This is a genomic window from Streptomyces sp. NPDC001220 (assembly GCF_053597895.1).
On record NZ_JBSFJE010000013.1, the window covers coordinates 1 to 222829 of the forward strand.

Genomic DNA, 222829 nt, shown 5'->3' on the forward strand with positions numbered 1-222829 from the left:
TGCGCCATCGGCAGCCACGCGGCCACCAGTTCCTCACGCAGAGCCTCCCGCTCGGGACCCTCCCCGAGATCGGCGAGCCGGGCGAACAGGTCTGCTGTCACGGGAGCGTCGTCGTGGGTCCGCCGGGAGGTGGCCTGGGCGGTGCGGGCGGGCGTGGGGAAGCGGCCGGACGAAATGGTGGAGACCATGCGGGTATCACTCCTGGACTGTCTTTCCAGAAAGTCCGGAACTCAGGTTCCGGACACGTCCTGAAGGTTTGTCTGGGGGTGCCGCAACGGAAAGGCGTCCTGGCCCGGGAGGGTGCGGACAGCGTGGGGGATATCCCGCTGGGCATGCGCCTCCGGTCCGAAGCACTGAACTCCGCCTGCCCCTGCGCGTGAGTGGTAAACGCAGCGTCCTTGGACGGATGAAAGGTCTTCACGCTGTGGGCGCCCGGTGCGTCCGGCACGCCGGCAAGCACCGCCCGGCATCGTGAAGTACACGCCCGCGGATTCAGCGATGGCCTCTGATGCGGTGCCGGATGCCGATCGCCGCCCTTCCCACCGCCGTCGCCGTGGCGGACGCGAGGGCGGGATGGCGGGATGGCGGGCGAGGGCGGCCTGCCAGATGGTGGCGGCTGTGCTGGCGCCGATGTAGCGCCGTTTGCGCCGGGGACGGTCGGCGGCGTGCAGTACGCCTCGGGCGGCGACCTCGGGCTGGCAGACGGGCGGGACGGGCTGTGGTGCGCGCCGCCCGCTCGTCGGCGAGGCTCAGGCCCAGTCGGGGCGCCTTGGAACGGCCGACGGTGGGTACGCCGCCCTCGGTGTCCAGGACGCCGTCGAAGAGGAGGCGCTCACCGGTTACCCCGGAAGTCCACGTCCTTCGCCCGGACAATCCGGGCACCCATGTTGCGTTCCATCATCTCCAGGGCGGCGGACTCCAGATGGGGGTGGATGGAGGCGACGGCGTCGGTCGGCACGGTGACGTCCAGATGACGGATGTGCGCGTCCAGGGCGGAATACAGGACGCACTGCTCGGTGACCTGACCGGTCAGCACGACGGTCCCGACGCCCAGTTCCCACAGCAGATACGCCATGGGCGTGTCGTAGAAGATGGAGTGGCGTGTCTTGACGACGAAGAGGGAGTCGTCGTCCGGGCGGACCGGCTCGACCAGGCCGGCGTGCGGGCGCGAGAGCGCGGTGTCGACGAGTTCACCGTGGTGGGAGCGCCACAGCCCGAAGTTGTCGTTCGCGTAGATGACCGGCACGTCCGCGGTCCGGGCCCGGCCGATCAGTTCCGCCAGGACCGGTACGGCCCGTTCGGCGGCGGGCACCAGCAGCTCCGCGTCCTCGTGGTCGTACGTGTTGATCATGTCGATCACCACGAGTGCGCTGCCGTCGCGCTGTCCGGGCCCGGGCACGGTGAACCCTCGCCTCGTGCGGTCAGCCCCGCAGCGAGGGCGGAACCTTGGCGCGGTAGAAGTCGAAGAAGCCCTGCCGGTCCTTGCCGATCTGCACGCCCAGCCGGAAGCGCCCCTCCGACCGGACCGCGCTGGTGGCGGCCGCCTGGGCGGTCACCGCGGGGTGCATACGCACCAGCGGGCGGGTCACGGCCGTCTCCACAGGCAGCGAGACCGCCTGCGAGAGAGCGCCGGTCACCGACCGCACGAACGGGCTCCGGCCCTGGGCGTCGTGCCACGGATGGTGGTGATCGGAAATCCACAGCGCGTCGCATCCGGCCTGCTCCGCCATCCGAGCCCGCTCGACGCGTTCCGCCGGGCTGGGCTCCTCGCACGAGAGGAAGTATCCGAAGTCCGCCATCGTGCCTCCTGGACCGCGTCCGTCTGGGTGACCGCTGCCGAGTACCCCGTGGCGGCCGGGTTGTACACGGTGTCGCGGGCGCGAGAAGGGGTACCGGGGATGAGTGCCTTCGCGGGTACGAAAGCCCAGGCCACGGCGATGTTACGGAGGTGCCCATGGCACTGCGCGCACTGCCCCGGAAGACCCTGAGGAGCATGCGGACCTGGCGGGACTGGCGACGCGGCGACGATCTGCGGATCACGGCCGGCTCGACCGACGTCGAGGACGCGAGCCGCCGCTTCCTGCTCTTCGGCGCCCTCCCGCTGTGGGTGGTGCCGGGCCTGGCCGACTGGTGGATGCACCGGCGGACCCGGATCGAGCACACCAGCGGAACCAAGGAGTCCGCGGTCCACGCGCTGATGATGACCGAGGCCGGGATCCCGGTGGTCATGGGCCTGCTGGCCCGCGTCAACCCGCTGGTGCTCAGCGTGATGGGCGGCGCCGCCCTCGCCCACGGCGCGACGGCCTTGTACGACGTGTCGCTGGCCGTCGGCGAGCGGGAGGTGCGCCCGATCGAGCAGCACATCCACAGCTTCCTGGAGGTGCTCCCGCTCACCGCGCTGGCCTTCACCGCCTGTCTGCACGCCGACCAGGTCCGCAAGACCCTGCGGGGCGGCCCGGACCCGCAGGACTGGCGACTGCTGCCCAAGGAGCATCCGCTGCCCGCCGCGTACCTCGCGGGGCTCGCCGCGATCATCGCGGGCGGTGTCGCCCTGCCGTACGCCGAGGAACTGCGGCGCTGTGTGCGCGCCGCGGTGGGCGACGGGAGCCGACGATGACAGCCGTCGGCGTCGGCGCGGAACGGGCCGACGATCCGTCGCCACACCTGGAGCAGCGGCAGCCGCCCCCGGACATGCGGCATCGCGATGTTGCCGGCCGGCGCGAACTGGGCAACCGTAACGCGGGGTAGCCGGCAGGGGTGCCGGCCTGCCGGGCCCGGTCCTCGGCCAGTGCCAGGCCGAGGACACCGCCGGAGGCGCGACGGGCGGCCGGCAGCCGACGGAGGAGTGCTCCCGCGGCGTGGGGGTGGGGACTCCTCGTGTGCATGGCGCCGGCCGCCCACCGCCCGGCAGCGAATCCCGGGCCCACGGGGCGTGGCTGACGTGGCCTGTGCCTGGTCACCGGTAGCGTCGCGGCGGAGCGGACAGACACCGCGTATCGGTCATTCCGGCGAGTGTCGCCCCTCCGCGGGAGCCGGCGGTTTCCGGGCGGCGGGCAGGGCGCCCGCGAGGCGCTTTCCGCGCTCGGCCCGGCTGAGGAGGACCATGACCGAACTGTCGCAGCGGGTCGGCGAGAAGGCCGGGGCCTCCGCCGCTCCGGCGCCGCTCGGGCGCAGACTGCTGGGCTGGGCCACCACCACCGACCACAAGGTGATCGGTCGGCTGTACATGGTGACGTCCTTCTGCTTCTTCCTCCTCGCGGGCCTGCTCGCCCTCGGCATGCGTGCGGAACTGGCCCGTCCCGGGCTTCAGCTGATGAACCAGGACGTCTACAACCAGCTTTTCACCATCCACGGCACGATCATGATGCTGCTGTTCGCGACCCCGATGTTCGCCGGGTTCGCCAACGCGGTGATGCCCCTGCAGATCGGCGCCCCGGACGTGGCGTTCCCGCGGCTGAACGCGCTGTCGTACTGGATGTACCTGTTCGGCGGGCTGATGGTGGTCTCCGGGTTTCTGGTGCCGGGGGGCGCGGCGTCGTTCGGCTGGTTCGCGTACGCGCCGCTCAACAGCGCGTACTACTCCCCGGGCGCGGGCGCCGACCTCTGGGTGATGGGGCTGGTGGTCACCGGCGTGTCGACCACGCTGGGTGCGGTCAACTTCGTCACGACGATCCTGTGTCTGCGCGCCCCGGGCCTGACCATGTTCCGGATGCCGATGTTCACCTGGAACGTGCTGTTCACGTCGATCCTGGTGCTGCCGGCGTTCCCGGTGCTCACGGCCGCGCTGCTGGCGCTGGAGTGCGACCGGAAGTTCGGCTCGCACATCTTCGACGCGCACAACGGCGGGGCGTTGCTGTGGCAGCACCTGTTCTGGTTCTTCGGGCATCCCGAGGTGTACATCGTGGCGCTGCCGTTCTTCGGGATCGTCTCGGAGATCATCCCGGTGTTCTCGCGCAAGCCGCTCTTCGGCTATCTGCCGATGATCGGGGCCACGACCTCCATCACCATGCTGTCCGCGGTGGTGTGGGCGCATCACATGTTCGCGACCGGGGCGGTGTTGCTGCCGTTCTTCTCGGTGATGTCGTTCCTGATCGCGGTGCCGACGGGGATCAAGTTCTTCGCGTGGATCGGGACGATGCACCGTGGTTCGCTCTCGTTCGAGACGCCGATGCTGTGGTCGGTGGGTTTTCTGGTGTCGTTCCTGCTGGGCGGGTTGAGCGGGGTGCTCCTCGCGTCGCCCCCGCTCGACTTCCATGTCACCGACTCGTACTTCGTGGTGGCGCATCTGCACTATGTGCTGTTCGGCACGGTCGTGTTCGCGATGTTCGCCGGGTTCTACTTCTGGTGGCCGAAGTTCACCGGGAAGATGCTCGACGAGCGGCTCGGCAAGGCGCACTTCTGGCTGCTCTTCCCCGGGTTCCAGCTGACCTTCCTGGTGCAGCACTGGCTCGGTGAGCAGGGCATGCCGCGACGGATCGCCGACTACCTGCCGGCGGACGGGTTCACCCTGCTCAACACCCTGTCCTCGGCGGGCGCGTTCCTGCTCGGGATCTCCACACTGCCGTTCCTCTACAACGTCTGGCGTACGGCCCACCGGGGACGGCAGGTCGAGGAGGACGATCCCTGGGGATACGGCCGCGGCCTGGAGTGGGCCACCTCATGCCCACCGCCCCGGCACAATTTCGTGGCGCTGCCCCGGGTGCGCTCGGAGTCCCCGGCGTTCGACCTGCACCACCCCCAGATCGTGCGGCAGGCGGCGCGGGAGGGTCGCCGGTGAAGGTCGAGGCACTGCTGTTCGGCGGGGTGGCCGTCTTCTTCGGTGCGGCCGCCGCGCTCTACGGCGTGTGGTCCCACGCCGATCCGGCCGGTACGGCGGCGCTGATCGTGGCGTTCGGGATGGCCGCGCTGGTGTCGTTCTTCTGCGCCACCCACTACGTCCGGCGCGGCCCGCGCCCGCAGGACCGTACGGACGCGGAGGTGGCGGACTCCGCCGGGCCGCTGGAGTTCTTCCCGCCGCACAGCTCCTGGCCGATCGTCACCGCGTTCGGGTTCGCCGTCGCGGCGGTGGGGGTGGTGTTCGGTCTGTGGCTGTTCCTCATCGGCTTCGGCGTTCTGGCTCGGGGTGTTGCCGGGCTGGTGTTCCAGTACGCGAGCCGGGGGGCCGGTCAGGAGGACTGAGCGGCCTGCGCGGGGCGCCCGGCCGGAACGACGTGACCGGGCGGTGGCCGCTCTCGTAGCCGCCGGCCAGGGTCTGCCGTACCTCCCCCGTCTCCTCGCCCTCGGCCAGCAGTTCCTGCTCGGCGTGCAGGAGTGCGCGGCACACCGTGCGGGTCACGAAGAAGGCGGCGACCGGGGCCGCGATCAGGGCGGCCCGGAAGATCCACGTCAGGGCGTTCACCGAGATCCGGAAGCTCTGGGCGATGATGTCGTTGCCGCCGGCCAGCAGCAGGACGGCGTAGAAGGTGGCGCCCGCGGCGCCGAGGCCGCTACGCACGGGCCGGTCGCGTGGCCGGTCGCTGAAGTGCTGCTCCTGGCCGCCCTCCCCGGTGAGCCGTTGCTCGACGAAGGGGTAGGCGTACAGGACGAGGAAGAGCAGCGCGGGCAGCACGACGGCAGGCAGCAGGACGTTCCACATGAGGGTGTGCCCGGCGAGGTTCGTCTCCCAGGGCGGGACGAGGCGCAGCGAGCCTTCGAGGAAGCCGACGTACCAGTCCGGTTGGGAGCCGGTCGACACCTGGTCCGGCCGGTAGGGGCCGTACACCCACACCGGGTTGATCTGCGCGACGGCGGCGAGCGCCACCAGCAGCCCGGACACGGCGAGGGACAGACCGATCGAGGAGGCCGCGAACTGCGGGTAGAGCGGCTTGCCGGTCACGTTCTCGTTCGTGTGTCGGGGGCCGCGCCACTGGGTGTGCTTCAGGTAGAACACGAGCATCAGGTGGACGGTGACCAGGGCGAGCAGCGCGCCGGGCAGCAGCAGGATGTGCAGGGGGTAGAGCAGGGGGACGATGTCGTGGCCGGGAAACTCGGAGCCGAACGCGAACATGGCGAGGTACGTCCCGACGACCGGGATCGACAGCATGATGCCCTGGGCGATCCGCAGACCGGTGCCGGACAGCAGGTCGTCCGGGAGCGAGTAGCCGGCGAAGCCCTCGGCGAGGGAGAGCGTGAAGAGGGTGACGCCGATGGCCCAGTTCAGCTCGCGCGGCCTGCGGAAGGCGCCGGTGAAGAAGACCCGCAGCAGGTGCAGGCCGATCGCGGCGACGAAGACCAGCGCGGCCCAGTGGTGGGTCTGCCGCATCAGCAGGCCGCCGCGGACGTCGAAGCTGATGTGGAGGGTCGAGTCGAACGCGCCGGACATCAGCGTCCCGCGCAGGGGTTCGTAGGGGCCCTCGTAGACCACCTCCCGCATCTCGGGCTTGAAGAAGAACGTCAGCCAGACGCCGGTCAGCATCAGCACGGTCAGGCTGTAGAGGGCGATCTCGCCGAGCAGGAACGACCAGTGGTCGGGAAAGGACTTGCGCAGCAGCCGCCCGGCCCCGTCGTGAACGGGCAGCCGGGCGTCCACCGCGTCCGCGAACCGTTCCCCGCTGTGGCGTTCCTCGCCCTCGTCCGGTCCGGTCCCCCTCATGCGGCGGCCGCGGCGCTTCGCGCGCATCGCACTGACCTCACGTGACGCCCTCCTCAGGACCGTGTGTCTCGCACTCTGGCCATCCCTTGCCCGGAAGGCGCGGGGCGAGTGCCCCGCCGCCGTGAAACACCCGCGCGGCAGGGCTTCGGCACCCGATCGGATCAGCCGTCGCCGTCCGCGCGTCTCCTCGCGGCCCCGCGTGACCTGGCCGACCACGCCGGCGGACTCCGCGCTGCCCCGCCGCACCCCCTGTGCTCCTGGGCTCTGCGTGAGGGCATCACCGTGCGCCACCACCAGCTCCGGCCCGGCGGCCGACTCACGCAGTCGCCGAACACCGTGCGGACCCTCTGGACGACGCGCCCGTCCGCCTGGCGAAGTGGCGTGCCGGCCCCGCCCCGCGGGGCCGAACCAGGTTTCACGCCGGGCTCGTTGGACACTCGGGACAAGAAGAAGAACAGAGACAGGTAAGGACGAACCGGACCTCAACAGGCCGGACCCGGAAGGAAGATGATCCGCCGTGGCTGCGGAAGCCAGCAAACCGACCGCTGTTCGCCGCCCCGAGACGGGCTGGGCACGGGCGCGCCGCCTGCGCGGGCCAGGCATACGCACGTGCATGCGCGCGACGCTCGACAACGACGCGGGACGGTTGCGGCACAGGGACGACTGGAACGTCGTACGGGGCGAGGACTGACCGCCGCCACACGGAGACCGCAGACATCCCGTCACCGGCCGCGGCGGGTCCTGACCCGATCCGACCCCTGGCACACCGTTCGACCAGCTCCCGCGAGAGCGAAGGACGCGCCCTCAGCATGGGGACTCCTCGGCCCGCGCCCACTCGGGCCCGGCCGCCCGCGCTTGCGCGCGCCGCACCAGGTGGCCGGCCACGTTCCGGACGGCGCGGTTCACGGCGCTCGTGCGGGCGGTGCGGGACTCCGCGGCGACGGGCTCGGCCGCGTGTTGAGCGCGACGGCGGCGCAGGCCAGGACACCGGGCGGCACGGAGAAGAGCCGGCCATGGTGACGGGTGCCCGTGGTGCGTCGTGTCCATGCGGGTACTCGGCCAGTCCGGCCGACAGGGCCGGCGGGTCGACACCCGCATCACCACAGCGGACGGAGTGACGACGATGGCCAGCGCCACGGAGACCGGAAAGATCACCGGAACCGCCGACAAGGACTACAACCTTCTCTGGTACGTCGAGAGCTGCATGGATAACGCTCTGCGTCTGGACACCTACATCAAGGACGCCGAGCGGGAGAAGGACGCACAACTCGTCGAATTGTTCACCAAGGCACAGGCCGACAGCCGCAAGGGCGCGGACCTGGGCAAGGCGATGCTGCGCAGCCGCCTGAGCGGCTGATTCCCGGCAGCGGCGGGCTCCCTCCGGACCCGTTCGGCACAGCCCGCCGACGGTCCGACCCCGGGCTGCCCCGAAGCCGAGGCCCCGGGGCAGCCCGGGGTCGGCTTCTCATCCCCCATGGCGGGAGCGGGTATCCGGCAGGAACCGGCCCGACCCACACACAGCGACGCGACCTGCGCGTTCGGTGAGAAAGGGAGCGTGAGCCATGAAAGCAGTGACCTGGCAAGGTCGGCGGGACGTCCGGGTGGAGGATGTGCCCGACCCACGCGTCGAGCAGCCGACGGACGCCGTCATCCGTATCACCTCGACCGGCCTGTGCGGTTCGGACCTGCACCTCTACGAGGTGCTCACGCCGTTCATGACTCCGGGCGACATCCTCGGCCACGAACCGATGGGCGTGGTCGAGGAAACCGGCGCACAGGTCACGAACCTGCGCCCGGGCGACCGCGTGGTGGTGCCGTTCCAGATCTCCTGCGGGCACTGCTTCATGTGCTCGGCGGGCCTGATGACCCAGTGCGAGACCACTCAGGTGACCGGCGAGGGAATGGGTGCGGCCCTGTTCGGATACACCCGTCTGTACGGTGCGGTGCCCGGCGCCCAGGCCGAATACCTGCGCGTCCCACAGGCGCAGTTCGGGCCCATCAAGGTGCCCGACGGGCCCCCCGACGACCGCTTCGTCTACCTCTCCGACGTGCTGCCCACCGCCTGGCAGGCCGTGGCGTACGCCGCGGTGCCGCCCGGCGGCACTCTCGCCGTCCTGGGGCTCGGCCCCATCGGCGACATGTGCTGCCGCATCGCCCAAGCCCAGGGCGTGGAGCGGGTGTTCGGCGTCGATCTCGTGCCCGAGCGGCTCGCACGGGCCGCTCGCAGGGGCACCCACACCTATGACCTGCGGGTCTATGACGACGAGAAGGAACTGGTCCAGGCGATCCGGGACGAGACCGGAGGCCGGGGCCCGGACGCCGTCATCGACGCCGTCGGCACCGAAGCCCACGGCGGCGCGGCCGCCAAGCTGGCCCAGACCGCTACCGGGCTGCTGCCCCGTAAGCTCGGCGCACCGCTCGCCGAACGCTTCGCCGTCGACCGTCTCGGGGCCCTCCACATGGCCATCGACCTGGTTCGCCGCGGCGGCACGATCTCGCTCAGCGGTGTGTACGGCGGTATGGCCGACCCGATGCCGATGCTCACCCTGTTCGACAAACAGATCCAGCTGCGCATGGGGCAGGCCAACGTCCGCCGCTGGACCGACTCGATCCTCCCCTACCTCGCGGACGGGGACCCGCTCGGTGTCGACGACTTCGCCACGCACCGGCTTCCCCTCACGGACGCTACGCACGCGTACGACATGTTCCAGCGCAAGCAGGACGGCGCGGTCAAGATCCTCATGCGGCCCTGAGCAGCACATGTCCCGCGGTCGTGAGCAGAGGTGTGCCGGCGCGTTCTGAGGCACCGCCTGGCGCGCGGCCGCGGCCGGCCAACGGGCTCTCTGGGGCGCTCTCCGAAAAGCGAGGTGACGACATGACGGCGACCGACCAACCCGTGCCTGACGGTCTCTCGGCCCTGGTGACCGGCGGCTCCCGCGGTCTGGGGCTGCTGATAGCGGCCCGGCTGGCCCGGCGCGGTTACCGGGTGACCGTGTTGGCCAGGGACACCGACGAACTCGACCGGGCCGTGGCCTGGATACGGAGCCGTACCGGCCGCGCCGCGCGCGCCATGGCGTGCGACGTGCGGGACGAGCGAGCGGTGACGGCGGCGGTCCGGCGGACGGCGCAGCAGGAGGGCGGCCTCGATCTCGTGATCGCCAACGCCGGGGTGATCCAGGTGGCGCCCGCCGAGGCGGTGGGACCGCAGGCGTTCCGGGACGCCATGGAAACCATCTTCTACGGCGCCCTCCACACCGCGTTCGCCGCCCTGCCATACCTGCGGCGCAGCCCCGCCGGCGGTCGCCTGGGCCTGGTGGGCTCGGTCGGCGGACTGCTGGCGGTCCCCCATCTGGTGCCGTACTCCTGCGCCAAGGCCGCGGTGCGCACGCTCGGCGAGGGACTCCAGGAGGAAACCGCGGGGAGCGCGGTGAGCGTGACCACGGTCCATCCCGGGCTGATGCGGACCGGCTCCCACCTGCAGGCGGAGTTCGGTGGCCGGTCGGAAGCCGAGTTCGCCTGGTTCTCGGCGCTGGCGGGAACCCCGCTGCTGTCGATGGACGCCGAGCGCGCGGCCGACAGGATCGTGTGCGCCGTGGAGCGCAGGCGCACCCGGCTGGTGCTCACCCCGGTGGCCCGCATCGCCTCACTCGCTCATGGAGTCGCACCCCGCCTGGTGACGCGGGCGAGCGGACTGGCCGCCCGAGTGCTGCCTCCGGCACCTGACGACGCGGCGGAGCAGACCGGGAAGCGGACGGAAACAAAGCAGGGGCACGCCCTGGACGTCTCCGCCGGACCCCCCTGGCTGCGGACACTGCGCAGAGCGGGCAGCGCGCTCAACGACCGGGCGGCACGCCGCTACAACCAGCGCTGGGCGGGCCCGCCCACCAGCGCCTGAGCGACGAGCGTCTTCGACGACGCGCGGCCCCGCCCACGGCCCCGCCGGCTGTCGGCGGATGCGTCCGCCGGCGCCGGTGGAGCGCGGGTGTCAACGAGGAGACCTGCAGCGGGTCCCGGCAGCGGCACAGCCGGCGCCGGCGGAACGAAGGACGCGCAGCGCACATGACCTTCGCTGCCGCAAGGTCGATACTGATGTGCAGGACGCCCGGCCACCGACCTCAAGGGATCCCCGGAGAGACTGATGACCCGTCAGTTGAGTCAGCAGCTGGTCAGCACCGGTACCGCCAGGACCCGCCGCCAAGCGTCCGGGACCGCCGAGGTCAACACCCGGTTACACCTCGCTTGAGCAGGGAAATGCCGGTCAGGGAAGTACTTGCTAAGCTACATGGGAGCCAGCTATGAAGATGCTGATCAACGTCCCGGAAACCGTGGTGGCGGATGCGCTGCGGGGCCTGGCGGCCGCTCATCCCGATCTCACCGTCGACGTGGAGAACCGGGTGATCGTACGACGGGACGCTCCCGTCGCCGGGCAGGTCGGGCTCGTGTCGGGCGGGGGCTCCGGGCACGAGCCGTTGCACGGCGGATTCGTGGGCCCCGGGATGTTGTCGGCGGCCTGTCCCGGTGAGGTGTTCACCTCTCCCGTCCCGGACCAGATGGCCCGGGCCGCCGCGGCCGTGGACAGCGGCGCCGGCGTCCTGTTCATCGTGAAGAACTACACGGGCGACGTGCTCAACTTCGACATGGCCGCCGAACTCGCCGAGGACGAGGGCATCCGGGTCGGGAAGGTACTCGTCAACGACGACGTCGCGGTCACCGACAGCCTGTACACCGCCGGCCGGCGCGGCACCGGCGCCACCCTCTTCGTGGAGAAGATCGCGGGCGCGGCCGCGGCCGAGGGACAGCCGCTGGAGCGGGTGGAGGCCATCGGGCGCCAGGTGAACGAGAACTCCCGCAGCTTCGGTGTCGCCCTGAGCGCGGTCACCACCCCGGCCAAGGGCACTCCCACCTTCGACCTGCCGCCCGGCGAACTGGAGTTGGGCATCGGGATCCACGGCGAGCCGGGCCGGGAGCGGCGGGCCATGATGACCTCGGGCGAGATCGCCGACTTCTCGGTCAACGCGGTACTGGAGGACCTGTCGCCGCGCAACCCGGTGCTCGTCCTGGTCAACGGCATGGGCGCGACCCCGCTGCTGGAGCTGTACGGCTTCAACGCCGAGGTCCAGCGCGTGCTCGCCGAGCGCGGTGTCACCGTAGCCCGCACGCTGGTCGGCAACTACGTCACCTCCCTGGACATGGCCGGCGCATCGATCACCCTCTGCCAGGTCGACGAGGACCTGCTGCGGCTGTGGGACGCCCCGGTGAACACGCCGGCCCTGCGCTGGGGCATGTGAGCGAGGAGAAGCAGCGACCCGCGCCCATACCGCAACGCAAGGAGATCCCGTGCTCGACGCCGACTTCTTCCGCCGCTGGATGGCGGCGACCGCCTCCTCCGTCGACCGTGAGGCCGAGCGGCTCACCGCCCTCGACTCCCCCATCGGGGACGCCGACCACGGCAGCAACCTCCAGCGCGGGTTCAGGGCGGTGGTGGCCGCGCTGGCGGAGGAGGCGCCCGACACGCCGGGTGCCGTGCTGACGCTCGCCGGGCGCCGGCTGATCTCCACCGTCGGCGGCGCGTCGGGGCCGCTGTACGGCACCCTGCTGCGCAGTACCGGCAAGGCGCTCGGCGATGCGGCCGAGGTCAGCGAGGCCCAGCTCGCCGAAGCGCTGCGGGCCGGGGTGGACAAGGTCATGGCGCTGGGCGGGGCCGCGCCCGGCGACAAGACGATGATCGACGCCCTGGTGCCGGCGGTGGACGCGCTCGGCGACGGCTTCGGCGCGGCGCGGGCCGCCGCCGAGGAGGGCGCCCTGGCGACCACACCGCTGCAGGCCCGCAAGGGCCGGGCGAGCTATCTCGGGGAGCGCAGCATCGGTCACCAGGATCCGGGGGCCACCTCGTCGGCGCTGCTCGTCGCGGGACTTCAGGAGGCAGCCGATGAGTGACGACAAGCTGGTCGGGATCGTGCTGGTGTCGCACAGCGCGGAGGTCGCCGCCTCCGTCGCCGAGCTGGCCAAGGGCCTGACGGGCGGTGGTACGGCGGTACCGGTCGCCGCGGCGGGCGGCACCGAGGGCGGCGGGCTCGGCACCAGCGCGGAGCTGATCGCGGCCGCCGCCGCGTCCGTGGACCGGGGCGCGGGCGTCGCCGTCCTCACCGACCTGGGCAGCGCGGTGCTCACGGTGAAGGCGCTGCTCGCCGAGGGCGACGAACTCCCGGACGGCACCCGTCTGGTGGACGCCCCGTTCGTCGAGGGCGCGGTCGCCGCGGTCGTGACGGCGGCCACCGGCGCGGACCTCGGCGCCGTGGAGGCGGCCGCCGCGGAGGCGTACTCCTACCGCAAGGTCTGACACCCCCTGGGGGTCCGGCGGCTCATGACGGCGCTGCCGCCGGTCCCCCGCGTCCGCACCTCACCTCACCTCACCTCACCTCACCGCCGGGAAGCGCCCGTTCCACGCCTCGCTCATGCCCACCCCGCGTCAGCAGGCCGAGCGGGCGGGCGGGGCCTACACGGTCGAACACTCGCCCTGGGCCGCGTCGTTCCTGAACCTGCCGCTGGCCTCGCCTGACTCCTTCACGACCAGCCCCGTCGCCTGGGGGCCGTCCTCCTGAGGAGCCGAAGTCCTCCGGTGGGGCCCGGCGCCGGTGCGCGGCGCCGGGCCCCACCGCCGTGCGGTCAGCCGGCCGGCGCCGCCTACACGGCCACAACGGCTGGGCGGCCGTCTGCCCCCCTGTCGGGGGGCGGCCGGTCAGTCGCCCTCGGTGAACAGTGCCGCCAGGCGCTCCCCCTCCGCCTGCGCCGCGTCGCCGTCCTCGATGGGCTTGATCACGGAGTCCTTGAAGACGATGTAGGTGACGCCGGACGGCACCCCGCCGACGCGTGGGTCGGGGTCCACATCCAGGCCCTTCGCGGTGGCGTACGACGCCTCGCCGATGATGTCGCTCGGTCCGGTGTCACCGACGACGGCGTACTGCACCCGGTCCTTGTAGATCACGGCGGCGACCGCACCTCCCTGGATGCCGGACTTCCGGTAGTCCCAGCGGCTGCTGGGGCCCGGTACGACGACGTAGGGCAGCGTCTCGGCGTTGAGGTGGCTGCCGTCGGACTGCTGGAAGGCGGTGGCGGCGGAGAACGCCGGGTCGGCGGTGCGGTTGCAGTGGGCGGTGACCTGGCCGTCGCAGTCGATGTCGAGGTCGGCCTCCCAGAAGACGGCCTGGTCGGTACCGCACACGGGGACGGTGGCGGCGGTTCCGGCGTCGGTGCGATAGCGGGCCTTGGAGACCTCGGTGCAGTCGCGCAGCCGGTCCAGTCGGTGCAGCAGGTCGGTGGCGGTGATCCGGTGCCGCGCTCCGGGGGCGGTGAGCGAGGCGGCGGGGGCCGGCAGTGTGGTCGGGGCGAGCAGGGCGGCGCCGGCGGTGGCCAGCGTCAGCGTCTGGAGACGCACGATGAGGGACCCTCTCCGTGGGGGACATGGAGTCAACCGGACCAATGTGGTGGGGGCGGGGCGGCCGGGCCAGGAAGAGGGGGCCGTACAGGGCCGTACGGAGCAACGAAGTGACACTCCGTGAGCATCCGTCAGGGGCCGGGGCGCTGAGCCGGTGTCAGCCCAGTCGCCCCGGCCGCCCGCGTCGGCGCGGGATCAGCGACGACAGCGTTCCGCGCCACGGGCGCGAACTCCCCTTTCCGCTGGGGAAGTTCGGCCGCAGAGCACTCAGCATACGTAACTCTCCCCCGCTGTCTCCAATACGGCCCTCTTGATGTCCGCATCCCGGGCAGGCCATATTGGTCCGGACCTTTGCCGTCCTGCCGTCCCCGGGGAGGCGGAACCGTGCGCCGTGTTGCCGTCCTGGTCTGCGCCCTGCTGCTCATGACGTCCTGTGGCTGGGGCGGGACCGCCGACGGCGACAGCGGCCGGCTGCCCGGCGCCCCGACGGGGGTCACCGCGGCGGCCGGGAGCGCGACGAGTGTGCACGTGATGTGGAACGCGTTGCCGGCCGGCTCGGGCGTCCGCGGCTACGAGGTATATCGAGGCACCACGAAGGCCGTTGACGTGCCGGGGTCCCAGCACATGGTGGACGTCACCAGGCTCAGGCCGTCCACCATGTATGCGTTCACCGTCCGGGCGCGGGGCGAGGACGGCAGCCTCGGCCCGCGCAGCCGTGCGGTGCGGGCGACGACCCCGGCGGTGGCCGCGGCGGACCGCACGGCGCCGACCCGGCCGGCGCACCCGAGCGGCCGGACCGTGGGCAGCCGTGCGGTGCAGCTCTCCTGGGACGCCGCGAAGGACGACCGGGCGGTGGTGTCGTACGACATCTACCAGGGCGGTGCGAAGATCCACAGTGTGGGCGGAAACCAGACCGCGACCGTGGTCACGGGGCTGCGGCCGGGTACGCGCTACGTGTTCACCGTCCGGGCCCGGGACGCGGCCGACAACCTCTCGCCGGCCGGCGCGGCGGTGCGCCTGACCACACCGGGCAGCGACGACGGCCGGAACACCGCGCCGACCGGGTTCACGGCCGGGAGTCATGAGGAGAGCGGCGCGTACTACCTCGACCTGGCCTGGGACCCACCGCGCGTGGACGGAGTGATCACGGAGTACCAGATCCGGCTCGACGGAGGTACGACGACCTCGCTGGTCTGGGGCGGCACCCCACCCAGAGGCCACTCGACCTATAGCTTCTATGTGGGGCGGGACCATGGGGTGTTGCACCATGTGCGACTGCGGGCCCGGCTGCCGGACGGGACCTGGGGCGGGTGGTCGGCGCGGCGCGCCGTCACGACGGGGGCGTGAACGGCAGCCGGGCCTGGGCTGCACGGAGGAATAGATCACCTGGACGGCCGCCCCCGGGTGCGGCGCGGGCCGACGCCGCTTTGGCTGACCCTGAGGCAGCACGGGAGTCTCCGATCCTCGGCGGCGCAAGGGACGTTCCGCCTACCGTGCCGCCGGAGGGCAGCCACATGCGAAACTCACGACTTCTCCTCCGCTCCGGCCTGACCCTGGCGGCCGCCGCCGCGCTCCCGACCTGGCTCGCCGGCCCGTCCGCCGCGCTCTCGGGCATCTCGGTGAGCACCACCGGGACCACGGTCTCGGTGGTCACCAGTGCCTGCACGCAGAGCGGCGGCAGCTGGGGCAACGCCTCGCTGCTCAACAGCGGTCAGACCGCCTTCGCCCAAGGGCGGCAGGCGGCTCTGGCAGGCACCACGGTGAGCCAGTCGGCCGCCTGGTCGGGGGTGTCGCCGGGCACCTACACGGTGGTCGTCGTCTGCTCCAACGGCGGAACGGCGGGCACCCAGTCGGTGATCGTGTCCGGAACCGCCGCCGCGCCGCCGACGACCTCCTCCACCACCACCAGGTCGGCCGCGCCCTCCCGGGGCGTGATGGGCGGCCTGGGCGGTGCCGCCCGCGACTACGGCCCGCTCACGCTGGGCATCGGCGCGGCGCTGGTCGGCTCGGGCGTCATCGCCACCGGCTGGTACCTGCGCAAGCGCTCGAAGCCGTACCGGCTCTGACCCCGCTCAGGCCTGCGGGAGTTCGCCGAACTCCCGCAAAGCCTGGCTGAGCCACTGCGTCCAGAAGGACTCCAGGTCGATGCCGGCCCGCAGCACCAGATGACGCAGCCGGTCCTCGGGGGCGTCCTTGCCCGGCGGGAAGTCGCGCCGCTGGATCTCCTCGTACTCGGCCAGCTGCCGCCGGTGCAGTTCCAGATGACGGTGAAGATCGGCTTCGAGTCCGTCGGTGCCGACCACCGCCGCCGCGCGCAACCGCAGCAGCAGCACGTCCCGCTGCGGCTTGGGGTCCTGGGCGGCGGCGGTCCAGCGGGCCAGTTCGGCGCGGCCCGCGGGCAGCACCTCGTAGCTCTTCTTCTGCCCGCGGGCCGGCTGCTCGGCCGGCAGGGTGCGGATGTAGCCCTCGGCCTCCAGTTTTCCCAGCTCGCGGTAGATCTGCTGGTGTGTCGCCGACCAGAAGTAGCCGATCGACCGGTCGAACCTGCGGGTCAGCTCCAGCCCCGACGACGGCTTCTCTAGCAGGGCGGTGAGGATCGCGTGCGGGAGTGACATGGGCTCATCCTAGGGACGGCCCCTACAGGGCGGCCGCCAGCTCGGTGCCCTGCTTGATGGCCCGCTTGGCGTCCAGCTCGGCGGCGACGTCGGCACCGCCGATGACGTGCGCGCTGCAGCCGGCGGCGACCAGCTCCTCGTACAGGTCCCGGCGCGGTTCCTGTCCGGTGCACAGCACGACGGTGTCGACCTCCAGGACGGTGCTCTCCCCGTCGACGGTGACATGCAGTCCGGCGTCGTCGATCAGGTCGTAGCGCACCCCCGGGACCATGGTGACGCCCCGGTGCTTGAGTTCGGCGCGGTGGATCCAGCCGGTGGTCTTGCCGAGGCCGGCGCCGACCTTGCCGGTCCGGCGCTGGAGCAGGTGGACGGTGCGCGGGGGCGCGGGGCGCTCGGGGGCGGTGAGGCCGCCGGGGGCCCGGTAGTCCATGTCGACGCCCCAGTGCCTGAAGTACGTCGCCGGGTCCTCGCTCGCCTTGTCGCCGCCGTCGGTGAGGTACTCGGCGACGTCGAAGCCGATGCCGCCGGCGCCGAGGATCGCGACCCGGTCGCCGACGGGGGCGCCGTCGCGCAGCACGTCGAGGTAGCCGAGGACGCGGGGGTGGTCGGCGCCGGGGATGTCGGGGGTGCGCGGGGTGACGCCGGTGGCGACCACGACCTCGTCGTAGCCGGTGACGTCCTCGGGCTCCACGGTGGTGTTCAGGCGTACGTCCACGCCGTGGGCGTCCAGCTGGTGGCGGAAGTAGCGCAGGGTCTCGTCGAACTCCTGCTTGCCGGGGACCTTGCGGGCCACGTTCAGCTGACCGCCGATCTCGGCGGCCGCGTCGAAGAGGGTGACCTGGTGGCCGCGTTCGGCGGCGGAGACCGCGCAGGCGAGGCCGGCCGGTCCCGCGCCGACGACCGCGACGCGCTTGCGCCGCCGGGTCGGGGCGAGGACCAGTTCGGTCTCGTGGCAGGCGCGCGGGTTGACCAGGCAGGAGGTGACCTTGCCGCTGAAGGTGTGGTCGAGGCAGGCCTGGTTGCAGCCGATGCACGTGTTGATCGCCTCGGGGGTGCCGGCCGCGGCCTTGGCGACGAAGTCGGGGTCGGCGAGCATCGGGCGGGCCACGGAGACCATGTCGGCGCCGCCTCCGGCGAGCAACTCCTCGGCGAGCTCGGGGGTGTTGATGCGGTTGGTGGTGACCAGCGGGACGGAGACCTCGCCCATCAGCCGCTTGGTGACCCAGGTGTAGGCGCCGCGCGGCACCGAGGTGGAGATGGTGGGGATCCGGGCCTCGTGCCAGCCGATGCCGGTGTTGATGATGGTCGCCCCGGCGGCCTCGACGGCCCGGGCGAGGGTGATCACCTCGTCCAGGGAGGAACCGCCCGGGACCAGGTCCAGCATGGACAGCCGGTAGACGATGATGAAGTCCGTGCCGACGGCCTCGCGCACCCGCCGGACGATCTCGACGGGGAACCGCATCCGGTTCTCGTAGGACCCGCCCCAGCGGTCGGTGCGGTGGTTGGTCGGGGCGGCGATGAACTCGTTGACGAGGTAGCCCTCGGAGCCCATGATCTCGACGCCGTCGTAGCCGGCCTGCCGGGCGAGGCGGGCGGTGCGGACGTAGTCCTCGATGGTCCGCTCGATGTCCTCGTCGGTGAGTTCACGGGGCGGGAAGGGGCTGATCGGGGCCTGGAGCGGGCTGGGCGCGACGAGGTCCCGGTGGTAGGCGTACCGGCCGAAGTGCAGGATCTGCATCGCGATCCGGCCGCCCTCGCGGTGCACGGCCTCGGTGACGGCACGGTGCTGTCCGGCCTCTTCCTCCGTGGTGAGCTTGGCGCCGCCCTCGTACGGCCGGCCCTCCTCGTTGGGCGCGATGCCGCCGGTGACGATGAGGCCCACTCCCCCGCGGGCCCGGGCCGCGTAGAACTCCGCCATCCGCTCGAAGCCTCGCTCGGCCTCCTCCAGGCCCACGTGCATGGAGCCCATGAGCACGCGGTTGGGCAGGGTCGTGAAGCCCAGGTCGAGGGGTTTCAGCAGGTGCGGGTAACGGCTCATCGGGGCCTCCGTGCGCGGTGTCGTCGCATCAGTTCTAGAGGACCGCGCACGGATTGTGCAACTAGTTGCACAAAGCCTCCGGGGTTACGTGTCTCAGATCACCGGACAGATCACCGATCACCGGCTTTCCAGCAGGACGTGCAGTTCCCTCTCCTGGTCGCCCGAGGCGGAGGACAGGTTGCGCACCGTGAACAGGGAGTCGAGGGTGTTACGGAGCCGGTCGATCGCCCAGTAGCCGCCCTGCGCGTCGGCCTCGACCGAGGCCGCGAGCCGGGGCGGCGGGGTGCACTCGTGGGCGTCGGTGACCTCGAACGTGCCGAGCCACACCATCGGGCGGCTCTCGTGGAGCTGCTGGGGCACGTCCTCGGCCTCCCGGTCGGACTCGAAGCACTGGCACAGCGCGTCGAACACGATCCGGGCGTCTTCCTTGCTGCATCCGCTGATCTCAAGCGAGACGGGTTCCTCGTGCAGTCGCTCAGGGCCCATGGCGATCGCTCCTCTCAATGGCGATGGCGCGGTCTCACGGGTTCCCCCGCGAACCGCGCCATGCCAACAGAAAAGCACCGATTTCCCCGTGGTGCAGAACCCGGTTCATCACCCGGGCCGGGAACTCAGCCCCGCGTGAACTTGTACGTCTTGCTGTCGGTGAGGATGCAGAACCCGGGCGACATCACGATGACGCGCAGGGTGCCGGTGCGCCGGTCGTAGTCGATGCCCTCGGCCTCGAAGGTGCCCGAGCAGGAGCTGCGCAGCGGGAGCTGGCGCAGCGCGGTGACATGTCCGGTGACGTCGCTCGACCCGGGCTGGGCGGACAGATCGATCTGCAGCAGGGGCTTGGTGTAGCCGAAGAGGCTGCCGTCCGGGTCGTCCGAGGAGCACAGCAGCGTGGTCGCACCGGAGAAGTCGCAGCCCTGGACGTCACGCACGGCGTGGTCCAGGTTGACGACGGAGGCCAACGGCAGGTTCGCGGACGGCGAGGTGCTCTTGTTGACGCCGGGCGTCGGGAAGACCAGGAAGCGGGTCATCGTGCCGTACTCGCCGGAGAGCATGTACTGGCCGTCGGGTGAGATCGCGTCCCAGGAGTTGTTGAGGGCCTCGCCGGAGGCGAGCGTGTGCACGTACTCCGACCAGGCGCCGCCGGGAGCCTGCACCCGGTACATCTTGGCGGTGCCGGAGTCGGCCTGGTACGGCTCGACGTAGTAGCCGTCGTACGACTCGTCGGGGTCGCCGACGTGGTTCCAGCCGCGGCTGGAGACGCCGATCGGGATGGTGCCGACGCCGGTGTAGCGGTTGGCACTGTTGGCGGGGACCTCGACCGAGGTCAGGCCCTGACTCTCGGTGAGCGGGTCGGCGCGGTCGGAGCCGGTCTCGGTCCAGGTGTCGGCGGCGGACGCCGGGCCGGTCGAGAGGGCGAAGGCCGCGGCGAGGGCGACCAGGGCGGTCAGGCCTGCGCGACAACGTTGCCGGGTGGACGCGGGCATGGAAGCCTACTCCTCGGTTCGGGGGGTGGGACGCGCGTGCGGCGGTCAGTCTGGCGTGCCCCTGACAGGCATGTACAGACCAATGACGGAACGGGAAGGTGAACTCACGCCCCTGCCGCACCGGTGGTGGTTTCGCCGTACGGAACCCGCCGTGTTGAGAGATGGTGGAAAAGTCGGCGGCGGCGTCGGAGAGTCGGGTGTGAGCGCGATAGAACAAGGGGAGTCGGCACGGGGGACGGCGTGCCGTGCGCAGGTTCGAAGGCGGTGCGTGGGATGAGTCCAGCCGAGGCGTCAGTGGCCGAGGGCGAGGAGCCGGTGCGCGGACCCGTGCGTCCGGGCGGGCTGCTCGACGTCCTCGGCATGGCCTCGGTCGTGCTGGACGCCAAGGGGCGCATCGTGCTGTGGAGCCCCCAGGCCGAGGAGCTGTTCGGCTACTCGGCCCGCGAGGCGCTCGGGCAGTACGCGGCCCGGCTGATGGTGGACGAACGGCACATCGGTCTGGTCGGCAAGCTGTTCGCGGACGTGATGAGCACCGGGCAGAGCTGGGCGGGCGGCTTCCCGATCCGGCACAAGGACGGTTCCACCCATGTGGTGGAGTTCCGCAACATGCGGCTCACGGACGACAACGGCGACGTGTTCGCGCTGGGCCTGGCCGCCGACCAGTCGACGGTGCGCCGGCTGGAGCAGGACGTGGCGCTGTCCGAGCGGATCGTGAAGCAGTCGCCGATCGGGCTGGCTGTCCTCGACACGAAGCTGCGGTTCGTCTCGGTCAACCCGGCACTGGAACGCATCAACGGGGTCCCGGCCGAGGAGCACGTGGGGCGGACGCTCCGCGAGGTGGTGCCCCACATGGATGCCGACGCCCTGGAGTCGGCGTACCTGCGGGTGCTGCGGACCGGCGAGCCGGTGATCGACCAGTCCGCGGTGGGCAGCACGCCGGCCGACCCGGACGAGGAGCACATCTGGTCGCTGTCGGTCTACCGGCTGGAGGACGCGCTGGACAACGTCCTGGGCGTGGCGACCTCGGTGGTGGACATCACCGAGCCCTACCGGGCCGGTGTCGAGGCCGAGAACGCGCGCCGGCGCCTGGCCGTGATCGCCGACGCCTCGACACGGATCGGCACCACCCTGGACCTGGAGCGCACCGCCGCCGAGCTGGCCGACGTCGCCGTGCCGGAGCTGGCCGACGTGGCGGTCGTGGACCTGCTGGACACGGTGGTCGAGGGCCGGCGCAGCACGCTCGGACCGGCCGAGCCGGCCATGCTCCGCGCGCTGGCCGTGCGCGCGGAGCTGGACGCGGACGCGGTGCAGGCGGCCGACGCGCCGGGCACGGTCGCCCGGTACGCCCCGGACCTGCTGGTCACCTTGTGCGTACGGACCGGTGAGGCGGTCCTGGTGCCGCAGGTCAAGGACGAGGCCCTGCCGAGGATCGCCCGCTCCCCCGAGGCTGCCGAGCTGCTGGCCCGGGCCGGACTGCACTCGTACCTGGCCGTGCCGCTGATCGCCCGCGGCGAGGTGCTGGGCGCCCTGGAACTCAAGCGCACACGCAATCCGGCGCCCTTCGACGACGACGATCTGCTGCTGGCCCGGGAACTGGCCGCCCGCGCGGCCGTGCAGATCGACAACGCCCGCTGGTACCAGAACGCCCGCACCACCGCGCTCACCCTCCAGCGCAGCCTGCTCCCCACCCACCCCCGGGTCACCAACGGCCTGGAAGTCGCCTCGCGCTACCAGCCGGCCGGCGCCACCGTCGAGGTGGGCGGCGACTGGTTCGACGTCATCCCGCTGGACGGCGGCAGAACGGCCCTGGTGGTGGGCGACGTGATGGGCAGCGGCATCAACGCGGCCGCGACGATGGGCCGGCTGCGCACCGCGACCAACACGCTGGCCTCCCTCGGCCTCGACCCGGCCGTCCTGCTGGAACACCTGGACAAGACCACCTCGGGCCTCGACCACTCCATCGCGACCTGCGTGTACGCCGTGCACGACCCGCGGCTTCGGCAGTGCCGGATCGCCAACGCCGGCCATCTGCCGCCGGCCCGGGTCCGCCCCGGCCGGCCGCCGGAACTGCTCGACCTGCCCACCGGGGTCCCGCTGGGTGTCGGCGGCATCCCCTTCGCCACGACGACCGTGGACTTCGAGCCCGGCGACGAGCTGGTGTTCTACACCGACGGTCTGGTGGAGACCCGCAGCCACTCGCTGGACGAGCGGCTGGACGCACTGCTGGCCCTCCTGGACGATTCCGCCCGCCCGCTGGAGGAGGTCTGCGACCTGCTGCTGCAGGAGCTGCACCACCCCGACAACCACGACGACGTGGCGCTGCTCATCGCGCGGGCGCTGGAACTGCCGTAGCCGCGAAGACCGACGGCCGCGGGGCCGGCCGCCCGCGGGTTCAGCGAATTCACAGGGACTGGGCTCGGACGTCAAGGTGCGCGGCGACGCCGGGGCGGCGGGCACGACCACGGCGGCCCGTGGCAGCACCCGGGCGACCGTTCACCGTCCCCGAGCCCCTCCGGCAGCGGGGCGACGGCCTAGTCCTGGCCGCGTACGCCGACCACGACGTTGGCGTACAGCTCGTCCGAGACCGCGAGCCGGGCGGTCAGGCCGACGGCGGCGAAGGCCTCGACGGCTGCCTCGGCCTGGCGTTCGCTGGTCTCGACGAGGACGCAGCCGCCGGGCGCGAGCCACTCGGGCGCCCCGGCGGCGACCCTGCGCAGCACGTCGAGACCGTCGCCGCCGCCGTCGAGGGCGACCAGCGGCTCGTGGTCGCGGGCCTCGGCGGGCAGCAGGCCCACCTCGCCGCTGGGGACGTAGGGCACATTGGCCGCGAGGATGCCGACCCGGCCGCGCAGCGCGGCGGGCAGGGCGTCGAACAGGTCGCCGAGGTGTGCGTGTCCGCCGTAGGGGGCGATGTTGTGCAGCGCGCAGTCGACCGCGGCCGGTTCGATGTCGGCGGCGTGCAGTTCGGCGTCCCCGAGGGCGGCGGCGAGGGCCGCGCCCACCGCGCCGGAGCCGCAGCACAGGTCCACGACGACGGACGCGTCCGGGGCCTGCGCCAGGGCCTGGTCGACCAGGAACTCGGTACGGCGGCGGGGCACGAACACACCCGGTTCCACGAGCACCCGCAGCCCGTGGAAGCGGGCCCAGCCGAGGACGAGTTCGAGGGGCTGGCCGGCGGCGCGCCGGTCCACCATCGTGGCCAGCTCGTCCGGGGTACGGGCGGTGGCGAGGATCAGGTCGGCCTCGTCCTCGGCGAAGACGCAGCCCGCGGCGCGCAGCGCGGAGACGACGGCGGTGGTGTCGGAGAGTGAGGGCATCGCCGGGAGCCTATCCGGCCGCCGGTCCGACGGTCACACGCCGACCGTTTCCTCCTCCTCTGCCTCTGCCTCCGCCTCGGCCTCGGTCACCTGTGCCGTGAGTCCGGCGGGCGAGTCCGGTACGACCAGGCTCGCGGCCCGGGTCTTGACCCGTTCGTACACCGCCGCGAGAGCGGTGACCACGAGGCCGGCCAGCAGCCAGACCGCGAGGGTCCACACGTGGCGGCCCAGGCCGTCGTCGCCGAAGTACAGCAGGCTGCGGACGCCCTCGACGAAGCCGGCGCCGTTCCAGAAGGCGTGCAGGGTGCCGAAGAAGCCGTTCTGCAGGTCGGGCCGGAACAACCCGCCGGAGCTGGTGAAGTTGAGCATCACGAAGAGCACCATCATGGCCAGCGTGGTCCACCGCTTCAGGAAGGTGTGCAGCCCGACGCCGATGAGCAGGATGCCCGCCGAGTACAGCCAGGCCATGCCCCAGACGCCGGCCAGGTCGTGGTGGGCGAGGTGGAACACCGGTCCGGCGAGGAGCGCGCCGATGCCGCTGACGACGGCGGAGACACCGAGCGCGAGCAGGGCGCGGATCCGCATGGGGAGCGTTCCGCCGGCCGCGCCGAGGGCGGCGACCGAGGCGTAGGAGCCGATGCTCACCGCGATGAGCAGGAAGAACAGACCCTGTCCCGTGGGGTCGTCGGCGACCGGCCGGGCGACGTCGGTGACCTTGAGCGGGGCACCCTCCTGGGCGGCGACCGGGGTGAAGACCTTCTCGACGGCGGTGGCGTCCATGTCGGAGGCGGCACTGGCGACGATCAGCTCGGGCGCCTTGGCGCTCGGCACATAGGCGCCGGTGACGGTCCGGGACGTCAGCAGGTCGACGGCCGCGGCGCGGGTCGGGACGGTACGGACGTCGAGCTGGTCACCGGCGGTGTCCTTGACGGTCTGCGCGAACACCTTCGCCTTCGGTCCGGCGCCGACCACGGCGACGGGCATCTGGTGGGGCGCCGGGTGGACGAACGCACCCAGGTACGCCAGTCCCATGCCCAGGCACATCAGCAGCGGGGTGATCAGGTGCGTGAGCACATGGCGCAGTGCCGGTGACCTCATCGCGTACGACCTCCATATCTTCCGGATCTTCGGGTCTTGGATCTTCCGGTCTTGGATTTTCCGGGCAAACTGGTTGGCTTATACAACTCTCATTCAAGTTGTACTATACAACTAGAACGTCGGAGGAGGTATTCCCGTGAGGGTGTTGCTGGGGCAGGTACCGCCGTCGAAGGTCCTCCCATGACGGCCGCCGAGGTGGCTGTCGAGACCATCCAGCGCGAGATGACGGCCTTCGCGCGCCGGGCCCGGGCGTCCGCCGGACGCATGCACCCCGAGCTGTCGCTGGTGTCGTACACACTCCTCGGGCATCTGGAGGAGCGCGGCGGCTGCCGGGCGACCGACCTCGCCGCGCACTACGCGCTGGACAAGTCGACGGTCAGCCGGCAGGTGGGGGCGCTGGAGCGGGCGGGGCTGATCGAGCGGCGCCTGGACCCGGAGGACCACCGGGTCCAGGTACTGCATCTCACCGAGGCGGGCCAGGAGATCCTGGCCCAGGTAACGGGCAGCCGCCGGGCCGCGTTCCGGGAGCGGCTGGCGGACTGGCCGGAGGAGGACCTGGTCAGGTTCGCCGGATACCTGGAGCGCTACAACGCCGGGACGTCGGCGGGCACCGGCGAGGACTGACCGAGCGTCTGCGGCACCCGGGCCGCGAGGAAGGCGGTACGTCGGCGCAGCCGGAAGCCCAGGGACTCGTACAGCCGGATCGCGGTGGCGTTCCCCGCGCTGGTGTGCAGGAACGGGGTCTCGCCGCGGGCCCGGATGCCGTACGCGACCGCGCGGATCAGCCGGGTCGCCAGGCCCTCGCCCCGGTACGCCGGGTCGGTGCAGACCGCGCTGATCTCGGTCCAGCCCGGCGGGTGCAGCCGCTCCCCCGCCATCGCGATGAGCCTGCCGTCCCGGCGGATGCCCAGGTAGGTGCCGAGTTCGATGGTGCGGGGCAGGAAGGGGCCCGGCCGGGTGCGCTCGATCAGGTCGAGGATCTCGGGTACGTCGGCCGGGCCGAGGCGGATCGCCTGCGGCTCCGGGACGGCGTCCATGCCCTCGTCGACCAGCTGCACGCCCGCGATGTTCATGGTGAGTTCCCAGCCGTCCGGGAGGTCGCCGCGGTAGCCGGGCAGCCCGACCTCCGTGCCGGGCCCGGCCAGGGCGGCGAGATCGGCCCAGTCGTCGGCGTCGGGCTCGTCGGGCAGCGCCAGCCACGGGGAGACGTCGACCGGGTAGCGCAGGATCCGTCCGCGCCGTTCGGCGAAGAGGGCGTGCGGGCCGGTGAGCGAGGCGAGAGCGGGGTTGTCCAGGATGTGCGGCGCGCTCTCTCGGGGAGCCGGGATGCTCATGCGGCGACCTCGATCACGACCTTGCCGCGCGCGTGCCCGTCCTCGACGGTGCGCAGCGCCTGGCCGGCCTCGTCGAGCGGGAAGGTCCGCGACACCTGCGGGTCGAGCTCGCCGCCCACGACCAGTTCCGCCACCTCGTCGAGAACGGCCGCGGTACGGGCGCGTTCGACCCGGCTGCCGCCCAGCGCGGCGACGGTGTCCGGGGCGGCGCCCGCGGTGATCAGCTTGGTGCGGTCGGCGAGCAGCTCGGCCGCCTCGGCGAGCACCTCGCCGCCGACCAGGTCGTACACCGCGTCCACGCCCTGGGGCGCGGCGGCCCGCACCCGCTCCGCCAGGCCGGGGCCTGACGGCACGTGCACGGCCCCGAGCGACTCGACGAAGTCCTTCTTGGCCTCGCTCGCCAGGCCCACGACCCGCAGCCCCCAGGCGCGGGCGATCTGCACGGCCGCCGCGCCGACTCCGCCGCCCGCGCCGGTGACCAGCAGGGTGGCGCCCTCGGGCAGGTCGAGCTGGCGTACCCCGTCGTAGGCGGTGGCCGCGGCGACCGGCAGGGTGGCGGCGTCGGTGAAGGACAGCGCGGCCGGCTTGTGCGCCGTCACGGACGCCGTCAGCAGGGCGTACTCGGCGAACGCGCCGGTGGGCGTGTTGCCGAAGACCTCGTCGCCGACCGCGAACCCGGTCACGCCCTCGCCGAGCTCCTCCACCACTCCGGCGGCCTCGCTGCCGAGCACGACCGGGAAGCGCGCCTCGCCCTCGCCCGGGCGACGGAAACCGGTGCGCAGCTTCCAGTCGACGGGGTTGACCCCCGCGGCCCGCACCGCGACCAGCACTTCACCGGGGCCGGGAACGGGCCGGTCCACCTCGGCGAAGGCCTCGGTCTCGGGCCCGCCGTGGCTGGTGTAGACGTACGCCTTGGGCATCGTTCTTCCTCGCTCTCGGATGCTGTCACCGGTGTCCCGGTACCGGCACTCTGGGCCAAGGACGATCGTCCGGCCGCTATTCCCGCGCCCCCGAATCGTTCATACGGCCGCAATGATCGAGGTCCTGACCTGGGCCGAACCGAGCGGGCCGGCCGAAGAGCGGCCTGCCGGGCGGCCTGTTGGAGGGCCCGCCGGGGGCCTGCCGGGCGGCCTGGTGGGGGCGTGCGGGCCGGGCGGCCCGGGGCGCCGGGGACGGGCACGCGGCGCGTGGCGGAACGTGCGCTTCGGCCGATGTCGCCCTGTTGGCTCGGGCAGGTGGGCCAGGTACCCCGTACGGGGTAACAGATCGATGTGGACGCTCGCGTGCAAGGGGGGCACGCTGGGAGCTGCGGACCGGCTGTCCGGCCCTACGGCTCCCGTGGCGGCGAGGAGGTCGACATGCGTACCCGAGTGCGTGGCTGGCGCTGGCGGCACAACCCGCTGCGGCGCAGGTCCGACCTGGTGGAGGCATGGATCGCGCTGTCCGTGGCGGTCCTGTTGTGCGTGGGTGCGCCCCTGGTGGGGGCGGTGGCGGGGCTGTGGGCCCACGAGCGGGCGCGGTCGGTGGCGACGGTGGAGCGGGCCGAGCGGCACATGGTCCGGGCGGTGGTCGTCGGGAGCACGCCGGAGCAGCTCCCGACGGCGGAGGGCGGCGACCGGGAGCACGCCTATCAGACGGACGTCCGCTGGACCGAACCCGGCAAGGGGACGAGGACCGTCCTGGCCCGGGTGCCGGCCGGGACCCGGGCCGGTGACACCGTGGAGGTGTGGTTCGACCGTCGGGGGCACGGTGTCGCCCCACCGCCCGACGAGGTCGCCGTCTGGCAGCACACGGTCACCGTGGGCCTGTGCGGGACGGGCGGCGCCGCGGCCGTGGTGCTGCTCGGCCACGGTGTCGTCCGCCGGGTCGCGCTGCGGCACCGGCTCGCCGAGTGGGAGCAGGAGTGGGCCCGCACCGGCCCGGACTGGACCCGCGGACGCGCCTGAGGCCCCGGCGGTCCCCGCCCCGCAGATCCCCTGCCGCGCTGTCCGCGTACGAGGTCCGCACCCGCCACACCGCACCACCTCGCACTCGCACTCGCACTCGCACTCGCATCCGCATCCGCATCCGCATCCGCATCCGCGGTGACCCGACCACCTGTGCCGGCGGCCCGGCTGCCCGGGCGCTCCCGGGCCCCGCCGGCGACGACCGGCCTGACGCCTCTGACCAGCGAATCGACCGCCGAAGGTAGGGGTTCACGGTGGGCGCCGGACGGTGCGGAAGCCTGGCGACTGGTCCGATGACCGACGTACGGTGTGATCATCTGCACGATCCCTTCGCCAAAGGCGGTTGTTGATGGCTCTGTTCGACCTTCCCTTCGACGAACTCCGTGAGCACCGCAGTGCGTCGGTGGCGCCCGAGGACTTCGACGCCTTCTGGTCCGGGACGCTTCAGGAGGCTCGCGAGCACGATCTCGACGCCCGCTTCGAGCCGGTCGACACCGGGCTGTCCACGGTCGACGTGTACGACGTGACGTTCGCCGGGTTCGGCGGCCACCCGGTCAAGGGCTGGCTGCGGCTGCCGGCCGGGGCCACCGGACCGCTGCCGCTGATCGTCGAGTTCATCGGCTACGGCGGCGGGCGCGGCCTGGCGCACGAGAACCTGCTGTGGGCGTCGACCGGGCGGGCGCACTTCGTGATGGACACCCGCGGCCAGGGCAGCGCCTGGGGTGGCGGGGGCGGCACCGCCGACCCGGTGGGCGGCGCGCCGGCGTTCCCCGGGTTCATGACGCGGGGCGTCGACGCGCCCGAGAACTACTACTACCGCCGGGTGTACACGGACGCGGTCCGGGCGATCGAGGCGGCCCGCTCGCACCCGCTGACCGACGCGGCGCGGACGGTGGCGCTCGGAGCCAGCCAGGGCGGCGGGATCACCATCGCGGTCGGCGGCCTGGTCCCGGACCTGGTCGCGGTGGCGCCGGACGTGCCGTTCCTGTGCGACTTCCCGCGCGCCGTCTCCCTGACGGACCGTCACCCGTACCGCGAGATCGCCCTGTTCCTCAAGACGCACCGCGGCCGTTCGGCGGACGTCCAGCGGACTCTGTCCTACTTCGACGGTGTGCACTTCGCGGCGCGCGGCCGGGCCCCGGCGCTGTTCTCGGCGGCCCTGGAGGACCAGACCTGCCCGCCGTCCACGGTGTTCTCGGCCTTCAACGCCTGGGCGCACGAGGACAAGGAGATCGAGGTGTACGACTTCAACGACCACGAGGGCGGCGGTCCGTACCACGAGGCGGCGAAGCTGAGCTGGCTTCGCACCTACGCCTGAGAGCCGGAGGAGGGCCGGAGATGGACACGCGCGAGGCCGCCGAACGGTTCGTCCGGGTCTGGGAGCGGGGCTGGGCCGCGCACGACGTGGACCTGCTGCTCGCCCTGTACGCCGAGGGGTGCGTGCACCGCTCGATGCCGTTCCGCGAGCCGCATCGGGGCCGCGACGCGCTCGCCGCGTATCTGCGCTGGTCGTTCGAAGGGGAACGGGTGAGGGACGTGCGGTTCTCCGCACCCCTGGTCGGGCCGGACGGGGGCGCGGTGGCCGAGTTCCGGGTGTTCTCCGAGGAGAGCGGTGCGGCGGTCACGCTGGCCGGGTGTGTGTTCGTGCGTTTCGACGGGCGGGGTCTGGCGGTGGAGAGCCGCGACTACTGGCACACCACCGCGGGGCACCAGGAGCCGTACGGGGGCCTCTTCCTCCACTGACCTTCCCTCCAGTCCGACCAGTCGGTACGTTCAGGGTGCCCGGGCCGCAGCGTCGCGGTCCGGGTTTTCCGGCGTACGACGGAGGACGCATGTCCGAGCACGAGCCACCGGTCCACGGTCACTGCGAGCCGCGTTTCGCGGCGGTGCGGGAGGCCTTCGAGGAGAACTTCCGGGACCGGGAGGAACTGGGCGCCGCCGTGGCGGTGACGGTCGACGGCGAGACGGTCGTGGATCTGTGGGGCGGCTGGGCGGACCCGGGGCGCGACCGGCCGTGGGAGCGGGACACCCTGGTGAACGTCTGGTCGACGACCAAGGGCCCGGTGGCCCTGTGCGCGCACATCCTCGCCGACCGGGGACGGCTGGACCTCAACGCGCCGGTGGCCGACTACTGGCCCGAGTTCGCGGCGGCGGGCAAGGAACGGGTCCTCGTCCGGCATCTGCTCTCGCACCGCGCCGGACTGTCCGGCCTGCGCGAGCCGCACTCGCTCGAGCAGCTGTACGACTGGGAGCTCACGACCGCCCGGCTGGCGGCGACGGAGCCCTGGTGGGAGCCGGGAACCCGGTCCGGGTACCACGCGATGACCTACGGCTTCCTGGTCGGCGAGGTGGTGCGGCGGGTGTCGGGCCTGCTGCCGGGGGCGTTCCTGGAGCGGGAGGTGACCGGGCCGCTGGGCATCGACTTCACCGTCGGGCTGCCCGAGAAGGAGTCCGGGCGGGTGGCGGTACTGGACCATCCACGGGTCACGTCCGACAGTGAACAGGCTGCGATCTTCAGCCAGTTGGCGCCGGCCGCGGTGGCGGCCCTGGCCAACCCCGGGGTGGGCGCGTCCGCGGCGAACACGCCGGAGTGGCGGGCGGCCGAGATCCCGGCGGCCAACGGTCACGGCACGGCCCGGGCGGTGGCCGCGCTGTACGGCGTGTTCGCGGGCCGGGGCGAGTACCGCGGCCTGCGCCTGCTGTCGCCGGAGGCGGCCGAGCGGGTGCGCGAGGGGCAGGGCAGCTGCCGTGACCTGGTGCTCGGGGCGGGTTTCGAGCACGAGACCGAGGTGGCGCTCGGCCTGTGGCTGAGCGGGGCGAACGGCTCCTACGGACCGAACCCGCGGGCATTCGGCCACGACGGGTTCGGCGGTTCGTGCGGGCTGGCCGATCCGGAGGCAGGGGTTTCGCTGGGGTACGTGATGAACCGGATGGGGCCACGGATCGCGGATGATCCACGGAAGACGGCCCTGGTGAACGCCCTCTACGCGAGCCTGTGAGGCCGGTTCGGTTTCGGCCGAACCTGCGAGCCGCCCTTCCCTGATGGTTTAGACCAATGCTAGATCTGGTCGCGCAATGAGCCCGCACGGCTACGTCTTGTCACCAACAGGAGGCGCGGCATGGTCCGCACCACCCCGCACGACCACTCCGACAGCGAAGGGCAGCCCCTGTACGGGCGGATCGCCGCACAGCTGCTCGGCGAGCTGCGCGCCGGTACCATCCCGCCGGGTGAACGGCTGCCGGGGGAAAGGCAGTTGGCACAGCACTTCGGTGTCAGCCGGGAGACCGTCCGGCAGGCGCTGGAGGTGCTGCGCCACAGCGGCCTGGTCGCCACCGACCGGCGCGGCAGTCACGCCAGGCTGCACGGCCGGCCGGTGGAGAGCCCGGTCTCCCTGGCGTTCCCCGTGGGCGCCGGGGCCACGGAGCACGGCGCGGTCGACCGGGCCACGGTGACCTGGGAGGAGCCACCGCCGCAGCACGCGGCGGCACTCGGCCTCGCCCCGCACCGGCCGACCCTGGTCCACCGCTACGAGTCCGCCTCCCCCGACGGCCGCGCCCTGCGCACCGCGGTGACCTCCTTCTCGGCCGTCGCCCTGACCGAGGTCGAGGAACTCGGCCGCTACCGGGACCGGGCCGACGGCACGGCCGCCGCCCAACTCCGCCGGGCCTACGACTGGATGCGCAAGGCCGGGCTCACCCTGCACCACCGGGACTCGATCAGCCAGGTCGCGGACGCGGCCTCGGTCCTGGTGACCCGCCGGGTGCACGACCAGTACGCCCGCCCGCTGGAGATCACCGACCTCGTGGTGGACGCCCAGCAGGACACGCTGGTCTACGAGTTCACGGTCCCGGCCGCGGGGTGACCTTCGCTTGCCTTCCTGGCCACGACGAGCCGGGCGCGCGGGCTGTCGTCCTCGCGCCGGCCGAACTCGGGCAGTGCGCACAGCTCCACCGAGAACCCCGCCCGCTCCAACTCCTCCAGCACGAAGCCGAGTCGGAAGGCCCGGTAGTACATGACGAACGGCGGCCGCCACAGGGCGTTGCGCACCCGCATCACGGCGTCGAAGCCGAGAAGCATCCAGAACCCGAGGCCGGTGGGGCGGGGCGGCGCCAGCACCGGGAAGGCGAAGGTGCCGTCCGGCCGCAGTACCGAGTGCACCTGCCCGAAGAGGCCGGGCAGCTCCCGGGGCAGGAAGTGCCCGAACGCCCCGAAGCTGACGACCAGGTCGAAGGCGGGTCCGAACGGCAGGGCCCGGGCGTCCGCGCGCACCCAGCGGACGTCCGGTCCGTCGGGCGGGGGCAGCCGCCGGGCGATGTCGAGCATGCCGGCGCTGAAGTCGACGCCGGTGACGCTGGTCCGGCACGCCTGGGCCAGCACGTCCAGGCCGGCGCCGGTACCGCAGCACAGGTCGAGGCCGTCCGTGAACGGGCCGAGCGGGGTGAGTGCCTTGGCCACCGACTCCAGGACCGGGTCCGGGGTCCGGAAGGGGGTGTGGTCGAACTTCGGGGCCAGCAGGTCGTAGCCGCGCTCGACCGAGGACAGGGCCTGGACGGTGAGCTCGCGGAGACTCGGGCCATCGGGGCTGAACATCCGGCCAGCCTACGGGAGTGACCGCCGCCGGACACGGCGAAGGCGCGGCGCGTACGACGGGCCGCGCCTTCGGGCGGATGTCGTCACGCCACGGTGAGCGTCAGGGCGCGGCGAGCGTCAGGGCGCGGCGAGCGTCGGGGCGCCGGGTGTCACGCCACGGTCAGCGTCAGGGCGCCCGTGTAGGTGGAGCCGGCGGTGAGGGCGGTCTCGGTGCCGTCCACGGTCAGCTTCACCGTCCTGCCGCGCGGCGCCCGCACGGCCGCGTCGGCGGCGAGGGTGAGGCCGGTCAGGTACGAGGTACCGGTGACCGTCCAGGTCGAGCCGCTGTTCAGGCGGACGACGACGCCGTTGTTGACGGCGGCCTGCGCGGTGTTGGTGACGATGCCCAGCTCGTAGAAGGTCGACGAGTCGATCGAGGGCACCCGGTGCCTGGCCCGGGTCGCCGAGATGACGCCCTCGACGCCGGAGTCCTCGAAGGTGAGGACCATGTTCCTGCCGCCCCGCACACCGTTGTAGAAGTCGCCCTTCACCTTGATGGAGCTGAAGGTGGCGGCACCGTCGGTGGCGTGGACGGCGGTGACGTCGAAGGAGGGGTCCTTGGCCGGGTCGGTGGTGGGCTCGGTGTAGACGCCGATGTTCATCATCCTGCCGTTGACGTTGACCGGACCCGGGTCGTCCAGCTCGATCATCTGGAGGATGACTCCGTCGCGCGGGTTGAGCCGGGCGCCCCGCGAGCCGTCGACCGAGATCGTCGTCTGCTGGCCCTTGTTGAGGAAGGTGGCCCGTTCGGAGTTGACGACGGTGCCGCCGTCCAGGGTGAGTTGGCCTGCGCCGAAGAACATGTAGCCGAAGTGACCGGAGTTCACGACCGTGCTGCGCACCGGCACACTCGCCAACTCCGCCTCTGTCAGGCCCAGTTCCAGTTCGGTGTTGAGCGCGGCGACCGCCTCGCGGGTGCTGTCGCCGTAGTGCACGACGGCGGCCGGTCCGGCGATGATCGTCGCGTAGGAGCCGACGTCGAAGCGGGAGCCGAGCACGCGGACGGTGGCGTCGCCGATGGCGTAGGTGCCGTAGCCGTAGTCGCCGGTGTTGCCGACATGGCTGTTGATCGCGGTCAGTTTCAGCCCGCTGCCGCCCTCCACCGACAGCGCACCCCACGTCTCCGAGAAGACGGTCGAGTCGAGGTAGGTGGCGACGCTGTCCTTGCCGATCAGGTTGGTGGCACGGACGTTGCCGTCGAGGCCGAGCATCCAGGGCACGGACTCCATGTACGGGGTCTCGACGGTGGCCTGGTAGTCGGCGGGCAGGACGCCGTTGCGGGCGCGCAGGAAGGAGTCCTTGACGAGGACGTTGGCGCCGTTGTCGGCGATGACGGTGGTGCGCACCACGCCCCTGTTGCTGATCCGGGCGCCGTCCACGACCAGCCTGGTCGTGGCGCCGTCGCCGACCACGGCCGCGCCGTACCCGGCGAAGTCGCAGCGGCCGTTGCCGTCGAGGGTGATGGTGGGGCTCTGCAGGGTGTAGCTGCCGCTCTCCACGTAGACGCCGTTGAAGCACTCACCGGTGGACGTGATCGACACGTTGCGGGCGGCCGTGTCGGTGACCCTGCCGCCGCGCACGGCGGACAGCACGGACTTCGCGGTGTCGACGCCGTCGGAGCCGACGTACAGAGCCTGCCGGAACGGGAAGGTCAGCGTCTGGTAGGTGACGTCGTTGGACCCGGCGACCGTGAGGACGACGTCGCCGAGGTAGGTGCCGGCCTGGACGAGGGTCGCGGTGCCGCCGGTCGCGGTGAGCAGCTGGCCGGTCTCCACGCCGTCGACGGTGAGGGTGATGTCGTACCCGTCCGGGGCGACGATCCTGCCGCCGGCGCCGATGGTCAGCCGGCTGACCCTGGTGGTCGCGGCGAGTTCACAGGTCTCCCCGGCGCCGACGGAGAGTGTGCTGCCCGACGCCTGCGGCGCGGCGGTGGCGGTGCCGGAGGCGGCCGGAACGAGTACGGCCGCCGCTGTGGCGGAACCGGCGATCAGGAAGGAGCGTCGGGATGTCAGCGTCATTGCAGGCCTTTCCACGGGTGGAGTGCGCCGTCGCGCAGAGTCACGAGTCGCCGGACGGAACCGAGGCGACGGAGGCACATGAGGTGTGCAGGTGGGAGTGAAGCAGCCTGCGGAAACCCGGGACAGGCCTCGCACACACGCATCCCGGAACCCGATGCCTTCGATCGTCCGGCTCACTTGACAGCGATCACACAGAGTGGCCACAGTCGCCGGCGGTGGGTACGCGCGACGGCGAGGCGGACGGCCCGCGCGCCGTCCGCCTCGCCGTGTTTCCCCGGGTGGTCACGCCGGTGCGATCATCCCCGCCGACAGGTCGATGTCCGCACCGCACAGTCCGGGCATCGCGAGCATCGCCACGAGGGCCTGGGCGACCTCGTCCTCCTCGACCAGCCGGCCGAGCGCGGCCCGGGAGACGAAGTCGCGTTCCGCCTCCTCGACCGTGGAGCCGGTGAGTTCGGCGGTGAGCCGGAAGTTGCGGTCCATGCGGGGTCCCCGGACCGGGCCCGGGGAGAGAGAGTTGACCGCGACCCCCTGGGGGCCGACCTCGCCTGCCAGGGTGCGGGTGAGGCCGATCAGGGCCATCTTGGACGCGGTGTACGGGGTGCGGTGGAGCAGCGGGCGCTTGCCGCTGACCGAGGCGACGTTGACGATGTCACCGCGTCCGGCGGCCAGCATGGGCGGCAGGAAGGCCCGGCACATGAGGTAGACGCCGCGGACGTTGGCGGCGAACACGTCGTCCCACTCGTCGGGTTCGACGTCGACGAGCGGCCGCACCGGTCCTGCGACACCCGCGTTGTTGACCAGCAACGACACTTCCTCGTCGCCGAGTTGACGGGCCAGGGTGCGCACGGACGCCGGGTCGCGGACGTCGCACACCGCCGTACGGGCCGCTTCGCCCACCTCGGCCGCCGCCTCGGCGAGGGCCCGCTCGTTCCGGCCGACGATGACCACCCGGGCACCGGCATCGGCGAGCGCCAGCGCGAACGCCCGGCCCAGCGGGCCTCCGCCGCCGGTGATCAGGGCCGTACGGCCGTCCAGGCTCACGCTTCGTTCCAGGGCAGTCCGTCGCCCGCGGCCTTCGCGGCCCGAACGTCGCCGGAACGCGCGTGGCCCTCGAACAGCTCCACCCGGGAGGCGCGTCCGCACAGCCGCCCGAGCAGGGCCTGCGAGGCGGTGTCGGTGACCTCCTGGTAGGTGACCGTCTTCAGGTACTTCCCCACCCACAGGCCGCCGGTGTAGCGGGCGGCACCACGTGTGGGCAGCACATGGTTCGTGCCGATCACCTTGTCGCCGAAGGACACACAGGTGCCCTCGCCCAGGAACAGGGCGCCGTACTGGGTCATCTTCTCCAGGGCCAGGCGCGGCTCGGCGGTCAGTACCTCCACGTGCTCGAACGCGAAGGTGTCGGCGAGGGCGTACAGCTCGTCGAGGGTGTCGACGACATGGACCTGGCCGTGGTCGCGCCAGGCGGGTCCGGCGTAGTCGCGGATGGGCATGGAGGGCAGGATCCGTTCGACCTCGGCGATGGTCTTCTCGGCGACCTCTCGGGAGGTGGTGATGAGCACGGCCGGGGAGTCCGGGCCGTGCTCGGCCTGGGAGAGCAGGTCGACCGCGCAGACGAACGGGTCCGCCTGCGCGTCGGCGAGGACCAGGATCTCGGTGGGTCCGGCGAACAGGTCGATGCCGATCTCGCCGAACAGCTGGCGCTTGGCCTCGGCCACATAGGCGTTGCCGGGTCCGGCGACGAGGTTGACCGGCTTCATGGTGTCGGTGCCCACGGCCATCGCGGCCACCGCCTGGACCCCGCCGAGCAGCCAGATCTCGTCGGCGCCCGCCAGGTGCATGGCGGCGACGGTGGCGGCCGGGATCTCTCCGTGGATGGGCGGGGTGCAGGCGACCACGCGCGGCACGCCCGCCACCTTGGCGGTGACGATGGTCATGTGGGCGGAGGCGGTGAGCGGGTAGCGCCCGCCGGGGATGTAGGCGCCGGCCGCCTGCACCGGGATGTGCCTCTGCCCGAGCCGCACGCCCGGCAGTGTCTCCACCTCGAAGGCGCGCAGGGAGTCCAGTTGGTGCCGGGCGAAGCCACGGACCTGTTCCTGCACGAACGTGATGTCGTCGATGACCTGCCGGGGCACCGAGGCGACGATCTTCTCGACCTCCTCGGCGCTCAGCCGGAAGGAGCCGGGGCTCCACTGGTCGAACTTCTCGGAGTACCCGCGCACGGCCGTGTCACCGCGTTCGCGGATGTCGGCGATGACGCCGGCCACGGTGGTGCGCACCTGGTCGAGGGAGGCGGCCACCTCGGCCCCGGGGACGGCGTGCTTCAGGATCTCTGCCACGACTACGGCCTTTCTCTGGAGGATCGGGGTCACACCGGGGGCGCTTCGAAGAGCACGTCGGGGTCGTTGAACTGCTCCTTGGCGACCGACTCGCTCATCGGGTCGGCGGTGCCCCACTGGTCCTGGGTGACCGGGTCGGCCACGTCGTGGCGGCCGGGGTGCCAGAGGTCCTCTTCGAGGACGGCGAGTTCGGTGGTGTACTCGACGGTGTTGCCGTGCGGGTCGTGGAAGTACGAGAAGGTGTTGTCGCCCGCCAGGTGCCGTCCCGGCCCCCAGGTGAGCCGGGTCCCGGCGCGCAGCGCACGCCCGGTGCCGCGCATGTACTCCTCCACCCCCCGCATCTCGAACGAGGCGTGGTGCAGCGACACATGGGGCCCACGGGCGATGGCGAAGGAGTGGTGTAGCGGACTGCACCGCAGGAAGTACATGAGGTCACCCATGTGCGTGGAGTACAGGGTGTCGGTGAGCCGGAAGCCCAGGTGCCGGACGTAGAAATCGCGCAGTCCCTCCGGGTCCTGGGAGTTGACCACGCAGTGCGACAGCCGCACCGGGACGGCCTCGCGCTCCTCGATCCTGCGGTGGCTGCGGGTGGCCACGTCGGCCGAGACCTCCACGACCCGTCCGTCGGGGTCGAAGAACCGCAGCCCGTAGCCGCCGCCGGGGGTGTCCAGTGCCCGGGGCTCGTGGATGATCCGCACTCCGGCGCGGCCGAGCCGTACGGCGAGTTCGTCCACCGCCGCGGGGGACACCGCGCCGAAGGCGACGAGGTCCATCCGCTTCCGCTCGTCCTCGCGGATGCGGACGATGTACTGCTCGGGGCTGCCCTCGGCGGCGAAGAACGCGATCCCGTTGTCGTTCGCGACCTCGGTCAGGCCCCAGGTGGTGCCGTAGAAGGCGCGCTGGGTGGCGAAGTCCGGTACGGCCAGGTCCACATGGCGCAGATGGCTGATGGGCTGGAAGTTCATGGCTGGCTCCTGACGGTGTTGCGCTGGTGGCCGAGGCCGGTGATCTCCGCCTCGATCACGTCTCCGGGCCTGAGGAAGACCCCCCAGTGCGCGCCGTTGCCGGCCGGGGAGCCGGTGAGCAGCAGGTCGCCGGGGCGCAGGGTGGTGGTCGTGGAGGCGTAGGCGATCAGCCGCGGAATGTCGAAGATCATGTCCTTGGTGGACTCGTCCTGCCGGACCACCCCGTTGTGCCGCAGCGTGATCCGCAGGTCGCCCGGGTCGCCGACGAATTCCGCGGGGACCAGGAAGGGGCCGGTCGGCAGGAAGGTGTCGGCGTTCTTGGCGGTGAACCAGTCGGTGCCGACGGCCTTCAGGTCGGGCCGGTAGAGCCGGTCCCGGGTCGTCAGGTCGTTGCAGATCGTGTACCCGGCGACGTACGACATCGCCTCCTGGGCCGGGATGTCCTTCCCCGGTTTCCCGATGACCAGGGCGAGTTCGAGTTCCCAGTCGTGCTGTTCGCCGAGCGCGGGGAGCACGATGTCGTCGTAGGGTCCGCACAGCGCGCGCGGTGATCCGAGGAAGAGGTACGGGACTCCGTCGCGGATCCGTTCGTCCATCATCTTCTCGGCGTCGGCGCGGGCCTCCCGCGGGGTGGCGCCGTGCACGCTCTCCTTCTCGGCGGCGACCAGGTCGACCACGTGCTTGCGGTAGTTGGCGCCGCTCTGCAGGATCTGGCCCGGTTCGATCGGTGTCAGGACCCGCAGCTCGGCCAGGTCGTGCCAGGTGCCGTCGGCGTCGGCGTCGGCGTCGGCGGCCAGTTGGTGCAGCCGGGGCAGCCAGGTGTCCCAGTCCTCGACCAGCGCGCGTACCGACGCCACCAGGCCGGAGAGGTCACGGACCCGCGCGCCGGCCACCAGCCCGGGGAAGGCGGTCGCGCCGTCGCCGAAGGTGCCGAGCGCGAAGGGGCCGGCGGGCAAGGGGCCTGCGGAGAAAGGGCCTGCGGAGAAGGGGGAAGGTTCGGGCACGGGCGGCTCTCCTCGTACGGGTGGGGGCTCGCCCTCGACGCTAGGCACCGGGCCCGGTCGCCGGAAATGGCCGTTGGCGATGCCTGCCATCGCCTGCGCCGCGATCCCGTGCCGGCGGTGACGTGCGGTGGCGCCATCGCCGTACCGGATGGATGCCGTCCCCCTTGCCGATGCCTCGATCCGTTGACCCTGCGCGGACCGCCGACCAGGCTCGATGCCACCCCGAACCCGAGGAGAACACCGTGGTGGTCGAGCATGCCGAGCTGACCGTGGAGGAAGGCCGGGAAGCCGAATTCGCCGAGGTCTTCGGCAAGGCCCGTGAGGTGCTCGCCGAGGCCGGCGGTTTCCGCTGGGCGGAGTTGCTGCGCTGCGACGAGCGGCCGCGGACCTTCCTGCTGCTGGTCGGCTGGGAGTCGGTCGAGGCGCACACGGCCGGCTTCCGGGAGTCGGAGCGGTTCGCGCGCTGGCGGGCGCTGGTCGGCCCGTTCTTCGCCGTACCGCCGGCCGTCGAGCACTACCACGAGCTGGGCCCGCGCTTCACCGGCTGACAGCCGCAGGCCGCTGCTCCCTGTCTTTCTCCTCCGAGGTCTTTCTCCTCCGAGGTCTGTCTACCGTGAGCAAGGATCGCCCATGCCCGTTCACCAGGTGCTCGTCGTCGGCGGCGGCATCACCGGAAGCGTGCTGTGCCTCGCGCTCGCCCAGCGCGGTGTCGAGGTGGAGCTCGTCGAGATCTCGCCCCGGTGGTTCGGGGTGGGCCATGGCATCACCATTCAGGGCAACGCGCTCAAGGCGCTGCGCGCGGTCGGCGTGCTGGACCGGGTACTGGCCCGGGCGGTGCCGTTCGACCTCATGCGGCTGCGCCGGGCGGACGGCGGTCTGATCACCGAGCTGGCGACCCCGCACACGGGCGGTGCGGACCTGCCCTCCACGGCGGGCGCACTCCGCTCGGACCTGCAGAACGCGCTGTGCGAGGCGGTGTACGCGCACGGCGTCACGGTCCGCCTGGGCCTGAGCGCCGAGCGCCTCGACCGCTTCCCCGGTCACATCGATGTCACCTTCACCGACGGCTCGGCCGGCCGCTACGACCTGGTGGTCGGCGCGGACGGCATCAACTCGGCCCTGCGCGCGCTCGTCGGCATCACCACGAAGCCCCGCCCGGTCGGCATGTCGATCTTCCGGGTGGTGGCGGAGCGGCCCGCCGAGATGGACTGCGCCGAGGTGTACTACGGCGGCCCGCGCTACAAGGCCGGCTACAGCCCGATATCCGGCGACCAGTGCTACGCCTACCTCCTCGACGAGAACCTGGACGCCTCCCTGATCGGCCCGCGCGCCCCGCTGGACCTGCTGCGCGAGCGCGGCGCCGGGTACGGCGGCACCTGGGGGAAGATCATCGCCTCGCTGCCCGACGACACGGCGGTGGACTACCGCTGGATCGAGGCGGTGCTGGTCGACGAGGACTGGCACCGGGGCCGGGCGATGGTGATCGGCGACGCGGCGCACGCCTGTCCGCCGCTGATCGCGCAGGGTGCCGCGATGTGCATGGAGGACGCGGTGCTGCTGGCCGAACTGGTCACCGCCGACGAGCCGGTGGACCGGGCGCTGGCCCGGTTCATGGCCAGGCGGCTGCCGCGGGTGCGGATGGTGCTGGACAACTCCCTGCGGCTCGCCGAGTGGGAGATCCACCCGGAGACCCCGGGCGCCGACCCGGCGCGGATCATGTCGGAGACGCTCTCCTCGCTGACGGTGGCCGCATGAGCACGCCCGTCGTCGACTTCCACGGCCACCTCGCGGTCCCCGGGGCCGACGCCCTGGTGGCCGGCACCGAGGGCTTCGCGGCCGAGCTGGCCGCCGAGCAGCGCGCCCACTCCCCCGAGTCGCTGGCCGTCAACCGAGCTCAACTCCGGAGGCACACGCGGAAGTTGACGGACGTCGGGGTCCGGCTCGCCGACCTGGACGCGATGGGCGTCGACGCCCAGGTGGTCGGCCCGATGCCCATGCACCACTACTGGGCCGACCCCGATCTGGCGGTACGACTGGCCCGTACCGTCAACGAGTCGGTGGCCGCGCACTGCGCCATCGCGCCCGAGCGGCTGCACGGTCTGGGCACGGTACCGCTCCAGCACCCGGACCTCGCGGTCGCCCTGCTGGACAAGGCGGTCACCGAGCTGGGCCTGTACGGCATCAGCGTCTCCACCACCGTCGAGGGCCGCGAGCTCGCCGACCCCGCGCACGACGAAGTCTGGTTGAAGGCCGAGGAGTTGGGCGCGGTCGTCTTCGTGCACCCCTGGGGCTGCTCGCTCGGCGACCGGCTCGCCACGCACTACCTGGGCAACACGGTCGGCCAGCCCACCGAGACCGCGGTCGCGCTCTCCCGGCTGATCTTCACCGGGGTCCTGGACCGCTTCCCGCGGCTCAAGCTGGTGGCCGCGCACGGCGGCGGCTATCTGCCGACGTACATCGGCCGCTCCGACCACGCCTGGCGGGTACGGCCGGACGCGCGCGGCTGCGCCGAACCTCCCAGCTCCTACCTGCGCCGGATGTGGTTCGACGCACTGGTCTACACCCCCCGCGCGCTGCGGCATCTGGTCGAGGAGGTGGGCGCGGACCGGGTGGTGCTCGGCACCGACCACCCCTTCGACATGGGGGTGACGGATCCGGTGGCCCGGCTCGACGCGGCCGGTCTCGACCCGGTCGCGCGCGACGCGATCGCCGGGGGCAACGCCCTGGAACTGCTGCTGAAAGGACACGTCCGATGACCGTCGGTCCCATCGAGGAAGAGCTCGCCAAGGCCCGCGCCCTGTACCGCAACTGGGGCCGCTGGGGTGAGGACGACGTACTGGGCACACTGAACTTCGTCGACGACGCGATCCGCGCGCACGCCGCCGGACTGGTCCGGCGCGGGCGTTCCTTCTCGCTGGCGCAGGAGTTCAACGAGTCAGGACCGCAGCGCGGTTTCCGGGGCCGGATCAACCCGGTGCACTACATGCGGGACACCGGCTCCGACGCGGCGGCCGGCACCCAGGGCTTCCCGCACGGTTTCGGCGGCGCCGACGACCACGTGCTGATGCCGCTCCAGGCCTCCACGCAGTGGGACGGGCTGGGCCACATCTACGACCACAAGCAGGCCTGGAACGGCCGTCCGTGCACGATCGTCAACGGCGACGGCGACTCCGTGACCGGTATCGAGCACATGCGGGACGCCTTCACCGGCCGCGGAGTGCTGCTCGACGTCGGCCGGGCGGCCGGCGACGCGCGCGGTGAACTCCAGGACGGCTTCCCGATCATGGAGGAGCACCTGCGCGTCACCATCGAGGCGCAGGGCGCCACGTCGGGTGTCCGCCGGGGTGACATCGTGCTCGTGCGCACCGGCCAGCTGGGCCGGGTGCGGCGGCTCGGCGAGTGGGGCGGGTACGCGGCGGGGGACGCGCCCGGCCTGTCCTTCACCACCCTGGGCTGGCTGCACCGCACGGAGATCGCGGCCATCGCCTCCGACACCTGGGGGCTCGAGGTACGGCCGTACGAGTTCGCCGAGCCGGCGATGTCGCCGCTGCACCAGATCGCCATCCCCAACATGGGCCTGCCGCTCGGCGAGATGTGGGACCTGGAGGCGCTCGCGGAGGACTGCGCGGCTGACGGTGTCTACGAGTTCCTGCTGGTGGCGGCACCGCTGCCGGTGACCGGCGCGGTCGGTGCCCCCGTCAACCCCATCGCGGTCAAGTGAGCCGCCCGGTGACCGCGGTCCAGCGGGGGACGACCCCCGGACCCCCGAACGGGAACCGCTTCTCCGGCACCCTCCATCTCCCCGGTGACGAGGACTTCGAGGAGGCCGTGTACCGGCGGGTCTTCAATGCCCGCCGTCCGGCCGACCGCACTCCGGCCGCCGTGCTCAAGGCGGCCACCGAACAGGACGTGGTCGAGGGCGTACGGCTCGCCCTGGAGCGCGGCTGGCAGGTCGCCGTGCGCTCCGGCGGGCACAGCTGGGCGGCCTGGTCGGTGCGCCGGGACACGCTGCTGATCGATCTCGGCACCTTCCGCGAGATGGCGTACGACCCGCGGACCGGGATCGTCACGGCCACCCCCAGCGTCAAGGGCGGCGACGAACTCAACCCGCATCTCGGTGAGTTCGGGCGGTTCTTCAACGGCGGGCACTGTCCGTCGGTGGGCATCGGCGGTTTCCTGCTCCAGGGTGGGCAGGGCTGGAACGCGCGCGGCTGGGGCTGGGCGGCCGAGAACATCGTGGCGATCGACCTGGTCACGGCGGACGGCGAGCTGGTCCGTGCCGACGGGACGCGGCACAGCGACCTGTTCTGGGCGGCGCGCGGTGCGGGCCCGGGTTTCTTCGGGGTCGTGACCCGCTTCCATCTGCGCACCCGTCCGCTCCCCGGACATCTGGCACACACCGTGCACGCCTACCCGCTGGACCTCTTCGAGGAGGTCATGACCTGGCTGCACCACACCCATCACACGGTCTCCGACCTGGTGGAGATCGTCGCCCTCACGCAGACCCCGCCCGACCTCGACGAACCGGTGCTGCTGGTGACGGGTGTGGCGATGACGGACACCCCTCAGGCGGCGGCCGAGGCGCTCGCGCCCCTGCACGCCAACCCGTACGCCGACCGGGCCCTGTTCCGGGTCGAGGCGCAACCCACCACCTTTGCCGACCAGTTGGCCGGGCAGCGCGCCGCCAACCCGGAGGGTCACCGCTACTTCGTCGACAACGCCTGGCTGACCGGCACCGCCGAGGAGGTCGTTCCGGCGATCCGCAAGGCGTTCACCGAGCACCCGACCCGGGGGACGTTCACCATCTGGTTCTCCATGGCCCCGCTGCGCCGACTGCCGGACATGGCCTTCTCGTTGCAGTCGGAGATCTACTGCGCGAGCTATGTCGTCCACGACGAGCCGGGGCGGGACGCGGAGCTGCGCGGCTGGCTGGACGCGGCGATGGCGGCGATGCAGCCGGTGACCGTCGGCCAGTACCTCGGGGATTCCGACTTCACGGTACGGCAGGTGCGGTTCATGGGCGACGAGCAGTGGCGGCGCCTGAACGAGATCCGGGCCGCCCGTGACCCCAAGGGCGTGTTCGCCGGCTATCTGAGCACCGGGACCGTCACCAACACCAACCACTGGGAGCAGTGAGCCATGCGTTTCGCGACCTACGAGCACGACGGCGAGGAGCGCGCCGGTGTGGTGCGGGACGGGGTCATCCACCCGTTGCCCGAGGGGGTGAGCCTCCTGACGCTGATCGAGGCGGAGGTGCTGTACGCGGCCGGCATCGAAGCCCTGGACGCACCAGGTGAGTTGACGGTAGATCAGGTGCGGCTGCTGCCGCCGCTGAAACCGCCGTCGATCCGGGACTTCGTCGGCTTCGAGGCGCACATCGAGGGTGTGTCGAAGTCGCTGGACGGTCTGGAGCGGGTGCCCGAGGAGTGGTACCGGGCGCCCAACTTCTACTTCACCAACCCGCATGCCGCCTACGGCGCGCACGACGACGTCCCGGTCCCGGCGGGCTGCTCGGTGCTGGACTTCGAGCTGGAGGTCGGCGCGGTCATCGGCCGCAGCGGGCGCGACCTCACCCCCGAGCGGGCCGGGGACCACATCGTCGGCTACCTGGTCTTCAACGACTGGTCGGCCCGTGACCTGCAGAAGCCGGAGAAGAACCTCGGCCTGGGCTTCTCCAAGGGCAAGGACTTCGCCAACACGCTCGGCCCCTGTCTGGTCACCGCCGACGAGGTGCGGGACCGGCGGGATCCGGACGGCTTCCTGGACCTGGAGATGACGGTCACCCTGAACGGCGAGCTGATCGGCCGGGACACCCTCGCCAACAGCTCCTGGACCTTCGAGGAGATGATCGCCTACGCCAGCCGGGACGCGTGGGTGCGGCCCGGTGACATCCTCGGCTCGGGCACCTGCGGCTGGGGTTCGCTGGCGGAGTTCTGGGGCCGGCTCGGTGAGCGCACCCCGCCCCCGCTGAAGCCCGGCGACGAGGTGACGCTGAGCGTCGAGGGGCTCGGCACGGTGTCCAACCGGATCGTGCCCGGGCGGGCGGACGCCTATCTTCCGCGGGCCCGCAAGAGGGGTCGCACGCCCCGCCCGTAGCACCCGAAGCTGTGGGGGGCCTGTGGTGCGCGCAGGCCCCCCACCTGGGGGTATCCGGTGCCCGGATGCCTGGCATCGCATCTTCCTGAGAGTCCCCCCGACCCCCTTCCTCGACGGCCGTCCGCTGGTTAACCTCCCGTTTCACCGAAGCTTCAATGACGTGGCCGGCCGGAAGGGGACACCCGTGGGTCTCGGAGCGATCGATCTCAATCTTCTGGTGGCACTGGAAGCGCTCCTGGAGGAGAAGAACGTCACCCACGCGGGGGTGCGGCTGTCCACCAGCCAGTCCGCGATGAGCGGCTCGCTGGCCCGGCTGCGCCGGCACTTCAACGACGAGCTGCTGATCCGGGTGGGCCGCGAGTACGAGCTGACACCTCTGGCGGAGCGGCTGCTGCCGGTCGTCCAGGGCTCGCTGCAGAAGGCCGAGGAGGCGCTGTCGCTGACCCGGCACTTCGACCCGGGACGCAGCCGCCAGCGCTTCTCGGTGGTCATGTCGGACTACGTGATGACCGTGTTCGTGGAGCCGCTGCTGCGGGTCATCGCGGCCGAGGCGCCGGGCGTCCGGATCGACTTCCACCCCATCGTCGACGGCCAGCTGGAGACCGAGACGCATCTGCGCTGCCACGACCTGATGATCGTGCCGCTCGGCTACCAGCTCCCCGGGGTCAGCGAGGCCGTGATGCACGACCGGTTCGTGTGCCTCGTCGACCCGGACAACCCGCGCCTGGTGGACGGGCGGCTCACCCTGCGCGACCTCGCGGAGATGCCGCACGCGGCCTGCGCCATCGGCAAGAGCCACACCCCCGCCGAGCGCCAGCTGGAGACCCTCGGGATCACCCCGAAGGTGCAGGTCAGCACGCCCGGTTTCAGTGTGCTGCCGTTCCTGGTGAGCGGCACGGACCTGGTGGCGATGGTCCCGGAACGGCTGGCCAGGCGGTACGAGGGTTTCGCGCGCTGTGCGGTCGTACCGGCGCCGTTCCCGGACGTCCCCCTGGTGGAGGCCATGTACTGGCACCACAACCGGCACGCCGACCCGGCCCACCGCTGGCTGCGGGACACGGTGCGCAGGGTCGGGGCCGCGCTGGGCCGGAAGGCCGCCGAGGAGAACCCGGGCGAGATCACGGACGAGATCCCGGACGAGATCGACGGGGCGGATGCCAGCCATCCCGATCGCGCGTTTCCGCAGTTGTCCGCGGCTTCCTAGCGTGGACGGGAGGACACTCCCGTATCCCCTTGGAGGAAGCCGTGAGCCGCACGCGCCTGGCGGGCCGTACCGTCGTCGTCACCGGAGCCGCACAGGGCCAGGGAGCCGCGGAGGCGGCCGCGGCCGCCCGGGAGGGCGCCACGGTGATCGCGACCGACGTACTGGACGAGGCCGGCGAGAAGCACGCCGCCGCCCTGCGCGCCGACGGTCTCGACGTCCGGTACGTCCACCTGGACGTGACCTCGCCCGAGGACTGGGCGGCGCTGGCCGCCTCCCTCGATGCCGTGCACGGCCTGGTGAACAACGCCGGCATCCCGATGCGGGCCCGGCTCGGCCAGGTCGAACTCGCCGACTGGAACCGGGCGTTCGCCGTGAACACGACCGGCGCCCTGCTCGGCATCCAGGCCCTCGCCCCGCTGATGCCGGCCGGCTCGTCGATCGTGAACGTCGGCTCGGTCGCCGGGCTCACCGCGCATCACGCGGTCGCTTACACGACCAGCAAGTGGGCGCTGCGCGGCCTGTCCAAGGTCGCGGCCCTGGAACTGGCCCCACGCGGCATCCGTACGAACGTCGTCCACCCCGGCTACATCGAGACCCCGCTGATGGCGACCGCCAACCCGGTGTTCGTCGCCGCCCACCTCGCCATGACGCCCCAGGGCCGCCCGGGCACGGTCGACGAGGTGGCGCCGCTCGTCGTCTATCTCCTCTCCGACGAGGCCTCGTACGTCAACGGCGCGGAGATCACCGTCGACGGCGGCTACTCGGCGCACGGTCCGGTGAAGGCCATCACCGACGCCCTCGACCAGAACTGAACGTCAGTCCTTGAGCTGCTCCAGCGTGGACCTGGTGTCCGTCTTCAGCCAGCCCGTCACGTCGTCGAGCGTCGGCGGGTCGGTGTCGCTGTCGTACGAGGAGAAGTACGCGCTGTAGTACATGGTGTACGTCATCCAGCCGTCCCGCACCGCGAGCGTGGCGTACCGTGAGCCGCTGGTGGTGGAGCCGTTGCTGGTGTCCTGCGTGACCAGGTAGGCCTCGTCGCCGATGCCGCTCACGGGGCTCACGTCGTAGTCCGTGTGGCTGTCGCCGTACTTCTTCCAGGTGGCCGTGAACTCCGGCCCCGGGTCGGTCTTCTTGTGCAGGTCGACCTGCAGGGAGAGATAGGCGTCCCCGTAGCTGGAGGCGGTCTTCTTGAGACTGAGACTGCAGTAACTCTGGTCCAGCGCCGGGTCCTTCAGCACGTTCTTCGTCGGGGAGGAGTCGTCGACGGGGTACTCGTCCTTGAACGAGGAGTAGTCCGCGCTGGAGCAGAGGTTCGCGGGCGCCTGGTAGCCGCGCAGGTCCGCGCCGTTCCCGAGGCCGCCGGTCAGGTAGAGGCCTGCCGCCCAGCCCGCGGAGGCGACCACGGCGCCGAGAACCGCCCACAGCACGGCTCTTCCGGCCGTGTTCCCGCCGGCCGACGGCGGTGCGGCGGCCGGGGGCGGGTAGCCGTAACCGGGCTGCACGGCATAGGGGTTGCCCTGCTGCGCGCCCTGTTGCGGCGGCGGCACGGGCTGGTTGACGAGGGTCGGCTGGGCGTAGGGGTTCTGCGGCGGCGACTGCGGGTTCGGGTACGGGTACGCGGTCGGCTGGGGCTGCTGGGGCGGTGTCGCCGGCGGCTGGTCCGGCTGCTGCGAAGGCTGCTGCGGGGGCGCCGAGGGCTGCTGGGGCTGCTGGGGCTGCTGAGGAGTCGACGGCGGCTGCTGCGGAGAGGACGGCGGCTGCGGTGGCGTGGACATGTCGTGAAGATAAGGCATTACCCGACATCAAGTCCCCGTCCGGCCGCGACCGTTATCGATTGCGGACATCCGTCGCAATGCCACGACCCGTCGGGGGAGGGGCAGTTGAGTACACGCCAGAAGGCCGGGGCGAGGGCCCCGGCCTTCTCGTGGTGTCGCCGGTCAGGCGGACGCGGGCTCCACCGGCACCTGGGCCGCCGCCCGCGCGGTGTTCCTGCGGACCAGCACCAGGGTGACCAGCGCGCCGAGCAGGGAGGCGCAGCCGCAGATCACCACGCCCAGCGCCATGCCGTGCGCGAGGGCGTCCTGGGCGGCGGCCCTGGCGCTGTCGCTGCCCGCGTTGACCACCGCGAGCGGACCGGCCGCGGCCTCCATGCCCGCGTCGGCGCCGCTCAGCTTGCCGACCAGCGCGGAGGAGGCCGCACTCATCGCGATCGTGCTGATCACGGCGGGGCCGAGGCCCTGACCGAACTCGCGGACCAGGCTGGTCGCGCCGCTCGCCATGCCGGTCATCTCGATCGGTACGGCGTTCACGGCGGCCGACGTCAACGAGGAGACCACGCAGATGAAGCCGATGCCGAGCAGCAGCACCGGGCCGATGAAGGCCGCGAGGCCGGTCGTGGTGATCGGCAGCGCGGCGATCCAGAACTGGCCGGCCGCCATCGGCAGCAGACCGCCCATCAGCAGCCGGCGCGGCTCGACGCGGGTGAGCATCCGGCTGAGCACGGGCGCCAGGAACAGCGGGATCAGCTGGAGGATCACGAACGGCATACCGGCCCGCAGCGCGCTGAGGTGCATCACCGCGCCGAGCCGGATGGAGACGCAGTAGGCGGTGCCGATGAAGCCGAACATGCCGGTCAGCGCCACCACCGCGGCCGCCGCGAACGAGGGGATCCTCAGCAGCTCCAGGTTGAACATCGGGGACTCGGCGCGGCTCTCCGCGATCACGAAGCCGACCAGCGCCACGGCGGCGAGGACCAGCGCGAGGACGATGGAGGGGCTGCTCCAGCCGCGGTCGCCGCCCTCGATGATGCCCCACAACAGGGCGGTGAGACCGACGGCGATGCTGATCTGGCCCGGCCAGTCCAGGGCCCGGCCCTCGGGCGCCTTGGAGTCGGTGACCAGCGCCCAGCAGGAGACGCCGACCACGACACCGAGGACGACCGGGGGCACGAACGCCCAGCGGAAGTCGGCGACCGTGGCCAGGATGCCGGAGGAGAGCGGCCCCACGGCCGAGGCGAGGGAGATGCTCAGCGCCCAGGTCGAGACCGCCTTGGCGCGGTCCTTCTCCCCGGGCGTCGCGGCCGCGATCACGGCGAGGGAGCTCGGGAACAGGGCGGCGGCGCCGATGCCGGCGAGGGCCTGACCGATCCAGAGCATGGTGATGTTCTGGGAGGTGGCGTTGAGGAGTTCACCGAGTGCCAGCACGAATCCGCCGAGCACCAGCAGCCTCTTACGCCCGAACAGATCGCCCACCACACCGAAATTCAGTTCCAGAATCGCGGTGGGCAGAATGAAGGCCGAGGTGACCCAGGCGACCTGCGATCCCGAGGCGCCGAACGCGGCCTGTATTTCCCCGTTGATGGGCGAGGGGACGGTAATGCACAGCTGCGCGGCGGCAACTGCCAGACAACAGGCGACGAGCGTGCCCACGTCCAGTTTTCTCACAGCGTTGGTCATTCCGTACTCCATCTCACGGGTCAACAGTGGTGCCGCGTTCTATGAGTTCGATGAGATTTCCCTCGGGGTCCTTGACCCAGGCCATCCGTATCCCCGGTTCGGGGGACGGGCCGGGTTTCAGCACCTCGCCCGCCCCGTTTGCCACCAGGGCGGTGTACACGGGGTCGAGTGCGGGGGTGGTGACCGCGAAGTGCCCGTACCCCTCGGTGAGGGCCGCGGTCATCGGGTCCGGGGCCCGGAGGCCCGGTGCGGATCCGGGCCTGGTGAGCAGTTCGATCCGCCAGCCGTGCGGGTGTTCCAGGACGACACCGGTGAGGCCGGGGCCCTCGAGACGGAACTCGAAGACGGTCCTCAGCCCGAAGGCCGTTCGGTACCAGGAGAGTTGGGCGGGCAGGTCGCGTACGTTGACGCCCACGTGGTCGAGACGTGCGTGCATCCGCGCTCAGCCCGCCATCGCGCTGTCGCCGCCGTCGACCATGAGGTTGGCGCCGTTGACGAAGGCCGCCTCGTCGGAGCAGAGGAAGGCCGCCGCGCGGGCGATGTCCTCGGGCCTGCCGACCCGGCCGGCCGGGATCCGGGCCTCCAGCTGCGCCTTCGGACCGTTCGGGTCGTCGAGGAAGGGCGCGGTGGCCGCTGTGCGGGTCATGCCGGGGGCGAGGGTGTTGACGCGGATGCGGTGCGGGGCACCGGCCGCGCACAGGTGCTTGCTCATCGCGAGGACGCCGCCCTTGGCGGCGCCGTGCGGGACCATCGGCATGAACGGCGCGCCGCGCACGGCCGCCACCGAGGCGACGTTCAGGACGGCCCCGCCGCCGCGCGCGACCAGGTGCGGCCAGGCGGCCCGGGTGCAGAAGTAGGGGATGTCCAGCTCGTTCCTGATGGTGAAGTACCAGTCTTCGGCGGGCATCGTCTCGAAGGGGCCGTTCCGCAGGGCGGAGGCGTTGTTGTAGAGGATGTCGATCGCGCCGAACTCCGCGATCCCGGCCTCGATCCACTCCCGCGCCCCGGCCTCGGTGGAAAGGTCGACCGGTGCCAGGGAGCGCATCACGCCACCGGAATTCTCGACGAGTTCCACGGTTTCGGCGGCGCTCTTCTCGTCGATGTCACAGCCGAATACGGTGGCGCCCTCGGCCGCGAACAGTTGTGCCGCGGCCCGGCCGATTCCAGCCCCCGTTCCACTGATGAAAGCGATTTTCCCGGCCAGTCGACCCATGATTGCCAAGTCCCTTGTCCCATGCCGCCGAAGTGCGGTGGTGGCAGCGTAGGTAGGGCTTATGGCCAGAACAAGAAATGCGTCGGGGAAGGGCCATCGGGGGTTCGTATGGCTGGTATGCGCCTCAGCCGCCGGTCCGGGACCGCAGCCGTACCGGGAGGGCGCGCACGCTGTTGCCGACGAAGCCGGCTTGCCGGGCGAGGGCGTCCTCGGGGACGGCGAGGTCCAGGGCCGGGAAGCGGTCGAAGAGCCGCTCCAGGGCGACCGTGGCCTCCAGCCGGGCCAGCGGGGCGCCCAGGCAGTAGTGGGCGCCGTGCCCGAGGGAGAGGTGGCGGACGGCGTCGGGGCGGGCGGACCGGGTGACGTCGAACCGGTCGGCGTCCGGGCCGTGCGCGGCCGGGTCGCGTCCGGCGGCGGAGTAGCCGGCCAGGACCGGGGTGCCCGCGGGGATCAGCGTGCCGTCGACGGTCAGGTCCCGCACCGGGTAGCGGAACGGGAAATAGCTGACCGGCGCGTCCCAGCGCAGTGTCTCCTCCACCACGTCCGCCCAGCTCGCGTCGCCCTTGCGGACGAGCTCGAGCTGGTCGCGATGGCCGCACAGGGCGCGTACGGCGTTGGTGATCAGGTTGAGGGTGGTCTCGTGCCCGGCGATGATCATCAGGACCAGGGTGCCGATCAGCTCCTCCTGCCCGAGCCGGTCGCCGCCCTCGTCCCGGGCGGCGATCAGGGCGCTGGTCAGATCGTCGCCGGGACGCTCGGCGCGGGCGGCGGCGACGGCGGCGAGGACGGCGACCAGCTCCCGGTTGGCGGCGACGGCCTCGGCCGGTCCGATGTCGGTGGCCACGACCTGGTTGGACAGGTGGTGCAGCCGGTCACGGAACTCGGCATCCACGCCCAGGAGTTCTCCGATCACGCCCATGGGCAGCGGCAGCGCGAAGTGCCGGCGCAGATCGGCGACACCGTCACCGTCGGCCGCGGCCCGCTCCAGGTCGCCGAGCAGGGAGCCTGTCAACTCCTCGATCCTGGGCCGGAGTTCCTCGACCCGGCGCGGGGTGAAGGCCCGGCTGACCAGCCCGCGGAGCCTGCGGTGGTCGGCGCCGTCGGCGGTGGTCATGCCCCGCACGGTGGCGAAGGTCAGCAGCGGCCAGCCCGCGGGGATGCGGCCTTCCCGCAGCCGCGTGAAGTGCTGTGCGTCCTTGGCGACTTCGGGATGCTGGAGGAACTCCCGGAGCGCCTGGTGCCCGAGCACGGCCATGCCCTCGACATCACCGGGCAGCACGACCGGGGCCACGGCACCGCGCGCCAGCAGCCTGGCGTTGTCGGCGTGCGGGCAGCCGCCGGCCGGGTCCGGACGGTGCGGCACGGACGGGGTCTCCACCAGCGGCTCCTGACAGCGGTACGACGCGGACACGGCCGATCGTAGGCGCCGGCGGGCCCTCGGGAAGGTGCGTTTCCCGGCCAGTCACATCGGCCCGGGGGCGGGACCCGGTGTCACTTCTGCGCCGGGGACGGGAATAGCGGTGACCGGTGCCATGTTGTGGATCGTGGAACCGTGGGTATAGTGCGAGCAGCACGTGTGGCCGCCCCACAAGTCGGGCGCCGAGTGCCGGTTCCACTCCTCCAGCCGCATCGCCCGTCGTTTCCGACCGGCTCACCGGCTTCCCAGCACCACCTCGTGACCTGGGTTTCTGCCGTTCCCGAGGTGTCGTTCCCCGCCGCACGGAGGCCTGCGCACCCGCCCTCCCGCTCGCGGCCCACTCCCCCCTTCGTTCCTGTCTTCCGTCCTCGAAAGGACCACCACCCATGACCACCACACTCGAACCCCCCGTACAGCAGCAGGACCGGGCCGCCGCCCGGCCCGTCACCGGTGTCCTCGACATCGACCCGGGCGGGAAGGGCCTGCTGCGGGCCCCGGACTGCCTGCCCTCCCCCGCCGACCTCCAGGTCTCCCCGGCGCTGATCCGCCGTCACGGCCTGCGCAAGGGCGACCTCGTCGAGGGCGTCCGCGGCGACCGGCGCACGCTGACCGAGATCACGCGCGTCAACGGCCGTACGCCCGACGCGCTGCGCGGCCGACGTCACTTCCGGGATCTGACCCCGCTGCACCCGCACGAGCGGATCCGGCTCGAACATCCCGCCGCCGGACTCGCCGGACGGGTCGCGGACCTGTTCGCGCCGGTCGGCAAAGGGCAGCGCGGACTGATCGTGGCCCCGCCCAAGACCGGCAAGACCGTGCTGCTCCAGCAGTTCGCGGCCGCCGTCGCCGGCAACCACCCGGAGTGCCATCTGATGGTGCTGCTGCTCGACGAGCGTCCCGAGGAAGTCACCGACATGCGACGCTCGGTGCACGGCGAGGTGTACGCCTCCACATTCGACCGGCCCGCCAAGGAGCACATCGCCCTCGCCGAACTCGTCGTCGAGCGCGCCAAGCGGCTCGTCGAGGAGGGCAAGGACGTCGTCATCCTTCTTGACTCCCTGACCCGGCTGTGCCGGGCCCACAACAACGCGGCCGCCTCCAACGGCCGTACCCTCAGCGGCGGTGTCGACGCCGGCGCACTGCTCGGCCCCAAGCGGTTCTTCGGCGCCGCCCGCAAGGCCGAGGAAGGCGGCTCGCTCACCATCCTGGCCACCGTCCTGGTGGACACCGGCTCCCGGGCCGACGGCTACTTCTTCGAGGAGCTGAAGGGCACCGGCAACATGGAGCTGCGCCTGGACCGCGAGCTGGCCTCCCGGCGGGTCTTCCCCCCCGTGGACATCGCCCCCTCCGGCACCCGCCGCGAGGAACTCCTGCTCACCCCGGCGGAGTTGACCGCCGTACGCGGACTGCGCCGGGCCCTGCAGAGCCGCGAGGGCGCCCAGGGCGGCCTGGAGACGCTCCTGGAGCGGCTGCGGGAGACCCCGGACAACGCGACCTTCATGCGGCGCGTGCAGCCGACCCTGCCGGCCGGCTGAGAGCGGTGCCACCCCTCCGGTGGGCCCACACCGGGGCCCGGCGTGCGGCATCCGGGTTGTCACGGCGTCCGACCGGCCCAGGCAGCGCGCGGTACACCGCCACCGTTCCTACGTTGATCGTATGACGATCGGATTCCCTGACCGATTTCCTCGGCGAGCGGCGGTGGCGACCTGCTCCGTCTGCCTGGCGGGCCTGCTGGCGCTGACACCCGGCACGGCCGCCGCAGGCACCGGGGCGCTCGACCCGGCCCCGCCCCCGAGGGCGGTGGTGCCGGGGCCGTCGCTGCTCTACCACTCCGGCACGCAGGTGCGGCCGCACGTCGGGGCCCCGGAACTCCCTGAGCTCTCCGCACTCTCCTGGCTGGTCGCCGACGCGGGCACCGGCCAGGTGCTGGCGGCCAATCACGCGCACCGCAAGCTGCCGCCGGCCAGCACCCTGAAGACCCTGTTCGCGCTCACCGTGCTGCCGGTCCTGCCCGCGGACCTCCAGCACCGGGTGACGTCCGAGGAACTGGCGGACGTCGCCGAGGGCAGCAGCCTGGTAGGCGTGGAGGAGGGCCACACCTACCGGGTGTCCGACCTGTGGCGCGGAGTCTTCCTCAGCTCCGGCAACGACGCCGTGCACGTCCTGGCCGCGCTCGACGGGGGCTGGGACCGCACCGTCACCCGGATGCAGGCCAACGCCCGCTCCCTGGGCGCCCTCGACACCCATGTCGAGTCCCCCGACGGCTACGACGCACCGGGGCAGGTCTCCTCCGCGTTCGACCTAGCGGTGTTCGGCCGGGAGGGACTGCGCAACCCCGACTTCGCGCGGTACTGCTCCACCGCCGCGGCCCGCTTCCCGGACGGCGCCGGCTGGTCGTTCGGTATCGAGAACACCAACCGGCTGCTGACGGGCGAGGACGGTGTCGGGCGGTACCCCGGCCTGATCGGGATCAAGAACGGCTACACCAGCAACGCCGGCAACACCCTCGTCGCCGCCGCCCGGCGCGGCGGGCGCACCCTCCTCGTGACGGTGATGAACCCTCAGGACGGCGGCGTGTACGACGAGGCCCGTCAGCTGCTCGACTGGGGTTTCCTCGCGGCCGGACGGGTCGACCCGGTGGGCTCGCTGGACGGTCTGCGGGCCAGGCCGCGGCCCCGGCCGGGCCCGAGCACCGTGCCGGTGGCGGCGGCCACGGCGCCCGGGGACGACTCGGGCTGGTCGGGGACCGCCATCGCGGCGGGGTTCGCGGTGCTCGGGGCGGGCGCCGTCACCGTGGCGCTGCGGCTCAGGGGCGAGCGCTCCGGACGGGACTGACCGACCGGCAGGCCCAGCAGCAGGCCCAGGGTGATCCAGGTGTAGATGTTGCTGCCGATGAACCCGTCGATGCCGGACGCGTCGTCGAACCACAGCCACACCACGCTGGTGCACATCACCGCGTAGAGGGCGCCCGCGATCCGCGGGTGCCCGGCGCGGGCCAGCAGCGCGAACGACGGCAGCACCCACACCAGGTGGTGCACCCAGGTGATCGGGCTGACCAGGCAGGCCGCGAGACCGGTGAGCGCGAAGGCGGCCGTCCAGTCGCCGGCCGTCACGGCCTTGCGGGTCCGCCACGCCCACACGGCCAGCGTGAGCAGGGCCACGATCGCCCACAGCGGCTTGTCCGGATGGCCGAGCCGGGCCAGCACACCCTGCAACGACTGGTTCGAGACGTAGTCGAGCCGGCCGACCCTGCTGGTGTCCCAGAGCGCCTGCGTCCAGTAGAAGCGGGACGCCTTCGGGTCGGCCCAGGCCGCGAGCCCGGTCGCGGCGAGCGCCACGGCCGTGGCGACACCGGCCGCACGCCACCTGCGGCCGATCAGCAGCATGCCGATGAACAGCGCGGGAGTGAGCTTGACCGCGGCGGCGAGCCCGATGCCGATCCCGGCCCAGCGGCTCCGCCCGCTGCGCAGCAGGCAGCAGTCGGCGAGTACCAGGGCCAGCAGTACCAGGTTCACCTGGCCGAAGCTGAAGGTGTCCCGCAACGGCTCGAACAACGCCAGCGCGCACAGGGCGAGCGCCCACCGGTACCAGCCCCAGCGTCGCCAGCCAGGACCGGCCAGGATGCGCAGCACGAACGCCAGCGCGGCCAGGTTCAGCAGCAGCGAGGCGGCGATGGCCAGGTGCAGCCCCACCAGCGCCATGGGCAGCATGCCGACGGCGGCGAACGGCGGATACGTGAACCCGTACATCGTCCCGGGCACCCGGTAGTCGTAGATCCGGCCGCCGTGATGCACCCAGGTGTGCACGGTGCCGTAGTACACGCGCAGGTCGAACCAGTCGCGCAGCAGCGGCACGGTGGCCGTGAACACGGCCACGGCGGCGACCAGGACCAGGACGAGCAGCAGCCTCCCCCGGTCGGTCCGCGGTCCTCTCGGGCCTCTCATGCCGTACGTCCCACGGCCGGGGCCTGCGCGGCCTGGTGGGCCTGCCACAGCACGACCACGCCGAGCACCCCGCCGGAGACGGCGAGGACCAGCTGGCCGATGTCGGCGGGACCACCGCTGGGCAGCACGGCGAGGGCGAGCACGCCGGTGACGGCCGCCACCCGGTGCCGTACCGAGGTACTGGGCGCCGCGGCCGCTATCAGGAACAGGCCCCAGATGGCGTACCAGGGGCGGATCGCCGGCCCGAAGGCGGCGACCGCGGCCAGGCTCAGGCCGAGGGCGTAGACCGGGCGGGGCCGCAGCCGGACCCATATCAGCAGCACGGTGACCGCGGTGAGGGCCAGCCCGAGCAGATGCCAGACCGGGACGGCGAGCGGCGCCAGATCGCTGCCGAGGTGTTCGAGGAGCGCGCCCGTGGCCCGGCCGAGCAGGCTGCTGAGCGCCCAGTTGTGCGGTGAGACGGGCGTGTCGAGTGCCCGTATCCACCCGTACCCCGTCCCGGCGACGGCGGTGGCCACCACCGTCGTCGCTCCGGACGCGATCGCCGTCGTCAGGGTGGCGCGCACGGGACTGCGGCCCCGGCGCGCCTGTACGACGACGACCGCGAGCAGCCCGAGCGCGGCGGGCGCCTTGACCAGCGCCGCGAGCGTGACGAGCACGGCGCCGAGGAACGGCCAGCGGCCGAGCGCCGCGACCAGGCCGAGGCCCAGCAGACCGAGCATGATCGCGTCGTTGTGGGCGCCGGCGACCAGGTGCAGCAGCACCAGCGGGTTGAGGGCGCCGAGCCAGAGCGCGGCGGCCGGGTCGGCGCCGCTGTGCCGGGCGAGCCGGGGCAGCGCGGCCGCCATCAGGCCGACGCCGAGCAGGGCGACCAGCCGCATCCCGAAGAGTCCGGCCGGGAGTGCACCGCGGGTCAGCCCGGACAGCAGCGAGGCCACGCCCATGAACGCGGGGCCGTAGGGGGCGGCGGTGTTCTGCCACACCGGGGCGACCTCGTCCGCCAGCGGGCCGCCGAGCTGGGCGGGGCCCGAGGTGTAGACGTCCATGTGCGCGTCGACCATGGCGCCCTGCGCGAGGTAGCTGTACACGTCCCGGCTGAACAGCGGGGGCGCCAGCAGCAGCGGGGCCGCCCAGACGGCGAGGACCAGCAACAGCTGCCGCGGGGTGGGCGGTTCGGCGCTGCGCACGAGGCGGCCGAGCAGCAGCCACGCCGCGATCAGGAGCACGACGCCGAAGTAGACGCCGACCAGGCCGAAGGCCGCCTGCACGGAGCTTGGGGCTAGCAGATCCTCCACGGGCAGGGCACCCGCTGTCTCACCTCCCAGGGCAAGGAAGGCGGTGCCGGCCAGGCCAAGCACCTGGCAGCGGCGTAGATCGACGGGGAAAGCCATGGCCAACACTGGCTCAGCGTGTCAATTGCGGGTGGCCGGAAAGCGACGGGGTGTTTTCCTGGGAGGGGCCTGGTTGTTACCTGTGGGGGTGGATCGTGGTCAGACCCGGCCGGAATCTCCGGGTGCGGCCGGCAGAAAGACAGAGGCTTCGGTGAAGGGCCGCGACTAGAACACGGACAGGCCGGTGAGGGTCGTGAACCTGTCCAGCGCCGCCACTCCCGCCACCGAGTTGCCCCGCTCGTCCAGCCCCGGGCTCCACACGCAGAGCGCACAACGCCCCGGTACCACGGCGACGATGCCGCCGCCCACCCCGCTCTTGCCGGGCAGCCCCACCCGGTACGCGAAGTCGCCCGCCGCGTCGTAGGTCCCGCACGTCAGCATCACCGCGTTGACCTGTTTCGCCTGGCTTCTGGTCAGCAGGCGGGTGCCGTCGGCCCGGATGCCGTGGCGGGCCAGGAAGGTGGCCGCCAGGGCGAGGTCGGCGCAGGAGGCGGCGACGGAACACTGCCGGAAGTACTGGTCGAGGAGGACCGGGATCTCGTTGTCGATGTTGCCGTAGGACGCCATGAAATGGGCCAGTGCGGCGTTGCGGTCGCCGTGCTGGGTCTCGGAGGCGGCCACCTCCATGTCGAACTCCAGCGAGGCGTTGCCGCTCTCGGCGCGCAGGAAGGCCAGCAGCTCGCCGGCCGCGTCCCCGGTACGGGTCTGGAGCCGGTCGGTGACGACGAGGGCACCGGCGTTGATGAACGGGTTGCGCGGGATGCCCTGCTCGTACTCCAGCTGGACCAGGGAGTTGAAGGGGTTGCCGGAGGGCTCCCGGCCGACGTGCTCCCAGAGTTCGTCGCCCTCGCGGGCCAGGTCGAGGGCGAGGGTGAAGACCTTGGTGATGGACTGCGTGGAGAACGGCTGCCGCCAGTCGCCGACGCCGTAGACCGTGCCGTCCAGCTCGGCCACGGCCATGCCGAAGCGGCGGGGGTCGCAGGCGGCGAGCGCCGGGATGTAGTCGGCGGGCCGCCCGCGGCCGGGCGTCCGCTCGATCTCCTCCGCGATCCGCTCCAGGACCGGCAGAAAGGCCGGGGACGACGTCATTGTCATGATCACCATTGTGCCTCCGGGCCGGTCCTGGTGCGTACTCGCAGATCAGGCGAGGGGCGATCCGCTGCCGGCGACGACCTCGGGACGCAGCAGGTCGGCGAGCCGCTCGGCGGGCAGCAGCCCCTTCTCCAGGACGAGTTCGGCAACTCCCCGGCCGGTGACGAGGGCCTCCTTGGCGATGTCGGTGGCCGCCGTGTAGCCGATGTAGGGGTTGAGGGCGGTGACCAGGCCGATGGAGTTCTCGACCGTCGCCCGCAGCACCTCGGTGTTGGCGGTGATGCCGTCGACGCAGCGCTCGGCCAGCGTCAGGCAGGCGTTCCGCAGATGCGTGATGCTCTCCGAGAGGGAGTGCAGGATGATCGGCTCGAACGCGTTCAGCTGGAGCTGCCCGGCCTCGGCCGCCATGGTGATGGCGACGTCGTTGCCGATGACCTCGAAGGCCACCTGGTTGACGACCTCGGGGATCACCGGGTTGACCTTGCCCGGCATGATCGACGAACCGGCCTGCACCGGCGGCAGGTTGATCTCGCCGAGCCCGGCACGCGGGCCGGAGGACAGCAGCCTCAGGTCGTTGCAGCTCTTGGAGAGCTTGACCGCGATCCGCTTCAGCACGCCGGACATCTGGACGAACGCGCCGCAGTCCTGGGTGGCCTCCACCAGGTTGGCGGCGGTGACCAGGGGCAGTCCGGTGATCTCGGCGAGGTGCCGGCGGGCCGACTCGGCGTATCCGGCGGGCGCGTTGAGGCCGGTGCCGATGGCGGTGGCGCCGAGGTTGATCTCGTGGATGAGCTCGACGGCCTCGGCGAGCCGGCTGCGGTCCTCGTCGAGCATCACCGCGAAGGTGGAGAACTCCTGCCCGAGCGTCATGGGAACCGCGTCCTGCAACTGCGTCCGGCCCATCTTCAGCACGTCACGGAACTCGACGGCCTTGCGGCCGAAGGCGTCCTGGAGCACGGCCATCGCCCGGAGCAGCCCGCGCACCGCGAAGACGGTCGCGATCTTGACCGCCGTCGGATAGACGTCGTTGGTCGACTGACCGAGGTTGACGTCCTCGTTGGGATGCAGGTACCGGTACTCGCCCTTCCGGTGCCCCATCAGCTCCAGCGCCCGGTTGGCGACGACCTCGTTGGCGTTCATGTTGGTCGACGTCCCGGCACCGCCCTGGATGACGTCGACGACGAACTGGTCGTGCAGCTTGCCGGCCCGTATCTCCCGGCAGGCGGCCACGATCGCGGCGGCCTTCTCCGGCGTCAGCAGCCCCAGTTCCTCGTTGGCGAGGGCGGCGGCCTCCTTGACGGCGGCCAGGGCGTCGATCAGATGCGGGTAGGCGGAGATCGGCGTCCCGGTGATGGGGAAGTTCTCCGTGGCACGGAGGGTGTGCACACCCCAGTAGGCGTCGACGGGCACATCACGGTCACCGAGCAGGTCGTGCTCGCTGCGGGTGACAGGGGCGGTGGTCATGAGGGTAGGAATTCCTCTTTCGGAGGGAGTGATTTTTCAGGAGCGTGACTGAGGCGCCCCGACAGGGGCGCGGGGCTGTGACATGTGCGGCTCCGCCGCGTGGGCGCGACCAGCCACAAGGGACCCGCAGCCGCCGACCGACAAGCCGGCCGCCCCGCTAGGCGCAAACCGAAACCGGCTCCAGCGAGCGAACGGGCCGCACGCACCCGACCTCCCGGCCGCCGCCGAGCAGCGCCTCCCCGGCGAACCCGGTCAGCGACTCCGGGTCGACCCCGGCCCGCGCCAGCGCAGCGGCCGCCACCGGAACCCGCGCCCGGTTCGCCCCGTCGGCGATCTTCACGGCCACGGCCCGCCCGTCCGGCAGCGCCGCGACCTCCACGCCCTCGAAGCCGTCCTTGGCCAGCAGCCCCGGCACGGCCCGCATCAGGGCGGCCACGTCCCGGCCCGCGCCGGACGCCATCTCCGCGTGCTCGCGCATCGCATCGGCGACCCGCGCCTCCGGCGTCCCCGGCACGGCGCCGGCGATCCGCGACACCGCACGGGCCAGGCCGTGCAGGGAGATGGAGAACAGCGGCGCCCCGCAGCCGTCCACGGTGGTCCGCGCGATGCGCTGTCCGGTCAGGTCCTCGACGATCTCGGCGATAGCCTGCTGGAGCGGGTGCGCCGGATCGAGGTAGTCGTCCAGGGACCACCCGTTGAGCTTCGCGGTCCACAGCATCGCCGCGTGCTTGCCGGAGCAGTTCTGGGCGAGCCGGGACGGCTGCCGGCCCTCGCGGATCCAGGTGTCCCGGACCGCGGGGTCGTACGGCAGGTCGGGGACGTTGCGCAGGTCGTCCTCGATGAGGCCGGCGAGGTCGAGGATCCGCCGGGTGCCGGCGAGGTGGCGTTCCTCGCCGGAGTGGCTGGCGGCGGCCAGCGAGAGCAGCTCACCGTCGAGCGGCAGCCCGGCCCGCAGCATGGCCACGGCCTGGACGGGCTTGACGGCCGAGCGCGGGTAGAACGCGGCCTCGATGTCGCCGAGCTGGAACTGGACCTCGCCGTCGGCGCCCAGGACGACGACGGAGCCGTAGTGGATGCCCTCGACGACCCCGCCGCGTATGAGGTGGGCGACGGGGGCGTACAGGGGTTCACGGACGACGGGTGCGGCCGCGGGGGAACTACTGAACATCACTGCCTGGTCTCGGGTGAGTCGGGGCGGACCGGTACGCGGTTCACGCGTCGGTTCCGGCGGACGGGCGCGCGAGTCGGCCGCGGACGGCGTACCAGCCGGCGACCAGCGCTGCGACGATCAGCGGCAGGCACAGCACGGTGGTGCGTCCGGCGCCGCCGTCGGCGTACATGAGGACCAGGACGGCGGCGAGGAACGCCAGCGTCACGATCTCGGTCCAGGGGGAGCCCGGCAGTCGGTAGCCGGGGCGGGTGAGTTCGCCCTGCTGGGTCTTCCGCCAGAAGAGCAGGTGACACAGCATGATCATGCCCCAGGTGGCGAGGATGCCGATCGCCGCGAAGTTGAGGACGATCTCGAACGCGTCGGCGGGGACGACGAAGTTGAGGCCCACGCCGAGCACACAGATGCCGCTGGTCAGCAGGATTCCGCCGTACGGCACCTGGGTGCGGCTCATCTTCGCGGTGAACCCGGGGGCGGAGCCGTTCACGGCCATGGAGCGCAGGATGCGGCCGGTCGAGTAGAGGCCGGAGTTGAGGGAGGACATGGCCGCGGTGAGGACGACGAGGTTCATCACACCGCCGGCGGCCGGGATCCCTACGTGGGAGAGGACGGTGACGAAGGGGCTCTCCCCCGCCGTGTACTTGTTCCAGGGCAGCAGCATCGACAGCAGGACCACCGAGCCGACGTAGAACAGGCCGACCCGCCACATGATCGAGTTGATCGCCTTGGGCATGATCTTCTCGGGGTTCTCGGTCTCGCCCGCCGCGACGCCGACCAGTTCGACCGACGCGTAGGCGAAGACGACGCCCTGGATGATCAGCAGCATCGGCAGCAGGCCGTTGGGGAAGACGCCGCCGTTGTCGGTGATCAGGGAGGGGCCGGGGGCGGCGCCGTCCACGGGGTGCTGGGTGACCAGCAGGAAGATGCCGATGCACATGAAGATCACCAGCGCGCTGACCTTGACGATCGCGAACCAGAACTCCAGCTCGCCGAAGATCTTGACCGAGATGAGGTTGACGGTCAACACGACGGCGAGGGCGATCAACGCGATCAACCATTGCGGGATGTCGGAGAACATTCCCCAGTAGTGCGTGTAGGTGGCCACCGCGGTGATGTCGGCGATGCCGGTGGTCGCCCAGTTCAGGAAGTACATCCAGCCCGCGGTGTACGCGCCCTTCTCGCCGAGGAACTCCCGGGCGTACGAGACGAAGGCGCCGGAGGACGGGCGGTACAGGACGAGTTCGCCGAGGGCGCGCACGACGAGGAAGGCGAAGACCCCGCAGACCGCGTACGCGACGAAGAGGGAGGGGCCGGCGTCGGCGAGACGTCCGCCGGCGCCGAGGAAGAGGCCGGTGCCTATCGCGCCGCCGATGGCGATCATGTTGACGTGCCGGTGCTTCAGCGACTTGCTGTAGCCGTGGTCTCCGGCGTCGATGTGACGGGACGAGGGGCGCGTCTCGTCTTTGAGGTGCTGTTCGCTCACGCCTCGGTTCCGCCTTCCGTGTGCTCGTCGATGCGCGCGGGGCGCACGATGCGGGTGAGGGTCGTCTCGACGCGGTCCAGGTGGTGGCTCATGGCGTCCACGGCGTCGCGTTCGGAACCGTCGGTCAGCGCTTCGACGATGGCCCGGTGCTCCCGGTTGGACTGCTCGCGGCGGCCGCCCAGCTCGTTGAGGAAGGCCGACTGACGCGCCAGTGCGTCCCGGATCTCCTCGATGACCCGGCGGAAGACCGGGTTCTGGGCGGCCTCGGCCACGGCGAGGTGGAAGAGGGTGTCCATCGCGACCCACGCGGTGGTGTCCGTCTCCCGCTCCATGCGGTCGAGCAGATGGGCCAGGTGGTCCAGGTTCTCCGGGGTGCGGCGCAGCGCCGCGTACCCGGCGACCGGGATCTCGATGTGCCGTCGCACTTCGAGCAGGTCGCTGGCCGCGTAGTCGCCGAAGGTGGGGTCCTCGACGGCGCTGGCGACGACGAAGGTGCCCTTGCCGGTCTTGGAGACGGTCAGGCCCATCGTCTGCAGGGCCCGCAGGGCCTCGCGCAGGACGGGCCTGCTGACCTCCAGGGAACGGCACAGCTCCGCCTCGGAGGGGAGCTTGTCGCCTATGGCGTACTCGCCGTGCTCGATGGCACCGCGCAGGTGCGCCAGTACCGCCTCCATGGCGCTCACGCGCCGCGGGGGCTGTCCGGCTGTCCGGCTGTCTGACAGGTTCACGGGTGAGATGTTCCGGGTTGCGGGACGGAACTGTCAAGACGTCCGGAAAGAAAACATTCACGGGGTGCGACACCTGAATGGTCAGGTGTCACACCCCGTGGCGGTGCGATGAACGGGTCAGGCGCTGATCGTGTTCGTGGCGAGCAGCCCGAAGAGGGCCAGGCCGATGACGAGCCGGTAGATCACGAACGCGTTGAAGGAGTGCTTGGCGACGAACTTCAGCAGCCAGGCGATGGAGGCGTAGGCGACCACGAAGGAGACGACCGTGCCGACGACCAGCGGTGCGGCGCCGACGCCCGCGCCCAGGGCGTCCTTGAGCTCGTAGAGGCCGGCGCCGGTCAGGGCCGGGATGCCGAGGAAGAAGGAGAGGCGGGTGGCGGCGACCCGGTCCAGGTCGCGGATGAGCGCGGTGGACATGGTGGCGCCGGAGCGGGAGAAGCCGGGGAAGAGCAGCGCGAGGATCTGGGAGGAGCCGACCCACATCGCGTCCGCGAAGGAGGTGTCGTCCTCACCGCGCTTGTGGCGGCCCATCTGGTCGGCCGCCCACATCACACCGGAGCCGAGGATCAGCGAGCCGGCCACCACCCACAGCGAGGCGAGCGGACCGTCGATCAGCGGCTTGGCGGCGAGTCCCACCAGGACGATCGGGATGGTCGCGGCGATCACCCACCACGCGAACTTGTAGTCGTGGTGGTAGCGCTCCTCCTTGTTGACCAACCCCCGGCCCCAGGCGGAGACGATCCGCCGGATGTCCTTGAAGAAGTACACCAGCACGGCGGCGATGGCGCCGACCTGGATGACGGCCGAGAACCCGACGACGGACTGGTCGTCGACGGGGATGTTCATGAGCCCCTCGGTGATCTTGAGGTGGCCGGTGGAGGACACCGGGAGGAACTCGGTCACCCCCTCGACAACCCCGAGGATGGCGGCCTGACCGACGGAGATGGCGCTCATGGGATCCAGTTCTGCAGAGTTTGGTCGACAGTGCTGTAGACAGTCTTACAAGGCGCGGGTGTGGGGCAAGTCCTAGGCCCACACCGCCTGGGCGATCGCCACTCCGGCGAAGGCCGCCCCGAGTCCCGCCGCCACGCTCGCGACGACGTTGGCCGCAGCGTAGAGGCCGGCGCCGGTCTCGGTCAGCCGGAGGGTCTCGTAGGAGAACGTCGAGTAGGTCGTGAGTGCCCCGCACAGTCCGGTGCCGAGCAGTAGCTGGAGGTGGGGGCTCGCCGCGCCCGCCGAGGCCGCGCCGGTCAGCAGGCCGAGGATCAGGCAGCCGACGACGTTGACCACGAAGGTACCCCAGGGGAAGACGGAGTCGTGCCTGGCCTGCACGGCGCGATCGGAGAGGTGGCGCAGCGGAGCACCGACGACGGCCCCTGCGACGACCAACAGCCAGTTCACAACGACTTCTTACCCTTCACGTCCGTTTTGCCGGTTTCTTCGTTCCGGCCGACACAGCGGATGACCTCGCGGTCGTCCAGAGTGACGAAGCCCTCGACGCCCCGCGGGACCCCGGTGCCCACGCGGCCGGTCGGTCTTGTCATCGCTGCCTCCGGGTGAGGACGCGGCGGGTCGCGGTGGCCGCGCACCACACCGCGGCGAGGGCCGCGCACAGGGTCGCGGCGAGGTAGGCCAGGCCCGTGACGGGCCGGCCGAGGTCGACCAGCTTCTGGATGTCCACCGCGTAGGTGGAGAAGGTGGTGAAGCCGCCGAGGACGCCGGTCCCGAAGAAGGGGCGGACGAGCCGGTGGGCGGGCGGTCCTTCGGTGACCAGGACCAGGAACGCGCCGATCACCGCGCAGCCGACGACGTTCGTCCAGAAGGTCGCCCAGGGGAATCCGCCCGCCGCGGTGGGCAGGGCCAGGGCGAGCGCGTAGCGGGCCACCGCCCCGATCGCGCCGCCGGCGGCGACCACCGCGACGACCGGCGCCTGGGCACGCCACTCGGACCGGCGCCGGGGGCTCGGCTGGACACGGAGGCTCTCGGCTTCCGGGGCTGTCATGGGTCGTGGGTCTCCTGTTCGGCACCGCCCCGACGGGTGCACCAGGGTACCGCCGGGTCTACCCGGCGGTCACTTCGCGGTGGGAGCGGCACAGACCGCGACACCGGGCTCCCAGACGCTGCCGAGGACCAGGTGGCGGCCGGTCACACAGACGCTGGTGGCCATGCGGAAGCCGGAGTGCTGCCGGGCGAGGTGGTGGACGACCCTGCCGTGGTCGTCGAGGGCCGTCACGGCGATGGTGCCCGCGGGGCGGTAGGGGGCGTGTACGGCGGCTCGCGCGGCGGCCCGGCGGACGGCGACCGGAGTGCGGTGGAAGAGGTCGAGCGGCGGGTTGCGCGGGCCGGCCAGGGCGACCCAGGTCAGCTCGCCGTCGCGCCACATGTTGTCGGGCATGCCGGGCAGCTCGGCGAAGAACTCGGCGCGGCCGGCCCGCGGGCCGGTGAGCCAGTAGCGGGTGAGACGGTACGCGCCGGTCTCGGCGACGATCAGGAAGGTGCCGTCGCCGCTCACGGCCAGCCCGTTGGCGAACTGGAGCCCGTCGCAGACCACTTCGGCGCTGCGGGCGCCGGGCGCGAGGCGCAGCAGCCGGCCGGTGCCGCTGTGCTCGACGATGTCGCCGATCCACCGGTCCAGCGGGAAGCGGCGGCTGGAGGCGGTGAAGTACACGGTGCCGTCGGGCAGGGCCACCACGTTGCTCGCGAACCGCAGCGGCTCCCCCTCGACCGAGTCGGCGAGGACGCGGACGGCACCGTCGGCGAGGCCGACCCGCAGCAGCCCGCGCTCCGCGTCGCACACCAGCAGGTCGCCGTCCGGGAGGAGTTCCAGGCCCAGCGGGCGGCCGCCGGTCCTGGCCAGCTCCCTGACCCGGGCGGTGTCCGGGTCGCCGAGCCCGTCCAGGCGCAGGATGCGGCCGTCCTCGACGCCGGTCAGGACCCCGCCGTCCGGATCCGTGACCACGTCCTCCGGGCCGCGGCCGCCGATGGCGACGTAGTGGAGCGGGACGAGGCGCGCGGGTCGGTCCATGAACCCCATACTGACAGGCCTGACCGGTCTCACCAGCCCTTCTCGAACATCCGGGCCACCTCGGCGATCCGGATCTCGTCGCGCCGGTAGTAGGTGCGGTGCCGGACGCGCCGGGTCCGCAGCAGGCCGAGCCGGGTCAGCATGCCCAGATGAGTGCCGGCGACCTTGCGGGAGACGCCGAGTTTGGCGGCGACGGCACGGACGGTGACGCCGTTCTCGGTGAGGTCGGCGTGGCGCCGGGACGGGAAGTGGGTCGCCGGGTCCTTGAGCCAGTCCAGAATGTCCAGGCGGCTCACGCTCTGGGAGTTCCTCAGCATCCGACCGGCCTCCGTCCGTCCCCTGCCTCCTCGTAGTTCGTTTTCCCACTGTTCCGCAGCCGAAGCCCCCACGTCAGGGACTCGGCGAGCCTTGTCCGAGACCGCACGGCCGTAGGAGATCGGCCGACGAGGGCCTTGCCCTCGCGGCCTGCCCGGGACAGGGCCGAGGGGCCCGGCCGTCCCCTTGTGGCCGGGCCCCCGTCAGTGGTGGTTCAGCGGTGGCTGAACCACGCCATGGAGGAGAGTGCCTTGTCGTCGTAGCCGAACAGGGCCTGGTTCTCCCAGCCGTTGCCGGAGGTGGCGTCGGTCGGGTCCCAGCCGTTCCCAGTGACCGCGGTCCAGGTCGCCTCCCAGTAGAAGACGCCTAGGCCACGGCCGTTCGGGACGGCCTCGACGATGTTCGCGACGGCGTTCATCCAGGCCAGCTGGCCGGCCACGGTGGCCGGGTAGCCGGTGACCAGTTCACCGCTGGTGTCGATCTGGTTCTCCAGCGAGTCGTCCTGGGCGAGGGTGAACGGGTAGGCGGTCTCCGCGATGTAGACCGGCTTGCCGTAGCGGGAGGCCGCGTCGTCGAGGGTGGTCTGGGCGGCGGCGAGCGAGCCGTGCCAGTAGCCGTAGTACGACAGCCCGATCACGTCGTAGTTGATGCCGTAGGTCTTGGCGTTGTCGAACCACCAGCGGACCGTGGCGTCGTCGCCCGCGTTGGCCAGGTGCAGGGCGACCAGCGTGCCGGAGGAGACCGCCTTGGCCGCGCTGTAGCCGGAGTTGATGAGCCCGGCGAGCTGGGACCAGTTGTCGGTGGAGCCCTCGGACCAGAGCATGCCGCCGTTGATCTCGTTGCCGATCTGGACCATGTCGGCGGTGGTGCCCTGCGCCTTCAGCGCGTTGAGGACGTCGTACGTGTGGTTGTAGACGTCGGTCTTGAGCCGGCTGTAGGAGTGGCCGGCCCAGGCGGCGGGCTTGGTCTGCTTGCCCGGGTCGGCCCAGCTGTCCGAGTAGTGGAAGTCGACCAGCAGCTTCATGCCGGCCGCCTTGACGCGCTTGGCCATGGCCAGGACGTGCGCCTTGTCGTTGTAGCCGTCGGCCGGGTTGACCCAGACCTTCAGGCGCGCGTAGTTCATGCCGGCGCTCCTGAGGATGGTGACCGCGTCCCCGGTGGTGCCGGAGCCGGTCCTGTAGACGCCGCCCTTGGCCTCGCTCTTGGCGAGGGACGAGATGTCGGCGCCCTTGATGGCCAGACCTGTCGAGCCGGAGGCGAACGTCAGGTCGTCGACGTTGATCCAGTTGCCCGCGTTGGCATCGGAGTCGATGCTGATCGTGCACTGGTTGCCGGTGACCGCGACCGAGGTGACGATCCGCACCCAGCTGCTGGTGGAGACCGGCAGGTCGGTCCGCTGCTCCGAACTGCCGCAGTTCTTCAGGGATATGTAGGCGGAGTTCTGGCCGCCGCTGGAGCGGACCCAGGCGGTGAGCGTGTAGGTGCCGTTGGTCAGGCCGGAGAGGTACTGGTACGTCTCCACCTTGTAGGCGGCGGCCGAGTAGTGGCTCAGGCGGTAACCGCCGCTGTGGCCACCGGACTCGGTGTAGGAGGCACCCGTGTCGCCGTACTCCGACCAGCCGGCGGGTGCGGCCACACCGGCACCGTCCGACTCGAAGCCGCCGTTGGTGAGGGTGCTCGCGGCCTGGGCGGTCCCCGTGGGAAGGGCGGTGAGGGCGAGCCCGGCCAGCAGCGGCAGCAGCAGGGCTCTGATGGTGCGTCTGGGATGGAACATCATCGTCCGTCGTCCCTTCGACGTGACTGGAGAGGGGTGTCCTCCGGCGGGGCCGGAGGAGGCCCCTCCGCCCACGGCTCTCGTGGCACTCGCGGGCGGAGGGGAGTCTCGGCGGACCGGGTGCGGCGGACCCGGTCCGCGGCCGGGGCTCAGCCGTCGAGCCGTACGACCCGGACGGCGCCCGCGGGGACCGCGAGGCGGCCCGCGGCGCGTTCGCCCGTCAGCAGTTCGGTGCCGTGTGTCTCCAGGGGCACCTTGGCGTCGGTGGCGGTGTGGTTGATCGCGAAGAGGAACGTGCCGTGCTCACCGGCGCGGCGGACCACCTCGACATCGCGGGGCAGGTCGGCGCGGGGCGCGATCCGGGCGTCCTCGGCGGCCCGGCCGAGCAGGGCGTCGAGGCCCTGCGCGTCCAGGCGGGTCGACACGTACCAGGCGGTGCCCTCCCCCGACCGGTGCCGGGTGACCGCCGGGTGACCGGCGGTGAGGCCGTCGGCGTAGGTCCAGACGGTCTCGGCGCCGCGCGGGGCGACGAACTCGGTCCACACGTCGCCGGTCGGCCCGGAGCCCTCCGGCCCGGTCAGCCGTACCCGCTGGTCCTGGAGGAGCGGCGAGAACTCCTCGACGGTGAGGCCGAGGACGTCGCGCAGCGGGCCCGGGTAGGCGCCCTCGTGCACGGCGTCGTGCTCGTCGACGATGCCGGAGAAGTAGGAGACGACCAGGGTGCCGCCGTTCTCGACGTACTCCCTGAGGTTGTTCCCGGCCGCCTCCGTCATCAGGTAGAGGGCCGGTACGACGACAAGGGGATAGGCCGACAAGTCGCTTTCCGGGTGGGCGAAGTCGACGGTGAGGTGGCGGTCGTAGAGGGCCTCGTAGAAGGCGTCGGCGCGCTCGCGCGGGTCGTGGTCCTCGCTGGGGCGCCACTGGAGGTTCTGCGCCCACCAGGACTGCCAGTCCCACAGGACGGCCGCGTCGGCCTGCGTCCGGGCGCCCTTGACCTGGGCCAGCGAGTCGAGGGAGGCGCCGAGTTCGACGACCTCGCGCCACACCCGGGTGTCGGTGCCACCGTGCGGGAGCATCGCCGAGTGGAACTTCTCGGCGCCGCGCCGGGACTGCCGCCACTGGAAGAACATCGCGCCGTCGGAGCCGCGGGCCACATGGGCCAGGGAGTTGCGGGCCATCTGCCCGGGCGCCTTGGCCGGATTTCGTGGCTGCCAGTTGACACCCGAGGTGGAGTGCTCCAGCAGCAGCCAGGGCGTACCGCCGGCCACGGAGCGGGTGAGGTCGGCGGCCATCGCGAGGTTGACGTGGGTCCGGCGGCCGTCGGTGATCAGGTAGTGGTCGTTGGTGACCAGGTCGACCTCGCGGCCCCAGGCCCAGTAGTCCATGGAGTCGCACTGGCTGAGCGCGGTCATGAAGTTGGTGGTCACCGGGACACCGGGTGAGAGACGGTGCAGGATGTCCCGCTCCGCGCGGAAGTTCTCCCGGATGGTGGCGTCGACGAAGCGCTTGTAGTCGAGGGCCTGGCCCGGGTTGCCGACGGTCGGGGTGGCGCGCGGCGGGTTGATCTGCGAGAGGTCGGTGTAGTGCTGGCCCCAGAAGGCCGTGCCCCAGGCCTCGTTGACGGCGTCGACCGTGCCGTGGGTGGCGGCGAGCCAGCGGCGGAAGTGGGCGGCGCAGGAGTCGCAGTAGCAGGCCGAGACGGGGACGCCGTACTCGTTGTGGACGTGCCACAGGGCGAGCGCGGGGTGGTCGCCGTAGCGCTCGGCGAGGCGGGTGGTGATGTTCGCGGCGGCCGCGCGGTAGTCGGCGTCGGAGTGGCAGATGGCGCCGCGTGAGCCGAACTCGTACCGCACACCCTCGGCGGTCACCGGCAGGGCCTCGGGGTGGGCCCGGTAGAACCAGGCGGGCGGCACCACGGTGGGCGTACCGAGGTCGACGCGGATGCCGTTCTCGTGCAGCAGGCCGATGACCCGGTCGAGCCAGCCGAAGTCGTACTCCCCCGGCGCCGGCTCCAGCAGGGCCCAGGAGAAGATCCCGACGCTCACCATCGTGACCCCGGCCTCGCGCATCAGCCGGACGTCCTCCTGCCAGACGCTTTCCGGCCACTGCTCGGGGTTGTAGTCCCCGCCGAAGGCGAGCCTGGTGAGGCCCCTGGGGTTGGTGTCCGGCATGGGTCTCTCCCGTTTAATCGATCGTTTGGGAACGTGCACACACATCGATCGTGGCGTGAGCCCAACATAACCGCACAGCAACAACCATTGACAAGTGTCCAGGATGTTTCTCTACTGTGAACGCTCACAGAGCATGACATGGACTCGCGACGGGCGAGCATCCAGGTCTGAGAACGCTCACACATCTGCATGGCAAGGTCCCCGCGTCGGGCGGGGGCCCAGGTCAGGGGAGAGATCCATGCCGCACACGAAGCGCCGCCGCCTCGTGACAACCGCCGTCGCCGTCTCGCTCGGCGCCACCGCCCTCGCCGCCTGCGGCTCGTCCGACGACAGCAAGGCCGACTCCGGTCCGGTCTCGCTGACGTACTGGGCCTGGGCGCCCGGTATGGACAAGGTCGTGGACCTGTGGAACAAGGGCGAGGGCAAGAAGGAACAGATCACCGTCACGGTGAAGAAGCAGGCGTCCGGCGACACGCTGGTCACCAAGATCCTCACCGCGCACAAGGCGAAGAACGGCCCCGACCTGGTGCAGGCCGAGTACCAGGCACTGCCGACGCTGGTGAGCAACGACGCGGTCGCCGACATATCGAAGAGCGTCGGCGGGGCCAGGTCCAAGTTCGCCGACGGCGTCTGGCAGCAGGTCACGCTGGGCACGGACGCGGTGTACGCGGTGCCGCAGGACATCGGCCCGATGATGTTCTACTACCGCGCGGACCTCTTCAAGAAGTACGGCCTGACGGTCCCCACCACCTGGGACGAGTTCGCGAAGACCGCCCGCGCGCTGAAGAAGAAGGCGCCGGACACCGACCTGACCACGTTCTCCGCCAACGACTCCGGTCTCTTCGCGGGCCTCGCCCAGCAGGCCGGCGCCAAGTGGTGGACCACCTCCGGCGACAAGTGGAAGGTCGCCATCAACGACGCGGCCACCCAGAAGGTCGCCAAGTTCTGGGGCGGCCTGGTCAAGGAGGGCGCCATCGACAACCAGCCGATGTACACCCCCGCCTGGAACAAGGCGCTGAACACCGGCAAGCAGATCGCCTGGGTGAGCGCGGTGTGGGCGCCGGGCACGCTGACCACGGCGGCGCCGGACACCAAGGGCAAGTGGGCGATGGCCCCGCTCCCCCAGTGGTCCACGTCCGAGGACGTCACCGGCAGCTGGGGCGGCTCCTCCACCGCCGTCACCACCGACTCCCGGCACCAGGAGGCCGCCGCCAAGTTCGCCGCCTGGCTGAACACCGACGGCGACGCGCTCAACGCGCTGGCCAAGGAGAGCGGCATCTACCCGGCGTCCACCTCGGCCCAGCTCAGCGGCGCCTTCGCCAACCCGCCGGAGTACTTCTCCAACCAGGCCGACTTCTACACCGAGGCCGCCGAGATCGCGAAGACCACGGCGCCCTCCGCCTGGGGGCCGAACGTGAACGTCGCCTACACGTCGTTCAACGACGCGTTCGGCGCCGCCGCCAAGAACAAGTCGGACTTCGTGACCGCCCTGAACTCCATGCAGGACGCCACGGTCGCCGACATGAAGAAGCAGGGCTTCGAGGTCTCTCAGTGACCAGCCCCACCAGCCGGAGGTCGTACGGGGTCAAGGGGGCCCCGTACACCTTCCTCCTCCCCGCCACCGCCCTCTTCGCCCTGTTCTTCGCGCTGCCCATCGGGTACGCGGTCTGGCTCAGCTTCCGCAAGGTGCACGTCTCCGGGCTCGGCCTGGGCGCGGGCGCCCGCAGCGAGGTCTGGGCCGGACTGGAGAACTACCGGGACGCCCTCACCGACAACGAGTTCTGGGCCGGCGCGCTGCGCGTCGTCGGCTACGGCTGCATCGTCGTCCCGGTGATGCTGGGCCTCGCCCTGCTGTTCGCGCTGATGCTCGACAGCGAGCGGGTCCGGCTGGCCCCCTTCACCCGGCTCGCGATCTTCCTGCCGTACGCCATCCCCGGCGTGGTGGCCGCGCTGCTGTGGGGCTTCCTGTACCTGCCGGACGTCAGCCCCTTCTACTACGTGCTCGACAAACTGCACCTGCCGCAGCCGAACCTGCTGGACGGCGGCCCGCTCTACCTGGCCCTCTCCAACATCGCGGTCTGGGGCGGCACCGGCTTCAACATGATCGTCATCTACACCTCGCTCAGGTCCATCCCGGCCGAGGTCCACGAGGCGGCGAAGCTGGACGGCGCCACCCCGCTGCAGACCGCCCTCCGGATCAAGATCCCGATGGTGGCGCCCTCGCTGGTGCTGACCTTCTTCTTCTCGATCATCGCGACGCTCCAGGTCTTCAACGAGCCGACCACCCTCAAGCCCCTCACCAACTCGGTCAACACGACCTGGAGTCCGCTGATGAAGGTGTACGAGGACGCCTTCCGCAAGGGGGACATCTACTCGGCGGCGGCCGAGGCGACCCTCATCGCCCTCGCCACGCTGGTGCTGTCCTTCGGGTTCCTGCGGGCCGCGAACCGCCGTAACAGGCAGGAGGCAGCAGGATGAGTTCTCTTGCCGTCCGCAAGGCCGCCCCGGCGGCCGGTACGACTCCCGGTACCGCCCAGGGGCCGCCGCCGCGCCGCCGGATCGCCCTGATCCCGACGCTCACCCTGCTGCTGGGTGCGATCTACACCCTGCTGCCGGTGGCCTGGGTGGTGATCGCGTCCACCAAGTCCGGCAGCGAACTGTTCTCCACCTTCACCTTCCTGCCGGGCAGCGGCTTCCTGGACAACCTCAAGGACCTGAACGCCTACCGCGACGGCGTCTACTGGACCTGGATGGGCAACTCCGCCCTGTACGCCGGTCTGGGCGCCCTGCTGTCGACCTGTGTCTCCGCCTTCAGCGGCTACGCCCTCGCCACCTACCGCTTCCCGGGCCGCGAGTCGCTCTTCAACGTGCTGCTGGCCGGCGTGCTGATGCCCCCGGTCATCCTCGCCATCCCGCAGTACCTGCTGCTGGCCAAGGCCGATCTCACGGACTCCTACTGGTCCGTGCTGCTGCCGCAGATCCTTTCCCCGTACGGCGTCTATCTCTCCCGCATCTACGCGGCCGCGGCCGTGCCCACGGACGTGATCGAGGCCGGGCGGATGGACGGGGCCGGCGAGTGGCGGATCTTCACCCGGATCGCGATGCCGATGATGATGCCCGGCATGGTCACGGTGTTCCTCTTCCAGTTCGTGGCCGTCTGGAACAACTTCCTGCTGCCGTACATCATGCTCAGCGACGACGAGAAGTTCCCGCTCACGCTCGGTCTGTACACGCTTCTCGAACAGGGCGCCAACACTCCCGCGCTGTACACCCTGGTGATCACCGGGGCGTTCCTGGCCGTGCTGCCGCTGATCGCGCTGTTCCTGGTCATTCAGCGCTTCTGGAGCCTTGACCTGCTGTCCGGGGCCGTAAAGTCATGACCATGGGCAGCAATGCGGGGGGCCGGCGCAAACCGCCGACGATTCACGACGTGGCGCGCGAGGCCGGTGTCTCACGAGGGACGGTCTCGCGTGTGCTCAACGGCGGCCACTACGTCAGCCCCGCCGCCGAGCAGGCGGTGAACGACGCCATCCGCCGCACCGGGTACGTGGTGAACCGGCACGCCCGTTCGCTGATCACCGGACGTTCGGACTCGGTCGGCTTCCTGCTGACCGAGCCCCAGGAGAGGTTCTTCGAGGACCCCAACTTCAACGTGCTGCTGAGCGGTTGCACCCAGGCGCTGGCCGGGCACGACATCCCGCTGCTGCTGATGCTGGCGGGCACCAAGGACGAACGGCGCCGCATCACGCGGTACATCACCGCCGGGCACGTCGACGGGGTGCTGCTGGTGTCCAGCCACTCCGGCGACCCGGTCGCCGAGGAGCTGCGGGCGGCGGGTGTGCCACTGGTCGCCTGCGGCAAGCCCATCGGGCTCGGCTCGAAGGTGAGTTACGTGGCCGCCGACGACCGGGACGGCGCCCGGGACATGGTCCGGCATCTGCTGGCCGTGGGGCGCCGCCGGATCGGCATGATCACCGGTCCGCTGGACACCCCCGGCGGTGTCGAGCGGCTCGCCGGGTACAAGGAGGTCCTCGCGGAGGCGGGCGTCGGGATCGACGAGTCGCTGATCGTCTCCGGGGACTACAGCCGGGCCAGCGGCGAGGCCGGCGCCGAGCGGCTGCTCGCGCAGGCCCCGGACCTGGACGCCGTGTTCGTGGCCTCCGACCTGATGGCGCAGGGTGTGCTGACGGTGCTGCAACGCACCGGCAAGCGGGTCCCGGATGACATCGCTGTCGGCGGCTTCGACGACTCCCCGGTGGCGACCGCCGTGTCGCCGGCGCTCACCACGATCCGGCAGCCCTGGGACCGCATCAGCACCGAGATGGTCCGCGTCCTGCTCGCCCAGATAGGCGGCGAGGACCCGGCGGCGGTGATCCTGCCGACGGAGCTGGTGCGGCGCGGGTCGGCCTGAGGCGTGGGACGGGCGGCCGGCAGCCGGTCAGTTTTCGAGAAGCCGTGCCGCCCCTCGCCCTCCTAGCGTGGGAACCACCGGACGGACCGCGCCGGGCAGCCAGGTACGAGGAGCGAGAAGACCATGACCGCAGGCATCCAGACGATCATCTACCCCGTGAAGGACGCGGAGCGGGCCAAGGCGCTGTTCACCGCCTTGCTGGGCGTCGAGCCGTTCGCCGACGAGCCGTACTACATCGGGTACAAGGCCGCCGGGCAGGACGTCGGCCTGGACCCGAACGGGCACGCCCAGGGGCTGACCGGGCCGACGCCGTTCTGGCATGTCACCGATCTGCGGGAGCGGCTCGCGGCGCTGCTGGCGGCCGGTGCGGAGCTGGTCCAGGACGCCCGGGACGTCGGCAACGGCCGGCTGGTCGCCTCCGTGAAGGACGCCGACGGGAACATGGTGGGGCTGCTCCAGGACCCGGTGGCCTGACCGTCGTACTCGTCCTTGCGCGACCCGCGGAACGCTGCTTGCACCCGCACTAGTTGCACACTCAACGATTGGCCGGATCGGTGCTACGGTGCGGGTATGGCAGTCAAGACGGCCGAGGCCCGGCTGGAGGAGCGCTGGCGGGACATCCTGTCGGTGCACGCGCGCACGATGTGCGAGATCGACCGGGTGCTGCACCCGCACGGGCTGGGCGCGAGCGACTTCGAGGTGCTCGACCTGCTGGCGACCGAGTCGCCCGCCGAAGGCGACCACTGCCGGGTGCAGAACCTGGTGGGACGGGTGCATCTGAGCCAGAGCGCGCTGTCCCGGCTGATCGGGCGGCTGGAGAAGGACGGCCTGGTGGAGCGGTCGGTGTGCGTCGAGGACCGGCGGGGCGTGTGGGTCGCGCTCACCGCCAGGGGCCGCGCCGTGCACGCCGAGGTACGACCACTGCAGCGGGCCGCGCTGGAGCGGATGCTCGAGGGCCCGGCCGCCGGCTAGAGCGCGAACTCGATGCCGTCCGGCAGCACTTCGATGCCCTCCTCGGCCAGTTGGGCGCGGGCCCGGGAGGCCGGGTCCACCAGGGGGTTCGTGTTGTTGAGGTGGGTGTAGATCCGCCGGGTGCGGGGATGCCGGGCCAGGGCGGCGAGGCTGCCGTGCGGACCCGAGACCGGGAGGTGGCCCATGGCGGCCTGCCCGGGCCCGGACCGGACCGTCGTGCCCAGCTCGTCGGCGGTGAAGAAGGTGCCGTCCAGCAGGACGCAGTCGGCCTCCGCGCACAGCTCGTCGAGTGTGTCGCTCCAGGCGCCGACCCAGGGTGCGTAGAGCAGGACTCCTCCGGTGGCCAGGTCCTCGACGCGGTATGCCGTGACCCAGCGGCCGTCCGCCTCGGCGAGTGCGGCCGGCACGTACTTCGGGGCCTTGGCGCTCACCGGATGGGCGGTCACGACCAGGCCGCCGGACAGCACGAAACCGCCGTCGGCCAGGCTGTCGGCCCACTCCCAGGGGGCGTAGCGGTCGAGGGCGCCACGGGCCGGGGCCAGCAGCGTCCGCACCGGCGGGGCCGCGTACACCTTCAGGTCCGGTGCCCCGCGCAGCACGGTCAGACCGGTGACATGGTCGGCCTCCGCGTCGGTGAGCAGCACTCCGCGCACCGGGGTCTCCCGGGGGCCCGGACCAGGCCAGAGCACCGCGGTGGCGGTGAGCTGGGCGCGGATGTCCGGCGAGGCGTTCAGCAGCCACCAGTCCCGGCCGTTGCCGGTCAGGGCCACGCACTCCTGGGTACGGGACGGCAGCTTGCCGTCCCGGGCGGCGGCGCACAGCACGCAGGCGCAGTTCCACTGCGGGAATCCGCCACCGGCTGCGGTGCCCAGCAGGACGACCCTCACGACGATCCGCCCCTCTCGGTCTCCCCGGCCCCTGCTGGGATCTTCCCTCAGGATGGGCCGCGCTACCCGTGGCCGGGGGGAACTTCCCGCTGTCCTTCGGGGGGCTGGCGGTCCACCGGGCGCATCGGCGGGATCGGTTCCGACGGGAAGTCGCGGCCGCCGGTCCACAGCGCCGGTACGGCGTCGCACCGGCGGCACAGTTCGTAGGCCACGGCCTCGTAGTTGACCCGCCAGCCGTGGAAGTGCGGCCAGGCCTCCCGGGTGCCGCGTTCCGCGCGGAAGCCGGTCTTCTCCAGCATGGCCACGGCCGCCTCGAACTCGCCGTACGTCAGGTCGATCGGGGCGTCCGGGGGCGGGTCGGAGTCGAAGGTCGCCCGTACCGAGGCGGCGATGTCGCGCAGGGCCGTGAACCCCGCGCGCAGCACCAGGCGGGCCTCCGGCGGGGCGGCGCGCGGGCTGAGCGCGAGCTGCAGGGCGGCCGCGTCCATGACGGCGACCAGGCCGACCAGCCAGCTGCGGTAGGGGCGGGGCGAGCGGAACGCCAGCAGCACCGGGTAGGTGGCGTGGCTCTCCCCCATGTCCGCGGCCAGCCGTTCCCAGGCCCGGTACAGCTGGGGCAGCGCGACCTCGGTGTCGACCAGCCACTGCCGGGCCAGGATCTCCGGGCCCCAGGCGGGTTCGCCGGCCCGGGACTGCAGGAGGGTGACCTCCAGTTCGCGGCGGTTGTAGGCCGCGTACAGCGTGGGGAGGTAGGCGATCTGGAGGGCGATGACGACGGGGCCGGTGGCGGCGGCGACGAAGTCGAGCGCGGACAGCCGCAGCCGGGCTCCGCTGGCGAACCCGAGGGTGAACAGGCTGGATCCGGCCTCCCGGAACGCGATGCTCCAGGACAGCGGGGAGAACGCGTAGAGCAGCAGGCCGAAGCCGAGGAACGCCCCACCGAGCCAGGCGGCGAGCATGCCGATCAGCATCAGTGGGGCGAGCCAGGTCTCCGCCCGGTCGATCGCCCGGTAGTCGCGACCGCGCGCGGTGAGGCAGAGCAGCTTGCGCAGGGTCCACCACAGCCGGTACACCAGCACGGAGTACAGGCCCCGGGGAACCACGAGAGTGCGCAGGATGCTGCGCAGGACCAGGATCAGTACCAGTCCCCCGGCCACCCCGGAGATCCATTCCATGGGGCCATTCTGACCCGCACGGCGGCCTCCCGGTGACCGGGACCCGTCGTCAGCCCGTCGGCCGGGCCAGCAGGGTGCGCACGCCCTCGGAGGTGAGCGTCAGCGCATGCGTCGAGCTGCCGTCGATGGCGAGCGACAGGTTGTCCTCGGGCCATTGCTGGGCGAGCGCGCCCAGCGGCACCAGGCGGTAGCGGGAGACCGTCGGCAGCAGGCCGGTCAGCTCTCCCTCCGAGGTGAACACGGGGACGACGGGGTCGCCGTCGGGGCGTTCCAGGACGGGCAGCGCGATCATGGCGGGGTCGGCCGCCTCCGCCGCGTCGTCCGGCACCGGGACCAGCACGTCGCTGTGCGCGAGCGTGTCCAGTGCGTCACGGTCCTCGGCGTTCACGGCCAGCGTGTCGAGCGCCCGCTGGGCCGGCGTCGGAAAGTCGTCGTGTGCGGGTGTCTCCATGACAGATCCCCAGATAGTGGTGGTACGGGCCGCAGGGACCGGCGAGTACCGGGCGGCCACGGCACGCGTACCCGGTCGGCGCCGGGCCATGCGTCCGGGCTCTAGCCCCCGGACGGCCGAAGGGCGGCTCCGGCCTGGTGACGGGCTGGATGGTCCTGCGGGCCGCGGGCCCGGCCGGGTGGTCAGTCCGGCGGCGCCGGAGTGGTCGCGGTGCGGGTCTCCTGGGCACGGATCCTGCCGCGGCTCAGCGCCAGGGTGCCGGCGAAGCCGAGTGCGAGTGCGGCCAGGACACCCAGATTGGCGTACGCCCACGCGCCCGATTTTCCGCCGAGGCCGAGCGGGCCCAGCAGATAGCCCTGCCAGGTCAGCCAGCTCGCGGCGGTGTTGGTGACCAGGCCCCAGCCGAGGGCCGTGGCGGTCAGCGTGAGCAGCAGGGGCGGCAGCGGTACGTCGCCGTAACGGCCGGCCGGGCGGTAGAGGTCGGCCTCGTCGTAGTCGCGGCGGCGCAGCGCGAGGTCGGCGAGCATGATGCCGCACCAGGCGGCGATCGGCACGCCGAGTGTGGTGAGGAACCCCATGAACTGGCCGAGGAAGTCGTCGGCGAAGAAGACGATGTAGACCGCGCCGGCGGTCATCAGGACGCCGTCGACCAGGGCGGCCAGGTAGCGCGGCACCCGCAGGCCCGCGGAGAGCAGCGCGAGGCCCGAGGAGTAGATGTCCAGGACCGCGCCGCCGACCAGGCCGAGCACGGCGACGACGGCGAAGGGGACCAGGAACCAGGTGGGCAGGACGGTCGTCAGCGCGCCGATGGGGTCGGCGGCGATCGCCTTGTCCAGCATGTCGGAGGAGCCCGCGAGCAGCAGGCCGAAGACCAGCAGGAGGAGCGGGGCGAGGGAGCTGCCGAAGGTGGTCCAGCCGATCACGCCCCGGCCGGAGGAGCCGCGGGGCAGGTAACGGGAGTAGTCGGCGGCCGCGTTGACCCAGCCGAGTCCGAACCCGGTCATCATGAACACCAGCGCGCCGATGAACTCCTGGGCGGAACCGGACGGGATCGCGCGCACCGTCGCCCAGTGGATGTGGTCAGCCACCAGCCCGACGTAGCCGAGGGTGAGGACGCCGGTCACCACCGTGATCACGGTCTGCAGCCGCATGATCAGGTCGAAGCCCATCACTCCGCCGATCACGGTCAGGGCGCAGACCACGACCAGGGCGACCACCTCGGTCCCGGTGCCGCCGCCCCGGCCCAGCCGGGCGAGGACGGTCGCGGTGGCCATGGTGGCGAGGGCGATGAGGACGGTCTCCCAGCCGACGGTGAGCACCCACGAGACCACCGATGGCAGCCGGTTCCCGCGCACGCCGTACGCGGCCCGGCTGAGCACCATCGTGGGTGCCGAGCCACGTTTCCCGGCGACCGCGACGAAGCCGCAGAGCAGGAAGGAGCCGAGGATGCCGAGGACTCCGGCGGCCAGCGCCTGCCAGAAGGAGATGCCGAAGCCGAGCGCGAAGGCGCCGTAGCTCATTCCGAGGACGGAGACGTTCGCGCCGAACCAGGGCCAGAACAGCGTGCGCGGGGTGCCCTTGCGGTCGGCGTCGCCGATCACGTCGAGGCCGTGGGTCTCCACCTGGAGCTGCCGGCCGGGTTCCCGCGTGTCCGCCATCGTCGACCCATCCGTCCAGGTGTGTTGGCTGGAGGCTAGGTCTGCCGCCGACGGGGGTCAAGGCGGGACCTGGGGCGCCGTCAACTCCTTCGGTCCGCAACCCGGTTGGGCCATCCCGATTTGACAGCACCCGGCTCCCTCTCCAATCTATGATCATGACATCCATTTTCAACAGGACAGGGTGACCAGGCGATGCGTGTGGCTTTCGTCGGCAAGGGCGGCAGCGGCAAGACCACCCTGTCGGCCCTCTTCATCCGTCGGCTGGCGCGGTCCGGCGCGCCGGTCGTCGCGATCGACGGCGACATCAACCAGCACCTGGCCCACGCCCTCGGCCTCGGCGAGGACGAGCTGTTCACAGCACCGCCGCTGAGCGCGCGGACGGGTGCGATCAAGGACTATCTGCGCGGTACGAACCCCCTGATCGCGTCCGGGGAGGCCATGGTCAAGACGACCCCGCCCGGGCGTGGCTCGCGGCTGCTGCGACTGCTCGGCGACGACGAGGTGCACTCCCACCACGTCCAGGCAGTCGACGGGGTGCCGCTGATGGTCACCGGGGCGTTCGCCGAGAGCGACCTCGGGGTGGCCTGCTACCACTCAAAGCTCGGCGCGGTGGAGCTCTATCTCAACCATCTGGTGGACGGGCCCGGCGAGTACGTCGTCGTCGACATGACGGCCGGCGCCGACGCCTTCGCCTCCGGCCTCTTCACCCGCTTCGACATGACGTTCCTGGTGGTCGAGCCGACCCTCAAGAGTCTCTCCGTCCACCGGCAGTACCGGGATCACGCGGCCGAGTTCGGCATCCCGGTCGCCGTGGTCGGCAACAAGGTGTCCGGCGCCGACGACCTCGCCTTCCTGCGCGAGCGGGTGGGCGACGACCTGCTGGCCCACTGCGAGCTGTCGTCGTACGTCCGCGCCCAGGAGCAGGGCCGGGCCGGCGGTGCGCTCGAGCCGCACAACTCCCGGGCCATGGACCGGCTGCGGGCCGCCGTGGACGCGCGGGCCAAGGACTGGGACGCCTTCCAGCGGCATGCCGTGGAGTTCCATCTGCGCAACGCCACCGCCTGGGCGAACGCGGCCACCGGCCGGGATCTGGCCGCCCAGGTCGACCCGGACTTCCGGCACGGTCCGGCGGCCCTGCCCGCCTTCGCCTGAAACCCGCCCCCCTGTCGATCCACCCACCTCGAACAGAACAGGACACAGCCCTATGTCGCTCGACGTCTCCCCGCAGCTGCTCGCCGAAGCCGAGAACGGTGCGGTACGGGAGGAGGACTTCGTGGCAACCGTCCGTACGTCCCTGCCGTACGCCTACCACCTCATCGCCCGCCTGACCGGTGAACTGCGCGACGGTTCCCGCGAGTTCGCCGACAACCAGACCCCGCCGCCGTCCGAGAGGGAGCGCGGGCAGCTGCTGCGGGCGCTGTCGTCCGACGCGATCCGGTCCAGCCTGGAACGGCACTTCGGGGTCGCCCTCGCCTTCCAGAACTGCCACCGGGTGGCGGTGTTCCCGCCCGAGGCTCGGGGCGGCCGGACGCACACCCGCTTCACCTCGACGCGCTCGCAGATCCTCAACCAGTCACCCGAGTTCCGCGACTGCTGAACCGGGGCGGGCGGGAAGCGACGCCCCGACCGCCGCAGGAACTCACCAACTCCTGCTCCCCCCAGCCTCCTTGACCAGGAGCCCTCGGCCTCGCCCCGGCCGGCGGGGCCGGCGGGCTGCTCAGCCGGTGACGATCTCGGCGAACCGCTCAGCGCCCACGTTGCCGCCGGAGAGGATGACCCCGATCCGGCGCGGCAGCGGCGCCACCCGGTGGGCGAGCAGCGCGGCCAGACCGGTGGCGCCGCTCGGCTCCAGGACGGTCTTCATCCGCTCGAAGGCGAACCGCATCGCGTCCCGGATCTGGTCGTCGCTCACCAGTGAGATGTCGTCCACCAGACGCCGGTTGACGGAGAAGGTCAGCTCACCGGGGATGTCGGCGGCCTGGCCGTCGGCGATGGTCCTCGGCACCGGGATGGACACCCGGTGCCCGGCCTCCAGGGACCGCCTGGTGTCGTCGCCGGCCTCGGGCTCGACCCCGACGACCCGGATCCCGGGCAGCAGACCCTTCGCCGCGGTGGCGCTGCCGGCGATCAGCCCGCCGCCCCCGACCGGCACCACCAGGGCGTCCAACTCACCGACCTCCTCGATGAGTTCGAGGGCGGCCGTACCCTGTCCGGCGATCACATGCGGGTGCTCGTACGGCGGCACCAGGGCGAGTCCGCGTTCGGCGGCGAGGGCCTCGCCGATGGCGACGCGGTCGCCGGTGTAGCGGTCGTACGTCACGATCTCCGCGCCGTATCCGGCGGTCGCCTCCAGCTTGGCGCGTGGGGTGTCCTCGGGCATCACGATGACGGCGGTGGTGCCGAGTTCGCGGGCGGCGAGGGCGACGGCCTGGGCGTGGTTGCCGGAGGAGTAGGCGGCGATGCCCTTGGCCAGCTGTTCGGCGGAGAGCCGGGACGCGGCGTTGTAGGCACCCCGGAACTTGAAGGCGCCGATGCGCTGGAGGTTCTCGCACTTCAGGAAGGCCTCGGCGCCGACCAGTTCGTCCAGGGTGCGCGAACGCAGCACGGGGGTGCGGTGCGCCACTCCCTTGATCCGCGCGGCCGCGTCCTGCACGTCCTGAAGGGTCACGGGCGGGGTGTCGGGCATGTTCGTCCTCCGTTCTGGGCGCCGCCGGGCGCCGGATGGGCGTCGAGCACAGCCGTTCGACGCCGACCGTATGGAATTATTGTCTATCATCTGGACGTGAAGTCCAGACCCGGTCCGGGCGGGGACACGGAGGCGAGCGGATGGCACAGGAACCGACGGGCACGGCGGGCGGTGCGGCGGCACGGGCCGAGCAGGACGCGATCATCGCCGCGCTGGCCCCGGTCGTCGAGGGGATCGTGGCGACCTTCGGCGCGTTCTGCGAGGTCGTCATCCATGACTTCCGCCGCCCCGAGCGCTCCGTCGTGGCGATCGCCGGCTCGGTCACCGGCCGCGGGGTCGGCGGATCGATGAGCGAGATCGGCATGAAGCTGCTGGCGGCCGGCGACGCGGCGGCCGACGAGCTGAACTACCTCACCCGCACCCGGGACGGGAAGCTGGTCAAGTCCTCCACGATGGTGCTGCGCGACTCGGCCGGTTCGGCGTTCGGGGCGCTGTGCGTGAACCTCGACGTCACGGCCGTGACCCAGGTCCATGCGCTGGTCGGCGACCTGGCCGGGGTCGCGGCCCTGCCCGAGACACCGCCGACCACGACGTTCGGCGACGACATCACCGCCGTACTGGACTCCATCGTCGACACCCGCCAGCTGCGCGAGGCCAGGCCGTGGCCCCAACTCACCCGCGACGAACGCCTGGAACTGTTCCGGGACCTCGACCGACAGGGTGTCTTCGCGGTCCGCGGCGCGGTCCAGCAGATCGCCACCCGGCTCGGCATCTCCCGCGCCTCCGCGTACAACTACCTGGCGGCGACCCGGGCGGAGTAGCCCCGAAGACAGGGTCATCCGATGTGTACGACCCGGGCCCAGGCGGGCGGTTCGTCCGGTACGTAGTCGGGGTCGTCCTCGTCGTACGACGTGCCGGCGCAGTGGCGGGGGAACAGACCGACCACCGTCCGGCAGGGCGGCTGGGTCCCCGGCCAGGGTGTCTGTCCGTCGGTCAGGGCCACCACGACGTCCGGGGCGGGGCGGGCCCGCAGCGCTCTGGTGAAGCCCGCGCGCAGGTCTGTTCCGCCGCCGCCCACCAGCGCGATGCCCTCCGCACGGCACAGGGGGTGCACGGTCCGGGCCGCCGCGTCACAGGAGACCACGCTGACCAGGTCCCGGCGGCCGCCGACGGCGCGGGCGATGGCCGCCACCTCCAGCAGGGCGCTGCCCAGTTCGGCGTCGCTGACCGAGCCGGAGGTGTCGATGACCACGGAGACCCGGGGCGGTCTGCGGCGCAGGCTGGGGAGCACCACGCCGGGCAGACCTGCCGAACGGCGCGACGGGCGACCGTAGTCGTAGTCGTCGCCCGCACCCGCGGCGGAGGTCGCCGAGCGGACCGCCGCGCCCAGCAGCTCCCGCCACGGCTGCGGCGGGTGGAAGGCCTCCTCCGCCCAGCGCCGCCAGCCGTCCGGGGTGCTGCCCGGGCGCCCGGTGATGGCCTGCGCAACCCGGAACCGCACCCCGTCCCGCTCCTGCTCGCTGAGGCCGTGCGCGCCGTCCGGCCCCAGGTCCCAGTCCCGTGCGCGGCCGTCGGCGCCGCTGCCGCAGTCCAGCCAGGTGAGGGCCTGGGTCAGCGGTCCCAGCCGGAACAGCCGTAGGTAGTCCTCCATCAGCAGGCCCTCGTCCAGCTTCAGGTTGCGTGGGCGGACGGCACCCTGGGGCCGGGCGAGTCCGTCGCCGTACGCGTCGTCGTTGATCTCCAGGTCCGCCGCGATGTTCATCCGCAGCCGCTCGCCGGCCCCGGTCAGCCCGCGTTGCCTGGCGACCCGGTCGCTGCGCCCGTGGTGGTCGCGCAGCAGGTGCGACACCTCGTGCACCCAGACGCCGGCCAGGTCCTGCACCGGCATCCGGTCCACGAACGCCGGCGAGACATAGCACCGCCAGTGGGCGTCGACGGCCATGGTCGGCACCTGCCGCGACTCCACCACGTGCAGGGCGAACAGCGCGGTGGCGAGGTAGGGCCGGGCCCGGGCTGCCTGCAACCGGGCCGCGTACAGCTTCTCCAGGTCCAGCGTCCCGGCCGGTGCGGTGCTCATCGGCCGGCCTTCGCCGCGACGCGCTGGGCGGCCCGTTCGGCCCGACGGGACACCGAGACGGCTCCGGCGAGGCGTTCGACGGCCTCGGGCACGTCCCAGTCCTCCCGGCGGAGCGAGGCGAGGGTGGTGGCGGGCACGACCACCAGATCCGGAGCACCGGTGTCCAGCGCACGGACCAGCAGCGCCCAGGCCGCGTCCCAGCGGGCCCGGTCGGGACGCTCGCGCACGGCGGCGACCACGCCGTCGAGCACGGCCTGCCGCAGGTCGCCGCGCTCGGGCAGCTCGGCGGCACCCGGATCGGCGAGCAGGATCTCGGGATCCGGCAGCTCCATCCGGTCCACGCTCGCGAGGAGTTCGAGCCCCGGGCCGTCCCCGACCGTGCCCCGCACCAGCAGGGAGAGCACGTCCCGGGAGGAGCCGGCGGCGTGCGCGAAGGCGACCAGCCGCAGGGTCATGTCCCAGCTGCGGGGCGAGGGCCAGGCGCCGCCCCTGCGCGTCTCGCCGCTGGGCAGCCGGTGGACGAGCGTGGGGCGGGTGGCGAGCAGACCGCACACCGCGCGGCGCGCGAAGTCCACGGCGGCGGAGAGCCTTTCCGGGTCGAGCCGGGGCAGGGTCGCCCGGGGCCAGGTGCCGCCCAGACCGCGTACCACGACCTCGTGGTCGTGGGCCCACTGCAGATGCACGAACCGGTTGGCCAGCGGCGGGCTCAGCTCCCAGCCGTCGGCCGCCGAGGACCGTGGGTTGGCCGCCGCCACGATCCGTACCGCCGGCGGGAGTCGCAGCGCGCCGACCCGTCGTTCCAGGACGAGCCGGAGCAGGGCGGCCTGCACGGCCGGCGGCGCGGTGGACAGTTCGTCGAGGAAGAGCAGGCCCCGGCCGGCCTTCACCAGCCGTACCGCCCAGTCCGGCGGAGCCATCGGGACGCCCTGGACGGCGGGGTCGTCGCCCACGACGGGCAGCCCGGAGAAGTCGGACGGCTCGTGCACGCTGGCGATCACCGTGGTCAGCGGCAGGTCGAGGGAGTCGGCCAGCTGGGTCAGGGCGGCGGTCTTGCCGATGCCGGGCTCGCCCCACAGGAGGACGGGCATGTCGGCGGCCACGGCGAGGGTGAGCGCCTCCAGCTGGGTGTCGGGGCGGGGTTCGGTGGCGGAGTCGCCGAGCAGCTTCAAAAGGTCTTCAGCGACGTCGAGTCGGGTGGAAACGCGCATGGGCATGTCTGATCACCTTGGGGTGTGAGTGAGCAAGTGGGTGTGGGTCAGCGCCAGCTGGCGGGGCGCGGGCCGAGGCGTGGGTCGCGGGAGCGTGGTCGCCGGCGTTGCCGGGTACGGACAGGGCCGGTTCCGGGTCCGGCGAGGCCAGCCCGGTAGAGGCCGTACGCGATGCGCCGGCGCGCGGCCGACTCCAGTTCGTCCCTCAACGGGCCGTCACGCAGCACGGCTTCGGGCCCCAGCAGTCCTTCGACGACGGCGAGCGCGCCGGCGATGTCCCCGTGGTCGAGCCGTTCGCGTACGCCGGTGAGGCAGTCCGGGCGGCGGTGTGCCTCGTCGATGACCCGCAGGCAGGGCAGCGGTGGCCCGCCGAGCGCCACCAGCAGTTCCTCACGCCGCAGTTCGTCTCGGGCGTGGTCCAGCGGGGACAGCACCCCGTCGACCAGGCCGATGCGGTGGAGGGCGCCCCGGCACTCCACGAGGCGTGGCTGCCCGGCCGGATCCGCGTTCCGGATCCGGGCGGCCGGTGTGTATCCGGATACGAGCGCCTCCGCGACCAGCGGATGCAGCTGCCCGGCGTCGATCAGCCCGGCGCGCAGCAGCTCCAGGTCGGGGAGGGTCCAGGTCGCCGCGTCGGGCAGCACGGGCAGTGAACCGGTGTGCCCGCCAGGGCTCGTGGACGTCGTCCCGTCGGCCGCGAGGTGCAGGGCGAGCCGCTGCCGGCCGCGCAGGTGCACGGCGACGGTTCCGCTGTCCCGCCCCTCGGCACGCAGCACGATCCGCCCCTCGTCCGCCCAACGGTCGATCGCACACGACGAGGGCAACGGACCGGCACCGGGGTGGGGGCGCGGTTCGACGGCGGGGCCCGGGTGGGGACGCGGTTCGACGGCGAAGTCCAGGTCGGTACGCGGTTCGACGGCGAAGCCCAGGTCGGTACGCGGTTCGATGGCGAGGTCCGAGTGGGTGCGTGGTTCGGCGACGAAGCCCAGGTCGGTACGCGCCGGTCCGACGGCGAGGTCCGAGTGGGGACGCGGTCCGACGACGAACCCCAAGTCCGTACGCGGATTGGCGACGAAGCCCAAGTCCGTACGCGGTTCGACGGCGAGGTCCGAGTGGGTACGCGGTCCGGCGGCGAAGCCCGTGTGCGTCCTTTCGCCGCCGGACCGGGTCCGTAGGTCGCCGGCGGCGCCCGCGTCCCACAGATGGCGGTGCAGGTCGAAGCGGAACCGGCGGCTGGGGCGCGGATGCGGATGCCCCCGGGCGGTGGGCTCGCGCAGGTTTCCGTCCCAGATCGCGAGGCTGACCCGCTGCCCGGCGTCGGCCCAGGCCGGCGGTGTCCGGGCCACGAGCTCCACGGCTCCCTGCCCGACGTCATAGCGGGCGAGCGGCATGGTCAGCCCGGGCCGCAGCAGCCCGTCGGGCGCGATTCTCGGCAGGTGCCAGCGCAGCAGTTCGGGGGCGAGGCGCCGCAGGTCGGCGCGGATCCGTTCCATGACGTCCCGGCCCCGGGTACGGGCCAGGTCACGCAGGTTGAGGTCGACGTCGAAACCGGCGGCGGCACACGCCCCCGCCCAGTCCCCGGCAGCGCGCCGGGCGGTCGCGGTTTCGATCATGGCGGGCGGCACGGCGAACTCGCGCACCCGCCGCCAGAGGAGAAGCCGGGTGTCCTCGTACACGGGGTGAGTGGCCATCAGGCCTCACCTTGCGCGGACGGGACCCCCGATCTGTGATCAGAGTGAGTGGTCATCGCGGGGAGCATACGGCGGCGGCGCCCCGGTCGGCCACGCAATTACGCGGCGGCCCGCACGTGACGGGGATCACCTCGGCCGAGTGCAGCGTTCCGTCGGTCCCAGGGCCTTTTCCCAGGTGTAGGCAGCCGGGGAGAGCGGGGACCGTGGGAACCGAGGGAACGGAGCAGGCTCGCGCCGGTGAGTACGACGAGTTCGTGGCGGCCCGCTGGTCGGGGTTGTTCCATCTGGCCCGTCTGCTCACCGGTGGCGATCGGCATCGGGCCGAGGATCTGTTGCAGGAGTCCTTGGTCAAACTGTGGTTCGTCTGGCCGAAGATCGCCGACGAGGCACCGGAGGCGTACGTCCGCAAGGTGCTGGCGCGTGCCGCCGCGCGCTCGGCACGGCGCCGCTGGTGGGGCGAGCGCCCCGTCGAGGATCTGCCCGAGGTCGCGGCGGCCGGTGACCTGTCGGCGGCCGTCGCCGAGCGGTCCCGTCTGGAGGCCGCGCTCGCCCTGCTGACCCCGCGCCAGCGGGCCGCGGTCGTCCTGCGCTACTACCAGGACCTGCCCGACCGGCAGGTGGCCGAGGTGCTGGGGTGCCCGGTGGGTACGGCCCGGTCGCACGCGGCACGCGGTGTGGCCCGGCTGCGCCGGCTGCTGACCGACGTCATCGAGCCGGTGGGGTGAGGGAGAAGCCATGGACCACTTCGAGCGGCAGCTGACGCAGTTGATGCACGGCGAACGGGAACCGGCGGCGTTCGAGCCCAGGCACCGGGACCGGCTGCGGGCCGGTGTGCAGGCCCGGCGGCGGGCCCGCGCGGCCCGGCGGGCGGCCGGCGGTGTCCTCGCGGCCGCCGGGCTCGGCCTGGGTCTCTTCCTGTGGCCCCATTCCGGCGTCCGTGGCGAGCCCGGCGCGCCGCACCCGTGGCCCGCGACCAGCCCCGGCCCGAGCACGGGCACGACACCGGGGCCGAGCCCAACCCCCACCGCACCGGCCACCGGCGCCACGACCTCGGCCCCGCCGCCCGAGGACACCTCCACGCCCTCGGCCCCCGTCTCCGCCACGAACGGTCACTCGGCCTCGTCGACGCCGTCCGGGACCACCACCCCGGATTCGGGCGCGACCTCGTCGGAGAGCACGTCCACGGACACGTCCGGGAACTCCACGTCCACCTCGTCCCCTCCGTCGCCGCCCGTGACCGAGGGAGCCGACCCGTCGACCTCGGCCGGCTCGGCCGGATAGCGAGCAGCCCCCGTCCCTCATCCCTCCCCCGCCGGGTGTGCCTTCGGCACGCCCCGAGAACGAGTACGAATGCGAAAAAACACCATGAAACGCTCCCCGCTCATGCCTCCCGAAGCCACCTCACCGGCCCCGGCCGCCCCGCCCCCGAGCCACCACGACGAGCCGGTCCTGGACCTGGCCGTGCCGGTGTTCAACGAGGAGACCGACCTGGAGCCGAGCGTGCGACGGCTCCACGCCCATCTGCGGGAGACCTTCCCGTACCCCTTCCGTATCACCGTCGCCGACAACGCCAGCACGGACGCCACCCCGCTGATCGCCGCCCGGCTCGCCGGTGAACTGCCCGAGGTGGAGTGGATACGGCTGGCCGAGAAGGGGCGCGGCCGGGCGCTGCGGGCCGCCTGGTCGCGGTCGCGGGCGCCTGTCCTCGCCTATCTCGACGTGGACCTGTCGACCGGGCTCGCGGCGCTGCTGCCGCTCGTCGCCCCGCTGCTCTCGGGCCACTCCGACCTGGCCATCGGCACCCGGCTGACGCCCGCCTCCCGGGTGGTGCGCGGCCCCCGGCGGGAGATCGTCTCCCGCTGCTACAACGTCCTGCTGCGCTGCACCCTTTCGGTCCGGTTCTCGGACGCGCAGTGCGGTTTCAAGGCGGTACGCCGGGACGCCGCCGAGCGGCTGCTGCCGCTGGTGCGGGACTCCGGCTGGTTCTTCGACACCGAGTTGCTGGTCGTCGCCGAGCGGGCCGGGCTGCGCATCCACGAGGTGCCGGTCGACTGGGTGGACGACCCGGACAGCAGGGTCGCGCTGCTGTCCACCGCGGTGGCCGATCTGCGCGGGGTCGCGAGGGTCGGCTGGGCGCTGGCCCGGGGCGCGCTGCCGACGGCCCGGCGAGAACGGCGGTCCGCGACACCGGCGGTCGTCACGGCTCTCGGGCATCTCCTGCTGTACGCGGCCGTACGCCCGGTCACCGGCGAGCAGATAGCCAACTCCCTTTCACTGCTTGCCTGTTGGACTCTCGTCCAGACGGCCCTCGGCGCGCTTCCACTGCCCGCCCTGGCCGTCCGGCTGGCGCTCTCCGCCGGTTCGCTCGCCGCCCTGCGGTACACCGTGCCCGCCGCCGGGCACCGCGCCGAACTCGCCGTACTGGCCGCCACCCATCTGGCCCTCGTGCCGGGGCTGTGGCCGCTCCGGCGGAACCGGACGGAGTCCGCGGCCTCGTGAAAGCACCTGTGACGACAACCGTGACCATCACGCCCCCGGTCCTGCCCGAGGCCCCCGCTCCGGGCGCTCCGGACACCCCTGTTCTCCTGCGGTGGCTGCGCCGTTACGGCCCGGTCCTCGCGATGTACGGGGTCCTGAAGCTCATCGGCTTCGGCTCGTTCATGTATCTGCTGGACTCGGCCGGGGACTTCCGCAGGAAGCATCCGCGCTTCGGGGGCGGCGCGCACACCTGGGACGTGCTGGGCACCTGGGACGGCTGGTGGTACGAGCAGATCGCCCTGCACGGCTACCACCCCGCGCTGGTCCCGGTCCCCGGCGCCACCGGCATGATCACCCTCCAGGGCAACTCGGCCGCGTTCTTCCCCCTGTACCCGGCGCTGATGCGGCTGGCCATGGAGGTCACCGGTCTCGGCCCGTTCGGTGCGGGGCTGCTGGTGTCGGTGGTGGCCTCGTTCGTGGCGGCGCTGGGGATCCATGCCGTCGCCGCGTGGTTCGGCGGCCGTCGGGCGGGGCTGGCGGCGGCCGGGCTCTGGGCCGTGTGGCCGGGCTCCGGCGTGGAGTGGGCGGTGTACTCGGACTCGCTGTACGTGGCCCTCGCCGCGTGGGCCCTGTACGCGGTACTGACCCGCCGCTGGCTGACGGCCGGTGTGCTGACCTTCGCGGCCGGGCTCAACCGGCCCACCGCCGCCGCCCTGATCGCCGCGCTCGCCCTGGCCGGGCTGCTCGCACTGCGCCGGCGCGAGGACGGTGTCGCCCGTCCGCTGACCGCGATGCTCGTGGCCCCGCTGGGCCTGCTCGGGTACCTCGGCTGGGTGGGCCACCGGATGGGCGACTACGGCGGCTACTTCAGGCTCCAGTCGGCCGCGTGGGGGCACGAGTTCGACTACGGCAGGCAGACTCTGGACGTCCTGACGTCGGTCGCCGTGGGCCACTTCGGCTATCTCTTCGCGCTCCCGTTCGCGGACGTCATCGGTGTCGGTGTCGTGCTGCTGGACCTCGCACTGCTGCCGCTGCTGATCCGGCTGCGGCCGCCGGCGGTGGTGGTCGTGCACACGGTGCTCACCCTGGCGCTGGTGCTGGGCAGCCAGCAGTACTTCGCGAACGTCTCGCGTTATCTGCTGCCCGCCTTCCCGCTGTTCGTGCCGCTCGCGGTCGCGCTGCGCCGGGTCGGCCTGCCCTGCCAGTGCCTCGTGCTGGGCCTCGCGGCCCTGGCCTCCGGCTCGTACGCGGGGTACGCGCTGTTCGAACTCGGGGTGCCCTAGACGGTGTCCGGCGACTCAGAGGCGGATGGAGGATTCACTGATATGGCATCCGAAGGATCGTTTTGTAATGCTTCGTTGGAGTGACATCACGTATCGGGATCCGCCGCCCGGGGATGGAGTACGCGGCGGACCCAGCTACGTCCCGGGTCCGCGGGCTCCTCGGGGAGTCACCCTCAGACAGAGACGGTTTTCATGCGCCTTCGCCACACCGCGGCCGCCGCACTCGGTGCGCTCGCTCTCGTCGTCACCCTGCCGACCTCCGCGAGCGCCGCCACCGGTGACTTCTCCTACAAGTTCGTGGGCCTCGACGGCTCGCCCCGGTCGGCCACTCTCCATGACCCGGCCGGCCCCGGCTGCATCACTCTGCCCGAGGTCGCGGACCCGGGCAGCTCCGAGCCCGCGTTCGCCCCGCACAACGACACCGACGAGTGGGTGGTGGTGTTCACCGAGCCGAACTGCACCGGCGCCTCCTGGACGCTGCGTCCGCACGGAAACCCCGCCACGGACCGCCTGACGCTGCGTTCGGTGTTCCTGACCGGCAGCCACTGAGCGAAAGCCGCCGTCCCCTGCCGTCGGTTCGTCGGCACGGGCGGCGCCTACGTCGAGCGGTTCGGCCTGTGGAAGAAGGACATCGGCCGGATCGCCACGGAGTTTTTCTGTCTCCGGCACCCAGTCGCTGCCGGTTGGGCGTAAATGCTTGGGCGGTCGTTGTCGGGTCGACGTGGTGCTGCTCCGCGAATTCGACGGGCCGAGACGGCCGAGCCGTTTCTGGATGCGGCGGGGATCGCGGAAGCCGTCGACGCATCCGAAGAGGGCGAGGTTCGCCTCGGGCCTGGTGGTGAAGAAGCGGCGGCGGGGAATTTCGTCCTGGACGAGCCGACAGGTTTTGGAGCCGCCCGGTCGGTGCTGACTCAATGGTCCAGGCCGCGTGTTGGCTTCAATGCCCCAGGCCGCGTGTGGTTGTATCGCGGCATAGCAGGTGATGGTGATGGCGACTGGCCCACCAGGCTGATCGGGCGCCGGTCCGCACCGTCTGTTTCACCCCCTGCCTCCTCCGATGCGCGGACCTCGATGCCGGCTGATGGTGGACGTCTACTCCAGTAGGTGAATACGTTTCATGAAAGACAGCGAAGAAAATGAGCGTACGGGGCGACCACGCGGGATCCTGAGTAGGCGACGCCTCTTTCAAGGGACAGCGGGCACTTTTGGTGCCGCTCTGGCATCCGCCGGCATCTACGAGTTGATCGACACCATTGCGGAACCACCATCCCGGTCCACTGCCACCGACAGCCCGACCAGCCAGGAACAATACATCCTGCAGAACGAGCAAGTGGTCATGGTCGATGGCTCGGGTGTCAAGAGCAGCGATGGCAAGATTGCGGTCCGGGTGCCGGCCCTGCACGATCATGTCATTACCGCGAGGCTGAATGTGTCGGCGAACGCCAAGGCGTTGCAGGAGGCGCAGCACCACCTCGAGTCCGTCCTCCTGGATCTGGAACGCCAGTTCCCGCCCACCCCCACAGGAGTGGCCACCACGGTAGCCTGGGGACTTCCCTACTTCCACCACTACATCCCGAGCCTGGGAAAGACGTCGGACTTCTTCAGAGCGGGAACCTCCTACCCGGCGTATCTGCCGGTCGATTTGGAGACCTCCAAGAAGGAGGGCCGTACCGTATATGCGGTGCAGGAGGCCAGGACGTTCCCCAGCGACCAGCCCCCGGCCGGCTTCGGACCGGTCCGCCTGGAACAGAACGACGTGGCCGTGCTGCTCCGCAGTGACTCGCTCGCCAACATCAAAGCGGCCAGCAACACCCTCTTCGGGGCTGGAAGCGATCGGGCGGGCAGCCTGTTCAAGGTGACGAGTATCCGCCAGGGGTTCTCCGGGGGCGGTTTCTACGGGCAGCAGGGCCTGCCGAGCAAGCTGGCGCTGGCAGCCGATATCCCCGGTGCGAAGTCGATTCCCCGCGTGGCACAGGGTTTCCTCGGCTTCGCCACCACCCTGGATTCGAATATGGGACCTGGCGTCATCGCCAATCTGGAGACCCTGCCCGGCCTCACCGATCAGTGGCCCAACGGGTACTTCAAGCAGGGAACCACCATGCACCTCTCGCACCTGTTCCAGGATCTGGTGACCTGGTACGAACAGAACTTCCCTCAGTACTCGGATCGCGTCCAGGCCATGCTCCATCCCGGCCTCTCACCGGCGCCCGCACCGGGTACGCTCGCCCTCCAACCGCCAGGTCAGAGCGAGGCCCAAGTGGCGCAAGGGGTCCAGAGGTACCACGGGTACGGCCACACCGGGAGCATGTCGGAGGTGGACAGCACCACGTCGCCGCAGACCAGTAACTACGGGAAGGCCTATCCCACGGGTACGACCATCCCCGTGCGCGGCGATTTCGACACGCTGGACAATCCGTTCCACTACACATCCGACCCGACGGGAGACCACTACAGCAAGAAGCCGGCGGCCGGTTTGCACTTCATTCAGTTCCAGCCGACGACAGCGATCTTCAATCTCGTCCGGCTCTCGATGGACGGCCACTATCCCGGTAGGACCCTCCCCGTCGCACCGCGCAGTTCCCACGCCGGCATCAACTCGGTCCTGAACACGACCCACCGGCAGAACTATCTCGTGCCGCCACGTCGTCATCGCTCCTTCCCGCTGGCCGAGTTCCTCGCCTGACACGAGCCGCGCGCCGTCCTTGGCTTCTCTCCCCCTGAGGTCCGTTGGCGGGGGAGCCCACCGGTGTCAGGAGCTCTCGGGAAGTGTGCGGTGCGTGCTGACACACTTCCTGTCCATGACCGGACTTGATGCGGGGGATGGTGGCTCAGCGGTCGGGGCCGGTGTGACCTTCGGGCTGCTGGCCGCGTGGGCGGTGCACGATCTGGAGGAAGTGGCCACGGTGCCGCGCTGGGCACGCGGGCGAGTGCCCGGGCTGCGACAGCGGTTTCCGCAGGTGCCGGACCGAATGTGGCAGCGGCTGGAGTCCATCGAGGGGCGTGAGTTCGCGACGGCCGTCGCCGGGATGGCGTTGGTGGTGGCCACCGCTGCTGCCGACGGGCACCGCACGGGTGGACGCTCCGGCTTCTACCAAGGTGCTCTCAACGGATTCGGGCTGCACGCACTGGTGCATCTGGCCCAGGCCGCCGTCGTCCGCGGATACACGCCCGGTGCGGTCACCTCACCGCTGGTGGTCATCCCCTTCACGCTGTGGGCTCGCGGCCGGCTGCGGCGAGCCGGTGTCCTGCGTCCCACACGCCCACGCGAGGCGCTGCAGGGGCTGGCGCTGGCCGCGGCGGCCACGGCCGGAACGCACATGGTGGCCCGACGGCTTCTGCGCCGGGGGCCGGACAGCGACCGAACCTGATCACTCACTTGGGAACCACCGGACGAGGCACGGCCTTCGGCTGGTTCCGTGCTCCGACCGAGGACGCACTGACCAGCACGAAGGCCGTGGGGGAGGTCAAGAGAGAACCAGGCGGGGCGCCGGGCACCCCGGGGGCGGGTCAGCCCTTCTTGACGGCCACTCCGCCGTAGAAGCCGATCTCCTGGGAGCCCTCCGGCGGGGTGGTGTCCGGGCGCCAGAACGGGACCTGGGTCAGGCCGGGTTCGACCAGGTCGAACCCGTCGAAGAACTGCTCGACCCGGGCCCGGGGGCGCAGGTTCATGGTGGCGGTCGCGTTGTTGTAGACGGCCTGGGCCTCGCTGCGGTCGTCGGCGAAGTCGTCCGTGGCGTGCGAGAGCACCAGGAAGCTGCCGGCCGGAAGCGCGTCGCGCAGGGTGGCCACGATCCGCTCGGGCTCCTCCGCGTCGCGGATGAAGTGCAGGATGGCGACGAGGAACAGGGCGACGGGCTGGTCGAAGTCGATGATCCGGCGGACCTCGGGGTGCTCGACGATGGACTTCGGGTCGCGCAGGTCGGCGAGGACGATGCTGGTGGTGCCGGCCCGGTTGAGCAGCGCGTCGGCGTGCGCCTTCACGATCGGGTCGTTGTCTACGTAGGCGACACGGACGTCCGCGGCCGCCTTCTGGGCGATCTCGTGCACGTTCGGCGAGGTGGGCAGCCCGGTGCCGACGTCGAGGATCTGGCGGACCCCGCTGTCGATGACATGCCGGACGGCGCGCTGCAGAAAGCCGCGGTTGGCCCGGACCGAGATCCACACCTCGGGCGCGACGGCGGCGAGCTGGTCACCGGCCTTGCGGTCCACCTCGTAGTTGTCCTTGCCGCCCAGCAGGTAGTCGTAGATCCGCGCGGGATGCGGCTTGCTGGTGTCGATCTCCACGGGGCGATTACCGTCCTGCGTCACGTGCGCTCCTCTCGATGACCGCCCCGGCCCCCCTTGGCACACCGACGGCTGGCGACAGCTTTCCATATCAACTTCGGTGTTCGTGCACGGAGTTCCGGCTACGGACCGCACGGCGTCCGCCCCTGTCGCGACGTCGCTGTCGCCACCGGTGGTGCCACCCGCCCGACCGGCCGGTGGCGGAGTCGCCCGACCCGGGCCGGCCTGGCTACCATCTGGCCCAGGTGTCCGGGCAGGTGGTCCGGGTTTGGTTGGGGGTTTCTCATGGTTACTGGTCGTGTGGTGCGGTTCGACAGCACGCGCGGGTACGGGTTCATCGCTCCGGACGGTGGCGGAGAGGACGTCTTCCTGCATGTGAACGACATGCAGATGCCGGAGTCCTACGTCCGCCCGGGCGTGGCCGTGGAGTTCGAGATCGAGAGCGGCGAGCGCGGACCGAAGGCGTCCGGCGTCCGGCTCGCCCGGGGAGCCGACGTCCGGACGCTCGGTCCTGACGACGACTCGCTCTGCGATCTGCTCAGCGCCGACGAGTTCACCCGCGAGGTCACCGAGACGCTGCTCGCGTCCGCGCCCACGCTCACCGCCGAGGAGATCGTACGGGTCCGCGGCGCACTGGCCCAGTTCGCGAAGAACCACGGCTGGATCGAGGGCTGACCCGCCCACAGCAGACAGGGCGGCCGGCTCAGGCGTCACGGGACCGGTTCCGCCCCCGAAGTCGACCACGGCGCCTGCACCGCGCTCGTCCCGTCCGCCGCGATCGCCACCGCGGCCCCTCCTGACCGCCTGCGGAAGCGACGCGCACCGGGCGCGGCGGCCATCGGCGGGCGTCGGCGGGCGTCGGCGGCAAGCCTCAACGGGCGCAGAAGCACCGGTGGTAGTGCTGTCGGTGGGTGGAACGGCCCTACGAGCAGGGCCAATTGCATGCCATAGGCGGCTCCGCAGGCACGGTCCGCGAACATCCGGGGGACGGAGCCGTGCCCCCTGACCGACTCCGCGACGGACCCGGGGACCGCGCGAAGGCCGCTCAACACGGCCCAGGCGTAAGGCCGTTACGCGATCCGCCGCAGCGTCGGACGCCAGGCCGTCCGGCCACGACCCCGCACGCATCACGCCGGCCAACAGGACGGCGGACGCATCCGCCGGGCCCCGGCGGCACCTTCCGGGCCGTCGCCCGGCCATCGGAACCACGCTGTGACGAGGGTCACACTTCAGCCGTCGAACTTTGAGTCTCGCCCTGCATCTAGTCCGCGTCGGTTCACCGAGCGGCTGCGGAGCAACCCCCCTCCGGGGCCGCCCCGTCCATTCAGCAAGGAACACTCAATGGGTTTTGTGGCTTATCTGCGCGGCTTCGTCCCCTGGATCGTCGCCGGCGTCGTCTCGGGCGTCGTCGACTGGCGCTGGGGTGCGCTCGGCGGTCTCGTCTCGGGGCTGCTGCTCCTGCTCCAGGATCTCCGTCGAGGGGTCGACCTCGACGCGCTGATCCTCGAGGCCAGCACCATCGTGTACTTCGCCGTCATCGGCGCCGTCTCCGTCATGGACCCGGACTCGTCGCTCCAGGACCACTCCGACGTCCTCTCCTTCGTCTGGCTGGGCGCCACCGCCTGGGGCTCCCTCGCGATCCGCCGTCCCTTCACGCTGGGCATCGCCAAGCGCCAGACGCCCCGCGAGTACTGGGACATGCCGGAGTTCCTCCAGGTCAACAACCACATCACCAGCGCCTGGGGAGCCGGCTTCACCTTCATCGCGGTGAGCCTGGCCATCGGCAACGCGGTGGACGCCCCGGCGTGGGTGGGCATCACCGCCCATGTCATCGGCCTGGCCGGTCCGATCGTCTTCACGAAGGTGTACCCGGAGCGGGCCCAGCGGCGCCTGCTGGAGTCCCAGGGCCTGTCGTCCGTACCCCAGTGACCGGCCACGTCCGCGTCACCCGGCGGACGCGGCCACGAACGACCGTAGACCCGTCTCACGAAGGAGCAACCACGTCATGACCACCGCCCCCGAAGCAAAGAACGTCGTCCTCGTCCACGGCGGATTCGTCGACGGATCCGGCTGGAAGGGGGTGTACGACCTGCTGACCGCTGACGGCTACCGCGTCACCGTCGTACAGAACCCCACGCTCTCGCTGGCGGGTGACGCCGCCACCACCCGGATGGCCCTCGACGCCCAGGACGGCCCGACCGTGCTGGTCGGCCACTCCTACGGCGGCGCGGTGATCTCCGAGGCCGGCAACCACGACAACGTGAGCGCGCTCGTCTACGTCGCGGCGTTCGTGCCCGACAAGGACGAGTCCGTCAACACCCTGCTCGCCGACCCGGCGCCGGGCGCTCCGGTGCCGCCGATCCTGCCGCCGCAGGACGGGTTCCTCTTCCTGGACCGGGAGAAGTTCGCCGCGTCCTTCGCCGGAGACCTACCGGAGGAGGAGGCCCGGTTCCTGGCCGCCTCGCAGGTCCCGTGGGGTCTGGACGCGCTCGGCGGGGCGGTCACCCGGCCCGCCTGGCGGAGCAGGCCGAGCTTCTACCTGGTCGCCACCGACGACCGCATGATCCCGCCGCCGGTCCAGCGCACCATGGCCGAACGGGCCGGCGCGACGGTGACCGAGACCGCCGGCAGCCACGCCGTCTACGTCTCCAAGCCCGCCGAGGTCGCCGCGCTCGTCAAGCAGGCCGCCGCGGCGACCACCGTCTGACCGTCCTCCACAGGCGGCCGCGGAACCCTTCGCCGCGGCCGCCCGGGCCCGATCCGGAACGCGGTCGGCAGCGCCCTGCCGGACCCGACAAGGAAAGCACCATGACCCAAGAGAGCACCCTCCCCCTGTACCTGCGGGGCCGCTTCGCCCCGGTCCCCGAGGAGCACACCGCCCGCGACCTCACCGTGCGCGGCACCCTTCCGCCCGAACTGGACGGCCGCTACCTGCGCAACGGCCCCAACCCGCTGCCCGGCGAGGACGACGGGCACTGGTTCACCGGCCCCGGCATGCTGCACGGCATCCGGCTGCGCGACGGCCATGCCGAGTGGTACCGCAACCGGTGGATCCGCACCCGTGAGCTGGAGGGGCATCCGTTCGTCCGCGAGGACGGCAGTGTCGACCTGGCCGCGACACCCGGCAACACCCATGTCATCCGGCACGCGGACACCGTGCTGGCCCTGTGCGAGGTCGGCCTGCCCTACTGGGTCACCCCCTCGCTGGAGACCGTCGGCCCCTACGACTTCGGCGGCCGGCTGACGACCTCGATGACCGCCCACCCGAAGGAGGATCCGATCACCGGTGAACTGCACCTGTTCGGTACCGGGTTCGCCCCGCCCTATCTCACCTACCACCGGGTCACCGCGGAAGGAGAGCTGCTCGACAGCCGGCCGATAGCGGTGCCGGGCCCGACGATGATGCACGACTTCGCCATCACCGAGCACCACATCGTCTGGATGGACCTGCCCGTCGTCTTCGACCCGGACCTCGCCGGACGCGGCGGCATGCCCTACCGCTGGGACGACGGCTACGGCGCGCGGCTCGGCGTCATGTCCCGGACGCCCGGGAGCACCGACGTGCGCTGGTTCGACATCGACCCCTGCTACGTCTTCCACGTCGGCAACGCCCACGAGGACGAGCGGGGCCGGGTCGTCCTCGACGCGGTGCGCTACGACCACCTGGGCTTCGACCACGCCTGGGGCGACATCGGCGGGCCCACCGGCCCGGCCGTCGTACCGGAACCGGGCCACTCCGGGGCGACCGCCGTGCTGTACCGCTGGGCGCTGGACCCGGCGACCGGACGGGTCACCGAGTCCCAACTGGACGACCGGGACGCCGAGTTCCCCACCCACAACGAGACCCTCACCGGCCGCGCGAACCGCTACCTGTACACCGTCTCGGGCGACGGCATCGCCAAGCACGACCTGACGGGCGGGGGCAGCGAGCTGCATGCGACGCCCGGCGCCCGCTACGCGGGCGAGGCGGTGTTCGTCCCGGCGGCGGACGGCGGGAGCGAGGACGAGGGCTGGCTGCTGTCGCTCGTCTCGAACGACGACGGCGAGGCCGGCGAACTGCTCGTCCTCGACGCCCGGGAACTCTCCGTGCAGGCGGTGGTGGAACTGCCGTACGCCGTCCCGGCCGGCTTCCACGGAAGCTGGCTGCCGGAGCTGACCGAAGAGGCCTAGCCGGCAACCCCGTCACGGAAGGTACGCCGGGAGTTGCGCCCGGCGTACCCGCCTGTGCGAAAGTCCCCCCACCACCACTGACACGTCCGCACGGAGGCATTCGCTCCATGGCGTTTCTCGATCCCCCCACGGATGAGGAACTCACCCGCAGGGCCCAGTCCGGAGAGACCGCGGCCCTCGGGCTGTTGTTGGCCCGCCATCAGGCGCCGATGCGCGCGGTGGCGCTGAGCCTGCTCGGCCACGGCCCCGATGCGGAGGACGCGGTGCAGGACGCCGTGGTCACCGCGCTCCGGCGGATCGGCGACGTACGGGATCCGGCGGCCGTCGGCGCGTGGCTGCGCGCGATCGTGCGCAACACCTCCCGGATGCGGCTGCGCGCCGGTCGCGAGACGCCCGGTCTGGACCGCCTCGACCGGCCGGGCCCGGGCACCGATGATCCGTGGCACCCGGAGCGGGTCGTCGACCGGCACGCCCTGCGGGACTGGATCTGGGACGCGATGGCGGAACTGCCCCAGCAGCTGCGACTGGTGCTGATGCTGCGGCACTTCAGCGGCATCACCTCCTACCAGGAGATCGCCGATGCCTGCGAGACACCCCTCGGCACGGTCCGCAGCCGGCTCAGCCAGGCCCGGGGAAAGCTCGCCGAGGTGCTGCTGCGGACCGCCACGGAGGCCCACGACGACGCGTCCCGTGTCGTCGAGGACAGCCGCAGGGAGGCCGAACTCACCCTGGACGGCGCGATGCGCGGCCGTCAGCCCAGGGAGATCCTGGAGCTGTGGCCGGCCGAGACCGAACTGGTCGGCATACTCCGCACGCCGGGCGAGCGCTGCCACCCCTTCCCGGCCATGGAGCGGACCCGGCGGAGCGGGATCACCCAGCACCTGCGCCACGTGGTGGCCAGTCCGGACATCACCATCTGGGAAATGACGACCGCCAACCCCGACGGCATCCCGAATCCCTGCCCCGCGAACCTCGCCTGGCTCATGATCCGCGAACCCGACAGAAGGGTCCGGAGCCTCCGCGTGGTCTTCCCCCGGCGGACCGCCACAGACGCCGACGCCCCGCCCGCGGCGCACACCCCCGACGGTTCGGCGCGCTCCGCCGGAACCGGGCGCCCCGCATGATCAGGGAGACCGCCGAGGCCGCGCTCGCCGAGGACACGGCGCTCGCCCTTGCCGCGCAGGGCGGCGAGGTGGCCGCCCTCGGCCTGCTGCTCGAACGCCATCGTGCGGGCATGCGCGCGGTGGCGCTGAGCATCCTGGGACCGGGTCCGGACGCCGAGGACGTCCTGCAGGAGGCGGCTCTGACCGCGCTGCGGCGGATCGGCGACGTCCGCGATCCGGGGGCGGTCGGCGCCTGGTTGCGGATGATCGTCCGCAACGCCGCCCGCTCCCTGCTGCGGGCCACGGTTCCCGCCGTTCCGGTGGACGAGAGCCTGCGCCTGCCGGCGACGGAGCCCGGTCCGGAGCAGTGGCTCGAACGGAGCGCGCTGCGGGACTGGGTCTGGGAGGCCCTGGAGGAGCTGACCCCGGTGCTGCGACTGCCGTTGGTGCTGCGCCACTTCACCACCGGGGTCAGCTCCTACGAGCAGATCGCCCACGCCTGCGGGGTCCCGGTCGGCACCGTCCGCAGCCGGCTCAGCCAGGGCCGGGCCAAGCTCGCGGCCGCGCTCGCCGCCACGGCGGACTCCGCACACGGCGACACCGACCGGCGCACCCGCGAGACCGGCACCCAGGCCCGGGAGACGCTGGCCGCCGCCGAGAGCGGGCACTTCGCCCGGCTCCTCACGGAACGGTGGTCCCCCGAGATCGCCCTGATCAGGGGGAACGACCGGGTCGGCGGCGGCGACCTCCTGGTCCGTGCCATGGACGGCGACATCGAGGCCGGGGTTCGCCAGCGGCTCGCCCATGCCGTCGCCGGACGGACGCTGGCCGTCTGGGAGATGGACATCGTCAATCCGTCCCACGACCCCGAGCACTGCCCGCCGTCGGTGGCCTGGCTGATGACGCTGGACGAGGCCGGTCGGGTGCACCGGCTGCGGCTCTTCCATCCCCGACCGCTGCCGACCATGGAGCTGCTCCCGGTGCTGTGACCGACGGACCTGCTCCCGGGTCAGCCGCTCCCGGGTGGGTGACCGACAGAGCCGCTCCCGGGTGGGTGACCGACAGAGCCGCTCCCGGTGGTGTGCCCCGTCGGCACAGCTCGCGGTGCTGCTTCCGGTCAGGCGCCGGGGACAGCTCCCGCACGGGCTCCGGCCTTACCCGGCGCTTCGGCACCGGCTCCGGCCTTACCCGGCGCTTCGGCACCGGCTCCGGCCCTGCCCGGCGCTTCGGCACCGGCTCCGGCCCTGCCCGGGGCTTCGGCACCGGCTCCGGCTCCGCCCTCGGCCTCGCCCTCGGCGGCGAGGACCTTGGCGCGCACCTCGGCCGGGAAGACGCCGTCGAAGGTCGCCTGCCGGGCGCGGCCCTGGCCTTCGGCGGGGAGCAGCGCGTCGTGGACGACGACGGCTCCCCAGCCGTTGTGCAGCTCCTCCTCGGTGAAGCACGGGTACCAGGGCATGATCGGGCCGTGCCACCACGCCGGCCGGGCGCGGACCGCTCGATCACCTCGGATCACTCGCCCCTTCATGTGATCCGCGGCGTTCGAGGCCGGCCCGTCGCGTCGAGGACGCCGGACGGCGGAACGATCTCCTTCTTGAGGATCTTGCCGGTGGGGCCCTTGGGCAGGGCGTCCACGAGCCACACCTTCCGCGGGTACTTGTAGGCGGCGACCCGTCCCTTGACGTACGCACGCAGTTCCTCGGCGGTCGTCCTGGCCCCCGGCCGGAGCACGACCGCCGCGCCCACCTCCTCGCCCAGATCGGGACTGGGGATGCCGACGACCGCCGCGTCGGCGACCGCCGGGTGCTCGTACAGCACGCCTTCGATCTCGCGGGGGTACACGTTGTAGCCACCCCGGATGATCACGTCCTTCTGCCGTCCGACGATCCAGAGGTACCCGTCCTGGTCCAGCCGGCCGAGGTCGCCGGTGCGGAACCAGCCGTCCCTGATCGCGGCGGCCGTCTCCGCGGGGCGCCTCCAGTACCCCTTCATCACGTTGTGCCCGCGGACCGCGATCTCGCCTGCCTCCCCCCGGGGTACCTCCCGGCCGGTGTCGGCGTCGACCACGCGCACCTCGACACCCGGGATCGGGACGCCGACCGAGCCGGGTCTGGGTCCGGCCCGCAGGGTGTTGGCCGCGACGACCGGCGAGGTCTCCGACAGCCCGTAGCCCTCGAGTACGGCGCAGCCGAACGCGGCCCGGAAGTCGAGCTGCACCTGGACGGGCAGCTCGGCACCACCGGCGAGACACACCCGCAGCCGGGAGACGTCGTAGGCCTCCTTGCCTGGCTCGCGCACCAGCCTGCCGTACACCGTCGGCACCCCGGCGAAGACCGTCACGCCGTGTTTCTCGACGATCTCCAGGGTCTGCGCCGCGTCGAAGCGCGGCAGCAGCGTGAGGCACGCGCCGGAGGCCACGGCGGCGTTGAGGGTACAGGTCTGCCCGAAGGCGTGGAACAGCGGCAGCCCGCCGAAGATCACGTCGTCGGCCGTGAGACCGAGCAGCTCGGCGGCCACGACGTGGCAGTTGCGGGTGAGGTTGGCGTGGGTCAGTTCGGCGCCCTTCGGCTGGCCGGTCGTCCCCGAGGTGTAGAGAACGACCGCGGTGTCGTCGTCATGACGGTCCGCCATGTCCCCCGGCGGCGGGGCGGAGTCCGGCAGTTCGTCGAACGAGTCGGGACCGACGACGACCGCCTCCGCGTCGGCCTGGCGTGCTCCGGCGTGCGCCTCGTCGGCGAAGTCGTGCCAGGCGAACAGCAGCCGGGCGCCCGAGTCGTCGAGGTGATAGGCGATCTCGCGGGACTTGAGCAGGGGATTCATCGGGACGACGATGCCGCCGGCCCGGAGCACGCCGTAGTACACGAGGGCGAACTCCGGCACGTTGGGCAGCATGATCGCGACCCGGTCGCCGGGCCGCACGCCACGATCGCGCAGCAGCCCCGCCGTCCGCGCACTGCGCCGGTCCAGCATGCGGTAGGAGAGGGTGGCGTCCCCGAGGCGGAGCGCGGGGCGGTCCGGATACGTCCGAGCGCCGTCGACCACGTGGTGTGCGAGGTTCATGTGAGCCGACGCTAGGCGTGCGGCGCCCGGAAATCACTGGGCCCGCGATACGACCCAGGGGCTCGAATTGGTGCCGCTGGAACATTCCGCGAGTAGCTTTGAGGAATGACTCCGGAGCATCCAGAAGCCGCAAGGCAACTGTCCGTGGTCGCGGCGAACGTAGGGTCACATCTCCCGGAGGTCGGCAACGACATCGGGCAGTATGTTCTTGCCGAGATAGCGCAGCTCAGGGGCGACTCGACCATTGTCAAAATGATGCAGGCGAGCGTCACGGAAAACGTCGGCACGCTTCTGCACGTCTTCGAGAACGACATCTCCCTGGAAAAGGTGGAGGCGCCCGCGGCCGCGCTCGAGTACGCGAGGCGACTGGCTCAGCGGGGAATTCCCCTCAGTGCGTTGATCAGGGCCTACAGGATCGGGCACTGGCGTTTTCTGCAGTGGTGTCTGGACGAGCTCAACCGGCAGAACGCCGACGACGAGCTGGCCGTCACGACCAACCGGCGCATGCTGCACGTGAGCTTCGGTTACATCGACCAGGTCACCGAGCAGGTCATCGCGATCTACCAACATGAACGGGACAACTGGCTGCTCAGTCAGACCGCGGCGCGCGCCGCCCGCGTGCGCGACATCCTCGCCGCGAGCGACGTCGACCTCAACTGGGTGGAACCGTCGCTCGGTTACCGGCTTCGGCAGAATCATCTCGGGCTGGTCGCGTGGCTGCCCAGCCTGACCGACGAGGGTGCCGGACTCGCCCGGCTGCACCGGATCACCGACGAGATCGCCCAGCGGATCGGCTGCACCTCCAGGCCGCTGTTCGTCCCCCGGGACGCGATCGTGTCCTGGGCCTGGCTGCCGCTGGGCCCGAACAGCGACGTCCCGTGGGGCGAGGTGTCGGACGTGCTGGAGCACGCCGAACCTTCCCTGCACATATGCGCCGGGAGCGTGGGGTACGGCGTCGAGGGATTCCGCACCACACACCGGCAGGCACTGCGCGTGCAGGAACTCGCGGCGGTGGCCGACCCGGTCCCCCGGTTCACCGAGTTCTCCACCGTCGCCCCCATCGCCCTGATGGCCACGAACATCGACGACATCCGCTCCTGGGTGTGGCGCATTCTCGGTCCGCTGGCCGTCGACGACGAGAACAGCGCGCGGCTCCGGGAGACCGCTCAGATCTTCCTTGACAGCGGCTGCAGTTACACCGCCACCGCCGCCGCGCAGATTCTGCACAAGAACACCGTGCAATACCGCATCCGGAAAGCCGAGGAAATGATCGGCCATCCGGTACAGAAAGAACACACGGATCTGGAGATCGCGCTGCGCGCCGTCCGCTACCTCGGCTCCGCGCTCCTGCGCACGAGCGTGGACTGACGGACTGAAGTGGCCGGACGCTCAGGGGGTGTCGTCGGATCAGCGGCCCTGCCAGTGCGGTTGGCGTCGCTCCGCGAAGGCGTGGGCGCCCTCCTGGGCGTCGTGGGAGGCCAGTACGGGTGCGGTGATCAGGTCCTGGTCGGCGAAGGCGTCCTGCTCGCTGAAGGCCCGCCGTTCGTTGACGACGCGTTTGACGGCCTCGATGGCCAGGGGCGCGTTGAGCGCGATGCTGCTGGCCAGATCCAGGGCCCGTGTCAGGGCCTGGCCCGGCTCGGTGAGCTCGTTGACCAGGCCGAACCGCTCGGCGCGCTCGGCGGGCAGCGACTCGCCCGTGAGCAGGAGTTCGAGCGCGATGTTGTGCGGGATGCGCTCGGGCAGCCGCACCATGCCCCCTTCGGGCGGCACGATGCCGTAGCGGACCTCGGTCTGGCCGAAGGTGGCGTTCCGCGCGGCCACGATCATGTCGCAGGCGAGTGCCATCTCGGTGCCGCCGCCCAGCGCGTAGCCCTCGACGGCGGCGATCAGCGGGGTCGAGATCTTGGCGCGGGTGATGCCGGCGAAGCCCCGGCCCTCGATGATGGGCAGGTCTCCGGCCGCGAAGGCCTTGAGGTCCATGCCCGCGCTGAAGACACCGCCGGCGCCGGTGAGGATGCCGACCCGGAGGTCCTCGTGGGCCTCGAGCTGGTCGACGGCGGCGGCGAGGGCCCGTGCGGTGGCCCCGTCGATGGCGTTACGGGCCTGGGGCCGGTCGATCGTGATCACGAAGATGCCGTCGATCTCCTCGGTCCGTACGGTCGGTGTGTTCGAGTCCGTGGTCATGACGTGTTTCCCTTCTCTCCCTCACGCTGCTGGCGTGACGTTCCCGCGCGCCGTGGGACCCCGGCTTCAGCCGACGGCCGCGGCCTTGCGCAGTTCCTCGATCCCGGCGGTGTCGAAGCCGAGGTCGCGGAGCACCGCATCGGTGTGCTCGCCGAGGTCGGGGGCCGGGCGCGGGGGCACCTTCGGCTCCTGGTCGAGCCGCACGGGGCTGTCGATCGTCAGGTGCGGTTCCGCGTTGCCGTCGTCGATCGGCACAAGGATCCGGTTGGCGACGAGCTGCGGGTCGTGGGCGAACTCCTCGATCGTCTGGGCGACTCCGTAGGTGAGTCCGGCGGCGTCGAGCACCGCACGCCACTCGGCCAGCGGACGGGCCGCGAACGTCTTGTCCAGCACGCCGACGATCTCGGCGGCGTGGGCGCGGCGGCTCTGTGAGTCGGCGTAGTGCGGGTTCTGGATGGCCTCGGGGTGTCCGACGGCCTGGAGGAACAGGGGGACCTGCTTGTCCTCGTTGGCGAAGGCCAGCAGCAGCCAGCGGTCGTCCGCGGTGCGGTAGGCGTTGGCGAGCGCGTTCGGCGGGTCGGTCCGGTCGACGGGACGGGGTGCCTTGCCGCCCACCAGTACGGCCTGCAGCCACATGCCCGCCGCCCAGGCGCCCTCCGCGACCAGGGACGCGGTGACCCGTGCGCCCTCGCCGGTCCGCTCCCGCCGGTACAGCGCGGTCATGATCCCGGCGAACAGGCTGATCGCCGTCGGGTGGTCGCCCGATCCGAACGCGTTGATGGCCGGCGGTGCGTCGTGCTGGCGCGTCACGTCCATGAGGCCGCTGCGCGCCCAGAACGCGGTCACGTCGAAGCCGGGCAGGTGGGCGTCCGGGCCCTCCTCGCCGAAGCCGGTGACATCGGCGTAGACCAGCCGGGCGTTGAGCGGGGCCAGGTCGTCGTACTCCAGCCCCAGCTTGGCGCGGGTGTGCGGGGGGAAGTTGGTCACCAGGACGTCCGCCCAGGTCACCAGTCGTTCTACGACGGCCCGGGCGTCGGGCGACTTCAGGTTGACGGCGATGCTGCGCTTGTTGCGGTTGTCCAGCTGCCAGGGGTAGTTGACGCCCTCGACACGGGGGTTCGGTGGCATCCGGCTGAGCGACCGGTAGGCGTCGCCGGAGCCCGGTGGTTCCACCTTGACGACGTCGGCGCCGAAGTCGCCGAGGATGGTGGCCGCGGCGGGCCCGGCTATGAAGCTCGCGAGGTCGACGACGTGCAGTCCCTGCAGCAGGGGCGTGTTGCTCATGACGACTCCTTGTCCTCGATGTGCCCTCGACAGGTCGCGGAGGTGTCCTCGGCGGGTCGCGCGGCGCCCGAGGGGGTGGGTGACCGCCCTGGCGGGGCGCCGCGGCGTGCGCCGGGTCAGTGGTGGCCGGGCGCCACGGGCACGAAGGCGCTGTAACCGGTGATGTCGCGGCCGACGATCAGCGCCTGCACGGTGTCGGTGCCCTCGTAGGTGTCGATCGCCTCGATGTCGCACAGGTGCCGGGCCACGTGGTAGTCGAGCAGGATCCCGTTGCCGCCGAGCATGTCGCGGGCGTCGGCGAGGATGGCCCGGGCCCGTTCGGTGTAGTGCATCTTGGCCAGCGCGACCCGGGGCATCGAGTACTCGCCCTCGTCCAGGAGCTGGCTCAGCCGGAACTGCATGCACAGCATGTCGGTGATGTCCGCGAGCATCCGGGACAGCCGGTACTGGATGAGCTGGAACGCGGCCAGCGGCATCCCGAACTGCTTGCGCTGCTTTGCGTAGGCCAGCGCCGTCTCGTAGCCGGCGACGGCGGCGCCGATCGACTCCCAGGCGACGCAGAAGCGCGAGGCCAGCAGGACCTTCTCGGTGTCACGGAAGGTGTTGACGTTCGCCAGCCGGTTCGCGGCCGGCACCCGGACGTCGGTGAGGGAGATCTGCGCGTTCTGCACACAGCGCAGCGCCGTCTTGCCCTTGATGACCTGGGCGTCGAACCCGGGCGTGCCCTTCTCGACCACATAGCCGCCCACGTGCCCGTCGTCGCCGCGGGCCCAGATGATCGAGTAGTCGGCGAAGGTCGCGTTGCCGATCCACCTCTTGTGGCCGTTGATGACGTAGGAGTCGCCGTCCTGGTGTGCGGTCGTCTCCAGCTTGACCACGTCCGAGCCGTGCGTGGGCTCGGTCAGGCCGAAGGCGCCGAGCTTCTCCATGCGGGCCATCGGTGGCAGGAAGCGCTGCTTCTGCTCCTCGGAGCCCAGCAGCGCGATCGACATCATGGCCAGGGCCGAGTGCACCCCCATCATGGTCGAGATGCTCAGATCGCCCCGGGCCAGTTCGAGGATCACCAGGCCTGCCGTCACGTTGCTCATCCCCGGGCAGTCGTAACCGGAGATCTGGAAGCCCGCGATGTCCAGCTGCCCCAGCTTGGGGACCAGTTCGAAGGGGAACTCCGCACGTTCCCAGTACGGGTTGATGACCGGGACGACCTCCTGGTCCATGAAGTCGCGGACCTTCGTCTTCAGGGCCCGCTGCTCGTCCGTGAGCAGCTTGTCGAGAAGGAAGTAGTCGGAGTACTCCGGGCCGCCCAGCACGGGCGGTTCGATCCCGGACGAGTTTCCGTTGGGGCTCGGGAGAGCCTGGCCCTGGCCGACCGGTGCGCCCTGTGTCGCCTTCATCTGCCGTTCCTTCCGATCGGAGGTCCGATGGAGTCGGTACGAACGACGCTAGGAGGGAGCGCGGGCACAGCCACTGGGCGCGGAACACCACGTTGCCCGCCGATTTGGTGTCCGGGTACCAACGCGGAACACCCCATGTGCCGCGGTACCAAGGAAGCGTCGGAATCCTGGGCGCGCGGCCCTATGTGCCCGCCCTCCGGTCGGTCGAGGGTTGCCTCAGGCACACCGCCCTTCCCGGACCGTCAGGAGCAGTGATCACTCATGGCAACGCACAGGCCCGTCCACCGTGTGGCGATCGTCGGGACCGGGACGATCGGTGCGAGCTGGGCGACGCACTATCTCGTCCGTGGTTTCGACGTCACGGCGACCGACCCGGCCCCGACCGCGGAGGCGGCCCTGCGGTCGTACGTGGCAGGCGCGTGGGACACGGCCGCCTCGATCGGACTCGCACCCGGCGCCTCGCCCGAACGCCTCGGTTTCACCACGGACATGCGTCGGGCCGTCTCGGACGCCGACTTCGTGCAGGAGAACGCCCCCGAACGCCCGGAGCTCAAGGTCAGGCTGTTCGCCGACATCGACGGTGCCGCACCGCCGGACGCCGTCATCGCGTCGAGTTCGTCGACGATCACGATGAGCGTCATGCAGGCCGAGTGCCGGCGTCCGGAACGGACCGTCATCGGTCACCCCTTCAACCCCCCGCACGTCGTGCCGCTGGTCGAGGTCGTCGGCGGCACGCGGACCGCTCCGGAGACGGTCCGTGACGCCATGGAGTTCTACGCCTCGATCGGCAAGAAGCCGATCCACCTGAAGAAGGAGTTGCCCGGGCACGTCGCCAACCGCATCCAGGCCGCGCTGTACCGGGAGGTCGTGTACCTGGTCCAGGAGGGCGTGCTCGACGTGGCGGACTCCGACGACGCGGTGTCCTGGGGGCCGGGGCTGCGCTGGGGCGTCATGGGTCCCCATCTGCTGTGGCACCTCGGGGGCGGCGAGGGCGGCATCCAGCACTTCATGGAGACCCTCATGCCGGTGATGGTCGAGTCCTGGAAGAAGTTGGGCAGCCCCGAGTTCACGCCCGAACTCCAGGAGACCATCGTGAGCGGTGTCCTCAAGGAGGCTGACGGCCACTCGGTCGACGACCTGGCCGGACGGCGTGACGCCATGCTCTCGGCCCTCCTGGCCGTGCGCGCGCAGCACGACCCGTCGGGTCCGACCGGTCCGACCGGCACGGCGGCGACTCCGGACGCGAAGGAGGGAACGTGATGGGCGGGAACATGGCGGACGGAAACATGGCGGACGGGAACATGGTGGGCGGCCGGGAAAGGCTGTTCGTGCTGGAGGCGAGCGGCGGCGGCAGGCTGTTCTCCGTGAACCCCGACGGCTCCGACAAGCAGGTTCTCGTCACCGGGTGCCGGATCCCCGACGGGGTGGCCGTCGACATGTCGGCCGGGCACATCTACTGGACGAACATGGGTGTGCCGTCGGAGAACGACGGATCGATCGAGCGCGTGGACCTGGACGGCGGCAACCGGACGACGATCGTCCCCGAGGGTGCCACGCACACGCCGAAACAACTCCATCTGGAGGCCGCGGACCGGAAGCTGTACTGGGGTGACCGCGAGGGCATGCGGGTCATGCGCTGCGACCTCGACGGCTCGAACATCGAGACCCTCGTACAGACCGGGCAGGGCGACGAGGACCGACGCGACGAGACCAACTGGTGCGTGGGTGTCGCCGTCGATCCCGTCGGCGGAAACCTCTACTGGTCCCAGAAGGGCCCCAGCGACGCGGGACTCGGCAGGATCCTGCGGGCCGGACTCGCCGTGCCCGCCGGGCAGACGGCGGCCCGGCGCACCGACGTCGAGGTGCTGTTCGAGGAACTGCCCGAACCGATCGACCTCGAAGTCGACCCCAATGAGCGGACGTTGTACTGGACGGACCGCGGGGACCCGCCGAAGGGCAACACCGTCAACCGCTCCCCGCTCGATCCGCCGGACGGCCGGTGGACGTCCGAGATCCTTCTGACCCACCTCATGGAGGGCATCGGCATCGCCCTGGACCCGGACGGCGACCACATGTATGTGACCGACCTGGCCGGGAGCGTCTACGCGGCCGGCCTCGACGGATCGGACCGCAACGAGATCCTCGCCGCGCAGGGCAACCTCACGGGCATCGCCCACGCCGTGCTGCACGCCTAGAGGGCCGTCAGGACGCGAACGGCACCTGTGCCGACGGGGCGTCGCTCCTCCCGAAGGGATGGCGCCACAGCCCCTCCGCGGCCAGGCGGGGAAGCACCCCTTCCCCGAACCAGTACGCCTCCTCCAGATGCGGATACCCGGACAGCACGAACTCGTCGATGCCGAGGGCCGCGTACTCCTTGATGCGCGCGGCGACCTCCTCGTGCGAGCCGACCAGGGCGGTGCCCGCGCCGCCGCGCACCAACCCGATGCCCGCCCAGAGGTTGGGATGGATCTCCAGCGCGTCCCGTCGGCCGCCGTGCAGCGCCAGCATCCGCTGCTGCCCCGCGGACTCGCTGCGCGCGAGCCCGCTCTGCACCGACCGCACGGTCTCCGGGTCGAACCCGTCGAGCAGCCGGTTCGCCTCGGCCCAGGCCTGCTCCGAGGTGTCCCGGGTGATGACGTGCAGCCGGATCCCGAACCGCAGGGTGCGCCCCTGCTCCGCCGCCAGCTTGCGGATCCAGGCGATCTTCTCGGCGACCTGCGCCGGCGGCTCGCCCCAGGTGAGGTACACGTCCACGTACCGGGCGGCGACCTCCCCGGCGACCGGCGAGGACCCCCCGAAGTACACCTCGGGAACCGGGTCCGGCACCCGGGCCAGCTTCGCGTCCTCGACCCGAAGGTGCTCGCCGTCCAGGTCGACGGTCTTGCCCTCCCACAACTTCCGTACGACCTCCAGGAATTCTCCGGTACGGCGGTAGCGCGCGTCCTTGTCGAGGAAGTCGCCGTAGGCCCGCTGCTCGTGGCTCTCGCCCCCGGTCACCACGTTGAGCAGCAGCCGTCCCCCGGTCTGCCGCTGGAACGTGGACGCCATCTGCGCGGCGAGCGTGGGCGAGACGAAGCCCGGCCGGAAGGCGACCAGGAACTTCAGCCGTTCGGTGTGCTGGCTGACCATGGCCGTGGTCAGCCAGGCGTCCTCGCACCAGGCGCCGGTGGGGGTGAGCGCCCCCACGAAGCCGAGGTCCTCCGCGGCCTTGGCGATCTGGCTCAGGTAGGCGACCGTCGGTGGCCGGTCCCGGCCGGAGGCCGTCGCCGGGGTGCCGTGACCGCCGCCGACGACGTGGCGGCTGTCTCCGTTGGTGGGCAGGAACCAGTGAAAGGTGAGGGACACGAGGGGTTTCTCCGATCGAGCGACAGGGGCCCTGGGGCGTCACAGCAGGCCGTGGCGGGGCGGCAGGGTGCCGCTGAGCACGTACCGGCCGATGTGCTGGAGCTTCCAGCGCGGCGGATCGTGCAGGGTGTGGGTGCGGGCGTCCCGCCAGTACCGGTGCAGATTCAGGGAGTTGAGCGCGGAGCGGGTCCCGGACACCTCGAAGAGTGCCCCGGCGACGGCCACGGCCGCCTCGGCCGCCTGCACCTTCGCGGCGGCCACGGCGATGGACGCCTCGGCGGCCGACTCGTCGGTGAGCCGGGCGGCCGCCGCGTCGACGGCGCGGGCTCCCTCCCGCAGCAGCGCCTCGGACGCCCTTGCCTGGAGGGCCAGTTCACCGAACCGCTGGATCAGCAACGGGTCCTCCGCGGCGGTCTCCGCGCCGCTCTCGAACCACGGCCGGCTCTTGGTCCGCACGAACTCCGCCGCCTCGGCCAGCGCCGCCCCGGCGATCCCCACGTCGATGGCGGCGTGCAGCAACTGGGCCACCGCTCCGTGGAGTTGCGGCCCCTGGAAGGTCAGGTGGTGGGGCAGCACCCGGTCGGCCGGCACGGGCACGCCGTCCAGCCGGACCGTCCCGCTGGCGGTCGTCCGCTGCCCCATGCCGTCCCAGTCGTCGACGACGGTCAGGCCGGGCGCGCCCCAGGGGACGTACGCGACATGCAGGTTGTCGTCCTCGGCGCGGGCGAGGACGGGGATCCAGTCGGCGAAGAGGGCGCCGGTGGAGTAGTGCTTGACGCCCCGCAGCACGTACGATCCGTCGGCCGCGCGCTCCAGCCGGGTCCGGATGTCCTGGACGTGCTTGGTGCCCGCCTCGGACTGCGCGTTCCCGAGACGGGCGCCGGCGAGCAGCTCGGCGAAGAAGAACTTCCGCTGCTCCTCGGTTCCCTGACGGCGGATCACGTTGACGTACACGAAGTGGCTCTGCGGAATCTGGGCGAGGCTCGCGTCGGCCGAGCCGAGCAGCCGGAAGATCTCGGCGAGGGCCGGCGCGCCGATGTCCGCTCCCCCGTACTCGGCGGGGACGGTCACGGCCAGCAGGCCCGACGCCGACAGGCGGTCCAGTTCGGCGCGGGGCAGGCGGCGTTCGGCGTCCCGCTCGGCCGCCCCGGACCGGAACTCCTCGGCCCTCGCCGCCGCGACGGCGAGGGCCTCCGCCTCGTCGGTGATGACATGCGCGGTCATCGGTTCAGCCCGCCGCGGCGAGGACGGGCCGCCGGCCGAGCGCGGCCGAGAACTGGTCCACGATCGGGTGGAGCGCCTCGGTGACGGCCGGTGCGAGGGCGAGTGCGCCGTCCTCCCGGACGGTGATGTCCTTGTCGAGGGTGAACCAGCCCTGGACTATATGGGCGGCGCCCATGGAGCTGAGCACCGGGCGGAGCGCGTAGTCGATGGCGAGGACATGCGCGGTGGAACCGCCGGTGGCCAGGGGCAGCACGGTCTTGCCGGTGAGCGCGTACTGCGGGAGCAGGTCAAGGAGGGCCTTGAGCACACCGGAGTACGACGCCTTGTAGACCGGGGTGCCGACGACGACCCCGTCGGCGCGGGCGAACAGCTCGGTCGCCTCGACGATCGCCGGGTGCCGGAAGTCCGCTCCGAGCAGGGCCTCGGCGGGGACGGTGCGGATGTCGAGCGGGACGACCTCGTGTCCGTGGGCGATCAGCCGCTGGTCCAGATGGCGCAGCAGCCGGGCGGTGCGCGAGGAGGCGGAGGGGCTGCCGGAGACGGAGAGGACGGTGGCCATGAGTGCCTCTTTCTGGGAGCCCGGGTACCCGTACGGGACGGGCGCCCGGCGGGGGACGGTCAGGCGTGGGCCGGGGCGGGCTCGGGCGCGCGGTCCGGGAGCCCGGCCTCCAGTTCGCGGACCAGGGGCAGCACGCGCTTGCCGAAGTACTCGACCTCCTCGTGGTAGTGAAGGAAGCCGAGCAGAAAGAGGTCTACGCCGAGCTGCTTGTAGGCGACGATGCGCTCGGCGATCTGCTCGGGGGTGCCGATCAGCCCGGTGCGGAAACCGTCGTTGTACTGGACGAGGTCCTCGAAGGTGGAGTCCTGCCACATGCCCTTGCCGTCCGCGCTCGACTGGCCGGCCTGCTTCACCGCCGCTCCGAAGCCCTCGACGGCCTCGCTGTCGGCCTTGGCGATGATCTCGCGGAGGGTGTCGCGGGCCTCGGCCTCGGTGTCGCGGGCGATGAGGAAGCCGTTGAGACCGAACCTCGGTGGCGTACGGCCCGATGCGGCGGCGGACTTGCGGACGTCATCGATCTGCTCGGTCACCCCGTCGAAGTCCTTGCCGTTGGAGAAGTACCAGTCGGAGACGCGGCCGGCCATGGCGCGGGCGGCGGTGGAGTTCCCGCCCTGGAAGATCTCGGGGTGCGGGCGCTCGGGGGTGTTGAGCGGCTTGGGCTTGAGGGAGAAGTCCCGCAACCGGTAGAAGTCGCCGGCGAGTTCGGTGTGGTCCTCGGTCCAGACCTGGCGCAGGGCGCGGATGAACTCCTCGGCCCGGCGGTAGCGCTCGTCGTGCTCCAGCCAGGGCTCGCCGAGCGCGGTGAACTCCCCCTTGAACCAGCCCGACACGACGTTCACGGCGAACCGGCCGTTCGAGAGGTGATCGGCGGTGGCGCCGAACTTGGCGAGCACACCCGGATGCCAGAGGCCGGGGTGGACGGCGGCGATCACCTTCAGGCGTTCGGTGGCGAGCAGCAGCGCGAGGCTGAAGCCGGTCGACTCGTGCTGGTACTCGGCGCCGTAGCTGGCCATGTAGCGGACCTGGCTGAGCGCGTACTCGAAGCCGTTGTTCTCGGCGAGCACGGCGAGTTCACGGTTGTAGTCGTACCCCCAGTCGGTACGCTGCTCGATCTTGCTGGTGACGAGTCCTCCGCTGACATTGGGGACCCAGTAGGCGAATTTCAAGGGCGCGGCGGGCATGCGGAACTCCTGTTGCGAGTTTTGCGGGCACACCGGAATTCAAGGGGCGCACCATGCGCTCAATACGATCGATGCGATCGGCGCACAGGCACGGTGAATTCAGGCGGAAGGGCGCGGAAGGCGGGTGCGGCGGATCGTGGGCCGGTGATCAGGCCGCGGCGCAACAGGAGGCGCTGGAGACGCGCGCGAGGTCGACGTGGCGTCGCCGCGTGAGGTCCAGTCGCATCTTCATGCCGTCGATGGTGGCAGCCGACGCCGAGAGCCGTCAAGGAAAACCCGACCGGTCTCGTATCGCGGACCATTGAATTTCACGAACGTGTGACAGGGAAACCCTTGAACACGCGCCGAATGGCGACGCATTCTGCCGGGGTGCGGACCGAACAGCTGGAATACATAGCGGCCGTGACCCGGCTCGGCTCACTGCGCCGGGCGGCCGACGAACTGCGTCTGTCGCAGCCCGCGTTGAGCGAGACCGTCCGGAACCTGGAACGGGAACTGGGCGTCGACCTGCTGGAGCGCAAGCGCACCGGGGCGACCATGAGCGCCGCCGGGCAGGAGTTGCTGCCGCGCATCGTCGAGGTGCTGGAGGCGGTGGACCGGCTGCGGGTGGCGGCGGGCGAGCAGCACCGCATCAGCCGGATGGTGCGCGTCGGCACGGTCAACGCGGCGACCGTGCCGCTGCTCATCCCGGTGCTGCGGGACTTCCGGGCCACACATCCGGTCACCCAGGTCGAGGTGGTGGGCGCGCAGCAGACGGAGATCCACCGGGGCCTCGCCGAGGGCGGTTTCGACCTGGGACTGGTGAACCACCTCGACGGCGACGACGTACCCGCCGGCTTCGAGGCCACCGAGCTGCTGCGCGGCCGGCCGGTGGTGTGCGTACGGCCGGACAGCCCGCTCGCCGGCCGGGCCGAGGTCCCGGTCGAGGACCTGCTCACCGTGGAGCTGATCGCCATGCGCACGGGCTATGTGATGCACCGCTATGTGCACCGGCTGCTGGCGGACCGCACCCCCGTCTTCTCGTATTCGACCGACGGTGCCGAGATGGGGAAGCTGATGGTCGCGGAGGGGCTCGGGGCGACGGTGCTGCCGGACTTCAGTGTGGTCGGGGACCCACTGGAGCGCGCCGGGGCGATCGTGTGCCGGCCGCTGGCCGGGGACACCACCGAGGTGGTGCTGACGCTCCAGCGCCGACGGGCCGAGGCGGTGCCGCAGGCGGCGCGGGATCTGCTGGAGGCGTTCGTGCACCGGGCCCGCGAACTGGGCGGAAGGGTCGCACGACGACCCTGACCCGTCTCGTCCTGGCATGTGCCGACACCCACCCGTCCCGACGCGTGGCCGCCCCCGGCCTCGTCGGCATCACCGTCGGGCGGTACGGCAACTCATCCGCCCAGAGCATCGCCGAGCACGTCGATGACGCGCGGCGCGCTCACATGGCGGCCATGACCATCCAGGACCGGTTGGGCCGACGTGGAGCGCGTCCTGAAGGCCGTTGCCGTCACCGGGTGCGGTGTCGGAGTGCGTGGGCGGTCAGTCGGCCAGGCCGTCCGTGCGGGGCAGGGTGGCCAGGACCGAGGCGTACATGCGTGCCTTGATGGTGCCGAGGGTGTCGCCGGCCTTGCTCAGCTGTGCCTCGGCGATCGCCACGGCCGTGGAGCGCACGGCGTCCTCGGCGACCGCCTGGTCGACGATGCCCACGGTCGCGGCATCCGATCCGCCGTAGCGGCGACCGGTGACCATGGCCTCGTGCGCGGTCTGCGGCGCCAGGCGGGACCGGATCAGGGCGCACATGCCGGGCGTGAAGGGGATCTTGATGTCGGCCTCGGGCAGACACCAGAAGCCGCGGTCCTCGCGCATGACACGGAAGTCGTGTGCGAGGGAGAGCATCGCGCCGGCGGCGAAGGTGTGCCCCTGCAGGGCGGCCACGGTGATGACCGGCAGAGACAGCACGCGGGCGAAGAGCCTGTGGACGGAGGCGGTGTAGCTCTCGTGCTGGTCGGGGTGGGCGCTCAGCCATTCCAGGTCCAGGCCATTGGAGAAGAACTTGCCCGTCGCGGCGGTCACCAGGGCCCGTGGCCCTTCTGCCTTGTCAACCTCGTCCAGAGCGGCGTCCACGGCGGTGAGCCAGTCGGGATGGAAGCGATTCTCACCGTCTCCGAGATCGAGTACGAAGACGTTTTCCTGACGGTGGAGGGTAGGCATGCGCTGCTCCCGGGGGTGGCGCCGACCTCACGGCGAAGCCGGACTCGATGACTCCACCCTGCGCGCTTCCTGCGCGGGACGGAATCACCGAATCACTTCCACCGGTATGACCGCAGCGGTCAAATCCGTACCCGCGGTCACCTTGCCGTCCCATCCGGACATGGCAACGGCACCCCGCCGCCGCATCGTGCGGGGAGGTGCCGTTGGCTTCTTTGCTGCCGACCGTGTCGGTCAGCCGGGTCTCGTGCGCCGCCCGGCCGGGGGGCCATGGCCGGTTGTCAGGCGATTGCCGGTGTCCGCCGGCAGGCCGTCGCGGCGCTGGTGGCGCGTGACACCGGCCGCTGCGGGCGCCGTGCTCGTCAAGCGGTCCGCTGCGGGCGCCGTGCTCGTCAAGCGGCTTCCGCTTCCGGTCTGCCGGGGATCGCTCCCCTGGCCCGCAGCAGCGCGATGTCGGCGGCGGCGAATCCCAGTTCGGCGAGGATCTCGTCGTTGTGCTCACCCAGCTCCGGGGCCCGCTTGGCCGGGACCTTCGGCACTCCTCGGAGGTTGACCGGGTTGCTGACGGTTTCCGTCAAGCCGCTGACCCCTTCCAGCGGGACGACGATGTCGTTCGCCCGCAGCTGCGGGTCCCGCGCGGCCTCTTCCGGTGTCTGGACGAGGCCGTAGGTGACGCGCTCCCGGGCCAGGGCGTCCTCCCAGTCGGCGAAGGGCCGGGAGCGGAACTCCGCGTCGAGCAGCTCGCTGAGCGCGGCGGCGTTCTTCACGGCGCTCTCGACATCCATGAAGCGGGGATCCTCGATCAGCTCCGGGCGTCCGATGGCCCGCGCCAGTGCCGGCCAGTGCACGGCTGAGGTCGCCAGCATGATCCATCGGCCGTCCGCGGTCCGGTAGGGGTTGGTCAGCGCGTTCGCCGGGGCCTTGCGGTCGTGCAGTTCGAAGGGGGTGCCGTCGGCGAGCGCGCCGGCCACCAGGGTTCCGGTGGCCCAGACGCCCGTGGCCAGCAGTGACGTCCCGACGTTGGCCCCCTGTCCGGTTCGCTCGCGGTGGTAGAGGGCGGTGGTGATCGCCGCGTAGATGGCGATCGCCGTCGTGTAGTCGCCGCTGCCCCAGACCGGGACGGTCGGCGGGGCGCCCGCGTCGCGGGTGGAGGCCAGCAGTCCGCTGCGCGACCAGAAGGCGGTCAGGTCGAAGCCCGGCTGCCGGGCGTCGGGACCCGTGTCCCCGAAGCCGGAGAGGTCGGCGTAGACGACCCGCGGGTTCCAGCCCGCGACCTCCTCGTAGCCGAGGTGCAGCTTCTCCCGCGTGCCGTGCGGGAAGTTGGTGATCACCACGTCGGCCCACTCGACGAGCCGCTTGAGGACCTCGACGGCCGACGGCGCCTTCAGGTCGAGCACCATGCCCCGCTTGTTGCGGTTGGCGAGGTGCCAGCTGTAGTTCGCCTCGGCCTGCGGACTGGGCGGTACGGAACTCAGCCGCCGCTGGGGGTCGCCCGTCCCCGGGGGCTCGATCTTGATGACGTCCGCTCCGAAGTCGGAGAACATGGTGGCCGCGGCGGGCGCCGCGATGAAGGTCGACGCGTCGAGCACCTTCAGGCCGGTGAAGACGGATTCGGCGGTCACGGTCGTCACCCCACGAAGGCGCTGTGGCCGGTGATGGACTTGCCGACGATGAGCGTCTGCATCTGGTGGGTGCCCTCGTAGGAGTAGAGGGCCTCGGCGTCGGAGAAGAACCGGGCGACGTCGTACTCGACGACGATGCCGTTTCCGCCGAAGAGTTCGCGGCTCCAGGCGACGACCTCCCGCATGCGGGCCGCGACGAACTCCTTGGCGAGCGCGGAGTGTTCGTCCCGGAAGATGCCCTGGTCCTGCAGCCGGGCGAGCTGCACCAGCATGCCCCAGCAGGAGGTGATGTTGCCCAGGCTCTTCACCAGCAGGTCCTGGACCAGCTGGAACTGGGCGATCGGACGGCCGAAGGCGACGCGCTCCTTGGCGTAGTCGAGGGCGAGTTCGTAGGCGCCGATCATGACGCCCAGGGCCTGCCAGGCGACGCCGCCGCGGGTCTGGCGCAGGACCTCACCGACATCCCGGAAGCCCTTCATGTTCTGCAGCCGGTTCGCCTCCGGAACGCGGACGTCGGTCAGGGTGATCTCGGCGTTCTGGACGATCCGCAGCGCGATCTTGCCCTCGATCTTCACCGGCTCGAAGCCGGGGGTGCCCTTCTCGACGACGAAGGCCTTGACCTTGTCGTCCTCCACGTCCCGCGCGAAGACCACCACGTAGTCGGCGAAGGTGGCGTTGCCGATCCACTTCTTGGCGCCGTTGAGGATCCATGTGTCACCCTCACGCCTGGCGGTGGTGCGCATGCCGCCGGAGACGTCGGATCCGCCGTCGGGTTCGGTCAGGGCGAACGCGCCGATCTTCTCCATGGTGGCCATGGCGGGCAGGAACCGGTCGCGCTGTTCCTGGTCGCCGCCGTAGTAGATGGAGTAGAAGCCCAGCCCGTTGTGGACGCCGAAGAAGGTGGCGCACGAGGCGTCGACGCGGCCCAGCTCCATGGCGAGCATCCCGCTGAGCAGGTGACTGACGGCCGGCTGGTGCTCGCCGTAACCCTCGTAGGCCAGGGCGACCAGTCCGCTGCCGCGGAACTTCTCGATCAGTTCCTGAGGCAGCTCGGCCTTGCTCCAGGCGTCGTTGACCAGCGGCTTGACCTCGTCCCGCATGAACGTACGGGCCTTGAGCAGTATCTTGCGCTCCTCGTCCGACAGCAGCGACTCGTACAGGTAGAAGTCGGCGGTGAGCTGGTCGTCAAGCTGAGCAACGGGTGCGGCGGTGGTGGTCATCTCAGTTCTCCTTCTTGTTACGGTTCTTGAGCTGGTTCTCGTTGTGGCGGATGTCTTCCAGAACGGGCCGGACGGCGAGCCGCCGGCGGTCGCGGGCTTCGGCGAGGTCGGTGTACGACAGGGAGGCGTACGTCTTCTCCACCGCCTGGACGACTCGCTCCCGGTCCCCGGGGTCCTGCGAGGGTCGGCCGCGGACCAGGCGGGGAAAGGCCGGGCGGGTCGGCTGGATGGTGGCCTGACGGCGCACGTCTTCGATCCTCATGTCACTTCCCCGTCCACTTCGGGGCGCGGCGCTCGGCGAAGGCGGTCATGCCCTCGCGTGCGTCGGCCGAGGTCATCAACGTGCCCAGCGCCTTGCGCTGTATGTCGAAAGCCTCCGACTCCGGCACGCCTTCGGCGGCCCTCACCACGCTCTTCACCGTGGCCAGCGCGAGCGGGGCGTTGGCCGCGACCTTGTCGGCGAGTTCGAGGGCGACGGCCACCGCCTCGCCCGGCGGGGTGACCCGGTTCACCAGGCCCAGCTCTCCGGCACGGCCACCGCTCACCGGCTCACCCGTCAGCAGGAACTCCATCGCCAGGTGGTACGGGATGCGCTTGGGCAGCCGGATGACGCCACCCCCGCCGGCGATCAGACCGCGCTTGACCTCCGGCAGGCCCAACCGCGCGTCCGCGGCGGCGACGATCAGGTCGCAGGCCAGGGCCAGTTCGAACCCGCCGCCCATGGCGGGGCCCTCCACGGCGGCGATCAGCGGCTTCGTCGGTTCGGCTTCGGTCAGGCCGCCGAACCCGCGGCCGGGGATCGCGGGCGACTCGCCGATCCGGGCGGCCTTGAGGTCCATGCCGGCGCTGAAGGTGCCCTTCGCTCCGGTCAGGACCCCGGCCCGCAGCGCGGGGTCGGCCTCCAGTTCGTCCAGTGCCGCGGCGAGTCCCGCCGCGACGGCGGCGTTCACCGCGTTTCGTGCGTGGGGGCGGTCGATCGTGATCAGCAAAGTGGATCCGACCCGCTGGACACGCACTTCCTTGGTGCTCATGACTGTGTTTCTCCTGATGTTTCGTGGGGCTCAGCGGGTTGCTGCCAGCTCGGCGAGGATCTCCACGGTGTCCTGGCCCGGCACGGGAGCCAGGCGGCGGATCGAGGCGGGGGTGGCGGAGAACCTCACCGGGATGCCGGTGGTGCGGACCGGGCCCTCGGTCCGGTGCACGACGGTCTCGATCAGGTGGCCGTCGCGGACGTAGGGATCCTCGTGCGCATGGTCCAGGTCCAGTACCGGTCCCATCGCGATGCTGTGCTTCGCGCATGTTTCGGCCCACTCGGCCGTGGTCAGTGCCGGGGCGCACTCGTCGACCAGGACGGACAGGTCGTCGGCGTCGAGCGGGTCGACGACGGTGCCGTTGACCCGGGGGTCGGCGACCAGGTCGGGACGGCCGGCGGCAGCGAAGAAGTCACGGTAGTTCTGCGGGTTGGACGGGATCAGGGCGGCCACACCGTCCTTGGTGCGTCGCGGGGTGTGGTGCTCCGCCAGCGACCGCGGATAGCCAGTGGGTCCCGACGCCGGCTCGAACGTGTGCCCTGCGAGATGCTCGACCAGGTTGAAGGCGATCATGGTGTCGGTCATCGGGATCTCGACCTGCTGACCGTGGCCGGTCCTGTTCCGGTGCACCAGGGCGGCGAGCACGCTGCAGGCGATGGTCAGGCCGCAGATCTTGTCGGCGAGGATGGTCGGCAGGTAGAGCGGCGTGCCCAGCGTGCGGCTGACGATGTCCACCAGCCCGGAGGCGGCCTGCACGGTCTCGTCGTAGGCGGCGATGTCGGCGCGGTCCGAGTCGCTGCGGAAGCCCGCTGCCTGCGCGTAGACGAGGCCGGGGTTGGCGGCGGCGAGGTCTTCGTAGGTCAGGCCCAGTCGGGCGAGTGCGCGGGGGCGCATGTTGGTGATCAGCACATCGGCGGTGTGGATGAGCTTCACGGCCTGGGCGTGCTCGCCGTCGTCCTTCAGGTCGAGGGTCACGCTGCGCTTGTTGCGGTTGACGTTGAGGTGCAGCGGGGTCATGCCCGGGGTGTTGCGGTACTCACCCACCCGAAGGGAGTCCGTGGGGGATTCGATCTTGATGACATCGGCGCCCAGATCTCCGAGGATCCGGGCGGCGTACGGACCCATCACCACGGTCGCGAGGTCGATGACCCGCACGCCGGCGAGCGGCCCGGAGGTCTCTGTGTCCGCCATTTCCGCGTCCTTTCGTGCCTTGGTCGGCTATGGGAAAGAACGCTAGCCGCGAATAGCGGATCACGGAATTATCGAGTTGCTAATATCGGTGTGACCGCAGCGGTCACACCGATATGGGTGGCCCATGGGGGCTTAATTCGGGCGGCCCCACGCGGAGATCCCCTCAGCCGCGCATGGCGGCGCGGGCCCCGGCGTTGGCGGGTCGCTCCTGGGCGGCGGGTGCGGAACCGGCGCCTCACGCGTGCGGGCCACTCGGTTCAGAGGTGGAGCGGGGCGCCGAAGACCTCGCGGGCCGCTTCGACGAGTTCATCGAGGTCGCCGCCGTGGGCCCGGTCGCGGCGCCAGATCAGCACGGTCTCCAGCAGCGGCTTGAAGTCCGTGAACGGCAGAACCTTTGTATTCGCCTGCGCGTAGCCGTGCATGGGGCTTTCCGGGTCCATTATCGTGAAATAGAAAGCAATCCCGCTGGAAACAATTTCAGCGACTCCGCCGTACCCGGTGTCGGTCAATGTGATGCGTCTTTTGATACCCCGCTCAGCCATTTCCCGGTCGAGCTGATCGAAATAGGCGAGGCCGATCTCCTTGGGCGGGACGACGAAACGGAGGTCGGCCAGTTCGGTCAGCGTCACGGAGTCCCGCCCGGCGAACCGATCGGCCGGCACCAACGCTCCCAGCCGCTCCGACAGGACGGACAGCTGGTCGAGTGCCGGATCACTGATCGGCAGATGGACCAGCGCGAACGGGAGTCTGCCCTCGTGCACACCGACGACCAGGGCTTTGGAGCTGCCGGGCCAGCGCAGGAGCTCGCACGTCTCACCGACGCGCTCGGCAAGCGTGTCGACGAGCGACCTGAGCGCGGGGTGCACTCCGGGAGGGATGCCCACGAACATGGTGCTGCGCTCGGCCCGGGTCACCTCGCGCAGCCGCCACGGAATGGAGTTGAACTCGTCCAGTACGTTCCGGGCGATCGGCAGCAGCGCCTCACCCGCGGGCGTGAGCGAGACGCGATGCGTGTCGCGCTCGAACAGCCGCTGGTCGAGCTCCCGCTCGAGGTCCCTGATCCGCTGGCTCAGCGGCGAGGTGGCCATGTGCAGTCGGCGGGCCGCCGCGGAGAAGTTCAGCTCCTCGGCGACCGCCACGAAATATCGCAAATGGAATATCTCCACTCAGTCACGTTAACCCCTGCCCCCGGTCCGTTTTCGGGGAGCGGCAGAGCACCGAACCCGGCACCGAGGGCATCGACACCCGCACCGAGAGATCACGCGCCAGACGCACGGCCGTACCGGGTTCCCCCTGCTCCGCCACCGCATCCTCATCCGGTGCACACCACGCAGCGTTACCGTCGATCACGGGCCGGACCCTGATTCATGAGAGACCCCTCGACGGCGTCCACGGCGTCCGGCCCGGGGGGCGACAGCATGCCCAGCGTCCGCAGATCCCTCGCGTACTTGCGGATCAGCTCCCGGCCGAGGTGCGGGACGTCCTTGTCCGGGCCCACCCCCGCGGCGCGCACCGCCTCCTGGAAGCGTTCCGTGGGGAAGCCCGCGCCGTTGACCGCCGCCGCGGGCCGGGCGAAGGCGTGCAGCAGGGGCAGCACCGAGTACTGCTTCTGCTGGTCCGGCATGGCCCGGATCGCGGTCTCGAACCGGGCGAACCACTCGTCGTAGTCGTGGATCCTCGTGAGGGAGTAGCCGGCCTCGATCAGCCAGTCCACGAAGCTGTCCATCGAGATCCCGTCGGCGTGCGGGTTGAACACGTTGAACGTCCGGTAACCGCGGGTCGCCCGTGCGCCGAGGGCGTCGACGGCCTCCGCGGTGAAGTCGACCGGCAGTCCGTTGTAGTGGGCCGCCTGGCGGTGGCCCTGGGCGTCGAGGCGGTAGAAGGAGTCCGGTGCGATGCCGGTGGCGATCACGCTGAACAGCAGACGGGTGAACACGTCGGGCACGTTGAGCTGGCCGGCGTACCGGGTGTGCGCGAGGATCAGGTCCGACCGGAAGACGGCGACCGGCAGACCGCACAGGTCGTGCGCCTCCCGCAGCAACACCTCGCCGGCCCACTTGCTGGTCGCGTACCCGTTGGCGTAGCCGTCGCCGAGCTCCCGCAGCGGGCTGACGGTCCTGATGTCGGCGTCCTCGTCGGCCGACGACAGCGGGCCGACGAGGGCCGCGACCGTCGACAGGAACGTGACCGGTTTCATGCGGCCGGTGATCGCCAGGCGGATCAGCTCGGCGGTGCCGACCACGTTGGGTCCGAACAACTGCTCGTACGGCAGCACGTGATTGACCAGCGCGGCCGGGTGCTCGATCTGGTCGACGGTGTCGGCCAGCCGCTGCCAGGTCGTCTCGTCCAGGCCCAGGCCGACCTCGCCGATGTCGCCGGCCAGCACCTCCAGGTGTCCGCGGGCCAGCTCCCTGAAGCGGGCGAGCAGCTCGGGGTCACTGTCGTAGACGGACTCCAGCCGCTGCCACGCGGCCTCGGCGTCCGCGCCGCGCACGATGCAGATCAGCCGGCCGCCGGTGGGTGCCAGCCGTTCCATCTGGTCCAGGGCCATGAAGCGGCCCAGATAGCCGTTGGCACCGGTCATCAGGACGGTGCGCACGGGCGCCTCGGGCAGCGGCAGCGTGGGCGCGGCGGCGAGAGTCCGGGCGTCGATGAACCGGTCCAGGGTCAGGTCGGCGGCCTCGACCCGGGTGCTGCCCGCGCCGTGCACGGAGGCGAACGTCGGCCGCCGGGAGCCGGAGTCCCGTTCGGACTCGATGTGTTCCGCGACCTTCCGGAGGTTGTTGGCGGGGCTGATGAGGACGCCGACCGACACCTCGAACCCGAAGATCTGCCCCAGCAGCTCCGACAGGGTGAGCGCGGACAGGGAGTCCCCGCCGAGTTCGGTGAAGTGCGCGTCCGGGTCGGCGAAGTCCTGGCCGCCCAGTACCGCCCCGACGGCCTTGAGCACGGTGTCGAGCACCGGCCGGTCGGCGCCGCGGTGACGCAGCTCGGTCAGCGCGGCGCTCTCCCGGTCGGCCAGTTCGGTGTAGAGCTGTTCCAGCCGCGGGCCGTAACGACTGGTCAGTCGGGGGCGCATCAGCTTGCGCGTATCGGACAGCAGACCGTTGTCGGTGCTGAAGGGTTCGGTCTCGATCAGGAAGTCGCGGGGGATCTCATAGGCGTTGAGGCCGGCTTCGGCGGCGGTCCGCCGCAGCGACTCGTGCAGCCGCGCCGGGAGATCGCCGTCGTCCCGCAGCGCGTCCTCGGGGGGCACGATCACGGCGAGCAGGTACGAACGTTCGCTGTTGCCGTAGACGAAGATCTGCCGCACCAGCGGGTCGGTGGCAAAGGCGGCCTCCACGCGGGACAGCGCGACGAACTCGCCCTGGCCCAGCTTGAGCACGTTCTTGCGGCGGTCGACGTAGACCAGCTCGTCCGGCCCGACCTCGGCCATCACGTCACCGGTGTGGTAGAAGCCGTCCGCGTCGAAGACGTCGGCGGTCACGTCGGGGCGCTTGTAGTAGCCGGGGATGAGCGTCTCCGACCTGACCAGCAGCTCGCCGCGCGGATACGGCATGTCGGTGAGCATGTAGCCCAGTTCGGGCACGTCCACCAGCTTGTACTCCAGGACGGGCGGCCTGCCCACTCTGTGGTCCACGGTGATCGGGCCCGCCTCGGTGGAGCCGTAGCCGTCGTGCAGGGGGAGGTCGAGGACCGACTCGACGAACTCCCTCATCTCGGTGGACAGGGGCGCGGAACCCACCGCGGCCCACATCACCCGGCCGCCGAGGAACTCCTCGCGCAGCCACGCCTTGATCTCCTCGGTCCTCCCCGCCTCGTCCACGTTGCCCGCGTCGTCCAACGCGCTGCGGAAGCGCTGGTGGAGCATGTCGCACACGCGGGGCACGAGGAGGAGTTCGGTGGGGCGGGCCAGGCCGATGTCCTCGAAAAGGGTGGACAGGTCGCTGCGGGCGACGAAGTGGTTGATGCCGCCGCGGGCCAACGTGCTGAACAGTGCCGTCCGCCCGAAGAGGTGACTCAACGGCATGTAGTTGACGGTGACGCACGGCCTGTCGGCAGTGTCGAACCAGCTCTCCCACATACGGCAGACCAGGCGTTCGGTGTATTCCGCACCCTTCGGCGTGCCGGTGCTGCCCGAGGTGTAGACGAGCAGACCCAGCCGGTCCGGGTCGGGTTCCGGCATGGGCGCGGCGGGCAGGGCACGACCGCGTTCGATCACGTCGTCCAGCGGGTCGAATGACGTCCGCCGGCCGGCCTGGGCGAGCCGGCGGCGCGCGTCCTCGATCCTCGTGCGCTCGTCATCGGCGTCCGGGCGGTGGTCGAACACGACCACCCTCGCGACCGTCGGACTGTCGAGGGCCAGGTCGACCGCGGTGTCCAGCACGTCGATGCTGACGGCGAGCAGATGCGGCCCGGTCTCCGCGAGGATCGCCACGAGGCCGGCCGTGGACGTGCTGCCCTGCAGGGGCACACAGACCGCGGCCAGCCGGGAGCACGCCAGGTCGATCACCGCTTGTTCAGCGCTGGTGCCGCCGAGAACGCACACGAAGTCGCCCTGGCGCACGGGATTGTGCTCGTCGTGGTACCACTCCGCCGCGACCGCCTCGGTACGGTCGCCGAGCTCGCGGTAGGTGATCATGTCGAACCGCGGCAGCAGCCGCAGTTCCGTCCGGTCGGCGGCCGGGTCGGTGACCGTTTCCCGGACGCGTTCACCCAAGGCGGGCCGGTCGGCGTAGGCATCCATGACCATGGCCGTCATCGAGGCCACGGACTGTCCCGGCCGCCGAATGGCCTGAGCGACCGACTCGAGTGGCAGGGCCTCGCGAAGCTGCTGGTCACCGACACACAACTGAGCGGCCCGGCGCTCCTCTCGGGGGTCTGTCGTCCCGCCGTTGTCGCCCGTCGGAGCCCGCGAACCACGCGCCATGGCCATCCCCTCGCAGTACGGCTTTTGTGCCGATATGCAACTGTATCGTCAGATGAGAGGGCCATCACATCGGCTGCGGGCGTCGCATCGACCGACGGACGGCCGGCGCGACGCCCAGCGGGAACGGTGACGGGAATCCGGACCGGCGGTCCGGTCAGGCGCCGAGGGCGCGGGAAGGCAGGTCGGGGCGGGCGGCGCTCGGACCTCCGGAATCGGGTTCCTGATCACTACCGGTGCGAATGCCCAGGGCGGCAGCGGCAGCATCCCGGACCGGAACGCGGACATCCCGGCCGATCGAGGACGCGGACAACAGCGAGGGGGGCCAGGGTGCGGGCGACGGGGCCACCCGCGCTGCGGGCTCGGATCCGAGCCTTTGACCAGTGAGAGTGCAATATATGACTGGTTGCGGCTTTTCGCTGGTCGCGATGTTGTCCGGGGCCGAAGCCGACGTGAGCACCCACGCCGAGCCGGAGGAACGCCCGTACGCCGCCGACGAGCGCCGTCGCCAGGTCGTGGCCAAGGCGAACGTCGCCTGACACCAGGCCGGCCTGATCACCTCCCCAGGACCACGGGTCCGGCGAGCACGCCCACGATGTCAGGCCATGCCTTCGCACCGAGGTCGGCGTCAGCCGCTGCAGTACCTCCGTAGCGGAACCGAGGGGAAGGGGCGGCCGGCCCTTCCCCTGGCAACCGCGGGCGATGCCCGGCCTCGGCCGTGCTGACGATCTTGGCAGTGCGTCCCGCCGAAGCGCGACGTGACGCCAACTCCTGCGCGAACACCAACGACGGCCACATTTCATCGTCGCCACCCGCCACGAGCAGAATCTCAGCGGCGGACTGCTCGATCGGGATGACGGCCTGCCGCGCCGCCTCCTCAAAGGTCTGCCGACTGCGCTCGTAGTGCGTTCGGTAGGCAGTTGGTTCCCCTTCCGCTTCCTCGGGAGACCAACTGTCGTCGTAGGAGACGAACGGGACAGGCTTCTCCCTCCACGTCCACGACGAGCGATAGGGATAGGTCTTCCCGTCGGAACCGGGGCCGACGTTCGCCCAGACGACAGAGGTGGGCGACAACGCGACCACTGCATCAACACGCGGATCGTGGATGGCGAGAAGCAGGGCGGCTTCAGCGCCCTTGGACACCCCTAGCACACCTGTCCTCTCTGCCCCCTTGGCCCGCAACAGACTGATCGCGGTACAGAAGGTCTCCAGTGGAATCTCGCAGATCCCCGCGGGTTGCCCTTCGCCGCCGAACCAGCGGATCGACAGCGCAGTCATCCCGGTGCGCGCGAGCAGGCGGCAGCGGTCGGTTTCGATGCGACCACTCGAACCCGCGAGCACCAGCACACCCACCGTGCTGCCTCCGACGGGTTCCACCATCACGCCCTCACAGTGCGCATTGATCGCGTACTCGGTGATCTCCACTGGACCCCCTCGTGGTGGACTCGTACCGGAGATCATCCCAGGAGCCACCCCACGTGCTCGAGAGTGGGCACGACGTTCGTGATGTGTGCAGCGAAGAGGCCCGCTGGCGCGCGTCGACGCCGGCCAACTCAGCGAGGCGGTGTCGCCCGGGCCGGGCGCGGGGAACGCGCTGGTGGTGAGTGACGCTGCTGGTACAGCTCGGGGTGGTGGCGGTGACGGGGCTCCTGAATCTGCGGCTGCCCCGGTTGGCCGGCTGAGATGCGGGTGCGCGGCCGAGCGCTGAGCGGGGCAGGCCGCGCCCGGTACGTCAGCAGGGTCCGGACCACGTGTCGCGGTCCGGACCCTGCCCCGTGCGGTGCCGCCCTGCGGTGGCGGTGCGTCAGCTCTGTGCGGTGTTGTCGCCCGTCTGCCCGGTGCCCTCGGCTGTGCCTGTCTTCTCGCGCATCTTGCGCACCAGCTCCGCCTTCTGGTCGGCGGCACCCTGGCGGTCGAGGTTGCGGTACGGACCGTTGTTCTGCCGTTCGGCGCGGGACAGCTTCTTGCGCTGGCCGCCGCCCATGCCCACGGGGTTGTTGATGTTCTTGCTCACGGGTTCTCCCGGAATGGTGTGAAGTGATCTACGGATTCATCGGTGGGGGACGGGCACGGCGACGTCGAGGGAAGTCAGCAGGGGCCCGTCACGCTCTCACTCGTAAATCGGCGTCTGGAAGAACATGAGCAAGACGTTACCTGGTCCCGTCGGCTCCGCATACCAAGTTCTTCGCCGTCTCGGCGCCGGCCGGGCCTTCGGTGAGCGCCCAGGGGCAGCCGCTTCCTTCCAGACCCAGCGGGGGCTCTGCATCGCCATTCCTGTCACGCCCTTGCCACGCCGAAGCGAAGCGAAGAACGTGGCCCGGCTCGCGTTACGGGCTCACGAATACGGCTGCTTGTCCTGCGCTTCCGCAGGCCCGGCGGCGACTTGATAAAAGCCGCCGCCGGTCCTTCGGCCAGGAGGCGTAGGCATCCATGCCTGCGGCGGCCAAGGGACGAAGGGGATCCAGTGGCCGGGGAGATCGCGCCACCAGTCGTGCACGACGTCGCGAACGCAGGCGGCCTGCGGCCCGCAGCTCAGCGCTCGCCGTACGGCGTCCGCCGCGTTTCGCCGAACCACGCTCGCGCTGCAGCGGGCGCCACCGTGCCGGCCGCGTGAACCAGTCCTCGGCGGCGTAGGGCCCGCACCATACTCCGCTCCCAGAAGTCGCTCCACGAAGATCCTAGGAGGGCAAGTGGTCATCGGCACGAACGGCGGCGGCCTGGCCCACAGGTGAACCTCCTCCCAGCTGACCCGGTCACCTTCTACGACCGCATCGGCGACGTCACCTGGGAAGACGTCGGCAACGGCTCCTTCACATCACCGTGTGACCAGGCACGCTGGACCCACGGTGACCGCACCGCAGTTCATCAGGGCCGGCAGGACGGCCGGACGTTGAGCAGCTCGGTCCGCAGCACGGGCGTGCCGTCGACAGGCGCCGGGTCCTGCGTAGTTGGCTCGATACCACCAGCAGCGATCTTGTCGAGCGTCTTCAGGCCGACGGCACCGACAGTGCCGAACACCGTGTAGTTGGGTCGCAGCGCGGAGTCGCCGTAGACGACGAAGAACTGCGAACCGTTCGTGTCCGGACCGGCGTTGGCCATCGCCAGCAAACCGCGCCCGTAAAGGCGACGGACGCCGGTCGGATCGCTCGGTGCCGGCGGCAGGTCCACCGGCAGCTCGTCCTTGTACTCGTACCCCGGCCCACCCTCGCCCGTGCCGGTCGGGTCGCCGCACTGCAGGACCTTCAGCGTCGGATACGCCGTCAGCCGATGGCACACCGTACGGTCGTAGAACCGGTGCCGCGCCAGGTGCACGAAGCTCTGGACCGTGCACGGCGCCTTTGCCCGGTCCAGACTCAGCGGGAGCGGGCCCTGGCTGGTCCGGACAGCCATACCGACCGTACCGTGACTGGGGGTGTGCCGCGGGTCGGGCGGCAGGGGAACCCGCCGCGCCGCCGGCTCGTCCGGGGTCTGCGTGTACTGGCAAGGACCGTGCGTGGTTCGCGGCGGGGCATCGTAAGCGGAGGCGGTGGTGCTGCCCCCGGACACGACCAACGCTGCTGCCGCCCATGCGGTCATGAGAGCTCGGTTCATCCTGCACACCCTCCAAAAGATCGCCAGATTTCGGAGCGGTCGCAGCCTAAGGCGCGTCCCGGCCGGCGAGAACCCGCCCGCAAGCCACATTCGCCTCCCCGCCTTCGGCCCACGGCCGCGGGCCACTTCTCGTTTCGACCACCTTCGACCCCCTCAACCGCCCATCCGTGCGCCGACATGGTGGCCGCACGCATAGCCAACCCTCGAACTATGTTGCCCCACCACATGTGCCCCTGACCTGCATCTTCCTACCGTGTGCCGACACGTACCCGTCCCCACGGCAAACGAGGAAGTGGCGCACATGGCCTCCGGAACCACCGCTCCCCCACCACCCGCGAACCTCAGGCGCATCGTCGTAGCCAGCCTCATCGGCACCACCATCGAGTGGTACGACTTCTTCCTGTACGGCTCCGCGGCCGCCCTCGTCTTCAACAAGCTGTTCTTTCCAGGCTCCGACCCGCTCGTCGGCACACTGCTGTCGTTCCTGACCTACGCCGTCGGGTTCGCGGCCCGGCCGCTCGGCGCGCTGGTGTTCGGGCACTACGGGGACCGGCTGGGGCGCAAGCGGCTGCTGGTGCTGAGCCTGCTGCTGATGGGCGGGGCGACCTTCGCCATCGGACTGCTGCCCACGCATGCCACGGTGGGCAGCGCGGCGCCCGTGCTGCTGACCCTGCTGCGGCTGGTGCAGGGATTCGCGCTCGGCGGCGAGTGGGGTGGCGCCGTGCTGCTGGTGTCCGAGCACGGGGACGCGCGCCGGCGCGGGTTCTGGGCGTCGTGGCCGCAGACCGGGGCGCCGGCCGGGCAGTTGCTCGCGACCGGTGTGCTGTCGCTGCTCACCGCCGTGCTGTCGGACGACGCCTTCGTGAGCTGGGGCTGGCGGATCCCGTTCCTGCTCTCCGGTGTCCTGGTGGTCGTCGGTCTGTGGGTCCGCCTCTCCGTCGACGAATCGCCCGTGTTCCGCGAGGCGTTGGCACGGTCCGAGGCCCGCCGGAGTGCCGGAGCGCCCGAACAGCCGCCGCTCGTGTCGGTGTTGCGGCACCACTGGCGTGATGTGCTGGTGGCGATGGGCGCGCGGATGGCGGAGAACATCAGCTACTACGTCATCACCGCCTTCATCCTCGTGTACGCCACCACGTCCGCCGATGTCTCCAAGCAGACCGCGCTGAACGCCGTGCTCATCGGCTCCGCCGTGCACTTCGCCGTGATCCCGGCGTGGGGCGCGCTCTCCGACCGGGTCGGGCGGCGGCCGGTCTACCTGCTGGGCGCGGCCGGGATCGGGCTGTGGATGTTCCCGTTCTTCGCCCTGGTGGACACCGGGCGGTTCGGGTACCTGGTGCTGGCGGTGACCGTCGGTCTGGTGCTGCACGGCGCGATGTACGCGCCCCAGGCCGCCTTCTTCTCCGAGATGTTCGCGACCCGGATGCGCTACTCAGGAGCCTCCGTCGGCGCCCAGTTCGCCTCCGTCGCCGCCGGGGCACCGGCTCCGCTGATCGCCACCGCTCTCCTGTCCGACTACGGCAGCTCGACCCCCATCGCCCTGTACGTGATCGCGGCCTCGCTGCTCACCCTGGTCGCGGTGGCCGCGGCGAAGGAGACCCGGCGGCGGGACCTGGCCGACGACGGCACCGGGACCGTGACGACGGGCAGCAGGGCCGACGCGCACACCGGGTGAGCGTGCGCCGCTGGTTCCCGGGGATCAGCGGCGCTCCGCCGGCGCCACCAGCCGGTGCAGGCGCAGCGCCAGTTGGATCTCCAGGACACGTGCGGGGCTCTGCCAGTCGTCGCCCAGGAGGTGGGCCACCCGCTCGAGCCGCTGCGCCACCGTGTTCACGTGGACATGGAGGTCGTCCTTGGTGCGGGCGGGGCTCATCCCGCAGGCGAAGTAGGCGTCGAGGGTGCGCAGCAGCTCCGTGCCGCGCCGTGCGTCGTACGCGACGACCGGGCCGATGGTGCGTTCGACGAATCCGGCGACGTCCCGTTCGCCGGCGAGGAGCAGCCCGAGGAAGCCGAAGTCCTCGGCGGCGGCGCCGTCCCCGCCCCGGCCGAGGAGGTGGAGCACGTCGAGGCAGCGGCGGCCCTCGGCATAGCCGGCGGCCACGGTGTCGGGCCTGGCGGTGAGATCGGCGACGGGCGCGGAGGCGCCGACGGTCACCGGCTGGTGGACGGCGGTGCCGAGGTGGCGGGCGGTGCGCCGGGCCACATCGGCGGCGGTGTCGCCGAGGTCGAGGGGCAGCAGCAGGACGGTGCCGCCGTCGCGGGCCGCGGCCAGGCCGTGCCGGGTGGTGGCCAGGTGGGAGGCGGCCGACCAGAGCCGGCGGCGGGCGGCCGCCTCGTCCTCGGCGGTGGCCGCCGGACCGTCCAGCCGGGCGGCCAGCACGACATGGGTGGCGTCGAGGTCGGCGTTCAACCGGGCGGCGCGGTCGCGTAGTTGGCGCGGGTCGCGGTCGCGGGCGTCGAGGAGGTCGTCCAGCAGCTCGCCGCGCACGCGCTGTTCGGCCTCGGCGGCGGAGCGGCGGGCCAGCAGGAGCAGTGAGGTGACCATGGCGGCGCGTTCCAGGGTGCGCTGGTCGACGGGGTCCAGGCCGGGGTGGCCGCGCAGCACCAGCGCGCCGAGCAGCTCGCCGCCGGCGGCGACCGCGGCGATCCAGTCGGCGCCGTGCCGGACCGCGTGCCCTTCCGTGCGCGAGGTCGCCAGCGAGCGAGCGTCCGTGGTTTCGGTGAACTCCACGATGCCGCCGAGGACTTGGGAGACGGCTGCGGCCACGTCATGGACTCCGCCGCCGCGCAGCACGAGTTCGGCGAGCCGGTCGTGGACGTCCGAGGCCCGTTCGATCACGGCGCTGCGGTCCTTGATGATCTCGTTGGCCCGCTCCAGGCCGGCCATGGCCGAACGGGTCTCCGTGAGCAAGTTCGCCCCGTCGATGGCGGCCGCGGCCAGCGCGGCGAAGGAACCGAGCAGCGCGATCTGCTCCCGTTCGAAGACCCGCGCCCGCCGGTCCGCCGCGAACAGCACGCCGATGACGTGCGGCCCCAGCATGAGCGGCACCCCGAGGATGGCGACCAGGCCCTCGTCGCGCACCCCGGCGTCGATGGTGAGGGTGTGCTGGAAGCGGTCGTCCTTGAAGTAGTCGTCGGTGACGTAGGGCCGCGCGGTCTGTGCGACGAGCCCGCCGAGCCCCTCCCCCATGCCGAGCCGCAGCTGCTGGAAGCGCGCCGCGACGGAGCCCTCGGTGACCCGCATGTAGGTGTCGCCGCGCGCCGGGTCGTTGAGGCTCAGGTAGGCGACATCCGTGCCGAGCAGGGAGCGGGCGCGCTGGACGATCGCCTGGAGTACGGCGTCCACGTCCCGCAGTCCCGCCAGGTCGTGCGCGGTCTCGAAGAGCGCGGACAGCTCGGCCTCCCGCCGTCGTCTGCCCTCCAGCTCGGTGCGGACCCGCAGCGCGAGGAGTCTGGCCCGCTCCAGTGCGGCGATCCGCTCGGGCGGGCTGCCTTCGGCACGGGCGACCAGCAGCGGCTGCTCGTAGGCCTCCGCCGCGGCGCCCCTGGCCAGCAGTTCGAGGTAGGCAGACTCGGCACCGGAGAGCACCTCGGCACCCTCGGCGAGGGCGCCGACCGCTTCTGCCGGGGCCGGCCGCCTGGCGGACTGCACGTGATTGCGCGACATGGTCACAGGATTCCGCATCGCCACCGCGGCCCGTCGGGCCTGTGGAAAACTCGCGGACCGGCGGCTGCCCGGCCCTTCAGTGGGCCGTCCAGCCGCCGTCGAGCACCAGCGAGGTGCCCGTGACGAAGGATGCCTGGGGACCGCAGAGATAGGCCACGGCCTCGGCGACCTCCTCCGGTTCGAGGAGCCGTTTCACGGCGGTGTCCGTCAGGAGCACCTCGGACAGCACCCGTTCCTCGGGGATGCCGTGCGCCTGGGCCTGGTCGGCGAGCTGTTTCTCGACCAGTGGGGTGCGCACATAGCCGGGGTTCACACAGTTCGAGGTCACACCATGGGGTGCGCCCTCAAGGGCAGCCGTCTTGGAGAGTCCCTCCAGACCGTGTTTGGCGGCCACATAGGCGGACTTGAAGGCGGAGGCGCGCAGCCCATGGACGGATGAGACGTTCACGATCCGCCCCCAGCCCTGCGCGTACATGTGCGGCAGCGCGCCCCGGATGAGCCGGAACGGCGCCTCCAGCATCACCGTCAGCACGGTGTGGAAGACGTCCGGCGGGAACTCCTCGATGGGCCGCACCAGCTGGATGCCGGCGTTGTTGACGAGGATGTCGGTGCCGGCGGCGGCACGCTCGGCCGCGTCCAGGTCGGTGAGGTCGAGGACGTACGGCTCGACGGCACCGCCCGCCGGGCCGGCGACCCGTCCGGCCGCCTCGCTCAGTTCGGCCAGCCCGGCCGCGTCCCGGTCCACGGCTCTCACCTCGGCTCCGGCGGCCGCGAGGCGCAGCGCGCAGGCGCGGCCGATGCCGCCGGCGGCACCGGTGACAAGAGCGGTGCGGCCGCGCAGGTCGAGGGTGGGCGCGTGGGGTCCGGGGAGGACGCTGGGCGAGCTCATGATCCGACCCTAGGCGGCCCTCCCCCGGGACCACATAGGGTCAGCGCACATACTTCAGCTGAAAGTCGTAGCGTCGAACCATGTGGGTGCATCCGACATGGCCTGCTTGATCCGGAACACACCGAACTCGTTCAGCTCCGGCAGGGCGTCCACGTCGAACCAGGCCACCTCCAGCGACTCGTCGTCGTTGACGCGGGCCTCGCCACCGACGGCCCGGCAGCGGAAGGTGATGTCCATGTACTGGCAGACGTCGCCGTTCGGGTAGGTGACGGGGTTGAGCGCCTGGACGAGGACCACCCGCTCGGCGACACAGCGCACCGCCGTCTCCTCGAAGACCTCGCGCACGGCGCACGCCGCGGGCTGCTCCCCGGGATCCGGAATGCCGCCGATGACCGACCACTTGCGGGTGTCGGTACGACGGCCCAGGAGCACTCTGCCCTCGTCGTCGAAGACGATGGCGGTGATCCCGGGCAGCCACAGCAGCTGGTGGCCGGCGGAGGCCCGGATCGCATGGATGAAGTCAGGAGTGGCCATGCGCCGACCCTAACCGCCCGGTTCTCCCCAACGGCCGAAGCCACGGGGCGTACAGCGGGTGTACGGCTACGCGTCACCGGCGCGCCGGGAGCGCAGCCCCGCGCCGATCGCCCAGCCGATCCCGCCCGCCGCTACCAGGACCAACGCGATCTCGGGCAGGATGCCCAGCTTGGTCGCGGGGGTCTCGGAGGTGCGCAGCGGCACCTTCTGGACCAGGTAGGCGGGCACGAACATGCCGGTCTTCTGGGTGATCTTCCCGTCCGGCACGATGACCGCGCTGACGCCACTGGTCACCGGCACGGTGACCGTCCGGCTGTGCTCGACGGCGCGGATCCGGGACATGGCGAGCTGCTGGTAGGTCATCTCGCTGCGGTCGAACGTGGCGTTGTTGCTCGGCACGGAGATCATCTCGGCGCCGTGCGTGACGGTGTCCCGCACGTCCCAGTCGAAGGCGGCCTCGTAGCAGGTGGCGAGGCCCACCTTGGTGCCGTCGATGTCGAACACACCGGGCTTGGTGCCCCGGCTGAAGTCCTGCCGGACCATGCTGGTCCAGTTCTTGTTGATGGCGCCGACCAGACCGCGCAGCGGGAGGTACTCGCCGAAGGGCTGGATCTGCCGCTTGTCGTACGTCGCCGTCGGGCCCTTGGCCGGGTCCCAGAGGATCTGCTCGTTGAGGAGCTTGCCGCCCCGCTCGACGACCCCGCCGACCGAGATGGGCACACCCATCGCCGTGGCGGCCTCGTCGATCACGGCGGCCGCGTCGGCGTCGCTGAACGGGTCGACGTCGGAGGAGTTCTCCGGCCACAGCACGAAGTCCGGCTTGGCGACCTTGCCGGCCTTGACGTCGGCGGCCAGCTTGAGCGTCTCCTTCACGTGGTAGTCGAGGACGGCCTGCCGCTGGGACGCGAAATCGAGACCGGCGCGCGGCACGTTGCCCTGGATGACCGCGACGGTGACGGAACCGTCCTGCGCCTTGTCGCTCACCAGCGTCCGCGCGGCGATCGCGCCGACCACGGGGACGGCCACACTGAGCAGGGCCGCGGCCGCCGCGCCGCGCCGGATCTCCCGTGTGCGGCGCCCCTCGACGGCCAGGCGCACCACCTCGTACAGACCGAATCCACACAGCACGACGGCGAATCCGAGGACGGGGGTGCCGCCCACCGCGGCGAGCGGCAGGAAGACGCCCTCCGCCTGGCCGAAGGCGATCTTGCCCCACGGGAAGCCGCTGAACGGCACGCGCGCGCGTGCCGCCTCACCGGCGATCCACACGGCGGCCGCCCACACCGGCCAGGCCGGCAGCCTGGACACGGCGGCGACGCCCACACCCACCAGGGCGACGAAGATCGCCTCGATCGCCACCAGCGCGAGCCACGGCCCCGGGCCGACCTCGACGCCGGTCCACACCAGCAGGGGCAGCAGGAAGCCGAGTCCGAAGAGATAGCCGAGGCCGAGGGCCGCCTTCCAGGTGCGGCCGCGCAGCACCCATCCGAATCCGGCGAAGGCGGGCAGGGCCAGCCACCACAGGGTGCGCGGCGGGAAGCTGACGTACAGCAGCACTCCGCTGAGCGCGGCGGTGGCGGCCGGGACCAGACGGAGCAGCAGCCGCAGGCCGCGTGCGCGGGGCGCGGGGCGCGGTGTGAGCTGGTCCGACTGGTCGACGGAAGTTGCGGTGGCGGTCACTCCGGGAGTGTACGGCGGCCGCCCTCGCGGCCGACAGCACGGTCTCGGCATGCAGGAATCACACCGTTCCCGCTCAAGTCATCCACAAACCGGGCATCACCGGTTACGGTGAGCCGAGGCGGGCGGCGGGGCCCGCCACAGGTCGGGGGACCGGGTACGGGGGGCGACGGTGGGGTCGACCGGGATGACGTCCGCTGCCGGAACGGATGCGGACAACGACAGACGAAACGTTTCTGACGCGGTGGGCGTCGTGGTGCTGGGAGCGTGCGCCGTGTGGCCGCTGCTCTCGGCTGCCGGGCGCGACGGACGGCCCGAGGGCGTACTGCTGGCGGTGCTGGCCGTGGCCGCGGGCTATGCCGCGGGCCGGATGGCGGGGTCGCTGTGGCCGGTGGCCGCACCCTGTGTCGGCGCGCTGGCCGGGCTGGCGACGGCGGTGGCGATGCCACAGGCGGCCACGGGCTCTCAGTTCACCACGCCGCTCGGCCATGCCGGTGCCGTCGCGGCGCTGCTGGTCCTCGCGACGGGTGGCGTGTGCTGCGCCGCCTGGGCGACGCCGGTGACGGCGCTGCGGTTCGGACTGCGGGCGCTGGCCGCCGGGATCGCGGTGACCGGTGCCGCCATGGGCTCGGCGATGGGGTGCGCCGCCAGTGCCGCCGTGCTGCTGTGCTCCCTCGCCGCCGGCCGGATGCGCCACCGGGGCGCGGGCATCGCGGGACTGGGGTCGGCGGCCGCGCTGGTGACCGGCATGGTCTGGGCGGTCGCCGCGAACGTCCTGCCCGCCGGCCTCACCGCCGCCCTGGCGGGTCCCCTCACCGAGCGCCGCGTCCAGCTGTGGCGGGACGCGCTGCAGCTGGCCCGCCGCAACAGCGCCCTGGGCGTCGGCCCCGGGCGGTTCGGCGAGCTGAGCGGCGCCGCGTCCGAAGCCCTGCCGCCCGACGGCAGGCCGCACTCCGCACCGCTCCAGCAGGCTGCCGAACAGGGTCTGGTCGGTGTCCTCCTGCTGGCCGCCGCGTTCTGCTGGATCCTCTACGCGCTGTGGCGATCGACCCGCTCCACGCCGGTCGTGCTCACCGCGGGCGCGGCGCTCACGGCACTGGCCGCGGTCGCAGCGGTCGGCAACGCCCTGAGTTTCACGACGGTGTCGGCGGGCGCGGGCCTGCTGGCGGGTCTGGCGACGGCCCGGCCATGGGTGGCGGGTGTCCCACCGAGTTGAAACCGACCTGCGTGGACGCCGAGATCCCTATGGCGGGCACACATGTGTCCGAGCCACACGGTTTCGTCGGCTATCTCAGTGCGCGGTGCCGGGTGTGATCGTCCGCAGGCGTTCCCTGATGACCCGGACCGCCGACTCGGCGTTGTCCACGGTGATGGTGAAGGTGTGGCCGTCCCACAGGCGCAGCACGATGCCCTCGCCGCGGCGGACGACGACGGCCGTGCCCTTCTCGGGCCGCCAGCGATAACCCCAGCCGCCCCAGTGACGCGGCGTGATCTGCGGGGTGAAGTCGGCGCCGACCACATGGGAGAGCGGAATGCGACGGCGCGGTACCCCTATGTGGCCGCACCGGACTTCGAGGCACTCCTTGTCGAGCCTCAGATCGACATGCACGAAGGCGAGGGTGCCGAAGAGGACGAGCAGCCCGGCGGCGATGCAGCCCACGACCGACATCACCAGCGGCGCGATCCCCGAGGTCCAGGCCGAGTCCACGGCCAGTTCGACGCCGAGCGCCATGCAGGCCGCGCCGACCAGCGCCATCAGCCACTGGACCCGGTTGGTGGCGCGCCCCGTCCAGACATCCGGGTGCGGGGCGTCCTCGTCCGGGGAGCGGTCGTGGGGGTGGTCCCTCATGTCTACGAGATTACTCAGGTTTCGCTGCGCGGGTACCGCGTCGCGGAGGGTGACTGCTCACATCGGCGGTATCCGCGGCCCCGGAGGGGCACGGGGAGGCGGCGTGGCTGGCCGTTCGCAGCAGCTGGGCCTCGGCGTAACCGAGCGCGGCCTCGGGGAGCTCGCCCTCGCGGCCGTTGAGCAGCACCGTCACCGTCCCGGTGGCCGGTGCGTCGGGGGCGGGCCGCGCACCGATCCGGCGCAGCGCCTGGGCGGCCACCGCTCCGGCGGAGCCGTGCAGGACGACGGGCGCGGCGCCGGGGGGCTGCACGGCGGCGCGGATACGTTCCGCCAGGAGTTCGTAATGGGTGCAGCCCAGGACGACGGTCGTCACGTCGTCCGGTGTGAGCGCGGCGGCCGCGCTCACGGCGGCGTCGACGGCCGCCTGGTCGGCGTGTTCCACGGCCTCGGCGAGGCCCCAGCAGGGCACCTCGGTGACCGGCACGCCGTCGGCGAAGGCCGCGATGAGACCCCGCTGGTACGCGCTGCCGGTGGTCGCGGGGGTGGCCCAGATCGCGACGGGGCCGCCGCCGGCCGCGGCCGGCTTGATCGCCGGGACGGTGCCGATGACGGGGATGCCGGGTTCCAGGCGGGCGCGCAGCGCCGACAGGGAGTTCACGGTCGCCGTGTTGCAGCCGACGATCAGCGCGTCGGGCCGGCGGGCGGCGGCGGCCTCGGCGACGGCCAGGGCACGCTCGGTGATGCCCTCGGGGGTGCGTGGCCCCCAGGGCATGCCCTCGGGGTCGAAGGAGAGGACGAGATCCGCGTCGGGGCGCAGCCGCCGTACCGCTGCGGTGGCCGCCAGCAGGCCGATGCCGGAGTCGATGAGCGCGATCTTCACCCGGCCACGATAGACGATGGGCCGTTGGTGGCAGGTCCCATGGGGCAGACTGCGCGGGTGAGCGCCATCGTGTGGACCGCCGCCGTATCCCTCGCCGCCTGGCTGTGGCTGCTGCTCTGCCAGGGCTTCTTCTGGCGCACCGATGTCCGGCTGCCGCCCCAGGGCGATCCCGGGGAATGGCCGGATGTGTGCGTGGTCGTGCCCGCCAGGGACGAGGCGGCGGTACTGCCCCTGAGTCTGCCGTCGCTGCTGGCGCAGGAATACCCGGGGCGGGCGGAGGTGGTCCTGGTCGACGACGGCAGTACGGACGGCACCGGGGGGCTGGCCCGGGAACTGGCCGCACATCACGGCGGGCTGCCGCTGACCGTGGCCTCGCCCGGCGAGCCCCCGGCCGGTTGGACGGGCAAGCTGTGGGCGGTACGGCACGGCATCTCGCTGGCACGCGCGCGTGGGCCCGAGTATCTGCTGCTGACGGACGCGGACATCGCGCACGAGCCGGACAGCCTGCGGCTGCTGGTGGCGGCGGCGCGCACCGGGGGCTTCGACGTGGTCTCGCAGATGGCCCGGCTGCGGGTGGCGAGCCTGTGGGAGCGGCTCGTGGTGCCCGCGTTCGTCTACTTCTTCGCCCAGCTGTACCCGTTCCGCCGGATCGGCCGGAAGGGGTCGCGTACCGCGGCCGCGGCGGGCGGCTGTGTGCTGCTGCGCGCCGACACGGCGGAGAGGGCGCGCATCCCGGACGCGATCCGGCACGCCGTGATCGACGACGTGGCGCTGGCCCGCGCGGTGAAGGGTGCCGGCGGGCACATCTGGCTGGGGCTCGCGGACCGGGTGGACAGCGTGCGGCCCTATCCCCGCCTGCACGACCTGTGGCGGATGGTCTCCCGCAGCGCGTACGCGCAGCTGCGGCACAACCCGCTGCTGCTCCTCGGCACGGTGGCGGGTCTCGCGCTGGTATACCTGGTGCCCCCGGCCGCGGTGCTGGCGGGAGCGGTCACCGGCGACGCGACGGCGGCGCTCGTCGGCGCGGGGGCCTGGCTGGTGATGACCGCGACGTACGTGCCGATGCTCCGCTACTACCGGCAGCCGCCGTGGCTCGCCCCCTTGCTGCCGTTCACCGCGTTCCTCTACCTCCTGATGACGGTCGACTCGGCGGTACAGCACTACCGCGGGCGCGGGGCGGCCTGGAAGGGCCGTACGTACGCGCGTCCAGGCGCCGTGGCCGACGAGGGCTGACCCGCTGCGTCACGGTCACTTGCGGCCGGGGGTCCAGTTCATGCCCCAGCCGTAGGCCCGGTCGACGGTCCGCTGCGGGCTCACCCCGCGATCCGGCACCAGATAGCGCGCCTCGCGCTGTACGACCAGGTCACCGCCGGTGTTGGTGAGCAGGGCGAGCGCGCACACGGTCGAGGGGACCGTGCACTCGTCCAGGGAGAAGTCGATCGGGGCGCCGTGCTGGGGCTGGAGGGTCACGGTGGCGTGCAGGTCGGCGAAGGACCTGGCGCCCTGGTAGATGGTCACGAAGATCAGGATGCGCCGGAAGTCCTGTTTGTGGTCGAGGTTGACGGTGAGGTTCTCACCGCTCGCCATGGCACCGGTACGGTCGTCGCCGTCGAGATGGATGTACGGCGGCCTGCCGAGCGAGCCGAAGGCGTTGCCCAGTGCCTGGACGACACCCTTGCGGCCGTCGGCGAGCTCGTACAGGGCGCACAGGTCGAGATCGAGGTCGGACCCGCCGTGCCGGCCGCCCCAGCCACCCGGGGACTGCTTGCGGACCTGCCAGTTGAGGTTGACACGCAGCGAGCCCGAGGTGCCGCCCTGTTTGGCCAGGGAGACGGCGGGCGCCGCCTTGGTGAGCGTCACCTTGGACAGGCGCACGGGCGCGGCCGGCGGGGGCGGCGGGACCGGCAGGCCGCCGGAGGTCGGCGCCGGGTGCTGCGGGGAGGGGAGGCCACCGGGCGGCGGGGGCACCGGGGCGGCGAGGGGCGCGGTCACCGTGGGCGTGACGGACGGGGCGGCCTGGGGGACGGGCGGGGACGCGGCATGCTGCGGTTCGTCCACGGTGATCCCGAAGTCGGTGGCGAGCCCTTCGAGTCCGCTGCTGTAGCCCTGTCCCACGGCCCGGAATTTCCAGCCGCCCTGGCGCCGGTACAGCTCACCGAGGACGAAAGCGGTTTCCACCGTGGCGCCGGCGCTGTCGAACCGGGCGACCACATTCCCGTCCGCCGCATCCCGCACCTCGATGTAGAGACCGGGGACCTGGCCGAACGTTCCGCCGTCGGCGGAGGCCGCCAGGACGATCTTCTCGATCGGGGCCTCCACGCGCGCGAGGTCGACGAAAAGGGTGTCGGTGACCTGGCCGCCGGAGTGCCGCTTGCCCTCGTGGCGGACCGCGCCTGAGGCGTGTGCGGGCTGATTGTAGAAGACGAAGTCGCCGTCGGAGCGCACTTTTCCGGCGACCAGCAGCAACGCCGAGGCGTCCGCGTCGGGGGCACCGGGACCGGAGCGCCAGCCCAATTCGACACGCAGTGCCGTGGTCGGCACCGGTGTATTGGATCCTTTCGACATTGTCATGTCCGCCCCCATCACGTGTCGGCATGCCGGGCGCGCCCGGCGGTCCCAGGTCATCCCTACCCGCACAACCTATTCCCGAGGACAGGGAAGTCCCATGAGCGGCACCGGAAGATCCCTGGCCAACCGCCGGTAACCAGCGCGGAACTCGGCCTTTACGCGATCAGAACGTCGATTGCCGTCCTTTTTTGCCGAGTTCGCTCGGATTGGGGATCCAGCGTCACTGCCGACACGGAAAACAACCCTCTTATCGGTCTCCCCAACCAGCACATCGTGGGCTTAACTTATGTGCCATGACCTCCCCCCGCTCCACCTATGGCGGCGGCTACTACTCCGCCTCCTTCCCGGACACTCCGATCTACGACTCCCTCGTGGCCGAGCGGGGCACCCCGCAGATCGCCCCGATCCGGGTCCCCCCCGCCTACGACGCGCCCAGCAGCCTGAACCTGCCCGCGCTCCCGTCGGCACTGCCCGCCCTCCCGGCGGGCCCCTCCCAGCCGTCCCCCGGCTACGGCTACCCGCAGATGCAGCAGCCCGCTCCGCTGCAGCAGGCGCCCACGGCGTACATCCCTCAGCAGGCGACGGCACCGCGTGGCTACCCGGGCCAGCAGCAGCCGCAGCCGCCGCGTCCGATGATGGGCGGCACCGGGTACGAGGCGATGCGCCCGGCGGCTCCGCGCCCCGCGCCGACGGCTCCGTACCAGGACCCGTACAACAACCAGCAACAGCAGCAGTACCGCGGCTACTGACCGGCACCCCCTGATGTCGGTGCCGCCCGGCACGATGACGTCATGGGGATCGCCGAACCGCGGTCGACGCGTGTACACCCGGTCAAGGCGCTCCGGGGCCTCCCGCCCCGGCAGGCCGTCGCAGCGCCCCAGAGGCCGGCCGGTGACCGACGCTGGGCTCTGATCGACGACGGGGGAAGGTCGTCACCCAGCGCACGCACCCACGCCTGCACGCGCCCACGCCGGCACGCATCAACGTCTGCGCTCCCGCGCCTAGCGCCGGCCGCCGCCCAGTTGCCGTCCGGTGGCGGCATCCGTCCGTCCGCGCCCAGGTCCCGGGCGGGCCCCGCTGAAGGCTCCGGTCCCGGAGCCGGCGGCCACAGTGCCGGCGGACGTCTTCGGGATGAAGGGGAAGGTACGAAGGGGAAGGTACGAAGGGGAAGGCGGTCCTCGCGGCCGGCGCCCCGTACACCTGCTGCGGCGACCATCTGGCAACCGCCGCCCGCCTCGTCCGCACGGACGCCCCCGCCACCCGCTCTGCCCGGACCACACGCTGCCGGGCCAGACCGTGCGCCTCGCCGCGACGGCCGTCCGCCTCTGATCACCGTCCGGGCCCGCTCGGCGCCCTCCCCTTCCTGACGGCACGAGGCGACCACGCCGACGAGGGTTCACCCGCTCCCCGTGAACCTCCCCCCTCCTCCTCTCCCCCCGAGCCCGCTCCGACAGCGACCCGAGTGATCTCCGCCCCTGTGGGAACCCAAGCCCGCAGTCCGGTCGTTGGGGGTCGTGAGAAGTTCCTGAAAGCCCTTGCCGGGGGTGATTTCACTCTCTCTTCGGCCGGGCTCGCGGATGAACGGCTCGGGCGGGGGTTATCACGGAGCGGAAGGGGGTGGTGGACGGTGCGAGCGATCCGCGGCCTGTGGCGTTGGCGGCGCAATCCGCTGCGCCGTGCGACCGACCTGGTCGAGGCCTGGGTGGCCCTGGTGACACTGCTGCTGATCGTGGTGGCCGCGCCCGTGCTCGGCTCGCTCGTCGGGGCGGCCGCCCAGGACACCCTCCAGCGGTCCGTCCGGCAGCAGCACCACGACCGGCATCTGGTCACGGCCACCGTCGTACGGAAGCTGGGCGGTTCCCTGGTCGAACCCGACCCCGACGCCACCAGCGCGCACGACACCCGCAGCCGCGTCCTCGCCGACTGGACCGCACCGGACGGCACCCGGCAGCACGGCGCGACCCTGACGGCCATCAAGTCCCCGCACAGAGGCGACCACTTCGGCATCTGGACGGACCGGCACGGTCTGCTGACGGCCCGCCCGCTGGACTCCGCCACCGCGACGACCCATGCCGTGCTGGCCGGGTTCGGCGCGACCCTGCTCGCCGCGGGTCTGGTCGACAGCGCCAGACGGATGATCGTCTGGCGTATGGTCCGTCGCAGGTACGCGCGTTGGGACCAGGCCTGGGACCGGGCGGGCCCGGACTGGGGGAAGGCCGGCACCGGCAGCTGAGGGCCTTTCCCTCTCTGGTCGGTGCACCACCTCGGCGCACGCTACGGTGGACCGGCCGAAGCGCATTCGGTATCGACCCGCGCGCGAGCGGACCGCACGGGACGGACACCCTCCGATTTGGTGGCCGTCCCGAAGGCGAGCAAGCGATCTGTACGACGAGGTGGGGGCTCAGCAACGCCATGGCACAGGGCACGGTCCAGGTGACGCACACCGGCACTTCGAGGTGGCGGCGCCGCACAGGTGAGTACGCATCGCTCGCCGCCGCCCTGGAGGCCGCCGCGGACGGCGACGTCCTGACGGTCGCGCCCGGCACCTACCGGGAGAACCTCGTCGTCCAGCGCGCGGTGACGCTGCGCGGCCCGGAGGGCTCGCCCGGCTCGGTGCGCATCGCGCCCGCGGACGGGGTGCCGCTGACCGTGCGGGCCTCGGCGGTCGTACAGGACCTGCATGTCGAGGGCCAGGACGCGGCCGCGCCCGCGCTGCTCGTCGAGGAGGGCACCCCCGAGCTGCTGGACGTGCGGATCGTCACGCGCTCCGCCGCCGGCATCGAGGTGCGCGGTGGCGCGCGGCCGACCGTGCGACGCTGCACGGTGGACAACCCGGCCGGCATCGGCATCGCCGTACTCGACGGCGGCGGTGGCGTGTTCGAGGAGTGCGAGGTGGTGGCGGCCGGTCAGGCAGGCGTCGCGGTGCGCGGCGGCGGCCACCCGCGGCTGGAGCGCTGCCGGATCCACCACGCCTCGGGCACGGGAGTGACGGCGACCGGTGAGAACTCCGCCCTGGAGGCCGTGGGTTGCGAGATCTACGAGGTGCGCGGCTCCGGCGTGCAGGTCACCGCACGGGCCACGGCGCACCTCACTGACTGCGATGTGCACCGCACCACCGCCGACGGCGTGACCCTCGACACCGACGCGGTACTCACCCTCGCCGACTGCCGGATCCACGACATCCCGGAGAACGCGGTCGACCTGCGCTCGCGCTCGGTGCTGACGCTGACGCGGACGACCGTGCGCCAGTTCGGACGCAACGGACTGTCGGTGTGGGACCCGGGCACCCGCGTCGACGCCAACCAGTGCGAGATCTTCGACAGCACGGGCGACTACCCGGCGGTGTGGGTGAGCGACGGGGCCACCGCCGTCCTGGACTCCTGCCGGGTGCACGACGTACCGGACGCGTTGTTCGTGCTGGACCGCGGCTCCCGCGCGGACGTCGTCGACAGCGACCTCTCCCAGGTACGCAACACGGCGGTGTCGGTGAGCGACGGGGCGACCGCGCAGCTGGACGACTGCCGGATCCGGGACGCGGCCACCGGCGCCTGGTTCCGCGACCACGGCAGCGGCGGCACCCTCAACAACTGCACGGTGGACGGCACCCAGACCGGAGTGATCGTCACCAAGGGCGCCGACCCCACTCTCGAGCGCTGCACGGTGGACTCCCCCGCCGAGGCGGGCTTCTATGTGTCGGCGGGCGGCCGCGGCACCTTCCAGAACTGCCGGGTCACCGGCAGCGGCGGCTACGGCTTCCATGTGATCGACGGCTGCCGTACGACGCTGCGCAAGTGCCGTACGGAGCGGTGCGCGCGCGGTGGTTACGAGTTCGCCGACGGCGGCCCGGACGCGGGCTCCGGCACCGGCCCGGTGGTGGAGGACTGCACCAGCGACGAGAGCGGCAGCCTGCGCCCGTCCGCGGCGCACGAGCCGGCCGTGCAGACCGCACACCAGACCGCCGGCCTGCTGGGCGCGATCCCCGGCCAGCGCAGCACCGAACAGGAACCGCTCCTCACCCCCGCCGCGACCCAGGAGCCGGCCCGCACCTCCAAGGCGGTGCTCGGTGAACTCGACGCGCTGGTCGGCCTGGAGAGCGTCAAGCGCGAGGTCCGTGCGCTGACCGACATGATCGAGGTCGGCCGGCGCCGTCAGCAGGCCGGTCTGAAGGCCGCCTCGGTCAAGCGGCACCTGGTGTTCACGGGCTCCCCCGGCACCGGCAAGACGACGGTCGCCCGGCTCTACGGCGAGATCCTCGCCTCCCTCGGAGTGCTGGAGAAGGGCCATCTGGTCGAGGTGTCCCGGGTCGACCTGGTCGGTGAGCACATCGGCTCCACGGCGATCCGCACCCAGGAGGCGTTCCAACGGGCGCACGGCGGTGTGCTGTTCATCGACGAGGCGTACGCGCTGTCACCGGAGGACGCCGGGCGGGACTTCGGCAAGGAGGCCATCGACACGCTGGTGAAGCTGATGGAGGACCACCGGGACGCCGTGGTGGTGATCGTCGCGGGCTACACGGAGGAGATGGAGCGCTTCCTCTCGATCAACCCCGGCGTGGCCTCCCGGTTCTCCCGGACCATCACCTTCAGCGACTACGGCCCGGACGAACTCCTGCGGATCGTGGAACAGCAGGCCGACGAGCACGAGTACCGCCTGGCACCGGGCGCCTCCGAGGCGCTGCGGAGGTACTTCACGGTGCTCCCCAAGGGCCCCGCGTTCGGCAACGGCCGTACCGCCCGGCAGACGTTCGAGGCGATGGTCGAACGGCACGCGAGCCGGGTCGCCCAGCTCGCCGACCCGAGCACCGACGACCTCACCCTGCTGTACGCGGAGGACCTTCCGGAACTCGCCTGATCAGCCCGCCGGTTGCGGCCGCTGCCCGGGCAGTTCCGGGCGCAGCCGGACCAGCAGCCGTTCCCGTTCCTCGGCGAAGACCGGGTCCGCCTGGTAGTCGGAATGGCCCAGGATCGGGGCCGGGAGCGGGTGTCCCGGGGTGCGTCCGTAGGCGAGGGGGTCCTTCAGGGGCGTGTGGTCGACGGCAGGACCGTCGCCGTCGGCGATCCGCACCGGGCCGCCGATGGGGTCGGTGAGGCGGTAGAGGTTGCGCCAGCAGGCGACCTCACGGTGCAGGGAGCCGAGCTCGGCCGGGCCGAAGTGGGCGGGGAACCAGCGGCCGTACAGGCGCTCCAGCGGGGATCCGTAGGTCAGCAGGGCGACCCGCTTGCGCACCGACGGGGTCAGCTGCCAGGCCGCGGCGGCCGCGAGGACGCTGCCCTGGGAGTGGCCGGAGATGACCAGCCGGCCGCCGGTGCGGCGGGTCCAGGTGTCCATGCGCCAGGTCAGGTCGGGGACCGCGCGCTCGGCGTAGCAGGGCGGGGCGAAGGGATGGGCGGCGCGCGGCCAGAAGGTGCCGACGTCCCAGAGGATGCCGATGGTGCGCCGGGCTGCGGCGTCCTTGTAGGCGCGCCGGCCCCAGGTGACGAACAGTATGAAGCCGAGCCCGACCAGCCAGGAGCCGAGTGCCTGGGAGGCCTGGGCCGCGCCGTGCACCAGGGCGTAGGTCCGGTCGGCGGCCGCGTCCGGGGTCTTCCCGGTGGCGAGCGCGCCCACCAGCGCCCCGGCGCCCAGCACCAGCGTGGCGGCGCACAGCACGGTGACGACGAGCGGCGTCCGGTCGGTGAGGGCGGCCATGGCACGGACTCCGGCGATACGGCGGGTGCGTGCCGTGTCCTCCGGCTCGCCGACGTGGTCGAGGCCTACGGCGGCTCGTTCGGCGTGGCCGAGCCGCGAGGTCCGCCAGGAGAGCCAGGCGACCGCGGCGAGCAGCACCACGAGGACGGGCGGGATCGCCGAGGCCTGCCAGGTCAGCAGTACCGGCGGCCCGGCGATGGAGGTTCCGGTGCCGTCCAGCCAGTCGGAGACCCGCTGGGCGACCCCGCCCGAGATCACCCCGCCCAGCGCGCAGGCGAGCAGGGCGACCGCGGGTCCGCCCAGACCGCGCATCGCGGCACGCGGATCGGGGAGCCGGCGGTGCAGGTCGTGGGCGACGGCCCCGAGGACGATCACCAGCACGCCCTGGGCCAACACCAGGCCGCCGAAGGCCGGATCCCCGGCGAGCCGCCCCACGGAGCGCCATCCCGGCCGGGACCAGCCGGCGTACAGCGCGACGAGGACCAGCAGGGCGAGCGCGCCGAGCGGCAGGCGGCGTACCAGTCGCCGGTCGAGCTCCTGGTCGAGGAGGTTCTCGCTGCGGCCGCGGCGGCAGACCACCCACACCGCGGCGACCGCCAGGGCGGCCACTGCACCGCACAGCAGCCACCCGGCCGCGTCGAGTACGGCGGGTCCGCCGGTCCGGCGGTCGAAGGCGGCCGCCGGTGCGAGGAGCGCGGCGGCGACGGTGAGCAGGCCCGCCGTGGTGTGGGCGGCACGCAGCCGGGCCACCAGCCGGCGCCCGTACCAGAAGCCGGGGCTGCCGAGGGAGGTGTGCCCGGGTTCGGCGTCGTGGGCCAGGGGCCGGGTGGACTCGTAGGCGCTCCAGGTGCGGTGCGAGAGGTACCAGAGCAGACCGGTCAGCGCGGTGGGCACCAGGGCGGCCAGGGCGAGCCGCCGTCCGGGGGCACTCCACCAGCCGCCGGCGGAACCGGTGGGTGAGAGGAAAGCGAGCCAGGAGTGCCGGCCGGCGCAGGCGGTGACGCCCGCGCACTGCCAGGCGGCCAGGTCCAGGGCGACCTCGCAGGCGGCCGCGACCAGCAGCACCGTCAGGGTGAGCCCGGCGAGCCGGACCAGCAGGCCGTAGAAGCGGACGGTGCGCGGCCGGTCCTGGGCGGCGGGGCGCATCCAGTGGGCGAGGTTGACCACCATGAACGGCAGGAGCAGCAGCCACAGGGCGCGGGAGGCGTTGCCGGAGGTGAGGTTGCACCAGACGTAGGCCTCGGGCACCGGGCGGTCGCCGTAGTCGCCGGGCCGGGACTCGGCGTCGACGTCGACGGCGCGCCGGAAGACGGCCGCCGTGTCGTCGCCGGTGATCCGCACCGTGCGCGGGTCACCGAGCATCTTCTCGGGCGTGCTGCCGCCGACGCCGTGCACCAGCAGTTCCAGGTCGATCTCCGGCAGGGCGGACCGCTCGACGGATTCGCTCCTCCCACCGGTGACCCGCTGAACAGAACCACCCTGCCCGGCCGCCGGCCACCCGGCCGACCCGGCCGTCCGCACCACGAGCCGCCCGGCCGATTCGGCAGCGCCGGCCACGGGCCGCCCGGCCGGATCGACAGCCCCGACCACGGGCCGCCCGGCCGGATCGACAGCTTCCCGCTCGGCCAGACCGGTCGCCTCGGGCACCCGTTGCTCGGACGGACCGGCCGTCTCGGCGAGGCGTTGCTCGGCCAGCGCGGCTGTCTCGGCCAGGCGTTGCTCGACCGGACCGGTCACCTCAGCCAACCGTTGCTCGACCAGACCGGCCGTCTCAGCCAGGCGTTGCTCGACCGGACCGGTCGCCTCAGCCAACCGTTGCTCGACCAGACCGGCCGTTTCGGCGAGGCGTTGCTCGACCGGACCGGTCGCCTTAGCCACCCGTTGCTCGGCCAGCGCGGCTGTCTCCGCCAGGCGTTGCTCGGCCGGGCCGGTCCCGTGGGCGGCGAGCGGCTCGGCCGGGCCGGGCCTGTGCGCCGCGAGCCGCTCGGCCGGGTCGGGCCGTGGGGTGTCGGGCGGTTGGGCAGGTTCGGTCCCCGTTGCCGCCGGCCGCTCCGCGGGGTCGCCGGTGGTGCGTTCCTGCGCGCCTTCCACTCTTCTCGCACTTCCCCCGTCACGCGCCGATGGTCAGTGTCCGTGCGGGCTTCAGGATCTCCGATTCCGGTGTGACGCACACCACTCGCCACGGAATCTCCCCGTTGTGTGTGACACCTAAGGGAACACGTGGTGACCGAATGACATGTGCGCACCGACACAGGGAGTGGCGCAACCAGTGCGGTCCCGTGAAAGGATGGGGCGCCCACGCACCGGAGCCGGGCGGAATGTCCTGGTCGGAGCCGGTACGCAGGGCGTGTCGGACGGCTTGAGGCGAGAGGACCGGAGCGTACGTGAGCGAGAACCAGAACCTCCTCGCGGAGCAGCGCCGCGCCCTGATCCTGGACGAGGTCCGGCGCCGGGGTGGCGTTCGGGTCAACGAGCTGACCCGCAAGCTCGGTGTGTCGGACATGACCGTACGCCGGGACCTGGACGCGCTGGCCCGGCAGGGTGTGCTGGAGAAGGTGCACGGCGGTGCGGTGCCGGTGGTCGAGGCGAGCACGCACGAGCCGGGGTTCGAGGCCAAGTCCGGTCTGGAGCTGACCGCCAAGGAGGACATCGCCCGGGCCGCCGCGGAGCTGGTCGTGCCGGGTACGGCGATCGCCCTGTCCGGCGGTACGACGACGTACGCGCTGGCCCATCAGCTCCTGGAGGTCCCGGACCTGACCGTGGTGACCAACTCGGTGCGGGTCGCGGACGTCTTCCACGCGGCGCAGCGGGTCTCCGGGCAGCGGCAGGGCGCGGCGACCGTCGTCCTGACCGGCGGCGTGCGCACCCCGTCCGACTCACTGGTCGGCCCGGTGGCCGACCAGGCGATCGGGGCGCTCCACTTCGACCTGCTGTTCCTGGGCGTGCACGGCATATCGGTCGAGGCGGGCCTGTCCACGCCGAACCTCGCGGAGGCGGAGACCAACCGCCGCCTGGTGCAGTCGGCCCGGCGGGTCGTGGTGGTCGCCGACCACACCAAGTGGGGCACGGTGGGCCTGAGTTCGTTCGCCAAGCTGGAGCAGGTCGACACGCTGGTCACGGACGCCGGGCTGCCGGCCGGGGCGCGTGCGGAGATCTCCGAGCACCTGCGCCGGCTGGTGGTGGCGGGCGAAACCGACTGAGGGTACAGACAGCTGAGGGTACAGACAGCTGACGGTACAGACAGCTGACGGGCCGTCAGCTACCTTTCCGGGGACAGCGTCTCACGAGGAGGTCGGCCCGGTGGCTCACCAACTGCGCCCGGTGGGACTCGACTTCGTCGAGACCGCACCCGTACGGCTCGTGTTCGGACGGGAGATGACGGCAGCTCCCCGGACGGTCTTCCGGGCCCTGGCGGAGGACGTGCCCGGCTGGTCGCAGTGGCTCACCGGGGTCACGTCGGCCCGTCCGACGGAGCACGGCCGTCAGGTGCGCCTCCGGGGCGGCGTGCGCTTCGAGGAGACGGTGCTCACGTCGCGGGCGCCCGAGGTGTACGCCTACCGGGTGGACGTGGCCAACGTACCCGGTGCGCGCGCGTGGCTGGAGGAGTGGCGCCTGGTGCCGTCCGGCACCGGGACCCGGGTGCGGATGACGTTCGCACTCGACGGCACGGCGCCGTTCCGGGCGATGTGCCGACTGGCGGCGCCGGGCATGGGCCGGGCGATCCGCGAAGGGATACGCACCCTGGACAGCGGACTGTGAACGCCGCGATCGGGGGCGACTTCGGGGACGCGGGGCCGCGTCGGACCGCGGCTCCGCCGGGCGGCCGCGACCAGCCCTGAACGGCCCGGGGCTTCAGGCAGCCCGCGGCACCCCCGTCATCGCGGCCACACCCCGGTCGTCAGCAGGGTCTCGATCGCGGCCGTGTAGGGAGCGATGTCCAGCCCCTGCTCCTCCAGCCAGGAATCCGAGTAGTACTTGTCGAGATACCGGTCCCCCGGGTCGCACAGCAGCGTCACCACGCTCCCCGTACGCCCCGCCGCCACCATCTCGGACACGATCTTCAGCGCGCTCCACAGACCGGTCCCGGTGGAACCGCCCGCCTTGCGCCCGATCGCCCGCTCCAGCGCCCGCACCGCCGCCACGCTCGCCGCGTCCGGCACCTTCATCATCCGGTCGACGGCCCCGGGCACGAAGCTCGGTTCCATCCGTGGCCGTCCGATGCCCTCGATCCGGGACCCGCAGTCGCAGGTGACGTCCGGATCGCCGGTGGTCCAGCCCTCGAAGAAGCAGGAGTTCTCGGGGTCGGCGACACAGATCCGCGTGTCGCGCAGGGTGTAGTGGACATAGCGCGCGAGGGTCGCGGACGTACCGCCGGTGCCCGCCGTGGCGACGATCCACGCCGGCTCCGGGAACCGCTCCAACTCCAGCTGACGGAAGATGGATTCGGCGATGTTGTTGTTGCCGCGCCAGTCCGTGGCCCGTTCTGCGTAGGTGAACTGGTCCATGTAGTGTCCGCCGGTCTCCACCGCGAGGCGCGCGGACTCCTCGTACATCTTCCGGGAGTCGTCCACGAAGTGGCACTGCCCGCCGTGGAACTCGATGAGCCGGCACTTCTCGGAGCTGGTGGTGCGGGGCATGACGGCGATGAAGGGAACGCCGATCAGCTTGGCGAAGTAGGCCTCGGAGACCGCCGTCGAGCCGCTGGACGCCTCGATCACGGGACGGCCCGGCCGGATCCAGCCATTGCACAGACCGTAGAGGAAGAGTGAGCGGGCCAGCCGGTGCTTGAGGCTTCCTGTGGGATGGGTCGACTCGTCCTTGAGGTAGAGGTCGATGCCCCACGCCTCGGGCAGCGGGAACCGCAGCAGGTGGGTGTCCGCCGAGCGGTTCGCGTCCGCCTGGACTTTACGGACGGCTTCTTTGAGCCAGTCGCGGTACTCGGTGTCGCTGTGGTCGACGTCGAGGGTGGCGCCGGTTCGGATCTGCGGGGTGGTGCTCACGGCGGGCTCCTTACGCTGGGCGCCGAACGGCGTCCGGGCCGACGCACCGATCATAAACACCTTTCTCAACGCTTCTCACCTGCATAAACGCATCTTTGGACGTCTCAAAGACCCCCTGAGGAACAGTGGCTCGAATCCTTCGGGGGCGCATTGTCGCGAGTGCTCCGGGCGCCCCCTGCCCGGCGGCCCGTGCGCACTGGTGCTCCTCGTCGAGGGCGGGCAGACTGCCACCGGACGGGACGAACGTCCCGAACGGGGGCGCACACTGGATCACAACACGAGCCGGAGCACGCCGGCCGGGGCCGCAAGCTCGCGGGCCGGTGACCGAGGTACTCGAAAAGGGGCGGGGCAGGATGGCGGAGCCGGAGTTCACGGCGAAGGGCGTGCGGATCGACAAGCGGCTGCGTTCGCTCACCCGGGCCGGACAGGTCCGGATAAGCGACGGCAGGCTGCAGCTGCTGACCAGCTACGGCAGCGAGATCGACAGCGCGCCCGTGCAGGCGGTACGGGCCTCGAAGCCATGGTTCGCGTCGGAGGACCGGGCCCTGGCCGACCTCAACGGCCAGCGCTACTCACTCACCCTGGGCGACCACGATCCGGCACCGGGCGAGCCCGGGCCGCCCGCGGCGCGCCGCTTCATCGAGGCGGTACGGCGGGCCGCCGGGCGTGACCACTGAACCACGGCGAGTTGCGGGACCGTGCGCACTGGGTCACGCTTGTCTCACGTCACTCTGGGTTTACCGGCGATAACGCTGCGAACCAGCCCGCCGGCCACGACAGCAGGCGGCCCCCTGGACGGCGGCGCCCGCTGGATCCGTTCTCCGTGTTCTTCCGGACCTCACGTCGGGGAGTCGCAGTCGTGATCGAACACCCAAGCAGACACTGCTCGGTGGAGCTCCAAGCCCTGCCCTCGCGGATCGGCCAGATCCGCAGAATCGTATCTGCACAGTTGCGCTACTGGCGCCTGGACCCGTTGATAGACCGGGCCGCGCTCGGTGTGACGGAGTTGCTGACCAACGTCCACCGGCACGCCCAGCCCGACAAGAACTGCACCGTGGAGATCGAGCTCCAGCTCGACCGGCTCACGGTGTCGGTCCGTGACCACGATCCGCGGCTCCCGGTGGTCGAGGACGGGACGGACGTCGCGTCCATGGCCACCTGCGGACGCGGCCTGGCGATGGTGGCCGCGGTCAGCGAGAGCTGGGGCGTGCGGCCGCACGACGACGGCAAGGTCGTGTGGTTCACCCTGCCCGCGCCGATCGCCACGCCGAAGGCGACCCGACCGCAACCCCCTACGGCCGAACCGGCGCCCCGGCATGTCATAGCGGCGGGAACGGCGGCCACCGGGGCGCCCGCCGGGCACGCGACCGCCGGCGCCCCCGCCACCGCACAGGTCGGCGCCGGTGCCGCCGCTGCCGCACACCTGACCGACGGTGCCTCCGTCGTCGCACCCGCGACCGCCGGCCCTTCCGCCGTCGTACCCGCGACCGCCGGCGCCCCGGACACCGCACACGCTCCCGCCCGCTCGGCTGTCGCCAGTTGAGCGGGCGGTGAGTTTCCTTCCCGGGCAGTGCTCCGAGGCGGCCGGGCGCCCGAGGTGAGGATGCCGAGGCGGACCACCCGGTGCGTCCGGGCGGACCCGCCGGCACCGGACGGGCCCTGAACGCGGCGGAGTTCCCCTCGGGGACGCCGCGTCAGCGCCGTCCAGGGCGCGCACGGCGGTGCAGGTACCGCCTTGCGCCCGCACGGCACGCGGCACGGGCCGGGGCCCGCACCACCGTCGTCGCGCTCATGCCGCACCGCCCTTGCCGATACGGCCGAACTGCTCCTCCAGGACCGACAGCCGCCGCCAGTACTCGTCCTCGTCGATCTCGCCGGAGGCGAAGCGGCGGCCCAGGACGGCGAGCGGCGAGTCGCCGGCCGGGCGCCCGGTGTCCATCGGGCGCCAGGGGCCGCCGCGCCCGCGCCACGCGGTGCGGCGCAGGACGGTGACGACGCCGATCACCACGGCCGCCCAGATCAGCGGGAAGAACAGGATCCACGGGCCGGGCCCGCCGTCCCAGTTCGCCAGGGTCTCCATCTCGGTCAACTCCCTTGCCGGAAAGTCTCGGTGTGTTGCCTAGAGACTGGCTCCAGGGAGGGGTCCGGGTCGTCGTGCGACCGGCGGCAGTCGCCGTACCCCCCGGGGAGTACTCGGCGGGGGCCGGGCTGCTCCCGCAGGGCTGGCCTTCTGTAACTACTAGTATGTACAGTGACGGTGTGAGCACATCGGAGCGTCTGATCGAGTCCACCCGTGAGCTGCTGTGGGAGCGCGGTTACGTCGGCACCAGCCCCAAGGCCATCCTGGAGCGCGCCGGGGCCGGCCAGGGCAGCATGTACCACCACTTCAAGGGCAAGCCGGACCTGGCCCTGGCCGCGATCCGGCGGACCGCCGAGGAGCTGCTGGCCACCGCGGAGGGCGTGCTCACCGGGCCGGGCACACCGTACGAGCGGATCGAGGCGTATCTGCGGCGCGAGCGCGACGTGCTGCGCGGCTGCCCGGTCGGACGGCTGACCATGGACCCGGACATCATCGCGAGCGACGAACTGCGGGCACCCGTCGACGAGACCCTCGACCGGATCCAGGAGCTGATCGCCGGGATCGTCGAAGAGGGCAAGGAGCTGGGTCAGTTCGGACCGCGGGTGGACGGTGCGGAGATCGCCGCGACGGTCCTCGCGACCGTGCAGGGGGGTTACGTCCTCGCCCGCGCCTCCGGCTCGCCCGCCGCGTTCGACGCCGGCGTGCGCGGACTGCTGTCCCTGCTGAGGAACTGACGTACGTGCGCACGTGTCCGCCCCCGACCACCCCCACTGCCCGAGCGCTGGAGAGAGGCTTCCGCGATGCACGCCCTGCAGTACGAACTGACCCTGCCCGCCGACTACGACATGGGCATCGTCCGTGACCGGGTGGCCCGCGTCGGGCATCTGCTCGACGACTGGGAGGGCCTCGGCCTCAAGACGTACCTGGTGCGCGAGCGCGGTGTGCACGGCTCGCCGGTCAACCAGTACGCGCCCTTCTACCTGTGGAACACCGTGGAGGGCATGAACCGCTTCCTGTGGGGAGGCGCCTTCCAGGGACTCGTGAACGACTTCGGGCGGCCCGCGGCACGGCAGTGGTCGGGTCTTTCGTACGAGGAGGGCGGCGCGGCCGACGCGCGTGCGGCCTTCGCGGTCCGGCGGCGGGAACCGGTGCCGGACGGGACCGAGCTGTCCGGACTCATGGCGGACACGGCGCGCGAGACGCGGCGGGTCGCGGGCGAAGAGGGCGCGGTGCTGGCGGCGGCCGCCGTGGACACCGCCCGCTGGGAGCTGGTCCACTTCTCGCTCTGGGCCCACGAGGCCCCGAAGGCCGAGGGGGACGTCTTCCAGGTGCTGCACGTGTCGGCACCCGGCCGGGACCGGCTGCCGCGCGGGCGCCAGTGGTGAGCACCGTCCGTACGGTCCTCGGTGACGTGCGGCCCGAGGACCTCGGCGCGTGCGACGCGCACGACCACCTCTTCCTCCGCAGTCCAAGGCTCCCGGGCCAGGAGCTGGACGACGCGACCGCCGCGCGGGCGGAGCTGGCGGCGTTCCGCGCGGCGGGCGGGGCGAGTGTCGTGCAGTGGACGCCGTACGGGATGGGCCGGCGGGCCGGCGACCTGCCCGCGCTGTCCCGTGCCACCGGGGTGCATCTGGTCTGCGCGACGGGACTGCACCAAGCGGCCCATTACGCACCGGAGTTGCTCGAAAGGCTGGCCGGGCGGCTCGCCGACGTCTTCGTCGCCGAGCTGACCGAGGGCATCGGCACTTCCGGGGTGCGGGCCGGTCTGATCAAGGTGGCGGCCGGTTTCCACGCTCTCGACGCACACGCCCGTCGGACGATGACGGCCGCCGCCGAGGCCCACCACGCGACGGGCGCGCCGATCGCCGTGCACCTGGAGCTGGGCACCGGCGCGCTCGACGTACTGGACCTGCTGTGCGGGGAGTTGGGCGTCCCCGGCGAGCGGGTGATCCTCGGCCATCTCAACCGCTCCCCCGACCTGGCCGTGCAGCGCCAGGCCGCCGCCTCCGGCTGCTGGCTGGCCTTCGACGGGCCGTCCCGCGCGAACCACGCCACCGACTGGCGGATGCCGGAGGCCGTCCGGGCCCTGGCCGAGGCCGGCTTCGGGGACCGGCTGCTGCTCGGCGGGGACACCGTGGTGGCGGAGGCGCGGTCGGTGGACGGCGGTCCCGGCATGCCGTACCTGCTGCGGCGGATACGGCCGCGGCTGGAGGCGGAACTGGGTGCGGAGCAGGTACGGCGCGTCCTCGTCGACAACCCGGCCCGGGCCTTCGCCGTCGACTGGCGGTAGCCCACCGGGATGCCGACCGGCGGCCGCGGCTTCGCGGCGGCGGACCGGGCCTCGTGGGCCGGGTGGGTCCGGTAGGCCTCACGGCTCAGTGACGGGCCCTCACTGCAGCGCCCCCAGCGGATCGTCCAGGACCGGCTGCCACGCCAACTCGGCCGCTCCGACCAGGCTGTTGTGGCTCAGCGTGCACGGCAGGATCGGTACGCCACCGCTCTGGCCCCACAGGCTGCGGTCGGCGACGACGGCACGCAGCCGGTCGGGGTCGGCGTCCAGCAGGGTGCGGTGCAGCCCGCCGAGGATGATGCGGTCCGGGTTCAGGATGTTGACCAGGCCGGCCAGGCCCAGGCCCAGGCGGTCGATCAGGGCCTCGGCGGCCCCGCGCACGCTCGGGTCGGCGTAGTGGTCGCGGACCAGGTCCTCGGCCTGCCGGAGCAGCGACACCTCGGGGCCGGGCTCGCGGCCCGCCTCGATGAGCAGCGCCAGCGGATCCGCCTCGACGTCCAGACAGCCCCGGCTGCCGCAGTGACAGGGCCGGCCCTCGGGGTTGACGGTGAGGTGGCCGACCTCCAGGGCCAGTCCCGAACTCCCCGTGTGCAGACGGCCGTCGAGGACCAGCGCGCCGCCGACGCCCCGGTGCCCGGTGGCCACGCACAGCAGGTCGCGGGCGCCCCGGCCCGCGCCGTGCCGGTGCTCGGCGAGCGCGGCCAGGTTCACGTCGTTGCCCGCGAAGGCCGGGCCGGTGATCCCGGCCGCGCGCACGCACTCCGCGAAGATCCGGCGCACCGGCGCGCCCACCGGCCAGGCCAGGTGGAGGGGGTTGAGGGCGAGGCCCTCCGGTTCGGCGACGGCGGACGGCACGGCGAGACCGGCGCCGACGCAGCGCAGGCCGGTGGTGCGGAGCAGGTCGGCGCCCGCCTCCACCACCGAGCCGAGCACCTTCGCCGGGTCGGCGTCGACGGTCTCGCAGCCGGGTGCGGTGGCGACGATCCGGCCGCCCAGGCCGACCAGCGCGGCGCGGAAACCGTCGGCGTGGACCTGCGCGGCGAGCGCGACGGGGCCCTGTTCGGCGACCTCCAGGCGGTGCGAGGGGCGGCCCTGCGAGCCGGCCGCGGCGCCCGGGTGCGCGTCGACCCTGATCAGGCCGAGCGCCTCCAGTTCGGCGGCGACGGCGCCGGCCGTGGCCCGGGTGACGCCGAGTTCGGCGGTGAGCACCGCGCGGGTGGGGGCGCGGCCGGTGTGCACGAGTTCCAGTGCGGGGCCGAGTGCGCCGCGTCCTCGGTCCAACCGGGGTTTCGAGGTTCCGTTCCCCGTCGGGCCGGGGGCCGCCTTGCCGCTCATGAGAGGGAGTCTGCCATGATCCGCACGAGGGGCCGTATCGAAGGTGCGGCGCCGTTGGGGCTGGTCGCGCCCACGCGGCGGCAGCCGCATGCCGATACAGCCCCGCGCCCCTTACGGGGCGCTCCAGTCCGGGCGCATCAAAGGCCACTCACTCTCAGCGTCACGTTCAGACGGCCGGTCAGGCCCAGCTCCGCCGGGCCCGTGCCCGGGTACACCCTGGGCACCCCGTGATAGGCGAGCCGCGACTCGCCCCCGAACACGAACAGGTCGCCCGAGCGGAGTTCCACGTCCGTGTACGGCTTCGTCCTGCTCTCGGTGTTCCCGAAGCGGAACAGGCAGGTGTCCCCCAGGCTCAGTGACACCACCGGTGCGTTCGACCTCTCGTCGGCGTCCCGGTGCATGCCCATCCTGGCGTCGGCGTCGTAGAAGTTGATCAGTGCGACGTCGTACGACAATCCGCCCACCGCCCGCGGGCCCAGCGCGTCGGTCACCGCGCGGCGGCCCAGTTCGTCGAGCCAGGCCGGGAACGGCTTCACGGGGCTGTGGTCGCCGTCGACGACGCTGCGGGCGTAGGCGTACGGGTACCAGTGCCAGCCCAGGCAGACCTGGCGCGCGGTCATGGTGCCGCCCTGCGGCGTGCGGACCGTGCGCAGTCCGGCGGGTGGCCGGGCCCACTCCCGGCAGGCGGCCAGCAGCTCGCGCTGGCGCGGCGCGCTCAGCCAGTCGGGGACGTGCACGGCGCCCGGCGCCACCTGGGCGCACGCCCTCGGGAACAGTTCGTCCTCCATGCCCCCATCCTGCCCGACCGGGTCTGAGCTGCGGCTCCGCTAGCCTGGACGCACGATGAGCGACCGTATGACGACTGCGTGGGGCGAGTACGAGCTGTCCCGTTACCCCCAGGATCCGAGCGACCGGCTGCGTGCCTGGGACGCCTCCGACGCGTATCTGCTGAGGCATCTGGCCGAGGAACGGACCGGGCTGTCCGGCACGGTCGTGGTTCTCGGCGACCGCTGGGGCGCGCTGGTCACGGCGCTGGCCGAGCACCGGCCGACGCAGATCACCGACTCGTACCTGAGCCAGGAGGCGACCCGGGCGAACCTGGCGCGCGCGGGTGTCGAGCCGGGTACGGTGCGGTTGCTCACCACCCAGGACCCGCCGCCGGAGCGGGTGGACGTGCTGCTGGTGCGGGTGCCGAAGAGCCTGGCGCTGCTGGAGGACCAGTTGCTCAGGCTGGCGCCCGCCGTGCACGCGGACACGGTGGTGATCGGCACCGGCATGGTGAAGGAGATCCATACGTCGACGCTGCGGCTGTTCGAGCGGATCCTCGGCCCGACCCGTACCTCGCTGGCCGAGCAGAAGGCCCGGCTGATCCACTGCGCCCCGGACCCCTCGCTTCGGCGGCCGGTGAACCCGTGGCCGTACAGCTACGAGCTCCCGGACGGTGTCGGCGCGGTATCGGGGCGCACGGTCGTCAATCACGCGGGTGTCTTCTGCGCCGACCGGCTCGACATCGGTACCCGGTTCTTCCTCCGTCATCTGCCCGGGGGCGGGCGCCGGATCGTGGACCTGGGGTGCGGCAACGGGGTGGTCGGTACGGCGGTGGCGCTGGCCGATCCGACGGCCGAGGTGCTGTTCGTCGACGAGTCGTTCCAGGCGGTGGCCTCGGCGGAGGCCACCTACAAGGCCAACGGGGTGCCCGGCCATGCCGAGTTCCGGGTCGGGGACGGGCTGGCCGGGGTCGCGGCCGGGAGCGTGGACACGGTGCTGAACAACCCGCCGTTCCACTCCCACCAGGCGACCACCGACGCCACGGCGTGGCGGATGTTCACCGGGGCGAAGCGGGCGCTGCGACCGGGCGGCGAGCTGTGGGTGGTCGGCAACCGGCATCTGGGCTACCACGTGAAACTGCGCAAGCTGTTCGGCAACAGCCAACTGGTCGCCAGTGACCCGAAGTTCGTCGTGCTGAAGGCGGTCAGGCGGGGGTAGTCCGCAGGACTCCGATGATCCGTGTGACCTCCCGGGCCATCGCGTCCCTGCCCACGCTGAGGTACTTGCGGGAGTCGACCGCCTCGGGGTGGTCCGCGAGGAAGCCGCGGATCGCGGCGGTCATCGCCATGTTGAGTGCCGTGCCGACGTTGACCTTGGCGATACCGCCGGCGACCGCGGCGACCAGGCCGTCGTCCGGGACTCCGGAGGAGCCGTGCAGGACCAGCGGTACGGGCACGGCGGCGGACAGGCGTGCGAGGAGGTCGCGGTCGAGGGCCGCGGTGCGGGTGGTCATGGCGTGCGCGCTGCCGATCGCCACGGCCAGCGCGTCGACCCCGGTGCCGGCGACAAAGGCCCGCGCCTCCTCGGGATCGGTGCGGGCACCGGGCGCGTGCGCGTCCACCGGCGGGCGGCCGCCCTTGCCGCCGACCTCGCCCAACTCGGCCTCGATCCATAGCCCTTGGGCGTGGGCCCAGTCGACAGCCGTCGCGGTCGCCGCGAGGTTCTCGGCATACGGCAGCCTGGAGGCGTCGTACATCACCGAGCTGAAGCCGGCCGCGGGCGCCTGCCGGAGCAGTTCGTCGCTCTGGACGTGGTCGAGGTGCAACGCGACGGGCACGCGGGCCCGTTCGGCGGCCGCGGTGGCGGCGCGGGCGAGCGGGAGCAGCCGTCCGTAGCGGAACTTGACGGCGTTCTCGCTGACTTGGAGGACCACGGGCGAGCCGGCCGCCTCGGCGCCGGTGACGACGGCCTCCACGTGCTCCAGGGTGATGACGTTGAACGCGGCGACGGCGGACCGGGCCTCGGCGGCCCGGGTCAGCAGCTCACCGGTGGCTGCCAGCGGCACGGTCACGCCTCCCCGGACGGGGCGAGGATCACCGAGCGGGTGAGGTGGCGAGGCTGGTCGGGGTCGAGGCCCCGGACGGCGGCGAGGGCGACCGCGAGGCGCTGGGCGCGGACGAGTTCGGCGAGCGGGTCGAGGGCGCCCTCGATCCACAGTCCCCCGGTGGCGCGGACCTGTTCGGCGAGTCCGGCGGGCGCCGGGCCGAGCGTCCAGGTGGCCGTGGAGCGGGTGGTGACGCTGATCGGGCCGTGCCGGTACTCCATCGCCGGGTAGGCCTCGGTCCAGGCCAGCGCGGCCTCGCGCAACTTCAGCCCGGCCTCGCCGGCCAGTCCGACCGTCCAGCCGCGCCCCAGGAAGGTGAACTGCGTGGACTCGACCAGGCCTGACGGCAGGGGGGCCGAGAGCGCGGTGCGGGCGTCGGCGACCACCGCGTCGGTGTGCAGGCCGAGATGGGCGCGCAGGAGGGTGAGGGCGGTGGTCGCGAACCGGGTCTGGACGACGGAGCGTTCGTCCGCGAAGTCCAGGACGACGAGGTCGTCGGCGGCCCGCAGCACCGGGGTGCCGGGGTCGGCGGTGATCGCCGAGGTGCGCACGCGCCCCTTCAACTGCCCGAGCAGGTCGAGCACTTCGGTGGTGGTGCCGGACCGGGTCAGGGCGAGCACCCGGTCGTAGGAGCGTCCGTGCGGGAACTCCGAGGCGGGGAACGCGTCCGTCTCGCCCTGCCCCGCGGACTCCCGCAGTACCGCCGCCGCCTGCGCCATGAAGTACGAGGTGCCGCATCCGACGATGGCGACCCGCTCCCCCGCCGCCGGCAGCGCCCCCGCGTGCAGCCCGGCCTCTTCCGCGGCCCGTATCCAGCACTCGGGCTGGCTGTACAGCTCGTCCTCGACATGTGTCACGCCGCACCCTCCCCAGATTTGATTGTTCTTGCAAGATAGAGGCAGCTTTCGAGCACAATCAAGCATTCTGACGGAGACGAGGTGGGTTAGGGTCGCGAGGAGATCGAGGAACGGAGGCGGTTGATGTCGCGCGACGCCCGCTGGAAGGCGCTGCTCGAGCTGCTCGTCGAGCGCGGCCGTCTGGAGGTCGAGGAGGCGGCGGCGGAGCTGGCGGTGTCGGCGGCGACGATCCGCCGGGACCTCGACCAGCTCGCCGAGCAGCAGATGCTGGTGCGCACCCGGGGCGGGGCGGTGGTGCACGGGGTGTCGTACGAGCTGCCGTTGCGCTACAAGACCGCCCGGCGGGCCTCGGAGAAGCAGCGGATCGCCAGGGCGGTGGCGGAACTGGTCGCGCCGGGCGAGGCGGTGGGGCTGACCGGCGGTACGACCACCACGGAGGTGGCCCGCGCCCTCGCCGTGCGCGGCGACCTCGCCACCGGCACGCCGGCCCTGACCGTCGTCACCAACGCGCTCAACATCGCCAACGAGCTGGCCGTACGGCCCCAGTTCAAGATCGTGGTGACGGGCGGGGTGGCACGCCCGCAGTCGTACGAACTCATCGGGCCGCTCGCGGACGGCGTGCTGGGTCAGATCACCCTCGATGTGGCGGTGCTCGGGGTGGTCGCCTTCGACGTCGTGCACGGGGCCGCGGCCCATGACGAGGCGGAGGCCGCGATCAACCGCCTGCTGTGCGAGCGTGCCGCCCGGGTGGTCGTCGCCGCCGACTCCAGCAAGCTGGGCGGCCGGGCCTTCGCCCGGATCTGCGCGGCGGAGCTGGTGGACACACTGGTGACGGACACGGCGGCGGCGCCGGAGACGGTAAGTCGGTTCGAGGAGGCGGGGATCCGGGTCATGACCGTGTGACCCGGCCGCGGAACCCGTCGGACACCGCCGTGTCCGCGCCGGGTCGGACACCGCCGGCATCCGCGCCGGGTCGGATACCGCTGATGTCCGCGCCGGGTCAGATGCCGCTGATGTCCGCGCTGACGAAACCCGCGCCCCGCTGGTCGTTGCAGCCGAACACGGGCCGGTCGGCCGGGTCGGGCCAGCTCTGGTGGGCCTGGAGGGCGACGCTCACCAGGGTCAGCAGCAGATCGACGTCGCTCGCGGCGTCGAGTCGTATGGTCACCCACTGCGAGCCCGGGACGATGCGGATCGCCCCCGTGCTCCTGAGGTCCTTGGCGAAGTGCCGGATGGCATGGGTGGTGAGACGCAGGTCCACATCGCGCTCCGAGTGGAAGTGCGCGATCTCGCCCTGCGACGAACTCACGGCCTGACCAAGACCACAGCTGGGTACCGCCTGGGTCAGGTCGGGCCAGGTCGCCAGTTGCGCCAGCGCGCGCGAGGCCAACGTCATGGGGCCATCATGGACCGCTCACTCTCCGGTAACCAACCAGCGAGCAGTTATTAACCGTGCTGTTGCCGGACTCCGTCCGAACACAGATGCCCGAGGTGAGTGAATATCCGCAGGAATTCAGTGGTTCGAGGGACGGAAGGTATCTCTCGGACGTCCGGGACTCACGTGGCGAACGTCACGTTCTACGCACGTCTGGCACCGGTGGCCGCGAACGCGTCGGCGGTCGCGAGGTCGAAGTCCCCGTGGTCGCTGCCGAGGCCCTGGGCGACGAGGGCCGCCACGGCGTTGCCGAGCACCGCGGACTCCCGTGGGCCGCGGCCCAGCCCCATGCCGTGGACGAATCCGGCGGAGAAGGCGTCGCCGCAGCCGGTGGTGTCCACGACGTCGACCTCGAAGGCCGGGACGGCCTCGGTGCCCCCGGCGTTGACCAGCAGGGCGCCGTCACCGCCGCGGGTGACCGCGACGAGTCCGGCCCCGGCGCCGACCAGCTTCCTCGCGCCGGCCTCCAGGTCGTCCTCGCCGGAGAAGCCCAGTACCTGGTCTTCGTTGGGGAGGAGGTGGTCCACGTAGGGCAGTGCCGCCGCGATCTGCTCGAAGTTGCCGAGCACACCGGGCGCGAGCAGGTCCACGGAGGTCGTCACACCGTGCTCCCTGGCGAAACGCAGGATGCGGGTGGCGGCCTCGACGCCGATCAACTCCGGTCCGCCGAGGTGGAGATGGCCGGCCTCGGCGAGGGCGTCCCAGGGCACGTCGTCGACGCCGTAGGTGATGTTGGCGCCGAGCAGATGGAGGGAGGGCCGCTCGCCGTCGGGACGGATGGGCAGCACGCTGGCCGAAGTGGCGCTGTCGGTACGGCGGACGAGGAACCGGGTGTCGATTCCGGCCCTGGCCAACAGTTGCACGAGCAGGTCGCCGGCCGCGTCGGCGCCGACGGCCCCGGCGCTCTGCACGGTGGCGCCGAGCTTGGCCAGGGTGAGCGCCGTGCCGCCGGCGGTCCCGGCGGCCGTCACCCTGATGTCCTCGACCAACGTGGTGCCTTGCCCCTCGGGTATCGCGACCACCGGCCGCACCAGCACGTCCAGCACGTGCACGCCCATCGTGATGACTCTCATGGCCTGCCCTTCCGCAGGGATCGGGTGGTGCCGTAGTCCCGGGCGATCGCCGCCTCGACCACCGCGAGTTGCTGCTGCTCGTCGAGGACGCGGGGCGTTCCGATCGCCGCCGCACGCTGATAGACGTCGCAGGCCCATTCGAGCAACAGGGCGTTCTCCACGGCCTTGTCGAGGGTCGGGCCGACGGTGACCGCCCCGTGGCCGGCCAGCAGCGCGGCGCTGCGGCCGTCGAGCGCGGTGAGTACCGACTCGGCGAGTTCCGGGGTGCCGAAGGTGGCGTACGGCGCCACCCGCACGGTGCCGCCGAGGGCGAGCAACTGGTAGTGGATGCAAGGCAGTTCGTCGAGCACACAGGAGAGGGCGGTGGCCACCGGCGCGTGGGTGTGAACGACCGCACCGACGCCGTAACGCCGGTAGGCCCCCAGATGCAGGTCGAGTTCGGAGGTCGGCTGCAGGAACCCGGCGACGACCTTTCCGTCGAGGTCGACCACCGTCACCTGGTCGGCGGTGAGTCGGGCGAGCACCGCCCCGGTCGCGGTGACCGCGATCAGGTCCCCCGCCCGCACGCTGACGTTTCCCGTCGTGCCGAAGAGCAGGCCCGCCGCTCCCAGACGAGCGCAGGCGTCCGCCACCGCCACCCGCTCCTGGATCAGCGCGGAGCTTGAGAGCGTCATGGCCGCGACGGTAACGTAAACCTGAAACAAAGTCACGTTCAGATTCAGGAGCCGTGAGTGAGCGAGCCGACCGTCGAGGAGACCGGGGCCGCCCTGCGCAGAACTCCCCAACAGGCCCGCAGCAAAGCCCGGTTGGCGCGAGTACTGGAGGCCGCGGAGCGGGTTCTGGTCGCCGAGGGCGTGGCGGCGCTGACCACGACCCGGGTGGCGGCGGCGGCCAAGGTGTCGGTCGGCTCGCTGTACCAGTACCTGCCCGACCGGGACGCGATCATCGACGCGCTGGCGGCGACGTACTTCTCCCGGCTGGAAGGGGCGATGGACGATCTCGTCCGCGCCGCGGGCACCGAGCACTGGGACGACCCGGTGGGGGTGCTCATCGACGGCTTCGCCGCGCTCTACCGTGCCGAACACGGCTTCCGGGCCCTGTGGTTCGGCAGCGGACTGACCGACCGGGCCCGGGAGGCGGACCGCGAGCACAAGCGCCGTATGGCCGACGGGGTGCGCCGGACACTGCTCGCGCTCGGGATCGCCGGCGACACGGAGGCGCTCGGCCGGGCCTGCCACGCCGCCGTCCTCGTCGCCGACGCCCTCGCCCAGGAGGCCTTCCGCCGCGACCCCGAGGGCGACACGGCCCTCCTCGACGAGGCCAAGGTCATACTCCGCGGCTACCTCGCGGTCATCGCGGGGCGCGCGGAGCCACGGAACACCTGAGCGTCCACCGCGACCGCGATCGCCCACCTGAACCCGGACATCCTGGGGCAAGGCCGCCCACCGACGGCCTTGCCCCAGGACGGCACCCCGCCTAGCCTGATTTTGTGCCGCAAATAAACAAAGCCCGAACCCACAACGACGTGCCGGGCACCGACGACCGCCTCCTCCGGCTCCGTGTCGTCCTCACGGCCTTCTTCGCCCTCGACGGCTTCGTCTTCGCCGGCTGGGTCGTCCGCATCCCCGCCATCAAGCACCAGACCGGCGCCTCGGCCGGCACCCTCGGCCTGGCCCTCCTCGGCGTCTCCGCCGGAGCCGTCGTCACGATGATGTTCACCGGCCGCCTCTGCCGCCGCTACGGCAGTCACCCGGTGACCGTGGTGTGCGGCGTGCTGCTGTCGCTGAGCGTCGCCCTGCCTCCGCTCACCCACTCGGCACTGACCCTGGGCCTCGTCCTGCTGGTCTTCGGTGCCGCCTACGGAGGGCTGAACGTCGCCTTCAACAGCGCGGCGGTCGACCTGGTCGCCGCCCTGGGGCGCCCGATCATGCCGAGCTTCCACGCGGCCTTCAGCCTGGGCGGCATGACCGGCGCGGGACTGGGCGGCCTGGTCGCCGGGGACTTCTCGCCCACCCGGCACCTGCTCGGCCTCAGCGTGATCGGCCTGCTGGTCACCGCTGTCGCCGGCCGTGCTCTGCTGCGCTGCGAGGCGCCGGTCCCGCACGCCGAGGAGCACTCCGACACCGCCCCGCGCCGCCTGGACACGCGCACGCGCCGGCTGGTCGTCGTCTTCGGCCTGATCGCGCTGTGCACGGCGTACGGCGAGGGCGCGATGGCCGACTGGGGCGCGCTGCATCTGCGCCAGGACCTGGATGCCTCGCCGGGTCTCGCGGCGGCCGGTTACACGTGTTTCGCCCTGGCCATGACGGTCGGCCGCGCGAGCGGAACGCGGCTGCTGGAGCGGCTCGGCAGGTCCCGCACGGTGGTCTTCGGCGGCAGCACGGCCGCGGCCGGCATGCTCCTCGGCTCGCTCGCGCCCTCGGTGTGGGCGGCACTGATCGGCTTCGCCGTCACGGGACTGGGCCTGGCCAACCTCTTCCCCGTGGCCGTGGAGCGGGCGGGCGCCCTGGCGGGCCCGTCCGGCGTCGCCACGGCATCCACGTTCGGTTACGGCGGCATGCTGCTGGGGCCGCCGGCGATCGGCTTCATGGCGGAGTGGACGTCCCTGTCGACCGCTTTGACGAGCGTGGCGGTGCTGGCGGGGGCAGCCACCCTCATAGGCGCGACGACAAGGTGACCGACGCGGGTGACCGACGCGGGTGACGGACCCGGGTGACGGACCCAGGAAGTGGGGCTGCACGGGATGTGCGGCTGCACGGGACGCTCGTCTCTTCGGTCCGGCGGCCCCGTCAGTCCAGCAGCCCCGGCTCCCGTACCGACTCCAGCAGGCCGGAGAGTCGCGCCGTGTCGGCGGTCGTCCAGCCCGGTGGCCGCGTGATCTCGGCCCACGCGCTCGTCGGCATGGTGCCGTACCGGTGCCCGTATCCGTCCGGCACGCTGTCCGCGCCGGCCAGATCGCAGGCCACCTGCCAGAACGTGAGCAGCGGGTACCAGCGCATCGCCGGTGAGACGTCCCGGGCGCGCGGGCGGTCCAGCCAGTCCGGCTGGTGGAAGGCGAGGGCGGGTGACCACCAGACGACGGGGTCGGAGCCGTTCTGGAGGTAGACCGCGCGGGGCTCTCCCCAGGGCGCGGGCGGGATGCCGTAGTCCTTCGGCACCTGCGCGAAGCGCACATGCGCACCGTCGTCGACCACCGGCCGCCACTCGGGGCTGCCCGGCTGCCGCTGCGCGGTGACCTTCTTCCACAGCGGGTTGTCGTAGGTCGGCCCGACGAACAGCGCGCCGCCGGTCTCCGAGGTGAGCGTGGACAGGGAGCCGTCGAGGGCGGACTCCATGGAGAAGGAGCCGAGGCTCTCGCCGTAGACGAGGAGCCGGGGGCGGGAGCCGGCCGGGAGGGTCCGCCACTTGGCGTAGACGGCGTCGAAGAGGGCGCGCCCGGTGTCGGCGGCCTCGTCCTCGGTGAGCGCGGAGACCCAGCTGGGCAGGTAGGAGTACTGCATGGCGACCTCGGCGGTGTCGCCGCCCCACATGTACTCCAGGGGTTTGCTGCCCTGGTCGTTGATCCAGCCGGTGCCGGTGGTGCCCATCACCGCGAGGATCTTCCGGGAGAAGCCCCCGGTGCGTTCGAGTTCGCGTACGGCGAGGGCGGCGCGTTCGTCAAGGGTGTCGGCGGTGCGCAGGCCGACGTAGACGCGTACCGGGTCCTTGGCCGGGCGGCCGGTGAAGGCGGCGATGTCGGCGCGGGTGGTGGCCGTACCGACGAAGTCGCGGCCCCTGGCACCGAGGGTGTCCCAGTGGGCGGCGGACCGGGGGGTGCCGGAGAGGGTGGGCAGGCCGGGCTGGTGGACGCCCTCGGCGGTGCCCTGGTCGGCGAGGGACGCGGCGCCCTCGATCGCGTCCAGCGCCCCGCGCAGCAGGAAGCCCTGGACGATGCCGACGATCACGAACGCGACGAGGGCGACCCCGGTGGCGTACGCGACCGGGCGCGGGATGTGCGCGCCGAGCGGGCGGGCGACCAGGCGGGTGCCGAGCCGTACCGTCCGGCCGAGCAGGAGCAGCACCGTGCCGACGAGCGCGGCGACCACCGGGACCAGCGCCCACTGCCACCAGACCACCTGCGGGGGCAGGGTCACCGCACGGCGGACCTGCCCCTCCCAGCGGACACTCCAGGCGGTGACGGCGACGACCGCGGCGGCCCCGAGGACCCCGAGGGCCGCCCAGACGATCCTGCGGACCCGCGGACGGATACGGAAGCCCGCCCAGCGGAGCAGAGACCGGGCGAGCGTCTCCAGTACGGCGCCGACGGCGTAGCCGACGACCGCCGAGACGCCGGCGACCAGGCCCTGGAGCCACCAGGCGCGCGGCAGCAGGGAAGGCGTGAGGGACAGGCAGTAGCACAGGACCGCCACGGCGATTCCGCACCAGCACGGCCGCCGCCGGACCACTCGGTCGGGGCCCGCGTGCCGGCGTACCCGCTCCGTCACCCGACGGGTCCAGTCCCTCGTACGATTCACAGCATCGCCCGCAACACCCACTTGGCCACCTCGGGACCACGATCGGCCACCGCACCGGCCGCCGCATCCGGAAGGCCGCCGAGCCCGCCCTCGAGGCCGCTCTCCTGGGCGGCAAAAGGTGCAGAGCAGTACGGGATATCTCATCGTGGTGGGCATGGCCCAGGCCCAGACGACCGAGAGTCCCCGCTCCTCGCCGCCTGCGGCCAAGGACAGCGGCGACAACGCGGTCGCGTTGGAGCCGGGCGTGGTGTTCACCTACGACCGCAACACCCAGACCAACACCCTGTTGCGCACGGCGGGCGTCGAGGTCATCACCATCGTCGGCGCCGAACTGGGCCGGGGACGCGGCGGCGGGCACTGCATGATGTGCCCGCTGCTGCGCGACCCGGTCGAGTTCTGACTCCCCCGGCCAGGACCCGGAGATGCCCCTCCCCCGGCTCCCCACCCGGGCCGCCCTGGTGGCGGTGGTGGTCGTACTGGTGGCGGCCAATCTCCTGGACAACCGCTGGGCACGGTCCTGGATCCTGCTGACCGCGGTCGCCGCCTCGGCGGTCCTGGTGGCGCTGCTGTTCTGGGCCGGGGGCGGCTGGACGGAGCTGGGGCTGGGCCGGAACACGCTCGCGGACGGGGTGCGCTGGGCGGTCGCCCTGATCGGGATCGTCGCGGCGGTCTATCTGTGCGGGGCCCTGGTCCCGGTCACCCGCGGGCTGTTCGCCGACCAGCGGACCAATGCGCTGGACGGGGCGCAGATCGCCTTCAAGGCGCTGGTGGCGGTGCCGGTGGGGACCGTACTGCTGGAGGAGATCGCCTTCCGCGGGGTGCTGTTCGCGCTGCTGCGCCGGCTGCGCACGGCGACGACGGCCGCCGTCCTGTCCTCCGTGCTGTTCGGTCTCTGGCACATCCTGCCCTCGCTGAACCTCAACAAGGACAAGCCGACGCTGGGTTCGGCCTTCGGGCAGTCGGTCGCCGGGGCGGTCCTGGTGGACATCGGGGCGGTGCTGTTCACCGCCTTGGCGGGCTGTCTGCTGTGCTGGCTGCGCGACCGCAGCGGCTCCCTGCTCGCACCGATGGCCCTGCACTGGGCGGTCAACGCGCTGGGCTACGCGGTGGGGTTCCTGCTGCGCTAGGGCATGCCACGCCGACACGGTACGCACCGCCGGGCCTGCCACAGGGGTACGTGCCGCGCTGGTGCGGGCCACCGGGGGCTGCCAGGCTGGCGCGTGCCACCGGGGCCTGCCGCGCTGGTGCGGGCCACCGGAGCCTGTCGTACGGGTGCGTGCGGCACGGGTGCACACCGCCGGGGCCTGCCGTACGCGTGCGTGCCGTGCTGGTGCACACCACCGGGGGCTGCCGCGCTGGTGCGGGCCACTGGAGCCTGTCGTACGGGTGCGGGCCACCGGAGCCTGTCGTACGGGTGCGGGCCACCGGAGCCTGTCGTACGGGTGCGGGCCGTACGGGTGCGGGCCGTATCGGGCAGACTCGCGGGATGGAGACTGCCGAGTATCTTCAGATCCTGGACCGGGAGGGCGGGTCGTTGGCCGCGGCCGCCGTGGTGGCGGGCCTCGACGCCGAGGTGCCGACCTGCCCGGACTGGCAGGTGCGCGACCTGCTGCGGCACACGGGCACCATTCACCGGTGGGCCGCCGGGGTCGTCGCCGACGCCCACCCCGGACCCCGGCCCATCCCGGACCCGCCCGACCTCGACGGCACCGAGTTGACCACCTGGTTCCGGGACGGCCACCGCATCCTCGTCGACACCCTGGCCGGCGCACCGCGGAACGTGACGTGCTGGACCTTTCATCCGGCCCCCGTCCCTTCACCCCTCACCTTCTGGCTGCGCCGCCAGGCCCACGAGACGACCGTGCACCGGTACGACGCCGAGGCCGCCCGGGGCGGGCCGGTCTCCCCGATCGCCACGGACTTCGCGGTGGACGGTATCGACGAACTGCTGCGCGGCTTCCACGCCCGCTCCCGCAGCCGGCTCCGTTCCGAGTACCCGCGGGTGCTCCAGGTGCGCGCGGCGGACCGGGACGCGGCCTGGACCGTGAGGCTGTCGGCGGAGCCGCCCGTCACGGAACCCGGCGCGTTCCCTGGCGCGACGGCCGAACTCTCCGGGCCCGCCGACGAGTTGTACCTGGCGCTGTGGAACCGGGTGCCGGTGCCGAAGGTGATCGGCGACCCGGAACTGGCCGACCTGTGGCGGACCAGGTCCGGGATCTGACCGCCGGCTCTAGCCGGCCAGCATCCGGGTGAGCACCGCGCGCTGCACCGGCAGCACCTCGCCGTGCAGCGCGCGCCCCTTGCCGGTGAGCGCCACCCGCACGCCCCGCCGGTCCTCCGGGCACATGGCCCGCTCGACCAGGCCGTCCTTCTCGAGCCGGGCAACCAGCCGGGACAGCGCGCTCTGGCTCAGGTGCACCCGCTCGGCGATCTCCTGGACGCGGTAGCTGCAGCCACCGTCAGCCGCCGAACCGTCGGAGAGCAGGTCGAGGACCTCGAAGTCACTGGCGCACAGGCCGTGGCCGTGCAGGGCGCGGTCGAGTTCGCACTGGGTGCGCGCGTGCAGGGCCAGGATGTCCCGCCACTGCTCCACGAGCGCCTGCTCGGGCTTCTTCGCCGCCATTCCCGCACCGTAGCAGAGAAACAGGATTGTTGCATCGTAATTAAATGCATTCGCATTCGATGCATGTGCATGTAGTGTCTGTGGGCATGACCTCTCCGCTCACCGCCCCTGTCTCCGAGGGACGCTGGACTCCCCGCCTCTGGGGCACCCTGCTGGTGCTCTGCGCCGCGATGTTCCTGGACGCCCTGGACGTGTCGATGGTCGGCGTCGCGCTGCCCTCGATCGGCTCCGACCTGCAGCTGTCGACCTCCACGCTGCAATGGATCGTCAGCGGCTACATCCTGGGCTACGGCGGCCTGCTGCTGCTCGGCGGCCGTACCGCCGACCTGCTGGGCCGCCGCCAGGTGTTCCTGGTGGCCCTCGGCGTCTTCGCCCTCGCCTCGCTGCTCGGCGGCCTGGTCGACTCGGGCCCGCTGCTCATCGCCAGCCGCTTCATCAAGGGCCTGAGCGCGGCCTTTACCGCGCCGGCCGGCCTCTCGATCATCACCACCACGTTCCCGGAGGGCCCGCTGCGCAACCGGGCCCTCGCCATCTACACCACCTGCGCGGCCACCGGTTTCTCCATGGGCCTGGTGCTGTCCGGCCTGCTCACCGAGGCCAGCTGGCGCCTCACCATGCTGCTGCCCGCTCCCATCGCCCTGATCGCGCTCGTCGCCGGCCTCAAGCTGCTGCCGCGCAGCGCCCGTGAACGCGACCACAACGGCTACGACATCCCCGGCGCGGTCCTCGGCACCGCCTCCATGCTGCTCCTGGTCTTCACCGTGGTGGAGGCCCCGCAGGTGGGCTGGGCATCGGCCCGCACCCTGCTGTCCTTCCTCGCGGTCGCCGTCCTGCTGACCGTCTTCGTCCGGGTCGAGCGCCGCTCCCCCGGCCCGCTCATCCGGCTCGGCGTGCTGCGCTCCGGCAACCAGATCCGCGCCCAGCTCGGCGCGGTCGCCTTCTTCGGCTCCTACGTCGGCTTCCAGTTCCTGACCACCCTGTACATGCAGTCCCTGCTCGGCTGGTCGGCGCTGCACACCGCCCTGGCCTTCCTGCCGGCGGGCGCCCTGGTGGCGGTGTCCTCCACCAAGGTCGGCGCGATCGTGGACCGTTTCGGCACCCCGCGGCTGATCGCGGCGGGCTTCGCGTTCATGGTCCTCGGCTACGCGCTGTTCCTGCGCATCGACCTGGACCCGGTGTACGCGGCGGTGATCCTGCCGTCGATGCTGCTGATCGGCGCCGCCTGCGCGCTGGTCTTCCCCTCGCTCAACATCCAGGCCACCAACGGGGTCGACGACCACGAGCAGGGCATGGTCTCCGGGCTCCTGAACACCTCGGTGCAGGTGGGCGGCGCGATCTTCCTGGCCGTCGTGACGGCCGTGGTCACGGCGGGCGCCCCGGCGCATGCGACGCCGCAGGCGATGCTCGACAGCTACCGCCCCGGCTTCATGGTGGTCGCGGGCGTGGCCCTCGCCGGGCTCCTGATCACACTCACCGGGCTGCGCACCCGGCGTCCGCAGCAGAGCGTGGTGATCGCCAAGTCCACCGCCCTGGAGGCGGAGCGCGTGTCCGTGCGCGACTGACGCGCGACACGCGGCTGCAGGGGGGCGCCTCCGAACGTGCGCCCGGCGGGGCTGGTTGCTCCGCCGGGCGCACGGGTGTGACACTGCCTGCATGACGGGTCACGGGGGACGGCGCGGTCAGGCCGAGCGGGACGCGATCACCGTGGAGATCGGATACGCGCTCTGCAGTGCGGTGTTCGCGGCCGTGGTGGTCTTCGGAGCGGTGGCGGGACCGGTACTGCTCTTCGATCTGCCCGGCGGCCTCGAACGTGCGCTGCCACCGGTGGGCATGGCCCTGGCCACCGTGGTGTTCTTCGCCCGGGTCGTCAGCGTGCTGGTCCGCTTCCAGCGGTCCTCTCAGCCCAGCCAGCCGGGCCGCACCAACCCCGACTCATAGGCCAGGACGACCAGTTGGGCCCGATCGCGGGCGCCCAGCTTGACCATCGTGCGGCTCACATGGGTCTTTGCGGTGAGCGGGCTCACCACCAGGCGGCGGGCGATCTCCTCGTTGGACAGGCCGATGCCGACCAGGGCCATCACCTCCCTCTCCCGCTCGGTGAGTCGGGCGAGGGCGTCGGCGGCGGCCGGCTCCTTGGAACGCGCCGCGAACTCCGCGATCAGCCGGCGCGTCACCCCCGGCGACAGCAGCGCGTCCCCGCCCACCACCGCCCGGACGGCCCGCACGAGTTCCTCCGGCTCGGTGTCCTTCACCAGGAACCCGGAGGCGCCGGAGCGGATCGCCTCGAAGACGTACTCGTCCAGTTCGAACGTCGTCAGCATCACCACCTTGACGTCCTTCAGCTCCTCCTCCCCGGTGATACGGCGGGTCGCGGCCAGGCCGTCGAGATGCGGCATACGGATGTCCATCAGGACCACGTCGGGGCGCAGTTCGCGCACCTTGCGCAGTGCCTCCTCGCCGTCCGCCGCCTCCCCGGCCACCTCGACGTCCGGTTGCGCGTCGAGCAGCGCCCGGAAGCCGGCCCGCACCAGCGACTGGTCGTCGGCGAGCAGTACCCGGATCATCGGTCCTCCCGGTCGGTCAACGGCTGTACGGCATCGGTCGGGGGCACCACGACGTCGGTCGGGGGCACCACGACGTCGGTCGGGGGCACCACGACGTCGGTCGGGGGCAGCCCGGCAGCGGTCAGCGGCAGTAGGGCGATCACCTGGAAGCCCCCGTCGGCGCGCGGCCCCGCCTCGATCGTGCCACCCAGGGCGGCCGCCCGTTCCCGCATTCCGGCCAGTCCGTTCCCGCTGCCGCCCGCGTCCGCGCCGGTCGCGGGGCCGTCGTCGTCGATCCGCAACCGCAGCTCGCCGCCGCCGTGTTCGAGCCGTACGCGCGCGTGCCGTGAGCCCGAGTGCCGTACGACGTTGGTGAGCGCCTCCTGCACGATCCGGAAGGCGGCCAGATCGGCTCCGGGCGGCAGCCGCGGCGGCTCCCCCGCCACGGTCACCGTGAGTCCGGCGCTCGCCGCCTGTTCGACCAGTTCCGGCAACCGGCCGAGCCCGGGAGCGGGCGCGCGCGGCGCGTCTCCCGGCGCGCGCAGGGTGTCGAGCACCTGCCGCACCTCACCGAGCGCCTCCTTGCTGGCCGCCTTGATGGTGGTGAGCGCGGTCCGGGCCTGTTCGGGGTCGGAGTCCAGGAGCGCGAGCCCCATGCCCGCCTGAACGTTGATGACGGAGATGCCGTGCGCCAGCACGTCGTGCAGCTCGCGGGCGATCCGCAGCCGTTCCGCGTCCGCCCGCCGCCGGGCCGCCTGGGCGCGGTCGGCCCGCTCCCGCGCCCACTGCTCGCGCCGCAGCCGCACCAGCTCGGCCACGGAGACGACGATCAGCACCCAGGTGGCGATGACCAACTCCTGGCCGGGATGCGCCCCCGTGTCACCCGGTGGAGGCAGCCGGCGGTACAGCCAGAGCGAGATCAGCAGGTGGCCGCCCCACAGCATGCCGACGGCCGCCCAGGCGGCCCGGCGGCGCCCGGCGACGACGGCACTGAAGCAGGCCACGGCGACGGCCGCGAAGACCGGCCCGTACGGGTAGCCGGCCGCGACGTAGACGAGCGCGAGCGCCGCCGTGCCGAACACCACGGGCACGGGGCGCCGGTGCCGCCACAGCAGCAGCGCGCAGGTGGCCAGGAGCAGCAGGCGGCCGTACGCGTCGAGGGGTTCGCGGTGCGGCTGCTCGTGGGCGGCGAAGTTCGAGCCGACCAGTACCAGCACGGTGAGCGGGACGGTGGTGCGCCAGGGCAGCCGGCCGCGCGCCGGCTCGTCCATGCCGTCGTCGTCGCGGTGCCACCACGGGGGGCCGTAGTGCCACCACTGCGCGGGGCCGCGCTCCCGTTCCCGCTGCTCGTCCATGTCCGCCACGCTAGACGGCACCGGCCCGCGCGAGCGTCAGCCCGCCGAGGTGATCAGACGTACTCCCAGGGAAGTAGGCAGCCGGGTGCGGTGGGGTGGGGTGGCGTGGGGGGGGTGGCGTGGGGTGGGGTGCGGTGCCCTGGCGTGCAACGCCGTGCCCGTTCGGTGCAGAGCCGTGCCGTGCCGTGCCGTGCGGCGCCGTGCCGTGCGGTCCGGTGACCTGCAGCACCGTGCCGCGCGGTGGCGTCAGCGGCCGGGCGTGAGTTCGGCGACCTCCGCGTCGAACAGCCGCTCCGGGTCGAAGCCCATGCCCGCGAACTGCCCGGCGAGTTCGAGGGAGAGCACGCCGTGCATCCGGGTCCAGAACGCCAGCGCCCGGCGCAGCACCCCCGGCGACGCGGGGTGGCCCCCGGCCCACTCGCGGTGCTGGGCGAGGTGCGCGGTGAAACCGGCGGAGGCCGGCGCCTCGGGCTCGGCCGCCGCGCAGACGTCGAGCAGTGCGGCCATGATCTCCCGGGCGATGGCGGTGATGTCCTCCGGCGCGTGATAGCCGGGCACCGGCGTGCCGTAGACGAGGAAGTACCGCTGGGGGTCGTCGAGCGCCCAGCCGCGCAGGGCGCGCGCCAGGCCCTCGACGCCGGCCCGGGAGTCGGCGGCGGTGCGGAAGGTGTCGGCCAGGCCGCGGTAGGCGTCCCGGATCAGCTCGGTGATCAGCTCGTCCCGGCTGCCGAAGTAGCGGTAGAGGGCGGGGCCGCTCATGCCCAGCTCCTTGGCGATCGCGTTCAGGGACAGGCCCGACGCGCCGGACTTGGCGATCTGCTCCCAGGCGCGCGTCTTGATGTCGGCCCGCACCTGACTCCGGTACCGCTCGCGGGGGCTCACCGCATCTGCCGCCATGACCTGCACGCTCCTCTCGCTGCTGACGCACCGGACTCCCGAAGCCCGGGCGTCCCGGGTGTCCTGGGCGTCCCGGGTATTCCGGGTGTCCCGAGCGCTTCGAGGCTCCGGGGCTCCGGGTTTCCGAGCCTCTGACCTTCAGGACTGTTTCGTCCGTTTCAACCTATCAGTTTAGAGATGCCATCTAACAGTAGTTAGAGCACTCCGCGACGAGAGAGCTTGACACCTTGGCTAGGACCAGTCATTTTAGTTATAGCTTCTAACGCAAGCGAGAGCCTCTCTCGCTTGCGGCTGCACCTACCGGGAGATCGTCATGGAGGTCGTCATGGAAACCGCAGGAAACGCCGCACCCCAGGGCACCACCGCAGGCACCCAGCTCGTCGAGGTCGTCCTGCCGGGCATCGTGGAGCCCGAGGGGCTGCAGATCCGGCGCGGGGAGATCCCGGCTCCTGGCGCCGGCCAGATCGTCGTACGCATGGAGGCCACCGGCGTCTCCTTCGCGGAACAGCAGATGCGCCGCGGCCGCTACTACGACCAGCCGCCGTTCCCCTTCGTTCCCGGCTACGACCTGGTCGGCACGGTGCTCACGGCCGGCGCGGGGGTCACGCCCGGGCTCGTCGGCAAGCGGGTGGCGTCCCTGGTCAAGGTGGGCGGCTGGGCCAGTCACGTCGTGCTCGACGCGGCCGACGCCGTGGAGGTGCCGGCCGGGGTCGGCGCGGCGGAGGCCGAGACGCTGGTCGTCAACGGCATCACGGCCTGGCAGATGCTCCACCGCAAGGCCAGGGTGCGGCAGGGCGGAACGATCCTGGTGCACGGCGCCAACGGCGGAGTCGGCACGGTTCTCGTCCAGCTCGCGCGTGCGGCGGGCCTGCACGTCATCGGTACGGCCTCGGCCCGCCACCACGACGCCCTGCGGGAGCTGGGCGTCACCCCGGTCGACTACCGCGCCGAGGACGTCCCGGCCCGGGTCCGTGAACTGGCCCCCGGCGGTGTCGACGCCGTCTTCGACCACCTCGGCGGCCGCAGTGTCGTCGACTCCTGGAATCTCCTCGCCCCCGGCGGCACCCTCGTCGCCTACGGCAGTGCCACCACCCGGGACGACTCGGGCTCCAAGCAACTGCCCGTGCTGAAGATCCTCGGCCGGGTGTGGCTCTGGAACGCGCTGCCCAACGGCCGGCACGCGTACTTCTTCAACGTCTGGGAGGGCCGCGCCCTCGGCAAGGACCGTTTCCGGGCCCGGCTGAGCGCCGACCTCACCCAGGTGTTCGAGTCCCTCCAGCGCGGTGAGGTGACCGCCCGTATCGCCGCCCGGCTGCCCCTCACCCAGGCCGCCGAGGCTCTGCGGCTCGCCGAGTCCGGGACGGTCGCGGGCAAGATCGTCCTCGTGCCGGAAGACGGCGCCGGCACGTCGGCCGCCCCGGTGCGGTGACGACCGTCGACGCGGTGTCGGCCGCAGGTGCAGTGACGACCGGGGGCACGGTGACGGTCGCAGGTGCAGTGATGGCCGAGGGCACGGTGACAGCCGGGGGCACGGTGACGCCCGGCGGCACGGTGACGCCCGGCGGCACGGTGACGGTCGCGGTGACGGCCACTGGCCCGGCGACCGCTCTTCGCGAACGCCCCGTCGTCCTCGAGGACGGGCCGGGGCCGAGGCGGCGGCGAGTCCGGGTTCGTCGCCACGCTCGCCCAAGCCCGCTACGGGAAGACCAGGCCCACCCCGTGCGCGAGCTGGGCGGCCGCGTGCCGGAAGAACCGGTCCCGGTCCTCCACGACCCCCTTGAACTGGCCGAACAGTTCGAACCCGACCAGCCCGAACAGCTGCGCCCACGCCGCGGCCATGGCCACGGCCACCTCCGGCGGGAGGCCCGGCATGAGTTCGTCGGCCATCCGGCGGGCCTCGGGCGCGAGGTCGGCGGGCACGGGGGTACGGGCCAGACCGCGCCGCTCGAACGCGTCGAGCAGGATGCCGATCAGGACGAGGGCGACCCGGGCGGCCGGCTGGATGGTGGTGTCCGGGGCCGAGTAGCCGGGCACCGGCGAGCCGTAGATCAGCGCGTACTCGTGCGGGTGCGCCAGCGCCCAGCCGCGCACCGCCTCGCACACGGTGACCCAGCGCTGCGCCGGTACGGCGTCGGCGGCAGCGGCGGTGGCGTGCGCGGCTTCGGCGGCCTCGCCGAGGGAGTCGTAGGCGTCGATGATCAGCGCGGTGAGCAGGTCGTCACGGCTCGGGAAGTAGCGGTAGAGCGCCGAGGAGACCATGCCGAGTTCGCGCGCGACGGCCCGCAGCGAGAGCTTGGCCGCAGCCTCGGCCGCGAGTTGTCTGCGCGCCTCGCCCTTGATGGCCGCGGTGACTTCCATCCTGGCTCGCGCGCGGGCGCCCTGTGCGGTGCTCATGAAGAGCAGTCTGCCACGCATGTAGAGCGGTGCACACAATGTGGAGCAGTGCACTCGCACTTGAGCACCGCACCCATTTCAGTGCACCGATCCCGAACAGGTGCACCGCACAAAAAAGAGAGCACTGCTCTTGCTTTGGATCGCCGATCTCCCCCACACTGGAGTCAAGCGAGAGCACCGCTCTCCTAAACTGTGGGGGGTCACCGTGTCGACACACGTCCAGAAGCCCGGCTGGTTCACCGTCAACATCTTCAACCGGACGGTGGCCTGGCTGACCCGGCGCGGTATCAGCATCTGGGGCTCCCGTGTCCTCGCCGTCCGTGGACGCAAGAGCGGGGAGTGGCGCACCACCCCCGTGAACCTGCTGACGGTGGACGGGCAGCAGTACCTGCTCGCACCGCGCGGCCACGTCCAGTGGACCCACAACATGCGCGCCGCCGGCGGCGGCGAGCTGCGGCTCGGCAAGAACGTGGACGCCTTCACCGCCACCGAGGTCGCCGACGACGACAAGGTCGAGCTGCTGCGGGCCTACCTGAAGCGCTGGAAGGCCGAGGTCGGCGTCTTCTTCAACGGGGTCGGCCCCGACTCTCCCGACGCCGACCTGCGCCGCATCGCCCCCGACCACCCGGTCTTCCGGATCGCCGTCACGAAGTGACCGAGTCCTCGCTGTCCGTGTCGTCCGCGTCCGCCTCGGCGGCCTTCTCCGAGGCGACGGGCTCCGGGGCCAGGGTGGTGAGAGCGCGCTGGGCGAGCGGGTGGGAGCGGACGAGTTCGCCGAGCGAGGTCCGGCCCTGGGTGATCTCCTTGAACGCGCGCCAGGCGGGGCGGAAACCGGTCAGGGCCGCGTGGAACAGGCCGGGCCTGCGCTCGAACACCGCCAGCATCCGCTTGCCGATACTCATCTCGACGCCGAGGCCGGCCTTGACGGCGAAGGCGTAGTTCAGCGCCTGACGGCGGGTGTCCACCGCGTCGTGCGCCTCGGCGATCCGCACCGCCCACTCCCCCGCGAGCCGCCCGGAGCGCAGCGCGAAGGAGATGCCCTCGCGGGTCCACGGTTCGAGCAGGCCCGCCGCGTCACCGCACACGAGCACCCGGCCGCGGGACAGCGGCGAGTCGTCGGCGCGGCAGCGGGTCAGGTGGCCGGAGGAGATGCTGGGCTCGAAGCCGGCGAGGCCGAGCCGGGCGATGAAGTCCTCCAAGTACCTCTTGGTGGCCGCGCCTTCGCCGCGTGCCGAGATCACGCCGACGGTGAGGGTGTCGCCCTTGGGGAAGACCCAGCCGTAACTGCCGGGCATCGGGCCCCAGTCGATGAGCACCCGCCCCTTCCAGTCCTCGGCGACCGGCTCCGGCACCGGGATCTCCGCCTCCAGACCGAGATCCACCTGGTCGACCTTCACGCCGACGTGGGCGCCTATCCGGCTGGCACTGCCGTCGGCGCCGACGACCGCGCGGGCCAGCAGGGTCTCGCCGCCCTGGAGGACCACGGCGACCGTGCGCCGGTCGGGGACGGCCGAGCCGTGCTGTTCGACGCGCTGCACGGCGGCGCCGGTGCGCAGTTCGGCGCCCGCCTTCTGGGCGTGCTCGACCAGCTGCTGGTCGAACTCGGGCCGGTTGATCAGCCCGAACATCATCTGCTTGGAGCGGCGGGTACGGGTGAACCGTCCGTTGTTGGAGAAGGTGACCGCGTGCACCCGGTCCTTGAGGGGCAGCTCGAAGCCGGGCGGGAGCGCGTCGCGCGAGGGTCCGATGATGCCGCCGCCGCAGGTCTTGTAGCGGGGCAGCTCGGCTTTCTCCAGCAACAGCACGCGCCGTCCCGCGACCGCCGCCGCATAGGCCGCCGAAGCCCCGGCGGGTCCCGCGCCCACCACGACGACGTCCCACACCCGCTGCATGTCGTCCGCCGAAGAATTCTCACCGCTCACGATGGTCCGCTGCTCCGATCAAGCCGTAGAAGCCGTAAGTGCCGTATGCCATATCAAGCCATAGGTGCTGAACCAAGCCGCAGGTGCCGTACGACCCGTGGGTCAGGCCCTGTCCGTCCGTAGCCGCGCACCTACCACCTGTCCCCCGCATCCTACGGCGGAGATCGCCGCAGGCCGCTGTGGGAGGATCCATGTACTCACCAGTTCAACGTCGCACCCACGAGGAGCGTGCCCATGTCGTCCAATCCGGTCGCCGAGACCGTCGCCGCCCTGTTGCCCAGGGCGAAGGCGGAGCTCGCCGAGCTGGTGGCCTTCAAGTCGGTGGCGGACTTCGTCCAGTTCCCGAGGAGCGAGAGCGAGGGCGCCGCGAACTGGGTCGCCGACGCGCTGCGCGCCGAGGACTTCGTGGACGTCGCCGTGCTGGACACCCCGGACGGCACACAGTCGGTGTACGGCTACCTGCCTGGGCCGGAGGGTGCCAAAACGGTCCTGCTGTACGCGCACTACGACGTGCAGCCGCCGCTGGACGAGGCCGCCTGGACCTCCCCGCCGTTCGAGCTGACCGAGCGGGACGGCCGCTGGTACGGGCGCGGCGCCGCCGACTGCAAGGGCGGCGTGATCATGCACCTGCTGGCGCTGCGTGCGCTGAAGGCGAAGGGTGGCGTCCCGGTCAACGTCAAGGTGATCGCCGAGGGCTCCGAGGAGATGGGCACCGGCGGGCTGGAGCGGTATGCCGAGCAGCACCCCGACCTGCTGACGGCGGACACGATCGTCATCGGCGACGCGGGCAACTTCCGGGTCGGCCTGCCGACGGTGACCACGACGTTGCGCGGCATGACCATGCTCCGGGTCCAGATCGACACGCTCCAGGGCAATCTGCACTCCGGGCAGTTCGGCGGTGCCGCCCCGGACGCGCTGGCCGCGCTGATCCGGGTGCTGGACTCGCTGCGCGCCGAGGACGGTTCGACGACGGTCGACGGGCTCGCGCCGGAGTCCGGCTGGGAGGGGCTGGAGTACGACGAGGGGCAGTTCCGCAAGGACGCCAAGGTGCTGGACGGCGTCGGGCTGATCGGCGACGGGTCGGTCGCGGACCGCATCTGGGCGCGTCCGGCGGTCACGGTGCTCGGCATCGACTGCCCGCCCGTGGTCGGCGCCACCCCGTCGGTGCAGGCGAGCGCCCGTGCCCTGGTGAGCCTGCGGGTGCCGCCGGGCGTGGACGCGGCCGAGGCGAGCAAGCTGCTCCAGGCCCATCTGGAGGCGCACACCCCGTGGGGTGCCCGGGTGCGGACCGAGGCGGTCGGCCAGGGCCAGCCGTTCCGTGCCGACACCACCAGCCCGGCGTACCAGGCGATGGCCGACGCGATGGCCGTCGCCTACCCGGGCGAGACGATGCAGTACGCCGGTCAGGGCGGCTCCATCCCGCTGTGCAACACCCTGGCGAGCCTCTACCCGCACGCCGAGATCCTGCTGATCGGGCTGAGCGAGCCGGAGGCGCAGATCCACGCGGTCAACGAGAGCGTGTCTCCCGAGGAACTGGAGCGCCTGTCGGTGGCCGAGGCGCTGTTCCTGCGGAACTACGCGGCGGGCTGAACCGCTCTGCCCACGGCAGAGGGCTCTCGTCCGCGGACGGGGGCCCTCCTACGGTCGGGGCATGGACGTCGTCGAACTGCTCCCCCGGCTGCACCTGCTGCGCTTCCCGGTGGGTCAGGCCTACCTCTGGCACGACCCGGACACCGGTGCCTCGACGCTGGTCGACACCGGCCCGCCCGGCTCGGGCCGGCCGATCTCCGACGCGCTCACCGCGCTGGGGCGGTCCCCTTCCGCGGTACGGCGGATCGTCCTCACCCATTTTCATGAGGACCACGTCGGCGGGGCGGCGGAGTTCGCCGCGCTGAGCGGAGCCGAGGTGCTGGCCCACCGCCTGGACGCTCCGGTGGTCCGGGGCGAACTCCCGGGTCCCCCGCCGGTGTTCGAGGACTGGGAGCTGCCGATCCACGCCGCGGCGGCCGAGTTGCTGCCCGTCGGCGGGCCGGTCCCCCCGGCGGAGGTGACGGAGCTGTCCGACGGGGACGTCCTGGACTTCGGCGGTGGTGCCCGGGTGGTCCATGTCCCCGGGCACACGCACGGCAGCATCGCCCTCCATCTGCCCGCGTACGGTGTGCTGTTCACCGGGGACGCGGTGGCGGCCGCGCCGGCCACCGGTGCGGTGGTGCCCGGGGTGTTCAACCTCGACCGGAACCTGGCCCTCACGTCCTTCCGGCGGCTGGCCGCCCTGGAGACGGAGACGGCGTGCTTCGGCCACGGCGATCCGGTGACCGCCGACGCCTCACAGGTGCTGCGGGAATCCGCGGACACCTACGGACCACCGCGGTGACCATGGGGGCATGACCTACACCGCGCGCCGTATCGCCGCCCACTCCGACATCGCGACCTCGCTGGCCCTGCTGAGCGATGCCGAGCTGGCCGGGCTGGTCGCGGCGGGTGAGCCGCTCGGCACCGGGATCGGCGGCAGAGCGGTGCGGATCACCGTGGACGGCAGGCCGGTGTTCGTGAAGCGGATCCCGCTGACCGACCGGGAGCGGGACCCGCGCCACGCCCGCTCCACCGCGAACCTCTTCGGCCTGCCGCCGTACTGCCACTACGGCGTCGGCGCCATCGGCGGACCGGGGTTCGGTGCCTGGCGGGAGCTGGCCGCGCACGTGGCCACGACGAACTGGGTGCTGGCGGGCCAATTCCCCGGGTTCCCGCTGCTCCACCACCAACGGGTGCTGCCCGACGCCCCGGCCCCGCTGCCCGGTGAACTCGCGGACATCGAAGGGGCGGTGGCCTACTGGGGCGGCTCCACGGGCGTACGGGACCGGATCGAGAGTCTGCGGGACGCCTCCGCGAGCCTGACCCTGTTCCTGGAGCACTTCCCGTACACCCTGCACGACTGGCTGGACGCAGAGCTGCGCACGGATCGCGCGGACTCGGCGTGCGCCTCCACAGCCCGGCGGCTGACGGAGCTGACCGCCTTCCTGGCGAGCGGCCGGCTCCTCCACCTCGACGCCCACTTCCGCAACATCCTCACCGACGGCCGGCAGCTGTACCTCACCGACTTCGGGCTCTCGCTCAGCCCCCGCTTCCGACTGGCTCCGGAGGAGCGGGACTTCCTCGGCCGGCATCGGCACTACGACCTCGCCTACACCACCTACTACCTGGTCATCTGGCTGGTCACCGCGCTGTACGGGTACCGGGGCGAGGAGCGTGCGGAGTTCGTGCGGAGCTGTGCCGGCGGGCGGCACCCCGAGGGCATCCCCCGGGCCGCCGCCGAGCTGCTGGTCCGGCACGCTCCCGTCGCCGTGACCATGGAGGTCTTCTGCCGGGGACTGGAGCGGGAGAGCCGGCTGACGCCGTTTCCGTACCCGGACGGCTACAGCAGCTGAACGTTCTCCGCGTAGTGGCAGGCGACCGGGTTCCCGCCGCCCCGGTCGAGCAGGTCCGGTACCTGTTCGACGCGGGCGGCGCGTTCGCTGTCGGTGAGCTGGCTCGCGCACTCGGGGCAGCGGGTGCGGAAGCGGCAGCCGCTGGGCGGGCGTACCGGGCCGTGTTGAGGACTGCGGTGGACGTCGGATCCGACCGGGCGCAGAGCGGGTTCCGTGCTGTCGCAGGGCTCCCGGCGCAAGATGTCAACCGATCGGGACGCCGGCCTCCAGGTAGAGCGCGGCACCGCGCTCGCGGGCCCGCAGGGCCCAGCGCAGCCGTTCGTAGCGCACCGGGGGCAGCATCTCGGCGGCCTCCTGTTCGGTGACGAAGCGCCAGCCGCGCAGTTCGGGTCCCGGCAGCACCAGCCGGCCGGCCTCGGCGGAGTCCAGCCGGCCGCCGTCGAAGAGCAGCCGCAGGCCTCCGTAGCGGGGCGCTACGGGCTGCTCCCAGTCGACGACCAGCAGCCGCAGCACCTTCTCCAGCCGTAGCCCGGTCTCCTCCTCGACCTCGCGCACGCCCGCCCGCGCGGGGGCCTCGCCGGGCTCGACGACACCGCCCGGGAACTCCCAGCCGGCCTTGTAGGTGGGGTCGACGAGCAGGACGCGGTCCTGCTCGTCGAAGAGGAGCACCCCGGCCGCGAGGGTCTCTGCGGTGGGCTCCGGGGTCTGCACGATGTCGCAGACGGACGCGGCACCCGTGCCGACGGCCTCGGCGATGTACACGGCCGTCTCGTACGGGGTGAGGGCGCTGGTGTCGACGAGATGGGCGTCGGCGCCGATCCAGGAGGCGAGGGCGGCACGGTAGGGCTCGATCCGGTCGTACGACCACTGCCGGACGCGCATCTCGCCGTCCGGCAGGTCGGACGGGATCTCCCGCCCGGCTATTCGCTCGCGCAGGATCGTTTCGGCCGGGGTGAGACACAGATGCCGGACGGCGATCCGGCGGGCGGCGAGGCCGCCGAAGATCTCGTCGCGGTACTCCTGGCGCAGCAACGTCATGGGAACCACCAGGGTCCCGCCCAGCTCGGCCAGCATCGCGGCCGCCGTGTCGATCACCAGCCGTCGCCAGATCGGCAGGTCCTGGAAGTCGCCGGCCTCGGCGAGGTGCTTGGCCGGTAGCAGGTGTGTCAGTGCCCCGCCGATGACCTCGGGGTCGAAGAGCGTGCTGTTCGGGATCAGTTCGATCAGTTCACGTGCGGTGGTGCTCTTCCCCGCACCGAACGCGCCGTTGACCCAGACGATCACGGACTCCCCCTCTTCTGTTGGCCCCCTGAGGCTTGCCCGCTCCACACTGCCACGGAAACCAGTTCCCGTTGAGGGCGCGGAAAACGGAGTGCCGGTGCTCCCTCGGCGGAACACCGGCACCGTCGTTCACTCCTGCCCCGCCGGGCTACTCCTGGCCCAGGAAGTCCCGATCGGTCTGGAAGCTGTCCTCACCCACGAGATGGCCGACGTGCTCCAGGGTGTCCGAGAGGTGCAGGTCGTCGAGCGGGCCGTCGGCGGCGGCGGCATGGGACGGAGTGATGGCGGCCACGACGAATCCGGTGGCCAGGCTGGCGATGGCGAGCATGCTGCGCTTCTTCATGCCCCGTCCAACTACGCGGGCGGCCAGGGGTCACGGGCGGCCCCGCGAGGGGAGCAACGCGGCGGGGCGGCACGTCGGCACGGCGGCGGCGAACGGGCGACGGCCGGCGGTGGGCACCCCGCCGTCGGTCCCACGCGGAAACCGGGTGGCCCCGGCGATCACCGCGCGGCCAAGGTCGGGAGACCCGATCTCCCGACCGCACGGAAAGACCTGCGCCATGAACAGCCCGCGACCGACCACGACCCTCTGGCGCCCCACCGGCCCCGTGGAGCTCGCGCTGGTCCGGGAGCTGGCGTGGCGCGCCTGGCCGCCCCGGCTGCCCGAGCAGCCGATCTTCTACCCGGTGCTCGACGAGGACTACGCGATCAGGATCGCCCGCGACTGGAACGTCAGGCACGACGGCGCCGGCTTCGTGACCCGCTTCGAGGTCGACACGGAGTTCGTCCGCCGCTACCCCGTCCAGCAGGCGGGCGGCAGCACGATCCTGGAGCTCTGGGTGCCCGCCGAGGAGCTGCACGAGTTCAACGCGCACATCGTCGGCACGATCGACGTGGTCCACGAGTTCCGGTGAGGCCGGGTGCCGTCGCCGTACCAGGACATCGGATGTCCTACCGGGCCACCCCACAGGCAGGTCCCAGAGACCTCACAGGCTCTCGGGTTCGCCAATCAACACAACCCAACGCGCGCGACGGTGCCCCCTCCCCAACAGGCCCCACAAGCAGGCCAGTACGAGAACTGGAGCAACCTTCACCGCTTCCCTTCCAACACAGCTCAACAGCTCCTACCATAAGCGCGCACCGATGACGCCTCCCTGTCGTCATCCCACCTTTCGCGAGTCGGAGGAGCGTAACGATGCGTCACCCTCACACCCGCACAACCCGCCGAAGAGTGGTCGGAGCACTGGCCGCGGCACTGCTGTGCACCGCGGGCCTCGCCGCACCCGCCGTCGCCGGCGGCGGGGCCGCCGGCTCGCCCGCCCCCGCCGACGGTCTCGCCCTCACCCCGCCGATGGGCTTCAACAACTGGAACTCCACGCACTGCGGTGCGGACTTCGACGAGACCATGGTCGAGGGCATCGCGGACCTCTTCGTGGCGAAGGGCCTCAAGGACGCCGGCTACCGGTACGTCAACCTCGACGACTGCTGGGCCCTGCCGAGCCGCGACGCGGACGGCAGGCTGGTCCCGGACCCGGCCCGCTTCCCCCACGGCATCAAGGCGGTCGCCGACTACGTGCACGCCAAGGGCCTCAAGCTCGGCATCTACACCAGCGCGGGCACCAGGACCTGCAACGAGGCGGGCTTCCCGGGCGCCCTCGGCCACGAGTACAGCGATGCCCGGCAGTTCGCCGACTGGGGTGTCGACTATCTCAAGTACGACAACTGCAACAACCAGGGCGTGGACGCCAAGCAGCGCTACCTCACCATGCGGGACGCGCTGAAGGCGACCGGGCGGCCCATCGTCTACAGCATCTGCGAATGGGGCGAGAACAAGCCCTGGGAGTGGGCCTCGGACGTCGGCCAGCTGTGGCGCACCACCGGGGACATCAGCGACAGCTGGGGCTCGATGGTGTCGATCCTGAAGCAGAACCTGCCGCTCGCGCCCTACGCGGGCCCCGGGCACTGGAACGACCCGGACATGCTGGAGGTCGGCAACGGCGGCATGACCGACACCGAGTACCGCTCGCACTTCTCGATGTGGTCGATGATGGCCGCCCCGCTGCTCATCGGCACCGACCTGCGCAAGGCCTCCCCGGCGACCTTCGACATCCTGGACGACAAGGAGGTCATCGCCGTCGACCAGGACCCGCTCGGCAAGCAGGGCACGGTGCTCTCCTCTGCCGGCGGACGCTGGGTCGTGACCAAGGAGTTGCAGGACGGCAGCCGCGCGGTCGCCCTCTTCAACGAGTCCAACTCCCCCCAGCGCATCGCGACCACCGCCCAGGCGGCCGGCCTCCCGAACGCGCCCGCCTACACCCTGCGCGACCTGTGGCGGCACCGGAGCTACAACACCGCGGGCACCCTCTCCGCGGTCGTCCCGGCACACGGCACCGTCCTGGTCCGGGTCGCCGCCGACCGGCACTGGGCGGCCAACCCGCCGGCCGTCGAACTCGGCCTGACCGGCAGCCGGTTCGTCGAGCCGGGCAGCACGGCCGCGCTCACCACCTCCGTCACCGACCTCGGCCGCAGCACCGCCCACAAGGTCTCCGTGACGCTCACCGGCCCCCGGGGCTGGACCGTCACCGCGACCTCGCCGACCAGGTCCGCGGCACTGCCGACCGGCCGCGCCCTGCGCACCGGCTGGAAGGTGACCGCTCCCGCGGGGACGCCGAAGGGGTCCTACGACCTCGGGCTCCGGACGCGTTACCGGTCGCCGGCCGGCGTGCGCGCCGAGAGCACCATGACGATCACGACGACCGTCGCGGACCCGCCGCCCGCCGGAAGCTCCTATCTCAGCGACCTTCCCTGGCTGTCGGCCGACAACGGCTGGGGCCCCGTGGAGCGCGACACCAGCAACGGGGAGACCGCCGCGGGCGACGGGCATCCGATCACCGTCGGCGGGGTGGTGTACGCCAAGGGGCTCGGCACCCATGCTCCTAGCCAGGTCGACTACTACACCGGCAAGGCGTGCGAGAAGGTCACCGCCGAGGTCGGCGTGGACGACGAGGAGGCCGCCGCCGGAAGCGTCTCCTTCGAGGTCTGGGCGGACGGCACGAAGGTCGCGTCGACCGGCGTCCTGACCACGGACATGCCCGCCCAGCCGCTCACCGCCGACGTCACCGGCGCCGAGGTCGTCAGCCTCGTCGTCACCGACGGCGGGAACGGCGTCACCTCCGACCACGGCGACTGGGCGGACGCGCGGATCACCTGCTGACGGCCCGCGGACACCGCCTCACACGTCCCGGCCGGCCGTCCCCGAGCGGCCCGGTCGGCCGGACCTGAACCCCGGCCGACCGGGCCTGAACGTTCCTGCCGCGTATCGCGGCCGCCTCAGACGCCGGCCGCCGTCACGTCCGTGCCCATCCGCGCCAGTGCGGCCGCCGCGGCGCCCACCAGTCCCGCGTCCGTGCCCATCTGGGCCGGCACGATCGTCAGGCGCTGCACGAAGGAGAGGGTCGCGTAGTCGGTGAGGGCCTTGCGCAGCGGCGTGAAGAGGATGTCCCCCGCCTTGCCCACCCCGCCGCCGATCACCGCGATGTCGATCTCGACCAGGGTCGCGGTGGCCGCGATCCCGGCCGCCAGCGCCTGCGCGGCCCGCTCGAAGGACGCCACCGCGACCGGGTCGCCGGTCCGGGCCGCGTCCGCGACCGCCGCCGCCGAGGCGTCGCCGTCGGGACCCGGCTGCCAGCCGCCCTCCAGCGCGCGCCGGGCGATGTTCGGGCCGCTCGCGATGCGTTCCACGCAGCCGCGCGATCCGCAGGGACAGGGGTCCCCGTCGAGGTCGACGCTGATGTGGCCGATGTGGCCCGCGTTGCCGGTCGGCCCGGGGTGCAGTTTCCCGCCGAGCACCAGGCCGCCGCCGACGCCCGTCGACACCACCATGCACAGCGCGTTGTCGTGGCCGCGCGCCGCGCCCTGCCAGTGTTCGGCGGCCGTGATGGCGACGCCGTCGCCGATCAGCTCGACCGGCAGCCCGCCGGCGGCCGCACGGACCCGCTCGACGAGCGGGAAGTCCCGCCAGCCCGGCACGTTGACCGGACTCACGGTGCCGGCGGAGGCGTCCACCGGGCCCGCGCTGCCGATCCCGAGCGAGCCGGCCCTTCCCCACAGGGGTGAACCGGCGAGTTCGCCGACCACCTCCTCGACGGCCCCCATGACCGTCTCGCCGTCCTGCTGGGCGGGCGTCGCGCGCTGGGCACGCGCCTGGATCCGTCCGTGACCGTCCACCAGTGCGCCGGCGATCTTTGTGCCGCCGATGTCGAGGGCCGCCACGAGGTCGGTGTGCATCAGAGTCAGATCTCCCCGTCAACCATGAGTAACCGAGTGAAAGGCAGCCGTCCAGCGGTGGGGGCGCGGGCCGGAGATTGCGGTGGACAGTCTCCCTCGCATCTGACAACGTTGTCCAGGCTCTATGCTCGACGCCACATCCTCATACAAACCCATGGACCTGTGCATCCCCCGTGGACAACAGGAATCCCACCGTGGACGACAGGACAGGACGCCGCATCGTGCCCGAGACCTCCCGCCGCGCAGACCGTCTTCCCGGCTCCCGTTACGGGACCCGGCCGACGATGAAGGACGTGGCTGCGCGCGCCGGTGTCGGCCTGAAGACGGTGTCCCGGGTGGTCAACGGCGAGCCGGGGGTGACCCCGGACACCGAGCGCCGGGTCCAGGAGGCGATCGACGCGCTCGGCTTCCGCCGCAACGACAGCGCACGGGTGCTGCGCAAGGGCCGTACCGCGAGCATCGGTCTGGTGCTGGAGGATCTCGCCGACCCGTTCTACGGCCCGCTCAGCCGCGCCGTCGAGGAGGTGGCCCGGGCCCATGGCGCGCTGCTGATCAACGGCTCCAGCGCCGAGGACCCGGACCGGGAACAGGAGTTGGCGCTCGCGCTGTGCGCGCGGCGGGTGGACGGGCTGGTGGTGATCCCGGCCGGGGACGACCACCGTTATCTGGAGCCGGAGATCAGGGCGGGCGTGGCCACGGTGTTCGTGGACCGCCCGGCCGGGAAGATCGACGCCGACGTGGTGCTGTCCGACAACTACGGCGGGGCCCGTGACGGGGTCGCCCATCTGATCGCGCACGGCCACCACCGGATCGGCTTCATCGGTGACATGCCCCGCATCCACACGGCGGCGGAACGGCTGCGCGGCTACCGGGCCGCGATGGAGGACGCCGGGATATCCGTCGAGCCGGCGTGGACCTCCCTCGGCATGACGGACCCGGAGCGGGTGCGCCGGGCCGCCGAGGAGATGCTGTCCGGGCCCGCCCCGGTGACCGCGATCTTCACGGGCAACAACCGGGTGACCGTCACCGTGATCCGGCTTCTCGCCGAGCGGACCCGCCCGGTCGCACTCGTCGGCTTCGACGACATCGAGCTGGCCGATCTGCTGCATCCGGGCCTCACGGTCGTCGCCCAGGACGCGGCCCTGCTCGGCCGTACGGCCGCCGAGCGGCTCTTCCGTCAGCTGGACGGCACTCTCCTGGCACCGGAGCGCATCGAGCTGCCGACCCGGCTGGTCACCCGCGGCTCGGGCGAGCTGCCGCCCTCGGAGTGAGCGGCACATGAGCGGCCGTACGCTCGCGGAGCTGGGCCTCGACCAGGCACCGCGCGACCACCCGCTGAGCTACCCCGGCGCCTGGCCCGCCGACTCCGGACTCCTCGACGGCGACCGGCTGTTGCCGCTGGACCGGCTGGTGCACGACGACGGCCGGGTACCGGTGCTCGCGGTCGGCTCCAACGCCTCCCCCGCCCAACTCCAGCACAAGATGGCCGAGTCCGGAGTGACGGGGCCGATCCCCATGGTGCGCACCCGGGTGACGGGCCTGGACGTGGGCGTCTCCGCGCACGTCAGCCGGCTCGGCTATGTCTCGGCGTCCCCGCTCCACTCCCCCACCGCGGTACGGGAGTTGTTCGTCGTCTGGCTGGACGGGCCCCAGCTGGAGGTGATCGACGCGAGCGAGGGCGTACCGCTGCCGGGCGGCAACTTCGGCCGGGCGTGGCTGCCCGCCCCGCACGTGCGCGTCGCCCTCGCGGACGGCACCACGCTCCCCGGCGTCCACACCTACGTCAACCGGCACGGCGTCCTGCACGACGGCACCGGCACGCCTCGCCGCCACCCCGGCGAGCACGCCCTCCTCACCGAACTCCTCGAGGAATCAGCCGGGTTGAGGGAGCTGTTCGGTGTCACCCCCGAGGAGTTCTGCACGCGTGCGCGGGCCGACGCCGAACTGTGCCGCCGGGGTACCCGGTTGTTCGCCGAGCGCAAGTGGGCGGTCGCGTCGGGCCTGGAGCGGTACCTGCGCGTCGAGCGGACGGGAGGTCCGGGGACCGGCTCGTCGTCGGCGCCGTCCTCGACGTAGACGCCGCTGATGTACACGCCGGTGCTGCCGCTCTCGCCGGCCCTGGCCCACCGGACGTCGGTCCGCCTGCCGTGGGTCTCCCGGCGGCCCGGATCTCCCGCACCCGGATACGCCGGCCGCTAGTTGCCGGAGGCCGTCAGGTCGCCGCGTCGGGGTGCCGCGAAGCCCTCCAGGTCGGCTCGGGTCAGACCGGTCAGCCGGGCCACCTCGGCGATGTCGAGGGCGCCGCAGTCCAGTCCGCGCAGCAGGTAGCCGCTGAGGGCCTTGGCGGTGGCCGGCTCGTCCATGACGTCGCCGCCGGTGCGGTTGGCGTACCGGGCGAGCCGGGCGGCGGCCTGCTCGAAACCCTCGCGGTAGAAGGCGAACACGGCCGCGTACCGGGTCGGGATGTGGCCGGGGTGCATGTCCCAGCCCTGGTAGTAGGCGCGGGCCAGGGCGCGCCGGGTGAGCCCGTAGTGCAGCCGCCAGGCGTCGTGCACCTTCGCGGTGGGGCCGACCGGCAGCACGTTGGTGGAACCGTCCGACACGCGTACGCCGGTACCGGCGGCCGCGACCTGCATGACCGCCTTGGCGTGGTCGGCGGCCGGGTGGTCGCTGGCCTGGTAGGCGGCGGAGACGCCGAGGCAGGCGCTGTAGTCGAAGGTGCCGTAGTGCAGTCCGGTGGCGCGGCCCTCGGCGGCCTGGATCATCCGGGCGACGGTGGCGGTGCCGTCGGTGGCGAGGATGGACTGGCTGGTCTCGATCTGGATCTCGAAGCCGATCCTGCCCGCCTCCAGGCCGTGCGCCTTCTCGAAGGCCTCCAGGAGCCTGGCCATCGCGGTGACCTGCTCGGGGTAGGTCACCTTCGGCAGGGTCAGCACCAGGCCCTCGGGCAGCCCGCCGGCCGCCATCAGCCCGGTGAGGAAGATGTCGAGGGTGCGGATGCCCCGGTCGCGCACCGCGGCCTCCATGCACTTCATCCGGATGCCCATGTACGGCGCCGCCGTCCCCTCGGCATACGCCTCGGCGATCAGCCGCGCGGCCCGGGCCGCCGTCTCGTCCTCCTCGGCGTCGGGGCGGGGGCCGTAGCCGTCCTCGAAGTCGACGCGCAGATCCTCGATCGGCTCGCGCTCCAGTTTGGCGCGGACCCGGGAGTGGACGGGCTCGGCGAGTTCGTCGGACAGGCCGAGGACGGCCGCGAAGGAGGCGGCGTCGGGGGCGTGTTCGTCCAGGGCGGCCAGCGCCCGGTCGCCCCAGGAGCGGATGGTGTCCGCGGCGAAGGCGTCACCGGGGACGTACACGGTGTGGACGGGCTGACGGGTGCCGGGGTCGCCCGGGTAGCGGCGCTCCAGTTCGGCGTCGACCGGCGCGAGGGAGGCGCTGATCTCCTCGCTGACGGCGCCCGCGAGACTCGTCGCCACCTTCTGCTGCTGGCCCTGGCCCATCCCACACCCTCCTGTTTTCCACTGTACGGAATCAACAATCCGTTGAATGAAGTTATCCGGGCGCCTTCGGGATGGTCAACACCATGTCCACCGTGCGACACGCCCCCATCTGGGCATGTTCACGCTCGACTCACACCTGGGTAGCACACTCTCTGCGCAGGACTCGCCTCACGCACGCCGCGCCCGGCCGTCGCCACCGAAGGAGCACCCGTGCCGAACCAGCGCCGAGTCACCCGCCGTCTGGGCCTGAAGATCCTGTTGGCCGCGGCGGTCACCGTGCCCCTCTCCAGCGCCGCGGTCTCCGCCTCGTCCGCCTCCTCCAGGCCGTCCGCCACCCTGCGGGCCGGGCGGGCGACCCCTTCGACTCCGCCGCGGCGCGCGCCCCGGCTCGACGTCATGACCTTCAACCTGCGGTACGCCGACGACGCCGAGCCCAACAGCTGGGCCGACCGCCGCCCCGTGATGCGCGAACTGCTGCACCGCGCGCACCCCCAGGTCATCGGCACCCAGGAAGGCCTTTACCAGCAACTGCGCGACATCGACGCCGACCTGGGACCGCACTACGACTGGATCGGCACCGGCCGCGAGGGCGGCAGCCGGGACGAGTCCACGGCGATCTACTACGACATCCGGCGCCTGGCCCCTCTGGAGCACTACACCTTCTGGCTCTCCGACACCCCGGAGGTCATCGGATCCAACACCTGGAACGCCGCCTTCCCCCGCATCGTCACCTGGGTCCGGTTCCGCGATCTCGCCGACGACGGCCGGGAGTTCTACGTCGCCAACACCCACTTCGACCAGAAGAGCCAGTACGCCCGCGAGCGCAGCGCGACCCTGCTCACCCAGCGGATCGCGGAGTTCGACCCCGCGCTGCCGGTCGTGGTGACCGGCGACTTCAACGCCGCCGCGCACAAGAACCCGGCCTACGACACCCTGGTGGACTCCGGGCTCGTGGACGCCTGGGACGCGGCGGAGCGGCGCGGCACCCTGTACGGCACCTTCCACGGCTACCACCGGCTGAAGCAGGACGGCGACCGTATCGACTGGATCCTGACCTCGCCGGGTGTGACGACGCACCAGGCGACGATCGACACCTTCTCGATGCACGGCCAGTTCCCCAGCGACCATCTGCCCGTGCAGGCCTCGCTGAGCCTGCGCTGAGACCACGAGGCCCCCGTGACCGGTGTCGGTCACGGGGGCCTCGGACAGCCTCGCGGTGATCAGCCCTTGCGGGTGTTGATCTCCTCGGTGAGCTGGGGGACGACGTCGAAGAGGTCGCCGACCACGCCGAAGTCGACCAGCTCGAAGATCGGGGCCTCGGCGTCCTTGTTGACCGCCACGATGGTCTTGGAGGTCTGCATGCCCGCGCGGTGCTGGATGGCGCCGGAGATGCCGTTGGCGATGTACAGCTGCGGGGACACGGACTTGCCGGTCTGGCCGACCTGGTTGGTGTGCGGGTACCAGCCGGCGTCGACGGCGGCACGCGAGGCGCCCACGGCCGCGCCGAGGGAGTCGGCGAGCGCCTCGATGATGGCGAAGTTCTCGGCGCCGTTGACGCCGCGGCCGCCGGAGACCACGATCGCGGCCTCGGTCAGCTCCGGACGCCCCGTCGACTCACGCGGGGTGCGGCCGGTGACCTTGGTGCCGGTGGCCTTGTCGGAGAAGGTCACCGCGAGGGCCTCGACCGCACCGGCGGCCGGGGCGGCCTCCACGGCGGCGCTGTTGGGCTTGACCGTGATGACCGGAGCGCCCTGGGTGATACGGGACTTGGTGGTGAAGGAGGCGGCGAACACCGACTGGGTGGCCACCGGGCCCTCGTCGCCGGCTTCCAGGTCGACGGCGTCGGTGATGACGCCCGAGCCGATGCGCAGCGCGAGACGCGCGGCGATCTCCTTGCCCTCCGCGGAGGAGGGGACCAGCACGGCGGCCGGGGAGACGGCCTCGACGGCGGCCTGCAGCGCGTCGACCTTCGGCACGACGAGGTAGTCGGCGTACTCGGACGCGTCGTGGGTGAGGACCTTGACCGCGCCGTGCTCGGCGAGGGCGGCGGCGGTGTCGGCGGCGCCGTTGCCGAGGGCGACGGCGACGGGCTCGCCGATCCGGCGGGCCAGGGTCAGAAGCTCCAGGGTGGGCTTGCGGACGGCACCGTCCACGTGGTCGACGTAGACGAGGACTTCAGCCATGGGAATGCTCTCCTGCTTGCGAAAGTTGAGGGGCGGCGGTCAGCTACTGCAGGACTCAGATGAACTTCTGGCCCGCGAGGCTGCATCAAACGAATTTGCGCTCCGCGAGAAAGGCGGCGAGCTGCTTGCCGCCCTCGCCCTCGTCCTTGACGATCGTGCCGGCCGTGCGGGCCGGACGGGCGGTCGCGGTCTCCACCGCGCTCCAGGCACCCTCCAGACCGACTTCCTCGGCCTCGATGTCCAGGTCGGACAGGTCCCAGGACTGAACCGGCTTCTTCTTCGCGGCCATGATGCCCTTGAAGGACGGGTAACGCGCCTCACCCGACTGGTCGGTCACCGACACCACCGCCGGAAGCGAGGCCTCCAGCTGCTCGCTGGCGGCGTCGCCGTCCCGGCGGCCCTTCACGGTGCCGTCCTCGACCGTGACCTCGGAGAGCAGGGTGACCTGCGGGACACCCAGCCGCTCGGCCAGCAGGGCCGGGACCACACCGGCGGTGCCGTCGGTGGAGGCCATACCGGAGACCACCAGGTCGAAGCCGGCCTTCTCGATCGCCTTGGCCAGCACCAGCGAGGTACCGATCACGTCGCTGCCGTGCAGGTCGTCGTCCTCGACGTGGATCGCCTTGTCCGCGCCCATGGACAGCGCCTTGCGCAGCGCGTCCTTCGCGTCCTCGGGGCCCACGGTCAGGACGGTGACCTCGACGTCGTCGTCGGAGTTCTCGGCGATCTGCAGCGCCTGCTCGACCGCGTACTCGTCCAGTTCGGAGAGCAGACCGTCCACGTCGTCACGGTCGACGGTCAGGTCATCGGCGAAGTGCCGGTCGCCAGTGGCGTCGGGCACGTACTTCACAGTGACAACGATCCTCAGGCTCACGCCGGCTCTCCTACTGCATCGTCTTTTCTGGCCTGCCTCTTGAAGGCAGCATAGGCGCCTCAAGCGGCTCATCCCGGTCGGGGCGGCCGCGCGCTCCGAACGAAATATTACTCGTCAGTACACCCAGTTCGTACCCGCTAAGCAAGCGCTTTGAACTGTGACCTTCGCAACGCAGCGTAACCGGAACTCGACGCACTCGCAGAACGAGGAGCGCGTGATCAATCACGCAATCCGTTGAAACCACCCTGGTGATAGAGGAGCGGCCGGCCGGCCCGGGAGGGATCCCCGACGACCACCTCGGCCAGCACGATGCGATGGTCGCCGGCCGGTACCCGTGCGACGACCCGGCACACCAGCCAGACCAGCACGTCGTCGAGGACCGGAACCCCCGCATGACCCTCGCGCCAACTGGTGGGCGCCCCGAACCGGTCGGCGCCGCTGCGCGCGAAGGTGGCCGCGAGCTCGGCCTGGTGCTCGCCGAGGATATGAACGCCTATGTGCTCGGCGGTGGATATCGCGGGCCAGCTGGAGGCGCCCGTGCCGACGCCGAAGGAGAGCATCGGCGGCTCGGCGGAGACGGAGGTGAGGGAGGTGGCGGTGAAGCCGACCGGGCCGCCGGCCCCGCGCGCGGTGATCACCGCGACTCCGGCGGCGTGCCGCCGGAAGGCTGAGCGGAGCAGGTCGGGAGAGGCGAGCCGGGAGGTGCCGAGCTCGGGCGTGGCCGTCATGGAGTATTCCTTCTGAGGGAGGCGGCGTTCGGGTCCGGGGCTGTTCAGCGACCCGGACAGCGCGCGCTCGCGGTGCGGGCCAGGTCGACGTGGACCCGCCCGAAGAGAAGGAGTTCATGGGGCATACGGTCAGGCTGACGATAGGTGGTACGCCCAGTCAAGTACGTTCCGCGATTTGGGAGCTGCCCCTCCGTCATCGGCACGTCCGTCAGACCGCCTCTCCCAGCGCGGCGATGACGTCCGCCTTCCGGGGCTGCCCGGTGGCCCGCCGCACCACCCGGCCTTCCGCGTCCAGCACCAGCACGGTGGGCGTCTTGAGGATCTCCAGTTCGCGCACCAGGTCCAGGCGGGCCTCGGCGTCGATCTCGACGTGGGTGACCCCGGGGACCATCTCGGCGACCTCGCCGAGCACCCGCCGGGTGGCCCGGCAGGGGGCGCAGAAGGCGCTGGAGAACTGCACCAGCGTTGCCCGTCCGCCCAGTTCGCCGCCGAGTTCGGCCGCTCCGAGCCGCTTGCCGTCGTCCCGCCCGCGCACCCTCACCCTCCCGCTCCGCCGCTTGTGCAGCACTCCGTAGACGCTCGCCGCCGCGAGCACCGCCGCGCACACCATCAGTCCGGTCATCACGCGCACCAGCTTTCACGACGCCGCCCGCCCTTTCGACCAGCGTTCACGAGACTGCAAAGATTCCCGGCTCCCCTGACGGCCTTCGGGGCGGAATCCTTGGTTCATGGACATCGACGCACGTGGACCGCGTTTCGCGGCGGCCGTGACGACGGTCGTACTGGCCGCCGCGCTGATCACCCGGAGCCCCTGGATCCTCGCCTGGCAGACGCTGGTGTTCGCGCTCGGCGCGGCCGCCGGCGTGAGCCGCTCGCCGTACGGCTGGGCGTTCCGGACGGCCGTACGCCCGCGGCTCGCTCCCCCTACGGAGTTCGAACCACCCGAACCCCCGCGATTCGCACAGGCGGTGGGCCTGGTGTTCGCGGGACTCGGTCTGGTCGGCTTCACGCTGGGACCCGGCTGGCTGGGTCTCGCGGCGACCGGGATGGCGCTCGCCGCGGCCTTCCTGAACGCGGCGTTCGGGTACTGCCTGGGGTGCGAGATGTTCCTGCTCATCCGCCGAGTAGGGGTACGCGCAGAGTAAAGGCAGGTTAAAAATACGAGGTGGATCATAGGCCGACGTGACGAGGATCTCGCCACTCCGGGGCACCAGGGCTGGCTCCCCGTCCGTTCTTCGGGCACGATCTGCGATACGCCGTAAACCTACGGCTCCGTAACTTTCCCGCCGGGAGCCCCTTTCCCAGGCAGAGCAGAAAGGGTCCGCCCCGCCCATGGCCGAGCTGGTCTACCGTCCCGTCATCGGTTTCGCCAAGACGCTGTTCAAGGTCTGGGACCTCAAGATCGACTGCCAGGGTTCCGAGAACATCCCGCGCTCGGGCGGAGCCGTGCTGGTGAGCAATCACATCAGCTATCTGGACTTCGTCTTCGACGGCCTGGCCGCTCTCCCGCAGAAGCGCCTGGTGCGTTTCATGGCGAAGGAGTCGGTCTTCCGGCACCGGATCTCCGGTCCGCTGATGCGCGGGATGAAGCACATCCCGGTGGACCGCACGCAGGGCGAGACCGCGTACCAGCACGCGCTGGACTCGCTCAAGTCGGGTGAGATCGTGGGGGTCTTCCCGGAGGCCACGATCTCCCAGTCGTTCACGCTGAAGAGCTTCAAGTCGGGTGCGGCGCGCCTCGCCCAGGAGGCCGGCGTCCCGCTGATCCCGATGGCGCTGTGGGGCACGCAGCGGCTGTGGACCAAGGGTCAGCCGCGCAACTTCAGGCGCAACCACCTCCCCGTCACCATCCGGGTGGGCGAGCCGGTCGAGGCCCCGCGCGACCAGTACGCGGGCGCCATCACCCGCCGCCTGCGCGACCGCGTCCAGGACCTGCTGGACGCGGCCCAACGCGCCTACCCGGCCCGCCCGAAGGACACGACCGACACCTGGTGGCTCCCGACCCACCTGGGCGGTACGGCGCCCACGCAGGAGCAGTTGAAGGCCGCCGAGGCGATCTGAGTCTCAGCCCGCCGACTCGGGCGCCCGCACCTCGATACGCACCCCCGGGCTGAACTTCTCCAGCAGCTCGGCGAGTTCGGCGCCCGCCGCCTCGACGTCGGCGACCGGCATCGGGGCGAGGCTCTCCAGGAGGAAGAGCGCCGAGGTGGTCCGCTCGGTCAGGCGGGTGCGGGGGCCCTGGCGCCAGTTCCAGCGGCGGCAGGTGACGCCCGCTTCGTCGCACCACACGACCTCACCGGCGTCCGGGTGCTCGACGGCCTCCTCGCCGCCCGCGACCGTCACGAAGTCCTCCTCGCCCGTGGCGCGCACGAGGCGCATCCCGCCCTGGATGAGATCGAGGTCCTCGCCGCCGACGGGGATCAGGTGGGCGACGCTGATGGCGTTGTAGAGGTCCACGAGCAGGTTGATGCGGGGCAGACCGCCGTCCGCGAGGGCCCGCTTGGCCAGCGCCTCGGCGGAGTTCCGGGTACGGGACGGCTTGGAGCCGAACGCCGTGTAGGCCGCACGCCAGGCCGCCATGTGCGGGTCCTCGTGCGGGGCGCGCCCGTCCAGGCGGGCGGCGAGCCGCCGGGCCGCGTCGTCGAGGAGGGCCGAACTCGCCTCCGTGCTGGGCCCGTTGACCAGACCGTGGGCCTCGATCGCGAGATGCGTGAAGCCGGGCGCGAGTGCGCGCACCTCGTCGGACACGGTGAGCGTGAGAGTCATCTGCCTTGCCTCAGAGTGCGGTGGGGAGCGTCTTCCACAGGTACGGACGGTCGGGCGCCGCTTTCAACGCGCCGAGCACCGCCGGGTGAGGTTCAGCGTACAGCACTGGATAGTCCATCTCACTGGACTCCGGATCGGGGATCCAGGCCAGCCGCTCGCCGTCGAGGGAGAACCGCGCGTCGACGCCGGGTCTGTTGCCGCGCGGATCCTGCCGGTGCCAGCCACCGTCGAAGCGCACGGCGACCAGTCCGTGCAGGACGTGGCCGGCCCCGTCGTCGGCCGCCAGCCGCTGGTAGCACAGGGCCGTGGGGATGTCCTCGGCACGCAGCAGGGCGGCCAGGGCGTGGGCCTTGGCGTAGCAGACGCCGGTGCGCAGCTCCAGCACGTCCGACGCACGCCAGGTGACACGAAGATCACCGGAATCGGCGGAGTGCGGGATGGCGTCCCGTACGAACTCGTACGCGGCCCGCGCATAGGCATACGAGTCCTCGACATCCGACGCCAGCCGGGCCGCCGTCTCCCGGACCAGCGGATGGTGGTGGTCGATGACCTCGTCAGCGGCCAAGTACGCGGACAGGTCGGGGGTGTTCTGGATCAGCTCCATGGGTGCAGAGCATAGAAATACGACCACCCGAGCGTCAATGACTTTTCAGTTGGCCGCATATCTATGCATCAATTCCCGGTCAGCGCGCCATCTCCTCCTTGAGCGCCGCCACGAACGCGTCCACGTCCTCCTCGGTCGTGTCGAAGGCGCACATCCAGCGCACGTCTCCGGCGGCCTCGTCCCAGAAGTAGAACCGGAAGCGCTTCTGGAGGCGCAGGCTCACGTCGTGCGGGAGCCGGGCGAAGACGCCGTTGGCCTGCACCGGGTAGAGGATCTCCACGCCGTGCACGGCGCGGACGCCCTCGGCGAGCCGCTGGGCCATCTCGTTGGCGTGCCGGGCGTTGCGCAGCCACAGGTCCTTGGCGAGCAGGGCCTCCAGCTGCACGGACACGAAGCGCATCTTGGAGGCGAGCTGCATGGACAGCTTGCGCAGGTGCTTCATGTGGCTGACGGCGTCCTGGTTGATCACCACGACCGCCTCGCCGAACACGGCACCGTTCTTGGTGCCGCCCAGGGAGAGGATGTCGACGCCCACGGCATTGGTGAACGTGCGCATCGGGACGTCCAGGGAGGCCGCCGCGTTGGCTATCCGGGAGCCGTCCAGGTGCACCTTCATGCCGTGCGCGTGGGCGTGCTCGCAGATCGCGCGGATCTCGTCCGGCGTGTAGAGGGTGCCCAGCTCGGTGCTCTGGGTGATCGAGACGACCTGCGGCATCGCGCGGTGCTCGTCCTCCCAGCCGTACGCCTGCCGGTCGATGAGCTCCGGGGTGAGCTTGCCGTCGGACGTGGGCACGGTGAGCAGCTTGAGGCCGCCCATGCGCTCGGGGGCGCCGCCCTCGTCGACGTTGATGTGCGCGCTCTCGGCGCAGATCACCGCGCCCCAGCGGTCGGTGACCGCCTGGAGCGCGACGACGTTCGCACCGGTGCCGTTGAAGACCGGGAAGGCCTCCGCGGTCGCGCCGAAGTGGCCGCGGATGATCCGCTGGAGGTTCTCGGTGTACTCGTCCTCGCCGTAGGCCACCTGGTGGCCGCCGTTGGCGAGAGCCAGGGCGGCCAGTACCTCGGGGTGGGCTCCGGCGTAGTTGTCACTGGCGAAACCGCGGACCTCCGGATCGTGGTGGCGACGCGCGTCGGTCTTCGGAGGGTTCACGGCTGCTCGGTCAGCCACAGACGGTTTCCGTTCACTTCGGAGGCGGGCCTGCCCCAGACGCCCTCGACGGCCTCGGCGAGGTCCGTGACGTCCGTGAAGCCCGCGAACTTCGCGTTGGGCCGCTCGGCGCGCATCGCGTCGTGCACCAACGCCTTCACCACCAGGATGGCAGCAGCGGAGGCCGGGCCCGCCTCGCCCCCGGCCTTGCGGAAGCCGTCGGCCATGGCGAGCGTCCAGGCCTCGGCGGCGGCCTTGGCGGCGGAGTACGCGGCGTTCCCGGCGGTGGGCTTGGACGCACCGGCGGCGCTGATCAGCACGTACCGGCCCCGGTCGCTGCGCTGCAGGCCGTCGTAGAAGGCCAGGGAGGTGTGCTGGACCGTGCGGATCAGCAGCTTCTCCAGCAGGTCCCAGTCGGCCAGGTCGGTCTCGGCGAAGTTCGCGCTGCCGCGCCAGCCGCCGACCAGGTGGACCAGGCCGTCGACACGGCCGTGGTCCTTCTCGATCCGGTCGGCCCACGCCCGGGTCGAGTCCAGGTTGAGCAGGTCGACCGTCTCACCGGTGACCACGGCGCCGCCGCCCGCGTAGCGGGCCGCGTCCACGGCCTCGGCCAGGCGCTCGGGATTGTTGTCGGCGCCGACGACGGTCGCGCCCGCCTCGGCCAGCCTGACCAGGGTCGCGTGCCCGGCGGGTCCGCCCGCCCCGGCCACCGCGATCACCGCACCACTGAGAGACCCGTTGCCCGCCATGTGCTTCCCCTCTTGAGCCGTGTTCCGGAGGCGGTCGCTCACGCGGCGACCGGCTCGGCGCTGTCCGCCGTGATGCCCTTGGTCTCGGCGATCACGTTCTTCAGTTTCTTGGACAGGGCCTCGTAGAACATGCTCAGCGGAAACTCGTCCGGAAGCACGTCGTCCACGAGCTTGCGCGGCGGCAGTGCCAGGTCGAGGGCGTCCGGGCCCTTGGCCCACTTGGAGCCGGGGTGCGGGGCGAGGTAGGTGGCGACCAGTTCGTAGCCGGCGAACCAGTGGACCAGCTTCGGTCGGTCGATGCCGTCCCGGTAGAGCTTCTCGATATCGGCGCACAGCTGGTTGGTGACCTGCGGGGCGCGCTCCCAGTCGATGGTGAGCTTGTTGTCGGTCCAGCGGACCACGTCGTGCTTGTGCAGGTACGCGAAGAGCAGCTGGCCGCCGAGCCCGTCGTAGTTGCGGACGCGGTCGCCGGTGACCGGGAAGCGGAACATCCGGTCGAAGAGCACCGCGTACTGCACGTCACGGGCCTGCGGAACGCCGTCGGCCGCCAGCTTCACGGCCTCCTTGAAGGCGGTGAGGTCACAGCGCAGCTCCTCCAGGCCGTACATCCAGAACGGCTGGCGCTGCTTGATCATGAACGGGTCGAACGGCAGGTCGCCGTGGCTGTGGGTGCGGTCGTGGACCATGTCCCACAGCACGAAGGCCTCTTCGCAGCGCTTCTGGTCGTGGACCATGGCGGCGATGTCCTCGGGGAGTTCCAGGCCGAGGAGGTCCACGGCCGCGTCGGTGACCCGGCGGAAGCGGGCGGCCTCGCGGTCGCAGAAGATTCCGCCCCAGGAGAATCGTTCCGGCGCCTGGCGCACGGCGATGGTCTCGGGGAAGAGGACGGCCGAGTTGGTGTCGTAGCCGGCCGTGAAGTCCTCGAAGGTGATGCCGCAGAAGAGCGGGTTGTCGTACCGGGTGCGCTCCAGCTCGGCCAGCCAGTCGGGCCAGACCATGCGCAGCACGACCGCCTCCAGGTTGCGGTCCGGGTTGCCGTTCTGGGTGTACATCGGGAAGACGACCAGGTGCTGGAGGCCGTGCGCGCGGCCCGCGGCCGGCTGGAAGGCCAGCAGCGAGTCGAGGAAGTCGGGCACCTGGAAGCCGCCCACGGCCCATCGCCGCAGGTCGGTCACCAGGGCGCGGTGGTACTCGGCGTCGTGCGGGAGCAGCGGCGACAGCTCCTCGACGGCGGCGATCACCGTGTCGACGGCCCGCTCCATGTCGGCGCGGGCGGGGGCGCCCTCGGCGTCGAAGTCGATGGACCCGTCCTTGGCCTGCCATGGCCGGATCCGCTCCACGCCATCCTTGAGCACGGGCCATGCCGGGTGCTCGACCACCCTGGTCACGGGAGGAACCCGCTCCTCCGAACCCACCTGCACAAGAATTTCCGTCATGACCCATCCTCCACGGGAGCACCTCGCGTTAGGACACCGTATGCATACGTGCTTTCTCCCAGCAAGGGGTCCCTCGGGAAATTATCCTGCGGCGCTCCATCTTCACCGCGCTTTTTCCTGTCTCAAACCGTGAAGGCGCTCACATTCACTACGACCGGTGACGAGGTGTCAGTTCCGGGGCACCGCATGGATCCGGCCGGTCAATGCACGGCGGGACGCGCCCACCCCCGGGTGACCGCCGACAGGGGCACGAGCCAGGCACCACGCGCCCGGCGCACCAATCCCCCGTGTACGTACGGGTTCATCGCGACGGGCGGCCATTAGGCTGCGCCCAGCCGCGTGGACAGCGACGTCCCGTCGTACGGTCCGCGCGCGTGCATCCCCCGCCGCCGTCGACGGAAGCGAGTTGAATCTTGAACTTCCTTACCATCGGTCACCGCGGAGTCATGGGCGTCGAGCCCGAGAACACCCTCCGTTCCTTCGTCGCCGCCCAGCAGGCCGGCCTCGACCTGATCGAACTCGATCTGCACCTCAGCAAGGACGGCGCCCTGGTCGTCATGCACGACGCGGAGGTCGACCGCACGACCGACGGCACCGGCCCGATCGCCGAGAAGACCCTGGAGGAACTGCGCACCCTGGACGCGGGCCGCGGTGAGCGAGTGCCGGTGTTCGAAGAGGTCCTGGACGCGGTACGGGCACCGCTGCAGGCCGAGATCAAGGACGTGGCGGCGGCCCGCGCGCTGGCGGAGCTGATGCAGCGGCGGGATCTGGTGTCCCGGGTGGAGGTGTCGTCGTTCCACGACGAGGCCGTCGCCGAGATCGGCCGGCTGGTGCCGGGCGTGCGCACCGCGCTGATCGCCAGCCGCTACGGCCCCGACGTGGTGCAGCGGGCCCGGGAGGCGGGCGCGGCGACCCTCTGCCTCAACATCCGGCGGCTGACCCTGGAAGTCGTCGAGCACGCCCGCAAGGCGGACCTCAGGGTGATCGGCTGGGTGGTGAACACCCAGGACGACCTGCGGCTGGTGCGCGCCCTCCAGCTGGACGGCGCGACGACCGACTATCCGGAGATCAAACGCACCGCCCGCTTCACCGCGTGAGCCCTCACACCAGGGGCTTGACCAGCAGCTCGAACTGCAGGTCGGCGCGCTGTGGGATACCGAAGCGCTCGTCGCCGTACGGGAAGGGCGTCATCTTTCCCGTACGGCGGTAGCCGCGCCGCTCGTACCAGCCGATCAGGTCGTCGCGCACGGAGATCACCGTCATGTGCATCTCCGTGGCGCCCCAGTCCTGCCGGGCCCGGCGCTCCGCCTCGGCGATGACGACCTTGCCGAGGCCGGCGCCCTGGAGGGCGGGGCTGACCGCGAACATGCCGAAGTAGGCGTGGGTGCCGCGGCGTTCCAGCTGGCAGCAGGCGACGACCCGGCCGTCCCGCTCGACCGTGAGCAGCGTGCCGTCCGACGCCTTGATGACCTCGAGGACGCCCTCCGGGTCGGTCCGCTGTCCCTCCAGGATGTCCGCCTCGGTGGTCCAGCCGGCCCGGCTGGCGTCGCCCCGGTACGCCGACTCGATCAGCGCGACCAGCGCGTCCACGTCGGCGTCGGTGGCGTCGCGGAAGGTCAGTCCGGCGGCGGCGTTCTCCATGGGCGGTTTCTCCGATCTCGGGCGGGCTGAGCCGGCCACGAGCCTAACGTCGCCGCTCGGCGGCCGACGGACCGGTGGTCCCCGAGGCGGCCCCCGGATGCGTGGTGCGGGCATCGGCCGGCACTACGCTCCGGTCGCATGGTGCACGTACTGAGCAGTCGTACCCTTGTCCACCCGACCGACCCCGAACGCTCCCGGGCCTTCTACGGCGAGCAGCTCGGCCTCCCCGTCCACCGCGAGTTCGGCACGGGCCCCGAGCGGGGCACGGTGTACTTCCTGGGCGGCGGCTTCCTGGAGGTCTCCGGGCGCGCGGACGCTCCCGCTTCCCCCGCCGTGCAGCTGTGGCTGCAGGTCGCGGACGCCGGCGCGGCACACGAGGAACTGGTGGCCAAGGGCGTCGGGATCGTACGTCCGCCGGTGAAGGAGCCGTGGGGCCTGGTCGAGATGTGGATCGCGGATCCGGACGGCATCAGGATCGTGCTGGTGGAGGTGCCGGCCGACCATCCGATGCGGTACCGCCCGGGGATCTGACGCCGCGCCGGTGTCCGATGGCCGCTGTCGGTGGCGGGGTCTAGCGTTCGAAGGAGAGATCCCCCTGGAGGAGCGGCCATGGAGTTCGACAAGCCGGTGCCGGGCGGCCCCTGCTGGACGGAGCTGGGGACCGACGACCTGGAGGGCGCCAAGCGGTTCTACGCGGAGCTGTTCGGCTGGCGTCCGGAGACGGATCCCCGGCAGGAGGCCGGCGGCTACACCGTGGCGCATCTCGGGGACGCGGCGGTCGCGGCCCTCAGCCCGCTGTACCAGGAGTCCCAACCGGTCGCGTGGAACGTGTCGTTCGCGGTGACCGGGGCGGACGCGACCGCGCGGCTGGTGGAGGAGGCCGGCGGCACGATGGTGGTCGGGCCGATGGACATCTTCGACGTGGGCCGCTTCGCGGTCGCCCTCGACCCCACCGGCGCGGCCTTCCAGCTGTGGCAGGCCCGGACCTTCCCCGGTGCCGGGCTGCTCAACGCGCCCGGCACGCTGGGCTGGGTGGAACTGGCGACCCGGGACACCGGCCGGGCCGGCGGCTTCTACACCACCGTCTTCGGCTGGAGCGCGGAGCCCTCCGAGTGGTACACGGAGTTCGCCGTCGGCGGGCGGCAATTCGGCGGGATGGCCGACATGGGCGACCGGTTCCCGCCCGAGGTGCCGCCGCACTGGCTGCCGTACTTCGCGGTCGAGGACGTGGACGCCACGGCCGAGGTCGCGGTGGCGGCGGGCGCGACCGTGCGGGCGGCACCGATGACGGTCCCGGACGGCCCGCGCATCGCCGTACTGGCCGATCCGCGGGGTGCGGGGTTCGGCGTCTTCCGGGCGGAGGAGAGGAACTGAGCCGGGGATCACCCGTGCCGCGTGCGGTGACCGCCGGAAGCCGGTCGGCGGCCGGCGCTCCAGCTGTCGTCGTACCGTCCGTCGCGTTCCGCGGTCAGGCCCGCAACACGCCCGCCCGGCCCTCCAGTCGCCCCAGCAACTCGGCGAGCAGACCGGCGAGTTCGCCCTGCCCGTCGGGGGCGAGAACGGACAGCACGGCCGTCTCGTAGGCGAGTTGCTCGGGCAGGATGCCGTCGACCAGGTCCCGCCCCGCGTCGGTGAGGCGGAGGTGGGCCACCCGCCGGTCCCGGGCGTCGCCGCGCCGCTCGACCAGGCCGCGCTCGGTGAGCTGCTTGAGGCGCTTGGTGACGGCGGCGCCGGAGGAGAAGGTCTCCCTGGCCAGCTCGCTGGGGGTCAGTTCGTGGCCGGTGCGGCGCAACGCGCCGAGCAGGTCGAACTCGGGGCGGCTGAGTCCCGCCCGGCGCAGCGGGGCGTCCTCGGCCTGCTGGAGGAGGGCGGCACAGCGGTTGATCCGGCCGATGACCTCCATGGGTCCGGTGTCCAGCTGGGGGTGGACGGCCTGCCACTGCAGGACTACGGCGGCGACCGTGTCGTCTCTGCCCGTACCCCCTTCCGTGTCGCCGCCGGCCGCCGGTCCTCCGTTGGTCGCCGTCATGGCCGTACGTCCTCCGTCGTCCTCGTGCCGTCCCAGGAGTGCGGTCCCTGGCGTCGTACCGTCGCCGCGAGCGTACGGTGTCCGGACTGCTCGGCGAGCACGACCCGCTCCTCGGGCAGTGCGCGCTGCCACCACTCGCCGGACGCGGCGTCCGCCGTGGCCCGCAGCTCGGCCAGGGCGGCGGACAGGGTGCGGCGGGCGCCCCCCAGGGCGCGCGGGGCCGGGTGCGGCTCGGCCAGCAGCCGGGCGGCCTCCTCCCGGGCCCGCTCGACGGCGGTCAGGGCCTGTTCGATGCGGTCGCCGGCCCGCCGGTTGGTGACCACGACGGCGGCGACGAAGCCGACGAGCGCGCCGACCAGGGTGTCCAGGACCCGCTCGGTGATCAGCTGCCCGGAGTCCTGGGTACGGGCGAACTCGGTGATGAGCAGCGCCATCGGGGTGACGCAGACGCTGCCGAGCCAGTAGTTGCGGCCGATCAGCGCCTCGGCGCCGAAGTTGAAGGCGAGGCAGCTCAGCACCAGGACGGCCGGGTGCAGATGGGCCAGCGGCACGACGGCGGCGAAGACCAGGACGCCGAGCAGGTTGCCGACGACGCGCTGGACGCCGCGGCTCCAGGTGAGGGTGACGTTGGCCTGGTACAGGGAGGCGGCGGTGACCAGCGCCCAGTAGGGGCGGCCGACGCCGAGGGCCAGGGAGGCGTATCCGGCGAGGGCGCAGCCGAGCGCGGTACGGGCGGCGAGCGGGGCGAGCGGGCCCAGCCGGCGCCACAGCGGGCGGTGCGGCAGGGCGCGTTCGGTGTCGGCGCCGAGGAGTTCGTCGTCGGCGCCGGCCACCCGCGGGACACGTCCGGTGCCGCGCAGTTCGCGGGCCCAGCCGCGCAGTCGCCCGGGGTCGGCGTCGGCGGGCGCGGCCAGGGCGACCTCGGCGCGGACGACGAGGTGTTCGAGGGCACGGCGGGTGCGGTCGGTGCGGGCGCCGGTGGCGAGCAGGGTCTGCCAGGCGGCCTGCACGGCGGCGGCCGCGGCGGCCCGGGTCCGGGCGTGGTCCGCCCCGGTACCGCGGGTGGCGGCATGGGCGGCGGTGGCGTTCAGGGCATGGGCGGTGGCCCGGCGCTCCGGGCCGTGCGGGCGCAGCAGCCCGGGCGCCATGCCGACCAGCCAGGCCCAGGCGCCCGCGAGCAGGGCGAGTCCGACGTGGCCGGGCACCTGGCCGAGGGTCCCCGGGGCGAACAGGGAGGCGGAGCTGATGAAGGTGAGGACGACGTTCCCGGGCGGACCGACCCGGGTGGCGTCGCACAGGGCCTTCTGCGCGGCGGCGAGCAGGGCGCCGACGGTGACCAGGGCGACCGCGTTCGTGGTGAGCGAGGCGGCCAGCAGGGCGACGGCGAGACCACAGGTCATGCCGAGGACGACCCGGGCCAGGGTGCGGGCGCGGGCGGGGTAGGGGCGGTTGTGGCCGTAGAGGGCGCACAGCGACCCGGCCATCGTGTACATCGCCAGGTCGAGGCGGCCCAGGGCGAGCAGGGTCAGGTTGGGCGGGGCGACCGCGGCGACCACGCTGAATGCGGGTTTGAACCAGATGTCGGTGGGCCGGCCGAGGCGCAGCGCACCGGCGAGGGGCAGACGGCGGGTGGTCGGGGTCGCGGTGCTCATATCCATCAACTTAGCATGTGTTTTACTCGTAAAACAATCTCGAACATGCCGCACGGCCGGTCGTCGGCTATTTTTCGAACAGGCCACCCTCACCTGCTGTGCTCCGCCGAGTGCTCCCCGTGTACATCCCTGCGCTCGCGTGCGCGCCGTGCGGGCGGGGCATCGCATTCCTCGATGCGACGTCGAGCGGGGAGGTGCGCGTGCACGGACCGGCTTCGCCCGGCTGGCTGCTGGTCGCGCTGTGCGCGGCGACCGGGGCCTACTGCCTGCTGCGGATGCGCAGCAGCGTCGAGGAACAGCGGCGCGCCGCGGGCGGCGAGGCGCTGATGGGGTTCGGCATGGCCGCGATGGCCGTGCCCGCGACCGTCTTCACCCCCCCGGTCTGGGCATGGCCGCTGTTCGCGGCGGTGTTCGGCGCGGCCGCGCTCCGTGCCCTGTGGAGCGCCCGCGGCAGCATGCACCATCTGCACCACCTCGTGGGAACGGCCGCGATGGCCTACATGGCGGTGGCCATGGCGGTCTCCCCCGGCGCCCACCACCACGGCGGCGCCGGAGTACCGGCGGTGACCGGGCTGTTGCTCCTCTACTTCACCGGCTACGTCCTGCTGTCCGGGGCACGTCTGGTTCCGGTCGCGGTGGCGGCGGCCGGGAGCGGGACGGCCGGATGGGGCGACCGGCCCGAGCTGGCGCGGGCGTGCCGGCTGTCGATGGGAATCGGGATGGTGGCGATGCTGCTGGGGTTGTAACCCGGCGACGGCACTCGGGGCGCACACGTTGCTTGCGTCACTTTGGCGCAATGGGCTGTACCCCTGGGCGGTCCCCCGCTCATAGGGTGCTGGCCATGATGGTCCCCGTGGCACTGCTGCTGCTCGGCACCCTGACGGCCGTGGCCGGTCCCCGGCTGCTCGCCCGGGCCGACTGGACGGACCGGGAGCCGGTGGTCGCCCTGTGGGTCTGGCAGTGCGTGGTGGCGGCCGTACTGCTGTGCTGTGCGCTGTCGATGACGCTGAGCGCGGCGGCGGCCTGGCAGGCGGCGCGGGGACAGCTGTTCGCGACCGCCCCGAGCGGGGTGGCGGACGCCTATCCGCTCGCCGCGACCGGTCCCTGGGCGGCGGCGACCGCGGTGACGCTGGCCTGCGCCGGACTGTGGAGCGGGGCGATGCTGGTGCGCGAGATCGCGGGGGCCAGGGCCCGACGCCGGCAGCGGCGGGCCGAACTCCTGCTCCGGGCACCATGGTTGCCCGGCGAGGAGAGGTCCGCCGACCGCCTCGTGGTTCTTGAGGGCGACCGCTCCGACGCCTGGTGGCTGCCCGGCACCCCGCCCCGACTCGTCGTGACCACGGCCGCGTTGCGCCGGCTGAAGGGGCGTCAGCTGGACGCGGTCCTCGCCCACGAGCAGGGGCACGCCCAGGCCCGGCACGACTGGCTGCTGCACTGCTCGGCCGCGCTGGCCGGCGGGTTCCCGCAGATCCCGGTGTTCGCCGCGTTCCGTGACGAGATGCACCGGCTGGTCGAACTGGCCGCGGACGACATGGCGTCCCGGCGTCACGGCCGTCTCACCACCGCGCTGGCCCTGGTCGAACTCAACGAGGACCGCGGCGTGTTCGGCCCCGGCCCGGCCCCGCACGCCCATGTCCCGCAGCGCGTCGACCGGTTGCTCACCGCTCCCGACCGGCTCCCCGCCCGGCACCGGCTGCGGCTGACCGCGACCGCCGCCCTGGTTCCCGTGATCCCGGTGCTGGTGGCGCTCGTCCCCGGACTGCGCGCGCTCGGGTAAAGCCGTATCCGGCAGGGGAATTGCCCTTCGAGCAATGATTCGGCAAAGATCACGCCATGCGCCCCCCGCCCAGCGACCGTCCCGCCCCGCTTCTCGCGACCGCCGTCCTCGCCCTTTCCTCGGCGCTGCTGCTCGCCCTCGTCGCCGGCGAGTGGCCTCCGCTGGTCGCACTGGACGAGGACATCGCCGGCACCACCCATCGCTGGGCCGTCGCGGACCACGGCACCACCCAGGTACTGCGCGTCCTGACGGACTGGGTCTGGGACCCGCTGGCCATGCGCCTGCTGTGCGCGGGGGTCGCGGTGTGGCTGGTATGGCGGCACTCGGCGTGGTGGACCGCACTGTGGCTGGCCGTGACCTGCGCGCTCGGCACCGTCGCCCAGCAGTCCCTCAAGGTCGCCGTCAGCCGTCCGCGCCCACAGTGGTCCGACCCGGTCGACTCCGCCCACTACGCGGCCTTCCCCTCCGGGCACACCATGACGGCCACCGTGGTCTGCGGCCTTTTGCTGTGGCTGCTGCACCGCTGCGGCACCGGCGGCGCGCTGTGGCGTACGGCACTGGTCGCGGCCGGTGTCTCGGTGGTCGGCGTCGGCCTGACCCGGGTGTGGCTCGGCGTCCACTGGCCCTCGGACGTACTGGGCGGCTGGCTGCTCGGGGCCCTGGTGGTGGCACTGGCGGTGGTGGCGTACGAGTGGGAGCGCGACGGCCGGGGACACGCTCGCTAGGGCCTGTCCGACCCTTCCCGTCGGCCTCGCGACGCGCTGCGCGCACTCTCGCCGCACCGGGCGCGGACCCGAGTACGGAACCGATCTCCCCAGGCGCCGGCCCGCGCCGGACAACGGCCCGGGTAATGTCCGGCGCATGACTGCCGTGCTCTTCGACTTCTCCGGGACCCTCTTCCGTATCGAGTCCACCGAATCCTGGCTGCGGGCGGTGCTCGCCGAATCCGGGGCGGAGTCCGGGGCGCGGCTCGCCGACTCGGAGTTGGCCGCCGCCGCGCGGGCGCTGGAGGTGGCCGGGGCACAGCCCGGCGGGGCGAACCCGCTGGAACTGCCCGCGGAACTGGCCGGGGTGTGGGCGGTGCGCGACGAGAGCGCGGAGCAGCACCGGGCCGCGTACACCGGGCTGTCCCGCCGGGTGCCGCTGCCGGACCCGGCCCTGCACGAGGCGCTGTACGAGCGGCACATGGACCCGGACGCCTGGACGCCGTACCCGGACGCCGCCGAGGTGCTGCGGACGCTGCGCCGGCAGGGGATCGCGGTCGGCGTGGTCAGCAACATCGGCTGGGACCTGCGCCCGGTCTTCCGTGCCCACGGGCTCGACGCGTACGTGGACGCCTACGTCCTGTCGTACGAACACGGTGTCCAGAAGCCTGATCCGCGGCTCTTCACGGTCGCCCTGGAGGCGCTCGGGGCCGCGCCCGCCGAGACGCTGATGGTCGGCGACAGCAGGCCGGCCGACGGCGGGGCGGCGGCGCTGGGCTGCCGGGTGCACTTCGTGGACCATCTGCCGGTGGCCGAACGGCCGGACGCGCTGCTGCCGGTGCTCGGCCTGGTGGGCGTGGCCCGCCGACCGGCCACGCCCACGCAGGCCTGACCTGTTGGCGCCGTCCGCCCGAGACGCTCCCCCGTGTCGCCCCGGACGGACGGCAGCCCTGAACAGGCCCCGCGCAGAGCGGTGCCCGCTGCGTCGATTATAGTTGGCTGGCAGCCAGTCAACGCAGGAGTTCCAGGATGTCCCCTCGCAGCGCCTCGGTCAATGAAGAGTTGCGGAGGCGTTCCCGGGAGCGGCTTCTGCAGGCGGCGGTCGAGCTGGTCGACGAGCACGGTTTCGAGGCCACCACCCTGGGCGCCATCGCCGATCGGGCCGGGTCGGCGCGCGGACTGGTGTCGTACTACTTCCCCGGCAAGCGCCAGCTGGTCCAGTCCGCCGTGCACCGGCTGATGCACCGCACGCTGGAGGAGGGACTGGAGCGCGAGCCGCACACGGAGGACGGCCGGGAGCGGCTGGCCCGGGCCATCGACGCCGTCCTGGGGCTCACCCGCGACCGGCCGGTGCTGATGCGCCAGCACATGGCGGGCCTGCTCCAGGCGGAGGGCTTCGTGCAGTGCCCGGAGCAGCGCCGGCTGTCGGAGCTGCTCGGCGACACCGTCGCCCGGTACGGCTCGCAGGACGTCACGGCCGACTACCCGATGCTGCGCGCCCTGCTGATGGGCGCGGTGTACGCGGCGCTGGTGCCGGGGGTGCCGATGCCGGTCCCGGTGCTGCGGGCGGAGTTGTTCGAGCGCTACGGGCTCGACTGGGAGCTGGGCGTTCCCCCGGGGTCCGCGCCCGAGACGGAGCCGCAGGACCTGTCCCGGTTCTTCGCCACGGAGGACCGGACCGGGTCCGGGTGACCTGTCGCGTCAGCCGCGTGCGTGACGTGGTGTCAGAAAGCCCGCGTCGCATGCCTGGGCGATGAGCCGGAGGGAGCGCCGGCGGCTGCTCCCGGTCGCCGACATCACGGCGAGGACGGGGTCGGCGCCCTCCTCCTGAGCGGCCCGGTACTTCTGGGCGACCAGCCATCGCCCCTCGATACCCCGCGGCCAGGCCGGCCGGGCGCGCCGCGGACCCGCGGAGCCCTCCGCGCCCTCCACGCCCACCACGCCGTCCGCGCCGTCTTCGAGGTCCTCCCCCGCGGGCTCCTCGTCCGCGTACGACTCCATCCCGCACGCCCTGAACAGCGGCTCCTCGATCCAGTCGGCGAGCACCGTCAGATCGGCCAGGGACAGCGCGGGCCGCGCCTTGACGTCCTCGATCGACACCCGCCCCGCGGCCACCACGGCGAGCGCGTCGACCTGTGCGCCGTCGCCGAAGGCCAGCCTGACCTGGAACCAGGACGTGGCTCCCGTGTGCTCCTGCACCTCCCAGGCCGGCGACACGGACACCGTGCCGTCCTCCGTACGCCGATCAGAAAGATTAAGAAAGGATGCTTCTAGCACACACGAAACGTAACCGCATGATCACACTCCATACGAAGGGACACGCGTCCGCTTCACCCCAGCGGCCCCTGTCGAGGCGGCCAAGCCGGTGGGATGCTGGATTCACCAGCCCCTCGGGCAAGGAGTCCTGCCGTGTTGCGTGTCGCCGTCGTCGGCTCCGGGCCGAGCGGGTGCTACACCGCCCAGAACCTCGTCCAGCTCGACCCCACGGTGGTCGTGGACGTCCTGGACCGGCTGCCGTGCCCGTACGGACTGGTGCGGTACGGAGTCGCCCCGGACCACGAGAAGATCAAGTCACTGCAGGGCAATCTGCGCACGGTCCTCGAACACGAACGGGTCCGGTTCCTCGGCGGGATCCGGATCGGCGGTGGTCCCGGCGAACTCCCGGTGGATCGGCTTCGCGAGCTGTACCACGCGGTGGTGTACTGCGTGGGGGCCGCCGGCGACCGGCGGCTCGGCATCCCGGGCGAGGAGTTGCCGGGCAGCTGGTCGGCGACCGAGTTCGTGTCCTGGTACAGCGCGCATCCGGACGCGATCGACGCCGGTTTCGTGCGCGACGCCCGCTCCGCGGTGGTCATCGGCGTCGGCAATGTCGCGGTGGACGTGGCCCGGATGCTGGCCCGTGGTGTGGCGGAGCTGAGCCCGACCGACATGCCGCAGGCGGCGCTGACCGCGCTGGCGGCGAGCCGGATAAGAGAGGTCCACGTGGTGGGCCGGCGCGGCCCGTCCCAGGCCCGCTTCACCACCAAGGAACTGCGCGAGCTCGGCGCTCTGCCGGACACCGAAGTCCGCGTGGATCCCGATGAGTTGGCGCTCGACCCGGGCTTCGCCGACCCGTCCGCGCTGCCCGCCGCGCAGCGCCGCAACGTGGAGGTGCTGCGCGGCTGGGGCGCGGCCGGTGCCCGTGGTGCGGAGCGCCGTATCTGGCTGCGGTTCTTCCTGCGCCCGGTCGAACTGCTCGCGGACGGCGGGCGGGTGAGCGCGGTGCGCTTCGAGCGGACGGAGCCGGACGGGCACGGCGGGGTGCGGGGCACCGGGCGGTACGAGACCGTCGACGCGCAGCTGGTGCTGCGTTCGGTGGGCTATCGCGGGGTACCGCTGGACGGGCTCCCGTTCGACCCGGTGACCGGCACCGTGCCGCACACGGCGGGCCGTGTCCTGCACGACCCCGCCGGAGTGCCGGGCGGCGACTACGTGGCCGGCTGGATCAAACGCGGCCCGACCGGCGTCATCGGCACCAACCGGCCGGACGCCAAGGAGACGGTGACGTCGCTCCTGGCGGACGCGCCCGTCCTGCTCGGCAGGGCGGTGCCGGAGGATCCGGTCACGGCGCTGCGCGCACTGGGTGTCGAGCCGGTCGCGTGGTCGGGCTGGCAGGCGATCGAGCGGGCCGAGGCGGCGCTCGGCGCCCGGCTCGGCCGCAGCGTGGTCAAGCTGGCGGACTGGGACACGCTGCTGACGGCGGCGCGGTCGGGGGCGTAGCGGAGTCGACCGCGACCAGGTGGGCAGGACACGTAGCGGCAACACCGCGGAAATCAACAAACTGTTCAATCCGCTTACGGTCTGGTCCTGACCGGATGTCGTCCCCGCCGCCGCTCTGGAGTCCTCGTGTCCACCACCGCCGCCCCCGCTCCCTCCCCCGTCCATCCCGTCGACGAGGTCCCACCCCTACGGCGACTGGCCGCCTTCGGCCTGCAGCACGTGCTCGCGATGTACGCGGGCGCCGTCGCCGTCCCGCTGATCGTGGGCGGTGCGATGAAGCTGTCGCCCGCCGACCTGGCGTACCTGATCACCGCCGACCTGCTGGTGTGCGGGGTCGCGACGCTCATCCAGTGCGTCGGCTTCTGGCGCTTCGGCGTCCGGCTGCCGATCATGCAGGGCTGCACCTTCGCCGCGGTGTCGCCGATGGTCCTCATCGGTACGACGGGCGGCGGACTGCCCGCGATCTACGGCTCGGTGATCGTCGCGGGTCTGGCGATCATGCTCCTGGCCCCCGTCTTCGGAAAGCTGCTGCGCTTCTTCCCGCCGCTGGTCACCGGCACGGTGATCCTGATCATCGGGGTGTCGCTGCTGCCGGTCGCGGGCAACTGGGCGGCGGGCGGCGCGGGCGCCGAGGACTTCGGGGAGCCGAAGAACCTGGCGCTGGCGGCCTTCGTGCTCGCGGTGGTGATAGGCGTCCAGCGGTTCGCCCCGGCCTACCTCGCCCGGATCGCGGTCCTGATCGGCATCGCGGTCGGCCTGGCGGTGGCGGTGCCCTTCGGGTTCACGGACTTCGGCGGGGTCGGCGACGCGGACTGGCTGGGCATCAGCACGCCGTTCCACTTCGGCACGCCCACCTTCAGGGCGTCCGCGATCGTCTCCATGCTGGTGGTGGCCCTGGTCACCATGACGGAGACCACCGGTGACCTGATCGCGGTCGGCGAGATGACCGGCCGGAAGGTCGAGCCGCGCTCGCTCTCCGACGGCCTGCGCGCCGACGGTCTCTCGACCGTCCTGGGCGGTGTCTTCAACACGTTCCCGTACACGGCGTACGCGCAGAACGTGGGCCTGGTCGGTATGACCCGGGTGCGCAGCCGCTGGGTGGTCGCGGCGGCCGGCGGCATGCTGGTGCTGCTCGGCCTGCTGCCCAAGCTGGGGGCGGTGGTCGCGGCCGTACCGGCTCCGGTGCTCGGCGGTGCGGGACTGGTGATGTTCGGGACGGTCGCGGCGAGCGGCCTGCGCACGCTCGCGACCGTCGACTTCCACGGCAACGACAACCTGACCGTGGTGGCCGTCTCGGTGGCGGTCGGGGTGCTGCCGATGGGGGTGCCGACGGTCTACGAGAAGTTCCCCGACTGGTTCCAGACGGTGATGAACAGCGGTATCAGTGCGGGCTGTCTGACGGCGATCGTCCTGAACCTGCTCTTCAACCACCTGCCGGCGAAGGCGGATCCGGGCTCGCAGGCGGTGGAGGCCGCGTAAGGGAACGGCCGGGCCCGGGCCGATCGCCCACCGCCACGCGGACGGCCTCCCCGCCTTCGCGCGTCGCCGCCCGCCCCGGGCCGCCCGGTCAGGTCGGGTCCTCGTCCAGCCTCTCCACCACGCGGTCGGAGAGCTGAGCCAGCATCCGCAGCTCCGCGGGCGTGACATGGTCGAGGAACAGTTCGCGCACCGCCTCCACGTGCCGCGGCGCGGCCGCCTCAATCGCCGCGCGCCCCTCCTCCGTGATCACCACGAAGGCACCGCGGCCGTCCTCGGCGCACTCGTCCCGAACCACCAGCCCGCGCTTGACCATGCGGGCGATGTGATGGGACATCCGGCTCTTCTCCCATTCCAGCGCCCGGGCGAGATCGAGGATCCGCCGCCGCCCGTCCGGTGCGTCCGTCAGCTCGACCAGCACCCCGAAGTCCGCGGCCGACACGTTCGACTCCGTCGACATCCGGCGCGACAACCGGCCCCGCAGCCTGTCGTTCAGCCGGAGGAAGCTCCGCCACGCGTGCTGCTCGTCGGCCGTCAACCAACGCACCTTCTCACCCATGAGTCGAGTGTAAGCATGGTTGACATTTCACCGATTCCTCGTCGTCCCGACTGTCGTCCCGACCTCGTCCCGTGGGGGACACCTCACGTGTGGTTGATGTGTCATCGCGTCCCACGGGGCCCCTCGCGCTCGCTTGAGGAGGCGCCGCCGCGCCGGGATTTCAGCGGCGCGGCGGATTCCCGCGTGGCGTGATGACGGCGTTCGGCAGGGCGGGGGCGGGAAGACGGCGCTCGGGGTAGCCGTCGACGGTTCCGAAGCGGCCGGAGGCCGCCTCCCAGTCCGCTCGGGCCCGGACGATGTCGTCATGGCTCCGGCCGATGAAGTTCCACCACATGACGATCTCCTCCTCGAAAGGAGGTCCGCCGAGCAGGATCGTCCGCGCCGGGCCGTCCGACTCGTTCACCAGCGTCAGGGTGTCCGCGCCGCAGGGGACGTACCCCAGTTCGGCCGGCCGTAGCACGGTGTCGATCAAGCGGACGTCGCCGCTGTCCACGAGGAGGCCGTGCTCGAAGTCCGGCGCCACGGCGAGGGTGACCGTCGCACGTGGTTCGAGAACGACCTCCGCCCCGAGGAGCGGGGTGAAGCTCCGCACCGGAGAGGCACTGCCGGCGAGCGAGCCCAGAAAGACCCTGATCTCCGCCCCTTCGACACGCGCGGGTTCCGGCACGTGGTGCTGGAAGTCCCGGTCGGCGCCACGGTGCCGCGCGGGCAGCGCCACCCACAGCTGCACGCCGTGCAGGGCGGTGGTGTCCGGGGTGGAGACCTCCGAGTGGGCGATGCCGTGACCGCCGGTCATGAGGTTCATCTCTCCGGGACGGATCAGGGCATGGGTGCCGAGGCTGTCCCGATGCTCGATCTCGCCGCTGAACAGCCAGCTCACCGTCTGCAGTCCGGTGTGCGGATGTGGGGCGACGTCCATGCCGCCGGTGGCGGACACATCGACGGGGCCGTAATGGTCGGCGAAGCACCAGGCCCCGATCAGCGTCCGGGCCCGCTGAGGCAGCGTCCGACGTACGAGCAGCGCACGCGGGCCGCCCAGGGGCACTTCGCGCGCCGACAGCACATCGACCCGGGGTGCTCCGGCCGGCCGGTTCCTGTCGGCCGGGGCACCGCACCGCACTTCCCCAGGCCGGGTTTCCACATTGCTCATGGGGACCATCTCCCGCACACTTTGGTTGTCGTATCAACTATCATGCCATGAGCACGGCCCCGGCGGCACACAGGGCCGCGGCCGACGCCCGGCTCGACCGCGAGCACCGGCCTGCGGGACATGCCCTGCACCGTGCCGCGAGCACGACGCTCTCCACTTTGGTTGACATATCAAGTACATTCCCCGGGGATGAGAAGTCACCCGCGGGCGAACCGACCACTCACGAAGGAGTCCACCCATGTCTGATCTCGTCTTCGGCCTGGACACGTTCGGCGATGTGCCGGAAGACGACTCCGGCAACCCGGTCTCCGACGCCCACGCCATCCGACAGGTCCTCGACGAGGCCGTACTCGCCGAGGAGACCGGCGTCGACGTCATCGCCCTCGGTGAACACCACCGCCCGGAGTTCGCGATCTCGGCCCCGGAGACCGTCCTCGCCGGCATCGCGACCCGCACCAGCCGCATCCGCCTGTCCTCCGGCGTGACCGTACTGAGTTCCGACGACCCGGTCCGGGTGTTCCAGCGGTTCGCAACCGTGGACGCCCTCTCGAACGGCCGGGCCGAGGTCATCCTGGGCCGCGGCTCCTTCACCGAGTCGTTCCCGCTCTTCGGCTACGACCTCGCCGACTACGACGTGCTGTTCGAGGAGAAGATCGAGCTCTTCGCCAAGCTCCTGGAGGAGAAGCCGGTCACCTGGAGCGGCACCAAGCGCGCGGCGCTCAAGGACGCCGACGTCTTCCCCAAGACCGAGTCCGGGCACCTGAGCACCTGGGTCGGCGTCGGAGGCTCGCCCCAGTCGGTCATCCGCACCGCCCGCTACGGTTTCCCGCTGATGATCGCCATCATCGGCGGCGCCCCAGAACGCTTCACGCCGTACATCGACCTCTACCAGCGCGCCACCGAGCAGTTCGGCACGACCGCCCATCCAGTCGGCGTGCACTCGCCCGGCTTCATCGCCGACACGGACGAGGAGGCCAAGGAAGCGCACTGGCGGCACTACAAGGTCATCCGGGACCGCATCGGCGCACTGCGGGGCTGGCCGCCGGTCCGCAAGGAGGAGTACGAGGCCGAGATCGAGCGCGGCTCCCTCTACATCGGGTCGCCGGAGACGGTCGCCCGCAAGATGGCCCGCACGATCAAGGCCCTCGGTGTCGGCCGTTTCGACCTCATCTACACCACGGGCGCGCAGCCGATCAGCGCTCGTCTGCGCGCCGTCGAGCTGTACGGCACCAAGGTCATCCCGATGGTCCGCGACCTCCTCGCGGGCTGACACCAGGAACGGAGAAGAGATGTCCGCCGCCACCGTCCACACCGTCGGCATCCTGGGTGCCGGAAAGGTCGGCACCGTGCTGGCCCGACTGGCCCTGGCCGCCGGCCGTCGCGTGCTCGTCGCCGGATCGGGCGACCCCGGCAAGATCGCCCTCACCGTCGAAGTCCTCACCCCCGGCGCGATCCCGGTGACCGCGGCCGAGGCCGCGGCGGGGGCGGATGCCGTCGTCCTGGCCCTTCCGCTCGGCAAGTACCGCAGCGTGCCCGCCGACGCCCTGCGCGGCAAACTCGTCATCGACGCGATGAACTACTGGTGGGAGGTCGACGGCAGCCGCGAGGACCTCACCGACCCGCTCACCTCTTCGAGCGAGATCGTGCAGGCGTACCTGCCCGAGGCACGCGTGGTGAAGGCGTTCAACCACATGGGCTACCACGACCTGGAGGACGGGGCCCGGCCCGAGGGAGCCCCGGACCGCAAGGCGATCGCGATCGCCGGCGACGATCCGGACGACCTCGCCACCGTGGCCGGCCTCGTCGACGCGTTCGGATTCACTCCTGTCATCGCGGGCCCGCTCGCCGAAGGGGTACGACTCGAACCGGGCACCGAGCCCTTCGGCGCCGACGTCGGCGCCTCGGAACTGCGCGCGATGCTCGGCCGCTTCTCGGAATCGGCGCGAGGAAAGGCCGTGATCAGCGCGCGGACCGCGGCTTCGGCACGGGGTGCAGACGCGGCCTGATTACCGGCCGCCGTGGCCAGGAGGGACCGGCCGTCGCGCCTCGGCGGACCCTGATGGCGCGGCACGGCGACGGTGCCGGACGCCCGCGCGTCGTCAGCCACGGAGGAACAGTTCCGCCGGCACCGCCCCCGCCAGGACCCCGTAGCCGGCCGGGTTGAGGTGCAGCCAGTCCCCCACCTGGAGGCCGGCCCGCAGTCGGCTCGGATCGGCCGGATCCCGTACCGCCCGGTCGAAGTCGATCACGGCATCGAAATGACCGCGGATCCAGGCGTTCACCCGCTGCCGGGCCGCCTCGCGGACGCCGGCTCCGTCGTCGTACGCGTTGCCGCCGAAGGGCAGCAGGGTGGCGCCGTAGACCCGGATGCCCTGGGCGTGGGCCCGGATCACGATCTGCCGGTAGGCGGCGATCAGGTCGTCGGCCACGGCGCGCTGGGCGTCCGGGGTGGCCGCGGCGGTCCCGATGTCGTTGACGCCCTCGAAGACGATCAGCCAGGAGACCCCGCTGCGGGTCAGGACGTCCCGGTCGAGGCGGGCCAGGACATTGGGGCCGAGCCCGTCGTCGAGCACACGGTTGCCCCCTGCCGCCTGGTTGAGGACCGCGATGTCCGAGGTGGCCGGGCGGGCCTGGAGGCGGTCGAAGAACTGGTCGGGCCAGCGGTCGTTGCCGTTGGTCGTGGATCCCCGGCCGTCGGTGAGCGAGTCACCGAGCACGGCCACCGCCCGGGTCGCGGCCGGTGCCGCCACCTCGACGTCGCTCAGCAGATACCAGTGGTCGGCCGAGGCGGCGCCGGTCAGGTCCGGGTCCCGGGTGTGGTCG

210 protein-coding genes and 6 pseudogenes (1 of these 216 cut by a window edge) are annotated in these 222829 nt (G+C 71.9%); 102 read left to right on the forward strand and 114 right to left on the reverse strand.

The genetic code is table 11. The features are described from left to right. The 4 genes and pseudogenes from ACWDGI_RS28650 to ACWDGI_RS28665 form a co-directional block, all read right to left on the reverse strand. Positions 1 to 188, reverse strand: a pseudogene (locus tag ACWDGI_RS28650) (B/F/G family RNA polymerase sigma-70 factor); the annotation flags it as partial. Between the two features lie 417 nt (positions 189 to 605). Then, positions 606 to 722 (reverse strand): annotated as a pseudogene (locus ACWDGI_RS28655) (SDR family oxidoreductase); the annotation flags it as partial. A gap of 110 nt (positions 723 to 832) precedes the next feature. Then, positions 833 to 1351, reverse strand: a complete 519-nt coding sequence (locus ACWDGI_RS28660; RefSeq protein WP_450764343.1) for a cysteine hydrolase family protein — start codon at positions 1349 to 1351, stop codon at positions 833 to 835. Positions 1352 to 1481: 130 nt separating this feature from the next. Further along, positions 1482 to 1799 (reverse strand): annotated as a pseudogene (locus ACWDGI_RS28665) (LLM class flavin-dependent oxidoreductase); the annotation flags it as partial. Positions 1800 to 1954: 155 nt separating this feature from the next. Here ACWDGI_RS28665 and ACWDGI_RS28670 point away from each other — a divergent pair. The 3 genes from ACWDGI_RS28670 to ctaF all read left to right on the forward strand — a co-directional run bounded on the left by ACWDGI_RS28670 (position 1955) and on the right by ctaF (position 5178). Then, positions 1955 to 2617: a diguanylate cyclase gene (locus ACWDGI_RS28670; RefSeq protein ID WP_450763779.1), complete on the forward strand. Its 663-nt coding sequence runs from the start codon at positions 1955 to 1957 to the stop codon at positions 2615 to 2617. Between the two features lie 486 nt (positions 2618 to 3103). Further along, on the forward strand, positions 3104 to 4777 hold the full coding sequence (gene ctaD / locus ACWDGI_RS28675; RefSeq protein WP_450763781.1) for an aa3-type cytochrome oxidase subunit I: 1674 nt from the start codon (positions 3104 to 3106) through the stop codon (positions 4775 to 4777). Further along, positions 4774 to 5178: an aa3-type cytochrome oxidase subunit IV gene (gene ctaF / locus ACWDGI_RS28680; protein ID WP_450763783.1), complete on the forward strand. Its 405-nt coding sequence runs from the start codon at positions 4774 to 4776 to the stop codon at positions 5176 to 5178. The genes ctaD and ctaF overlap by 4 nt, the downstream gene beginning before the upstream one ends. On the opposite strand, the gene qcrB is transcribed toward ctaF, so the two are convergent. Then, positions 5096 to 6658, reverse strand: coding sequence for a cytochrome bc1 complex cytochrome b subunit (gene qcrB / locus ACWDGI_RS28685; RefSeq protein WP_450763785.1), 1563 nt, complete (start codon positions 6656 to 6658; stop codon positions 5096 to 5098). The two genes, ctaF and qcrB, sit on opposite strands and share 83 nt — an antisense overlap. A gap of 490 nt (positions 6659 to 7148) precedes the next feature. On the opposite strand from qcrB, the gene ACWDGI_RS28690 reads away from it, so the two are divergent. The 8 genes from ACWDGI_RS28690 to ACWDGI_RS28725 all read left to right on the forward strand — a co-directional run bounded on the left by ACWDGI_RS28690 (position 7149) and on the right by ACWDGI_RS28725 (position 13233). After that, positions 7149 to 7322 (forward strand): hypothetical protein, encoded by a 174-nt coding sequence (locus tag ACWDGI_RS28690; protein WP_450763787.1) that lies wholly within the window; start codon positions 7149 to 7151, stop codon positions 7320 to 7322. A gap of 432 nt (positions 7323 to 7754) precedes the next feature. Continuing rightward, positions 7755 to 7988 (forward strand): hypothetical protein, encoded by a 234-nt coding sequence (locus ACWDGI_RS28695; protein ID WP_450764345.1) that lies wholly within the window; start codon positions 7755 to 7757, stop codon positions 7986 to 7988. Between the two features lie 205 nt (positions 7989 to 8193). After that, positions 8194 to 9384 carry a zinc-dependent alcohol dehydrogenase gene (locus ACWDGI_RS28700; RefSeq protein WP_450763789.1) on the forward strand — a complete coding sequence of 397 codons (1191 nt, stop codon included), beginning with the start codon at positions 8194 to 8196 and terminating at the stop codon, positions 9382 to 9384. 122 nt (positions 9385 to 9506) lie between these two features. After that, entirely contained in the window at positions 9507 to 10526 is a 1020-nt protein-coding gene (locus tag ACWDGI_RS28705; protein WP_450763791.1) for an SDR family NAD(P)-dependent oxidoreductase, read from the forward strand. Between the two features lie 400 nt (positions 10527 to 10926). After that, positions 10927 to 11919: a dihydroxyacetone kinase subunit DhaK gene (dhaK, locus tag ACWDGI_RS28710; RefSeq protein WP_450763793.1), complete on the forward strand. Its 993-nt coding sequence runs from the start codon at positions 10927 to 10929 to the stop codon at positions 11917 to 11919. Positions 11920 to 11968: 49 nt separating this feature from the next. Next, positions 11969 to 12568, forward strand: coding sequence for a dihydroxyacetone kinase subunit DhaL (gene dhaL / locus ACWDGI_RS28715; protein WP_362564837.1), 600 nt, complete (start codon positions 11969 to 11971; stop codon positions 12566 to 12568). Then, complete coding sequence (locus tag ACWDGI_RS28720; RefSeq protein ID WP_450763795.1) at positions 12561 to 12971, forward strand: PTS-dependent dihydroxyacetone kinase phosphotransferase subunit DhaM; 411 nt, start codon at positions 12561 to 12563, stop codon at positions 12969 to 12971. Before dhaL ends, ACWDGI_RS28720 begins: the two co-directional genes overlap by 8 nt. A gap of 115 nt (positions 12972 to 13086) precedes the next feature. After that, on the forward strand, positions 13087 to 13233 hold the full coding sequence (locus ACWDGI_RS28725) for a hypothetical protein (protein ID WP_450763797.1): 147 nt from the start codon (positions 13087 to 13089) through the stop codon (positions 13231 to 13233). A 137-nt stretch (positions 13234 to 13370) separates the two neighbouring features. Here the strand turns inward: ACWDGI_RS28725 and ACWDGI_RS28730 are convergent, their stop codons facing one another. Beyond that, positions 13371 to 14066, reverse strand: coding sequence for a glycoside hydrolase family 75 protein (locus ACWDGI_RS28730; protein WP_450763799.1), 696 nt, complete (start codon positions 14064 to 14066; stop codon positions 13371 to 13373). A 423-nt stretch (positions 14067 to 14489) separates the two neighbouring features. On the opposite strand from ACWDGI_RS28730, the gene ACWDGI_RS28735 reads away from it, so the two are divergent. Continuing rightward, positions 14490 to 15413, forward strand: coding sequence for a fibronectin type III domain-containing protein (locus ACWDGI_RS28735; protein WP_450764347.1), 924 nt, complete (start codon positions 14490 to 14492; stop codon positions 15411 to 15413). A gap of 167 nt (positions 15414 to 15580) precedes the next feature. Further along, complete coding sequence (locus tag ACWDGI_RS28740; protein WP_450763801.1) at positions 15581 to 16132, forward strand: hypothetical protein; 552 nt, start codon at positions 15581 to 15583, stop codon at positions 16130 to 16132. A 6-nt stretch (positions 16133 to 16138) separates the two neighbouring features. Here ACWDGI_RS28740 and ACWDGI_RS28745 read toward each other — a convergent pair whose 3' ends face one another. From ACWDGI_RS28745 to ACWDGI_RS28760, 4 genes are all read right to left on the reverse strand, one after another. Next, on the reverse strand, positions 16139 to 16681 hold the full coding sequence (locus ACWDGI_RS28745) for a PadR family transcriptional regulator (protein WP_450763803.1): 543 nt from the start codon (positions 16679 to 16681) through the stop codon (positions 16139 to 16141). A gap of 22 nt (positions 16682 to 16703) precedes the next feature. After that, entirely contained in the window at positions 16704 to 18719 is a 2016-nt protein-coding gene (locus tag ACWDGI_RS28750; RefSeq protein WP_450763805.1) for an FAD-dependent oxidoreductase, read from the reverse strand. Positions 18720 to 18836: 117 nt separating this feature from the next. Next, positions 18837 to 19205, reverse strand: coding sequence for a hypothetical protein (locus ACWDGI_RS28755; RefSeq protein ID WP_450763807.1), 369 nt, complete (start codon positions 19203 to 19205; stop codon positions 18837 to 18839). 125 nt (positions 19206 to 19330) lie between these two features. Next, entirely contained in the window at positions 19331 to 20200 is an 870-nt protein-coding gene (locus ACWDGI_RS28760; RefSeq protein ID WP_450763809.1) for a hypothetical protein, read from the reverse strand. Positions 20201 to 20473: 273 nt separating this feature from the next. Between ACWDGI_RS28760 and ACWDGI_RS28765 the strand changes: the two genes are divergently transcribed. Further along, positions 20474 to 22552 carry a SpoIIE family protein phosphatase gene (locus ACWDGI_RS28765; RefSeq protein WP_450763811.1) on the forward strand — a complete coding sequence of 693 codons (2079 nt, stop codon included), beginning with the start codon at positions 20474 to 20476 and terminating at the stop codon, positions 22550 to 22552. Positions 22553 to 22731: 179 nt separating this feature from the next. On the opposite strand, the gene ACWDGI_RS28770 is transcribed toward ACWDGI_RS28765, so the two are convergent. Further along, positions 22732 to 23517 carry a putative protein N(5)-glutamine methyltransferase gene (locus ACWDGI_RS28770; RefSeq protein ID WP_450763813.1) on the reverse strand — a complete coding sequence of 262 codons (786 nt, stop codon included), beginning with the start codon at positions 23515 to 23517 and terminating at the stop codon, positions 22732 to 22734. 33 nt (positions 23518 to 23550) lie between these two features. Beyond that, positions 23551 to 24615, reverse strand: a complete 1065-nt coding sequence (locus ACWDGI_RS28775) for a hypothetical protein (RefSeq protein WP_450763815.1) — start codon at positions 24613 to 24615, stop codon at positions 23551 to 23553. Between the two features lie 180 nt (positions 24616 to 24795). Between ACWDGI_RS28775 and ACWDGI_RS28780 the strand changes: the two genes are divergently transcribed. Then, positions 24796 to 25239 (forward strand): MarR family winged helix-turn-helix transcriptional regulator, encoded by a 444-nt coding sequence (locus tag ACWDGI_RS28780; protein ID WP_450763817.1) that lies wholly within the window; start codon positions 24796 to 24798, stop codon positions 25237 to 25239. On the opposite strand, the gene ACWDGI_RS28785 is transcribed toward ACWDGI_RS28780, so the two are convergent. Both ACWDGI_RS28785 and ACWDGI_RS28790 read right to left on the reverse strand, forming a co-directional pair. Then, positions 25200 to 25949: a GNAT family N-acetyltransferase gene (locus ACWDGI_RS28785; protein ID WP_450763819.1), complete on the reverse strand. Its 750-nt coding sequence runs from the start codon at positions 25947 to 25949 to the stop codon at positions 25200 to 25202. The two genes, ACWDGI_RS28780 and ACWDGI_RS28785, sit on opposite strands and share 40 nt — an antisense overlap. Beyond that, complete coding sequence (locus tag ACWDGI_RS28790) at positions 25946 to 26869, reverse strand: NADP-dependent oxidoreductase (protein WP_450763821.1); 924 nt, start codon at positions 26867 to 26869, stop codon at positions 25946 to 25948. The genes ACWDGI_RS28785 and ACWDGI_RS28790 overlap by 4 nt, the downstream gene beginning before the upstream one ends. 438 nt (positions 26870 to 27307) lie before the next feature. On the opposite strand from ACWDGI_RS28790, the gene ACWDGI_RS28795 reads away from it, so the two are divergent. The 5 genes from ACWDGI_RS28795 (at position 27308) to ACWDGI_RS28815 (ending at position 31758) form a co-directional block, all read left to right on the forward strand. Beyond that, a complete protein-coding gene (locus ACWDGI_RS28795) occupies positions 27308 to 27895 on the forward strand; it encodes an Rv1733c family protein (protein ID WP_450763823.1) in 588 nt (195 codons plus the stop codon). A gap of 349 nt (positions 27896 to 28244) precedes the next feature. Next, a complete protein-coding gene (locus ACWDGI_RS28800) occupies positions 28245 to 29213 on the forward strand; it encodes an acetylxylan esterase (RefSeq protein WP_450763825.1) in 969 nt (322 codons plus the stop codon). Positions 29214 to 29233: 20 nt separating this feature from the next. After that, the gene (locus ACWDGI_RS28805) at positions 29234 to 29638 is read left to right on the forward strand and encodes a nuclear transport factor 2 family protein (RefSeq protein ID WP_450763827.1); all 405 of its coding nucleotides are present in this window, start codon (positions 29234 to 29236) and stop codon (positions 29636 to 29638) included. Positions 29639 to 29727: 89 nt separating this feature from the next. Beyond that, on the forward strand, positions 29728 to 30894 hold the full coding sequence (locus ACWDGI_RS28810) for a serine hydrolase domain-containing protein (RefSeq protein WP_450763829.1): 1167 nt from the start codon (positions 29728 to 29730) through the stop codon (positions 30892 to 30894). A 120-nt stretch (positions 30895 to 31014) separates the two neighbouring features. Beyond that, on the forward strand, positions 31015 to 31758 hold the full coding sequence (locus ACWDGI_RS28815) for a GntR family transcriptional regulator (protein WP_450763831.1): 744 nt from the start codon (positions 31015 to 31017) through the stop codon (positions 31756 to 31758). Here ACWDGI_RS28815 and ACWDGI_RS28820 read toward each other — a convergent pair. The 6 genes from ACWDGI_RS28820 to ACWDGI_RS28845 all read right to left on the reverse strand — a co-directional run bounded on the left by ACWDGI_RS28820 (position 31728) and on the right by ACWDGI_RS28845 (position 38854). After that, positions 31728 to 32486, reverse strand: coding sequence for a class I SAM-dependent methyltransferase (locus tag ACWDGI_RS28820; RefSeq protein ID WP_450763832.1), 759 nt, complete (start codon positions 32484 to 32486; stop codon positions 31728 to 31730). The genes ACWDGI_RS28815 and ACWDGI_RS28820 overlap by 31 nt on opposite strands. A 149-nt stretch (positions 32487 to 32635) precedes the next feature. Next, on the reverse strand, positions 32636 to 34543 hold the full coding sequence (locus ACWDGI_RS28825) for a hypothetical protein (protein ID WP_450763834.1): 1908 nt from the start codon (positions 34541 to 34543) through the stop codon (positions 32636 to 32638). A 282-nt stretch (positions 34544 to 34825) separates the two neighbouring features. Continuing rightward, entirely contained in the window at positions 34826 to 35587 is a 762-nt protein-coding gene (locus ACWDGI_RS28830; RefSeq protein ID WP_450763836.1) for an SDR family NAD(P)-dependent oxidoreductase, read from the reverse strand. After that, complete coding sequence (gene hisD, locus ACWDGI_RS28835; protein WP_450763838.1) at positions 35584 to 36885, reverse strand: histidinol dehydrogenase; 1302 nt, start codon at positions 36883 to 36885, stop codon at positions 35584 to 35586. Before hisD ends, ACWDGI_RS28830 begins: the two co-directional genes overlap by 4 nt. A gap of 29 nt (positions 36886 to 36914) precedes the next feature. Beyond that, complete coding sequence (locus ACWDGI_RS28840) at positions 36915 to 37850, reverse strand: VOC family protein (RefSeq protein ID WP_450763840.1); 936 nt, start codon at positions 37848 to 37850, stop codon at positions 36915 to 36917. Further along, positions 37847 to 38854, reverse strand: a complete 1008-nt coding sequence (locus tag ACWDGI_RS28845) for a fumarylacetoacetate hydrolase family protein (protein WP_450763842.1) — start codon at positions 38852 to 38854, stop codon at positions 37847 to 37849. Before ACWDGI_RS28845 ends, ACWDGI_RS28840 begins: the two co-directional genes overlap by 4 nt. 242 nt (positions 38855 to 39096) lie before the next feature. On the opposite strand from ACWDGI_RS28845, the gene ACWDGI_RS28850 reads away from it, so the two are divergent. From ACWDGI_RS28850 to ACWDGI_RS28885, 8 genes are all read left to right on the forward strand, one after another. Continuing rightward, positions 39097 to 39402, forward strand: a complete 306-nt coding sequence (locus tag ACWDGI_RS28850) for an antibiotic biosynthesis monooxygenase family protein (protein ID WP_450763844.1) — start codon at positions 39097 to 39099, stop codon at positions 39400 to 39402. A gap of 82 nt (positions 39403 to 39484) precedes the next feature. Beyond that, on the forward strand, positions 39485 to 40609 hold the full coding sequence (locus ACWDGI_RS28855; protein ID WP_450763846.1) for an FAD-dependent monooxygenase: 1125 nt from the start codon (positions 39485 to 39487) through the stop codon (positions 40607 to 40609). Further along, positions 40606 to 41610: an amidohydrolase family protein gene (locus ACWDGI_RS28860; protein ID WP_450763848.1), complete on the forward strand. Its 1005-nt coding sequence runs from the start codon at positions 40606 to 40608 to the stop codon at positions 41608 to 41610. The genes ACWDGI_RS28855 and ACWDGI_RS28860 overlap by 4 nt, the downstream gene beginning before the upstream one ends. Continuing rightward, positions 41607 to 42575: a cyclase family protein gene (locus tag ACWDGI_RS28865; RefSeq protein ID WP_450763850.1), complete on the forward strand. Its 969-nt coding sequence runs from the start codon at positions 41607 to 41609 to the stop codon at positions 42573 to 42575. The genes ACWDGI_RS28860 and ACWDGI_RS28865 overlap by 4 nt, the downstream gene beginning before the upstream one ends. 8 nt (positions 42576 to 42583) lie before the next feature. Beyond that, positions 42584 to 43990, forward strand: coding sequence for an FAD-binding oxidoreductase (locus ACWDGI_RS28870; RefSeq protein WP_450763852.1), 1407 nt, complete (start codon positions 42584 to 42586; stop codon positions 43988 to 43990). A gap of 3 nt (positions 43991 to 43993) precedes the next feature. After that, on the forward strand, positions 43994 to 44950 hold the full coding sequence (locus tag ACWDGI_RS28875) for a fumarylacetoacetate hydrolase family protein (protein ID WP_450763854.1): 957 nt from the start codon (positions 43994 to 43996) through the stop codon (positions 44948 to 44950). A 184-nt stretch (positions 44951 to 45134) separates the two neighbouring features. Then, entirely contained in the window at positions 45135 to 46154 is a 1020-nt protein-coding gene (locus ACWDGI_RS28880; protein WP_450763856.1) for a LysR family transcriptional regulator, read from the forward strand. A gap of 41 nt (positions 46155 to 46195) precedes the next feature. After that, positions 46196 to 46966: an SDR family NAD(P)-dependent oxidoreductase gene (locus tag ACWDGI_RS28885; protein WP_450763858.1), complete on the forward strand. Its 771-nt coding sequence runs from the start codon at positions 46196 to 46198 to the stop codon at positions 46964 to 46966. A gap of 3 nt (positions 46967 to 46969) precedes the next feature. Here the strand turns inward: ACWDGI_RS28885 and ACWDGI_RS28890 are convergent, their stop codons facing one another. The 5 genes from ACWDGI_RS28890 to ACWDGI_RS28910 all read right to left on the reverse strand — a co-directional run bounded on the left by ACWDGI_RS28890 (position 46970) and on the right by ACWDGI_RS28910 (position 52200). Beyond that, entirely contained in the window at positions 46970 to 47929 is a 960-nt protein-coding gene (locus ACWDGI_RS28890) for a hypothetical protein (protein ID WP_450763860.1), read from the reverse strand. 162 nt (positions 47930 to 48091) lie between these two features. Continuing rightward, positions 48092 to 49609, reverse strand: a complete 1518-nt coding sequence (locus tag ACWDGI_RS28895) for an MFS transporter (protein ID WP_450763862.1) — start codon at positions 49607 to 49609, stop codon at positions 48092 to 48094. Between the two features lie 13 nt (positions 49610 to 49622). Further along, positions 49623 to 50045, reverse strand: coding sequence for a VOC family protein (locus tag ACWDGI_RS28900; RefSeq protein WP_450763864.1), 423 nt, complete (start codon positions 50043 to 50045; stop codon positions 49623 to 49625). Between the two features lie 6 nt (positions 50046 to 50051). Next, positions 50052 to 50822 (reverse strand): SDR family NAD(P)-dependent oxidoreductase, encoded by a 771-nt coding sequence (locus ACWDGI_RS28905; RefSeq protein WP_450763866.1) that lies wholly within the window; start codon positions 50820 to 50822, stop codon positions 50052 to 50054. 124 nt (positions 50823 to 50946) lie between these two features. Next, positions 50947 to 52200: a cytochrome P450 family protein gene (locus ACWDGI_RS28910; RefSeq protein WP_450763868.1), complete on the reverse strand. Its 1254-nt coding sequence runs from the start codon at positions 52198 to 52200 to the stop codon at positions 50947 to 50949. Between the two features lie 425 nt (positions 52201 to 52625). Between ACWDGI_RS28910 and rho the strand changes: the two genes are divergently transcribed. Further along, positions 52626 to 53774 (forward strand): transcription termination factor Rho, encoded by a 1149-nt coding sequence (gene rho / locus ACWDGI_RS28915; protein ID WP_450763870.1) that lies wholly within the window; start codon positions 52626 to 52628, stop codon positions 53772 to 53774. 121 nt (positions 53775 to 53895) lie between these two features. Continuing rightward, positions 53896 to 54741 (forward strand): annotated as a pseudogene (locus tag ACWDGI_RS28920) (D-alanyl-D-alanine carboxypeptidase family protein); the annotation flags it as partial. An 89-nt stretch (positions 54742 to 54830) separates the two neighbouring features. Here the strand turns inward: ACWDGI_RS28920 and ACWDGI_RS28925 are convergent. From ACWDGI_RS28925 to ACWDGI_RS28990, 14 genes are all read right to left on the reverse strand, one after another. After that, positions 54831 to 56183: a glycosyltransferase 87 family protein gene (locus ACWDGI_RS28925; protein ID WP_450763872.1), complete on the reverse strand. Its 1353-nt coding sequence runs from the start codon at positions 56181 to 56183 to the stop codon at positions 54831 to 54833. Next, entirely contained in the window at positions 56180 to 57574 is a 1395-nt protein-coding gene (gene mptB / locus ACWDGI_RS28930; RefSeq protein ID WP_450763874.1) for a polyprenol phosphomannose-dependent alpha 1,6 mannosyltransferase MptB, read from the reverse strand. The genes ACWDGI_RS28925 and mptB overlap by 4 nt, the downstream gene beginning before the upstream one ends. Positions 57575 to 57739: 165 nt before the next feature. Beyond that, positions 57740 to 58678, reverse strand: coding sequence for a glutaminase (locus ACWDGI_RS28935; protein WP_450763876.1), 939 nt, complete (start codon positions 58676 to 58678; stop codon positions 57740 to 57742). A gap of 36 nt (positions 58679 to 58714) precedes the next feature. Then, on the reverse strand, positions 58715 to 60130 hold the full coding sequence (gene aspA, locus ACWDGI_RS28940) for an aspartate ammonia-lyase (RefSeq protein WP_450763878.1): 1416 nt from the start codon (positions 60128 to 60130) through the stop codon (positions 58715 to 58717). Positions 60131 to 60287: 157 nt separating this feature from the next. Continuing rightward, positions 60288 to 61298 carry an asparaginase gene (locus tag ACWDGI_RS28945; RefSeq protein ID WP_450763879.1) on the reverse strand — a complete coding sequence of 337 codons (1011 nt, stop codon included), beginning with the start codon at positions 61296 to 61298 and terminating at the stop codon, positions 60288 to 60290. A 43-nt stretch (positions 61299 to 61341) separates the two neighbouring features. After that, positions 61342 to 62781, reverse strand: a complete 1440-nt coding sequence (locus ACWDGI_RS28950; protein ID WP_450763881.1) for an amino acid permease — start codon at positions 62779 to 62781, stop codon at positions 61342 to 61344. Then, complete coding sequence (locus tag ACWDGI_RS28955) at positions 62778 to 63455, reverse strand: FadR/GntR family transcriptional regulator (protein ID WP_450764349.1); 678 nt, start codon at positions 63453 to 63455, stop codon at positions 62778 to 62780. The genes ACWDGI_RS28950 and ACWDGI_RS28955 overlap by 4 nt, the downstream gene beginning before the upstream one ends. Before the next feature lie 171 nt (positions 63456 to 63626). Next, positions 63627 to 64463, reverse strand: a complete 837-nt coding sequence (locus tag ACWDGI_RS28960; RefSeq protein ID WP_450763883.1) for an undecaprenyl-diphosphate phosphatase — start codon at positions 64461 to 64463, stop codon at positions 63627 to 63629. Positions 64464 to 64535: 72 nt separating this feature from the next. After that, a complete protein-coding gene (crcB, locus tag ACWDGI_RS28965) occupies positions 64536 to 64910 on the reverse strand; it encodes a fluoride efflux transporter CrcB (RefSeq protein WP_450763885.1) in 375 nt (124 codons plus the stop codon). Positions 64911 to 65049: 139 nt separating this feature from the next. Continuing rightward, the gene (gene crcB / locus ACWDGI_RS28970; RefSeq protein WP_450763886.1) at positions 65050 to 65511 is read right to left on the reverse strand and encodes a fluoride efflux transporter CrcB; all 462 of its coding nucleotides are present in this window, start codon (positions 65509 to 65511) and stop codon (positions 65050 to 65052) included. A 69-nt stretch (positions 65512 to 65580) separates the two neighbouring features. Further along, positions 65581 to 66534, reverse strand: coding sequence for an SMP-30/gluconolactonase/LRE family protein (locus tag ACWDGI_RS28975; protein ID WP_450763888.1), 954 nt, complete (start codon positions 66532 to 66534; stop codon positions 65581 to 65583). Between the two features lie 29 nt (positions 66535 to 66563). Beyond that, the gene (locus tag ACWDGI_RS28980; RefSeq protein WP_450763889.1) at positions 66564 to 66851 is read right to left on the reverse strand and encodes an ArsR/SmtB family transcription factor; all 288 of its coding nucleotides are present in this window, start codon (positions 66849 to 66851) and stop codon (positions 66564 to 66566) included. Between the two features lie 212 nt (positions 66852 to 67063). After that, the gene (locus ACWDGI_RS28985; RefSeq protein WP_450764351.1) at positions 67064 to 68623 is read right to left on the reverse strand and encodes a glycosyl hydrolase 53 family protein; all 1560 of its coding nucleotides are present in this window, start codon (positions 68621 to 68623) and stop codon (positions 67064 to 67066) included. Between the two features lie 149 nt (positions 68624 to 68772). Then, complete coding sequence (locus ACWDGI_RS28990) at positions 68773 to 70794, reverse strand: beta-galactosidase (RefSeq protein ID WP_450763891.1); 2022 nt, start codon at positions 70792 to 70794, stop codon at positions 68773 to 68775. A 238-nt stretch (positions 70795 to 71032) separates the two neighbouring features. Between ACWDGI_RS28990 and ACWDGI_RS28995 the strand changes: the two genes are divergently transcribed. The 6 genes from ACWDGI_RS28995 to ACWDGI_RS29020 all read left to right on the forward strand — a co-directional run bounded on the left by ACWDGI_RS28995 (position 71033) and on the right by ACWDGI_RS29020 (position 76177). Beyond that, on the forward strand, positions 71033 to 72349 hold the full coding sequence (locus ACWDGI_RS28995) for an ABC transporter substrate-binding protein (RefSeq protein ID WP_450763893.1): 1317 nt from the start codon (positions 71033 to 71035) through the stop codon (positions 72347 to 72349). Continuing rightward, positions 72346 to 73272 (forward strand): carbohydrate ABC transporter permease, encoded by a 927-nt coding sequence (locus ACWDGI_RS29000; protein WP_450763894.1) that lies wholly within the window; start codon positions 72346 to 72348, stop codon positions 73270 to 73272. The genes ACWDGI_RS28995 and ACWDGI_RS29000 overlap by 4 nt, the downstream gene beginning before the upstream one ends. Then, a complete protein-coding gene (locus tag ACWDGI_RS29005; RefSeq protein ID WP_450763896.1) occupies positions 73269 to 74174 on the forward strand; it encodes a carbohydrate ABC transporter permease in 906 nt (301 codons plus the stop codon). The genes ACWDGI_RS29000 and ACWDGI_RS29005 overlap by 4 nt, the downstream gene beginning before the upstream one ends. Next, positions 74171 to 75205, forward strand: coding sequence for a LacI family DNA-binding transcriptional regulator (locus ACWDGI_RS29010; RefSeq protein ID WP_450763898.1), 1035 nt, complete (start codon positions 74171 to 74173; stop codon positions 75203 to 75205). Before ACWDGI_RS29005 ends, ACWDGI_RS29010 begins: the two co-directional genes overlap by 4 nt. Positions 75206 to 75328: 123 nt before the next feature. Then, complete coding sequence (locus tag ACWDGI_RS29015) at positions 75329 to 75679, forward strand: VOC family protein (RefSeq protein WP_351736329.1); 351 nt, start codon at positions 75329 to 75331, stop codon at positions 75677 to 75679. Positions 75680 to 75775: 96 nt separating this feature from the next. Then, entirely contained in the window at positions 75776 to 76177 is a 402-nt protein-coding gene (locus ACWDGI_RS29020; RefSeq protein WP_360491827.1) for a MarR family winged helix-turn-helix transcriptional regulator, read from the forward strand. Here the strand turns inward: ACWDGI_RS29020 and pqqB are convergent. The 4 genes from pqqB to ACWDGI_RS29040 form a co-directional block, all read right to left on the reverse strand. Continuing rightward, positions 76174 to 77064, reverse strand: a complete 891-nt coding sequence (gene pqqB, locus ACWDGI_RS29025) for a pyrroloquinoline quinone biosynthesis protein PqqB (protein ID WP_450763901.1) — start codon at positions 77062 to 77064, stop codon at positions 76174 to 76176. The two genes, ACWDGI_RS29020 and pqqB, sit on opposite strands and share 4 nt — an antisense overlap. Before the next feature lie 62 nt (positions 77065 to 77126). Then, positions 77127 to 78239, reverse strand: coding sequence for a hypothetical protein (locus ACWDGI_RS29030; protein ID WP_450763903.1), 1113 nt, complete (start codon positions 78237 to 78239; stop codon positions 77127 to 77129). Positions 78240 to 78288: 49 nt separating this feature from the next. After that, positions 78289 to 78690 (reverse strand): SseB family protein, encoded by a 402-nt coding sequence (locus ACWDGI_RS29035; RefSeq protein WP_360491821.1) that lies wholly within the window; start codon positions 78688 to 78690, stop codon positions 78289 to 78291. 182 nt (positions 78691 to 78872) lie between these two features. Continuing rightward, positions 78873 to 80348: a purine-cytosine permease family protein gene (locus tag ACWDGI_RS29040; RefSeq protein ID WP_450763905.1), complete on the reverse strand. Its 1476-nt coding sequence runs from the start codon at positions 80346 to 80348 to the stop codon at positions 78873 to 78875. Between the two features lie 192 nt (positions 80349 to 80540). Here ACWDGI_RS29040 and ACWDGI_RS29045 point away from each other — a divergent pair, with 192 nt between their 5' ends. Next, positions 80541 to 81500, forward strand: a complete 960-nt coding sequence (locus ACWDGI_RS29045; RefSeq protein ID WP_450763907.1) for an ATP-binding protein — start codon at positions 80541 to 80543, stop codon at positions 81498 to 81500. 52 nt (positions 81501 to 81552) lie between these two features. After that, positions 81553 to 81945 (forward strand): SCO5389 family protein, encoded by a 393-nt coding sequence (locus tag ACWDGI_RS29050; protein WP_450763909.1) that lies wholly within the window; start codon positions 81553 to 81555, stop codon positions 81943 to 81945. Between the two features lie 120 nt (positions 81946 to 82065). On the opposite strand, the gene ACWDGI_RS29055 is transcribed toward ACWDGI_RS29050, so the two are convergent. Then, on the reverse strand, positions 82066 to 83034 hold the full coding sequence (locus ACWDGI_RS29055; protein WP_450763911.1) for a threo-3-hydroxy-L-aspartate ammonia-lyase: 969 nt from the start codon (positions 83032 to 83034) through the stop codon (positions 82066 to 82068). A gap of 140 nt (positions 83035 to 83174) precedes the next feature. Between ACWDGI_RS29055 and ACWDGI_RS29060 the strand changes: the two genes are divergently transcribed. Beyond that, entirely contained in the window at positions 83175 to 83855 is a 681-nt protein-coding gene (locus ACWDGI_RS29060) for a helix-turn-helix transcriptional regulator (RefSeq protein ID WP_450763913.1), read from the forward strand. Positions 83856 to 83869: 14 nt separating this feature from the next. On the opposite strand, the gene ACWDGI_RS29065 is transcribed toward ACWDGI_RS29060, so the two are convergent. From ACWDGI_RS29065 to ACWDGI_RS29075, 3 genes are read right to left on the reverse strand one after another with little or no spacing between them, the layout of a single operon-like run. Beyond that, positions 83870 to 85111 (reverse strand): vWA domain-containing protein, encoded by a 1242-nt coding sequence (locus tag ACWDGI_RS29065; protein WP_450763915.1) that lies wholly within the window; start codon positions 85109 to 85111, stop codon positions 83870 to 83872. Continuing rightward, positions 85108 to 86325, reverse strand: coding sequence for an AAA family ATPase (locus tag ACWDGI_RS29070; RefSeq protein WP_450763917.1), 1218 nt, complete (start codon positions 86323 to 86325; stop codon positions 85108 to 85110). Before ACWDGI_RS29070 ends, ACWDGI_RS29065 begins: the two co-directional genes overlap by 4 nt. A 41-nt stretch (positions 86326 to 86366) precedes the next feature. Continuing rightward, positions 86367 to 88010, reverse strand: a complete 1644-nt coding sequence (locus tag ACWDGI_RS29075) for a hypothetical protein (protein ID WP_450763919.1) — start codon at positions 88008 to 88010, stop codon at positions 86367 to 86369. A gap of 203 nt (positions 88011 to 88213) precedes the next feature. Between ACWDGI_RS29075 and ACWDGI_RS29080 the strand changes: the two genes are divergently transcribed. From ACWDGI_RS29080 to ACWDGI_RS29110, 7 genes are all read left to right on the forward strand, one after another. Continuing rightward, positions 88214 to 88735, forward strand: a complete 522-nt coding sequence (locus ACWDGI_RS29080; protein ID WP_450763921.1) for a SigE family RNA polymerase sigma factor — start codon at positions 88214 to 88216, stop codon at positions 88733 to 88735. A 10-nt stretch (positions 88736 to 88745) separates the two neighbouring features. Next, positions 88746 to 89291: a hypothetical protein gene (locus ACWDGI_RS29085; protein WP_450763923.1), complete on the forward strand. Its 546-nt coding sequence runs from the start codon at positions 88746 to 88748 to the stop codon at positions 89289 to 89291. A 102-nt stretch (positions 89292 to 89393) separates the two neighbouring features. Then, a complete protein-coding gene (locus tag ACWDGI_RS29090; protein WP_450763925.1) occupies positions 89394 to 90509 on the forward strand; it encodes a dolichyl-phosphate beta-glucosyltransferase in 1116 nt (371 codons plus the stop codon). A 122-nt stretch (positions 90510 to 90631) separates the two neighbouring features. Then, positions 90632 to 91771 carry a hypothetical protein gene (locus tag ACWDGI_RS29095; RefSeq protein WP_450764353.1) on the forward strand — a complete coding sequence of 380 codons (1140 nt, stop codon included), beginning with the start codon at positions 90632 to 90634 and terminating at the stop codon, positions 91769 to 91771. A gap of 192 nt (positions 91772 to 91963) precedes the next feature. Then, positions 91964 to 92320 (forward strand): hypothetical protein, encoded by a 357-nt coding sequence (locus tag ACWDGI_RS29100; protein WP_450763927.1) that lies wholly within the window; start codon positions 91964 to 91966, stop codon positions 92318 to 92320. 568 nt (positions 92321 to 92888) lie between these two features. Beyond that, positions 92889 to 94454 carry a DUF7405 family protein gene (locus tag ACWDGI_RS29105; protein WP_450763929.1) on the forward strand — a complete coding sequence of 522 codons (1566 nt, stop codon included), beginning with the start codon at positions 92889 to 92891 and terminating at the stop codon, positions 94452 to 94454. A 115-nt stretch (positions 94455 to 94569) separates the two neighbouring features. Then, a complete protein-coding gene (locus ACWDGI_RS29110) occupies positions 94570 to 95139 on the forward strand; it encodes an HXXEE domain-containing protein (protein ID WP_450763931.1) in 570 nt (189 codons plus the stop codon). 139 nt (positions 95140 to 95278) lie between these two features. Here the strand turns inward: ACWDGI_RS29110 and ACWDGI_RS29115 are convergent, their stop codons facing one another. Continuing rightward, positions 95279 to 96079, reverse strand: coding sequence for an SAM-dependent methyltransferase (locus ACWDGI_RS29115; RefSeq protein ID WP_450763933.1), 801 nt, complete (start codon positions 96077 to 96079; stop codon positions 95279 to 95281). Between the two features lie 261 nt (positions 96080 to 96340). On the opposite strand from ACWDGI_RS29115, the gene ACWDGI_RS29120 reads away from it, so the two are divergent. The 6 genes from ACWDGI_RS29120 (at position 96341) to ACWDGI_RS29145 (ending at position 102317) form a co-directional block, all read left to right on the forward strand. Further along, on the forward strand, positions 96341 to 96730 hold the full coding sequence (locus ACWDGI_RS29120) for a cold-shock protein (RefSeq protein ID WP_352221831.1): 390 nt from the start codon (positions 96341 to 96343) through the stop codon (positions 96728 to 96730). Between the two features lie 666 nt (positions 96731 to 97396). Then, positions 97397 to 97984 (forward strand): hypothetical protein, encoded by a 588-nt coding sequence (locus ACWDGI_RS29125; RefSeq protein ID WP_450763935.1) that lies wholly within the window; start codon positions 97397 to 97399, stop codon positions 97982 to 97984. Positions 97985 to 98060: 76 nt separating this feature from the next. Next, the gene (locus ACWDGI_RS29130; protein ID WP_450763937.1) at positions 98061 to 98762 is read left to right on the forward strand and encodes an alpha/beta hydrolase; all 702 of its coding nucleotides are present in this window, start codon (positions 98061 to 98063) and stop codon (positions 98760 to 98762) included. Positions 98763 to 98863: 101 nt separating this feature from the next. Beyond that, positions 98864 to 100225, forward strand: coding sequence for a carotenoid oxygenase family protein (locus ACWDGI_RS29135; protein WP_450763939.1), 1362 nt, complete (start codon positions 98864 to 98866; stop codon positions 100223 to 100225). 107 nt (positions 100226 to 100332) lie between these two features. Continuing rightward, positions 100333 to 101349, forward strand: a complete 1017-nt coding sequence (locus tag ACWDGI_RS29140; RefSeq protein ID WP_450763941.1) for an RNA polymerase sigma factor — start codon at positions 100333 to 100335, stop codon at positions 101347 to 101349. Further along, complete coding sequence (locus ACWDGI_RS29145) at positions 101346 to 102317, forward strand: RNA polymerase sigma factor (protein ID WP_450763943.1); 972 nt, start codon at positions 101346 to 101348, stop codon at positions 102315 to 102317. The genes ACWDGI_RS29140 and ACWDGI_RS29145 overlap by 4 nt, the downstream gene beginning before the upstream one ends. Before the next feature lie 128 nt (positions 102318 to 102445). Here the strand turns inward: ACWDGI_RS29145 and ACWDGI_RS29150 are convergent, their stop codons facing one another. Together ACWDGI_RS29150 and ACWDGI_RS29155 are read right to left on the reverse strand one after the other, a co-directional pair. Next, complete coding sequence (locus ACWDGI_RS29150; protein ID WP_450763945.1) at positions 102446 to 102784, reverse strand: hypothetical protein; 339 nt, start codon at positions 102782 to 102784, stop codon at positions 102446 to 102448. Between the two features lie 65 nt (positions 102785 to 102849). Further along, the gene (locus ACWDGI_RS29155; RefSeq protein WP_450763947.1) at positions 102850 to 104385 is read right to left on the reverse strand and encodes a long-chain-fatty-acid--CoA ligase; all 1536 of its coding nucleotides are present in this window, start codon (positions 104383 to 104385) and stop codon (positions 102850 to 102852) included. 252 nt (positions 104386 to 104637) lie between these two features. Here ACWDGI_RS29155 and ACWDGI_RS29160 point away from each other — a divergent pair, with 252 nt between their 5' ends. Next, the gene (locus tag ACWDGI_RS29160; RefSeq protein WP_450763949.1) at positions 104638 to 105753 is read left to right on the forward strand and encodes a PucR family transcriptional regulator; all 1116 of its coding nucleotides are present in this window, start codon (positions 104638 to 104640) and stop codon (positions 105751 to 105753) included. Between the two features lie 39 nt (positions 105754 to 105792). Here ACWDGI_RS29160 and ACWDGI_RS29165 read toward each other — a convergent pair whose 3' ends face one another. From ACWDGI_RS29165 to ACWDGI_RS29175, 3 genes are all read right to left on the reverse strand, one after another. After that, entirely contained in the window at positions 105793 to 106572 is a 780-nt protein-coding gene (locus ACWDGI_RS29165) for a crotonase/enoyl-CoA hydratase family protein (protein ID WP_450763951.1), read from the reverse strand. A 66-nt stretch (positions 106573 to 106638) separates the two neighbouring features. Continuing rightward, positions 106639 to 107856 carry a CaiB/BaiF CoA transferase family protein gene (locus ACWDGI_RS29170; protein WP_450763953.1) on the reverse strand — a complete coding sequence of 406 codons (1218 nt, stop codon included), beginning with the start codon at positions 107854 to 107856 and terminating at the stop codon, positions 106639 to 106641. A 116-nt stretch (positions 107857 to 107972) separates the two neighbouring features. After that, the gene (locus ACWDGI_RS29175) at positions 107973 to 109250 is read right to left on the reverse strand and encodes an acyl-CoA dehydrogenase family protein (RefSeq protein ID WP_450763955.1); all 1278 of its coding nucleotides are present in this window, start codon (positions 109248 to 109250) and stop codon (positions 107973 to 107975) included. 261 nt (positions 109251 to 109511) lie between these two features. Between ACWDGI_RS29175 and ACWDGI_RS29180 the strand changes: the two genes are divergently transcribed. Together ACWDGI_RS29180 and ACWDGI_RS29185 are read left to right on the forward strand one after the other, a co-directional pair. Continuing rightward, positions 109512 to 110510, forward strand: coding sequence for a 3-hydroxyacyl-CoA dehydrogenase NAD-binding domain-containing protein (locus ACWDGI_RS29180; protein WP_450763957.1), 999 nt, complete (start codon positions 109512 to 109514; stop codon positions 110508 to 110510). After that, the gene (locus ACWDGI_RS29185; RefSeq protein WP_450763959.1) at positions 110510 to 111445 is read left to right on the forward strand and encodes a 3-hydroxyacyl-CoA dehydrogenase; all 936 of its coding nucleotides are present in this window, start codon (positions 110510 to 110512) and stop codon (positions 111443 to 111445) included. Before ACWDGI_RS29180 ends, ACWDGI_RS29185 begins: the two co-directional genes overlap by 1 nt. A gap of 7 nt (positions 111446 to 111452) precedes the next feature. On the opposite strand, the gene ACWDGI_RS29190 is transcribed toward ACWDGI_RS29185, so the two are convergent. The 5 genes from ACWDGI_RS29190 to ACWDGI_RS29210 form a co-directional block, all read right to left on the reverse strand. Next, entirely contained in the window at positions 111453 to 112595 is a 1143-nt protein-coding gene (locus ACWDGI_RS29190) for an LLM class flavin-dependent oxidoreductase (RefSeq protein WP_450763961.1), read from the reverse strand. A gap of 39 nt (positions 112596 to 112634) precedes the next feature. After that, a complete protein-coding gene (locus ACWDGI_RS29195; protein ID WP_450763963.1) occupies positions 112635 to 113819 on the reverse strand; it encodes an SfnB family sulfur acquisition oxidoreductase in 1185 nt (394 codons plus the stop codon). A gap of 4 nt (positions 113820 to 113823) precedes the next feature. Next, positions 113824 to 114378, reverse strand: a complete 555-nt coding sequence (gene ssuE, locus ACWDGI_RS29200) for an NADPH-dependent FMN reductase (RefSeq protein ID WP_450763965.1) — start codon at positions 114376 to 114378, stop codon at positions 113824 to 113826. A 59-nt stretch (positions 114379 to 114437) separates the two neighbouring features. Then, the gene (gene sfnG, locus ACWDGI_RS29205) at positions 114438 to 115559 is read right to left on the reverse strand and encodes a dimethylsulfone monooxygenase SfnG (RefSeq protein WP_450763967.1); all 1122 of its coding nucleotides are present in this window, start codon (positions 115557 to 115559) and stop codon (positions 114438 to 114440) included. Positions 115560 to 115707: 148 nt separating this feature from the next. Continuing rightward, positions 115708 to 115791 (reverse strand): putative leader peptide, encoded by an 84-nt coding sequence (locus ACWDGI_RS29210; RefSeq protein WP_350760414.1) that lies wholly within the window; start codon positions 115789 to 115791, stop codon positions 115708 to 115710. 137 nt (positions 115792 to 115928) lie between these two features. On the opposite strand from ACWDGI_RS29210, the gene ACWDGI_RS29215 reads away from it, so the two are divergent. Then, the gene (locus ACWDGI_RS29215) at positions 115929 to 116849 is read left to right on the forward strand and encodes a LysR family transcriptional regulator (protein WP_450764355.1); all 921 of its coding nucleotides are present in this window, start codon (positions 115929 to 115931) and stop codon (positions 116847 to 116849) included. A gap of 240 nt (positions 116850 to 117089) precedes the next feature. On the opposite strand, the gene ACWDGI_RS29220 is transcribed toward ACWDGI_RS29215, so the two are convergent. The 11 genes from ACWDGI_RS29220 to ACWDGI_RS29270 all read right to left on the reverse strand — a co-directional run bounded on the left by ACWDGI_RS29220 (position 117090) and on the right by ACWDGI_RS29270 (position 131325). Beyond that, positions 117090 to 117761: an enoyl-CoA hydratase-related protein gene (locus ACWDGI_RS29220; protein ID WP_450763969.1), complete on the reverse strand. Its 672-nt coding sequence runs from the start codon at positions 117759 to 117761 to the stop codon at positions 117090 to 117092. A 389-nt stretch (positions 117762 to 118150) separates the two neighbouring features. Further along, positions 118151 to 119380 (reverse strand): CaiB/BaiF CoA transferase family protein, encoded by a 1230-nt coding sequence (locus tag ACWDGI_RS29225; RefSeq protein ID WP_450763971.1) that lies wholly within the window; start codon positions 119378 to 119380, stop codon positions 118151 to 118153. A 5-nt stretch (positions 119381 to 119385) separates the two neighbouring features. Further along, the gene (locus ACWDGI_RS29230; RefSeq protein ID WP_450763973.1) at positions 119386 to 120600 is read right to left on the reverse strand and encodes an acyl-CoA dehydrogenase family protein; all 1215 of its coding nucleotides are present in this window, start codon (positions 120598 to 120600) and stop codon (positions 119386 to 119388) included. 1 nt (position 120601) lies between these two features. Next, positions 120602 to 120862 (reverse strand): hypothetical protein, encoded by a 261-nt coding sequence (locus tag ACWDGI_RS29235; protein WP_450763975.1) that lies wholly within the window; start codon positions 120860 to 120862, stop codon positions 120602 to 120604. Position 120863: 1 nt separating this feature from the next. After that, positions 120864 to 121631: a crotonase/enoyl-CoA hydratase family protein gene (locus tag ACWDGI_RS29240; protein WP_450763977.1), complete on the reverse strand. Its 768-nt coding sequence runs from the start codon at positions 121629 to 121631 to the stop codon at positions 120864 to 120866. 30 nt (positions 121632 to 121661) lie between these two features. Beyond that, entirely contained in the window at positions 121662 to 122822 is a 1161-nt protein-coding gene (locus ACWDGI_RS29245) for a CaiB/BaiF CoA transferase family protein (RefSeq protein WP_450763979.1), read from the reverse strand. 257 nt (positions 122823 to 123079) lie between these two features. Beyond that, positions 123080 to 123988 (reverse strand): LysR family transcriptional regulator, encoded by a 909-nt coding sequence (locus ACWDGI_RS29250; RefSeq protein ID WP_450763981.1) that lies wholly within the window; start codon positions 123986 to 123988, stop codon positions 123080 to 123082. A 170-nt stretch (positions 123989 to 124158) separates the two neighbouring features. Then, positions 124159 to 127758, reverse strand: coding sequence for a carboxylic acid reductase (gene car, locus ACWDGI_RS29255; protein ID WP_450763983.1), 3600 nt, complete (start codon positions 127756 to 127758; stop codon positions 124159 to 124161). Positions 127759 to 128304: 546 nt separating this feature from the next. After that, complete coding sequence (locus ACWDGI_RS29260; RefSeq protein ID WP_450763985.1) at positions 128305 to 129174, reverse strand: acyl-CoA thioester hydrolase/BAAT C-terminal domain-containing protein; 870 nt, start codon at positions 129172 to 129174, stop codon at positions 128305 to 128307. Positions 129175 to 129553: 379 nt separating this feature from the next. Next, positions 129554 to 129763, reverse strand: coding sequence for a DUF6243 family protein (locus tag ACWDGI_RS29265; protein WP_450763987.1), 210 nt, complete (start codon positions 129761 to 129763; stop codon positions 129554 to 129556). An 851-nt stretch (positions 129764 to 130614) separates the two neighbouring features. Then, on the reverse strand, positions 130615 to 131325 hold the full coding sequence (locus ACWDGI_RS29270; RefSeq protein WP_450763989.1) for a peptidylprolyl isomerase: 711 nt from the start codon (positions 131323 to 131325) through the stop codon (positions 130615 to 130617). A gap of 316 nt (positions 131326 to 131641) precedes the next feature. Here ACWDGI_RS29270 and ACWDGI_RS29275 point away from each other — a divergent pair, with 316 nt between their 5' ends. Continuing rightward, complete coding sequence (locus tag ACWDGI_RS29275; protein ID WP_450763991.1) at positions 131642 to 133012, forward strand: MFS transporter; 1371 nt, start codon at positions 131642 to 131644, stop codon at positions 133010 to 133012. 24 nt (positions 133013 to 133036) lie between these two features. Here ACWDGI_RS29275 and ACWDGI_RS29280 read toward each other — a convergent pair whose 3' ends face one another. From ACWDGI_RS29280 to lnt, 4 genes are all read right to left on the reverse strand, one after another. Beyond that, positions 133037 to 135004 carry a helix-turn-helix domain-containing protein gene (locus tag ACWDGI_RS29280; RefSeq protein WP_450763993.1) on the reverse strand — a complete coding sequence of 656 codons (1968 nt, stop codon included), beginning with the start codon at positions 135002 to 135004 and terminating at the stop codon, positions 133037 to 133039. Positions 135005 to 135080: 76 nt separating this feature from the next. Next, on the reverse strand, positions 135081 to 135893 hold the full coding sequence (locus tag ACWDGI_RS29285; protein WP_450763995.1) for a 3-hydroxybutyrate dehydrogenase: 813 nt from the start codon (positions 135891 to 135893) through the stop codon (positions 135081 to 135083). Positions 135894 to 135947: 54 nt separating this feature from the next. Then, entirely contained in the window at positions 135948 to 136427 is a 480-nt protein-coding gene (locus ACWDGI_RS29290) for an NUDIX hydrolase (RefSeq protein WP_360491558.1), read from the reverse strand. A 66-nt stretch (positions 136428 to 136493) separates the two neighbouring features. Further along, positions 136494 to 138107: an apolipoprotein N-acyltransferase gene (lnt, locus tag ACWDGI_RS29295; protein ID WP_450763997.1), complete on the reverse strand. Its 1614-nt coding sequence runs from the start codon at positions 138105 to 138107 to the stop codon at positions 136494 to 136496. Between the two features lie 184 nt (positions 138108 to 138291). On the opposite strand from lnt, the gene ACWDGI_RS29300 reads away from it, so the two are divergent. Then, positions 138292 to 139320 carry an O-antigen ligase family protein gene (locus ACWDGI_RS29300; RefSeq protein WP_450763999.1) on the forward strand — a complete coding sequence of 343 codons (1029 nt, stop codon included), beginning with the start codon at positions 138292 to 138294 and terminating at the stop codon, positions 139318 to 139320. Between the two features lie 75 nt (positions 139321 to 139395). Here ACWDGI_RS29300 and ACWDGI_RS29305 read toward each other — a convergent pair whose 3' ends face one another. Both ACWDGI_RS29305 and ACWDGI_RS29310 read right to left on the reverse strand, forming a co-directional pair. Beyond that, positions 139396 to 139953 carry a hypothetical protein gene (locus tag ACWDGI_RS29305; RefSeq protein WP_450764001.1) on the reverse strand — a complete coding sequence of 186 codons (558 nt, stop codon included), beginning with the start codon at positions 139951 to 139953 and terminating at the stop codon, positions 139396 to 139398. Between the two features lie 10 nt (positions 139954 to 139963). Next, complete coding sequence (locus ACWDGI_RS29310) at positions 139964 to 140833, reverse strand: glutamate racemase (protein WP_450764003.1); 870 nt, start codon at positions 140831 to 140833, stop codon at positions 139964 to 139966. 39 nt (positions 140834 to 140872) lie between these two features. Between ACWDGI_RS29310 and ACWDGI_RS29315 the strand changes: the two genes are divergently transcribed. After that, entirely contained in the window at positions 140873 to 142066 is a 1194-nt protein-coding gene (locus ACWDGI_RS29315; RefSeq protein ID WP_450764005.1) for a glycosyltransferase, read from the forward strand. A gap of 15 nt (positions 142067 to 142081) precedes the next feature. Here ACWDGI_RS29315 and ACWDGI_RS29320 read toward each other — a convergent pair whose 3' ends face one another. Further along, positions 142082 to 143416 (reverse strand): TerD family protein, encoded by a 1335-nt coding sequence (locus tag ACWDGI_RS29320; protein WP_450764007.1) that lies wholly within the window; start codon positions 143414 to 143416, stop codon positions 142082 to 142084. Positions 143417 to 143694: 278 nt separating this feature from the next. On the opposite strand from ACWDGI_RS29320, the gene ACWDGI_RS29325 reads away from it, so the two are divergent. The 3 genes from ACWDGI_RS29325 to ACWDGI_RS29335 all read left to right on the forward strand — a co-directional run bounded on the left by ACWDGI_RS29325 (position 143695) and on the right by ACWDGI_RS29335 (position 148252). Further along, a complete protein-coding gene (locus ACWDGI_RS29325) occupies positions 143695 to 144150 on the forward strand; it encodes a DUF6643 family protein (protein WP_450764008.1) in 456 nt (151 codons plus the stop codon). A gap of 878 nt (positions 144151 to 145028) precedes the next feature. Beyond that, positions 145029 to 145634 (forward strand): Rv1733c family protein, encoded by a 606-nt coding sequence (locus tag ACWDGI_RS29330; protein WP_450764010.1) that lies wholly within the window; start codon positions 145029 to 145031, stop codon positions 145632 to 145634. Between the two features lie 179 nt (positions 145635 to 145813). Continuing rightward, a complete protein-coding gene (locus ACWDGI_RS29335) occupies positions 145814 to 148252 on the forward strand; it encodes a right-handed parallel beta-helix repeat-containing protein (RefSeq protein ID WP_450764012.1) in 2439 nt (812 codons plus the stop codon). Here the strand turns inward: ACWDGI_RS29335 and ACWDGI_RS29340 are convergent, their stop codons facing one another. Further along, positions 148253 to 150511, reverse strand: coding sequence for a hypothetical protein (locus tag ACWDGI_RS29340; protein ID WP_450764357.1), 2259 nt, complete (start codon positions 150509 to 150511; stop codon positions 148253 to 148255). It abuts the gene before it with no gap. Between the two features lie 962 nt (positions 150512 to 151473). Here ACWDGI_RS29340 and ACWDGI_RS29345 point away from each other — a divergent pair. Together ACWDGI_RS29345 and ACWDGI_RS29350 are read left to right on the forward strand one after the other, a co-directional pair. Continuing rightward, a complete protein-coding gene (locus ACWDGI_RS29345; protein ID WP_450764014.1) occupies positions 151474 to 152289 on the forward strand; it encodes a DeoR/GlpR family DNA-binding transcription regulator in 816 nt (271 codons plus the stop codon). Between the two features lie 100 nt (positions 152290 to 152389). Next, positions 152390 to 152848 (forward strand): SRPBCC family protein, encoded by a 459-nt coding sequence (locus ACWDGI_RS29350; RefSeq protein WP_450764016.1) that lies wholly within the window; start codon positions 152390 to 152392, stop codon positions 152846 to 152848. A 116-nt stretch (positions 152849 to 152964) separates the two neighbouring features. On the opposite strand, the gene ACWDGI_RS29355 is transcribed toward ACWDGI_RS29350, so the two are convergent. Next, a complete protein-coding gene (locus ACWDGI_RS29355; protein WP_450764018.1) occupies positions 152965 to 154089 on the reverse strand; it encodes a PLP-dependent cysteine synthase family protein in 1125 nt (374 codons plus the stop codon). A gap of 353 nt (positions 154090 to 154442) precedes the next feature. On the opposite strand from ACWDGI_RS29355, the gene ACWDGI_RS29360 reads away from it, so the two are divergent. Then, entirely contained in the window at positions 154443 to 154766 is a 324-nt protein-coding gene (locus ACWDGI_RS29360) for a hypothetical protein (protein ID WP_352222870.1), read from the forward strand. A gap of 182 nt (positions 154767 to 154948) precedes the next feature. Next, a pseudogene (locus ACWDGI_RS29365) lies at positions 154949 to 155464 on the forward strand (ATP-binding protein); the annotation flags it as partial. Between the two features lie 414 nt (positions 155465 to 155878). Here the strand turns inward: ACWDGI_RS29365 and ACWDGI_RS29370 are convergent. Continuing rightward, positions 155879 to 156169: an SHOCT domain-containing protein gene (locus tag ACWDGI_RS29370; protein WP_450764020.1), complete on the reverse strand. Its 291-nt coding sequence runs from the start codon at positions 156167 to 156169 to the stop codon at positions 155879 to 155881. A gap of 164 nt (positions 156170 to 156333) precedes the next feature. Between ACWDGI_RS29370 and ACWDGI_RS29375 the strand changes: the two genes are divergently transcribed. The 3 genes from ACWDGI_RS29375 (at position 156334) to ACWDGI_RS29385 (ending at position 158459) form a co-directional block, all read left to right on the forward strand. Then, positions 156334 to 156903: a TetR/AcrR family transcriptional regulator gene (locus ACWDGI_RS29375; protein ID WP_450764022.1), complete on the forward strand. Its 570-nt coding sequence runs from the start codon at positions 156334 to 156336 to the stop codon at positions 156901 to 156903. Between the two features lie 66 nt (positions 156904 to 156969). Beyond that, positions 156970 to 157554, forward strand: a complete 585-nt coding sequence (locus ACWDGI_RS29380; RefSeq protein WP_450764024.1) for a DUF4865 family protein — start codon at positions 156970 to 156972, stop codon at positions 157552 to 157554. Beyond that, positions 157551 to 158459, forward strand: coding sequence for a phosphotriesterase family protein (locus ACWDGI_RS29385; RefSeq protein WP_450764026.1), 909 nt, complete (start codon positions 157551 to 157553; stop codon positions 158457 to 158459). Before ACWDGI_RS29380 ends, ACWDGI_RS29385 begins: the two co-directional genes overlap by 4 nt. A 99-nt stretch (positions 158460 to 158558) precedes the next feature. On the opposite strand, the gene ACWDGI_RS29390 is transcribed toward ACWDGI_RS29385, so the two are convergent. Together ACWDGI_RS29390 and ACWDGI_RS29395 are read right to left on the reverse strand one after the other, a co-directional pair. Continuing rightward, positions 158559 to 159794 carry an ROK family protein gene (locus ACWDGI_RS29390; protein WP_450764028.1) on the reverse strand — a complete coding sequence of 412 codons (1236 nt, stop codon included), beginning with the start codon at positions 159792 to 159794 and terminating at the stop codon, positions 158559 to 158561. Positions 159795 to 159931: 137 nt separating this feature from the next. Next, entirely contained in the window at positions 159932 to 160582 is a 651-nt protein-coding gene (locus ACWDGI_RS29395) for an alpha-ketoglutarate-dependent dioxygenase AlkB family protein (protein ID WP_450764030.1), read from the reverse strand. A gap of 67 nt (positions 160583 to 160649) precedes the next feature. Here ACWDGI_RS29395 and ACWDGI_RS29400 point away from each other — a divergent pair, with 67 nt between their 5' ends. Continuing rightward, the gene (locus tag ACWDGI_RS29400; protein WP_450764032.1) at positions 160650 to 161780 is read left to right on the forward strand and encodes a methyltransferase; all 1131 of its coding nucleotides are present in this window, start codon (positions 160650 to 160652) and stop codon (positions 161778 to 161780) included. Here the strand turns inward: ACWDGI_RS29400 and ACWDGI_RS29405 are convergent. Together ACWDGI_RS29405 and ACWDGI_RS29410 are read right to left on the reverse strand one after the other, a co-directional pair. Next, on the reverse strand, positions 161767 to 162627 hold the full coding sequence (locus ACWDGI_RS29405; protein ID WP_450764034.1) for a class II fructose-bisphosphate aldolase: 861 nt from the start codon (positions 162625 to 162627) through the stop codon (positions 161767 to 161769). The two genes, ACWDGI_RS29400 and ACWDGI_RS29405, sit on opposite strands and share 14 nt — an antisense overlap. Positions 162628 to 162629: 2 nt before the next feature. After that, complete coding sequence (locus ACWDGI_RS29410) at positions 162630 to 163523, reverse strand: SIS domain-containing protein (protein WP_450764036.1); 894 nt, start codon at positions 163521 to 163523, stop codon at positions 162630 to 162632. Positions 163524 to 163646: 123 nt separating this feature from the next. Between ACWDGI_RS29410 and ACWDGI_RS29415 the strand changes: the two genes are divergently transcribed. After that, a complete protein-coding gene (locus ACWDGI_RS29415) occupies positions 163647 to 164426 on the forward strand; it encodes a DeoR/GlpR family DNA-binding transcription regulator (protein WP_450764038.1) in 780 nt (259 codons plus the stop codon). Positions 164427 to 164523: 97 nt separating this feature from the next. Here the strand turns inward: ACWDGI_RS29415 and ACWDGI_RS29420 are convergent, their stop codons facing one another. The 3 genes from ACWDGI_RS29420 to ACWDGI_RS29430 all read right to left on the reverse strand — a co-directional run bounded on the left by ACWDGI_RS29420 (position 164524) and on the right by ACWDGI_RS29430 (position 166705). Continuing rightward, positions 164524 to 164919, reverse strand: a complete 396-nt coding sequence (locus tag ACWDGI_RS29420) for a luciferase domain-containing protein (RefSeq protein ID WP_450764040.1) — start codon at positions 164917 to 164919, stop codon at positions 164524 to 164526. Between the two features lie 182 nt (positions 164920 to 165101). Continuing rightward, positions 165102 to 166031, reverse strand: coding sequence for a carbohydrate kinase family protein (locus ACWDGI_RS29425; RefSeq protein ID WP_450764042.1), 930 nt, complete (start codon positions 166029 to 166031; stop codon positions 165102 to 165104). Next, the gene (locus ACWDGI_RS29430; RefSeq protein ID WP_450764044.1) at positions 166028 to 166705 is read right to left on the reverse strand and encodes a class II aldolase/adducin family protein; all 678 of its coding nucleotides are present in this window, start codon (positions 166703 to 166705) and stop codon (positions 166028 to 166030) included. The genes ACWDGI_RS29425 and ACWDGI_RS29430 overlap by 4 nt, the downstream gene beginning before the upstream one ends. A 57-nt stretch (positions 166706 to 166762) precedes the next feature. Here ACWDGI_RS29430 and ACWDGI_RS29435 point away from each other — a divergent pair, with 57 nt between their 5' ends. Both ACWDGI_RS29435 and ACWDGI_RS29440 read left to right on the forward strand, forming a co-directional pair. Continuing rightward, positions 166763 to 167416, forward strand: coding sequence for a TetR family transcriptional regulator (locus ACWDGI_RS29435; protein ID WP_450764046.1), 654 nt, complete (start codon positions 166763 to 166765; stop codon positions 167414 to 167416). Between the two features lie 140 nt (positions 167417 to 167556). Next, positions 167557 to 168708, forward strand: coding sequence for an MFS transporter (locus ACWDGI_RS29440; RefSeq protein WP_450764048.1), 1152 nt, complete (start codon positions 167557 to 167559; stop codon positions 168706 to 168708). 112 nt (positions 168709 to 168820) lie between these two features. Here the strand turns inward: ACWDGI_RS29440 and ACWDGI_RS29445 are convergent, their stop codons facing one another. Continuing rightward, positions 168821 to 170440 (reverse strand): alpha/beta hydrolase, encoded by a 1620-nt coding sequence (locus tag ACWDGI_RS29445; RefSeq protein WP_450764050.1) that lies wholly within the window; start codon positions 170438 to 170440, stop codon positions 168821 to 168823. A gap of 310 nt (positions 170441 to 170750) precedes the next feature. Here ACWDGI_RS29445 and ACWDGI_RS29450 point away from each other — a divergent pair. The 3 genes and pseudogenes from ACWDGI_RS29450 to ACWDGI_RS29460 all read left to right on the forward strand — a co-directional run. Continuing rightward, positions 170751 to 170945 (forward strand): annotated as a pseudogene (locus ACWDGI_RS29450) (arginine deiminase family protein); the annotation flags it as partial. A gap of 22 nt (positions 170946 to 170967) precedes the next feature. Next, the gene (locus ACWDGI_RS29455; protein ID WP_450764052.1) at positions 170968 to 171672 is read left to right on the forward strand and encodes a CPBP family intramembrane glutamic endopeptidase; all 705 of its coding nucleotides are present in this window, start codon (positions 170968 to 170970) and stop codon (positions 171670 to 171672) included. 359 nt (positions 171673 to 172031) lie between these two features. After that, the gene (locus tag ACWDGI_RS29460; RefSeq protein WP_450764054.1) at positions 172032 to 172766 is read left to right on the forward strand and encodes a maleylpyruvate isomerase family mycothiol-dependent enzyme; all 735 of its coding nucleotides are present in this window, start codon (positions 172032 to 172034) and stop codon (positions 172764 to 172766) included. Between the two features lie 9 nt (positions 172767 to 172775). On the opposite strand, the gene ACWDGI_RS29465 is transcribed toward ACWDGI_RS29460, so the two are convergent. Beyond that, on the reverse strand, positions 172776 to 173168 hold the full coding sequence (locus ACWDGI_RS29465) for a MarR family winged helix-turn-helix transcriptional regulator (protein WP_450764056.1): 393 nt from the start codon (positions 173166 to 173168) through the stop codon (positions 172776 to 172778). A gap of 86 nt (positions 173169 to 173254) precedes the next feature. On the opposite strand from ACWDGI_RS29465, the gene ACWDGI_RS29470 reads away from it, so the two are divergent. Together ACWDGI_RS29470 and ACWDGI_RS29475 are read left to right on the forward strand one after the other, a co-directional pair. Next, positions 173255 to 174730: an MFS transporter gene (locus ACWDGI_RS29470; protein WP_450764058.1), complete on the forward strand. Its 1476-nt coding sequence runs from the start codon at positions 173255 to 173257 to the stop codon at positions 174728 to 174730. A gap of 91 nt (positions 174731 to 174821) precedes the next feature. After that, positions 174822 to 175106, forward strand: coding sequence for a DUF6332 family protein (locus ACWDGI_RS29475; protein WP_450764060.1), 285 nt, complete (start codon positions 174822 to 174824; stop codon positions 175104 to 175106). On the opposite strand, the gene ACWDGI_RS29480 is transcribed toward ACWDGI_RS29475, so the two are convergent. The 3 genes from ACWDGI_RS29480 to ACWDGI_RS29490 form a co-directional block, all read right to left on the reverse strand. Next, entirely contained in the window at positions 175067 to 175732 is a 666-nt protein-coding gene (locus ACWDGI_RS29480; protein WP_450764062.1) for a response regulator, read from the reverse strand. The two genes, ACWDGI_RS29475 and ACWDGI_RS29480, sit on opposite strands and share 40 nt — an antisense overlap. Further along, positions 175729 to 177066, reverse strand: a complete 1338-nt coding sequence (locus ACWDGI_RS29485) for a sensor histidine kinase (RefSeq protein WP_450764064.1) — start codon at positions 177064 to 177066, stop codon at positions 175729 to 175731. The genes ACWDGI_RS29480 and ACWDGI_RS29485 overlap by 4 nt, the downstream gene beginning before the upstream one ends. A gap of 246 nt (positions 177067 to 177312) precedes the next feature. Next, on the reverse strand, positions 177313 to 177963 hold the full coding sequence (locus tag ACWDGI_RS29490; protein ID WP_450764066.1) for a TetR/AcrR family transcriptional regulator: 651 nt from the start codon (positions 177961 to 177963) through the stop codon (positions 177313 to 177315). Between the two features lie 325 nt (positions 177964 to 178288). Between ACWDGI_RS29490 and ACWDGI_RS29495 the strand changes: the two genes are divergently transcribed. Further along, the gene (locus tag ACWDGI_RS29495; RefSeq protein ID WP_450764068.1) at positions 178289 to 179392 is read left to right on the forward strand and encodes a medium chain dehydrogenase/reductase family protein; all 1104 of its coding nucleotides are present in this window, start codon (positions 178289 to 178291) and stop codon (positions 179390 to 179392) included. A 266-nt stretch (positions 179393 to 179658) separates the two neighbouring features. Here the strand turns inward: ACWDGI_RS29495 and ACWDGI_RS29500 are convergent, their stop codons facing one another. Beyond that, positions 179659 to 180357 carry a TetR/AcrR family transcriptional regulator gene (locus tag ACWDGI_RS29500; protein WP_450764070.1) on the reverse strand — a complete coding sequence of 233 codons (699 nt, stop codon included), beginning with the start codon at positions 180355 to 180357 and terminating at the stop codon, positions 179659 to 179661. A 205-nt stretch (positions 180358 to 180562) separates the two neighbouring features. Here ACWDGI_RS29500 and ACWDGI_RS29505 point away from each other — a divergent pair, with 205 nt between their 5' ends. Then, complete coding sequence (locus ACWDGI_RS29505; protein WP_450764072.1) at positions 180563 to 181012, forward strand: nitroreductase family deazaflavin-dependent oxidoreductase; 450 nt, start codon at positions 180563 to 180565, stop codon at positions 181010 to 181012. Here ACWDGI_RS29505 and ACWDGI_RS29510 read toward each other — a convergent pair. Next, on the reverse strand, positions 181002 to 182279 hold the full coding sequence (locus ACWDGI_RS29510; RefSeq protein WP_450764074.1) for a geranylgeranyl reductase family protein: 1278 nt from the start codon (positions 182277 to 182279) through the stop codon (positions 181002 to 181004). The two genes, ACWDGI_RS29505 and ACWDGI_RS29510, sit on opposite strands and share 11 nt — an antisense overlap. Before the next feature lie 234 nt (positions 182280 to 182513). Between ACWDGI_RS29510 and ACWDGI_RS29515 the strand changes: the two genes are divergently transcribed. The 3 genes from ACWDGI_RS29515 (at position 182514) to ACWDGI_RS29525 (ending at position 185704) form a co-directional block, all read left to right on the forward strand. Then, positions 182514 to 183869 (forward strand): M20/M25/M40 family metallo-hydrolase, encoded by a 1356-nt coding sequence (locus ACWDGI_RS29515; RefSeq protein WP_450764076.1) that lies wholly within the window; start codon positions 182514 to 182516, stop codon positions 183867 to 183869. Positions 183870 to 183930: 61 nt separating this feature from the next. Beyond that, positions 183931 to 184653 carry an MBL fold metallo-hydrolase gene (locus tag ACWDGI_RS29520; RefSeq protein ID WP_450764078.1) on the forward strand — a complete coding sequence of 241 codons (723 nt, stop codon included), beginning with the start codon at positions 183931 to 183933 and terminating at the stop codon, positions 184651 to 184653. Positions 184654 to 184663: 10 nt separating this feature from the next. Beyond that, positions 184664 to 185704: a protein kinase family protein gene (locus ACWDGI_RS29525; protein ID WP_450764080.1), complete on the forward strand. Its 1041-nt coding sequence runs from the start codon at positions 184664 to 184666 to the stop codon at positions 185702 to 185704. Here ACWDGI_RS29525 and ACWDGI_RS29530 read toward each other — a convergent pair. The 3 genes from ACWDGI_RS29530 to ACWDGI_RS29540 form a co-directional block, all read right to left on the reverse strand. After that, entirely contained in the window at positions 185692 to 185943 is a 252-nt protein-coding gene (locus ACWDGI_RS29530) for a hypothetical protein (RefSeq protein ID WP_450764082.1), read from the reverse strand. The two genes, ACWDGI_RS29525 and ACWDGI_RS29530, sit on opposite strands and share 13 nt — an antisense overlap. A 4-nt stretch (positions 185944 to 185947) precedes the next feature. Continuing rightward, complete coding sequence (locus tag ACWDGI_RS29535) at positions 185948 to 186988, reverse strand: NUDIX hydrolase (protein ID WP_450764084.1); 1041 nt, start codon at positions 186986 to 186988, stop codon at positions 185948 to 185950. A gap of 145 nt (positions 186989 to 187133) precedes the next feature. Further along, complete coding sequence (locus ACWDGI_RS29540; protein ID WP_450764086.1) at positions 187134 to 187328, reverse strand: hypothetical protein; 195 nt, start codon at positions 187326 to 187328, stop codon at positions 187134 to 187136. A gap of 217 nt (positions 187329 to 187545) precedes the next feature. Between ACWDGI_RS29540 and ACWDGI_RS29545 the strand changes: the two genes are divergently transcribed. Together ACWDGI_RS29545 and ACWDGI_RS29550 are read left to right on the forward strand one after the other, a co-directional pair. Next, a complete protein-coding gene (locus ACWDGI_RS29545; RefSeq protein ID WP_450764088.1) occupies positions 187546 to 187899 on the forward strand; it encodes a hypothetical protein in 354 nt (117 codons plus the stop codon). A gap of 281 nt (positions 187900 to 188180) precedes the next feature. Continuing rightward, positions 188181 to 190199, forward strand: a complete 2019-nt coding sequence (locus ACWDGI_RS29550; protein ID WP_450764090.1) for an NPCBM/NEW2 domain-containing protein — start codon at positions 188181 to 188183, stop codon at positions 190197 to 190199. Positions 190200 to 190315: 116 nt separating this feature from the next. Here the strand turns inward: ACWDGI_RS29550 and ACWDGI_RS29555 are convergent, their stop codons facing one another. Next, positions 190316 to 191272, reverse strand: a complete 957-nt coding sequence (locus ACWDGI_RS29555) for an ROK family protein (RefSeq protein ID WP_450764092.1) — start codon at positions 191270 to 191272, stop codon at positions 190316 to 190318. A gap of 221 nt (positions 191273 to 191493) precedes the next feature. Here ACWDGI_RS29555 and ACWDGI_RS29560 point away from each other — a divergent pair, with 221 nt between their 5' ends. Then, on the forward strand, positions 191494 to 192543 hold the full coding sequence (locus ACWDGI_RS29560; protein WP_450764359.1) for a LacI family DNA-binding transcriptional regulator: 1050 nt from the start codon (positions 191494 to 191496) through the stop codon (positions 192541 to 192543). Positions 192544 to 192550: 7 nt separating this feature from the next. After that, a complete protein-coding gene (locus tag ACWDGI_RS29565) occupies positions 192551 to 193348 on the forward strand; it encodes a hypothetical protein (RefSeq protein ID WP_450764094.1) in 798 nt (265 codons plus the stop codon). A gap of 119 nt (positions 193349 to 193467) precedes the next feature. Here the strand turns inward: ACWDGI_RS29565 and ACWDGI_RS29570 are convergent, their stop codons facing one another. Further along, entirely contained in the window at positions 193468 to 194772 is a 1305-nt protein-coding gene (locus ACWDGI_RS29570) for a DUF6986 family protein (RefSeq protein ID WP_450764095.1), read from the reverse strand. A gap of 210 nt (positions 194773 to 194982) precedes the next feature. Here ACWDGI_RS29570 and ACWDGI_RS29575 point away from each other — a divergent pair, with 210 nt between their 5' ends. Further along, complete coding sequence (locus ACWDGI_RS29575; protein ID WP_450764096.1) at positions 194983 to 195933, forward strand: endonuclease/exonuclease/phosphatase family protein; 951 nt, start codon at positions 194983 to 194985, stop codon at positions 195931 to 195933. A gap of 59 nt (positions 195934 to 195992) precedes the next feature. Here the strand turns inward: ACWDGI_RS29575 and ACWDGI_RS29580 are convergent, their stop codons facing one another. The 4 genes from ACWDGI_RS29580 to ACWDGI_RS29595 all read right to left on the reverse strand — a co-directional run bounded on the left by ACWDGI_RS29580 (position 195993) and on the right by ACWDGI_RS29595 (position 199179). Next, positions 195993 to 196955 (reverse strand): electron transfer flavoprotein subunit alpha/FixB family protein, encoded by a 963-nt coding sequence (locus ACWDGI_RS29580; RefSeq protein WP_450764098.1) that lies wholly within the window; start codon positions 196953 to 196955, stop codon positions 195993 to 195995. Positions 196956 to 197040: 85 nt separating this feature from the next. After that, entirely contained in the window at positions 197041 to 197829 is a 789-nt protein-coding gene (locus tag ACWDGI_RS29585; RefSeq protein WP_450764100.1) for an electron transfer flavoprotein subunit beta/FixA family protein, read from the reverse strand. Positions 197830 to 198047: 218 nt separating this feature from the next. Beyond that, positions 198048 to 198557, reverse strand: a complete 510-nt coding sequence (locus ACWDGI_RS29590; protein WP_450764102.1) for a flavin reductase family protein — start codon at positions 198555 to 198557, stop codon at positions 198048 to 198050. A gap of 208 nt (positions 198558 to 198765) precedes the next feature. After that, the gene (locus tag ACWDGI_RS29595) at positions 198766 to 199179 is read right to left on the reverse strand and encodes a TlpA family protein disulfide reductase (RefSeq protein ID WP_450764361.1); all 414 of its coding nucleotides are present in this window, start codon (positions 199177 to 199179) and stop codon (positions 198766 to 198768) included. Positions 199180 to 199285: 106 nt separating this feature from the next. Here ACWDGI_RS29595 and ACWDGI_RS29600 point away from each other — a divergent pair, with 106 nt between their 5' ends. Further along, complete coding sequence (locus tag ACWDGI_RS29600; RefSeq protein ID WP_450764104.1) at positions 199286 to 199702, forward strand: DUF4395 domain-containing protein; 417 nt, start codon at positions 199286 to 199288, stop codon at positions 199700 to 199702. A gap of 187 nt (positions 199703 to 199889) precedes the next feature. Continuing rightward, a complete protein-coding gene (locus tag ACWDGI_RS29605) occupies positions 199890 to 200618 on the forward strand; it encodes a lysophospholipid acyltransferase family protein (RefSeq protein ID WP_450764106.1) in 729 nt (242 codons plus the stop codon). A 3-nt stretch (positions 200619 to 200621) separates the two neighbouring features. Here ACWDGI_RS29605 and ACWDGI_RS29610 read toward each other — a convergent pair whose 3' ends face one another. From ACWDGI_RS29610 to ACWDGI_RS29630, 5 genes are all read right to left on the reverse strand, one after another. After that, positions 200622 to 201323 carry a B3/B4 domain-containing protein gene (locus ACWDGI_RS29610; protein WP_450764107.1) on the reverse strand — a complete coding sequence of 234 codons (702 nt, stop codon included), beginning with the start codon at positions 201321 to 201323 and terminating at the stop codon, positions 200622 to 200624. 10 nt (positions 201324 to 201333) lie between these two features. After that, a complete protein-coding gene (locus ACWDGI_RS29615) occupies positions 201334 to 201927 on the reverse strand; it encodes a transglutaminase domain-containing protein (RefSeq protein WP_450764109.1) in 594 nt (197 codons plus the stop codon). Positions 201928 to 202006: 79 nt separating this feature from the next. Further along, the gene (locus ACWDGI_RS29620; RefSeq protein ID WP_450764111.1) at positions 202007 to 203077 is read right to left on the reverse strand and encodes a threonine aldolase family protein; all 1071 of its coding nucleotides are present in this window, start codon (positions 203075 to 203077) and stop codon (positions 202007 to 202009) included. Then, entirely contained in the window at positions 203074 to 203823 is a 750-nt protein-coding gene (locus tag ACWDGI_RS29625; RefSeq protein WP_450764113.1) for an SDR family NAD(P)-dependent oxidoreductase, read from the reverse strand. Before ACWDGI_RS29625 ends, ACWDGI_RS29620 begins: the two co-directional genes overlap by 4 nt. 38 nt (positions 203824 to 203861) lie before the next feature. Then, positions 203862 to 205259 carry a DUF6421 family protein gene (locus ACWDGI_RS29630; RefSeq protein WP_450764115.1) on the reverse strand — a complete coding sequence of 466 codons (1398 nt, stop codon included), beginning with the start codon at positions 205257 to 205259 and terminating at the stop codon, positions 203862 to 203864. Positions 205260 to 205672: 413 nt separating this feature from the next. Here ACWDGI_RS29630 and ACWDGI_RS29635 point away from each other — a divergent pair, with 413 nt between their 5' ends. Beyond that, complete coding sequence (locus ACWDGI_RS29635) at positions 205673 to 206356, forward strand: glycerophosphodiester phosphodiesterase (protein ID WP_450764117.1); 684 nt, start codon at positions 205673 to 205675, stop codon at positions 206354 to 206356. Positions 206357 to 206360: 4 nt separating this feature from the next. Here the strand turns inward: ACWDGI_RS29635 and ACWDGI_RS29640 are convergent, their stop codons facing one another. Then, positions 206361 to 206900 carry a GNAT family N-acetyltransferase gene (locus ACWDGI_RS29640; RefSeq protein WP_450764119.1) on the reverse strand — a complete coding sequence of 180 codons (540 nt, stop codon included), beginning with the start codon at positions 206898 to 206900 and terminating at the stop codon, positions 206361 to 206363. 138 nt (positions 206901 to 207038) lie between these two features. On the opposite strand from ACWDGI_RS29640, the gene ACWDGI_RS29645 reads away from it, so the two are divergent. After that, positions 207039 to 207431, forward strand: a complete 393-nt coding sequence (locus tag ACWDGI_RS29645; RefSeq protein WP_450764121.1) for a VOC family protein — start codon at positions 207039 to 207041, stop codon at positions 207429 to 207431. Positions 207432 to 207509: 78 nt separating this feature from the next. Further along, positions 207510 to 208274 carry a VOC family protein gene (locus ACWDGI_RS29650; protein ID WP_450764123.1) on the forward strand — a complete coding sequence of 255 codons (765 nt, stop codon included), beginning with the start codon at positions 207510 to 207512 and terminating at the stop codon, positions 208272 to 208274. 94 nt (positions 208275 to 208368) lie between these two features. Here ACWDGI_RS29650 and ACWDGI_RS29655 read toward each other — a convergent pair whose 3' ends face one another. Both ACWDGI_RS29655 and ACWDGI_RS29660 read right to left on the reverse strand, forming a co-directional pair. Further along, on the reverse strand, positions 208369 to 208929 hold the full coding sequence (locus ACWDGI_RS29655) for a MarR family winged helix-turn-helix transcriptional regulator (protein WP_450764125.1): 561 nt from the start codon (positions 208927 to 208929) through the stop codon (positions 208369 to 208371). Next, the gene (locus tag ACWDGI_RS29660; protein WP_450764127.1) at positions 208926 to 210581 is read right to left on the reverse strand and encodes an FUSC family protein; all 1656 of its coding nucleotides are present in this window, start codon (positions 210579 to 210581) and stop codon (positions 208926 to 208928) included. Before ACWDGI_RS29660 ends, ACWDGI_RS29655 begins: the two co-directional genes overlap by 4 nt. 200 nt (positions 210582 to 210781) lie before the next feature. Here ACWDGI_RS29660 and ACWDGI_RS29665 point away from each other — a divergent pair, with 200 nt between their 5' ends. From ACWDGI_RS29665 to ACWDGI_RS29685, 5 genes are all read left to right on the forward strand, one after another. Next, the gene (locus ACWDGI_RS29665; protein WP_450764129.1) at positions 210782 to 211327 is read left to right on the forward strand and encodes a DUF5134 domain-containing protein; all 546 of its coding nucleotides are present in this window, start codon (positions 210782 to 210784) and stop codon (positions 211325 to 211327) included. 95 nt (positions 211328 to 211422) lie between these two features. Further along, complete coding sequence (locus ACWDGI_RS29670; protein ID WP_450764131.1) at positions 211423 to 212358, forward strand: M56 family metallopeptidase; 936 nt, start codon at positions 211423 to 211425, stop codon at positions 212356 to 212358. 56 nt (positions 212359 to 212414) lie between these two features. Next, positions 212415 to 213083 (forward strand): phosphatase PAP2 family protein, encoded by a 669-nt coding sequence (locus tag ACWDGI_RS29675; RefSeq protein ID WP_450764133.1) that lies wholly within the window; start codon positions 212415 to 212417, stop codon positions 213081 to 213083. Positions 213084 to 213219: 136 nt separating this feature from the next. Then, positions 213220 to 213954 (forward strand): HAD family hydrolase, encoded by a 735-nt coding sequence (locus ACWDGI_RS29680; RefSeq protein WP_450764135.1) that lies wholly within the window; start codon positions 213220 to 213222, stop codon positions 213952 to 213954. Between the two features lie 137 nt (positions 213955 to 214091). Further along, positions 214092 to 214754, forward strand: a complete 663-nt coding sequence (locus tag ACWDGI_RS29685; protein ID WP_450764137.1) for a TetR/AcrR family transcriptional regulator — start codon at positions 214092 to 214094, stop codon at positions 214752 to 214754. A 9-nt stretch (positions 214755 to 214763) separates the two neighbouring features. On the opposite strand, the gene ACWDGI_RS29690 is transcribed toward ACWDGI_RS29685, so the two are convergent. Continuing rightward, positions 214764 to 215285, reverse strand: coding sequence for a DUF6214 family protein (locus tag ACWDGI_RS29690; protein ID WP_450764139.1), 522 nt, complete (start codon positions 215283 to 215285; stop codon positions 214764 to 214766). 186 nt (positions 215286 to 215471) lie between these two features. Here ACWDGI_RS29690 and ACWDGI_RS29695 point away from each other — a divergent pair, with 186 nt between their 5' ends. Next, positions 215472 to 216821 (forward strand): FAD-dependent oxidoreductase, encoded by a 1350-nt coding sequence (locus tag ACWDGI_RS29695; RefSeq protein WP_450764141.1) that lies wholly within the window; start codon positions 215472 to 215474, stop codon positions 216819 to 216821. A 126-nt stretch (positions 216822 to 216947) separates the two neighbouring features. Then, a complete protein-coding gene (locus ACWDGI_RS29700; protein ID WP_450764143.1) occupies positions 216948 to 218300 on the forward strand; it encodes a nucleobase:cation symporter-2 family protein in 1353 nt (450 codons plus the stop codon). An 88-nt stretch (positions 218301 to 218388) separates the two neighbouring features. Here the strand turns inward: ACWDGI_RS29700 and ACWDGI_RS29705 are convergent, their stop codons facing one another. Then, positions 218389 to 218856 carry a MarR family winged helix-turn-helix transcriptional regulator gene (locus tag ACWDGI_RS29705; protein WP_450764145.1) on the reverse strand — a complete coding sequence of 156 codons (468 nt, stop codon included), beginning with the start codon at positions 218854 to 218856 and terminating at the stop codon, positions 218389 to 218391. Positions 218857 to 219016: 160 nt separating this feature from the next. Beyond that, complete coding sequence (locus ACWDGI_RS29710) at positions 219017 to 220006, reverse strand: pirin family protein (RefSeq protein WP_450764147.1); 990 nt, start codon at positions 220004 to 220006, stop codon at positions 219017 to 219019. Between the two features lie 238 nt (positions 220007 to 220244). Between ACWDGI_RS29710 and ACWDGI_RS29715 the strand changes: the two genes are divergently transcribed. Continuing rightward, positions 220245 to 221276, forward strand: a complete 1032-nt coding sequence (locus ACWDGI_RS29715) for an LLM class flavin-dependent oxidoreductase (RefSeq protein WP_450764149.1) — start codon at positions 220245 to 220247, stop codon at positions 221274 to 221276. Between the two features lie 19 nt (positions 221277 to 221295). After that, positions 221296 to 222012 carry an NADPH-dependent F420 reductase gene (locus ACWDGI_RS29720; protein WP_450764151.1) on the forward strand — a complete coding sequence of 239 codons (717 nt, stop codon included), beginning with the start codon at positions 221296 to 221298 and terminating at the stop codon, positions 222010 to 222012. Between the two features lie 93 nt (positions 222013 to 222105). On the opposite strand, the gene ACWDGI_RS29725 is transcribed toward ACWDGI_RS29720, so the two are convergent. After that, positions 222106 to 222829, reverse strand: the 3' portion of a protein-coding gene (locus tag ACWDGI_RS29725; protein ID WP_450764153.1) for an SGNH/GDSL hydrolase family protein. The gene runs 593 nt beyond the window's last position; 724 of the gene's 1317 nt are visible here — the last part of the coding sequence; the start codon falls outside the window, past its right edge — the gene reads right to left on this strand; its stop codon occupies positions 222106 to 222108.

Excerpts from the sequence above, each read along its gene's own strand:
- ACWDGI_RS28890 (WP_450763860.1), bottom strand. The coding sequence starts at position 47,929 with ATGTCCACGCCACCGCAGCCGCCGTCCTCTCCGCAGCAGCCGCCGTCG.
- ACWDGI_RS29705 (WP_450764145.1), bottom strand. The coding sequence starts at position 218,856 with ATGGGTGAGAAGGTGCGTTGGTTGACGGCCGACGAGCAGCACGCGTGG.
- ACWDGI_RS29015 (WP_351736329.1), top strand. The coding sequence starts at position 75,329 with ATGACCGCAGGCATCCAGACGATCATCTACCCCGTGAAGGACGCGGAG.
- ACWDGI_RS28790 (WP_450763821.1), bottom strand. The coding sequence starts at position 26,869 with ATGCCCAAGGCGTACGTCTACACCAGCCACGGCGGGCCCGAGACCGAG.
- ACWDGI_RS28825 (WP_450763834.1), bottom strand. The coding sequence starts at position 34,543 with ATGACGCTGACATCCCGACGCTCCTTCCTGATCGCCGGTTCCGCCACA.
- ACWDGI_RS29720 (WP_450764151.1), top strand. The coding sequence starts at position 221,296 with ATGTCCGCCGCCACCGTCCACACCGTCGGCATCCTGGGTGCCGGAAAG.
- ACWDGI_RS29075 (WP_450763919.1), bottom strand. The coding sequence starts at position 88,010 with ATGGCCACTCACCCCGTGTACGAGGACACCCGGCTTCTCCTCTGGCGG.
- ACWDGI_RS29500 (WP_450764070.1), bottom strand. The coding sequence starts at position 180,357 with ATGAGCACCGCACAGGGCGCCCGCGCGCGAGCCAGGATGGAAGTCACC.
- ACWDGI_RS29515 (WP_450764076.1), top strand. The coding sequence starts at position 182,514 with ATGTCGTCCAATCCGGTCGCCGAGACCGTCGCCGCCCTGTTGCCCAGG.
- ACWDGI_RS29475 (WP_450764060.1), top strand. The coding sequence starts at position 174,822 with ATGACGGGTCACGGGGGACGGCGCGGTCAGGCCGAGCGGGACGCGATC.
- ACWDGI_RS29230 (WP_450763973.1), bottom strand. The coding sequence starts at position 120,600 with ATGACCACCACCGCCGCACCCGTTGCTCAGCTTGACGACCAGCTCACC.
- car (WP_450763983.1), bottom strand. The coding sequence starts at position 127,758 with ATGGCCATGGCGCGTGGTTCGCGGGCTCCGACGGGCGACAACGGCGGG.
- ACWDGI_RS28740 (WP_450763801.1), top strand. The coding sequence starts at position 15,581 with ATGCGAAACTCACGACTTCTCCTCCGCTCCGGCCTGACCCTGGCGGCC.
- ACWDGI_RS28975 (WP_450763888.1), bottom strand. The coding sequence starts at position 66,534 with ATGGACCGACCCGCGCGCCTCGTCCCGCTCCACTACGTCGCCATCGGC.
- ACWDGI_RS29480 (WP_450764062.1), bottom strand. The coding sequence starts at position 175,732 with ATGATCCGGGTACTGCTCGCCGACGACCAGTCGCTGGTGCGGGCCGGC.
- ACWDGI_RS28840 (WP_450763840.1), bottom strand. The coding sequence starts at position 37,850 with ATGAACTTCCAGCCCATCAGCCATCTGCGCCATGTGGACCTGGCCGTA.
- ACWDGI_RS29010 (WP_450763898.1), top strand. The coding sequence starts at position 74,171 with ATGACCATGGGCAGCAATGCGGGGGGCCGGCGCAAACCGCCGACGATT.
- ACWDGI_RS29325 (WP_450764008.1), top strand. The coding sequence starts at position 143,695 with ATGACCTCCCCCCGCTCCACCTATGGCGGCGGCTACTACTCCGCCTCC.
- ssuE (WP_450763965.1), bottom strand. The coding sequence starts at position 114,378 with ATGGCCACCGTCCTCTCCGTCTCCGGCAGCCCCTCCGCCTCCTCGCGC.
- ACWDGI_RS28960 (WP_450763883.1), bottom strand. The coding sequence starts at position 64,463 with ATGAGCGCCATCTCCGTCGGTCAGGCCGCCATCCTCGGGGTTGTCGAG.
- ACWDGI_RS29685 (WP_450764137.1), top strand. The coding sequence starts at position 214,092 with ATGTCCCCTCGCAGCGCCTCGGTCAATGAAGAGTTGCGGAGGCGTTCC.
- ACWDGI_RS28785 (WP_450763819.1), bottom strand. The coding sequence starts at position 25,949 with ATGAGCATCCCGGCTCCCCGAGAGAGCGCGCCGCACATCCTGGACAAC.
- ACWDGI_RS28935 (WP_450763876.1), bottom strand. The coding sequence starts at position 58,678 with ATGGTGATCATGACAATGACGTCGTCCCCGGCCTTTCTGCCGGTCCTG.
- ACWDGI_RS29370 (WP_450764020.1), bottom strand. The coding sequence starts at position 156,169 with ATGGAGACCCTGGCGAACTGGGACGGCGGGCCCGGCCCGTGGATCCTG.
- ACWDGI_RS29320 (WP_450764007.1), bottom strand. The coding sequence starts at position 143,416 with ATGGGGGCGGACATGACAATGTCGAAAGGATCCAATACACCGGTGCCG.
- ACWDGI_RS29555 (WP_450764092.1), bottom strand. The coding sequence starts at position 191,272 with ATGCACACCGACCTCGTGGCGGCCCTCGACATCGGCGGCACAAAGATC.
- ACWDGI_RS28990 (WP_450763891.1), bottom strand. The coding sequence starts at position 70,794 with ATGCCGGACACCAACCCCAGGGGCCTCACCAGGCTCGCCTTCGGCGGG.
- ACWDGI_RS29305 (WP_450764001.1), bottom strand. The coding sequence starts at position 139,953 with ATGAGGGACCACCCCCACGACCGCTCCCCGGACGAGGACGCCCCGCAC.
- ACWDGI_RS29135 (WP_450763939.1), top strand. The coding sequence starts at position 98,864 with ATGACCCAAGAGAGCACCCTCCCCCTGTACCTGCGGGGCCGCTTCGCC.
- ACWDGI_RS28795 (WP_450763823.1), top strand. The coding sequence starts at position 27,308 with ATGCGTACCCGAGTGCGTGGCTGGCGCTGGCGGCACAACCCGCTGCGG.
- ACWDGI_RS29390 (WP_450764028.1), bottom strand. The coding sequence starts at position 159,794 with ATGAGCGGCAAGGCGGCCCCCGGCCCGACGGGGAACGGAACCTCGAAA.
- ACWDGI_RS28900 (WP_450763864.1), bottom strand. The coding sequence starts at position 50,045 with ATGCACGCACGTCTCGACCACGTGGGCGTCAACGTACGCGACCTGCCC.
- ACWDGI_RS29550 (WP_450764090.1), top strand. The coding sequence starts at position 188,181 with ATGCGTCACCCTCACACCCGCACAACCCGCCGAAGAGTGGTCGGAGCA.
- mptB (WP_450763874.1), bottom strand. The coding sequence starts at position 57,574 with ATGGCTTTCCCCGTCGATCTACGCCGCTGCCAGGTGCTTGGCCTGGCC.
- ACWDGI_RS28670 (WP_450763779.1), top strand. The coding sequence starts at position 1,955 with ATGGCACTGCGCGCACTGCCCCGGAAGACCCTGAGGAGCATGCGGACC.
- ACWDGI_RS28705 (WP_450763791.1), top strand. The coding sequence starts at position 9,507 with ATGACGGCGACCGACCAACCCGTGCCTGACGGTCTCTCGGCCCTGGTG.
- ACWDGI_RS29245 (WP_450763979.1), bottom strand. The coding sequence starts at position 122,822 with ATGGCGGACACAGAGACCTCCGGGCCGCTCGCCGGCGTGCGGGTCATC.
- ACWDGI_RS29240 (WP_450763977.1), bottom strand. The coding sequence starts at position 121,631 with ATGAGCACCAAGGAAGTGCGTGTCCAGCGGGTCGGATCCACTTTGCTG.
- dhaK (WP_450763793.1), top strand. The coding sequence starts at position 10,927 with ATGAAGATGCTGATCAACGTCCCGGAAACCGTGGTGGCGGATGCGCTG.
- ACWDGI_RS28980 (WP_450763889.1), bottom strand. The coding sequence starts at position 66,851 with ATGCTGAGGAACTCCCAGAGCGTGAGCCGCCTGGACATTCTGGACTGG.
- ACWDGI_RS29625 (WP_450764113.1), bottom strand. The coding sequence starts at position 203,823 with ATGGCGGGCAACGGGTCTCTCAGTGGTGCGGTGATCGCGGTGGCCGGG.
- ACWDGI_RS28700 (WP_450763789.1), top strand. The coding sequence starts at position 8,194 with ATGAAAGCAGTGACCTGGCAAGGTCGGCGGGACGTCCGGGTGGAGGAT.
- ACWDGI_RS29035 (WP_360491821.1), bottom strand. The coding sequence starts at position 78,690 with ATGGAGACACCCGCACACGACGACTTTCCGACGCCGGCCCAGCGGGCG.
- ACWDGI_RS28750 (WP_450763805.1), bottom strand. The coding sequence starts at position 18,719 with ATGAGCCGTTACCCGCACCTGCTGAAACCCCTCGACCTGGGCTTCACG.
- ACWDGI_RS29145 (WP_450763943.1), top strand. The coding sequence starts at position 101,346 with ATGATCAGGGAGACCGCCGAGGCCGCGCTCGCCGAGGACACGGCGCTC.
- ACWDGI_RS29030 (WP_450763903.1), bottom strand. The coding sequence starts at position 78,239 with ATGGAATGGATCTCCGGGGTGGCCGGGGGACTGGTACTGATCCTGGTC.
- ACWDGI_RS29590 (WP_450764102.1), bottom strand. The coding sequence starts at position 198,557 with ATGACGGCCACGCCCGAGCTCGGCACCTCCCGGCTCGCCTCTCCCGAC.
- ACWDGI_RS28815 (WP_450763831.1), top strand. The coding sequence starts at position 31,015 with ATGGTCCGCACCACCCCGCACGACCACTCCGACAGCGAAGGGCAGCCC.
- ACWDGI_RS29710 (WP_450764147.1), bottom strand. The coding sequence starts at position 220,006 with ATGAGCAATGTGGAAACCCGGCCTGGGGAAGTGCGGTGCGGTGCCCCG.
- ACWDGI_RS29020 (WP_360491827.1), top strand. The coding sequence starts at position 75,776 with ATGGCAGTCAAGACGGCCGAGGCCCGGCTGGAGGAGCGCTGGCGGGAC.
- ACWDGI_RS28895 (WP_450763862.1), bottom strand. The coding sequence starts at position 49,609 with ATGACCAACGCTGTGAGAAAACTGGACGTGGGCACGCTCGTCGCCTGT.
- ACWDGI_RS29680 (WP_450764135.1), top strand. The coding sequence starts at position 213,220 with ATGACTGCCGTGCTCTTCGACTTCTCCGGGACCCTCTTCCGTATCGAG.
- ACWDGI_RS28780 (WP_450763817.1), top strand. The coding sequence starts at position 24,796 with ATGACGGCCGCCGAGGTGGCTGTCGAGACCATCCAGCGCGAGATGACG.
- rho (WP_450763870.1), top strand. The coding sequence starts at position 52,626 with ATGACCACCACACTCGAACCCCCCGTACAGCAGCAGGACCGGGCCGCC.
- ACWDGI_RS29140 (WP_450763941.1), top strand. The coding sequence starts at position 100,333 with ATGGCGTTTCTCGATCCCCCCACGGATGAGGAACTCACCCGCAGGGCC.
- ACWDGI_RS29465 (WP_450764056.1), bottom strand. The coding sequence starts at position 173,168 with ATGGCGGCGAAGAAGCCCGAGCAGGCGCTCGTGGAGCAGTGGCGGGAC.
- ACWDGI_RS29100 (WP_450763927.1), top strand. The coding sequence starts at position 91,964 with ATGCGCCTTCGCCACACCGCGGCCGCCGCACTCGGTGCGCTCGCTCTC.
- ACWDGI_RS28945 (WP_450763879.1), bottom strand. The coding sequence starts at position 61,298 with ATGTTCAGTAGTTCCCCCGCGGCCGCACCCGTCGTCCGTGAACCCCTG.
- ACWDGI_RS28720 (WP_450763795.1), top strand. The coding sequence starts at position 12,561 with ATGAGTGACGACAAGCTGGTCGGGATCGTGCTGGTGTCGCACAGCGCG.
- ACWDGI_RS29485 (WP_450764064.1), bottom strand. The coding sequence starts at position 177,066 with ATGGACGAGCAGCGGGAACGGGAGCGCGGCCCCGCGCAGTGGTGGCAC.
- ACWDGI_RS29430 (WP_450764044.1), bottom strand. The coding sequence starts at position 166,705 with ATGACGCTCTCAAGCTCCGCGCTGATCCAGGAGCGGGTGGCGGTGGCG.
- ACWDGI_RS29105 (WP_450763929.1), top strand. The coding sequence starts at position 92,889 with ATGAAAGACAGCGAAGAAAATGAGCGTACGGGGCGACCACGCGGGATC.
- ACWDGI_RS29395 (WP_450764030.1), bottom strand. The coding sequence starts at position 160,582 with ATGGAGGACGAACTGTTCCCGAGGGCGTGCGCCCAGGTGGCGCCGGGC.
- ACWDGI_RS28755 (WP_450763807.1), bottom strand. The coding sequence starts at position 19,205 with ATGGGCCCTGAGCGACTGCACGAGGAACCCGTCTCGCTTGAGATCAGC.
- ACWDGI_RS28955 (WP_450764349.1), bottom strand. The coding sequence starts at position 63,455 with ATGGAGGCGGTACTGGCGCACCTGCGCGGTGCCATCGAGCACGGCGAG.
- ACWDGI_RS28770 (WP_450763813.1), bottom strand. The coding sequence starts at position 23,517 with ATGCCCTCACTCTCCGACACCACCGCCGTCGTCTCCGCGCTGCGCGCC.
- ACWDGI_RS29280 (WP_450763993.1), bottom strand. The coding sequence starts at position 135,004 with ATGTCGCGCAATCACGTGCAGTCCGCCAGGCGGCCGGCCCCGGCAGAA.
- ACWDGI_RS29175 (WP_450763955.1), bottom strand. The coding sequence starts at position 109,250 with ATGAAGGCGACACAGGGCGCACCGGTCGGCCAGGGCCAGGCTCTCCCG.
- ACWDGI_RS29335 (WP_450764012.1), top strand. The coding sequence starts at position 145,814 with ATGGCACAGGGCACGGTCCAGGTGACGCACACCGGCACTTCGAGGTGG.
- ACWDGI_RS28725 (WP_450763797.1), top strand. The coding sequence starts at position 13,087 with ATGCCCACCCCGCGTCAGCAGGCCGAGCGGGCGGGCGGGGCCTACACG.
- ACWDGI_RS29180 (WP_450763957.1), top strand. The coding sequence starts at position 109,512 with ATGGCAACGCACAGGCCCGTCCACCGTGTGGCGATCGTCGGGACCGGG.
- ACWDGI_RS29195 (WP_450763963.1), bottom strand. The coding sequence starts at position 113,819 with ATGACCGCGCATGTCATCACCGACGAGGCGGAGGCCCTCGCCGTCGCG.
- ACWDGI_RS28775 (WP_450763815.1), bottom strand. The coding sequence starts at position 24,615 with ATGAGGTCACCGGCACTGCGCCATGTGCTCACGCACCTGATCACCCCG.
- ACWDGI_RS29155 (WP_450763947.1), bottom strand. The coding sequence starts at position 104,385 with ATGAACCTCGCACACCACGTGGTCGACGGCGCTCGGACGTATCCGGAC.
- ACWDGI_RS29595 (WP_450764361.1), bottom strand. The coding sequence starts at position 199,179 with ATGACCGGACTGATGGTGTGCGCGGCGGTGCTCGCGGCGGCGAGCGTC.
- ACWDGI_RS29110 (WP_450763931.1), top strand. The coding sequence starts at position 94,570 with ATGACCGGACTTGATGCGGGGGATGGTGGCTCAGCGGTCGGGGCCGGT.
- ACWDGI_RS29160 (WP_450763949.1), top strand. The coding sequence starts at position 104,638 with ATGATGCAGGCGAGCGTCACGGAAAACGTCGGCACGCTTCTGCACGTC.
- ACWDGI_RS28745 (WP_450763803.1), bottom strand. The coding sequence starts at position 16,681 with ATGTCACTCCCGCACGCGATCCTCACCGCCCTGCTAGAGAAGCCGTCG.
- ACWDGI_RS29070 (WP_450763917.1), bottom strand. The coding sequence starts at position 86,325 with ATGCCCATGCGCGTTTCCACCCGACTCGACGTCGCTGAAGACCTTTTG.
- ACWDGI_RS29235 (WP_450763975.1), bottom strand. The coding sequence starts at position 120,862 with ATGAGGATCGAAGACGTGCGCCGTCAGGCCACCATCCAGCCGACCCGC.
- aspA (WP_450763878.1), bottom strand. The coding sequence starts at position 60,130 with ATGACCACCGCCCCTGTCACCCGCAGCGAGCACGACCTGCTCGGTGAC.
- ACWDGI_RS28925 (WP_450763872.1), bottom strand. The coding sequence starts at position 56,183 with ATGAGAGGCCCGAGAGGACCGCGGACCGACCGGGGGAGGCTGCTGCTC.
- ACWDGI_RS29615 (WP_450764109.1), bottom strand. The coding sequence starts at position 201,927 with ATGGAGCTGATCCAGAACACCCCCGACCTGTCCGCGTACTTGGCCGCT.
- ACWDGI_RS28860 (WP_450763848.1), top strand. The coding sequence starts at position 40,606 with ATGAGCACGCCCGTCGTCGACTTCCACGGCCACCTCGCGGTCCCCGGG.
- ACWDGI_RS29040 (WP_450763905.1), bottom strand. The coding sequence starts at position 80,348 with ATGGCGGACACGCGGGAACCCGGCCGGCAGCTCCAGGTGGAGACCCAC.
- qcrB (WP_450763785.1), bottom strand. The coding sequence starts at position 6,658 with ATGCGCGCGAAGCGCCGCGGCCGCCGCATGAGGGGGACCGGACCGGAC.
- ACWDGI_RS29275 (WP_450763991.1), top strand. The coding sequence starts at position 131,642 with ATGGCCTCCGGAACCACCGCTCCCCCACCACCCGCGAACCTCAGGCGC.
- ACWDGI_RS29210 (WP_350760414.1), bottom strand. The coding sequence starts at position 115,791 with ATGAAGATGCGACTGGACCTCACGCGGCGACGCCACGTCGACCTCGCG.
- ACWDGI_RS29415 (WP_450764038.1), top strand. The coding sequence starts at position 163,647 with ATGTCGCGCGACGCCCGCTGGAAGGCGCTGCTCGAGCTGCTCGTCGAG.
- ACWDGI_RS29630 (WP_450764115.1), bottom strand. The coding sequence starts at position 205,259 with ATGACGGAAATTCTTGTGCAGGTGGGTTCGGAGGAGCGGGTTCCTCCC.
- ACWDGI_RS28810 (WP_450763829.1), top strand. The coding sequence starts at position 29,728 with ATGTCCGAGCACGAGCCACCGGTCCACGGTCACTGCGAGCCGCGTTTC.
- ACWDGI_RS29125 (WP_450763935.1), top strand. The coding sequence starts at position 97,397 with ATGGGTTTTGTGGCTTATCTGCGCGGCTTCGTCCCCTGGATCGTCGCC.
- ACWDGI_RS29130 (WP_450763937.1), top strand. The coding sequence starts at position 98,061 with ATGACCACCGCCCCCGAAGCAAAGAACGTCGTCCTCGTCCACGGCGGA.
- ACWDGI_RS29650 (WP_450764123.1), top strand. The coding sequence starts at position 207,510 with ATGGAGTTCGACAAGCCGGTGCCGGGCGGCCCCTGCTGGACGGAGCTG.
- crcB (WP_450763886.1), bottom strand. The coding sequence starts at position 65,511 with ATGACAGCCCCGGAAGCCGAGAGCCTCCGTGTCCAGCCGAGCCCCCGG.
- ACWDGI_RS29400 (WP_450764032.1), top strand. The coding sequence starts at position 160,650 with ATGACGACTGCGTGGGGCGAGTACGAGCTGTCCCGTTACCCCCAGGAT.
- ACWDGI_RS28820 (WP_450763832.1), bottom strand. The coding sequence starts at position 32,486 with ATGTTCAGCCCCGATGGCCCGAGTCTCCGCGAGCTCACCGTCCAGGCC.
- ACWDGI_RS28995 (WP_450763893.1), top strand. The coding sequence starts at position 71,033 with ATGCCGCACACGAAGCGCCGCCGCCTCGTGACAACCGCCGTCGCCGTC.
- ACWDGI_RS28695 (WP_450764345.1), top strand. The coding sequence starts at position 7,755 with ATGGCCAGCGCCACGGAGACCGGAAAGATCACCGGAACCGCCGACAAG.
- ACWDGI_RS29645 (WP_450764121.1), top strand. The coding sequence starts at position 207,039 with ATGGTGCACGTACTGAGCAGTCGTACCCTTGTCCACCCGACCGACCCC.
- ACWDGI_RS28805 (WP_450763827.1), top strand. The coding sequence starts at position 29,234 with ATGGACACGCGCGAGGCCGCCGAACGGTTCGTCCGGGTCTGGGAGCGG.
- ACWDGI_RS28905 (WP_450763866.1), bottom strand. The coding sequence starts at position 50,822 with ATGGGTCGACTGGCCGGGAAAATCGCTTTCATCAGTGGAACGGGGGCT.
- ACWDGI_RS28765 (WP_450763811.1), top strand. The coding sequence starts at position 20,474 with ATGAGTCCAGCCGAGGCGTCAGTGGCCGAGGGCGAGGAGCCGGTGCGC.
- ACWDGI_RS29220 (WP_450763969.1), bottom strand. The coding sequence starts at position 117,761 with ATGCCTACCCTCCACCGTCAGGAAAACGTCTTCGTACTCGATCTCGGA.
- ACWDGI_RS29165 (WP_450763951.1), bottom strand. The coding sequence starts at position 106,572 with ATGACCACGGACTCGAACACACCGACCGTACGGACCGAGGAGATCGAC.
- ACWDGI_RS29170 (WP_450763953.1), bottom strand. The coding sequence starts at position 107,856 with ATGAGCAACACGCCCCTGCTGCAGGGACTGCACGTCGTCGACCTCGCG.
- ACWDGI_RS28875 (WP_450763854.1), top strand. The coding sequence starts at position 43,994 with ATGCGTTTCGCGACCTACGAGCACGACGGCGAGGAGCGCGCCGGTGTG.
- ACWDGI_RS29185 (WP_450763959.1), top strand. The coding sequence starts at position 110,510 with ATGGGCGGGAACATGGCGGACGGAAACATGGCGGACGGGAACATGGTG.
- ACWDGI_RS29525 (WP_450764080.1), top strand. The coding sequence starts at position 184,664 with ATGACCTACACCGCGCGCCGTATCGCCGCCCACTCCGACATCGCGACC.
- ACWDGI_RS29490 (WP_450764066.1), bottom strand. The coding sequence starts at position 177,963 with ATGGCGGCAGATGCGGTGAGCCCCCGCGAGCGGTACCGGAGTCAGGTG.
- ACWDGI_RS29285 (WP_450763995.1), bottom strand. The coding sequence starts at position 135,893 with ATGAGCTCGCCCAGCGTCCTCCCCGGACCCCACGCGCCCACCCTCGAC.
- ACWDGI_RS29300 (WP_450763999.1), top strand. The coding sequence starts at position 138,292 with ATGACGTCCGCTGCCGGAACGGATGCGGACAACGACAGACGAAACGTT.
- ACWDGI_RS28735 (WP_450764347.1), top strand. The coding sequence starts at position 14,490 with ATGACGTCCTGTGGCTGGGGCGGGACCGCCGACGGCGACAGCGGCCGG.
- ACWDGI_RS29425 (WP_450764042.1), bottom strand. The coding sequence starts at position 166,031 with ATGAGAGTCATCACGATGGGCGTGCACGTGCTGGACGTGCTGGTGCGG.
- ACWDGI_RS29270 (WP_450763989.1), bottom strand. The coding sequence starts at position 131,325 with ATGACCGCATGGGCGGCAGCAGCGTTGGTCGTGTCCGGGGGCAGCACC.
- ACWDGI_RS29520 (WP_450764078.1), top strand. The coding sequence starts at position 183,931 with ATGGACGTCGTCGAACTGCTCCCCCGGCTGCACCTGCTGCGCTTCCCG.
- ACWDGI_RS29060 (WP_450763913.1), top strand. The coding sequence starts at position 83,175 with ATGGCACAGGAACCGACGGGCACGGCGGGCGGTGCGGCGGCACGGGCC.
- ACWDGI_RS28660 (WP_450764343.1), bottom strand. The coding sequence starts at position 1,351 with ATGATCAACACGTACGACCACGAGGACGCGGAGCTGCTGGTGCCCGCC.
- ACWDGI_RS29375 (WP_450764022.1), top strand. The coding sequence starts at position 156,334 with ATGTACAGTGACGGTGTGAGCACATCGGAGCGTCTGATCGAGTCCACC.
- ACWDGI_RS29565 (WP_450764094.1), top strand. The coding sequence starts at position 192,551 with ATGAGCGGCCGTACGCTCGCGGAGCTGGGCCTCGACCAGGCACCGCGC.
- ACWDGI_RS29005 (WP_450763896.1), top strand. The coding sequence starts at position 73,269 with ATGAGTTCTCTTGCCGTCCGCAAGGCCGCCCCGGCGGCCGGTACGACT.
- ACWDGI_RS29150 (WP_450763945.1), bottom strand. The coding sequence starts at position 102,784 with ATGCCCTGGTACCCGTGCTTCACCGAGGAGGAGCTGCACAACGGCTGG.
- ACWDGI_RS29545 (WP_450764088.1), top strand. The coding sequence starts at position 187,546 with ATGAACAGCCCGCGACCGACCACGACCCTCTGGCGCCCCACCGGCCCC.
- ACWDGI_RS29580 (WP_450764098.1), bottom strand. The coding sequence starts at position 196,955 with ATGGCTGAAGTCCTCGTCTACGTCGACCACGTGGACGGTGCCGTCCGC.
- ACWDGI_RS28865 (WP_450763850.1), top strand. The coding sequence starts at position 41,607 with ATGACCGTCGGTCCCATCGAGGAAGAGCTCGCCAAGGCCCGCGCCCTG.
- ACWDGI_RS29055 (WP_450763911.1), bottom strand. The coding sequence starts at position 83,034 with ATGCCCGACACCCCGCCCGTGACCCTTCAGGACGTGCAGGACGCGGCC.
- ACWDGI_RS29660 (WP_450764127.1), bottom strand. The coding sequence starts at position 210,581 with ATGAGCACCGCGACCCCGACCACCCGCCGTCTGCCCCTCGCCGGTGCG.
- ACWDGI_RS29470 (WP_450764058.1), top strand. The coding sequence starts at position 173,255 with ATGACCTCTCCGCTCACCGCCCCTGTCTCCGAGGGACGCTGGACTCCC.
- sfnG (WP_450763967.1), bottom strand. The coding sequence starts at position 115,559 with ATGCCCGCCGCGCCCTTGAAATTCGCCTACTGGGTCCCCAATGTCAGC.
- ctaD (WP_450763781.1), top strand. The coding sequence starts at position 3,104 with ATGACCGAACTGTCGCAGCGGGTCGGCGAGAAGGCCGGGGCCTCCGCC.
- ACWDGI_RS28855 (WP_450763846.1), top strand. The coding sequence starts at position 39,485 with ATGCCCGTTCACCAGGTGCTCGTCGTCGGCGGCGGCATCACCGGAAGC.
- ACWDGI_RS29360 (WP_352222870.1), top strand. The coding sequence starts at position 154,443 with ATGGCGGAGCCGGAGTTCACGGCGAAGGGCGTGCGGATCGACAAGCGG.
- ACWDGI_RS29570 (WP_450764095.1), bottom strand. The coding sequence starts at position 194,772 with ATGGGCCAGGGCCAGCAGCAGAAGGTGGCGACGAGTCTCGCGGGCGCC.
- ACWDGI_RS29050 (WP_450763909.1), top strand. The coding sequence starts at position 81,553 with ATGTCGCTCGACGTCTCCCCGCAGCTGCTCGCCGAAGCCGAGAACGGT.
- ACWDGI_RS29460 (WP_450764054.1), top strand. The coding sequence starts at position 172,032 with ATGGAGACTGCCGAGTATCTTCAGATCCTGGACCGGGAGGGCGGGTCG.
- ACWDGI_RS29495 (WP_450764068.1), top strand. The coding sequence starts at position 178,289 with ATGGAAACCGCAGGAAACGCCGCACCCCAGGGCACCACCGCAGGCACC.
- ACWDGI_RS29670 (WP_450764131.1), top strand. The coding sequence starts at position 211,423 with ATGATGGTCCCCGTGGCACTGCTGCTGCTCGGCACCCTGACGGCCGTG.
- ACWDGI_RS29455 (WP_450764052.1), top strand. The coding sequence starts at position 170,968 with ATGCCCCTCCCCCGGCTCCCCACCCGGGCCGCCCTGGTGGCGGTGGTG.
- ACWDGI_RS29045 (WP_450763907.1), top strand. The coding sequence starts at position 80,541 with ATGCGTGTGGCTTTCGTCGGCAAGGGCGGCAGCGGCAAGACCACCCTG.
- ACWDGI_RS29605 (WP_450764106.1), top strand. The coding sequence starts at position 199,890 with ATGGCCGAGCTGGTCTACCGTCCCGTCATCGGTTTCGCCAAGACGCTG.
- ACWDGI_RS28985 (WP_450764351.1), bottom strand. The coding sequence starts at position 68,623 with ATGTTCCATCCCAGACGCACCATCAGAGCCCTGCTGCTGCCGCTGCTG.
- ACWDGI_RS29675 (WP_450764133.1), top strand. The coding sequence starts at position 212,415 with ATGCGCCCCCCGCCCAGCGACCGTCCCGCCCCGCTTCTCGCGACCGCC.
- ACWDGI_RS29090 (WP_450763925.1), top strand. The coding sequence starts at position 89,394 with ATGCCTCCCGAAGCCACCTCACCGGCCCCGGCCGCCCCGCCCCCGAGC.
- ACWDGI_RS29315 (WP_450764005.1), top strand. The coding sequence starts at position 140,873 with ATGGGGCAGACTGCGCGGGTGAGCGCCATCGTGTGGACCGCCGCCGTA.
- ACWDGI_RS28760 (WP_450763809.1), bottom strand. The coding sequence starts at position 20,200 with ATGCCCGCGTCCACCCGGCAACGTTGTCGCGCAGGCCTGACCGCCCTG.
- ACWDGI_RS29095 (WP_450764353.1), top strand. The coding sequence starts at position 90,632 with ATGTACGGGGTCCTGAAGCTCATCGGCTTCGGCTCGTTCATGTATCTG.
- ACWDGI_RS29420 (WP_450764040.1), bottom strand. The coding sequence starts at position 164,919 with ATGACGTTGGCCTCGCGCGCGCTGGCGCAACTGGCGACCTGGCCCGAC.
- ACWDGI_RS29600 (WP_450764104.1), top strand. The coding sequence starts at position 199,286 with ATGGACATCGACGCACGTGGACCGCGTTTCGCGGCGGCCGTGACGACG.
- ACWDGI_RS29610 (WP_450764107.1), bottom strand. The coding sequence starts at position 201,323 with ATGACTCTCACGCTCACCGTGTCCGACGAGGTGCGCGCACTCGCGCCC.
- ACWDGI_RS29715 (WP_450764149.1), top strand. The coding sequence starts at position 220,245 with ATGTCTGATCTCGTCTTCGGCCTGGACACGTTCGGCGATGTGCCGGAA.
- ACWDGI_RS28800 (WP_450763825.1), top strand. The coding sequence starts at position 28,245 with ATGGCTCTGTTCGACCTTCCCTTCGACGAACTCCGTGAGCACCGCAGT.
- ACWDGI_RS29380 (WP_450764024.1), top strand. The coding sequence starts at position 156,970 with ATGCACGCCCTGCAGTACGAACTGACCCTGCCCGCCGACTACGACATG.
- ACWDGI_RS29120 (WP_352221831.1), top strand. The coding sequence starts at position 96,341 with ATGGTTACTGGTCGTGTGGTGCGGTTCGACAGCACGCGCGGGTACGGG.
- ACWDGI_RS29085 (WP_450763923.1), top strand. The coding sequence starts at position 88,746 with ATGGACCACTTCGAGCGGCAGCTGACGCAGTTGATGCACGGCGAACGG.
- ACWDGI_RS29540 (WP_450764086.1), bottom strand. The coding sequence starts at position 187,328 with ATGAAGAAGCGCAGCATGCTCGCCATCGCCAGCCTGGCCACCGGATTC.
- ACWDGI_RS29065 (WP_450763915.1), bottom strand. The coding sequence starts at position 85,111 with ATGAGCACCGCACCGGCCGGGACGCTGGACCTGGAGAAGCTGTACGCG.
- ACWDGI_RS29640 (WP_450764119.1), bottom strand. The coding sequence starts at position 206,900 with ATGGAGAACGCCGCCGCCGGACTGACCTTCCGCGACGCCACCGACGCC.
- ACWDGI_RS29655 (WP_450764125.1), bottom strand. The coding sequence starts at position 208,929 with ATGACGGCGACCAACGGAGGACCGGCGGCCGGCGGCGACACGGAAGGG.
- ACWDGI_RS29290 (WP_360491558.1), bottom strand. The coding sequence starts at position 136,427 with ATGGCCACTCCTGACTTCATCCATGCGATCCGGGCCTCCGCCGGCCAC.